At 72.4% G+C, this 230686-nt stretch carries 200 protein-coding genes and 4 tRNA genes (1 of these 204 cut by a window edge); 139 read left to right on the forward strand and 65 right to left on the reverse strand.

Features of this window, described 5'->3' with window-relative positions; genetic code table 11:
* Positions 1-325: 325 nt before the first annotated feature.
* Positions 326-1252, reverse strand: a complete 927-nt coding sequence (locus ABD998_RS13270; RefSeq protein WP_345439941.1) for an aldo/keto reductase — start codon at positions 1250-1252, stop codon at positions 326-328.
* Positions 1253-1354: 102 nt separating this feature from the next.
* Here ABD998_RS13270 and ABD998_RS13275 point away from each other — a divergent pair, with 102 nt between their 5' ends.
* Together ABD998_RS13275 and ABD998_RS13280 are read left to right on the forward strand one after the other, a co-directional pair.
* A complete protein-coding gene (locus ABD998_RS13275; protein WP_345439943.1) occupies positions 1355-1534 on the forward strand; it encodes a hypothetical protein in 180 nt (59 codons plus the stop codon).
* Between the two features lie 43 nt (positions 1535-1577).
* Positions 1578-2183 (forward strand): nucleoside deaminase, encoded by a 606-nt coding sequence (locus ABD998_RS13280; protein WP_345439945.1) that lies wholly within the window; start codon positions 1578-1580, stop codon positions 2181-2183.
* Here the strand turns inward: ABD998_RS13280 and ABD998_RS13285 are convergent.
* Positions 2165-3385 (reverse strand): MFS transporter, encoded by a 1221-nt coding sequence (locus tag ABD998_RS13285; RefSeq protein ID WP_345439947.1) that lies wholly within the window; start codon positions 3383-3385, stop codon positions 2165-2167. The genes ABD998_RS13280 and ABD998_RS13285 overlap by 19 nt on opposite strands.
* A gap of 69 nt (positions 3386-3454) precedes the next feature.
* Between ABD998_RS13285 and ABD998_RS13290 the strand changes: the two genes are divergently transcribed.
* Complete coding sequence (locus ABD998_RS13290) at positions 3455-4354, forward strand: LysR family transcriptional regulator (RefSeq protein ID WP_345439949.1); 900 nt, start codon at positions 3455-3457, stop codon at positions 4352-4354.
* Positions 4355-4402: 48 nt separating this feature from the next.
* The gene (locus ABD998_RS13295; protein WP_345439951.1) at positions 4403-4951 is read left to right on the forward strand and encodes a hypothetical protein; all 549 of its coding nucleotides are present in this window, start codon (positions 4403-4405) and stop codon (positions 4949-4951) included.
* Positions 4952-4963: 12 nt separating this feature from the next.
* On the opposite strand, the gene ABD998_RS13300 is transcribed toward ABD998_RS13295, so the two are convergent.
* From ABD998_RS13300 to ABD998_RS13310, 3 genes are all read right to left on the reverse strand, one after another.
* On the reverse strand, positions 4964-7021 hold the full coding sequence (locus tag ABD998_RS13300; protein ID WP_345439953.1) for an NAD(+) synthase: 2058 nt from the start codon (positions 7019-7021) through the stop codon (positions 4964-4966).
* A gap of 301 nt (positions 7022-7322) precedes the next feature.
* Positions 7323-7988, reverse strand: a complete 666-nt coding sequence (locus tag ABD998_RS13305; protein WP_345439955.1) for a response regulator transcription factor — start codon at positions 7986-7988, stop codon at positions 7323-7325.
* Complete coding sequence (locus ABD998_RS13310) at positions 7975-9156, reverse strand: ATP-binding protein (protein WP_345439957.1); 1182 nt, start codon at positions 9154-9156, stop codon at positions 7975-7977. Before ABD998_RS13310 ends, ABD998_RS13305 begins: the two co-directional genes overlap by 14 nt.
* Positions 9157-9260: 104 nt before the next feature.
* Here ABD998_RS13310 and ABD998_RS13315 point away from each other — a divergent pair, with 104 nt between their 5' ends.
* The 3 genes from ABD998_RS13315 to ABD998_RS13325 are packed head-to-tail and all read left to right on the forward strand — an operon-like array spanning position 9261 to position 14925.
* Positions 9261-10994 (forward strand): PspC domain-containing protein, encoded by a 1734-nt coding sequence (locus tag ABD998_RS13315; protein WP_345439959.1) that lies wholly within the window; start codon positions 9261-9263, stop codon positions 10992-10994.
* Positions 10991-11329 (forward strand): hypothetical protein, encoded by a 339-nt coding sequence (locus tag ABD998_RS13320; protein ID WP_345439961.1) that lies wholly within the window; start codon positions 10991-10993, stop codon positions 11327-11329. Before ABD998_RS13315 ends, ABD998_RS13320 begins: the two co-directional genes overlap by 4 nt.
* 44 nt (positions 11330-11373) lie before the next feature.
* The gene (locus ABD998_RS13325; RefSeq protein WP_345439963.1) at positions 11374-14925 is read left to right on the forward strand and encodes a TM0106 family RecB-like putative nuclease; all 3552 of its coding nucleotides are present in this window, start codon (positions 11374-11376) and stop codon (positions 14923-14925) included.
* Positions 14926-14943: 18 nt separating this feature from the next.
* On the opposite strand, the gene upp is transcribed toward ABD998_RS13325, so the two are convergent.
* A complete protein-coding gene (gene upp / locus ABD998_RS13330) occupies positions 14944-15576 on the reverse strand; it encodes a uracil phosphoribosyltransferase (protein WP_345439965.1) in 633 nt (210 codons plus the stop codon).
* Positions 15577-15650: 74 nt separating this feature from the next.
* On the opposite strand from upp, the gene ABD998_RS13335 reads away from it, so the two are divergent.
* On the forward strand, positions 15651-16112 hold the full coding sequence (locus ABD998_RS13335; RefSeq protein WP_425562986.1) for a nucleoside deaminase: 462 nt from the start codon (positions 15651-15653) through the stop codon (positions 16110-16112).
* A gap of 18 nt (positions 16113-16130) precedes the next feature.
* Here ABD998_RS13335 and ABD998_RS13340 read toward each other — a convergent pair whose 3' ends face one another.
* Positions 16131-17054, reverse strand: coding sequence for an LLM class F420-dependent oxidoreductase (locus ABD998_RS13340; protein WP_345439967.1), 924 nt, complete (start codon positions 17052-17054; stop codon positions 16131-16133).
* Positions 17055-17082: 28 nt separating this feature from the next.
* Entirely contained in the window at positions 17083-18048 is a 966-nt protein-coding gene (locus ABD998_RS13345; protein WP_345439969.1) for a cation diffusion facilitator family transporter, read from the reverse strand.
* Positions 18049-18136: 88 nt separating this feature from the next.
* On the opposite strand from ABD998_RS13345, the gene proC reads away from it, so the two are divergent.
* The gene (proC, locus tag ABD998_RS13350; protein WP_345439971.1) at positions 18137-18976 is read left to right on the forward strand and encodes a pyrroline-5-carboxylate reductase; all 840 of its coding nucleotides are present in this window, start codon (positions 18137-18139) and stop codon (positions 18974-18976) included.
* Positions 18977-18979: 3 nt separating this feature from the next.
* On the opposite strand, the gene ABD998_RS13355 is transcribed toward proC, so the two are convergent.
* Positions 18980-19651 carry a potassium channel family protein gene (locus tag ABD998_RS13355; RefSeq protein ID WP_345439973.1) on the reverse strand — a complete coding sequence of 224 codons (672 nt, stop codon included), beginning with the start codon at positions 19649-19651 and terminating at the stop codon, positions 18980-18982.
* Positions 19644-21083 carry a TrkH family potassium uptake protein gene (locus tag ABD998_RS13360; RefSeq protein ID WP_345439975.1) on the reverse strand — a complete coding sequence of 480 codons (1440 nt, stop codon included), beginning with the start codon at positions 21081-21083 and terminating at the stop codon, positions 19644-19646. The genes ABD998_RS13355 and ABD998_RS13360 overlap by 8 nt, the downstream gene beginning before the upstream one ends.
* A 67-nt stretch (positions 21084-21150) precedes the next feature.
* Between ABD998_RS13360 and ABD998_RS13365 the strand changes: the two genes are divergently transcribed.
* From ABD998_RS13365 to ABD998_RS13375, 3 genes are all read left to right on the forward strand, one after another.
* Positions 21151-21561, forward strand: coding sequence for an ArsR/SmtB family transcription factor (locus ABD998_RS13365; protein WP_345439977.1), 411 nt, complete (start codon positions 21151-21153; stop codon positions 21559-21561).
* A 488-nt stretch (positions 21562-22049) separates the two neighbouring features.
* The gene (locus ABD998_RS13370) at positions 22050-27809 is read left to right on the forward strand and encodes a hypothetical protein (RefSeq protein WP_345439979.1); all 5760 of its coding nucleotides are present in this window, start codon (positions 22050-22052) and stop codon (positions 27807-27809) included.
* Positions 27810-27896: 87 nt separating this feature from the next.
* Positions 27897-29243 (forward strand): copper amine oxidase, encoded by a 1347-nt coding sequence (locus ABD998_RS13375; protein ID WP_345439981.1) that lies wholly within the window; start codon positions 27897-27899, stop codon positions 29241-29243.
* 22 nt (positions 29244-29265) lie between these two features.
* Here ABD998_RS13375 and ABD998_RS13380 read toward each other — a convergent pair whose 3' ends face one another.
* Complete coding sequence (locus tag ABD998_RS13380) at positions 29266-29862, reverse strand: hypothetical protein (protein WP_345439983.1); 597 nt, start codon at positions 29860-29862, stop codon at positions 29266-29268.
* Positions 29863-30028: 166 nt separating this feature from the next.
* Here ABD998_RS13380 and ABD998_RS13385 point away from each other — a divergent pair, with 166 nt between their 5' ends.
* The 5 genes from ABD998_RS13385 (at position 30029) to ABD998_RS13405 (ending at position 31395) form a co-directional block, all read left to right on the forward strand.
* Positions 30029-30232 carry a helix-turn-helix domain-containing protein gene (locus tag ABD998_RS13385; RefSeq protein WP_345439985.1) on the forward strand — a complete coding sequence of 68 codons (204 nt, stop codon included), beginning with the start codon at positions 30029-30031 and terminating at the stop codon, positions 30230-30232.
* A gap of 121 nt (positions 30233-30353) precedes the next feature.
* A complete protein-coding gene (locus ABD998_RS13390) occupies positions 30354-30452 on the forward strand; it encodes a 30S ribosomal protein bS22 (protein ID WP_003792170.1) in 99 nt (32 codons plus the stop codon).
* 70 nt (positions 30453-30522) lie between these two features.
* A complete protein-coding gene (locus ABD998_RS13395; RefSeq protein WP_345439987.1) occupies positions 30523-30816 on the forward strand; it encodes a rhodanese-like domain-containing protein in 294 nt (97 codons plus the stop codon).
* A gap of 5 nt (positions 30817-30821) precedes the next feature.
* Positions 30822-31076 (forward strand): glutaredoxin family protein, encoded by a 255-nt coding sequence (locus ABD998_RS13400; RefSeq protein WP_345439989.1) that lies wholly within the window; start codon positions 30822-30824, stop codon positions 31074-31076.
* 16 nt (positions 31077-31092) lie between these two features.
* Positions 31093-31395 carry a Dabb family protein gene (locus tag ABD998_RS13405; RefSeq protein ID WP_345439991.1) on the forward strand — a complete coding sequence of 101 codons (303 nt, stop codon included), beginning with the start codon at positions 31093-31095 and terminating at the stop codon, positions 31393-31395.
* A 57-nt stretch (positions 31396-31452) separates the two neighbouring features.
* On the opposite strand, the gene aspS is transcribed toward ABD998_RS13405, so the two are convergent.
* Positions 31453-33225 (reverse strand): aspartate--tRNA ligase, encoded by a 1773-nt coding sequence (gene aspS, locus ABD998_RS13410; protein WP_345439993.1) that lies wholly within the window; start codon positions 33223-33225, stop codon positions 31453-31455.
* A 164-nt stretch (positions 33226-33389) separates the two neighbouring features.
* Here aspS and ABD998_RS13415 point away from each other — a divergent pair, with 164 nt between their 5' ends.
* The 9 genes from ABD998_RS13415 (at position 33390) to ABD998_RS13455 (ending at position 41715) form a co-directional block, all read left to right on the forward strand.
* The gene (locus tag ABD998_RS13415) at positions 33390-34088 is read left to right on the forward strand and encodes a DedA family protein (RefSeq protein WP_345439995.1); all 699 of its coding nucleotides are present in this window, start codon (positions 33390-33392) and stop codon (positions 34086-34088) included.
* 18 nt (positions 34089-34106) lie between these two features.
* On the forward strand, positions 34107-34736 hold the full coding sequence (locus tag ABD998_RS13420; RefSeq protein ID WP_345439997.1) for a histidine phosphatase family protein: 630 nt from the start codon (positions 34107-34109) through the stop codon (positions 34734-34736).
* 128 nt (positions 34737-34864) lie between these two features.
* The gene (locus ABD998_RS13425) at positions 34865-35416 is read left to right on the forward strand and encodes a KdsC family phosphatase (RefSeq protein ID WP_425562987.1); all 552 of its coding nucleotides are present in this window, start codon (positions 34865-34867) and stop codon (positions 35414-35416) included.
* Positions 35413-36291: an N-acetylneuraminate synthase family protein gene (locus ABD998_RS13430; RefSeq protein WP_345439998.1), complete on the forward strand. Its 879-nt coding sequence runs from the start codon at positions 35413-35415 to the stop codon at positions 36289-36291. Before ABD998_RS13425 ends, ABD998_RS13430 begins: the two co-directional genes overlap by 4 nt.
* A 53-nt stretch (positions 36292-36344) precedes the next feature.
* Positions 36345-36986 (forward strand): TlpA family protein disulfide reductase, encoded by a 642-nt coding sequence (locus ABD998_RS13435; protein ID WP_425562988.1) that lies wholly within the window; start codon positions 36345-36347, stop codon positions 36984-36986.
* A 19-nt stretch (positions 36987-37005) separates the two neighbouring features.
* Positions 37006-37776: a cytochrome c biogenesis CcdA family protein gene (locus ABD998_RS13440; RefSeq protein ID WP_345439999.1), complete on the forward strand. Its 771-nt coding sequence runs from the start codon at positions 37006-37008 to the stop codon at positions 37774-37776.
* A complete protein-coding gene (gene resB, locus ABD998_RS13445; RefSeq protein WP_345440001.1) occupies positions 37773-39461 on the forward strand; it encodes a cytochrome c biogenesis protein ResB in 1689 nt (562 codons plus the stop codon). The genes ABD998_RS13440 and resB overlap by 4 nt, the downstream gene beginning before the upstream one ends.
* A gap of 37 nt (positions 39462-39498) precedes the next feature.
* Positions 39499-40488: a c-type cytochrome biogenesis protein CcsB gene (gene ccsB, locus ABD998_RS13450; protein ID WP_345440003.1), complete on the forward strand. Its 990-nt coding sequence runs from the start codon at positions 39499-39501 to the stop codon at positions 40486-40488.
* 54 nt (positions 40489-40542) lie between these two features.
* A complete protein-coding gene (locus ABD998_RS13455; RefSeq protein ID WP_345440005.1) occupies positions 40543-41715 on the forward strand; it encodes an acyltransferase family protein in 1173 nt (390 codons plus the stop codon).
* On the opposite strand, the gene ABD998_RS13460 is transcribed toward ABD998_RS13455, so the two are convergent.
* On the reverse strand, positions 41660-43090 hold the full coding sequence (locus ABD998_RS13460; protein ID WP_345440007.1) for a glycosyltransferase: 1431 nt from the start codon (positions 43088-43090) through the stop codon (positions 41660-41662). The two genes, ABD998_RS13455 and ABD998_RS13460, sit on opposite strands and share 56 nt — an antisense overlap.
* Before the next feature lie 102 nt (positions 43091-43192).
* Here ABD998_RS13460 and ABD998_RS13465 point away from each other — a divergent pair, with 102 nt between their 5' ends.
* The 3 genes from ABD998_RS13465 to ABD998_RS13475 are packed head-to-tail and all read left to right on the forward strand — an operon-like array spanning position 43193 to position 47018.
* Entirely contained in the window at positions 43193-43969 is a 777-nt protein-coding gene (locus ABD998_RS13465) for a DeoR/GlpR family DNA-binding transcription regulator (RefSeq protein ID WP_345440009.1), read from the forward strand.
* Positions 43966-44952, forward strand: a complete 987-nt coding sequence (locus ABD998_RS13470; protein WP_345440011.1) for a 1-phosphofructokinase family hexose kinase — start codon at positions 43966-43968, stop codon at positions 44950-44952. Before ABD998_RS13465 ends, ABD998_RS13470 begins: the two co-directional genes overlap by 4 nt.
* Before the next feature lie 41 nt (positions 44953-44993).
* Positions 44994-47018 (forward strand): PTS fructose transporter subunit IIABC, encoded by a 2025-nt coding sequence (locus tag ABD998_RS13475; protein WP_345440013.1) that lies wholly within the window; start codon positions 44994-44996, stop codon positions 47016-47018.
* Between the two features lie 135 nt (positions 47019-47153).
* On the opposite strand, the gene ABD998_RS13480 is transcribed toward ABD998_RS13475, so the two are convergent.
* Genes ABD998_RS13480 through ABD998_RS13490 form a run of 3 tightly spaced genes read right to left on the reverse strand, consistent with a single transcriptional unit; the run spans position 47154 to position 52880 of the window.
* A complete protein-coding gene (locus tag ABD998_RS13480) occupies positions 47154-47597 on the reverse strand; it encodes a YdeI/OmpD-associated family protein (protein WP_345440015.1) in 444 nt (147 codons plus the stop codon).
* Between the two features lie 58 nt (positions 47598-47655).
* On the reverse strand, positions 47656-50112 hold the full coding sequence (locus ABD998_RS13485; protein WP_345440017.1) for a YhgE/Pip domain-containing protein: 2457 nt from the start codon (positions 50110-50112) through the stop codon (positions 47656-47658).
* Positions 50109-52880: an MMPL family transporter gene (locus ABD998_RS13490; RefSeq protein WP_345440019.1), complete on the reverse strand. Its 2772-nt coding sequence runs from the start codon at positions 52878-52880 to the stop codon at positions 50109-50111. Before ABD998_RS13490 ends, ABD998_RS13485 begins: the two co-directional genes overlap by 4 nt.
* 137 nt (positions 52881-53017) lie before the next feature.
* Between ABD998_RS13490 and ABD998_RS13495 the strand changes: the two genes are divergently transcribed.
* Genes ABD998_RS13495 through ABD998_RS13510 form a run of 4 tightly spaced genes read left to right on the forward strand, consistent with a single transcriptional unit; the run spans position 53018 to position 58180 of the window.
* The gene (locus tag ABD998_RS13495; RefSeq protein WP_345440021.1) at positions 53018-53644 is read left to right on the forward strand and encodes a TetR/AcrR family transcriptional regulator; all 627 of its coding nucleotides are present in this window, start codon (positions 53018-53020) and stop codon (positions 53642-53644) included.
* A 54-nt stretch (positions 53645-53698) separates the two neighbouring features.
* On the forward strand, positions 53699-55282 hold the full coding sequence (locus tag ABD998_RS13500; RefSeq protein WP_345440023.1) for a phenylacetate--CoA ligase family protein: 1584 nt from the start codon (positions 53699-53701) through the stop codon (positions 55280-55282).
* A gap of 1 nt (position 55283) precedes the next feature.
* A complete protein-coding gene (locus ABD998_RS13505; RefSeq protein WP_345440025.1) occupies positions 55284-57128 on the forward strand; it encodes a GNAT family N-acetyltransferase in 1845 nt (614 codons plus the stop codon).
* The gene (locus ABD998_RS13510) at positions 57125-58180 is read left to right on the forward strand and encodes a hypothetical protein (protein ID WP_345440027.1); all 1056 of its coding nucleotides are present in this window, start codon (positions 57125-57127) and stop codon (positions 58178-58180) included. Before ABD998_RS13505 ends, ABD998_RS13510 begins: the two co-directional genes overlap by 4 nt.
* Positions 58181-58195: 15 nt before the next feature.
* Here the strand turns inward: ABD998_RS13510 and ABD998_RS13515 are convergent, their stop codons facing one another.
* Complete coding sequence (locus tag ABD998_RS13515; protein ID WP_345440029.1) at positions 58196-59182, reverse strand: o-succinylbenzoate synthase; 987 nt, start codon at positions 59180-59182, stop codon at positions 58196-58198.
* Positions 59183-59242: 60 nt separating this feature from the next.
* Here ABD998_RS13515 and ABD998_RS13520 point away from each other — a divergent pair, with 60 nt between their 5' ends.
* The 4 genes from ABD998_RS13520 to ABD998_RS13535 all read left to right on the forward strand — a co-directional run bounded on the left by ABD998_RS13520 (position 59243) and on the right by ABD998_RS13535 (position 63409).
* The gene (locus ABD998_RS13520) at positions 59243-60040 is read left to right on the forward strand and encodes an LLM class F420-dependent oxidoreductase (protein WP_345440031.1); all 798 of its coding nucleotides are present in this window, start codon (positions 59243-59245) and stop codon (positions 60038-60040) included.
* A gap of 343 nt (positions 60041-60383) precedes the next feature.
* Positions 60384-61295 carry a 1,4-dihydroxy-2-naphthoyl-CoA synthase gene (locus ABD998_RS13525; protein WP_345440033.1) on the forward strand — a complete coding sequence of 304 codons (912 nt, stop codon included), beginning with the start codon at positions 60384-60386 and terminating at the stop codon, positions 61293-61295.
* 4 nt (positions 61296-61299) lie between these two features.
* A complete protein-coding gene (locus tag ABD998_RS13530; RefSeq protein WP_345440035.1) occupies positions 61300-62418 on the forward strand; it encodes an AMP-binding protein in 1119 nt (372 codons plus the stop codon).
* Positions 62419-62455: 37 nt separating this feature from the next.
* Complete coding sequence (locus ABD998_RS13535; protein WP_345440036.1) at positions 62456-63409, forward strand: 1,4-dihydroxy-2-naphthoate polyprenyltransferase; 954 nt, start codon at positions 62456-62458, stop codon at positions 63407-63409.
* Between the two features lie 18 nt (positions 63410-63427).
* On the opposite strand, the gene ABD998_RS13540 is transcribed toward ABD998_RS13535, so the two are convergent.
* Positions 63428-63703: a DUF4229 domain-containing protein gene (locus ABD998_RS13540; RefSeq protein WP_345440038.1), complete on the reverse strand. Its 276-nt coding sequence runs from the start codon at positions 63701-63703 to the stop codon at positions 63428-63430.
* A 78-nt stretch (positions 63704-63781) separates the two neighbouring features.
* Here ABD998_RS13540 and ABD998_RS13545 point away from each other — a divergent pair, with 78 nt between their 5' ends.
* The 11 genes from ABD998_RS13545 (at position 63782) to ABD998_RS13595 (ending at position 76006) form a co-directional block, all read left to right on the forward strand.
* A complete protein-coding gene (locus ABD998_RS13545; RefSeq protein WP_345440040.1) occupies positions 63782-64168 on the forward strand; it encodes a PLD nuclease N-terminal domain-containing protein in 387 nt (128 codons plus the stop codon).
* 1 nt (position 64169) lies between these two features.
* The gene (menD, locus tag ABD998_RS13550) at positions 64170-65858 is read left to right on the forward strand and encodes a 2-succinyl-5-enolpyruvyl-6-hydroxy-3-cyclohexene-1-carboxylic-acid synthase (protein WP_345440042.1); all 1689 of its coding nucleotides are present in this window, start codon (positions 64170-64172) and stop codon (positions 65856-65858) included.
* A gap of 39 nt (positions 65859-65897) precedes the next feature.
* Complete coding sequence (locus ABD998_RS13555; RefSeq protein WP_345440044.1) at positions 65898-66767, forward strand: polyphosphate kinase 2 family protein; 870 nt, start codon at positions 65898-65900, stop codon at positions 66765-66767.
* A 28-nt stretch (positions 66768-66795) separates the two neighbouring features.
* A complete protein-coding gene (locus tag ABD998_RS13560; RefSeq protein ID WP_345440046.1) occupies positions 66796-67956 on the forward strand; it encodes a glycerate kinase in 1161 nt (386 codons plus the stop codon).
* A 20-nt stretch (positions 67957-67976) separates the two neighbouring features.
* Positions 67977-69005: a LacI family DNA-binding transcriptional regulator gene (locus ABD998_RS13565; protein WP_425562989.1), complete on the forward strand. Its 1029-nt coding sequence runs from the start codon at positions 67977-67979 to the stop codon at positions 69003-69005.
* Between the two features lie 185 nt (positions 69006-69190).
* Positions 69191-70549 carry an ABC transporter substrate-binding protein gene (locus ABD998_RS13570; protein ID WP_345440050.1) on the forward strand — a complete coding sequence of 453 codons (1359 nt, stop codon included), beginning with the start codon at positions 69191-69193 and terminating at the stop codon, positions 70547-70549.
* A gap of 50 nt (positions 70550-70599) precedes the next feature.
* Positions 70600-71508 (forward strand): carbohydrate ABC transporter permease, encoded by a 909-nt coding sequence (locus ABD998_RS13575; RefSeq protein WP_345440052.1) that lies wholly within the window; start codon positions 70600-70602, stop codon positions 71506-71508.
* A gap of 8 nt (positions 71509-71516) precedes the next feature.
* Positions 71517-72440, forward strand: coding sequence for a carbohydrate ABC transporter permease (locus ABD998_RS13580; RefSeq protein ID WP_345440054.1), 924 nt, complete (start codon positions 71517-71519; stop codon positions 72438-72440).
* A 2-nt stretch (positions 72441-72442) separates the two neighbouring features.
* Complete coding sequence (locus ABD998_RS13585; RefSeq protein WP_345440056.1) at positions 72443-73045, forward strand: DUF624 domain-containing protein; 603 nt, start codon at positions 72443-72445, stop codon at positions 73043-73045.
* Positions 73046-73115: 70 nt separating this feature from the next.
* The gene (gene arfA, locus ABD998_RS13590) at positions 73116-74609 is read left to right on the forward strand and encodes an arabinosylfuranosidase ArfA (RefSeq protein WP_345440058.1); all 1494 of its coding nucleotides are present in this window, start codon (positions 73116-73118) and stop codon (positions 74607-74609) included.
* A gap of 152 nt (positions 74610-74761) precedes the next feature.
* Complete coding sequence (locus ABD998_RS13595) at positions 74762-76006, forward strand: FAD-binding protein (protein ID WP_345440060.1); 1245 nt, start codon at positions 74762-74764, stop codon at positions 76004-76006.
* Positions 76007-76129: 123 nt separating this feature from the next.
* On the opposite strand, the gene ABD998_RS13600 is transcribed toward ABD998_RS13595, so the two are convergent.
* On the reverse strand, positions 76130-77386 hold the full coding sequence (locus ABD998_RS13600; protein WP_345440062.1) for an isochorismate synthase: 1257 nt from the start codon (positions 77384-77386) through the stop codon (positions 76130-76132).
* A 164-nt stretch (positions 77387-77550) separates the two neighbouring features.
* On the opposite strand from ABD998_RS13600, the gene ABD998_RS13605 reads away from it, so the two are divergent.
* Positions 77551-78093: a DUF402 domain-containing protein gene (locus ABD998_RS13605; protein WP_345440064.1), complete on the forward strand. Its 543-nt coding sequence runs from the start codon at positions 77551-77553 to the stop codon at positions 78091-78093.
* 21 nt (positions 78094-78114) lie between these two features.
* Here ABD998_RS13605 and ABD998_RS13610 read toward each other — a convergent pair whose 3' ends face one another.
* Positions 78115-78546 carry a DUF1761 domain-containing protein gene (locus tag ABD998_RS13610; RefSeq protein WP_345440846.1) on the reverse strand — a complete coding sequence of 144 codons (432 nt, stop codon included), beginning with the start codon at positions 78544-78546 and terminating at the stop codon, positions 78115-78117.
* A gap of 111 nt (positions 78547-78657) precedes the next feature.
* Between ABD998_RS13610 and ABD998_RS13615 the strand changes: the two genes are divergently transcribed.
* From ABD998_RS13615 to ABD998_RS13625, 3 genes are all read left to right on the forward strand, one after another.
* On the forward strand, positions 78658-79386 hold the full coding sequence (locus ABD998_RS13615; protein ID WP_345440066.1) for a demethylmenaquinone methyltransferase: 729 nt from the start codon (positions 78658-78660) through the stop codon (positions 79384-79386).
* A 67-nt stretch (positions 79387-79453) separates the two neighbouring features.
* Positions 79454-80515 carry a polyprenyl synthetase family protein gene (locus ABD998_RS13620; protein WP_345440068.1) on the forward strand — a complete coding sequence of 354 codons (1062 nt, stop codon included), beginning with the start codon at positions 79454-79456 and terminating at the stop codon, positions 80513-80515.
* A gap of 85 nt (positions 80516-80600) precedes the next feature.
* Complete coding sequence (locus ABD998_RS13625) at positions 80601-81971, forward strand: FAD-dependent oxidoreductase (protein ID WP_345440070.1); 1371 nt, start codon at positions 80601-80603, stop codon at positions 81969-81971.
* A gap of 30 nt (positions 81972-82001) precedes the next feature.
* Here ABD998_RS13625 and ABD998_RS13630 read toward each other — a convergent pair whose 3' ends face one another.
* Both ABD998_RS13630 and ABD998_RS13635 read right to left on the reverse strand, forming a co-directional pair.
* Positions 82002-83027: a LacI family DNA-binding transcriptional regulator gene (locus ABD998_RS13630; protein WP_345440072.1), complete on the reverse strand. Its 1026-nt coding sequence runs from the start codon at positions 83025-83027 to the stop codon at positions 82002-82004.
* A 21-nt stretch (positions 83028-83048) separates the two neighbouring features.
* Entirely contained in the window at positions 83049-84686 is a 1638-nt protein-coding gene (locus ABD998_RS13635; RefSeq protein ID WP_345440074.1) for a glycoside hydrolase family 13 protein, read from the reverse strand.
* A gap of 177 nt (positions 84687-84863) precedes the next feature.
* On the opposite strand from ABD998_RS13635, the gene ABD998_RS13640 reads away from it, so the two are divergent.
* From ABD998_RS13640 to ABD998_RS13650, 3 genes are all read left to right on the forward strand, one after another.
* On the forward strand, positions 84864-86108 hold the full coding sequence (locus ABD998_RS13640) for a sugar ABC transporter substrate-binding protein (RefSeq protein WP_345440076.1): 1245 nt from the start codon (positions 84864-84866) through the stop codon (positions 86106-86108).
* Between the two features lie 103 nt (positions 86109-86211).
* Positions 86212-87804, forward strand: a complete 1593-nt coding sequence (locus tag ABD998_RS13645) for an ABC transporter permease subunit (protein WP_345440078.1) — start codon at positions 86212-86214, stop codon at positions 87802-87804.
* Complete coding sequence (locus ABD998_RS13650) at positions 87801-88718, forward strand: sugar ABC transporter permease (protein ID WP_345440080.1); 918 nt, start codon at positions 87801-87803, stop codon at positions 88716-88718. The genes ABD998_RS13645 and ABD998_RS13650 overlap by 4 nt, the downstream gene beginning before the upstream one ends.
* Positions 88719-89107: 389 nt before the next feature.
* On the opposite strand, the gene ABD998_RS13655 is transcribed toward ABD998_RS13650, so the two are convergent.
* Both ABD998_RS13655 and ABD998_RS13660 read right to left on the reverse strand, forming a co-directional pair.
* A complete protein-coding gene (locus tag ABD998_RS13655; protein WP_345440082.1) occupies positions 89108-90727 on the reverse strand; it encodes a DEAD/DEAH box helicase in 1620 nt (539 codons plus the stop codon).
* A 208-nt stretch (positions 90728-90935) separates the two neighbouring features.
* Entirely contained in the window at positions 90936-91424 is a 489-nt protein-coding gene (locus ABD998_RS13660) for a YajQ family cyclic di-GMP-binding protein (protein ID WP_345440084.1), read from the reverse strand.
* An 81-nt stretch (positions 91425-91505) separates the two neighbouring features.
* On the opposite strand from ABD998_RS13660, the gene ABD998_RS13665 reads away from it, so the two are divergent.
* Positions 91506-91997, forward strand: a complete 492-nt coding sequence (locus ABD998_RS13665) for an FBP domain-containing protein (protein ID WP_345440086.1) — start codon at positions 91506-91508, stop codon at positions 91995-91997.
* A gap of 19 nt (positions 91998-92016) precedes the next feature.
* Here the strand turns inward: ABD998_RS13665 and ABD998_RS13670 are convergent, their stop codons facing one another.
* On the reverse strand, positions 92017-92583 hold the full coding sequence (locus ABD998_RS13670; RefSeq protein ID WP_345440088.1) for a TetR/AcrR family transcriptional regulator: 567 nt from the start codon (positions 92581-92583) through the stop codon (positions 92017-92019).
* Positions 92584-92677: 94 nt separating this feature from the next.
* Here ABD998_RS13670 and ABD998_RS13675 point away from each other — a divergent pair, with 94 nt between their 5' ends.
* Positions 92678-93520: an alpha/beta fold hydrolase gene (locus ABD998_RS13675; RefSeq protein WP_345440090.1), complete on the forward strand. Its 843-nt coding sequence runs from the start codon at positions 92678-92680 to the stop codon at positions 93518-93520.
* 213 nt (positions 93521-93733) lie between these two features.
* Here the strand turns inward: ABD998_RS13675 and ABD998_RS13680 are convergent, their stop codons facing one another.
* Complete coding sequence (locus tag ABD998_RS13680; RefSeq protein WP_345440092.1) at positions 93734-94762, reverse strand: LacI family DNA-binding transcriptional regulator; 1029 nt, start codon at positions 94760-94762, stop codon at positions 93734-93736.
* 198 nt (positions 94763-94960) lie between these two features.
* Here ABD998_RS13680 and ABD998_RS13685 point away from each other — a divergent pair, with 198 nt between their 5' ends.
* The 3 genes from ABD998_RS13685 to ABD998_RS13695 all read left to right on the forward strand — a co-directional run bounded on the left by ABD998_RS13685 (position 94961) and on the right by ABD998_RS13695 (position 98296).
* On the forward strand, positions 94961-95896 hold the full coding sequence (locus tag ABD998_RS13685; RefSeq protein WP_345440094.1) for a dihydrodipicolinate synthase family protein: 936 nt from the start codon (positions 94961-94963) through the stop codon (positions 95894-95896).
* 140 nt (positions 95897-96036) lie between these two features.
* Positions 96037-97359, forward strand: coding sequence for an Nramp family divalent metal transporter (locus ABD998_RS13690; RefSeq protein WP_345440096.1), 1323 nt, complete (start codon positions 96037-96039; stop codon positions 97357-97359).
* Between the two features lie 91 nt (positions 97360-97450).
* Positions 97451-98296 carry a fumarylacetoacetate hydrolase family protein gene (locus ABD998_RS13695; RefSeq protein ID WP_345440098.1) on the forward strand — a complete coding sequence of 282 codons (846 nt, stop codon included), beginning with the start codon at positions 97451-97453 and terminating at the stop codon, positions 98294-98296.
* 219 nt (positions 98297-98515) lie between these two features.
* Here ABD998_RS13695 and ABD998_RS13700 read toward each other — a convergent pair.
* Positions 98516-98597: transfer RNA gene (locus ABD998_RS13700), tRNA-Tyr, on the reverse strand.
* A gap of 183 nt (positions 98598-98780) precedes the next feature.
* On the opposite strand from ABD998_RS13700, the gene ABD998_RS13705 reads away from it, so the two are divergent.
* The 6 genes from ABD998_RS13705 to ABD998_RS13730 all read left to right on the forward strand — a co-directional run bounded on the left by ABD998_RS13705 (position 98781) and on the right by ABD998_RS13730 (position 104642).
* On the forward strand, positions 98781-99668 hold the full coding sequence (locus ABD998_RS13705) for a hypothetical protein (RefSeq protein ID WP_345440100.1): 888 nt from the start codon (positions 98781-98783) through the stop codon (positions 99666-99668).
* Between the two features lie 42 nt (positions 99669-99710).
* Entirely contained in the window at positions 99711-100526 is an 816-nt protein-coding gene (locus tag ABD998_RS13710) for an inositol monophosphatase family protein (protein WP_345440102.1), read from the forward strand.
* Between the two features lie 174 nt (positions 100527-100700).
* On the forward strand, positions 100701-101912 hold the full coding sequence (locus ABD998_RS13715) for a M23 family metallopeptidase (protein WP_345440105.1): 1212 nt from the start codon (positions 100701-100703) through the stop codon (positions 101910-101912).
* Positions 101913-101991: 79 nt separating this feature from the next.
* Positions 101992-102063: transfer RNA gene (locus ABD998_RS13720), tRNA-Thr, on the forward strand.
* 23 nt (positions 102064-102086) lie between these two features.
* Positions 102087-102160, forward strand: a tRNA-Met gene (locus ABD998_RS13725).
* Positions 102161-102281: 121 nt separating this feature from the next.
* On the forward strand, positions 102282-104642 hold the full coding sequence (locus tag ABD998_RS13730; RefSeq protein WP_345440108.1) for a beta-galactosidase: 2361 nt from the start codon (positions 102282-102284) through the stop codon (positions 104640-104642).
* 56 nt (positions 104643-104698) lie between these two features.
* Here ABD998_RS13730 and ABD998_RS13735 read toward each other — a convergent pair whose 3' ends face one another.
* A complete protein-coding gene (locus ABD998_RS13735) occupies positions 104699-105589 on the reverse strand; it encodes an AraC family transcriptional regulator (protein WP_345440111.1) in 891 nt (296 codons plus the stop codon).
* A 123-nt stretch (positions 105590-105712) separates the two neighbouring features.
* Here ABD998_RS13735 and ABD998_RS13740 point away from each other — a divergent pair, with 123 nt between their 5' ends.
* Positions 105713-108676, forward strand: coding sequence for a DUF5107 domain-containing protein (locus tag ABD998_RS13740; protein ID WP_345440114.1), 2964 nt, complete (start codon positions 105713-105715; stop codon positions 108674-108676).
* A gap of 21 nt (positions 108677-108697) precedes the next feature.
* Here ABD998_RS13740 and ABD998_RS13745 read toward each other — a convergent pair whose 3' ends face one another.
* The gene (locus ABD998_RS13745; RefSeq protein WP_345440116.1) at positions 108698-109183 is read right to left on the reverse strand and encodes a MarR family winged helix-turn-helix transcriptional regulator; all 486 of its coding nucleotides are present in this window, start codon (positions 109181-109183) and stop codon (positions 108698-108700) included.
* A 39-nt stretch (positions 109184-109222) separates the two neighbouring features.
* Here ABD998_RS13745 and ABD998_RS13750 point away from each other — a divergent pair, with 39 nt between their 5' ends.
* Positions 109223-110224, forward strand: coding sequence for a DMT family transporter (locus ABD998_RS13750; protein WP_345440119.1), 1002 nt, complete (start codon positions 109223-109225; stop codon positions 110222-110224).
* Here ABD998_RS13750 and ABD998_RS13755 read toward each other — a convergent pair.
* Positions 110112-110792, reverse strand: coding sequence for a response regulator (locus ABD998_RS13755; RefSeq protein WP_345440121.1), 681 nt, complete (start codon positions 110790-110792; stop codon positions 110112-110114). The two genes, ABD998_RS13750 and ABD998_RS13755, sit on opposite strands and share 113 nt — an antisense overlap.
* Complete coding sequence (locus ABD998_RS13760; RefSeq protein WP_345440124.1) at positions 110789-112351, reverse strand: sensor histidine kinase; 1563 nt, start codon at positions 112349-112351, stop codon at positions 110789-110791. Before ABD998_RS13760 ends, ABD998_RS13755 begins: the two co-directional genes overlap by 4 nt.
* Before the next feature lie 170 nt (positions 112352-112521).
* On the opposite strand from ABD998_RS13760, the gene ABD998_RS13765 reads away from it, so the two are divergent.
* The 3 genes from ABD998_RS13765 to ABD998_RS13775 are packed head-to-tail and all read left to right on the forward strand — an operon-like array spanning position 112522 to position 115761.
* Positions 112522-113553, forward strand: a complete 1032-nt coding sequence (locus ABD998_RS13765; protein WP_345440127.1) for a Bug family tripartite tricarboxylate transporter substrate binding protein — start codon at positions 112522-112524, stop codon at positions 113551-113553.
* Positions 113550-114074, forward strand: a complete 525-nt coding sequence (locus tag ABD998_RS13770) for a tripartite tricarboxylate transporter TctB family protein (RefSeq protein ID WP_345440130.1) — start codon at positions 113550-113552, stop codon at positions 114072-114074. The genes ABD998_RS13765 and ABD998_RS13770 overlap by 4 nt, the downstream gene beginning before the upstream one ends.
* Complete coding sequence (locus tag ABD998_RS13775) at positions 114067-115761, forward strand: tripartite tricarboxylate transporter permease (RefSeq protein ID WP_345440133.1); 1695 nt, start codon at positions 114067-114069, stop codon at positions 115759-115761. The genes ABD998_RS13770 and ABD998_RS13775 overlap by 8 nt, the downstream gene beginning before the upstream one ends.
* Before the next feature lie 141 nt (positions 115762-115902).
* Here ABD998_RS13775 and ABD998_RS13780 read toward each other — a convergent pair whose 3' ends face one another.
* The 12 genes from ABD998_RS13780 to ABD998_RS13835 all read right to left on the reverse strand — a co-directional run bounded on the left by ABD998_RS13780 (position 115903) and on the right by ABD998_RS13835 (position 127555).
* A complete protein-coding gene (locus ABD998_RS13780; protein ID WP_345440136.1) occupies positions 115903-116064 on the reverse strand; it encodes a hypothetical protein in 162 nt (53 codons plus the stop codon).
* On the reverse strand, positions 116061-117485 hold the full coding sequence (locus ABD998_RS13785) for an AMP-binding protein (RefSeq protein WP_345440139.1): 1425 nt from the start codon (positions 117483-117485) through the stop codon (positions 116061-116063). Before ABD998_RS13785 ends, ABD998_RS13780 begins: the two co-directional genes overlap by 4 nt.
* Before the next feature lie 38 nt (positions 117486-117523).
* Positions 117524-118636 carry an MSMEG_0565 family glycosyltransferase gene (locus ABD998_RS13790; protein WP_345440142.1) on the reverse strand — a complete coding sequence of 371 codons (1113 nt, stop codon included), beginning with the start codon at positions 118634-118636 and terminating at the stop codon, positions 117524-117526.
* Positions 118637-118669: 33 nt separating this feature from the next.
* On the reverse strand, positions 118670-119527 hold the full coding sequence (locus ABD998_RS13795; protein ID WP_345440145.1) for a carbon-nitrogen hydrolase family protein: 858 nt from the start codon (positions 119525-119527) through the stop codon (positions 118670-118672).
* Between the two features lie 20 nt (positions 119528-119547).
* Positions 119548-120801, reverse strand: a complete 1254-nt coding sequence (locus tag ABD998_RS13800) for an MSMEG_0569 family flavin-dependent oxidoreductase (protein ID WP_345440148.1) — start codon at positions 120799-120801, stop codon at positions 119548-119550.
* Positions 120798-121112: an MSMEG_0570 family nitrogen starvation response protein gene (locus tag ABD998_RS13805; RefSeq protein WP_345440151.1), complete on the reverse strand. Its 315-nt coding sequence runs from the start codon at positions 121110-121112 to the stop codon at positions 120798-120800. The genes ABD998_RS13800 and ABD998_RS13805 overlap by 4 nt, the downstream gene beginning before the upstream one ends.
* Complete coding sequence (locus ABD998_RS13810) at positions 121105-122007, reverse strand: carbon-nitrogen hydrolase family protein (protein ID WP_345440154.1); 903 nt, start codon at positions 122005-122007, stop codon at positions 121105-121107. Before ABD998_RS13810 ends, ABD998_RS13805 begins: the two co-directional genes overlap by 8 nt.
* A gap of 9 nt (positions 122008-122016) precedes the next feature.
* On the reverse strand, positions 122017-122544 hold the full coding sequence (locus ABD998_RS13815) for an MSMEG_0572/Sll0783 family nitrogen starvation response protein (protein WP_345440157.1): 528 nt from the start codon (positions 122542-122544) through the stop codon (positions 122017-122019).
* A gap of 29 nt (positions 122545-122573) precedes the next feature.
* Positions 122574-123977, reverse strand: a complete 1404-nt coding sequence (locus ABD998_RS13820; RefSeq protein WP_345440160.1) for an MSMEG_0567/sll0787 family protein — start codon at positions 123975-123977, stop codon at positions 122574-122576.
* 1 nt (position 123978) lies between these two features.
* The gene (locus ABD998_RS13825; RefSeq protein WP_345440163.1) at positions 123979-125064 is read right to left on the reverse strand and encodes an MSMEG_0568 family radical SAM protein; all 1086 of its coding nucleotides are present in this window, start codon (positions 125062-125064) and stop codon (positions 123979-123981) included.
* Between the two features lie 206 nt (positions 125065-125270).
* Positions 125271-126521 (reverse strand): glycosyltransferase, encoded by a 1251-nt coding sequence (locus tag ABD998_RS13830; RefSeq protein WP_345440166.1) that lies wholly within the window; start codon positions 126519-126521, stop codon positions 125271-125273.
* Positions 126518-127555, reverse strand: coding sequence for a glycosyltransferase family protein (locus ABD998_RS13835; RefSeq protein ID WP_345440169.1), 1038 nt, complete (start codon positions 127553-127555; stop codon positions 126518-126520). The genes ABD998_RS13830 and ABD998_RS13835 overlap by 4 nt, the downstream gene beginning before the upstream one ends.
* Before the next feature lie 1215 nt (positions 127556-128770).
* Here ABD998_RS13835 and ABD998_RS13840 point away from each other — a divergent pair.
* The 3 genes from ABD998_RS13840 to ABD998_RS13850 are packed head-to-tail and all read left to right on the forward strand — an operon-like array spanning position 128771 to position 131687.
* A complete protein-coding gene (locus tag ABD998_RS13840) occupies positions 128771-129895 on the forward strand; it encodes a glycosyltransferase (RefSeq protein WP_345440172.1) in 1125 nt (374 codons plus the stop codon).
* Positions 129892-130884 (forward strand): glycosyltransferase, encoded by a 993-nt coding sequence (locus ABD998_RS13845; RefSeq protein ID WP_345440175.1) that lies wholly within the window; start codon positions 129892-129894, stop codon positions 130882-130884. The genes ABD998_RS13840 and ABD998_RS13845 overlap by 4 nt, the downstream gene beginning before the upstream one ends.
* Positions 130881-131687 (forward strand): glycosyltransferase family 2 protein, encoded by an 807-nt coding sequence (locus ABD998_RS13850; protein WP_345440178.1) that lies wholly within the window; start codon positions 130881-130883, stop codon positions 131685-131687. Before ABD998_RS13845 ends, ABD998_RS13850 begins: the two co-directional genes overlap by 4 nt.
* Here ABD998_RS13850 and ABD998_RS13855 read toward each other — a convergent pair.
* Together ABD998_RS13855 and ABD998_RS13860 are read right to left on the reverse strand one after the other, a co-directional pair.
* Entirely contained in the window at positions 131653-132909 is a 1257-nt protein-coding gene (locus ABD998_RS13855) for a glycosyltransferase family 4 protein (protein ID WP_345440181.1), read from the reverse strand. The genes ABD998_RS13850 and ABD998_RS13855 overlap by 35 nt on opposite strands.
* A gap of 72 nt (positions 132910-132981) precedes the next feature.
* Positions 132982-133917, reverse strand: a complete 936-nt coding sequence (locus tag ABD998_RS13860; protein WP_345440184.1) for a LysR family transcriptional regulator — start codon at positions 133915-133917, stop codon at positions 132982-132984.
* A 114-nt stretch (positions 133918-134031) separates the two neighbouring features.
* Between ABD998_RS13860 and ABD998_RS13865 the strand changes: the two genes are divergently transcribed.
* The 7 genes from ABD998_RS13865 to ABD998_RS13895 are packed head-to-tail and all read left to right on the forward strand — an operon-like array spanning position 134032 to position 139828.
* Positions 134032-134736: an SDR family NAD(P)-dependent oxidoreductase gene (locus ABD998_RS13865; protein ID WP_345440186.1), complete on the forward strand. Its 705-nt coding sequence runs from the start codon at positions 134032-134034 to the stop codon at positions 134734-134736.
* Complete coding sequence (locus tag ABD998_RS13870; protein ID WP_345440188.1) at positions 134733-135464, forward strand: SDR family NAD(P)-dependent oxidoreductase; 732 nt, start codon at positions 134733-134735, stop codon at positions 135462-135464. Before ABD998_RS13865 ends, ABD998_RS13870 begins: the two co-directional genes overlap by 4 nt.
* 44 nt (positions 135465-135508) lie before the next feature.
* A complete protein-coding gene (locus ABD998_RS13875; RefSeq protein ID WP_345440191.1) occupies positions 135509-136384 on the forward strand; it encodes a substrate-binding periplasmic protein in 876 nt (291 codons plus the stop codon).
* A gap of 46 nt (positions 136385-136430) precedes the next feature.
* Complete coding sequence (locus ABD998_RS13880; protein ID WP_345440194.1) at positions 136431-137216, forward strand: amino acid ABC transporter ATP-binding protein; 786 nt, start codon at positions 136431-136433, stop codon at positions 137214-137216.
* Between the two features lies 1 nt (position 137217).
* On the forward strand, positions 137218-137862 hold the full coding sequence (locus ABD998_RS13885; RefSeq protein WP_345440197.1) for an amino acid ABC transporter permease: 645 nt from the start codon (positions 137218-137220) through the stop codon (positions 137860-137862).
* Entirely contained in the window at positions 137859-138503 is a 645-nt protein-coding gene (locus ABD998_RS13890; RefSeq protein WP_345440200.1) for an amino acid ABC transporter permease, read from the forward strand. The genes ABD998_RS13885 and ABD998_RS13890 overlap by 4 nt, the downstream gene beginning before the upstream one ends.
* A 23-nt stretch (positions 138504-138526) precedes the next feature.
* On the forward strand, positions 138527-139828 hold the full coding sequence (locus ABD998_RS13895; protein ID WP_345440203.1) for a flavin-containing monooxygenase: 1302 nt from the start codon (positions 138527-138529) through the stop codon (positions 139826-139828).
* Between the two features lie 19 nt (positions 139829-139847).
* Here the strand turns inward: ABD998_RS13895 and ABD998_RS13900 are convergent, their stop codons facing one another.
* The gene (locus ABD998_RS13900) at positions 139848-141104 is read right to left on the reverse strand and encodes a helix-turn-helix transcriptional regulator (RefSeq protein WP_345440206.1); all 1257 of its coding nucleotides are present in this window, start codon (positions 141102-141104) and stop codon (positions 139848-139850) included.
* Positions 141105-141197: 93 nt separating this feature from the next.
* On the opposite strand from ABD998_RS13900, the gene hxlB reads away from it, so the two are divergent.
* The 4 genes from hxlB (at position 141198) to ABD998_RS13920 (ending at position 145677) form a co-directional block, all read left to right on the forward strand.
* Complete coding sequence (gene hxlB, locus ABD998_RS13905) at positions 141198-141776, forward strand: 6-phospho-3-hexuloisomerase (protein WP_345440209.1); 579 nt, start codon at positions 141198-141200, stop codon at positions 141774-141776.
* A gap of 21 nt (positions 141777-141797) precedes the next feature.
* Entirely contained in the window at positions 141798-142424 is a 627-nt protein-coding gene (gene hxlA / locus ABD998_RS13910; protein ID WP_345440212.1) for a 3-hexulose-6-phosphate synthase, read from the forward strand.
* A 110-nt stretch (positions 142425-142534) separates the two neighbouring features.
* Positions 142535-144889 (forward strand): glycoside hydrolase family 65 protein, encoded by a 2355-nt coding sequence (locus ABD998_RS13915; RefSeq protein ID WP_345440215.1) that lies wholly within the window; start codon positions 142535-142537, stop codon positions 144887-144889.
* A gap of 32 nt (positions 144890-144921) precedes the next feature.
* The gene (locus ABD998_RS13920) at positions 144922-145677 is read left to right on the forward strand and encodes an AAA family ATPase (protein ID WP_345440218.1); all 756 of its coding nucleotides are present in this window, start codon (positions 144922-144924) and stop codon (positions 145675-145677) included.
* Between the two features lie 14 nt (positions 145678-145691).
* Here ABD998_RS13920 and ABD998_RS13925 read toward each other — a convergent pair whose 3' ends face one another.
* Positions 145692-146060 carry a glyoxalase superfamily protein gene (locus ABD998_RS13925; protein ID WP_345440221.1) on the reverse strand — a complete coding sequence of 123 codons (369 nt, stop codon included), beginning with the start codon at positions 146058-146060 and terminating at the stop codon, positions 145692-145694.
* A gap of 258 nt (positions 146061-146318) precedes the next feature.
* Between ABD998_RS13925 and ABD998_RS13930 the strand changes: the two genes are divergently transcribed.
* Both ABD998_RS13930 and ABD998_RS13935 read left to right on the forward strand, forming a co-directional pair.
* Positions 146319-146915 (forward strand): GntR family transcriptional regulator, encoded by a 597-nt coding sequence (locus tag ABD998_RS13930; RefSeq protein ID WP_345440224.1) that lies wholly within the window; start codon positions 146319-146321, stop codon positions 146913-146915.
* Positions 146916-146976: 61 nt separating this feature from the next.
* Positions 146977-148161 carry an MFS transporter gene (locus ABD998_RS13935; protein WP_345440227.1) on the forward strand — a complete coding sequence of 395 codons (1185 nt, stop codon included), beginning with the start codon at positions 146977-146979 and terminating at the stop codon, positions 148159-148161.
* Between the two features lie 5 nt (positions 148162-148166).
* On the opposite strand, the gene ABD998_RS13940 is transcribed toward ABD998_RS13935, so the two are convergent.
* Complete coding sequence (locus tag ABD998_RS13940) at positions 148167-148802, reverse strand: TetR/AcrR family transcriptional regulator (RefSeq protein WP_345440230.1); 636 nt, start codon at positions 148800-148802, stop codon at positions 148167-148169.
* Between the two features lie 110 nt (positions 148803-148912).
* On the opposite strand from ABD998_RS13940, the gene ABD998_RS13945 reads away from it, so the two are divergent.
* The 11 genes from ABD998_RS13945 to ABD998_RS13995 all read left to right on the forward strand — a co-directional run bounded on the left by ABD998_RS13945 (position 148913) and on the right by ABD998_RS13995 (position 164914).
* Positions 148913-151627: a family 78 glycoside hydrolase catalytic domain gene (locus tag ABD998_RS13945; RefSeq protein ID WP_345440233.1), complete on the forward strand. Its 2715-nt coding sequence runs from the start codon at positions 148913-148915 to the stop codon at positions 151625-151627.
* 43 nt (positions 151628-151670) lie between these two features.
* Entirely contained in the window at positions 151671-152948 is a 1278-nt protein-coding gene (locus ABD998_RS13950) for an MFS transporter (RefSeq protein WP_345440235.1), read from the forward strand.
* Positions 152949-153093: 145 nt separating this feature from the next.
* Complete coding sequence (locus ABD998_RS13955; protein WP_345440238.1) at positions 153094-153792, forward strand: TetR/AcrR family transcriptional regulator; 699 nt, start codon at positions 153094-153096, stop codon at positions 153790-153792.
* Positions 153782-155086, forward strand: coding sequence for an MFS transporter (locus ABD998_RS13960; RefSeq protein ID WP_345440241.1), 1305 nt, complete (start codon positions 153782-153784; stop codon positions 155084-155086). Before ABD998_RS13955 ends, ABD998_RS13960 begins: the two co-directional genes overlap by 11 nt.
* 12 nt (positions 155087-155098) lie before the next feature.
* Complete coding sequence (locus ABD998_RS13965) at positions 155099-157501, forward strand: glycoside hydrolase family 2 TIM barrel-domain containing protein (protein WP_345440244.1); 2403 nt, start codon at positions 155099-155101, stop codon at positions 157499-157501.
* 64 nt (positions 157502-157565) lie between these two features.
* On the forward strand, positions 157566-158255 hold the full coding sequence (locus tag ABD998_RS13970; protein WP_345440247.1) for a hypothetical protein: 690 nt from the start codon (positions 157566-157568) through the stop codon (positions 158253-158255).
* A gap of 119 nt (positions 158256-158374) precedes the next feature.
* Positions 158375-158448, forward strand: a tRNA-Met gene (locus ABD998_RS13975).
* A 60-nt stretch (positions 158449-158508) separates the two neighbouring features.
* Positions 158509-159174: a TetR/AcrR family transcriptional regulator gene (locus ABD998_RS13980; RefSeq protein ID WP_345440250.1), complete on the forward strand. Its 666-nt coding sequence runs from the start codon at positions 158509-158511 to the stop codon at positions 159172-159174.
* Between the two features lie 84 nt (positions 159175-159258).
* Positions 159259-162078 (forward strand): alpha-L-rhamnosidase, encoded by a 2820-nt coding sequence (locus tag ABD998_RS13985; protein ID WP_345440253.1) that lies wholly within the window; start codon positions 159259-159261, stop codon positions 162076-162078.
* 88 nt (positions 162079-162166) lie between these two features.
* Positions 162167-163885, forward strand: coding sequence for an HNH endonuclease signature motif containing protein (locus tag ABD998_RS13990; protein WP_345440256.1), 1719 nt, complete (start codon positions 162167-162169; stop codon positions 163883-163885).
* A 153-nt stretch (positions 163886-164038) separates the two neighbouring features.
* Positions 164039-164914, forward strand: coding sequence for an LLM class flavin-dependent oxidoreductase (locus tag ABD998_RS13995; RefSeq protein ID WP_345440259.1), 876 nt, complete (start codon positions 164039-164041; stop codon positions 164912-164914).
* 10 nt (positions 164915-164924) lie between these two features.
* Here the strand turns inward: ABD998_RS13995 and ABD998_RS14000 are convergent, their stop codons facing one another.
* Genes ABD998_RS14000 through ABD998_RS14010 form a run of 3 tightly spaced genes read right to left on the reverse strand, consistent with a single transcriptional unit; the run spans position 164925 to position 168629 of the window.
* The gene (locus tag ABD998_RS14000; RefSeq protein WP_345440262.1) at positions 164925-166805 is read right to left on the reverse strand and encodes a heavy metal translocating P-type ATPase; all 1881 of its coding nucleotides are present in this window, start codon (positions 166803-166805) and stop codon (positions 164925-164927) included.
* On the reverse strand, positions 166802-167164 hold the full coding sequence (locus ABD998_RS14005) for an ArsR/SmtB family transcription factor (RefSeq protein WP_345440265.1): 363 nt from the start codon (positions 167162-167164) through the stop codon (positions 166802-166804). Before ABD998_RS14005 ends, ABD998_RS14000 begins: the two co-directional genes overlap by 4 nt.
* Positions 167165-167222: 58 nt before the next feature.
* Complete coding sequence (locus ABD998_RS14010) at positions 167223-168629, reverse strand: ricin-type beta-trefoil lectin domain protein (RefSeq protein WP_345440268.1); 1407 nt, start codon at positions 168627-168629, stop codon at positions 167223-167225.
* Between the two features lie 213 nt (positions 168630-168842).
* Here ABD998_RS14010 and ABD998_RS14015 point away from each other — a divergent pair, with 213 nt between their 5' ends.
* From ABD998_RS14015 to ABD998_RS14030, 4 genes are read left to right on the forward strand one after another with little or no spacing between them, the layout of a single operon-like run.
* Positions 168843-169172 (forward strand): PadR family transcriptional regulator, encoded by a 330-nt coding sequence (locus tag ABD998_RS14015; protein ID WP_345440271.1) that lies wholly within the window; start codon positions 168843-168845, stop codon positions 169170-169172.
* A 2-nt stretch (positions 169173-169174) separates the two neighbouring features.
* Entirely contained in the window at positions 169175-169543 is a 369-nt protein-coding gene (locus ABD998_RS14020) for a DUF1048 domain-containing protein (protein WP_345440274.1), read from the forward strand.
* Positions 169540-170304, forward strand: a complete 765-nt coding sequence (locus ABD998_RS14025; RefSeq protein ID WP_345440277.1) for an ABC transporter ATP-binding protein — start codon at positions 169540-169542, stop codon at positions 170302-170304. The genes ABD998_RS14020 and ABD998_RS14025 overlap by 4 nt, the downstream gene beginning before the upstream one ends.
* Entirely contained in the window at positions 170301-171062 is a 762-nt protein-coding gene (locus tag ABD998_RS14030) for an ABC transporter permease (RefSeq protein WP_345440280.1), read from the forward strand. The genes ABD998_RS14025 and ABD998_RS14030 overlap by 4 nt, the downstream gene beginning before the upstream one ends.
* A 4-nt stretch (positions 171063-171066) precedes the next feature.
* Here ABD998_RS14030 and ABD998_RS14035 read toward each other — a convergent pair whose 3' ends face one another.
* From ABD998_RS14035 to ABD998_RS14050, 4 genes are all read right to left on the reverse strand, one after another.
* Positions 171067-172239, reverse strand: a complete 1173-nt coding sequence (locus ABD998_RS14035; protein WP_345440283.1) for a low temperature requirement protein A — start codon at positions 172237-172239, stop codon at positions 171067-171069.
* 1 nt (position 172240) lies between these two features.
* Complete coding sequence (locus tag ABD998_RS14040) at positions 172241-172543, reverse strand: hypothetical protein (RefSeq protein WP_345440286.1); 303 nt, start codon at positions 172541-172543, stop codon at positions 172241-172243.
* 20 nt (positions 172544-172563) lie between these two features.
* Entirely contained in the window at positions 172564-173118 is a 555-nt protein-coding gene (locus tag ABD998_RS14045; RefSeq protein ID WP_345440289.1) for a Dps family protein, read from the reverse strand.
* Positions 173119-173506: 388 nt separating this feature from the next.
* On the reverse strand, positions 173507-174193 hold the full coding sequence (locus tag ABD998_RS14050) for a fasciclin domain-containing protein (protein WP_345440291.1): 687 nt from the start codon (positions 174191-174193) through the stop codon (positions 173507-173509).
* A gap of 177 nt (positions 174194-174370) precedes the next feature.
* Between ABD998_RS14050 and sigK the strand changes: the two genes are divergently transcribed.
* From sigK to ABD998_RS14125, 15 genes are all read left to right on the forward strand, one after another.
* The gene (gene sigK, locus ABD998_RS14055) at positions 174371-174973 is read left to right on the forward strand and encodes an ECF RNA polymerase sigma factor SigK (protein ID WP_345440294.1); all 603 of its coding nucleotides are present in this window, start codon (positions 174371-174373) and stop codon (positions 174971-174973) included.
* Entirely contained in the window at positions 174970-175707 is a 738-nt protein-coding gene (locus ABD998_RS14060) for an anti-sigma factor (RefSeq protein ID WP_345440297.1), read from the forward strand. Before sigK ends, ABD998_RS14060 begins: the two co-directional genes overlap by 4 nt.
* Before the next feature lie 127 nt (positions 175708-175834).
* Positions 175835-177391 carry an RICIN domain-containing protein gene (locus ABD998_RS14065; protein WP_345440300.1) on the forward strand — a complete coding sequence of 519 codons (1557 nt, stop codon included), beginning with the start codon at positions 175835-175837 and terminating at the stop codon, positions 177389-177391.
* On the forward strand, positions 177391-180270 hold the full coding sequence (locus tag ABD998_RS14070; RefSeq protein ID WP_345440302.1) for a LamG-like jellyroll fold domain-containing protein: 2880 nt from the start codon (positions 177391-177393) through the stop codon (positions 180268-180270). Before ABD998_RS14065 ends, ABD998_RS14070 begins: the two co-directional genes overlap by 1 nt.
* A 215-nt stretch (positions 180271-180485) precedes the next feature.
* Positions 180486-181400 carry an SIS domain-containing protein gene (locus tag ABD998_RS14075; RefSeq protein WP_345440305.1) on the forward strand — a complete coding sequence of 305 codons (915 nt, stop codon included), beginning with the start codon at positions 180486-180488 and terminating at the stop codon, positions 181398-181400.
* 3 nt (positions 181401-181403) lie between these two features.
* Positions 181404-182369: an ROK family protein gene (locus ABD998_RS14080; RefSeq protein ID WP_345440308.1), complete on the forward strand. Its 966-nt coding sequence runs from the start codon at positions 181404-181406 to the stop codon at positions 182367-182369.
* The gene (locus tag ABD998_RS14085; RefSeq protein WP_345440311.1) at positions 182366-183325 is read left to right on the forward strand and encodes a 1-phosphofructokinase family hexose kinase; all 960 of its coding nucleotides are present in this window, start codon (positions 182366-182368) and stop codon (positions 183323-183325) included. Before ABD998_RS14080 ends, ABD998_RS14085 begins: the two co-directional genes overlap by 4 nt.
* Entirely contained in the window at positions 183322-184164 is an 843-nt protein-coding gene (locus ABD998_RS14090; RefSeq protein WP_345440313.1) for a class II fructose-bisphosphate aldolase, read from the forward strand. Before ABD998_RS14085 ends, ABD998_RS14090 begins: the two co-directional genes overlap by 4 nt.
* Positions 184161-185393, forward strand: a complete 1233-nt coding sequence (locus ABD998_RS14095; protein WP_345440315.1) for an N-acetylglucosamine-6-phosphate deacetylase — start codon at positions 184161-184163, stop codon at positions 185391-185393. Before ABD998_RS14090 ends, ABD998_RS14095 begins: the two co-directional genes overlap by 4 nt.
* A 30-nt stretch (positions 185394-185423) precedes the next feature.
* A complete protein-coding gene (locus ABD998_RS14100) occupies positions 185424-188318 on the forward strand; it encodes a fibronectin type III domain-containing protein (protein ID WP_345440318.1) in 2895 nt (964 codons plus the stop codon).
* Between the two features lie 63 nt (positions 188319-188381).
* Entirely contained in the window at positions 188382-189452 is a 1071-nt protein-coding gene (locus tag ABD998_RS14105; protein WP_345440321.1) for a substrate-binding domain-containing protein, read from the forward strand.
* Positions 189453-189575: 123 nt separating this feature from the next.
* Positions 189576-190886 carry an ABC transporter substrate-binding protein gene (locus ABD998_RS14110; RefSeq protein ID WP_345440324.1) on the forward strand — a complete coding sequence of 437 codons (1311 nt, stop codon included), beginning with the start codon at positions 189576-189578 and terminating at the stop codon, positions 190884-190886.
* Positions 190887-190896: 10 nt separating this feature from the next.
* The gene (locus tag ABD998_RS14115) at positions 190897-191838 is read left to right on the forward strand and encodes a carbohydrate ABC transporter permease (protein WP_345440327.1); all 942 of its coding nucleotides are present in this window, start codon (positions 190897-190899) and stop codon (positions 191836-191838) included.
* Positions 191835-192761, forward strand: a complete 927-nt coding sequence (locus ABD998_RS14120; protein WP_345440330.1) for a carbohydrate ABC transporter permease — start codon at positions 191835-191837, stop codon at positions 192759-192761. The genes ABD998_RS14115 and ABD998_RS14120 overlap by 4 nt, the downstream gene beginning before the upstream one ends.
* A complete protein-coding gene (locus ABD998_RS14125) occupies positions 192758-193774 on the forward strand; it encodes a hydroxyacid dehydrogenase (RefSeq protein WP_345440333.1) in 1017 nt (338 codons plus the stop codon). The genes ABD998_RS14120 and ABD998_RS14125 overlap by 4 nt, the downstream gene beginning before the upstream one ends.
* A 22-nt stretch (positions 193775-193796) precedes the next feature.
* Here ABD998_RS14125 and ABD998_RS14130 read toward each other — a convergent pair whose 3' ends face one another.
* Complete coding sequence (locus tag ABD998_RS14130; RefSeq protein WP_345440336.1) at positions 193797-193985, reverse strand: hypothetical protein; 189 nt, start codon at positions 193983-193985, stop codon at positions 193797-193799.
* Positions 193986-194032: 47 nt separating this feature from the next.
* The gene (locus ABD998_RS14135; RefSeq protein WP_345440339.1) at positions 194033-195535 is read right to left on the reverse strand and encodes a PucR family transcriptional regulator; all 1503 of its coding nucleotides are present in this window, start codon (positions 195533-195535) and stop codon (positions 194033-194035) included.
* Between the two features lie 84 nt (positions 195536-195619).
* On the opposite strand from ABD998_RS14135, the gene gabT reads away from it, so the two are divergent.
* The 6 genes from gabT to ABD998_RS14165 are packed head-to-tail and all read left to right on the forward strand — an operon-like array spanning position 195620 to position 203626.
* Complete coding sequence (gabT, locus tag ABD998_RS14140) at positions 195620-196972, forward strand: 4-aminobutyrate--2-oxoglutarate transaminase (RefSeq protein ID WP_345440342.1); 1353 nt, start codon at positions 195620-195622, stop codon at positions 196970-196972.
* 31 nt (positions 196973-197003) lie between these two features.
* Positions 197004-198362: a flavin monoamine oxidase family protein gene (locus tag ABD998_RS14145; protein ID WP_345440345.1), complete on the forward strand. Its 1359-nt coding sequence runs from the start codon at positions 197004-197006 to the stop codon at positions 198360-198362.
* On the forward strand, positions 198359-199219 hold the full coding sequence (locus ABD998_RS14150) for a universal stress protein (RefSeq protein ID WP_345440347.1): 861 nt from the start codon (positions 198359-198361) through the stop codon (positions 199217-199219). The genes ABD998_RS14145 and ABD998_RS14150 overlap by 4 nt, the downstream gene beginning before the upstream one ends.
* A gap of 1 nt (position 199220) precedes the next feature.
* A complete protein-coding gene (locus ABD998_RS14155) occupies positions 199221-200756 on the forward strand; it encodes an APC family permease (RefSeq protein ID WP_345440349.1) in 1536 nt (511 codons plus the stop codon).
* A 30-nt stretch (positions 200757-200786) separates the two neighbouring features.
* Positions 200787-202253 carry an NAD-dependent succinate-semialdehyde dehydrogenase gene (locus ABD998_RS14160; RefSeq protein ID WP_345440352.1) on the forward strand — a complete coding sequence of 489 codons (1467 nt, stop codon included), beginning with the start codon at positions 200787-200789 and terminating at the stop codon, positions 202251-202253.
* An 11-nt stretch (positions 202254-202264) separates the two neighbouring features.
* On the forward strand, positions 202265-203626 hold the full coding sequence (locus ABD998_RS14165) for an NAD-dependent succinate-semialdehyde dehydrogenase (protein WP_345440355.1): 1362 nt from the start codon (positions 202265-202267) through the stop codon (positions 203624-203626).
* A 177-nt stretch (positions 203627-203803) separates the two neighbouring features.
* Here the strand turns inward: ABD998_RS14165 and ABD998_RS14170 are convergent, their stop codons facing one another.
* The gene (locus tag ABD998_RS14170; protein WP_345440358.1) at positions 203804-204112 is read right to left on the reverse strand and encodes a helix-turn-helix domain-containing protein; all 309 of its coding nucleotides are present in this window, start codon (positions 204110-204112) and stop codon (positions 203804-203806) included.
* Positions 204113-204294: 182 nt separating this feature from the next.
* On the opposite strand from ABD998_RS14170, the gene ABD998_RS14175 reads away from it, so the two are divergent.
* The 6 genes from ABD998_RS14175 to ABD998_RS14200 all read left to right on the forward strand — a co-directional run bounded on the left by ABD998_RS14175 (position 204295) and on the right by ABD998_RS14200 (position 211755).
* Entirely contained in the window at positions 204295-206169 is a 1875-nt protein-coding gene (locus ABD998_RS14175) for an alpha-amylase family glycosyl hydrolase (protein ID WP_345440361.1), read from the forward strand.
* Between the two features lie 172 nt (positions 206170-206341).
* Positions 206342-207607, forward strand: a complete 1266-nt coding sequence (locus tag ABD998_RS14180) for an ABC transporter substrate-binding protein (RefSeq protein ID WP_345440364.1) — start codon at positions 206342-206344, stop codon at positions 207605-207607.
* A gap of 1 nt (position 207608) precedes the next feature.
* Entirely contained in the window at positions 207609-208526 is a 918-nt protein-coding gene (locus ABD998_RS14185; protein WP_345440367.1) for a carbohydrate ABC transporter permease, read from the forward strand.
* Positions 208523-209344, forward strand: coding sequence for a carbohydrate ABC transporter permease (locus ABD998_RS14190; protein WP_345440370.1), 822 nt, complete (start codon positions 208523-208525; stop codon positions 209342-209344). Before ABD998_RS14185 ends, ABD998_RS14190 begins: the two co-directional genes overlap by 4 nt.
* 3 nt (positions 209345-209347) lie before the next feature.
* The gene (locus ABD998_RS14195) at positions 209348-210706 is read left to right on the forward strand and encodes a glycoside hydrolase family 13 protein (protein WP_345440373.1); all 1359 of its coding nucleotides are present in this window, start codon (positions 209348-209350) and stop codon (positions 210704-210706) included.
* Complete coding sequence (locus ABD998_RS14200; protein ID WP_345440376.1) at positions 210703-211755, forward strand: LacI family DNA-binding transcriptional regulator; 1053 nt, start codon at positions 210703-210705, stop codon at positions 211753-211755. The genes ABD998_RS14195 and ABD998_RS14200 overlap by 4 nt, the downstream gene beginning before the upstream one ends.
* A gap of 11 nt (positions 211756-211766) precedes the next feature.
* On the opposite strand, the gene ABD998_RS14205 is transcribed toward ABD998_RS14200, so the two are convergent.
* Entirely contained in the window at positions 211767-213455 is a 1689-nt protein-coding gene (locus ABD998_RS14205; RefSeq protein ID WP_345440379.1) for an amidase, read from the reverse strand.
* Entirely contained in the window at positions 213452-214498 is a 1047-nt protein-coding gene (locus ABD998_RS14210) for an agmatine deiminase family protein (protein ID WP_345440382.1), read from the reverse strand. Before ABD998_RS14210 ends, ABD998_RS14205 begins: the two co-directional genes overlap by 4 nt.
* Before the next feature lie 64 nt (positions 214499-214562).
* Between ABD998_RS14210 and ABD998_RS14215 the strand changes: the two genes are divergently transcribed.
* Positions 214563-215177 carry a TetR/AcrR family transcriptional regulator gene (locus ABD998_RS14215; RefSeq protein WP_345440385.1) on the forward strand — a complete coding sequence of 205 codons (615 nt, stop codon included), beginning with the start codon at positions 214563-214565 and terminating at the stop codon, positions 215175-215177.
* Positions 215178-215222: 45 nt separating this feature from the next.
* On the opposite strand, the gene ABD998_RS14220 is transcribed toward ABD998_RS14215, so the two are convergent.
* Together ABD998_RS14220 and ABD998_RS14225 are read right to left on the reverse strand one after the other, a co-directional pair.
* Positions 215223-216812: an amidohydrolase gene (locus tag ABD998_RS14220; protein ID WP_345440388.1), complete on the reverse strand. Its 1590-nt coding sequence runs from the start codon at positions 216810-216812 to the stop codon at positions 215223-215225.
* Positions 216809-218077, reverse strand: a complete 1269-nt coding sequence (locus ABD998_RS14225) for an MFS transporter (protein ID WP_345440390.1) — start codon at positions 218075-218077, stop codon at positions 216809-216811. Before ABD998_RS14225 ends, ABD998_RS14220 begins: the two co-directional genes overlap by 4 nt.
* Before the next feature lie 196 nt (positions 218078-218273).
* Here ABD998_RS14225 and ABD998_RS14230 point away from each other — a divergent pair, with 196 nt between their 5' ends.
* The 3 genes from ABD998_RS14230 to ABD998_RS14240 all read left to right on the forward strand — a co-directional run bounded on the left by ABD998_RS14230 (position 218274) and on the right by ABD998_RS14240 (position 224150).
* Positions 218274-218876 carry a TetR/AcrR family transcriptional regulator C-terminal domain-containing protein gene (locus ABD998_RS14230; RefSeq protein ID WP_345440393.1) on the forward strand — a complete coding sequence of 201 codons (603 nt, stop codon included), beginning with the start codon at positions 218274-218276 and terminating at the stop codon, positions 218874-218876.
* Between the two features lie 82 nt (positions 218877-218958).
* On the forward strand, positions 218959-222843 hold the full coding sequence (locus ABD998_RS14235; RefSeq protein ID WP_345440396.1) for a Pls/PosA family non-ribosomal peptide synthetase: 3885 nt from the start codon (positions 218959-218961) through the stop codon (positions 222841-222843).
* Entirely contained in the window at positions 222840-224150 is a 1311-nt protein-coding gene (locus ABD998_RS14240) for a M1 family metallopeptidase (RefSeq protein WP_345440399.1), read from the forward strand. Before ABD998_RS14235 ends, ABD998_RS14240 begins: the two co-directional genes overlap by 4 nt.
* A 19-nt stretch (positions 224151-224169) precedes the next feature.
* Here ABD998_RS14240 and ABD998_RS14245 read toward each other — a convergent pair whose 3' ends face one another.
* A complete protein-coding gene (locus ABD998_RS14245) occupies positions 224170-224676 on the reverse strand; it encodes a 4'-phosphopantetheinyl transferase family protein (RefSeq protein ID WP_345440402.1) in 507 nt (168 codons plus the stop codon).
* A gap of 35 nt (positions 224677-224711) precedes the next feature.
* Between ABD998_RS14245 and ABD998_RS14250 the strand changes: the two genes are divergently transcribed.
* The 3 genes from ABD998_RS14250 to ABD998_RS14260 all read left to right on the forward strand — a co-directional run bounded on the left by ABD998_RS14250 (position 224712) and on the right by ABD998_RS14260 (position 227620).
* On the forward strand, positions 224712-226049 hold the full coding sequence (locus ABD998_RS14250; protein ID WP_345440405.1) for a M20/M25/M40 family metallo-hydrolase: 1338 nt from the start codon (positions 224712-224714) through the stop codon (positions 226047-226049).
* Between the two features lie 49 nt (positions 226050-226098).
* Entirely contained in the window at positions 226099-226698 is a 600-nt protein-coding gene (locus tag ABD998_RS14255) for a GNAT family N-acetyltransferase (protein WP_345440408.1), read from the forward strand.
* Between the two features lie 127 nt (positions 226699-226825).
* Entirely contained in the window at positions 226826-227620 is a 795-nt protein-coding gene (locus ABD998_RS14260) for a sulfite exporter TauE/SafE family protein (RefSeq protein WP_345440411.1), read from the forward strand.
* Between the two features lie 3 nt (positions 227621-227623).
* Here ABD998_RS14260 and ABD998_RS14265 read toward each other — a convergent pair whose 3' ends face one another.
* Positions 227624-228115 carry an FBP domain-containing protein gene (locus ABD998_RS14265; RefSeq protein WP_345440414.1) on the reverse strand — a complete coding sequence of 164 codons (492 nt, stop codon included), beginning with the start codon at positions 228113-228115 and terminating at the stop codon, positions 227624-227626.
* A 290-nt stretch (positions 228116-228405) separates the two neighbouring features.
* On the opposite strand from ABD998_RS14265, the gene ABD998_RS14270 reads away from it, so the two are divergent.
* From ABD998_RS14270 to ABD998_RS14280, 3 genes are read left to right on the forward strand one after another with little or no spacing between them, the layout of a single operon-like run.
* On the forward strand, positions 228406-228861 hold the full coding sequence (locus ABD998_RS14270; RefSeq protein ID WP_345440417.1) for an FAS1-like dehydratase domain-containing protein: 456 nt from the start codon (positions 228406-228408) through the stop codon (positions 228859-228861).
* Entirely contained in the window at positions 228858-229262 is a 405-nt protein-coding gene (locus ABD998_RS14275; protein WP_345440420.1) for a MaoC/PaaZ C-terminal domain-containing protein, read from the forward strand. The genes ABD998_RS14270 and ABD998_RS14275 overlap by 4 nt, the downstream gene beginning before the upstream one ends.
* Positions 229259-230395: a UDP-N-acetylmuramate dehydrogenase gene (locus tag ABD998_RS14280; RefSeq protein WP_345440423.1), complete on the forward strand. Its 1137-nt coding sequence runs from the start codon at positions 229259-229261 to the stop codon at positions 230393-230395. Before ABD998_RS14275 ends, ABD998_RS14280 begins: the two co-directional genes overlap by 4 nt.
* 21 nt (positions 230396-230416) lie before the next feature.
* Here ABD998_RS14280 and ABD998_RS14285 read toward each other — a convergent pair whose 3' ends face one another.
* Positions 230417-230686, reverse strand: partial view of a pyridoxal phosphate-dependent aminotransferase gene (locus ABD998_RS14285; protein ID WP_345440426.1) — the 3' end only. The gene runs 948 nt beyond the window's last position; the window shows 270 of its 1218 coding nt (coding positions 949-1218); the start codon falls outside the window, past its right edge — the gene reads right to left on this strand; its stop codon occupies positions 230417-230419.

The raw sequence follows: 230686 nt of genomic DNA on the forward strand, positions 1-230686 counted from the left end.
GTGTCTGGTTCGGGTGGCGGTTCGCGGCCGTCTGGGGCGTCGAGGGGGCGGGAGGTGCGGCCTGGGCGGGGTGGTGTCTGGTTCGGGTGGCGGTTCGCGGCCGTCTGGGGCGTCGAGGGGGCGGGAGTTGCGACCTGGGCGGGGTGGTGTCTGGTCTGGGTGGCAGTTGGCGGCCGTCTGGGGCGTCTAGGGGGGCGGGAACTGCGACCTGGGCGAGGCAACCCGCAGCCCCCGGGGCCCGCCGCAGGCCCGGAGCCCGCCGCAGGCCCGGAGCCCGCCGCGGCCCCGGAGCCCGCGGGAGCCCGGGGCCGCAGCCCGTGTCGGGTCAGGCGGAGAGCGCGTCGAGCTCGGCGATCTCCTCCGGCGCCAGCTCGAGGCGGCCGGCCGCGAGCAGGTCGGCGACCTGGTCGACCCGCGAGGCCGACGCGATGGGGGCGACCACGGCCGGGCGCGAGCGCAGCCAGGCGAGGGACGTCGTCGCGATCGACGCGCCGTGCGCGCGCCCGATCCGCTCGAGGGCGTCGATGACGGCGAGGTTCTTGTCGTTCACGTACTCCGTCGCGGCGCCGGCGCGCGGCGAGCCTCCGTCATCCGCCGACCGGTACTTCCCCGCGAGGAAGCCCTTGGCGAGCGAGAAGTACGGGAAGACGCCGAGGCCGAACTCCTCGGCGACCGGGATGATCGTCTGCTCGATGCCGCGCTCGACGAGGTTGTAGTGCGGCTGGACGGCCACCGGCTCCGGCACGCCGAGCTCCCGTGCGATGCGGATCCACTCGCGGATGCGCTCGGCGCTGTAGTTCGACACCGCCGTGTAGCGCACGAGACCGTCGGAGACGAGGGCGCCGAAGGCCTCGACCGTCTCCTCGAGCGGGGTCGCCTCGTCGTCGAAGTGCGCGTAGTAGAGGTCGATCGACTCCACGCCGAGTCGCTCCAGCGACGCCTCCGCCGCCGCGCGGACGTTCGACGCCGACAGACCGCGGAAGTCGGGGTGCTGGCTCACCTTCGTCGCGACGGTGATGCCCGACGGCTTGCGGTCGGCGAGCCAGGCGCCGATGAGGCGCTCGCTGTCGCCGCCCGTGTTCCCCGGCACCCATGCACTGTACGAGTCGGCCGTGTCGATGAAGTCGCCGCCGCCCTCGACGAACGCGTCGAGGATGCGGAACGACTCGTCGCGGTCTGCGGTCCATCCGAAGACGTTGCCGCCGAGGTTGAGGGGGAAGACGTCGAGGTCGCTGGAGCCGATGCGTGCCATGCGGATGTCCTTTCGCAGATGAACCGTCCTCCCAGGCTAGGAGTCCCGGGATGGCCGGGGCCCGTCCCGAGGAAACACATCGAAACCGCCTACGCTGGGGCCATGACGAAGAACAGCGTGTGGACCATCATCGGAGTGATCGCCGCCGCCGTCATCGCCTGGTGGATCGTGAACGTCATCTTCTCGGTGCTGTGGTTCATCGTGAAGCTCGGCGTCGTCGCCGTCGTGGCGGTCATCGTGTTCTTCGTGCTGCGATCGCTGTTCCGCGGCGACCGCGGCTGAGACGCGACACATTCCCGACACATCCATGGCGCAAGCTGGCTCCATGGAATTCCCGCCCCTCGCCACGTCCTACACGATCGCGCTCCCCGAGTGGGTCGCCGACGAGCTCGCCGACGTGCCAGACGTCCTCCCGACCCTCGACGAGCGGATGGCCCTCGTCAACCGGCTCGCGGACCGCAACTGGCGAGAGGGGAACGGAGGACCGTTCGCCGCTCTCGTCGCGGAGGCCGACACGGGGCGGATCGTGTCGGTCGGCGTCAACGTCGTGCTGTCGACGGGGATCACCTCCGGCCACGCCGAGGTCACTGCGCTCGGCCTGGCGCAGGCCCGCGTGGGCGCGTGGGATCTCGGCGGCGAGGGCCAGCCGCGCCATGAGCTCGTCGTCAACTGGCGCCCCTGCGTGCAGTGCTACGGCGCCGCGATGTGGTCGGGCATCACCACGCTCGCCATCGCGGGCTCGGGCCCCGAGGTCGAGGAGATCACGACGTTCGACGAGGGGCCGATGATCGACGACTGGGCGGCGGCCTTCGAGGCGCGCGGCATCACCGTGATCGACCCCGTCGCGAAGGACGAGGCGATCGCCGTGTTCCGCGCCTACCGCACGGCCGTCGACGACGGCTCGATCACGGTCTACAACGCGCGCGGCTGACGCGGGGGAGCGGGCGCCCGCGTCGCGACGAGCGCGCAGACGGCCGCGGCGAGCGACAGCGCGCACAGCACGCCTGCGACGGCGAGCCATCCCGCCCCGGTCCAGGCGAGCGTGCACAGCCATCCGAACAGGCTCGACCCGCCGTAGTAGAACACGTTGTACATCGAGCCGGCGCTCGCGCGGTCGGCGCCGGCGAACCCCGCGACGGCGGAGCTCGCGACGGAGTGGGCGAGGAACATCCCCGTCGTGAGCAGCACGACGCCGGCGATCACGGCCGGCAGCGGCGGTGCCGCCGTGAGCGCCGCTCCGGCGAGCATGAGGAGGCAGCCGGCGAGCAGGGGCGTGCGCAGGCCGAAGCGCTGCGACAGGCGCCCCGAGACCTGCGCCGCCGCCGTCCCGCCGAGGTACGCGAGGAAGACGAGCGACACCACGGCGGCGGGCAGCGCGTACGGCGGTGCCTCGAGCCGGAACGCGATCGCGTTGTACATGCCGATCATGGCGCCCAGCAGCATCCCGCCCATGGCGAACAGGGCGAGCAGCCGCCGGTCGCGGAGCTGCCGGACGAACACGCGCAGCGTTCGCCCCGCCGGGGCGCGGGATGGCGCGGTGCGCGGCAGCAGGAGCGCCATGGTGACCGTCACGAGGGCTCCCAGCACGTCGAGCAGCAGCAGCCCCGCGCGCCATCCCGCGACCTCCGCGAGCACGGGTGCCACCACGCGCCCCGAGAGGCCGCCGACAGAGGCGGCGGCGATGTAGCCGCCGGCGACCACGGCGGCCGTGCGCCCCGCGACCGCCTCGTGCACGAGCGCGACGGCGAGGGCGGGGATGCCGCCGATCGCCGCGCCCTGCAGGAAGCGCCCCGCGACGAGCACCTCGAGCGTGGGGGAGAGCGGCAGCAGGAGGGCGATGAGCGCCGAGGTCGTCGCCGAGACGCGCATCGCCCGTGCGACCCCGAGGCGCGCGGCGAGCACGGCCCACAGCGGCAACGACAGGGCGAGGCCGAGCGTCGCGCCCGAGATGACCCACGCGACGTCGGATGCGCCCCGGCCGGTATCGGCGGCGATGAAGGTGAGCAGCCCCTGCGGCGCGTGCAGGAGGGCGAACGAGGCGATCCCTGCGCACCACATCGCGAGGGAGAGTCGGCCCGTCGCCCGTGTCGCGGCCGCCGCCTCGACGAGAGGGAGGGGGGCCGTCTGGGTCACGTCTCGACGCTAGCTCCGAGAAGGCATGCATCTCCAATACCGGATTGCCACAACGCATACAATCCTGATATGGATCTCCGCGCCATCCTGCCCCTCGTCCCCGTGCTCGTGGCGCTCGGCGAGACCGAGCACGTCACGGCCGCCGCGGAGATGCTGGGAATGCCGCAGCCGAACGCGAGCCGTGCCATCCGCACGCTCGAGCGGCGTCTCGGGGTCGCGCTCGTGGTGCGGGAGGGCCGCGGCGTACGGCTCACGGACGAGGCGAGGGCGCTGCTCCCCGCCTTCCGCCGCGCGCTGCAGACGGTAGAGGAGGGCATCGACGCGGTCGTCGGCGCATCGGCCTCGACCGTCTCGCTCGCCTTCCAGACGTCGCTGGGCGAGCGGTTCATCCCCGAGGTCATCAGCGCCGTGCGCCGCGAGCGCCCCGACATCCGCTTCGAGCTGCACCAGGGTGCGCGGTCGGTGCTCATCGACCAGCTGCGCGCGGGGCGCGTGGCGATGGCGCTCGTCGTCGACATGCCGGCGATCGGGGGAGACGTCGACGTCGTGCCGCTCTTCGAGCAGCCCCTCGTCGCGCTCGTACCGGACGGCCATCCGCTCGCGAGCCGCGCATCGGTCTCGGTGCCCGACATCGCGGACTGGCCCGTCGTGACGCTCGCCCCGGGGTTCGGGTTGCGCGACTCGCTCGACGCCCTCTTCGCGCGCAGCGAGCGGACGCCGCGCATCGCGTTCGAGGGGGAGGATCTCATCACGGTGCGCGGCCTCGTCACGGCCGGGCTCGGCCTCGCCGTCATGCCCGAGCAGCCCGTCGTGCCGGCGGACTGCGTGCAGGTGCCCATCCGCAGCCGGCTCGCGTCGCGACGGATGTGCGCCGTCACCGCCGGAGGAGAGGCGCGCGCGGCCGTGCTGCTCGTCCGCGACACCGTCGTCCGAGTCGCGCGCGAGCGGCGGATCTGGGCGGAGGGGTAGGCGGCGCGCGATCCTCCACGACGGGTGGCGCCTGTGCCATCCTGAGGCATGGACGCACCCACCGGAACCATCGTCGCCGTCGTCGGCCCCGGTGCCGACGACGTGCTCGCCTCCGTCGACGCGCTCGGCGGCGTCTCGGCGCTCGCGCTGCGCGGGTCGGAGCCCGCCATCGCCTCCCATCGGATCGCGGCGGCCGGCACGCCCTGGGTCGTGCACGACGCCGACCCGCTCGAGCACGTCGCCGCGGCGTGGATCGAGCTGTTCGAGGAGCGTTCGACGCTCGGCGCGCTCGAGGCCGAGATCGGAGACGCCCTCGCGCGGTTCGCGCGCGGCGACGCGCTCATGCCCGACTACTACCTCGTGCTGGAGCCCGACGACGCCCCGGAGATATGGCGCCACTGGTGGTGCGGTGCGCTCGGGCACCGCGCCCCGCGACGGGTCGTGCCGGTGAAGGGCGAGGGGACGGCCGGGCGCATGCTGCGCGCGCTGCCGTCGTCGCGCCCGTGGCCGGATCCGGCCAGCTGGCTGCCGGGGCTGTCCATGCAGATCCCGGACCGGGTGGGGCTGCGCGACCGGGAGTTCGACCGCCGGGAGTAGCCCGGTTCGGCGTCAGTCCAGGTACTGGGGCAGGGCGGCCTCCAGCTCGGCGATCCAGGCGCGGGCGTTGCCGTCGGAGGGCGCGCGCCAGTCGCCGCGCGGCGAGAGCGATCCTGCGGGCGACACCTTCGGTCCGTTCGGGATGGCCGACCGCTTGAACTGCGCGAAGCCGAAGAATCGCGCGAGGAACACCCGCTCCCACTTCGCGATCGTCGCGAGGTCGTAGGCGTACCGGTCCTCGGCGGGGAACCCCGGGGGCCAGGCGCCGGCATCGGCGTCGGCCCACGCCCTCTCCGCGAGGAAGGCGATCTTCGACGGCCGCATGCCGTAGCGCAGCACGTGGAAGAGCGTGAAGTCGTGCAGGGCGTAGGGGCCGATCGTGCTCTCGGTCGACTGCACCTTGCCGTCCTGCCCGGCCGGCACGAGCTCGGGGCTGATCTCGGTGTCGAGCACCGACTGCAGCACGCGGGCCTCCTCGGCGGAGACGCCCTCGCCCTCCGCGATCACCCACCGGATGAGGTGCTGGATGAGCGTCTTCGGCACGCCCGTGTTCACCGAATAGTGGCTCATGTGGTCGCCGACGCCGTAGGTCGCCCATCCGAGGGCGATCTCCGAGAGGTCGCCCGTGCCGACGACGATGCCGCCGTGGTGGTTGGCGAGCCGGAAGAGGTAGTCGGTGCGCAGGCCCGCCTGCACGTTCTCGAACGTCACATCGTAGACCGGCGCGCCGCTGCCCGCCGGGTGGCCCATCTTCTGCAGCAGCTCGGTCGCGGCCGGGCGGATGTCGATGGTCTCGATCGTCGCGCCGATCGACTCGGCGAGCGCGATGGCGTTGGACTTCGTGTGGTCGCTCGTCGCGAATCCCGGCATCGTGTAGGCGAGGATGTCGCTGCGCGGCCGCCCCATCCGGTCCATCGCACGCGCGATGACGAGGAGGGCGTGCGTCGAGTCGAGCCCGCCGCTCACGCCGATGACCGGCTTCGGGCCGCCGATCGCCGAGAGCCGCTGCACGAGACCCGAGACCTGGATGTGGAAGGCCTCGTAGCAGTCCTGCGCGAGGCGCGCGGGGTCATCCGGAACGAAGGGGAACCGGTCGAGCGCCCGCCGCAGACCCACGTCGCCACGGGGAGGGTCGAGCTCGAAGGCGACGGTGCGGAACTCCGTGCGGTCGGCGAGAGTGCGCCGGTTGTCGTCGAACGTGCCCTGGCGCAGTCGGTCCTGGCGCAGCCGGTCGAGGTCGACGTCGGCGACCGAGACTCGCGGGCCGTCGGGGAACCGCTCCGTCTCGGCGAGGAGCGCACCCGACTCGTAGACCATGGTCTGGCCATCCCAGGAGACGTCGTTCGTCGACTCGCCGAGCCCCGCGGCGGCGTACGCGTAGACGGCCGAGCAGCGCGCAGAGGCCGACTTGCACAGCAGGTGCCGGTCGTCCGCCCTGGCGATCGTGATCGGGCTCCCCGACAGGTTGAGGAGCACGGTCGCGCCGGCGAGCGCGGCGAGCGACGAGGGCGGGACGGGCACCCACATGTCCTCGCAGACCTCGACGTGCACGACGAGGCCGGCGACGTCCTGCGCCTCGAAGAGCAGGTCGGGGCCGAACGGCGCGAGGTGCGCGCCGATGCGGATGTCGCCGCGCTGGTCGTCGCCGGGCGCGTACCAGCGGCGCTCGTAGAACTCGCGGTACGTCGGCAGGTACGACTTGGGCGCGACTCCGAGGATGCGCCCCCTGTGGATGACGACGGCCGCGTTGTAGACGCGGCTGCGGTGCGCGAGCGGCGCGCCGACGACGAGCACGGGCAGCAGGTCGGCCGAGGCCGCGACGATGGTCTCGATCGCCTCGACGACCGCGTCGAGGAGCGGATCCTGCAGCACGAGGTCGTCGATCGCGTACCCCGACAGGCACAGCTCGGGAAAGACGGCGACCGCGACGGCGTCGTCGTGCAGGCCGCGCGCCGTCTCGAGGACGGTCTCGGCGTTGGCCGCCGGGTCGGCGATGGCGAGGGGGATGGTCGCTGCCGCCACGCGCGCGAACCCGTGGCCGTACGCGCTGCCGAAGTCGAAGTCGCTCACGCGTCCAGTCTGGCATCCGCGCGGGCGGTGGGGTCGTCGGTCCCCGCGGGCGGTGGGGCCGTCGGTCCCGCGGGAGGTGGGGTCGTCGGTCCCGGTCGCCGCGTTTCGGGGCGAAGCCCGCTTCAGTCGCCGCGAATCGGGGCAAACCTCGAGGCGGACCCCGCTGCAGTCGCCGCGTTTCGGGGCGAAACCCGCTTCAGTCGCCGCGAATCGGGGCGACCCTCGAGGCGGACCCCGCTTCAGTCGCCGCGAATCGCGGCGAAACCAGCTTCGGTCGCCGCGAATCGCGGCGAAACCCCGGCTACAGCAGCCGGCGCGCCGACGCCCACGCCGTCAGCTCGTGCCGCGACGACAGCTGGAGCTTGCGGAGCACGGCGGACACGTGCGTCTCCACGGTCTTCACCGAGATGAAGAGCTCCGTCGCGACCTCCTTGTACGCGTAGCCGCGCGCGATGAGGCGCATGACCTCCTGCTCCCGCGCCGAGAGCCGGTCGAGCTCGTCGTCGGCCACGGCCGTCTCCCCCGACGCCGCGCCGAACGCGTCGATGACGAAGCCGGCCAGCCGCGGTGAGAACACGGCGTCTCCCGACGCGACGACCCGCACGGCACGCGACACCTCGGCGCCGGACGCGCCCTTCGTGATGTAGCCGCGGGCGCCGGCGCGGATGACCCGCACGACGTCCTCCGCGGCATCCGAGACGCTGAGCGCGAGGAAGCGCGTGCCGGGGGAGAGGGGTGCCGCGCGGCGCAGCACGTCCTCGCCGCCGGCGCTCCCCGCCTCGCCGCCCGGCAGATGCACGTCGAGCAGCACGACGTCGGGCCGCGTCTCGGCGATGACAGCGACGGCGCCCGGCACGTCGGCGGCCTCGCCCACGACGCGCAGCGCGCCGTCGAGGTCGGCGCGGAGCCCCGACCGGAAGATGGAGTGGTCGTCCACGATCACGACGGCGAGCTCAGGCACGGGCACCCGCCGAAGGGTACCGGATGTGCACCTGGGTGCCGAGTCCGCCCGCGCCGCGCGACACCGCGGCCATCCCGCCGACGCGCCGCATGCGGCCGATGATCGACTCGCGCACGCCGAAGCGGTCGTCCGGCACGTCGGCGGGGTCGAATCCCGCCCCGCGGTCGCGCACGAAGACGTCGACGGCACCGGGCGCGCCCTCGATGTACACCGAGACCTCGCCGCCCGCATGGCGCGCCGCGTTGAGCATCGCCTCCCGCGCGGCCGCCGCGACCTCGCCGCTCGCGCGCTCGGCCGACGACCCGGCCGACACCACGGTCACGGCGACCTCGTAGTCGAGCTCGAGGGCCGTGGCGTAGTCGCGCAGATCGGTGGCGAGGTCGCTGTCGGCCGGCTCGTCGTCGTCGTAGAGCCACGCGCGCAGCTCGCGCTCCTGCGCGCGGGCGATGCGGCCGACCTCGCTGGAGGCGCCGGCCCGGTTCTGGATGAGCGCGAGCGTCTGCAGCACCGAGTCGTGCAGGTGGGCGGCCATCTCCGCGCGCTGCTCGTCGCGGATGCCCTGGATGCGCGCCGACTGCAGCTCCCGGAACCGCGCGATCCACGTCGACGACCACACGACGGCGATCCCGAGCGCGGCAGCGAGCGCGATGAGGAGCATGACGGGCGCCAGCTGCCATCCGACGGCGGGGGAGCGCACGAAGATGAGGATGGCCACGGCCGCGAGGAGCGCGGAGGCGCACGCCCGCACGAGGACGTCCTGGCGGGGACCGCGCGCGGGATCGGGGCGGTCGAGGAGCGCGGACCACACGCCGCCGCCGACGGCGAGCGCGATCGCGAGCACGGCGGGCAGCAGGCTCGCGGGCGGCAGCACCCCCTGCGAGAGCGACCAGTAGTTCATCTGCAGGGCTACGAGGAGGAAGACGCTCGACCCGGCGAGCACGGCCCATGCGACGGGAGCTCGCCGCGTCACCCGCTGCGCTCCGTCGCGCAGCGGGGTGAACGCCCACAGCCAGAGGTAGAGCAGCAGGCCGACGCCCCAGATCGCGCTCGTCGCGACGAACAGCAGGCGCGTGACGGGCGCCCGCCATCCGAGGTGCTCCGCGACGCCCGCGGCGACGCCCGCGATGACGGCGCTGCGAGGGCGCGTCAGCGGGGGAGGGGCGGGAAGGGCCATGAGGCCATGCAACCACGCGGAGGGCGCAGGCGCGGGGGAACTCAGGGTCGGATCGGGGGCATCCCTCATGGCGGGCGGCATCGGCGGCGGGCGAGGATCAGGACATGACCGAGAGAGAACCGACGACCGCCCCGCCGCCCGCGGCCCCTGGGGGCGGCTTCGCGCCGAGGGGCGACGCGCCGCGCGTCGGACGCGGCTTCTTCGACTGGGTCCGATCGCTCGGACTCGTCCGGGCCGACGGCTGGATCGGCGGCGTGTGCGCGGCGATCGCGCGGCGCACGGGAGCGGACCCCGTCATCGTGCGGGGGATCTTCGTCGTCGCCGCGGTGCTCGGGTTCCCCGCCCTGTGGCTGTACGCCCTGGGATGGGCGCTCCTCCCCGACGAACGGGGCGAGATCGCCATCCGCCTGCGCACGGGGTCGGGGCCCGCGCTCGTGGGCGTCGCGATCATGGTCGCCTTCGGCGCCGTCGCGAGCTGGGCGAGCGCGACCCTGATGGAGGACCTGCTCCAGCTCGCCTACCCCGGACGCATCGTGTGGACGGCGATCGAGGCATCGCTGTGGATCGCCGTGCTCGGCGCCGTCGTCGCCTTCGCGCTGTGGCTCGTCCGCCGCGAACCCGCCGCAGGGGCGCGGCCGCCGGCGCCGGGTCGCGTGGTGCTCGTCGTCGTCCTCTGCGTCGCCGTGGCGGTCCCCGTGCTGGCGCTCGGGTTCGGGGTCGTCGCGCCCTTCGTCTTCGGGTACGGCTCGCCGGTCGGCGCGCTCGCCGCCGCGGCGTTCTGCGTCGCCGCCGTGGGATTCGCCGTGTGGGCGGGGCGTCGCATCCTCGGCGGCGCGGCGCTCGTACCGCCCGCCGCACCGTCCGCGTCGGTGCCCCCTTCGCCGCCCCCCGCGGCTCCTCCCGTGCAGCCGCCGCTCGACGGCGACTTCGACGGATGGCGCCGTCAGCACGACGAGTGGCGGGCGCAGCACGACGCGTGGCGCGCGCAGCAGGCCGACGCGGAGCGCGCGGCCCGCGACGCCGACCGCGCGCAGCGCCAGGCGGCCGCCCACGCTTTCGCCCAGGACGCGGCCCGCATCCGCGCGGCGCGTCGGGCCGCGCGCCCCCGCATCCCGCTCGCATACGGTGCGTCGGTCGTGGGCCTCGCACTCGTCGTCGGCGCGGCCACGGCGCTCGTCGTCATGAAGAACGAGGCATGGCCGGGCGACGAGGCGCGCATCCTCGGAGCGGTCTCCGGGGCGCTCTTCGCCGGCGCCCTCGTCGCCGCGCTGGGGATGGTCGTGGCCGGCATCCTGCGGCGGCGCAGCGGGGTGCTCGCGTTCGCCGCGGTCGTGGCGTTGGTGGCGGGGGCGTCCACCGCCCTCGGCGCGAACAGCGTGTTCGGCATGAACAGCTGGCAGAGCGTGGCGATCGGCGACGGCGACCACGAGATCGCCCAGGCGTTCGGCACCGTCGACCTCGGGCTGACCTCCGAGGGGGACGGCGCGGGCACCGCCGTCGTCGAGCGGCGGGGTGGCTTCACCCAGGTGACGGTCCCTTCCGACGTCGATGCGGACATCCGGATCGACGCAGATCCGTCGACGTACATCAGCGTGCTGCGTCAGGACGAGGCCACGGGGCAGATCGTGGACGAGGAGGTGCTGTCGGCCGACGACGGCGTCTACGCCTGGCACCATGACGGCGTCGACGGCACGACGGCACGGCGCACGGTCGACATCACGCAGACCGAGGGCGGCCAGATCACGATCTGGGTGATCGCACCCGTCGAGCAGGAGAGCGAGCCGACGCCGACCGCGACGCCGGAGCCGACGGAGACGACAGAGGAGACGCAACGATGAGCAGCACGCCGCACCCGGCAGCGGGTGACGAGACCGCGGTCGCCGCCGCGCCAGAGCCCGGCGCGGCGCCGACCGTCGCCGAGCAGCCGCGCACGCGGTGGGCGGCGATCGTGTGGGGCGTCGCACTTGCGATCGCCGCCGCGCTGGGCCTGGGGCAGACGGTCGATCCGTCGCGCTTCACGACCCTGCAGGACGGGGTCGTCGAGTGGACGCTCGCCGCGGATCCGCTGTCGGTATCGCTCGCGGTGGTGCTCGCGCTGGGTGCCGCCGTCCTCGTCGCCGGGCTCGCCGGCATCGCCCGCGGCGTGCAGAGGAGGGTCGCGGCCCGGCGGTGACGGGGCCGGCCCGCGATGTCCGCCGTCCGGGATAGCGTCGGAGGGTGAGATACATCCCGGCCGAGCAGCGGCTCGTGTGGAGCGCGAGCGACCTCAAGGCGGCCGCCGAGTGCGAGTTCGCGTGGCTGCGCGCCATCGACGCGAAGGCCGGCCGCACGGCCGCCGTCGACGAGCCGGAGGACGCCATGCTGGAGCGCGCCGCCCGCCTCGGCGACCGGCACGAGGAGCGCGTCCTGCAGCGGTACCGGCGCGAGCACCGAGACCGCGTCGTCGAGATCGAGCGCGCCTCATCCGCCGATGCCGAGGCGCTCGCCGCAGCGGTCGCGCGCACCGGCGCCGCGCTCGCCGACCCCCGGGTCGACGTGCTCTTCCAGGCCGCGTTCGCGACCGACGAGTTCGTCGGGTTCGCCGATTTCCTCGTGCGCGAGCCGGATGGCCGCTGGCGCGTGCAGGACAGCAAGCTCGCCCGCACGGCGCGTGTCACCGCGCTCATGCAGCTCGCGGCCTACGTCGATCAGCTGCAGCGGCTCGGCGTGCCCGTCTCCGACGAGGTCGACCTCCTGCTCGGCGACGGCACCACCTCCACGCACGCCGTCTCCGACGTCCTCCCCCTCTTCCACGTCCGACGGGCCCGCCTGCGCGCTCTCATCGCCGATCGGGCGCTCGAGCTCGGCGCCGCGGCCGAGGCGATCGCCTGGGGGGACGAACGGGGCGAGCTGCAGGTCGTCGCGTGCGGCCGCTGCGCCACGTGCGACCTCGAGGTCGTCGCGCATCGCGACCTCCTCCTCGTCGCCGGCATGCGGCCGTCGCAGCGCTCGCGGCTGCGCGATGCGGGCATCCGCACGATCGACGAGCTCGCGGACGCCACGACCGGCCCGGCTCGGATGGCCGCGGAGGTCTTCGACTCCCTCCGCACGCAGGCCCGCCTGCAGCTCGCGAGCCCCGCCGGCGTGCCGGGCGATGCACAGGAGGACGCGCACCCCGTCCCCGCCTACGAGGTCGTGCAGCCCCACGCCCTCGGCGCCATGCCGCGGCCGAGCCGGGGCGACGTGTTCTTCGACTTCGAGGGCGACCCGCTCCACGCCGAGCAGACCGCGACGGCGACGTCATGGGGCATCGACTACCTGTTCGGCTGGGTCGACCAGCAGGAGCAGTACTCCGCGCTGTGGGCGCATACGCTCGCGCAGGAGAAGGCCGCCCTCGAGCGCTTCTGCGATTTCGTCGCGGCACGGCGCGAGGCGCACCCCGACATGCACATCTACCACTACGCGCCCTACGAGCCGACCCACCTGTCGGCCATGGCGGCGCGGCATGGCGTGCGCGAGGCCGACGTCGACCGCATGCTGCGCGACGAGCTCTTCGTCGACCTCTATCCCATCGTGCGCCGGGCGCTGCGCGTGGGGTCGCGGTCCTACTCGATCAAGAAGCTCGAGCCCCTCTACATGGGCGACGAGGTGCGCACGCAGGACGTGCAGAAGGGCGACGACTCGATCGTCCGGTACGTCGAGGCGCGAGCGCTCGAGGACGCGGGGGACGAGTCTGCCGCGCAGGCGATCCTCGACGACCTCGCGGACTACAACCGGTACGACTGCGTGTCGACGCGGCGGCTGCGCAACTGGCTCGTCGAGAGGGCGCGGGAGACCGGCGCCCTGCCCGCCCCTCCCGAGGTGCCGGACGAGCTCTCCTACGCGCCGTCGCCCCTCGCCCTCGCGCTCGACCATCGCGCCGCGGCCCTGCGCGACGCGCGTGTCGCGGCGGATCCGGTGTCGACGCCGTCGGCCGACGAGGACGCCGTGCGCCTCGCCGCCGCCGCGATCGACTACTACCCGCGCGAGGCGAAGAGCTTCTGGCACGGCCACTTCCAGCGGCTGCGCGAGCCCCTCGGGCTGTGGCTCGACACCCGCGACGTGCTCGCAGTCGACGCCTCGCGGTGCGAGATCGTGGAGGACTGGGCCAGGCCGGAGGGAGCGCGCTCGGTGCGCCGGATCGTGACGCTCCGCGGCGATCTCGCCCCCGGCTCCCGTGTCGGAGAAGGCGCGGAGCCCTACCTGCTCTACCCGCGCCCCGCTCCGTTCCCGAACCAGGCGTCCCCTCGCTGGGTGCACGTCCCGCGCCAGGCGCGCGTCGTCGAGGTCCTGGGCGACGGCGTCGTCGTGGAGGAGCGCGCCGCCGACGGCGAGACCTGGCAGGAGCTGCCCGTCGCGCTCGCCCCTGCGCCCCCTCCCCGCGCCGGCAACCAGCAGACCGCCATCGACGCCTGGGCGGAGGCCCTGGTGCGCGCGGGCGACGGGTTCCCCGACGACGCGGCCACCGACATCCTGCGGCGCCGCCCGCCGCGCGGCGCCGGGATCGCCGCGTCGGAGGGCGACGACGTCGACGCGATCGTGCGGACCGTGCTCGGTCTCGACCGCTCGTTCCTCGCCGTGCAGGGACCTCCCGGCACGGGCAAGACGTACGTCGGATCGCACGTCATCGCGCGGCTCGTCGCCGAGCACGGATACCGCGTCGGCGTCGTCGCGCAGTCGCACGCCGTCGTCGAGCACATGCTCGACCGCGTCGTCGCGGCGGGTGTCCCGGGGGCGCTCGTCGCGAAGGCGCCGAAGACGGGCGCCGAGCCGGTCGACCCCGCCTTCACGCTGATCCCCAAGAACGGCGTCGCACGGTTCGCGTCCGAGCGTGCGGCCGGCTACGTCGTCGGCGGCACCGCGTGGGACTTCACCCACACCGGGCGCATCCCGCGCGGCTCGCTCGATCTCCTCGTCGTCGACGAGGCCGGCCAGTTCTCCCTCGCGTCGACGATCGCCGTGTCGACGGCGGCGCGCAACCTCCTGCTCCTCGGGGATCCGCAGCAGCTCCCGCAGGTGAGCCAGGGCGTGCACCCTGCGCCCGTCGACACGTCGGCGCTCGGATGGGTCATGGACGGGGCGCAGGTCATCCCCGCGTCGCACGGGTTCTTCCTCGGGCGCACGTGGCGGATGCACCCCGCTGTCGCCGGCGCCGTCTCGCAGCTGTCGTACGCCGGCCGGCTCGCGTCGCGCCAGGGGGCCGAGCTGCGCACGGTCGAGGGGGTCGAGCCTGGGCTCCATCCGGTGCCCGTCCGTCATCGCGGTGACGCGACGGAGTCGCAGGACGAGGCGGACGCGGTCCTCCGCATCGTCCAGGACGTCCTCGGGCGCTCGTTCACCGACATCCGGATCGACGACGCGCAGACCGCGCACCCGTGCCCGTCGCGCCCGCTCGGCGAGGACGACGTCATCGTCGTCGCCCCCTACAACGCGCAGCAGCGGCTCGTCGAGCACACCCTGAGGGCGGCGGGCCTCGCGCGGGTGCGCGTCGGCACGGTCGACCGGTTCCAGGGCCAGGAGGCCGCCGTGTCGATCACGACCCTCGCGGCGTCCTCCGGGAAGGACGCCCCGCGCGGCACCGAGTTCCTGCTCCTGCAGAACCGCCTCAACGTCGCGATCTCGCGCGCCATGGTGGCGGCGTACCTCGTCCACTCGCCCGCGCTGCTCGACGACCTGCCCTACACGGCGGAGGGCGTCGCGCGCCTGAGCGCGTTCATCCGCCTGGTCGGGACGGGCGGTGAGGTCGGGTGAGAAGCACCCGGCACCTCGTCAGACGGTGCCGTAGAGGCGATCGCCCGCGTCGCCGAGACCGGGCACGATGTAGCCGTGCTCGTTGAGGCCCTGGTCGAGCGCTCCGAGCACGAGCGTCACGTCGCGGTCGCCCACGAGCGACTCGATCGCGTGCAGGCCCTCCGGTGTGCCGAGCAGGCAGACCGCGGTGACCTCGGTCGCACCGCGGTCGAAGAGGTACTTGATGGCGGCCGCGAGCGACCCGCCCGTCGCGAGCATGGGGTCGAGCACGAAGCACTGCCGCCCGCTGAGATCGTCGGGCAGGCGCTCGGCGTACGTCGAGGGCTGCAGCGTCTGCTCGTTGCGGACGATGCCGAGGAAGCCGACCTCCGCGGTCGGGATGAGCTTCGTCATCCCCTCGAGCATGCCGAGGCCGGCGCGCAGGATCGGCACGACGAGCGGCCGCGGCTCGGCGATCTTGACGCCCGTCGTCTCGACGACGGGCGTGCGGATGGTCACGGGCTCGACGCGCACGTTGCGCGTGGCCTCGTAGGCGAGGAGCGTCATGAGCTCCTCCGTCAGCTGGCGGAAGACCGGCGAGGACGTCGCCTCGTCGCGCAGCACCGTGAGCTTGTGCGTGATGAGCGGATGGTCGGCGACGTGCAGGCGCATGCCACCAGGCTACCGGGGCGCACCTGCATGGACACCCGCCGCTGCGCGAGAGCGCGCGTCGTAGGCTCGGAGGCGTGAACGCGTCCTCCGCCGACCGCGCCGCGATGGGGCGCGCGCTCGCGCTCGCCGACCTCGCCGCGGCAGACGGCGACATTCCCGTCGGCGCCGTCGTGCTCGGCCCCGACGGCGCGGTGCTCGGCGAGGGCCGCAACCTGCGCGAGCACATGCACGATCCCTCCGCTCACGCCGAGGTCGTCGCGCTCCGCGAGGCGGGAGCGGCGACGGGTTCGTGGAACCTCGAGGGCTGCACACTCGTGGTGACGCTCGAGCCGTGCCTCATGTGCGCCGGGGCCCTGCTCCAGGCCCGCATCGGGCGCCTCGTCTTCGGCGCATGGGACGACAAGGCGGGGGCGGCCGGTTCGCTCTACGACGTCGTGCGCGACCGGCGCCTCCCGTACCGCGCGGAGGTCGTCGCCGGCGTCCGCGAGGTCGAGTCGGCCGCGCGGCTGCGGCGCTTCTTCGACGCGCGCCGCTGAGGGGGCGCGCCGCCTGTCTCAGCGGACGAGCGGCAGGACCTCCTCTCCGAGGTACGCGATGTGGTCGAGGTCCGAGAGATCGAGCAGCTGGAAGTAGATGCGCGTCGCCCCGAGCGCCTTCAGCCGCTCGACCTTCTCGGCGATCCCGGGCGCGTCGCCGAAGAAGCCCGTGCCGGCCGCGAACGTCTCCGCGTCGGTGCCGATCGCCTCCGCGCGGCGTGCGAGATCGGCTTCCGTCGCCCCCGCGACCGTCGTGAGGCCGGCGCTCAGCTTGAGCGTCGCGGGGTCGCGACCGTCCCGCTCGCACGCCTCGCGGACGCGGGCGAACCGCGCGCCGATCTCCTCCTCCGACGCGAAGACGGCGTTGAACTCGGTCGCGAAGCGCGCCGCGAGCTCGGGCGTGCGCTTCGTCCCGCCCCCTCCGACGATGACGGGCACGCGATCCTGCACGGGCTTGGGCAGCGCCGGCGCGTCGACGAGGCGGTAGTGCTCTCCCTCGAACGAGTAGCGCTCGCCCACGGGCGTCGCCCACAGCCCCTGCACGATCTCCAGCTGCTCCTCGAGGAGACCGAACCGCTTCGCGGGGAACGGGATGGCGTACGCCTCGTGCTCGGCCTGGAACCACCCCGTGCCGAGCCCCAGCTCGACGCGCCCGCCCGACATGGCATCGACCTGGGCCACCTGGATCGCGAGGATGCCCGGCCAGCGGTACGTCACCGACGACACGAGCGTGCCGAGGCGGATGGTCGACGTCTCACGGGCGAGACCGGCGAGCGTCGTCCACGCGTCGGTCGGGCCGGGAAGGCCGTCGCCGTCGAGGGTGAGGTAGTGGTCCGAGCGGAAGTACCCGTCGAAGCCGCTCCTCTCCGCCTTCCTGGCGAACGCGAGCTGGGTGTCGTAGCTGGCCCCCATCTGGGGCTCGGTGAAGACGCAGAACTCCATGCCGCCAGTCTGTCAGCGGCAGCGCCGGTCAGTCCGACGACTTCAGGATGAACGTCTCGGTCGGGGGCGCCTGCTCGGTGGGCGAGCGGTACACGTCCGGCTCGAGGAAGATGATGCGCGCCGCCGGGACGGCCTCGCGGATGCGCGCCTCGACCGCGTCGATGTCACGCGCCGCGTCGGCGACCGAGATGTCCTCGGGCAGGCCGATCTTCCCGGCGACGAGCAGCTCCTCCGGACCCACGTACAGCGTCTTCACGTGGATGAGCTTCTCGACCTCCGGCCCGCCCTCGATCGCGGCGACGATGCGGTCGAAGTCGGCCTCCGTGGCGCCCTCGCCGACGAGGAGGCTCTTCGTCTCGATGCCGAGCACGATCGCGACGAGGATGAGGAGCGCGCCGATGCAGAGCGTGCCGATCGCGTCGAACACGGCGTCGCCCGTGATCGCCGTGAGACCGACGCCGAGGAGCGCCAGCACGAGACCGGTGAGCGCGGCGACGTCCTCGAGCAGGACGACGGGGAGCTCCGGCGCCTTCGCACGCCGGACGAAGGAGGCCCACGACTGCCCGCGTTCCCGGATCTGGTTGCTCTCGGCCATCGCCGTCCGCAGCGAGAAGCTCTCGAGGCCGATCGCGATGAGGAGGATCACGACGGGGAGCCAGACGTTCTCGAGCTCGTGCGGATGGGTCAGCTTGTCGATGCCCTCGTAGACGGAGAAGACGCCGCCGACGGAGAAGAGGATGATCGCGACGACGAACGCGTACACGTAGCGCTCGCGCCCGTATCCGAACGGGTGCTCCCGGTCGGCGGAGCGGCGCGCCTTGCGGCCCCCGAGCATGAGGAGGAGCTGGTTGCCGGAGTCCGCGACGGAATGGATCGCCTCGGCGAGCATCGACGCGGAGCCCGAGAGGGCCCATCCGATGAACTTCGCGATCGCGATCCCCATGTTCGCGGCGAAGGCCGCGAGGATGGCCTTGCCGCCGCCGTGTGCGCTCATGCTCGAAGTCTAGGCGGCGCGCCGGCCGTCGTCAGGGGGACCGGCCGGCGCGCAGCGGCGCCTCAGCGCGGGTCCATAGGATCGTCGTATGCCTGAGACCCTCCCCTCCGTCGCGTTCCTCGGTGCCGGCTCGATGGGCGGCGCGATCCTGCGCGGTCTCGTCGCGAGCGGACTGGCCGGCGATGCCGCCCTGTTCGCGACCAACCGCTCCGCGGCGAAGGCCGCCGAGCTCTCCGGCCTCGACGGCGTCACGAGCATCGCGCTCGAGGAGGAGCCGGGCGGCAACACGCGCGCAGCCTCGGGAGCCCGCGTGGTCTTCATCGGCGTGAAGCCCGCCATGGTCCCCGACCTGCTGCGAGAGATCGCCCCCGCGCTGCGGGACGACGCGATCGTCGTGAGCCTCGCGGCCGGTGTGACGCTCGAGACCTTCCGGACCATCCTCGGAGACGACGTGTCGGTGCTCCGCTCGATGCCCAACACCCCGGCGCTCGTCGGCAAGGGCGTGACGGGGCTCGTGCGCGGGGCCGCGACCTCCGACGACGATGTCGCGCTCGTGCGGCGACTCTTCGAGACGGTCGGCATCGTCATCGAGGTGCCGGAGGACCGGATCGACGCGCTCTCGGCGATCTCCGGCTCCGGACCCGCGTACGTCTATCTGCTCGTCGAGCTGTTCACGCGCGTCGCCGTGGAGCACGGCTTCTCCGAGGCGGATGCGCGCGCCATGACGGAGGGCACGTTCATCGGCGCGTCCGCGCTCCTCGACGCGACGGGCGAGGACCCCGCCGAGCTGCGCCGACGCGTCACGAGCCCCAAGGGGACGACGGAGCGGGCCATCGCCGTGCTGCAGGGGGCCGCTCTCGACGGCGTCTTCCGCGAGGCGGCAGACGCCGCGATCGCCCGGGCGAAGGAGCTCGCCCAGGGCGCATGAGCGTCAGCGGTCGAGCGACGCGAAGCGCTCGATGTCCTCGTTCGTGCCCGACACGATGATGAGGTCGTGGTTCGTGACCACGGTGTTCGCCTCGGCGTAGCGGAACGGCTTCCCGGGGCTCTTCACGCCCACGACGGTGACGCTGTACTTCGTGCGCACGCCCGACTCGTTGAGCCCGATGCCGCGGATGAACTTCGGCGGGTACATCTTCGCGAGCACGAAGTCGTCGTCGAAGCGGATGAAGTCGAGCATCCGGCCGCTGACGAGGTGCGCGACGCGCTCGCCGGCCTCGCGCTCGGGGTAGATGACGTGGTTCGCGCCTACGCGGGCGAGGATCTTGCCGTGCGACTGCGAGACCGCCTTCGCCCAGATCTGCGGCACCTTGAGGTCGACGAGGTTGGCCGTGATGAGAACGGAGGCCTCGATCGACGACCCCACGGCGACAACGGCGACCTGGAAGTCGGCTGCGCCGATCTGCTGCAGCGCCTCGAGGCTGCGGGCGTCGGCCTGCACGGCGTGGGTGACGCGCTCCGACCACTTCTGCACGAGCTCGAGGTTGTCGTCGATGGCGAGCACGTCGCGATCGAGGCGGTCGAGCTCTCCCGCGCATGCGGCGCCGAAGCGGCCCAGCCCGATGACGAGGACGGGGGCGTCGCTGCGGATCTGCTCAACCAACGATCGGCCTTTCGACGGGCAGCGCGTACTGCTGCGATTTCGAGGTCGCGGCCACGGCCGCGGCGAGGGTCACTGTACCAACGCGCCCCATGAAGATCGTCACGGCGAGAACGTACACCGCGGCGTCGGGGAGCTCCGCCGTGAGCCCCGTCGAGAGGCCCACCGTCGCGAACGCCGAGATGACGTCGAACAGCACCTCGGCGAGCGGCGCCTTCGTGATCTGCGCGATGATGATCGTCGACAGCGCGACGATCGTCGCGCCCCACGCGAGCACCGCGACGGCGACGCGCTGGACGTCGCTCGGGATGCGGCGGCCGAAGACCTCGACGCTGCGGCGGCCGCGCGCCTCCGACCACACCGAGAGGGCGAGCACGGCGAGCGTCGTGACCTTGATGCCGCCCGCCGTCGACGCGGAGCCGCCGCCGACGAACATGAGCATCGACGCCGCCAGCATCGACGAATCGTAGAGCTCGCCGGGATCGATGACCGAGAAGCCGCCCGAACGGGTCATGGCGGAGAGGAAGAACGCCTGGAAGACCGTGTCCCATGCGTCGCTCTCGCCCCACGTGCCGGGATTGCCGTACTCCAGGACGAGGAAGACCAGGCCGCCCGCGACGAAGAGGATGACGGTCGTGATGAGCGTGAGCTTGGTGTGCAGCGGCCACTTCTTCGGCTTCGAGAGCTGCTTCGACAGGGCGTAGATGACGGGGAAGCCGATGCTGCCGAGGAAGACCGAGACCATCAGCACGGCGAGGAAGAAGTAGTCGGTGTGGAACGACTCCAGCCCGCCCACGGTCGGGGTGAAGCCGGTGTTGGTGAACGACATGGCCGCGTAGTACGGCGCGATCCACAGCGCATCGAGCCAGCTGTACCCGGCCCACAGGATGGGCACGTAGAGGAGGATCGACACGACCCCCTCGATGACGAGCGTCGAGAGCGCCACGACGCGCAGGAGCTGGCCGATCTCGCCCAGGCGGACGGCCTGGCCCTCGTTGACGACGCCGCCGTGCGAGCGGAGGGGGTTCGTGTCGCCCGCCGCGATGAGCTTCGCGCGCAGGCCGAGCCGTTTCGAGATGACGAGGCCCAGCACGCTCGCGAGCGTGAGCGCGCCGAGGGCGCCGATGTTGACGCCGACGAAGATGACGACGTGTCCGAACGCCGACCAGTGCGTGGCCATGTCGACCGTCGCGAGGCCCGTCACGCAGATCGTGGAGACGGCCGTGAAGAGCGCATCCGCGAGCGGGGTGTGGGTGCGGCTCTCGCTCGCGATGGGCAGCGAGAGCAGGGCCGTGAAGAGGAGGATGAGCGACAGGAAGACGAGGACCGCGAACCGGGCGGGCGAGGACGTCGTGAAGTCGCGGAAGAGCTGGCCGGAGCGCCGCGGGAGCCGGCGCAGCGCATCGGCGAACGCCGCAGACGCGCTCGTCGCCATGCCGTCCCCTCTCGCGCCCAGGTCGCCCATCATGGTACTCGGCGGCGCGCGCGGCTAACCTATCGGCATGGCGGACATCTTCGACGTGATCGCGGACGGCACGAGGCGCGACATCCTTCGGCTTCTGCTCCGTCGATCGTCGGAGGGACACGACGGGACGAGCGTCTCCGAGATCGTCGCCGAGCTCGGCGTCAGCCAGCCGACCGTGTCCAAGCACCTCAAGGTGCTGCGGGAGGCGGGCCTCGTCTCTGTGCGCGAAGAGGGCCAGCACCGCTACTACAGCCTTTCCCCCGAGCCGCTCGAGGCGGTCGACGACTGGCTCGTGCCGTTCTTCGTTGACGAGGCCGAGCTCGCCGAGGAGGCGGCGGCGTACGTCGCGCTGCCCGAGCCCGCCGCGCGCGTCGCCGAGTCGGTGGGCCGTGCCGCTGCCTCCGCGAAGAACGTCGTCCAGTCGGCTCTGCGGCGGCTGGGGGCCTGACAGCCCGACGGTTTGACGCGCGTATGCCGGCATCGGCACGCGTTACGCTCCCTCCGGTATGCCTTCTGCGGCATGTCCGGTGCGCGCGTGCATCCCGCCGTCGGCGCGCGAGGACGACGGTCCCGCGCGCGCATGCATACCAGCCGTCCTCGGGGGCCGAAAGACCGTCAGACGCGTGCGCTCCGCGTCGTCCCCATCGCTCCCCGGATAGTCGGATCCCGCGCGTGAGCGGGGATTCCCTCCCCGACGGGAACCTGGGAGATATATCGGAAGTTCCTGTGGACAGCTGCGTCGAGATCCCGTAATACTGGCGGCGGTGCTCGTCGGCGAATGCCGGCATCTGGGGGAGCCACGTTCTGAGAAGGGCGAGGTAGATGCGACAGCAACCATCCGTTCCGCGACCACGCGGCGGCGCACGAACGAGGAGGATCGGGCGTCTGCCCGTTCTCCTCACGGGAACAGCGGCGGCGGTCGCCGCGGCCATGATCGTGTCGACGACGAATCCGGCTCTGGCCGCCGGTCTCGACACCTACCCCGATGAGCCGACGGAGGCCGAGGCGAGCGTGCTCGACTCGACGATCGGCGGCACCGACATCCTGGGCGGCGCGCACTCGCACGCCGGCTCGGTGTCGGACCCGGGACCGAACCAGGAGACGCTCCAGGTGGAGCTCTTCGGGAGCCAGCTCATCGACTTCGGCGGCATCTCGCTGCCGATCGACCAGTTCCTCGACTTTGGCCAGGCGGGCGTGCTCCTCAGCGAGTCGACCGCGACAGACGGGCAGAACGGCGAGGCCATCTCGGGCATCGCGGGCGGCGACGGCGGGGTCACCCTCGACGGCGACGACGCGAACTTCGGCATGGCCAGCATCAACCTCCTCGCGATCCTGCAGGAGGCCGGCGTCTCGGGGATCACCGACACCCTCATCGACCAGGCCGACCTCAACGTCGGCCTCGGAGGCGCGTGGGTGGAGGCCGTCGCGGGCGAGTTCCTCGACCCCGACGGCGTGGGCGGCCTCGGCCAGTACCGTCTCGCTGGCGCCGATCTCACCCTCCACTCGCCGGTCATCGACCAGGCGGCCGACGGCCTCAGCGACGCGACAGCGAACGTCGAGCAGACGCTCGTCGACACGATCAACGGAGCCCTCGACCTCACGAGCCTCATCGCGCTCGTCCCCGGTGCGAGCCTCGACGTCGATATCGCGACGACACTGCAGCAGGACGTGCTCGACGCGCTCCTGCTCGCGCCGATCACGACCGACGACGGCCTCGTCTCGCTCAACCTCGGCGACGGCACCATCACGATCGACCTCGGGCGCTTCGGCGGCAATGACGACGGCGTGATCCCCGACCGCCCCGTCGGCCTGAACAACCAGGACCCCAACACGGAGCTCATCGACTCGACGACGTACCCGTTCATCGCGAGCAGCGTGCACGACGTCATCGAGAAGGTGCTCGAGGTGACGCTCGAGACCGTCGCGACCTCGCTCGAGTCGGTGCAGCTGAACTTCAGCGGCGCAGTGCCGCTCGTCGGGGACGCGGCGTTCGCGATCAACCTCGCCGGAGAGATCGTGCAGCCGTGCACGGGCAGCGCATGCCTCGTCTTCGCGCCGATCGTCTCCGCCGCGCAGATCGCGTCCGCGGCGCTGAGCCCGATCCTCACCGACCCGGACGGCGTGCTCTACTCGCTGTTCACGACCATCAAGACCGATCTCATCACCGTGCCCGTGCGGGCGGCGGTCGACCCGTTCCTCGACATCCTCGCGCAGTTCCTCTCCCTCCAGATCAACCATCAGGAGACGACGACCTGCACGTCGGCCGCGGGCGACCTCACGACAGGTCTCGAGGTCTCGGCCCTGAGCCTGGGGCTCGTGGGCGGCGATCTCGCACGTCTCAGCATCGGCAACGCCGGCGTCCGCATCGACGCCTGTGCGGCGGCGGTCGCTCCGACGCTCGAGGTGGCCTCGCCGGCCCCCGCCGGCTCGTGCGCCGCGATCACGTCCGACGGATGGGCGCCGAACAGCGAGGTCACGTTCGAGCTGCGCGACGCCGACGGCAACCCGCTCGGCACGCCCGTGACGGTCGCGGCCGACGCGAACGGCGTCATCCCGGCCGACACGTGCCTCACGATCCCCGCGGACACGCCGCCGGGCGACTACACGGTCAACGGCTCCGACCCCGACGGCAACGCGATCGACGCGCCCGTGACGGTCTACGCGCCGACGCTCGAGGTCACGTCGCCCGCGGCGCCGGGCGTGTGCACGCCCGTGACGTCGGGCGGCTGGGTCCCCGGCAGCACGGTCACGATCCAGCTCACCGACGCAGACGGCAACCCTGTCGGCGATGCGGTGACGGCGGTCGCGGACGGCGACGGCAACCTGCCCGTCGACACCTGCGTTCTCGTGCCCGAGGGCACGCCCGACGGCGACTACCCCGTGGTGGCGACCGACGAGAACGGCGCAGAGATCACCGACACGCTGACCGTCGAGGCCGACGCTCCGCTGACCCCGACGCTCGGCGTCGAGTCGCCCGTGCCCGCGGGCACGGACGCCGACGTCACGTCGGGCGGCTGGGTTCCGGCCTCCGAGGTGACGCTGCAGCTCGAGGACGCCGACGGCACCCCCGTGGGCGAGCCCGTGACGGTCACGACGGACGACCTGGGAGCCGTCCCGGACGGCACCGTCATCCCGATCCCGGCCGGCACGCCCGCAGGCACGCTGACACTCGTCGCGAGCGACCCCGACGGCAACACCGCCGAGGCGTCCGTCGAGGTGTACGCGCCGACGCTCGAGGCGACGAGCCCCGTCGCGCCGGGAGACGCCACGCAGATCACGTCCCCCGGCTGGCAGCCCGCCAGCGAGGTGACGCTGCAGCTCGAGGACGCCGACGGCACGCCCGTGGGCGAGCCGGTGGTCGTCACGACGGACGGCGACGGCAACGTCCCCGCCGGAACGACGGTCCCGATCCCGGCTGATGCTCCCGAGGGCGACTACACGGTCGTCGGCACCGACGCGGACGGCGCGGTGGCCGAGGCCCCCGTCGTCGTCGAGATCGGCGCGGTCAGCCCGACGCTCACGGCGTCGTCGCCGGTTCCGGCCGGAGGAGGCACCGAGGTCGAGTCGACGCAGTGGAACCCCGCGAGCGAGGTCACGCTGCAGCTCGAGGACGCCGACGGCACGCCCGTGGGCGAGCCGGTGGTCGTCACGACGGACGGCGACGGCAACGTCCCCGCCGGAACGACGGTCCCCGTCCCCGCCGAGACCCCGGCCGGCACGCTGACGCTCGTGGCGAGCGACCCCGATGGCAACGCCGTCGAGGCGCCCGTCGAGGTCTACGCGCCGGTCATCGAGGCCACGTCGCCCGAGATCGCGGGCGGCGAGACCGAGGTCACGTCGAGCGGCTGGGTGCCGCTCTCGGATGTCACGCTGCAGCTGACGGACGTCGACGGCAACGCCGTCGGCGACCCTGTCACGGTCGCGGCCGACGACGCGGGCGCGGTTCCGGCCGGCACCGTCGTCGCCATCCCGGCCGACGCGCCGGCGGGCGACTACACGGTCGTCGGCACCGACGCGAATGGCGCAGAGGTCTCGGCTCCCGTCGAGGTCATCGCTCCCACCATCGAGGCGACCTCGCCGGTTCCGGCCGGCGGCGAGACCACGGTGACGTCGGGCGGCTGGGCGCCCGTCGCACCGCTCTCGCTGCAGCTGACCGACGCCGACGGCAACCCCGAGGGCGAGCCGGTCGAGGTCACGACGGATGACACGGGTGCGGTTCCGGCCGGCACCACGGTCCCCGTTCCGGCGGACGCCGCAGCGGGCGAGCACACGGTGGTCGCGACGGACGGCGACGGCAACGCCGTCTCCGCGCCGGTCGAGGTCTACGCACCCGTCATCGACGTCACGTCGCCGGTCGAGGCCGGCGAGGCGACCGAGGTGACGTCGGGTGGCTGGCTGCCCGAGTCGGAGGTCACCCTGCAGCTCGAGGACGCCGACGGCGCCCCCGTGGGGGATCCGGTGGTCGTCACGACGGATGGAGACGGCAGCGTCCCCGCCGGCACGACGGTCCCCACGCCCGCGGACGCGGTCGAGGGCGATGTGTTCGCCGTCGTCGCGACCGACGCCAACGGCGCCCAGGTCTCCGACACCGTCGAGATCGTGGCGGCCGTGGACCCGACGCTCGAGGCGACATCGCCGGCTCCCGCCGGCGGTGAGACCGAGGTCACGTCGGGTGGCTGGCTGCCCGAGTCGGAGGTCACCCTGCAGCTCGAGGACGCCGACGGCGCCCCCGTGGGCGAGCCGGTGGTCGTCACGACCGACGCGGACGGAAACGTCCCCGCCGGCACGACGGTGGCCATCCCCGCCGACCTCCCCGCAGGCGACTACGCGGTCGTCGCGACGGACGGCGACGGCAACACCGTCGACGCTCCCGTCTCGGTCTACGCTCCGGCCATCGAGGCCGCGTCGCCGGTGATCGTCGGCGGAGCGACCGAGGTCACATCGGGCGGATGGCTGCCCGACTCGGCAGTGACCCTGCAGCTCGCGGACGGCGACGGCGACCCCGTCGGCGACGCGGTCGAGGTCACCGCCGACGCGGACGGCGCGGTGCCGACGGGGACGACGCTCCCGGTGCCGGCGGACGCGACCCCCGGTGCGCACACGGTGATCGCCACGGACGACAACGGAGCGGAGGTCTCGGCCGAGGTCGAGGTCATCGCGCCGGCGCTCGAGGCGGAGTCGCCCGTTCCCGCGGGCGGAGAGTCGGAGATCACGTCGGGCGGCTGGGCGCCGGGTGCGATCCTGACGCTCCAGCTGACGGACGGCGACGGCACGCCCGTGGGCGACCCGGTCGCGGTCACGGCCGACGATGCGGGCGCCGTGCCCGCCGGCACCGTGGTCCCCGTGCCGGCCGATGCCGGGGCAGGCGACTACGAGGTGAGCGCGACGGATGACACGGGCAACACGCTCACGGCTCCGCTCGCGGTCTACGCGCCGGCCATCGAGGCCACGTCGCCGGTTCCGGCCGGCGGCGCGACCACGGTGACGTCGAGCGGGTGGCAGGGCGCCGACGAGGTGACCCTCCAGCTCGAGGACGCCGACGGCGTCGCGGCGGGCGATCCCGTGACGGTGACGACCGACGCCGACGGCGCCGTCCCCGCCGGCACGACGGTGGCCATCCCGGCCGAAGCCGTCGAGGGCGACGTGCTCGCCGTCGTCGCGACGGACGCGCACGGTGCGGAGGTCTCGGCTCCCGTCGAGGTCATCGCGGCCATCGATCCCACCCTCGAGGCCACGTCGCCGGTCCCGGCCGGCGGTCAGACCGTGGTCACCTCGGGCGGCTGGGTGCCGGAGAGCGATGTCACCCTGCAGCTGACCGACCCTGAGGGTGTGGACGCGGGCGAGCCCGTCGTCGTCACGGCCGACGGCGAGGGCAACCTGCCGGAGGGCACCGCGGTCGCGGTCGCGACCGAGAGCGAGGCGGGCGACTTCACGCTCGCCGCGGTCGACGAGTTCGGGAACGACGAGGCCGCCACGGTGGCCGTGTACGCCCCGACCCTCGAGGTCGAGACGCCCGTCGAGCCCGGTGCGTGCGCCGCGGTCACGTCGGGCGGCTGGCAGCCGGGCAGCGAGGTCACGCTGCAGCTGACGGATGCCGACGGCACCCCGGTGGGCGACCCCGTGGTCGTCACGGCCGACGCCGACGGCAACCTGCCCGCCGGCACGTGCATCCCGATCCCGGAGGACGCCGAGCCCGGCGACTACGAGGTCGTCGGGACGGACGAGGACGGCGCCGAGATCACGACCCCGGTCGCGATCTCGGACGACGCCGACGCCACGGCGGACGCGGACGCTTCGGCGGACGCCGACGCGACGGCCGACTCGACCGCCGATGCCACGGCTGACTCGAGCGCTTCGGCTGACTCGAGCGCCACGGCCGACAGCACGGCTGACGCCACGGCTGACTCGAGCGCTTCGGCTGACTCGAGCGCTTCGGCTGACTCGAGCAGCTCGGCCGACGCCGGCGCCTCGAGCGACAGCGATTCGGACGCCTCGAGCGATGACGGCGCGAACGCGTCGAGCAGCTCGAACGCGAACGGCTCCAGCAGCGCGAACGGCAGCGGTTCGAGCAACGGCGGCCTGTCTCCGACGGGCGGCGAGTTCGACGCCGTTCCGCTGGCACTGCTGGTGATCCTGGCCGGCGCGGGCATCCTGCTCGGCGCCACCCGCGGAAAGTGGAAGGTCCGCAAGGACTGATGCCCTGACGCACACGGCGGCGGCCCCGGAGACGGGGCCGCCGCTGGCGTGCGGGGACGGAGGAAGGCGTCTGTGAGAATCGAGGGCATGATGCGGGGCCGGATCGCAGCGGGGATGGTCGTGCTCGTCGCCGGAGGCGCGCTCGCCGCATGCACGGCGGCGCCGACCGGCCAGGAAGGACCTGCTCAGGCGACGACCTACGACTGCGAGAGCGGCGCCCCGATCGCGCAGGCCTTCGACAACGGGTCGGAATGGGCCATGTGCTGGGGCGTCGACCCCGACCGGGGGCTCGTGCTGTCGGACATCCGCTTCACCCCCGCGGGCGACGAGCCGGTGCTCGTCGCCGAGGAGATCGCGATCGCCCAGCTCGAGGTGCCCTACGACTCGGGAGAGAACACGACCTACGACATCACGTCGGCGGGCTTCGGCGGCACGAAGATGCAGACGCTCACCGAGACCGAGTGCACGGGGGAGCGGGTGGCCGCCGACATCCCCGACATCGGCGACGGCACATACGGCGAGATCAAGAACCGCGAGGTGCTGTGCGCGGAGGTCGTCGACGGCGGTCTCGGCTACCGTTCGGGCGACTTCGGCGAGGTCGTCGCCGAGCGCCGCGAGGACTGGCAGCTCTCCACCATCTCGAAGGTGGGATGGTACGAATACGTCACGCAGTACGTGTTCGGGTCAGACGGGATCATCCGATCGGATCTCGGTGCGACGGGAGATATCTCGCCCATCGACTTCAGCGACCACGAGCACGGATCCGCCGTGGGGGAGGGCGACTCGGCGTACGCGACGAGCCACTCCCACAACGCGGTCTGGCGCATCCACTGGGCGCTCGACGCCCCCGGCGCCCTCGCCGTCGAGCAGTACGACGCCGAGGACACGGGGGAGATGGGCGCGCAGTCGCCCATCGTCGAGGGCACGCTCGAGCGGATCGACCACCCCGCCACGGCGGTGTGGGAGGACAGGCGCTGGTGGCGCGTGCTCGCACCCGACGTGCTCAACGACGACGGCCATCCGATCTCGTACGAGATCGAGCTCGGCCGGAGCGACACCTTCTCCTTCACGAGCGATCGGCTCGAGCACGGCGACGCCGCCGCGTACGACGTGGCGTTCACGAACGACGATCCGTGCCAGCTGCTCGCGTCGCGCAACAGCCTCACCTCCGACTGCGGGCGCAGCGTGCACGAGTACATCGAGGACTCCGCCGACGACCAGCTGGCCGACGTCGTGTCATGGGTCGCGGTCGGCTTCCACCATGTGGTGCGCGACGAGGACCAGTCGCCCATGGACATGCACTGGCAGGGCTTCGCCCTGCGTCCGCGCGACCTCACGGCACAGCGCGTCGCCGTGCCGGAGGAGCGCGAGGACCTCAACGGCGAGCTCGAGGGCGATCGCGCGGACTGGTACCAGCTCGACGACGCCGGCTGAGCCGCCGGTTGGGGCCCGGATCTCAGCTGTCGGTGCCGTCGGTCGTGGTTCCGTCGGTCGTGCTGTCGTCGGGGACGGTCCCGTCGGGCATCTCGGGCGGCGTGCCGCCCTGGAACCCCTGGCCGCCCTGCCCGCCCGGGAACGCGCCGTCGCCCGGGAACCCGCTCTGGCTCGCGGTTCCCGCCATGCCGACGCCGACCGCGACGCCGCCGCCGAAGGCGAGCCCCAACGCGATGAGGGCGCCCGCGACGATGCCGACGATCCTCAGGATGCGGCGCCTCCTGCGCGGCTGCTCGGGCGCCGGTTCGGCCGCCTCGGCGCCGTGCGGCTGCCCCGGTGCGGGCGTGGCGTACGCGGGCTGGGCGTAGGCGGGCTGGGCGTACGCGGGCTGGGCGTACGCGGGCTGCGCGGAGGCGGGCGTGGCGTAGGCGGGCGTGGCGTACGCGGGCTGCGCGTAGGCGGGCTGCGCATGCCCCGGCGCGGAGGACGCCGCGGGCGGGGCCGCGTCCGCGGGCGTCGAGGCGTCGGCGGGACGCTCGTAGGGCAGTGTGGCGGCGGTGTCGGAGGCGGAAGGGAAGGTGCCGCCCCGGGAGGAGGAATCGGAGGTCGGAGTCGTCATGCGCCCACTCTCGTGCGCGTCGTGAGGCGAAGGGCATGGAACGGCCATGAGGCCGCTATGAGCGCGCACGACCGGACTCCCCATGCGCCACATGGGTCCCTCAGGTTTACACCGATCACCGCCAGCCCCTAGAGTTGGGGGGATCACAGGGAAGGGTCGTGGGGGAATGGCAGAACTGCCCGACGTGCGGTTTCTCACGGTCGCCGAGGTCGCCGACATCATGCGCGTCTCGAAGATGACCGTCTACCGGCTCGTCCACTCCGGCGAGCTCCCCGCCGTGCGCTTCGGACGCAGCTACCGGGTACCGGAGTCCGCCGTGACGGCCATGCTCGAGGTGCCCGCCGATCGCCCCGTCGCCGACGCGGGCTGACGGGCTGGACCCATCCGGCGATGGGCTAGAATGCTCTGAGGCACTTTTCGTGGTGCCCGTTCCCGGACGGCAGCGACTCGCGTCGCCGGGCCGTCCAACCCCTGACATTAGTGAGGTTCCCGTGGGTTCTGTCATCAAGAAGCGCCGCAAGCGCATGGCGAAGAAGAAGCACCGCAAGCTGCTTCGCAAGACGCGCCACCAGCGCCGCAACAAGAAGTAAGCGGCTTCCCTCTCACGCCGACCCGTTGCCAACGGGTCGGCGTTTGCGGTTTCACGGGATACTTGAGGACATGAACGACATCTCGGTCCAGGAGCTCCGCGCGCGCGACGGCGTGCCCCTCATCGACGTGCGCGAGGCGCACGAGTTCGCGGCCGGCCGCGTTCCGGGCGCCGTGAACATCCCGATGTCGGAGCTCGGCGCGCGTCTGGACGAGCTCCCCGCCGAGGCGTTCGACGTCATCTGCGAGGTCGGCGGACGCTCGGCCCGCGTCGTCGAGGCGCTCTCGGCGCGCGGCTACGAGGCGACCAACGTCGCCGGCGGCACGAGCGCATGGCGCGAGGCCGGCTTCGACGTCGAGGCCTGACGGGGATGACCCGGCTCACCCTCATCGGAAAGCCCGACTGCCACCTGTGCGACGTCGCGCGCGAGGTCGTCGACCAGGTGGTCGCCGAGCTCCCCGACGAGACGGCGGACGGCGTGGAGGTGGTCGAGCTGTCGATCGCGGACGACCCCGCCCTCCACGCCGAGTGGTGGGAGAAGATCCCCGTCGTCCTCATCGACGGCCGGCTCCACGGCCACTGGCGCGTCTCACCCGACCGGCTCCGCGCCGCCCTGCTCTCCTGACCCGAAAGGCACCCTCATGGCCATCCGCCACATCGTCCTGTTCCAGCTCGCCGCAGCCGACGACTCCGTGCGCGCGGCGCACGCCGCGGAGGCGAAGCGCCGCCTCGAGGGCCTCGTCGGCGTCGTGCCGGGGCTCGAGTCGCTGACCGTGTCGTCGAACGCCGCGTTCCACGGCACGAACTACGACATCGTGCTCGACTCCGTCTTCCCCGATGTCGCGGCGCTGGAGGCCTACCAGGTGCATCCCGCGCACGTCGAGGTCGCCGACTACATCGGCACCATCCGCAGCGCCCGCGCCGGGATCGACATCGAGATCTGAGTCACCCCGCAGATACGAGAACGCCCCCGCCTCGGCGGGGGCGTTCTCGTATCGGGCTCAGGCCTCGTCGTCCTCCGGCACGAAGTCGACGCCGGCCTCGGCGCGCTGCTCCGGCGTGATCGGGGCGGGCGCGGCCGTGAGCGGGTCGTAGCCGCTGCCGACCTTGGGGAACGCGATGACCTCGCGGATCGAGGCCGCACCGGCGAGCAGGGAGACCACGCGGTCCCAGCCGAACGCGATGCCGCCGTGCGGCGGTGCGCCGAACTGGAAGGCGTCGAGCAGGAAGCCGAACTTCTCCTGCGCCTCGTCCGGGCCGATGCCCATGACCTCGAAGACCCGCTCCTGCACGGCGCGCTGGTGGATTCGGATCGAGCCGCCGCCGATCTCGTTGCCGTTGCAGACGATGTCGTAGGCGTAGGCGAGAGCGTCGCCCGGAGCCTCCTCGAAGCGGTCGATCCACTCGGGCTTGGGCGACGTGAAGGCGTGGTGCACGGCCGTCCAGGCGGAGTGGCCGAGGTCGACGTCGTCGTCCTCGCCCGTCGGCTTGAACAGCGGCGCGTCGACGACCCACACGAACGACCAGGCGTTCTCGTCGATCTGGCCCGTGCGCTTGGCGATCTCGACACGCGCGGCGCCGAGCAGCGCGCGCGCCTCGCCCGTGCGGCCGGCGGCGAAGAACACCGCGTCGCCGGGCTGCGCGCCCGTCGCGGCCGCCAGGGCCGCGCGCTCGGCGTCGGAGAGGTTCTTCGCGACGGGGCCGCCGAGCTCGCCGTCCTCGCCGAACGTGACGTAGGCGAGGCCCTTCGCGCCGCGCGACTTCGCCCAGTCCTGCCACGCGTCGAACTGACGGCGGGGGAGCGAGGCGCCGCCCGGGTGCACGACCGAGCCGACGTACTCCTGCTGGAACACGCGGAACGTCGTGTCGGCGAAGAACTCCGCGAGCTCGACGATGGCGTTGCCGAACCGCAGGTCGGGCTTGTCGGAGCCGTAGAGGCGCATGGCGTCGGCGAACGTGATCCGCTCGATGGGCCGCGGGATCTCGACGTCGATGAGCTGCCACAGCGCCGCGACGATCTCCTCGCCGAGCGCGATGACGTCCTCCTGGTCGACGAAGCTCGCCTCGATGTCGAGCTGCGTGAACTCGGGCTGGCGGTCGGCGCGGAAGTCCTCGTCGCGGTAGCAGCGGGCGATCTGGTAGTACCGCTCGATGCCGCCCACCTGCAGCAGCTGCTTGAACAGCTGCGGCGACTGCGGAAGGGCGTACCAGCTGCCGGGGCTGAGGCGGGCCGGCACGAGGAAGTCGCGCGCGCCCTCCGGGGTCGAGCGGGTGAGCGTCGGCGTCTCGACCTCGACGAAGTCGTGGCCCTCGAGCACGCGGCGAGCCGCGGCGGAGGCCTTCGAGCGCAGGCGCATCGCGGCGGCGGGTGCCGGACGGCGCAGGTCGAGGTAGCGGTGCTTGAAGCGCGCGTCCTCGCCGACGGTCTCCGTGCCGTCGAGCGCCGTGGACACCTGGAAGGGCAACGGCGCCGACTCGTTGAGCACCTCGACCTCGGAGGCGATGACCTCGATGTCGCCCGTCGCGAGGTTCGCGTTGGCGTTGCCGTCCGGACGCTGCGACACCTCGCCCGTGACCTTCAGGACGAACTCGCTGCGCAGCGGGTGCGCCGTCTCCTCGTCGCGGATGACCACCTGGGCGATGCCGGACGCATCGCGCAGATCGATGAAGGCGACGCCTCCGTGATCGCGACGGCGGTCGACCCAGCCCGTGAGGGTGACGGTCTGACCGATGTGCTCGGCTCGCAGGGAGCCGGCCGTATGAGTGCGGAGCACGGGGGATCCTCCTGAAGGGGAAAGGGAACCGCACCATTCTACGGGCGCGCCGTGCGGCACCCGCCCAGGGCCATCCGATCGACCGCGCACAGGAATCCCCGATCCTCGACCGATATCTTCGAGACCACGAGCACCCCCGCCGCATACGACGGAAAGGCACCTCCATGACGACGACCGAGATCGCGGCCGCCGCCGATCAGGGCTCCTGGCTCTCCACCCTCGTGGACGCCGTGGTGGGGCTCATGGACGTGATCGGGCCCTACGGCGCCGGCGTCGCCATCGCCGCGGAGAACCTCTTCCCGCCGCTGCCGAGCGAGGCCATCCTCCCCATGGCGGGCCTCGCCGCGAGCCGCGGGTCGTTCGCGCTGTGGGAGGCCGTCCTCTGGACGACCGTCGGCTCGCTCCTCGGAGCCCTGCTGCTCTACGGCATCGGGGCGTGGTTCGGCGTCGATCGCCTCCGCCGCATCGCCGCGAGGCTGCCGCTCGTCGACGCGAAGGACGTCGACCGCACGGTCGCCTGGTTCGAGAAGCACGGCGGCAAGGCCGTGTTCTTCGGGCGCTTCGTCCCCATCTTCCGCAGCCTCATCTCGATCCCGGCCGGCGTGGTGCGGATGCCGCTGTGGCGGTTCGCGCTCCTCACGACGCTTGGGAGCCTCATCTGGAACACGGCGTTCATCCTCGTCGGGTGGTACCTCGGCGAGGCCTGGCACATCGTCGAGCAGTACATGGACGTCGTGCAGAACGTCGTCATCGTGGGCGTCGTGGCCGCCGTGGTGTGGTTCGTCGTCGTGCGCGTGCGGGCGCAGCGCGCTGATCGCCGCGCCGAGCAGGCAGACGGCGCGGAGGTCCCCGCCGCCGACTGACGCGGGTAGCGTGGGGGCGTGCCAGCCGAACGACTCCACCTCGTCCGCCACGGCGAGGTCTTCAATCCGCTGCGTGTGCTCTACGAGCGCATCCCCGGTTTCCGGCTGAGCGACGACGGCAGGCGGATGGCCCGTGCGGCCGCCGAGCACGTCAGGGGCCTCGACCGCCCCGTGTCGTCGCTCGTGTGCTCGCCCCTCGAGCGCACACGCGAGTCGGCCGAGCCGTTCGCCGAGCTCTTCGACCTCGAACCCGTGCCCGACGAGCGCGTGATCGAGCCGTGGAACTCCTTCGCCGGCAAGCGGATGAGCCGGGCCGTGCTCGTTCCCGGCAACTGGTGGCTGCTGCGCAACCCCTCCCGGCCGAGCTGGGGCGAGCCGTACCGGCAGGTCGCCGACCGCGTCGGCGCCGCGATGGACGACGCCTGGGATGCGGCGGACGGGGGCGACGTCGTCGTCGTCACGCATCAGGCGCCGATCTGGATCACGCACCTGTCCGTCGCCGGCCTGCCGCTGCGGCACGATCCGCGCACGCGCCGCTGCGCGCTCTCGAGCGTGACGTCGTTCGAGCGGAAGGGCGATGTGTGGCGCGAGGTCGACTACGCGGAGCCCGCGCCCACGACGGGCGCCGTCGACGTCGGCGCCGTCTGACGCCGTTCACCCGGCGGCCCCCTGCGGGACCGCCGACCTTCACCGCCGGGCCCTCGCGCGTACCCCCGCCGTTCACATGAGCCGCCGACCGTAGAAGGCCAGCGGGAGGCGCCCGCGGCGGAGGTCATGTGAGCGGTTCGGACGGACGGGCGATCCACGCCCGCGCGGTGGTCACCGACTTCGACGGCGTCCACACCGACGACACCGCCCTCGTCGACGCCGACGGCCGCGAGCTCGTGCGGGTCAGCCGCTCCGACGGCATGGGCGTCGCGCTGCTGCGTCGCGCGGGCATCCCGTTCCTCATCCTCTCCACGGAGACCGACGGCGTCGTGTCGGCCCGCGCGAGGAAGCTCCGCGTCGACGTGCGCCAGGGGCTCGAAGACAAGGCCGCGGCGCTGCGCGACTGGGCGGACGGGCAGGGCGTCCCGCTCGCCGACGTCGCGTACCTCGGCAACGACGTCAACGACCTCGCCTGCCTCGCGATCGTGGGATGGCCCGTGGCCGTGCCGGGGTCTCATCCCGATGTGCTCGGCGCCGCGCGCATCGTCCTCGACCGGGCGGGCGGCGACGGGGCCGTCCGCGAACTGGCGGAGCGCGTCCTGCGTTCGCGCGCCGGCGGCGCCCTCGCGGGAGCCGGCGCATCCACCCCGTCCTCATCATCCTCGGAGGAGAACCCATGACGGTCACGATCGGCACGCGCACGCTCGGCGCGGAGCACCCCACCTACGTCATCGCGGAGATCGGCCTCAACCACAACGGCTCGGTCGACATCGCGAAGGAACTCGTCGACGTCGCCGCGGCGGCGGGCGCAGACGCCGTCAAGTTCCAGAAGCGCACGCCCGAGATCTCGACCCCCGCGCACATGCGCGACGTCCCGCGCGAGACGCCGTGGGGCACGATGACCTACCTCGAGTACCGGTACCGCGTGGAGTTCGGCCGCGACGAGTACCGGGAGATCGGCGCGCACGCGGACGCGCTCGGCCTCGACTGGTTCGCCTCGCCGTGGGACGAGCCGTCGGTCGCCTTCCTCGAGGACCTCGACGTCGTCGCGCACAAGGTCGCGTCGGCGAGCCTCACCGACGACGGCCTGCTGACCGCCCTGCGCGACACGGGCAAGCCCGTCATCCTCTCCACGGGCATGTCGACGATGGAGCAGATCGACCGCGCCGTCGACCTCCTCGGCACCGAGCGGCTCGTGCTGCTGCACGCGACCTCGACCTACCCGCTGCCGCTCGACGAGGCGAACCTGCGCATGATCCCGACGCTGCAGCAGCGCTTCGCCGGCGTGCCGGTGGGGTACTCGGGGCACGAGACCGGGCTCGCCCTCTCGCTCGCGGCGGTCGCGCTCGGCGCCGTCGCGGTCGAACGCCACATCACGCTCGATCGCGGCATGTGGGGGTCGGACCACGCCGCGTCGATCGAGCCGCAGGAGCTCGCCGCCCTGGTGGCGGGCATCCGCGAGATCGAGCCAGCGCTCGGCGACGGCGTGAAGCGCGTCTTCCCGGGCGAGCTCGCCCCCATGGCGAAGCTGCGTCGCGTGGGCGCCGCGGTCTGACGCTCCCGCGCCGTACAGCATCGACCCAGGTGACGCAAAGGCGCGAACGTAGGATGGGGGCTGTGCGAAAGCCCACCGCAGCCCCCGTCTCCCGCGCCCCTCGGATGCGCCGTGCGCTCGCGGCGGCAGCGGTCGTCGCAGTGGGCGCCGGCCTCGCCGCGTGCGCCGCGGATCCCGTCGCCGAGGCCTACCAGAACGGCACGAACCAGGGCTACATCCCGAGCGACTTCCGCGTGAAGGAGATCCCCGAGGGCGAGCGCGGCGAGCCCGTCGAGTGGGCGGGCGTCACGGAGGACGGCGACGAGCTCACGAGCGACGACGTCGCGGGCGACGTCACGGTCGTGAACTTCTGGTACGCCGCGTGCGGCCCGTGCCGCGTCGAGGCGGCCGACCTCGAAGCGGTCTGGCAGGAGTACGAGGGCGATGGCGTGTCGTTCGTGGGCGTCAACACCTACGACCAGGCCGACACCGCGAAGGCGTTCGCCGAGCAGTGGGGCGTGACCTACCCCAGCCTCATCGACATCGACGACGGGCGCGCCAAGCTCGCCTTCGCGGGGGCCACATCGATCGCGGCGACGCCGACGACCCTCGTACTCGACACGGAGGGGCGCATCGCCGCCGTGCTCATCGGCCAGCTCGAGGGAGCGTCGATCCTCTCCACGCTCGTGGCCGACACGCTCGCGGAGTCGGCGTGACGCCCGCGGGCGCGGCGTCGTGAGCCTCGACGCCGTCGTCTTCGGCGGGGCGCTGTGGCTCGCGATCCCCATCGCGATGCTCGCGGGGCTCGTCTCGTTCGTCTCGCCGTGCGTGCTGCCGCTCATCCCGGGCTACCTCGGCTTCATCGGCGGCGCCGTCGCGCCACGCGGAGGGGCGGATGGCGCGGTGCCGGGGGGCTCTCGCGGCCGGCTCGTGGGCGGCACGCTCCTCTTCATCGCCGGGTTCACGCTCGTCTTCGTCTCGATCATCGTGCTCGGCGGCCTCGCGGGAGGCGCCATGGCGCGCTTCAGCGTGCTCTACGGCGACCTCGTCACGCGCATCCTCGGCGTCGTCGTCGTCGTGATGGGCGTGGTGTTCCTCGGGTTCCTCGGCTTCGCGCAGCGGATCGCGCGCCCCCAGGTCAAGAGCGGCCTCGGCCTCGTCGGCGCGCCGCTGCTCGGCATCGCGCTGGGCCTCGGCTGGGCGCCGTGCATCGGCCCCACGCTCACCGCCATCATGTCGATCGCGTTCCTGCAGGGCGACGGATGGCGCGCCGGCGTGCTGGGGCTCGCCTACTCCCTCGGGCTCGGCATCCCGTTCCTCCTCGTGGCGCTCGGCTTCGGCTGGGCCACGCGCTCCACGGCGTTCCTGCGCCGGCACATCCGCGCCGTCAACATCGTCGGCGGCGCGCTCCTCATCGTCCTCGGCCTCCTCATGGTCACGGGCGTGTGGACCGACATCATGTCGCGCCTCGGTGCGCTCTTCGGCACGATCGAGGCGCCGCTGTGACCGCCGACCGGAAGGGCACCGTGACCGACACGCGCGACGGCAGCGAGCCGCTGCGGCCATCCGACCACGTCGACGGCGACGAGCAGATCACGCAGCCGACGCTGGGCTTCACCGGGTGGCTGCGATGGGGATGGCGTCAGCTGACGAGCATGCGCACGGCGCTCGTGCTCCTGCTCCTCCTCGCGATCGCCGCCGTGCCAGGATCGATCTTCCCGCAGCGGATGGCGAACCCCAACGGCGTCACGCAATGGGAGAGCGAGAACCCCGACCTCTTCCCCGTGCTCGATGCGCTGCAGCTGTTCGACGTGTACCAGTCGGCATGGTTCTCGGCCGTCTACATCCTGCTGTTCGTCTCGCTCATCGGGTGCATCCTGCCGCGCACGAAGCACCACTGGAAGGCGCTCCGCACGCGACCGCCGCGGACGCCCGCCCGGCTGAAGCGCCTCGACGACTTCCGCGAAGAGCGCGTCGACGCGGAGGACACCGACGCCGAGGCCGCGCACGCGATCGATCTCGCCGCAGCGCAGCTGAGATCCCAGGGGTACCGCATCGAGCGCTACGACGGCCGGGGGTCGTACTCCGTCTCCGCCGAGCGCGGCTACCTCCGCGAGACCGGCAACCTCGTCTTCCACGCCGCGCTCGTCGGCGTTCTGCTCACGGTCGGCATCGGCGGCGGCTTCGCGTACACGGGCCAGCGCGTCGTCGTGGAGGGCACGACCTTCGTCAACACCCTCCTCGACTACTCCTCCATGAACAGGGGCCGCTTCGTCTCCGAGACGGCGCTGTCGCCCTACGCCATGAAGCTCGACTCGTTCGACGTCAGCTACGTCGAGTACGGCGCGGCGGGCTCCGGCCAGGCGGGCGACTTCTCGGCCAATGTCACGGTGACGCACACCGACGGCTCCCAGAGCGAGGAGGCCGTGGTCGTCAACCATCCGCTCCAGCTCGACGGCGACGCCATCTACCTCCTCGGAAACGGCTACGCGCCCACCATCACGGTGCGCGACGCCAACGGCGACATCGTCTTCCGCGACTCGGTGCCGTTCCTGCCGCAGGACGCCGCCATGACGTCGACGGGCGTCGTGAAGGTGACCGACGGCCTTCCGGAGCAGCTCGGGATGGTCGGATTCTTCTATCCCACGCAGGTCGCGCTCGACACGGGGGCGTTCGCCTCCGCCTACGGCGACCTGCTGAACCCCGCCCTCACGCTCAACATCTACGCGGGCGACCTCGGCATCGACGACGGCACGCCCCGATCGGTCTACGCGCTCGACGTCACGGGGCTCGAGCAGCTCACGGGCGGCGACACCGGCGTCGACTCGATCGAGCTCGCCCCCGGCGAGACAGCGGATCTGCCCGACGGCATGGGAACCATCACGTTCGAGGACGAGACACCGGAGGACGCCCCGTCCGACGTCGGCTACACCGAGTCGGTCAAGCGGTTCGCGTCGCTCCAGATCCATCACGACGCCTCGGCCGTCGGCGTGCTGGTCTTCGCCGTGCTCGCGACGCTCGGCCTCCTCGTCGCGCTGTTCGTGCCGCGCCGCCGCATGTGGGTGAAGGCGACGCCGGACGGCGACGGCGTGCGCCTCGAGTACGCCGCGCTCGCCCGCGGCGAGGATCCCGCCCTCGCCGCCGCCGTCGACCAGCTGCGCGATCGGCACCGCGCGGCGATGGACTCCTGACGGCCTCCCGACCGAACCCGAAACCTAGGATGGACCCATGCAGCTCGATGCCGTGACGCTGGACACCTTCTCCGTCGTCCTCGTGTGGACGGCGGTCTCCCTCTACGTGATCGCGTTCATCGCGTACGCCGTCGACCTCGCGAACCGCTCGCAGTCGTCGCTCGTCGCGAAGGACGCGGCGCAGGCGAGGCAGCTCGCGGGCGTCGGCGCGCGCGCCGCGACGGCCACGGGGCCCGAGGCGCCCGCCCAGACGACGCCCCCGCGCTACGTGTGGGGTCGGATCGGCACGTCGATGGCGTGGCTCGGGTTCGTCTTCCACCTCGGGGCGACGGTGCTGCGCGGCGTCGCTTCGGGGCGCGTGCCGTGGTCGAACATGTACGAGTTCGCCATGACGGGGACGCTCCTCATCACGGCCGTCTACCTCGGCGTGCTGTTCTGGAAGGACCTGCGCTTCCTCGGCGCCTTCATGACGGGTCTCGTCACCGTGCTGCTCGGCGCGTCGTCGATGTTCTACGTCGAGATCGTGCCGCTCATGGACCCGCTCAAGTCGATCTGGCTCGTCATCCACGTGTTCGTCGCCTCGCTCGCGACGGCGTTCCTCGCGCTCGCCTTCGGCCTCTCCGTGCTGCAGCTGCTGCAGGCGCGGCGAGAGCGCCTGGCCGTGGCGGCGGAGGGAGCGGCTCCGCGGCGCAGCATGCTCCGGACCATCCCGAGCGCCGAGGCGCTCGAGGGCCTCGCGTACCGGTTCGCCATCATCGGCTTCATCTTCTGGACCTTCACGCTCATCGCTGGCGCCGTGTGGGCCAACGACGCGTGGGGACGCTACTGGGGCTTCGACACCAAGGAGGTCTGGACGTTCATCATCTGGGTCCTCTACGCGGGATACATCCACGCGCGCGCGACGCGCGGCTGGCGCGGCACGCGATCGGCGTGGCTGTCGATCGTCGGCTTCGTGGCGGTCATCTTCAACTTCACGATCGTCAACATGTTCTTCGAGGGGCTGCACGCGTACAGCGGCCTGAGCTGACGCACGTGTGAAGCCCCTGGACGCCGCCCGACCCGGTCTGCATAGGCTGGTCGGATGGCCGGGACGGGGAGACTGCACGCGCTCGACGGCGTGCGGGGAGCGGCGGCGCTCGTCGTCGTGCTCTACCACGCGAGCCTCATCGCGCAGCCCTTCGCCGACGACGGCACGGCCCGGCTGATCTGGGAGACCGCGACGGAGACGCCCCTCAAGCTCGGATTCGCGGGCACCGAGGCTGTGCAGGTGTTCTTCGTCCTGTCGGGTCTCGTCATCACGCTTCCCGCCCTCCGCGACGGGTTCTCCTGGCCGGGCTACGCGGTCTCGCGCCTCGTCCGCCTCTACCTGCCGGTGTGGGCGGCCATCCTCCTCGCCGTCCTGCTCGTCGTCGTGCTCCCTCGCGACGAGGCCGCCGTGACGGCCGACGCGTGGATCGTCAACGCGAACATCGTCTTCCCCGACTGGCAGCTCGCCCTGCGCGAGGCGACGCTGACACCCGCGTCGTACGACACCGTCAACACGCTGTGGTCGCTGCGGTGGGAGCTGCTCTTCAGCGTCCTCCTGCCCGCTTACGTGGCGATCGCCCTGCTCGTGCGGCGGTGGGCCCGGAGCGCCGCGGCTCTGTGCGTGCTCGCGATGGTCGTCGGCCGCGTCTTCGACGAGGCGCCCTTCGATCTCGACGCCCTCGTCTACCTGCCGACGTTCTTCCTCGGCTGCCTGATCGCCGTGCGCCTCGATGACATCCGGGAATGGGCGGGGGCGCGGCGACGCCCGGTGTTCTGGGCGGCGGCCACGGCCGCATCGGCGCTCGTCCTCATCGCGGCGTGGTGGACGCGGCCCTTCGTCCCGCGCTCCACGCCGCTCGGCGACGCGCTGTGGGGGCTCGCGGGCGCAGGGGCGGCGGGCCTCATCCTCGTCGCGATCGGCTCTCCTCTCGCCTCGCGCGCGCTGTCCTCGCCGCCGCTGCGGTGGCTCGGCGAGATCTCCTTCAGCCTCTACCTCGTGCACGCGCCGCTCCTCGCGACCCTCGCGTTCGCATGGGGCGACGCGCACTGGATGGCCGTCGCCGCCGTCGGCGTTCCCGCGAGCCTCGCGCTCGCATGGGCGTTCTTCCGGGTCGTCGAACGGCCGGCGCACCGGGCGGCGCGCGCGGCGGGATCGCGCGCGGCCGCCGTGTTCAGCCGGTCTTCCGGCGACGGGCGCGACGCATCGCCCGCGCCCACGCGCGCGTGACGGCCTCGTCCGAGTAGGCCCGCGCTGTGCGCACGGCCGCTCGCCGCATCCGCGCGCGCTCGCGCTCGGGCAGGTCGCGCAGGCGCACGATGGCGCTCGCGAGGGCTTCCTCGTCGCCCGCAGGCACGAGGAAGCCGTTCTCGCCGTCGCGGATGATGTCGGCCGGCCCGTACGGCACGTCGTAGGCGATCGGCAGGCATCCCGCCGCCATGGCCTCGACGAGGACGAGCGGGAAGCCCTCCGACGTCGACGTCGAGAGGAGGAACGAGGCGCGCGTGAGCTCGGCGGAGGCATCGGGGGAGTAGCCGCGCAGCCGGACGCGCTCGTCGGCGGATGCCGAGAGCGCGCCGTGCTCCTCGCCCTCGCCCCAGACATCGAGCGAGACGTCGGCGCCCGCATCGGCGGCGGCCCGCACGGCGCGCATCGCATGGCCGACGCGCTTGCGCTGCGTCAGGCTCGCGAGCATGACGCCTCGACCAGGCTCCCTCCCCGCGGTCACCGGGGCAGACGGCAGGTCGCGGCCGTTCGGCACCACCTCGAGCCCCGCATGCGGACCGAGCAGCGCGACGACGTCGTCGCGCTGGCGCGGGGTGAGGAGCACGACGGCGTCGAAGCCGTCGAGGTCCTCGAACACGCGGCGCCGCGACTCGCGCAGGCGGCCGTGCGGTCGGCGGGTGCCGACGAGGTGGGAGGCATGCACGACGTGCATCGTCACGACGTGGGGGCGGCGATACGCGATCGCCCACTGCGCGACGGTCTTGCTGTCGACGACGACGAACGAGGGCTCGCCGCTCGTCACGGCGTCGAGCCACGCGCGGTACAGATGCGCGATGCGCCCCCACGAGCGCACGGGGGTGCCGTCGACACCGCACAGGACGACCGACTTGCCGCCCGGCGTGCCCCGTACGCCCACGTCGCGGCGCTCGGACAGCAGGAGCGATCCGTCGAGCCGGAAGTGATCGGTCTGCAGGATGGCGCCGTCCGGCGCACGGCGCACGCGGCTCAGGACCCGGCCATCCCGCGTCCGCTCGTCGATGCGCTCACCGGGTGCGGGCGGCAGCGCGGAGATCGGCGTGAACGGGTGGCGGTCGAGCGCCAGCGAGCCGCCGGGCAGGGGATGGCCGCGCAGCCAGTCCCACAGGTTGACGAGCTCGACGCCCTCGGCGAGGCGCCCCGCTGCTCGGAGCCGCTCGGCGCGCGCCGGGTAGTCGGGGTCGGGGTCGAGCGTGAGGACCGAGACCGGCTCGCCGCCGAGGCGCGAGAAGGCCGCGCTCCGATGCAGCAGCGCCGACGTCATCCCTCCCGCCTCGTCGGCCACCGCCCAGGTGAGCGCGTACTGCGCGCCGGGCGGGAGTCGGACACCGCGCGAGAGCATGCGGACGAGGGTAGCTGCGGCATCTGAGGGATGCACGAGCTTGACAACCTGTTGCTTTGTGTTGTTTTGAGTTGTACTCTGTGGGAATCCGAAGGAGGACGCATGTACGCGACGGAGCGCAGGGAGCTCATCGAGCAGGCACTCGCCGACGACGCGCGAGTCGCCGTCGCCGAACTGGCCGAGCGGCTGGCCGTCACGACCGAGACCGTCCGGCGCGACCTCGCCGTCCTCGAGCGGGCGGGCGTCCTGCGCCGCGTGTACGGCGGCGCCGTGCCCGCGGGCCGCGGCAGCCTCGCCGAGGCGGACCTGCGCGAGCGGGCAGGGCGCAGCGGAGCCGCCAAGCGCGCCATCGCGGAGCGCGCGGCTGCCGAGATCGGGGACGGCTTCGCCGGCTCGCTCCTGCTCGACGCCGGGACGACCACGGGTGCGCTCGCCGACCTGCTCCCCGCCCGGCTGGCGGGAGCGAGGGCGGAGGTCGTGACGCACGCGATCGCGCTCGCCGCAGGCCTCAGCACCGCCGATGTCGCGCTCTCGGTCATCGGCGGGCGCGTCCGCGGCATCACGGGTGCGGCGGTCGGCGCGCGCACGGTCGACGCCATCGAGGCGCTCCGACCCGAGATCGCGTTCATCGGGACCAACGGCCTCTCCGCCGAGTTCGGCCTCAGCACGCCCGACCCCGACGAGGCAGACGTGAAGGGGGCGATCGTGCGCTCCGCACGTCGCGTCGTCCTGCTCGCCGACGCGACGAAGTTCGGCGAGGAGTCGCTGCAGCGCTTCGCGCGCCTCGACGAGATCGACGTGCTCGTGACCGACGCCGCGCCGGAGGGGGACCTGGCCGCCGCCCTCCGCGACGCCGGTGTGGAGGTGCGGGTCGCATGATCGTCACGCTCACGGCCAACCCGGCCCTCGACAGGACCATCGCGCTGGACGCGCCCCTCGCACCCGGCGAGGTGCAGTCGGCGTCCTCCGTGCAGGAGGACGCGGCGGGCAAGGGCGTCAACGTGGCACGCGTGCTCGGCGCCTTCGGCGCCGAGGCGCTCGCCGTGCTGCCGGTCGCCGACGACGACCCGTACCGGCGTCTCCTGCCGCCCGAGCTCCCCGTGCGCACGATCGCCGCTCCCGCGGCTGCGCGCGTCAACCTCGCGCTCACCGACGCCGCCGGCGAGACGACGAAGATCAACCTCGCGGGCGCGCCGCTCGGAGCCGCCGTCGTCGACGCGCTCGTCGACGCGGTCGTGCACGCCGCGGACGGCGCCGACTGGCTCGCCCTCTGCGGATCGCTCCCCGCCGACGCCCCCGACGACCTGTACGCGCGCATCATCGCCGAGGTGCGCCGCCGTGCGGCGGCTCCGCCGCGCATCGCCGTGGACGCGACAGGCGCGGCGCTCGCCGCTGTGGTCTCCGCCGCCGACGAGATCGGACCCGTCGACCTCGTGAAGCCCAACGAGCACGAGCTCGCGCAGCTCGTGGCCGACATCGTCCCCGGCTCCGATCGCGGCGCGCTGCTCGCCGAGGTGCGCGGCGACGCCGTGGGCGCATCCGCACGGCTGGCGCGCCGAATCGTGCCGATCGCGGCGCGCACCGCCCTCGTCACGCTCGGCGGCGACGGTGCCCTGCTGGTCGACGCCGACGGCATATGGCACGCCGGCATCCCCGCCGGCGTCGAGGTGCGCAGCACCGTGGGGGCGGGCGACAGCTCGCTCGCCGGCTATCTGCTCGCCGAGCTGCGCGGCGCCGACGCAGCGGAGCGGCTGCGCTCCGCCGTGCGCTGCGGCTCCGCGACCGCGTCGCTCCCCGGCACGCGGCTCGCGACCCCCGCCGACCTCCCGTCCGGCGACATCCCCGTCCGCCCGCTCGTCTGAGCCGGCGGCCATCCCCCACCCGACACCCCCAGGAGGGCCCCGTGTCCACCACACCGTCCACCATCACCCCGCGGCTCGTCAGCCTCGATGCGCCGCTCGGAGACGACAAGGAAGCCGTGCTCCGCGCCCTCTCGGCGCGCTTCGTCGCAGAGGGCAGGGCCGTCGACGCCGACGCGCTCTTCGCCGCCGCGTGGGCACGCGAGGAGACCGACGCGACGGGCCTGCCGGGCGGCATCGCCATCCCGCACGCGAAGAGCGCGACGGTGACGGCCGCGTCGCTCGCGTTCGCCCGGCTGCGCCCCGGCGTCGACTTCGGCGCCGACGACGGCCCCGCCGACATCGTCTTCATGATCGCCGCGCCCGACACGGCGGCGGAGGAGCACCTCGCCGTGCTGTCGTCGCTCGCGCGGCACCTCATGGACGAGGACTTCCTCTCCGCCCTGCGCGCCGCGTCGACGGCCGAGGAGGCCGTGGGCATCGTGCGCCGCGCCATCGGAGAGGAAGAGGCCGCGCCCGCTCCCGTCGCGACGCCCGCTCCCGCTCCCGTCGCCGCCGACGGCCTGCGGATCGACGGACGCCCCGCGCGCATCGTCGCCGTCACGGCCTGCGCGACGGGTATCGCGCACACCTACATGGCGGCCGATGCGCTCACAGCGGCCGCGACGAAGGCCGGCGTCGAGTTCGCCGTCGAGCCGCAGGGCTCGAGCGGGTTCGACCCGTTCGCGTCGCAGACCATCCGCGACGCCGACGCGGTCATCTTCGCGGTCGACGTCGACGTGCGCGAGCCGCAGCGCTTCGCCGGCAAACCCGTCGTGCGCCGCTCGGTGAAGGCCGGCATCGAGCACGCGGGCGAGCTCATCGAGGCGGCCGTCTCCGCTGCGCAGGATCCGGCGGCCGAGCGCGTGAGCGGATCGGCCGATGCCGCATCGGGGCCCGAGCAGCGCGAGTCGATCGGGGCGCGCGTGAAGCGCGTGCTCCTCACGGGCGTGTCGTACATGATCCCGTTCGTCGCGGGCGGCGGTCTCCTCATCGCGCTCGGCTTCCTCTTCGGAGGGTTCGACATCACCGACAACGCGGGCGAGATCGTCGTGGGCAACGCCCTGTGGAATCTGCCGGCGGGAGGGCTCCTCGAGTACCTCGGCGCCGTGTTCTTCCAGATCGGCAGCATCTCGATGGGCTTCCTCATCGCGGCGCTCGCGGGGTACATCGCCTTCGCGATCGCCGACCGGCCCGGCATCGCGCCGGGATTCGTCGCGGGGTCCGTGGCCGTGCTCATGAGCGCCGGCTTCATCGGCGGCATCGTGGGCGGCGTGCTCGCGGGACTCGCGGCGTGGTGGCTCGGATCGCTGAGCGTCCCGCGGTGGCTGCGCGGGCTCATGCCCGTCGTGATCATCCCGCTGCTCGGGTCGATCTTCGCGTCCGGTCTGCTCATCCTGTTCCTCGGATGGCCCATCGCGGCCCTCATGTCGGCCATGACGGACGGCCTCAACGGCCTCGCCGCCTCCGGCCTCATCGTCGTCGTGGGCCTCGTGCTCGGGCTCATGATGTGCTTCGACCTCGGCGGACCCGTCAACAAGGTCGCGTACGCGTTCGCCGTCGCGAGCCTCGGTGCCGCGTCCGAGACGAACACCGTGCCGTATCTCATCATGGCCGCCGTCATGTCGGCGGGCATGGTGCCGCCGCTCGGCATGGCGCTCGCCTCGACCATCCTCGCGCCGAAGGCGTTCACCGCCCCCGAGCGCGAGAACGGCAAGGCGGCATGGCTTCTCGGAGCGTCGTTCATCTCGGAGGGCGCGATCCCGTTCGCCGCAGCTGACCCGCTGCGCGTCATCCCCGCCTCGATGCTCGGCGGCGCCGTCACGGGTGCGCTGTCGATGGTGTTCGGCGTCGGCTCGCGCGCCCCGCACGGCGGCGTCTTCGTCGCGTTCGCGATCGACCCCATCTGGGGCTTCGCGCTCTCGGTCGTCGCGGGCACGATCGTCACGGCGCTCGCGGTCGTCGTCCTGAAGACCTTCGCCCGTCGTCGCGTCGACGCCGTCGCGGAGCCCGTGCTCGCCGCCGCCTGATCCGCCGCCGCGAACTGCGACCTGGGCGAGGTGATGTCTCGCCCGGGTTGCAGTTCGCGGCCGTCTGGGGCGGTTTCGGGACCGGATCTGCGACCTCGGCGAGGGGGAGAGGGCGCCGGAACCGGGGCGAGGGCGTCAGGTCCTCAGGTCGGCGAGGGCCTTCTCGAGGCGGCGGGTGCGCGTCGCCTCCTGCTTCGCCTCGGCGATCGAGCGGGCGATCTCCTTGCGGCGTGTGAACGACAGCGCCTCGAACGCCGTGCGCGCGACCCCGTCGGCCGCGAGCGCCGCGACGAGCTCGGGCGGCACCTCCACGGTCCGCTCTGCGTCATCGAGCGCGATCTCGACCTCGACCTCGTCGCCGATCTCGACGCCGAGCTGCGCGCGGGCCGCCTTGCTGAGCCCGAGCATGTTCTCGCCGCCCATCCGCGCGATGCGCAGCCGTGCCGTGGCACCGCCGATCGTGACGACGACGGGCGGGTTCTTCGCGGATCCGAGTGCCGCGACCTGCGCGTCGTCCAGCAGGATGGCCGCGGCGGGCCCGCGGGCGTGGATCGTCGTGTGCAGCGTCAGCGCGGTCATGCGCTCAGGGTAGCGCTGCGGCGGAGGCCCGGGAGGGCCTCCGCCGCAGCGCGGGCGGTCAGCCCGCGAGCACGGCCTTCGCCGACACCGTCCGCCGTGCCGTCACGGCGAGGATCGTCGCGACGAACGCCAGCACGGCCCACACCACGAGCCCCGTGATCGCGGTGCCCGCGCCGCCCGCATCGGCGATGACGGCGAGCAGCGCATCGTACGCGGGAGCCGTCGGGAGCGCGGAGGCGAGATCCCCCAGCAGCCCGGGCGTCGTCGAGACGATGCCCGTGGCGACCGCGAGGGTTCCGGCGATCGCCGAGACCCAGCGACCCGCGCCGCCGAGCACGGCGACGAGCGCCTGGTTGATCGCCGCGAACGCGACGCCGGCGAGCGCGCTGACGCCGAGCAGCGCCCAGAACTCGGCCGCCTCGTAGCCGGCGGCGATCTGAACGACGCCCGCAACGAGGGCGCCCTGCGCGAGGCCGATGAGCGCGCCCGGCAGCAGCGCGCGCCCCGCGAGCGCCCCCGACGAGCGCCGCGACGTCAGCGCGCTCGCGGTGACGGGGCGCAGCGCGATGAACGTCGCGAGGCTGCCGAACCACAGCACGACGGCGACGAGCAGGGGGATGGCCGATGCGCCGAAGAGCTCCAGGTCGCCCGCGCTCGAGGTGACGGGGGAGGAGACGGCGCTCGCGAGCGAGGCGGCCTCGTCGTCGGTGTACGACGGCAGCGCGTCGACGGCCTGGCCGAGCCCGTCGCCGAGCTCCGTGGCGCCGTCGCCGAGCTGTCCGATGCCGGTGCCCAGGTCGGCTGCGCCCGTGGCGAGCTGTCCGATGCCGTCGCCGAGCTCGGTCGCGCCGTCGCCGAGCTGTCCGATGCCGGTGCCGAGCTCCGTTGCGCCCGTGGCGAGCTGTCCGATGCCGTCGCCGAGCTCGGTCGCGCCGTCGCCGAGCTGTCCGATGCCGGTGCCGAGCTCCGTCGCGCCTGTGGCGAGCTCGGTCGCGCCGGCGGCGAGCGGCGTCGTGCCGCCCTGCAGCTCGCGCGCGCCGTCGCCGAGCTGCGTCGCGCCCCCGGCCAGCTGCCCGATGCCTGTGCCCAGGTCGGATGCCCCCGTCTGCAGCCCGGTCGCGCCGGTCGCGATCTCGTCGGCTCCCGTCGCGAGCGCGCCGAGTCCCTCGTCTCCGGCGAGGGAGCCGGCGCCCGCCGCCGCCTGCTGGAGCTGGCCAGCGAGCGTCGCGGTCGCCTCGGCATCGAAGGTCGACAGACCCGTCGCGGTGCCGCCCGCCGCCTGCTCCGCCTGGTCGGCGGCACCGGCCAGGGCGGAGAGCTGCGCGCAGTACTCGGCCGCGGCCCCTGAGGCGGCGCAGCCCGCGACGAGCCCGTCGAGCCCGTCGGACACGCCCGTCGTCGCCTGCGCTGCGCCGTCGGCCGCCGTGAAGAGCTCGTTGGGCACGAGCCCGCTCGCCGTGAGCGCCGCGGCGCCTCCATCGAGCTCGGTCTGCATCTCGGCCGCTCCCGAGGCCGCCTGCCGGATGCCGTCGGCGAGCTGCGCGGCGCCCGTCGCGAGCTCACCCGCGCCGTCCGAGAGCTGGGTCGCACCGGTCGCGGCCTCCGTCGCGCCCGTCGCGAGCTCGTCGGCGCCCGTCGCGAGCGCGCCCGCCCCGGTTCCGAGCTGTCCGATGCCGTCGGCGACCTGACCGGCGCCGTCCGACAGCTGCGTGGCGCCGTCCTGCGCGGAGCCCGCGCCGTCGGCGAGCTGGAGCGCGCCGTCCTGCGCCTGCGCCGCGCCCTCGGCGAGCTGGAGCGCCCCGTCCTGCGCCTCGCCCGCGCCGTCGGCGAGCTGCACGGCGCCCTCCTGCGCCGATCCCGCGCCGTCGGCGAGCTGGAGCGCGCCATCCTGCGCCTCGCCGGCTCCGTCGGCGAGCTGGCTCGCGCCGTCGGCGGCGTCGCCCAGCTGGTCGCCGAGCGTCGTGTAGCCGATGAAGACGTTCTCGAGCGTCGACTCCGACAGGGTCGAGCTGAGGGTCGAGGCCGCGACGGCCGCGATCTGGTTCGCGATGGCGCCGTCGACGATGCGCGCGTCGGGCGCCGTCTCGACCTCGATCGTCGCCTGCGCGGGCTCGGCATCCTCGCCGGAGAGCGACTGCGCCGACGACATCGCCGCCGCCGAGAAGTCCTCCGGGATGGTGATGACCGCCTGGTAGGTGCCGTCGGCGATGCCGTCGGCGGCGTCCTCCTCGTTCGACAGCACCCAGTCGAGGTTGCTGTCGAGGTCGTCGGAGCCCTCGACGAGGCCGGCCGCGAGCTGGCGCCCGAGCGGCACCGTCTGGCCGTCGATCTCGGTGCCGTCGTCGACGTTCACGATGGCGGCCGTCATGTTGTCGAGCTGCGCGACGGGGTCGTTGAGCGAGCCGACGAGCACGCCCCCGAGGAGCGCGGGCAGGGCGAGCACGCCGAGCACCGTGAGCCAGGTGACGGGCTTTCGGGCGTTCGCGCGCTCGATGGGGAGCCGGGAGCGGGTCATGCGGTCACCTTCTCGGGAAGCGTGTCGATGTCGGAGACGGCGGGGGCGTCGAAGCCCGCCGAGCGCAGCAGGACGGTCGCGGCGGCGACCTCCCGCGCGGAGGCGACGACCGTGAGGGGCGTCGTCGGGTCCTGGGCATGAGCGGCGTCGCGGAGCGCGGCGGCGACCTGGTCGGCCTGGGCGGCCGTGAGCGTGTCGACGCCGTCGACGACGACGAGCTGCGTGCCGCCGGCGAGCGCGGAGCGCACGACGGCCAGCGGGTCGTCCGCGCCGTCGAGCAGGGCGACGCCGACGTGCCGGCGCACCCAGGCCGCGCGACCGGGGAGCAGATGCCCTGCCACGCGCAGGCGGCCGTCGGCAGGGGTCAGCCGCCCGCCGACGGCGAGCAGGAGGGCTCGGGAGGCCCGCGGGTCGCGGTGCGCGACGACGAGCGCCCCGCCGGGGGCGACGCGCAGCGAGACGTCCTCGACGACCCGGCGGTCGCCATCCGCGATGACGAGGCCGTCGGCCGCGACGACGGCCGTCGACCCGGGCTCCGGCCAGTCGGCGAGCGAGCGCTCGCGCTCGACCGCCTCCCCCTCGATGTCGAAGTGCGGCAGGATCCGCTCGAGCCATGCGGGCATCCACCAGGCGTGGCGCCCCAGCAGCGTCATGACGGCCGGCACGAGCGTCATCCGGATGAGGAAGGCGTCGACAGCGATGCCGACGGCGAGCGCGAGCGCGATGGGCTTGATGCTGCTGTCGCCCTCTGGCACGAAGGCCGCGAACACGGCGAACATGATGACGGCGGCCGCCGTGACGACGCGGGCGGAGGCCGCGAAGCCGCTGTGCACGGCGTCGACCGCGACCTGGTTCGTCCGTCCGAGCCGGCGGGCGGCGTGCACGAAGTCCTCGCGCATGCGCGAGACGAGGAAGACCTCGTAGTCCATCGCGAGCCCGAACAGCACGCCCATGACGATGATGGGCATGAACGCGATGACGGGCCCCGTGCGCGAGACGTGCAGCAGGTCGGCACCCCATCCCCATTCGAAGACGGCGGCGACGACGCCGAACGCGGCGACGATCGAGAGCAGGTAGCCGAGCGCCGCCTTGAGCGGAACCCAGATCGACCGGAACACGATCATCAGCAGGATGAACGACAGGCCGACGACGAAGACGCCGAAGGGAAGCAGCGCCTCGCCGAGCCGGTCGGAGATGTCGATCGACACGGCCGTGAAGCCCGTCACGCTGAGGTCGATGCCGAACTCGTCGAGCCACTCGTCGTGGTGCGCGCGCAGCTCGCGGACGAGCTCGCTCGTCGCGGGGTCGGACGGCCCCGTCTCCGGGATGATCTGCACGATGCCGGTGTCGGCGGTCTCGTTGGGCGTCGCGAGGGCGACCTCGGCGACGCCGTCGATCCCGGCGACGGCGTCGCCCAGGTCCTCCATGAGCCCGAGCGGGTCGTCCGAGGTGACGATCGTCCCCGTGAGGATGAGCGGGCCGTTGAAGCCCTCGCCGAAGTGCTCGCCGACGAGGTCGTAGGTCTGCCGTGCCTCGTTGTCCTCCGGCAGCACGCCGGCGTTCGGCAGGGCGAGACCCAGCTGCGCCGACGGGATGGCCACGATGCCGAGCCCGACGGCGACGGCGATCGTCGTGACGAGCGGATGGCGCGTCACGCCCCTGACCCACCGGGTCGCGAACCCGGGGCGGGCGTCGCCGGTCGCCGTCTCCTCGTCGGCCGGAGCCTGCCGACGAGCGCGCCGCGGCCGGCCGAGCGCCCGCGCGCCGACGAACCCGAGGAAGGCGGGCGTGAGGGTGACGGCGATGAGCACGGCGATCGCGACGGCGACGGCCGCGGCGATGCCCATCGTCGTGAGGAACGGGATGTTCGCGAACCCGAGGCCGATGAGGGCGATGAGCACCGTGACGCCCGCGAACACGACGGCGGAGCCCGCCGTCCCGGTCGCGCGGGCGGCCGACTCCTCCGGGTCGACGCCCTCGCGCACCTGGTCCTGATGCCGCGCTGCGATGAAGAGCGCGTAGTCGATCCCCACCGCGAGGCCCAGCATGAGCGCGAGCATGGGCGTCGTCGACGAGACCGTGGCGAACTGGGTCGCCGCGAGGATGCCGAGCATCGAGACGCCCACGCCGAGGAGCGCGACGCCGAGCGGCAGGCCCGCCAGCACGAACGAGCGGAACGTCACGATGAGCACGAGCAGCGCGATGACGACGCCGACGGCCTCGACGATGGAGAGCGCGGGGAGCTCGGTCGCGTAGAGGTCGCCGCCGAGCTCGAGCGTCGCACCGTCGGGGAGGGCGCCGGCGAGCTCGTGCACGGCGTCGGCGAAGTCGTCCTTCGTCTCGTCCGCGATCGACGTGCTCTGCCCGGAGAACTGCACCTGCACGATGGCGGCCGTGCCGTCGGCGGAGACGAGGCCGTCGACGAGCTCGCTGTAGGGCGACGTCGTCCCCTCGATGCCGGGGAAGTCGGCGAGCTCGTCGACCTTCTCCTCGATGGGCTCGCGGTACGCGGCGTCCTCGATGTCGTCGCCGTCGGCCGCGACGACGATGAACTGCGCCGCCGTGCCCGACACCTGCGGGAACGTGCGGCTGAGCTGCTCGAGCCCTTCCTGCGCCTCCGTGCCGGGGATGGAGAAGCTGTTCTCGAAGCCCTTGTTGAGGCCGAGCGCGCCGCCGCCCACGACGAGGAGGATGAGGAGCCACGAGCCGAGCACGCGCCAGGGGTGCCGGAACGACCATCGGCCGAGCGATGACAGCAGGGTGGACACGGATGCGCCTCCGGGAGTGAGGGGGGTTTCGATACAGCGCTGTATCCGATACAAGTGTGTATCGTAATCGAGTTCGCGCGCCGCGTGGCTGAGTCCGCGGTGTGAGACGGTGGGATGTCGATGACGGGAGGACCGGGATGGCGGAGGGTGCGACCCGCAGCAGGGAGAACACGCGAGCGCGGCTGCTCGACGCCGCCGCCGAGGTGTTCGCGGAGGTGGGGCTCGGAGAGGCCTCCGTCGAGCGCATCTGCGAGCGGGCGGGGTTCACCCGCGGCGCCTTCTACTCGAACTTCGCGTCCAAGGACGAGATGTTCCTCGAGCTCGCGAAGGCCGTCGCGCGCGACCGCGTCGCGGCCGTCCGCGTCCGCGTCGCCGAGATCGACGTGGCGGAGGAGCTCGGCGTGGAGGCCGACGATGCGGCGTCGATCATCCGCGTGCTCGACGTCATCGGCGACGACCGCGTGAGCACGCTCCTCATGCACGAGATCAACATCCACGCCATGCGCGACGCCGAGTTCGCCGCCGCCTATCGCGCGCAGGACGCCGACATGCTCGACGAGGTCGTGCAGCTCATCCAGGAGATCGTCGACGACGGGGGGCTCGTGCTCCGGCTGCCCGCCCACGAGGCCGCGCGCATCATCCTCGCGGTCTGGGGCGACGTCTCCGGGCGCGCGGCCATCGCCGGGCTCGACGCCGCCGCGACGAGCGAGCTGCGCAGCATCGAGGTCGGCCGCGTCGTGCACCTCATCATCGAGAAGTGCTGACGCGCTAGGTTTCTCCCAGGGGTCCGCGCCGGCGCGGACGGGAGGGGGACGCCGATGGCGCGCAGGCACACGGGGCCAGGGCCCGCGGGGCTCGACGGACCGGGATCGGCCCTGCGACAGGGGCTGCTGCGCCTCGGCGCTAAGGCGATCACGAACGCCTACGAGCTGTACCGCGTCCATCCCGTCGTCTGGCGATGGACGGCACGGCACTACCGGCCAGGCATGGAGAGGTTCGCGCGCGCGACGGCGTGGATGATCTGCCAGCTCGCGAACCTCGACGTGCCCGCGTACCAGCGGCATCTGCGGGCGCACGGGTTCCGGTTCCGGTGGTTCCGCCTCGACGCCTTCCCCGAGACCGACAAGCACGGCTACGTGGCGGCCCACCCCGAGGACGAGAGATGCTGGCGCGGCGAGATCGTGACGGTCGGCACCGTCGTCGACGAATCGTCCGGCTCGTCGGGCGCGCCGTTCAACTGGATGCGCGGGCGCGACGAGCTGAAGACCATCCACAGCAACGTCGCGGGCTACGTCACCCTCCTGTTCGGCTCGAAGCGCCTGTTCTGCATCAACGCGTTCTCGATGGGCGCGTGGGCGACGGGCACGAACACGGGGCACGCCATGTCGAAGATCGCGATGGTGAAGAACACCGGGCCCGACCTCGACAAGATCGTCGACACCATCCGCCACTTCGGGCCCCGCTTCGTGTACCTCGTGAGCGCGTACCCGCCGTTCCTCAAGCACCTGCGCGACCGCCTCGACCGCGAGGAGTGGTTCTCATGGCGCGACTACCGGCTGAACGGCTTCGTCGGCGGCGAGGCGATGACCGAGGGGCTGCGCGACTACCTCGAGGTGCGGTTCGGCCGCGTGTACTCGGGGTACGGCGCGAGCGACCTCACGATCGGCATGGGGGGCGAGTCGGACGCCGCGGTGTGGCTGCGGCGCTCGATGTACGCCGACGAGCGCGTGCGGCGGGCGCTGCTCGGGCCCGACGAGACCCGGATCCCCATGGTGTTCCAGTACAACCCGCTCGAGACGTACCTCGAGGTCAACCCGCGCGGCGAGCTCGTCGCGACGCTCACCTCGACCTCGATCATGAGCCCCAAGCTGCGGTACAACATCGGCGACGAGGCGCGCATCGTCCCGCTCCCCGAGGTGGTCGAGAAGCTCTCGTTCGACCCCCAGCTGCAGCGGGCCTTCCATCGCGCCTTCGCCGTGCAGCGCATGCGCCTGCCCTTCCTGCTCCTGTTCGGCCGGAAGGACTCGACCATCTCGTACATGGGCGCGAACCTCTATCCCGTCGACATCGAGAACGGCCTCTACCGCGACAACCCGTTCGCGGCGGACATCGCCTCCTTCAAGCTCGCGCTCCTCGAGCTCGACGGCCACGAGCAGCGCCCGCTCGTCCACGTCGAGCTGCGCGAGGACGCCGCGCTGTCGTCAGCCGACCGCGACGCGCTCGCCGCGGCGGCGCGGGCGGGCATCGTCGCGCACCTCGCGGCCGTCTCGCGCGACTTCGAGCAGTCGCTCGAGGAGGACCCCACGACGGGCGACCTCCGGGTGGAGGTGCACCTCCACGGCGACGGCCCGTTCGCCGGCGGGAGCGCGCGCATCAAGAACGTCTACCTCGTGGAGGACTGACGTGTTCACGACCGACTTCACCCGTGCACCCGTGCAGGGCCGCGCCGCGGCGCTCCTCCTCGTCGAGGGGCGCTCGGCGGCCCGCGAGGGCGTGGTGTGGCGCCGTCGCGTGCGCGACGGCTCGATCCGGGCCGAGCTCGTCCTGTTCGGCACGGTGGAGGCCGCCCGGACGGCGGCGGCCGCCCATCCCGCCCGCTCGCGCCTGCTCGTCGCGGAGGAGCGGGGCTACACGAACGGCGTCTGGCGCGCGGAGGACCGCTCCATGGCGCACAACGAGCGGTTCCACCCCACCTCCACGGAGGAACGTGCGCATCGCGAGCCGCCGCCCGTGGGCGGTCCCGTGAAGCGCCCGCGCCGCGACAGGGCTCCCCTGCCGCCCCGGCGGTGGACGCTGTTCGACAGCGAGTCGATGTTCCTCGGCGCGACGCGGTACCGCCATCCGATCGCGTGGATCGCGACGAACCGGCACTGGTGGCAGATGGTCCGCAAGATGCGCCGCATGCCCGGCAGCGTGTGGCACGGGGTCTACGCGCAGTGGCCGTTCACGCTCGGCACGCTCGCCACCTACCGCACCCGCGACGACATGATGCGCTTCGCGCGGATGCCCGAGCACCGCCACCTCATGCAGTGGATCGTGCGCGACACCGTCAACGCGACGGGCGGCTTCATCCGGATCTTCTCCTCACCCGAGGAGATCGCGCGCCGGGACGGCCATGCGCTCGCGACCGCGCGGCTCCGCCTCGAGCGCGTGGAGACCGAGGCGCAGCTGCAGGAGTTCCTCGCCGTCTCGCGCCGCGACGACCCCGCGCACCTCGCCGTTCCGCTCCTCGACGCCGACGTGCGCGCCTGGTCCGACGGCTCGGCCGCGGCGGACGGTCCCGTCGAGCTGCACCTCGCGCGGCGCGGCGACGAGACCGTGGGGCGCACGACCATCCACCGCGACGGCGCCCTCGACGCGAAGCTCGGCACGCGCGCGACGCTCTTCGGCGCGACGTGGGCGCGGACCCGCGACGACCTCCGGGAGCTGCTGGAGCTCGTCGTCGAGCGCGGACGCCGGGATGGCAGCGCCGAGGTGCTCGGACCCGTCTCGCTCCTGCCGAACCAGACGGGCGGGGTGATCACGAGCGGCTTCGCCGAGCCGGGGTTCTTCGACGGCGCGTGGAACCCGGCGTGGGTGCCGGAGGCCTATGCCGACGCCGGGTTCGGCACCTGGAACGAATCGGACACGTGGATCGCGCAGCTGCCGGATGCCCCGGAGCCCGCCGCGCCGACGGCCGACGAGCTCGCCGCGGCAGGAGTCCGGCTGCGCCGGGCGTCGCGGCTGCGCTTCCCTCGGGAGGTCGCCCGGCTGCGGACGCTCGTGAACGCCGCCTTCGCGCAGCTGCCCTACTACACGGAGATCTCGCCCGCGCAGATGCGCGATGCGACGAGCGGCCTCGTCGGCCTCATGGACCCCGGGCTGTGGCTCGTCGCGGAGGACGCGCGCTCGGGCGAGCCGGTCGGGTTCGCGCTCGTCGTGCCCGATCCCGTCGACGTGCTGCGGGCATCCGGCGGCCGCGTCGGCCTGCGCGAGATCGCCCGGCTCCTGCGGGGAGGCCGCGGACGCGACGCCGTGCTCGTCATCCACGGCGTCGTCCCCGCGCGGCAGGGGAGGGGCGTCGCCGGCCTGCTCTGGCGGGCGCTCGCCGTGCGCCTGCGCGACGGCGGGTACCGCACGCTGCGGACGACGTACATCGGCCGCGGCAACCGGGCCTCCGCACGCCCGATCGAGCGCCTCGGCGGACGCCCGCTGCACGCGACCGTCTTCTACCGCCGGACGACCGATGCACCCCGGGAGGACGCATGACCGATCTGCAGGCCCTCGTCGCAGCGGCGGCGCTCGCGCCCTCGGCGCACAACACCCAGCCCTGGGACGCCCGCGTCGTGGGCGACGTCGTCGAGCTCGGCGTCGCGGCGGGGCGCACGCTGCCGGCCGGCGACGCCACGGGCCGCGACACGCTCCTCGCGCTCGGCGCCTGGACCGAGACGGCGGCCGCCGCTGCCCGGGCGGATGGCCGTGCGATCGAGGTCGAGACGCTGCCGGACCTGTCGGCCCCCGACGTCGTCGTGCGCGCCGTGCGACGAGGACCCGTCGCGCGCATCCGGCTGGGCGGGGAGATCGACCCGAAGGGGTCGGCGCTCGGGCGGCGTCTGACGTACCGGGGCGACCTGCGCGGCGTGCCGGGTTTCGCGGAGGCGGCCGCCGCCGTCCTCCCGAGCTGGATGCGCCTCGTGCCGCTGCCCGCGAAGGACCTGCGCCGGCTGTCCGCGCTCGGCACGGCCGACACGCTCACGCGGCCGGGCGTCGCCGAAGAGCTGGCGGCCTGGCTGCGGCTGTCGTCGCACCATCCGCGATACGACGTCGACGGCCTGAGCGACCGCGTGCTGCTGCTGCCGCGCCCGCTCGCCGCGATCGCCGCGCCGTTCACCCGGCGTCGGCGGCTGCGGGACACCGCGGCGCGCCTCGCGCGCATCGGCGGCGACATCGCGCGCCGCGCGCTGCTCGAGCTGCCCGTCGAGCGTGCGGGCGACGCCGCGGACGCCGACCACTTCGTGCTCGCCGTGGAGTCGGACGAGCTCGACCTCGGCGCGGGGGCCGCGCTCACCCGCGTGCTGAACGGGCCGCTGGGGCTGCCCGCGGAGACGGTGTTCGAGGCCGGCAGGGCGCTGCAGCGGGTCTGGCTGGAGGCGGCGGCGCGCGGGGTCGCGTTCGCGCCGCATTCAGAGGTGCTCGACTCCGCACTCGCCCAGGGGGAGCTGCAGTACCGTCTCGGTCTCGCGCGGCGCACCGTGCCGGTGTTCGTCGCCTCGGCGGGGCGGCCGGCGGACCCGCACCCTGCGCGCTCGCCCCGCCGCTAGGGGCTCGCCGCGCCGCTAGGAGAGCAGCGCGTGGCACCGCGCCACGCGCTCGCGCCACCACGCGACACGGTCGGAGCACGCCGTGTGGGCGTCGAGGAGCTCGGCCTCCGGCTCCACACGCGACGCGAGGATGACGCCGCCCGCCGCGGCGAGGCGGGGCTCTGCCACGTCGACGGCGAGGAGCGCCGCCGTCCCGAGCCCGCAGTCGAACTCGAGGGAGGGCAGCGCCGCCGCCAGCGCCGCGCCCTGCGCGAGGCCGACCGAGGTGTCGAGGGCGCTCGACACCACCGCCGGCAGCCCCGCGGCCTGCACGATGTCGAGCGCGCGTCGCACGCCGCCGAGGGGCTGCGCCTTGACGACGAGGATGTCGGCAGCGCCGGCGCGCGCGACCCTGAGCGGATCGGCGGCCTTCCGGACGCTCTCGTCCGCTGCGATCGGGATGTCCCAGTCCCGCAGCCGGCGGCGGATCTCGGCGAGCTCGTCGACAGACGCGCACGGCTGCTCGACGTACTCCAGGTCGAACTCGGCCAAGGCGTGCGCGGCGCGCTCCGCCTCGTCGACGTTCCAGCCGCCGTTCGCGTCGATGCGGATGCGCGCCTCAGCGCCCATCTCGGCGCGGACGGCCGCGACGCGGGCGATGTCGTCGTCGAGCGACTGGCCGCGCTCGGCGACCTTGACCTTCGCCGTGCGGCAGCCGTCGAACCGCGCGAGCACGCCGGGCACGTCCGCCGCGGCGACGGCCGGAACGGTGGCGTTGACGGGGATGGCCGCACGGCGGCCCGCGGGCTGCGGGTTCCACGCGAAGTCGAGCGCGGCGGCGAGCCAGGTGGCGGACTCGGCGTCGTCGTACTCGAGGAACGGCGAGAACTCCGCCCATCCCTCCGGACCCTCGACGAGCACGGCCTCGCGATGGTCGACGCCGCGGAAGCGCGTCGCGAGCGGGAGCGAGACGACGCGCATCTGCGCGACGACCTCGGCGAGGGCGGGAACGGGAGCGGACATGCGACCATCCTGCCCCTCCCGGCCGGCGCCGGCCATCCGCGCCGCCCTTAGGCTGGCGCCATGCCTCTTCTCGACACCGCCGTCCGGCTGGGCGTGCAGATCGCGCCGCAGCACTCCTCCTACGCGACCATCCGCGATGCCGTCACGCGGCTCGAGGACATGGGCGTCGACATCCTCTTCAACTGGGACCACTTCTACCCGCTGTCGGGCGACCCTGAGGGCACGCACTTCGAGGCGTGGACGATGCTCGCTGCGTGGGCCGAGCAGACCGAGCGCGTCGAGTTCGGCTGCCTCGTCAACTGCAACTCGTACCGCAACGCCGATCTGCAGGCCGACATGGCCCGCACGGTCGACCACATCTCCGCGAAGGGCGGCGACGCGGGCCGCTTCATCTTCGGAACGGGCGCCGGATGGTTCGAGCGCGACTACGACGAGTACGGCTACGAGTTCGGCACGCCCGGCTCGCGCCTGAACGACCTCGCGGCCGGGCTCGAGCGCATCGAGCGGCGCTGGGAGAACCTGAACCCCGCGCCGACGCGCGACATCCCGGTCATGATCGGCGGCAAGGGCGAGCAGAAGACGCTGCGCCTCGTCGCGCGCCACGCCGACATCTGGCACAGCTTCACGGAGGGCGAGGAGCTCGCCCGCAAGCTCGACGTCCTCGCGCAGTGGGGCGAGAAGGAGGGACGCGACCTGTCGCAGCTCGTCGTGTCGAACGAGCTGAAGGGCCGCGACGAGCAGAAGGCCGACGAGCTCCACGCGGCCGGCGTGCGCCTCTTCACCCTCGGCATCACGGGCCCCGAGCTCGACTTCGCCGAGGTGCAGCGCTGGCTCGACTGGCGCGACGCGCAGAACTGAGCGGGGCCGTTCGCCGCGCGGCGTTCGCCGGTGGCGGTTCGCCGGGTTCCTTCGCCGCGAATCGCGGCGAAGGACGACCCGTTCGCCGCGAAACGGGGCGAACGTGGGCCGCCGTCGGCCCGCTTCCGGGTTCCTTCGCCGCGAATCGCGGCGAAACCCGACACGGTCGCCGCGAATCGGGGCGACCGTGGGCCGCCGTCGGTCCGCTTCCGGGTTCTTTCGCCGCGAATCGCGGCGAAACCCGACACGGTCGCCGCGAAACGCGGCGACCGTGGGCCGCCGCGCCCCGCCCCGAGCCCTCGCCGCGAACCGTCTGCGCGAGCGCGGGAATAGGCTGGAGCATGTGAGCGACGCCTTCGTATCCGACCTGTTCGATCCCTCCGAGTGGCGGGCGGCTCCCGGGTCGGATGGCTACCGCGACATCACGGCGCACGTCTCGACGGACGGCCGCATCGCCCGTATCGCGTTCGACCGGCCGGAGGTGCGCAACGCCTTCCGCCCCGGGACGGTCGACGAGCTGTACCGGGCGCTCGACATCGCCCGCACCGACCCGCGCATCGGCGTCGTGCTGCTCACCGGCAACGGCCCGAGCCCGAAGGACGGCGGATGGGCCTTCTGCTCGGGCGGCGACCAGCGCATCCGCGGACGCGACGGCTACAAGTACTCCGACGACGAGACGTCGGTGACCGACTCCGCACGCGCCGGACGTCTGCACATCCTCGAGGTGCAGCGGCTCATCCGCTTCATGCCGAAGGTCGTCATCGCGGTCGTGCCGGGATGGGCGGCCGGCGGCGGGCACTCGCTCAACGTCGTGTGCGACCTGTCGATCGCGTCGGAGGAGCACGCGCTCTTCAAGCAGACCGACGCCGACGTGGGGTCGTTCGACGCGGGGTACGGGTCGGCGTACTTCGCGCGCCAGATCGGCCAGAAGTTCGCGCGGGAGGTCTTCTTCCTCGCCGAGACGTACACGGCGCGGCGGGCGTACGAGATGGGCGCCGTGAACCGCGTCGTGCCGCATGCCGAGCTCGAGAGCGAGGCGATCGCGATGGCCCGCACGATCCTCGGGAAGTCGCCCACGGCCATCCGCATGCTGAAGTACGCGTTCAACGCCGTCGACGACGGGATGGTCGGACAGCAGGTGTTCGCGGGCGAGGCGACGCGCCTCGCCTACGGGACGGATGAGGCCGTCGAGGGGCGCGACTCGTTCCTCGAGAAGCGCGATCCCGACTGGTCGTCGTTCCCCTGGCACTTCTGAGCGCATGAGGCTCGAGCGGCTCGACGCGGACGACCCCCGCGACCTCCTGCGGGCGCTGCGGGCGGCGCTCGGCGCGGGCCCCGCTGTGGCGCTCGGCGGGGCGGAGGTGCCGGACGAGGTGCCCGCCGGAACCGCCGTCGTGCTCACCACCTCGGGATCCACGGGCGTCCCGAAGAGCGTCGTGCTGTCGCGGCACGCCCTCACGTCGAGCGCCCTCGCGACAACCGCCCGGATCGGCGCCGGCCGCTGGCTGCTGCCGCTCTCCGGCTCGTACATCGCGGGCGTCCAGGTGCTCGTGCGCGGGCTCGTGCAGGGCGAGGAGCCCGCCGTCCTCTCCGGCCGCTTCTCCGCCGCCGCCTTCGCGCATGCCGCGAACGGAATGCACTCGACGCGCGGCGGCATCGCCGTGCCGCGGTTCACGTCGCTCGTCCCGGCCCAGCTGCAGACGCTCCTCGACGCGGCTGAGCACGACCGTGCCGTGCACCGCGCCCTCGCCGGGTTCGAGGCGATCCTCGTCGGCGGGCAGGCCCTCCCCGCCGCGATGAGCGAGCGCGCCGCCGCCCGGGGAGCGCGCATCGTGCGCACCTACGGCTCCACCGAGACGAGCGGGGGATGCGTCTACGACGGGGTGCCGCTCGACGGCGTGCGCGTCGAGGCCGTCGACGGCGAGCTGCGCATCGCGGGTCCGACGCTCGCGGACGGGTACCTGGACGAGGACCTCACGGCGCGCGTGTTCCCGACGGATGGCGACGGCGTGCGCTGGTACCGAACGGGCGACGCCGGCGGGGTCGAGGACGGTTCGGTCTCCGTCACGGGGCGCATCGACAACGTCCTCGTCTCGGGTGGCGTCAACGTCTCGCTCGACCGGGTGGAGCGGGTCGTCCGGGAGCTGCCCGGCCTCGAGGGGGCCGTCGTGGTCGCCGCTCCGCACGAGCGCTGGGGTGAGACCCCCGTCGTCGTCTGCGAGAACGGAGACGAGCGGTCGCTGGCGGCCGTGCGGGCGGCCGTCGAGGCCGCCCTCGGCAAGCCGGCGCGGCCGTCCCGCGTCGTCGTCGTGGGCACGCTGCCGCGCCTCGCATCGGGCAAGCCCGACCGCCGGGCCATCCGCGCGCTCGTCCGCTGAGCCGATCCATAGCCGCCCGGCTCTAGGATCGAGAGCCGTGGCACAGGCGAAGAAGCGCACGGCGAGAACCAGCGGCAACCCGGCGAGGCGCGGCACGACCGTCGCCCCGCCGCCGAAGCCCGTCACCCTCGGGGACTGGATCGGCGCGGCGCGGCTGCGCACCCTGCCGCTCGCGATCACGCCCGTGCTCATCGGCACGGGTGCGGCCGTGCTCGTCGGCGACCTCTTCCACTGGGTCATCGCGCTCGCCTGCCTCGTCGTCGCCGTCGCGCTGCAGATCGGCGTGAACTTCGCCAACGACTACTCCGACGGCGTGCGCGGCACCGACGACCACCGCGTCGGCCCCGCCCGACTGACCGCCTCGCGGCGGGTGCAGCCGCGAGCCGTGCTCGTCGTCGCCCTCGCCTTCTTCGGCGTCGCGGCCATCGCGGGCCTCGCCATCGTCATCCGCACGCAGCAGTGGTGGATGATCGCCGTCGGCGCCGTGTGCATCGTCGCGGCGTGGTTCTACACCGGGGGCAGGCGGCCTTACGGGTACAACGCGCTCGGGGAGGTCTTCGTCTTCGTCTTCTTCGGGCTCGTGGCGACCCTCGGCACGACGTGGGTGCAGGCGACCGTGCTCCCGCAGGAGGCGTGGTTCGGCGCGGTGGGGGCGGGGCTCCTCGCGTGCGCCGTGCTGCTCGCGAACAACCTCCGCGACATCGACCAGGACCGCGTCTCGGGCAAGCGCACGCTCACGGTGCTCATCGGCCGACGCGGGACGCAGATCCTCTACACGGCGTTCGTCGTGCTCGCCGTGGCCATCGCGGTGTACCTCGCGTTCTTCTACCCGATCGCGTGGCTCACGCTGCTCGTGCTGCTCGCCGCGGGCCCCGCGATCGTCATCGTGTGGACGTACCAGACGGCCCGCGAGCTCATCCTCGTGCTGCAGCTGACCTCGCTCACGTCTGTCGCCTACGGCGCCTTCCTCGCCTGGGCGTTCGTCGGCTGATCGAGAGCAGCCGGAGGGTCAGCGGCCCTCGGCCTCGGCGTCCTCGGCGTCGGCGTCGAGCTCGCGCGGGGACTTCGCCTGCTTCTGCCGGCCGCGCTCGTACAGCCCGGTCGAGACGTCCTCGAGCGGACGTCGCAGCAGCAGGATCGACAGGCTCAGGCCGATGAGGGCCGCGAACACCGCCGCGAGCCACCACAGGTCCTGGAACACCGGGAAGATCATCATGATGCCGAAGGGCACGAGGAACGCCAGCAGGCGCAGCACGGAGTAGACGACGACCGACCGGATCTTCACGGGGCCATCCTACGAACCGCCCCTGTGCGTCCCCGCCACGCGCAGACTCCCCGCAGGCGCGTTGCCTAGACTGGGGCGATGGCCCGCCTGCTCATCGTCCTCGCGGTCGCCGCCGTCGTCTTCTGGGTCTTCAGCATCGTCGACTGCGCCGTCCAGCCCGCCGCCCGCCACCGCGGCGTGGCGAAGAGCACGTGGATCCTCATCGTCGTCCTCATCCCCGTGCTCGGCGGCGTCCTGTGGTTCATCGTCGGCCGCAGCCGGCCGGGCGGCGCGTCGGCCGGCCCCGTCGCGCCAGACGACGACCCGACGTTCCTCGGCAGCATCGGGCGCATCTCCGACCAGGACGAGCGCATCCGCCAGCTCGAGGAGGAGCTCGCGAAGCTCGACGCCGAGGAGCCCTCCGACACGACAGGCGACGACGAGAAGAAGGACGACGGCGACGCGCGCGACTCCCGGCGCGGCTGACATGGGCATCGACTCGCCGGCGTCGCGTTCCGCGTGGGCGCTGCTGTCGGAGCTCGTCGGCCTGGGCGTGCGCCACCTCGTCGTGAGCCCGGGGTCGCGCTCGCAGGCCCTCGCGCTCGCGGCCGCTCGGCTCGAACGCCAGGGGCGCATCCGCCTGCACGTGCGCATCGACGAGCGGGTCGCCGGATTCACGGCGCTCGGGATCGGGCGGGAGACCGGCACCCCCGCCGCCGTCGTCTGCACGTCGGGGACGGCGGTCGCGAACCTGCTGCCCGCTGTGCTCGAGGCCCACCACTCCGGTGTGCCCCTCCTCCTCCTGACGGCCGACCGCCCGCCCGAGCTGCGCGGCATCGGCGCCAACCAGACCACGACGCAGCCCGGCATTTTCGGCGATGCCGTGCGGCTGTCCGTCGACGCCGAGACGCCGACGGGGGCGGATGGCGAGGACGGGTCCGCGCGCGATCTCGCCACGCGTGCGTTCGATGCGGCGGTCGGCGCGGGCCAGGGCGCCCCCGGCCCCGTCCACCTCAACCTCCCGTATCGCGAGCCGCTCGCGGGCGACCTGCCCGGTGCGGCCCGCGGCGACGTCGATCCGCACATCGACGACGGCCGCTATCGCCCGGTCGTCGAGCGCGCCGTCACGACGCTCGCCCGCGGACCGCGCACGCTCGTGCTCGCGGGGGCGGGCGCCGGGCCCTCCGCCGAGCAGATCGCCCACGACGGCGGATGGCCCCTCGTCGCGGAGATCGTGAGCGGTGCCCGCTTCGGGCGCCACGTCGTCCACGGCTACCGCGCGGCGCTCGCCGACCCCGACCTCGGAGGGCGCGTGGAGCGCGTCGTCGCGGTCGGCCATCCGACGCTCAGCCGTGAGGCGACGCGCCTGCTGTCGCGCGCCGATGTCGAGGTGATCGCCGTGCGCGGCCGCGGCGAGGAGCTCGACCTCAATGGCCGCACCCGCGCCGTCGACGCCGTGGCGGTCGACGAGGGAGACGCCGACCGCGCGTGGCTCGGCGCCTGGATGCGGTTCTCGCGCGCGCATGCGCCCGATCTCGACGGACCAGCGCCCGACCTCGACGGCCTCTCGTCGACCGATCCGCACGCGCGCGCTGACGCCGTGCGCACAGAGCTGGACGCCGTGCGGCGGCCCCTCGACCGCGCCCAGCTCGTGGCCGCGGTGTGGGCGGCGACGTGGCCGCACGACCGGCTCGTGTTCGGCTCGTCGCGCCTCGTGCGGGTCGCGGACGAGCTCCTCCCGGGCAAGAAGGTGCGCGTGCACGCCAACCGCGGCCTCGCGGGCATCGACGGCACGGTCGCCACGGCGACGGGCGTCGCGCTCGCGAGCCAGCTGCCGGGGATGGCCGGTGTCACGCGCGTGCTGCTGGGCGACCTCGCCCTCCTGCACGACGCGGGGGCCCTGCTGCTGCCCGACGGCGAGGACGAGCCGCGCATGCAGATCGTCGTCGGCAACGACCGCGGCGGCACGATCTTCGACGGGCTCGAGGTCGCCGCGACGGCGTCGGAGGAGGACATGACGCGCGTGCAGTACACGCCGCACGCCGTGCGCCTGGAGCAGCTCGCCACCGCCTACGGGTGGGAGCACCGCAGGGTGACCACGCGCGGGGCCCTCGACCAGGCGCTCACCTCGACAGCAGGACGCCGCATCCTCATCGAGGTGCCGCTCGCCCGCTGATCTGGACCGCGGCGTCCGCCGGAGGGCAGGATGGACGGCATGACCGCGAAGAGCCAGGTGAAGTGGACCGACGACGCGCGCACGGCGCTCCGCGCGGGGGAGGGCTTCCGGCTCGCCGATCTCGACCCGGAGTCGACGCCCGGCTACGCGGGCGACAAGAAGGACGGCGCCGTCGATCTCGCGGCGGGGCTCGCCCAGCTCGCCGACCTCCAGGAGCGGCTGTTCGCCGCGAGCCACGCCGGTCCGGGGCGCGACGCCGTCCTCCTCGTGCTGCAGGCGATGGACTCCGCGGGCAAGGGCGGCATCGTGCGCCACGTCGTCGGCGGCGTGGACCCGCAGGGCGTCGAGCTCGCCGCGTTCAAGGCGCCGACCGAGGAGGAGCGCGCGCACGACTTCCTCTGGCGCATCGAGCAGCGCGTCCCCCGCCCCGGGTACATCGGGGTCTTCGACCGCTCGCACTACGAGGACGTGCTCATCGGCCGCGTGCGCGAGCTCGCCCCGCCGGAGGAGATCGAACGGCGCTACAGCGCCATCGTCGACTTCGAGCGGAGGCTCGTCGAGGGCGGCACGCGCATCGTCAAGGTGATGCTGCACATCTCGTACGACGAGCAGGGCGGGCGCCTCATGGAGCGACTCGACCGCGCGGACAAGCACTGGAAGTACAACCCCGGCGACGTCGACGAGCGCGCGCTCTGGCCCGCCTACCAGGAGGCGTACCAGACAGTCATCGAGCGCACGTCGACCGATGTCGCGCCGTGGCACGTCGTGCCGGCGAACCGCAAGTGGTACGCGCGCCTCGCGGTGCAGGCGCTCCTGCTCGAGACGCTCGAGGACATCGACCCGCGATGGCCGGCCGCCGACTTCGACGTCGAGGCCGAGAAGGCCCGGCTGCGGGCGACGATCCGCTGAGGCCTCCCGGATGCGCGAGGATGGGGGCATGGCTCGCATCGTCATCGCACCGGACAGCTTCAAGGGCACGATCGCGGCGGCCGATGTCGCCGCCGCGCTCGCGGAGGGATGGTCGTCGGCGCGGCCCGACGACGAGATCATGCTGCGGCCCATGGCAGACGGCGGCGAGGGCACGCTGGAGGCGTTCGCCGGCGCCTTCCCCGACGCCGTGCGCGTGCCCGTGCGCGTCACGGGGCCGACGGGCTTCGCGGTCGACGCCGCCTGGTTGCGGCTGCCGCCGACGGACGAGGCGCCGGGAGGCGTCGGCGTCGTCGAACTCGCGTCCACGTCCGGCATCGAGCTCCTCGGCGACGCCCGCCGGCCCTGGGAGGCGTCCACGATCGGCTTCGGCCAGGCGATCGCGGCCGCGCTCGCGGCAGGCGTCTCCCAGCTCGTCCTCGGCATCGGGTCGAGTGCGTCGACGGATGGCGGAACGGGCCTCCTGACGGCGCTCGGCGCCCGCTTCGTCGACGCCTTCGAGACCTCGATCGCACCGGGAGCGTCGGGCCTCGACGACGTCGCACGCGTCGACCTCTCGGCTCTGAAGGCATTGCCCGTGAACGGCGTCCAGGTGCTGTGCGACGTGACCAACCCGCTCCTCGGCGGGAGCGGGGCCGCGGCCGTCTTCGGCCCCCAGAAGGGTCTCGACCCCGACGGTGTGGCGCGCGCCGACGCGGGTCTCGCTCGGCTCGTGGGGGTGCTGAAGGGGCTCGAGGGCGACAGCCTCCCCGTCGAGATGGCGCGGATGGCCGACCCGGAGTCGCCGGGTGCCGGAGCGGCCGGCGGTGCCGGCTACGGCCTGCTCGCGTGGGGAGCGGAGATCGTGCCCGGTGCCGTGCGCGTGGCAGACCTCACGGGGCTCCAGGAAGCGATCGCGGGCGCTGACGTCGTCATCACGGGCGAGGGGTCGTACGACGGGCAGTCGGCGGCGGGCAAGGCCCCCGCCCACGTGGCGCAGCTCGCGGATGCCGCCGGCGCGCGCGTCGCGGTCGTCGCGGGCCGCATCGCGGCCGACACGTCGGATCTCGCGCACGCGGTCTCGCTCACGGAGCTCGCCGGCTCGTCGCAGGCGGCGATCGCCGAGCCCGCCGTGCACCTGCGCGCTGCGGGCGCCGCGCTCGCGGGCGTGCTCCTCCCCGAGGCGCGCTGAGCTCCGCCGCGACGAGGAGGATGCCCGTGGCCGCCACCCTGCGCGACGTCGCCGAGCTCGCCGGCGTCTCGATCAAGACCGTGTCGAACGTCGTGCGCGGGTACCAGCATGTGCGCGAGTCGACGCGGGCGACCGTGCTGGCCGCGATCGCCGAGACCGGATACCAGCCGAACCTGTCGGCTCGCAGCCTGCGGATCGGCCGCAGCGGGGTCATCGGGCTGGCGCTTCCCGAGCTTGCGCTGCCGTACTTCGCCGAGCTCGCGGGCGCCGTCATCGACGAGGCGAAGGCGGCCGGCGTCACGGTGCTCGTGGAGCAGACGGGGGCCGAGCTCGACGCGGAGCACGGCGTGCTGCGCAGCCCGACCCGCCAGCTCACCGACGGGCTCGTCTTCAGCCCGCTCGCGATGGGGCAGGACGACGTCGACCGGCTCGACGTCGACTACCCGCTCGTCATCCTCGGCGAGCGCATCTTCGACCCCGCCTGCGACCACGTCGTCATGGACAACGTGGAGGGCGCGCGGGCGGCCGTGGCCCACCTCGTCGCGGCCGGCTGCCGTCGGATCGCCGCCGTGGGCGCGCACCTCGGCGAGGAGCAGGGGTCGGCGGCGCTGCGACTGCGCGGCTACCGCGAGGCGCTCGAGGAGGCCGGCCTGCCGTACGACGAGGACCTCGTCGGCTATGTCGGCATGTGGCATCGCGTCGACGGCGCGGAGGCCATGCGGGCGCTGCTCGCGCGCGGCATCGAGATCGACGGCGTGTTCGGCATGAACGACACGCTCGCGTTCGGCGCGCTGCGCGCCCTGCAGGACGCCGGACGCCGCGTGCCGGACGACGTCCGCGTGATCGGCTTCGACGACCTCGACGAGACCCGCTACACGGCCCCGTCGCTGTCGACCGTCGATCCCGGGCGCCTCGAGATCGCGCGCACGGCCGTCCGCGTCCTCCTCGAGCGGATCGCGGAGCGTGCGGCAGGCGGGGAGCCCTCGCCGCCGCAGCGGTACACGACGGGCTTCCGCATCGTCGAGCGGGAGTCCACCCGCGCGCGCTGATCCCGCTGCCGTCCCGTCGCTGGGCGGTATCCGCCGTTCTCGCCGTGGGGAAGCGGCGGATTCCGCCCACCCGCGCCCCGTCGCCCTTGACGGATGACGAGTCCGCCTCTAGATTTACAACGTTGGAAATGCTCGCAGTCGAGCACGGAGCGGCGAGGCAGCCGCCAGAGACGAAGGAGGTCGCGATGTCGACGACGTCGATCGCGATCAGGAGGAGGGCGCCGCGGGCGCTCGCCGTGATCGCCGCGCTCGCGGCGGCAGCGCCCGCCCTGGGCGCATGCGCCGCGACGAAGGATCCGGACGCGCTGACGTTCATGTTCCGCGGCGGCCCCGCGGAGGAAGCCGCCTACACGGCCGCCATCGAGCAGTTCGAGGCCGACACGGGCGTCGACGTCGAGATCATCATGACGACGGCCGACGAGTACGCCACGAAGCTGCGCGCCGCGATCGTCGGCGGCCAGGTGCCCGACGTGTTCTACGTCGACCCCGGCAGCGTCGAGGCCTACGTCAACGCGGGCGTCATCCAGGACATCACCGACGAGGTCGAGGCGTCCGACGTCGTCGACCTCGACAACATGTGGGCGTACGGCATCGACTCCTATCGATACGACGGCGACTCGCTCGGGCAGGGGCCGCTCTACGCCCTGCCGAAGGACGTCGGCCCGTTCTCGTTCGGCTACAACGCCACCATGCTCGACGAGGCGGGCATCGAGCGGCCGGACCCCGACGATCCGTACACCTGGGACGAGTGGATCGAGGTCATGCAGGCCGTCACGAAGGATGTCGACGGCGACGGCGAGCTCGACCAGTGGGGCACGGGGCTCAACGTCGTGTGGAACCTGCAGTCGTTCGCCTGGTCGAACGGCGCCGACTGGATCGACGCGGATGCCGAGACCGTCACGGTCGACACCCCCGAGTTCGCCGAGGCGCTGCAGTTCTTCGCCGACATCCAGAACGTCTACCAGGTGACGCCGTCGGTCGCCGAGGCGCAGACGCTCGACACCTACCAGCGCTGGATGCAGGGTCAGATCGGGTTCTTCCCCGTCGGGCCGTGGGACGTGCCCACCTACAGCCAGCTCGACTTCGAGTGGGACCTCATCCCGTGGCCCGTGGGCGCCACGGGCGAGAGCGCATCGTGGATCGGCACGCTCGGCATCGCCGTGTCGGCCTCGACCGCGGACACCTCCGCCGCCGTCGACCTCGCCGCATACCTCTCCGCCGACCGCGACACGCAGCAGGCGCTCGTCGATGCGGGCGTGCAGATCCCCAATCTCATCGACATGGCGGAGGAGTACGCCGCCGACGACTCCACGATGCCCGCCAACAAGCACGAGTTCCTCGACGTCCTGCAGGAGGACGGCCGCGCGCTCCCGGCGACCTACACCTACAACGGGCAGTGGTACGACGAGCTGTTCACGAACATCCAGCCCGTGCTCGACGGCGCCGTCTCGGCCGAGGAGTACCTCGCACAGGCGCAGCCGCGCATGCAGGACTTCCTCGACATGGCCAACGACCAGTCCGAGATGTCGAGGACGGGCGGATGACCGCGACGACCGTCCCGCCCCGTCCCCGCGTCGAACGAAGGAGATCGACCATGACCACGGCCGCACCCCTCCGCAGGAAGAGCCGGCTGCATCGCGGCGAGCACCGACAGGCCGCGCTGTTCGTCGCGCTGCCCGTGATCGGCTTCCTCGCCTTCGTCGCCTATCCGCTCGTGTTCGCGCTCGTCACCTCGTTCACGAACTGGAACGGCATCACCGCGCCGCGCGCGAACGGCGTCGCGAACTACGCGCGCATGCTCGGCGACGAGTACTTCTGGAAGTCGCTCGGCAACACCGTCTTCCTCATGATCGGCATCCCGATCGGCCTCGTGCTCGCCCTGCTCCTGGCGCTCGCCATGAACCGCCGGATGCGCGGGACGACGTTCTTCCGCACGATCTACTACATCCCGGTGATCTCGTCGATCGCGGCCATCGCCATCCTGTGGCAGTGGGCCTACAACGGCGACTTCGGGCTCGTCAACCAGGCGCTCGCATACGTCGGCATCGACGGCCCGAACTGGCTGCAGAACGCCGCCACGGCGAAGCCCGCGATCATCATCATGGCCGTGTGGAAGGGACTCGGGTACTCGATGCTGCTCTACCTCGCCGCCCTGCAGTCGGTGCCCCGGCAGCTGTACGAGGCGGCCAGCCTCGACGGCGCGTCGGCCCTCCAGCAGTTCCGCTCCGTGACGGTGCCGATGCTGCGGCCCGTGACGTTCTTCCTCGTCGTGACGAACATCATCGGCGGTGCCCAGATCTTCGTCGAGATCAACATCATGACGCCGACGGGCGGCCCGGAGTTCTCCACCGCGACGATCGTCTGGTACATCTGGCGCCAGGCGTTCGAGTACCTCAACATGGGCTACGCGACGGCGATGTCGATCGTCCTGGGCCTGCTCGTGTTCGCCGTCACGGCCATCCAGTTCGCGCTCAACCGGCGCAACCAGTTCTCGATCGAGTGAGGCCGACGATGACCGCTCTCCAGAACCCGCCCACCACGTCACCGCTCTCGTCGGCCGCGCTCGTGCAGCCTTCGCGCACGGGGCGGCGACCGCGCCTGTCGCGCCGCTACCGGCTCGGCAACGTGCTCGTGACGATCGTGCTGTCGCTCGGCGGCGTGACGATGGTCGCCCCGCTGCTGTGGATGCTCGCCACCTCCCTCAAGACGCGCGAGGCGGTGTTCTCCCTCCCGCCGCAGTGGATCCCCGATCCGGTGCAGTGGGACACGTACGTGCGCGTATGGACGTCGGGACCGCTCCTCACGGGCATCCTCAACAGCGCGATCGTCGCCGTGAGCGTCACGCTCGTCGGCGGAGCGGCGTCGGCGCTCGCCGCCTACGCCTTCGCGAAGATGCGGCTGCCCGGCAAGGGCGCGCTCTTCCTCTCGCTGCTCGCGGCGATCATGATCCCGTTCCCCACGCTCATGATCCCGCAGTTCCAGATGTTCGCCCGCGCGGGCCTCGTCGACACCCTGTGGCCGCTCATCCTGCCGGGCGTCTTCGGGAACATCGTCATGGTGTTCTTCCTGCGCCAGTACCTCGACACCGTGCCCGACTCGATCATCGAGGCCGCCACGATCGACGGCGCTGGTCACTTCGCGATCTTCTGGCGGCTCATCTTCCCGATCATCCGCCCTGCGATCGCGGCCCAGTTCATCCTGTGGTTCATGGGGGTGTGGAACGACTACCTCGCGCCCATCATCTACCTGAACTCGCCCGAGGTGCAGACGCTGCAGCTGGTCATCGCGCGCTTCAACGCGACCTATGCGAGCCAGACCGACTACCCGCTCATCATGGCGGCGTCGTGCATCGCGCTCGTCCCCGTGCTCGCGGTCTTCGTGATCTTCCAGAAGCAGATCATCGAGTCCATCGCCCTCACGGGCTCGAAGGGCTGACCATGGCGACGGCGGATGGCGCGGGCGAGGCGCTCGGATGGACCGGGCGCGTCATGCAGGTGCTCGCGCACGTGTCGAGGCTGCTCGCGGTGCAGGGGCTGTGGGCGCTCGGGGTGCTCGCGGGGTGCGTCGTGCTGGGCGTGCATCCCGCCTCCGTCGCCGCCGTCCGCGCCCTCGAGGCGCCGTCGGGGCTGACCCGCGCGTTCTGGGCGGCGTACCGCGGCGCCCTCGTCCGCGCGAACCTCGTCGGCGCGGGGTTCACCCTCGCGACGGCGCTCGTCGTGCTGGAGGTGCTCCTCGTGCCGATGCCCGCCGTCGTGCTCGCGGCCGTGACGGTCGCGGGCGCCGGCGCCCTGGTGGCCGCCGGCTACGCCGTCGTCGCCCAGGCGCGCGTGCCCGCGGCGACGGCCCGTGCCGTCCTGCGCTTCGCGCTCCTCGCGCCGTGGGCGTCTCCGTGGCGCGCGGTCGGCGTGCTCTGCGTGCTCGCCGCGCTCGCGCTCGCGATCGCGACGGCACCCGCCGTCGCCCTGCTGTTCGGCGCCTCGGCGCCGCTCCTCGTCGCATCGGCGCTCATCGGCCCCGTCGTCGCGCGCGCCGCCGGCTGAGCCGTCCGGCTTGACGCGGCGGCTGCGTCCTGCCACTCTTTACATCGTTGAAATGACCCGAAGGGACACCATGACCTCCGCACGCATCCGCATCGACCCCGACGCCGTGGTCGCGCCCATCGACCGCAGGATCTTCGGCTCCTTCGTCGAGCATCTGGGCCGCTGCGTGTACGACGGCATCTACGAGCCCGGCCATCCGAAGGCCGACGCGAACGGCTTCCGCACCGACGTGACGGCGCTCGTCAAGGAGCTCGGATCCACGACCATCCGCTATCCCGGCGGCAACTTCGTCTCGGGGTACCGCTGGGAGGACGGGGTCGGTCCTCGCGACGAGCGACCGGTGCGCCGCGACCTCGCGTGGCACGCGCTCGAGACGAACCAGATCGGCCTCAACGAGTTCGCGGGCTGGCTGAAGGAGACGGGCAGCGAGCTCATGCTCGCCGTCAACCTCGGCACGCGCGGCATCCTCGAGGCGCTCGATCTGCTCGAGTACGCCAACCATCCCTCCGGCACGGCGCTGAGCGACCTCCGCGCCGAGCACGGCTACCCCGAGCCGTGGGACATCCGGATGTGGTGCCTCGGGAACGAGATGGACGGGCCCTGGCAGACGGGCTACATGACGGCCGACGACTACGGAAAGCTCGCCGCCCGCACGGCTCAGGCGATGAAGGCGGCGCAGAAGGACCTCGAGCTCGTCGTATGCGGCTCGTCCAGCTCGTCGATGCCCACGTTCGGCGACTGGGAGCGGACGGTGCTCGAGCACGCGTACGACCACGTCGACTACGTCTCGTGCCACGCGTACTACCAGGAGCACGACGGCGACCTCGACTCCTTCCTCGCGTCGTCGCTCGACATGACCTACTTCATCGAGACCGTCGTGACGACCGCCGACGCCGTGGGCCACCGCCGCAAGACCGACAAGAAGATCATGCTGTCGTTCGACGAGTGGAACATCTGGTACCTCAAGGAGCACCAGGAGTCCGACGAGGTGAACGAGACGTGGCCGATCGCGCCGCGCCAGCTCGAGGACGTGTACTCCGTGGCCGACGCCGTCGTCTTCGGCAGCCTCCTCATGACGCTGCTCGCGCACCACGACCGGGTCCGCTCGGCATCGCTTGCGCAGCTCGTCAACGTCATCGCGCCGATCATGACCGAGCCCGGCGGCGACGCGTGGCGCCAGACGACGTTCTTCCCGTTCTCGGTGACGTCGCGGCTCGCCCAGGGCGCCGTGCTGCGGCCGCGTGTCGAGACGCACACCGTGTCGTCGCGGAAGTTCGGCGAGGCGCCCGCCGTCGAGGCCGTCGCGACCCACGGCGATGAGGGCTCCGCGGTGTTCCTCGTGAACCGCTCGCGCGAGGCGGTCGACGTGACGATCGACGTGTCGGGCCTCGGCCGCGGCGGGGTGACCGAAGCCGTCACGCTGTGGGACGACGACGTGTACGCGAAGAACACGATCGACGACCAGGAGCGTGTCGGGCTGAAGCCGCTCGCGGCGTCGCTCGCCGACGGCGTGCTGACGGTGCGCCTCGAGCCCGTGTCGTGGTCGGCGGTCGCGCTGGGCTGAGCTGAGCTGAGCTGGGCTCTGGCTGGGGCGCCCGGCTGGGCGCACCCGGCTGGGGTGCCAGCCGAGCCGGGATCGAGGGGCCGGGGCTCGAGGGGCGCCATCGCACCCATAACGCTATACTCACAACAAATACGGCGACGAAGGAGACGCGGATGACGCTGACGAACTGGGCGGGCAATGTGCGCTTCGGCGCGGAGCGCGTCGAGGCCCCTGCGACCGTCGACGAGGTGCGCGCCGTGCTCGCCGCGTCGCGGCGGGTCCGCGCGCTCGGGTCGGGCCACTCCTTCAACCTCATCGCCGACACCGACGGCACGCTCCTCTCCACGGCGCGGCTCGCCGCACCGCCGCGCATCGACGCCGACGCCCGCACGGTCTCGGTCGGCGCGGGCACGCGCTACGGCGATCTCGCGCCGCTGCTCGAGGCCGAGGGGTGGGCGCTCGCCAACCTCGCGTCGCTCCCGCACATCTCGATCGCGGGGGCGGTTGCGACGGGCACGCACGGCTCGGGGGATGGCGTGGGCACGCTCTCGTCGGCGGTCGCCGCACTCGAGATCGTCACGCCGGCGGGCGACGTCGCGCGGCTCTCGCGCGGCGACGCCGACTTCGACGGCGCCGTCGTCTCGCTCGGAGCGCTCGGCATCGTGACCGAGGTCGTCCTCGACATCGAGCCGACCTTCGCCGTCAGCCAGCGCGTGTACGAGCGGCTGCCGCTCGACGTGGCGCTCGCCGAGTTCGACGCCGTCATGGGCGCGGCCTACAGCGTGAGCATGTTCTTGCGCTGGACCGAGCCCGACGTCGTCGACCAGGTGTGGACGAAGGCGCGCGGTGACGCCTCGCCCCGGCTGCCCGGCGGCGTCGCCGAGGCGGCCGAGCAGGTGCACATGCTCGCGGGCGTCTCGCCGGCGGCGACGACGGCGCAGCGCGGCGAGCCGGGCCCGTGGCTCGACCGTCTCGCCCACTTCCGGCTCAGCCACACGCCCTCGAACGGCGCCGAGCTGCAGTCGGAGTTGCTGGTGCCGCGCGCGCACGCCGTCGAGGCGCTGCGCATCCTGCGCGGATACGCCGATGTGATCGCCCCGCTCATCCAGGTCACCGAGGTGCGCTCGATGAAGGCCGACGATCTCTGGCTGAGCCCCGCGTACGGGACGGACGCGGTGGGCATCCACTTCACGTGGCAGCAGCGCCAGCCCGAGGTCGAGGCCGTCGTCGCGACGCTCGAGGAGGCGCTCGCGCCCCTCGGCGCCCGCCCGCACTGGGGCAAGCTCACGCGGCTCGACCGCGAAGCGATCGCCGCCGCGTGGCCGCGCTTCGACGACTTCGTCGCCCTCGCGGAGCGATACGACCCCGAGGGGAAGCTGCGCAACCCCTTCCTCGACCGCGTGCTCGGAACGGCCTGACCCCTACTCCTCTTCCCCTTCTCTCGTCCAACGGATATCCGCTTGCCGTAAGCACACCGGATTCCGCGGTATCGCGTGGGCTCTCGTCAAAGGGATATCCGTTGGGCGAGGGGGCTGTGGGGGCTACGCGAGGGCGTCGATGATGGGGCGGAACTTCACGCGCGTCTCGAGGAGCTCCGCCTCCGGGCGGCTCCCCGCGACGATGCCGCCCCCGGCATGCGCCGTGACGGGGCGCACGTCGCCGTCGGCCGCACCGATCTGCGCGCAGCGCAGAGCGATCGCCCACTCGCCGTCGCCAGCGCCGTCCACCCACCCGACCGGGCCCGCGTAGCGGCCCCGGTCGAAGGGCTCGAGGCGGCGGATGGCCTCGACGGCCGGCACCGTCGGGGTTCCGGCCACTGCCGCCGTGGGGTGGAGAGCGCGCACCATGTCGAGTGCCGAGCCGCCGTTCTCGAGCGTGCCCTCCACATCCGTCGCGAGGTGCCAGACGTTCGGCAGCTTGAGCGTGAACGGCTGCTCGGCCGCCACGAGCTCAGAGGTGTGGGGGCGCAGGGCGGCGAGAACGCTCTCGACGGCGTAGCGGTGCTCGTCGAGGTCCTTCGCGGTCGTCGCGAGCTCGGCCGTGAGCGCCGTGTCCTCGTCGGCGGTGGCGCCGCGCGGTCGGGTTCCGGCGAGAACGCGCGCCGTCACGGTCCCGCCCGACACCGTCACGAGTGTCTCGGGGCTCGCGCCGATGATGCCGTCGACGGAATAGGTCCACGTGTCTGGGTAGCCCTCCGCGAGGGCGCGCACGAGGCGGCGCAGGTCGGCCTGGGCGGGCAGCGTCCCCACGACGTCGCGCGCGACGACGACCTTCTCGAGCTCGCCGTCGGCGATGAGCGCGAGCGCGGCCGTCACGGCATCGGTGTGCGCCGCGGGGTCGAGGAGCCCGGGGCCGAGCGTCGCGGACCAGTGCGGTCCGTACGGGATGGCCGTCGGCTCGGCCGGATCGGGGGCGTCGACGGGGCCGATGACGGTGATCCATCCGCGCCCTCCGCGGCGTCCAACGACGACGCTCGGCACGACGAGCGTGCTGGGCGCGTCGGAGGCGTCGTCGAAGGCGAAGGCGCCGAAGCCGATGAGCCCCGTACCCGGCAGCCGCACGCCGTCGAGCACGTCTGTGGCCGCCGAGATCCCGCGCCAGACATCCGCGATCGCCTCGAGCCGGTCGTGCTCGCCCACGTCGATGCGCAGCACCTCCGGCCCGATGCCGACGAACCCGTCGCCGCGGCGCAGCCAGACGAGCGGGTCGTCGGGTGCGGCGAGGAGGAGGAGGTCCTCCACGGCGTCGATGGGGCGCGTGACCGCGCGCAGGCGGGGCAGGGAGAGCGGGTCGGACACGGCTTTCAGCCTAGGCCGCGACGCTGGGCGCCCGCCGAGCGCGCCGCGTCCGCTGCGCCCGCCCGCGGCTGCGCCCGCCCGCGGCTGCGCCCGCCCGCGGCTGCGCCCGCCCGCCCCGAGCCGCCCCGCCCCGCCTCGCCTCGCCTCGCGCCTAGACTCGGCGGGTGACCGTCGAACGACCCGCCGTGGGGACCCGCCTGCTGTTCCGCTGGAGCAAATGGGACGGCTCGCCGCACTGGGTGCACGAGTGCGTGTACCTCGGAGCGGACGAGTGGGGAGACTGGTTCGGGCAGCTCCCGGGATGGCGCAGCTCGCGCCCCGGGCGCGACATGGTGCTCCGCGCGGCCTGCGTCGAGTTGCTCCCCGCCGGATCGGGGGAGTGGGTGCTCACGCGCAACGCCCCGCCGTCGACCACGCGCGTCTACATCGACCTCGCCTGGGACGCGCGGTGGGAGGGCGGGGAGCCCTCCGCGATCGACATGGACCTCGACGTCGTGCACGCGCTCGACGAGCGGGGCGTCTACGTCGACGACCGCGATGAATGGGACGCGCACCGCGTGCGCTTCGGCTACCCCGCGGCCGTGCAGGAGGCGCTCGAGGCGCGCACCGACGCGCTGGAGCGCGCCGTCCGCGCCGACGCCGCCCCTTTCGACGACGTCACAGCCGACCGCTGGTTCGCGGTGCTGCGCGCGCTCGACCTGGACTGAGCCGGCACGACCTGGACTGAGTCAGACGGTGCCCGTCGGCGGCCAGACGCCGATGATGAGCGACATGACGACGACCGTGACGAGCTCGTGCGCGATGTTCATCGTGGTGAGCGCCGAGGGGCGGCCCTCGAACGCGTCGTGCGTGATGAACCGGGCCGCCGTGAGCCCGGCCCACAGCACGACCGCCGTGCCGACGGCGGAGACGAGGTACGAACCGGCGTAGAAGTGCCAGGCGATCGACGCCGCGCCCGCGAGCACCCATGCCGTCACGAAGCTCACGACGAGCGTGACCACGATGGGGACGATCGCGGTCGCGCCTGGGCGGTCCATGTCGACCTTCGCGAGCTGCGCCCATCGCGTTCCGAAGACCTTCGGCGTGTACCAGACCGAGCCGACGACCATGCTCGACAGCGTCGCCAGCACGACCGCCCAGTAGTTGATCTCGGGGACCATCTGCGCCTCCTCGGCGAAGGGGCGGCCGTCGCGCGGGTCGCCGTGTGCCGTGAGCATATCGCCGACCGCCCCCTGTGCGGGCGCGGATCCGGGCGATCTACACTCGACGTGATGAGCGCCGAGAACAACGAGCCGAACCGCGCCGACCTGGGGAAGGACCCTGCCAGGGTCTCGGGGATGTTCGACCAGGTCGCCGCCCGCTACGACCTCACGAACGTCGCCATGACGGTCGGCAACGACGCCCTGTGGCGCGCCGCGACCACGCGCGCCGTGGCGCCCCGCCCGGGTGAGCGCATCCTCGATCTCGCCGCGGGCACGGCGGCTTCGTCGGCCTCGCTCGCGCGCAGCGGGGCGGAGGTCGTCGCCGCCGACTTCTCGCCGGGCATGCTCGCGGAGGGCCGCCGTCGCCATGGAGCCCTCCGCAACCTCCGCTTCGTGGAGGCGGATGCCACCGACCTGCCGTTCGAGGACGACTCCTTCGACGCCGTGACGATGTCGTACGGGCTGCGCAACGTCAACGACCCGAAGAAGGCGCTGCGGGAGCTCCTCCGTGTGACGAAGCCCGGAGGGCGTCTCGTCGTGAACGAGTTCTCGACGCCGCCGAGCCCCCTCTTCCGCGGCTTCTACCGCTTCTACAACGGCACGGTGCTGCCGCGGGTCGCCCGCGTGTTCGGCTCGAACGGCGAGGCCTACGACTATCTCAACGAGTCGATCCGCGACTGGCCCGACCAGGCCACGCTCGCGGGATGGATCCGCGAGGCCGGATGGCAGGACGTCGCGTGGCGCAACCTCAGCTTCGGCATCGTCGCGCTCCATCGCGCGGTGAAGCCCGGGCTCTGAGACGGCTGTTGTCTCGGGCTGAAGACACCGCGGACGGCGCTCCCGCGGCGGACGGTAGGCTGGGGGCGTGACTCCGAGCCCCTCCGCGCCGGGTTCGCAGCTGGCGAGCCGATTCGGTCTGAGCGACCGCGTGTTCGTCGGACCCGTCGCGCGGCGCCTCGCGGCGAAGATCGAGGAGGGCCTCGAGCGCGTCGAGAGCGAGCTCGCCGAGGAGCTGAAGGCCGCAGACCCGCTCGTGGACGCGACGAGCCGCTACCTCTACGAGGCCGGCGGCAAGCGCGTGCGCCCCATGCTCGTGCTTCTCACGGCCCAGCTCGGCGCCGGTGCGACGCAGGCGGTCGTCGACGCGGCCAAGGCGCTCGAGCTCATGCACCTCGGCTCGCTGTACCACGACGACGTCATGGACGGCGCCGACCGCCGCCGCGGCGTCGAGGCGGCCCACCAGGTGTGGGGCAACAGCATCGCGATCCTCACGGGGGATCTGCTCCTGTCGCGCGCGAGCGTCATCATGTCGCGCAACGGCGAGGAGGCCATGCGCCTGCAGTCCGAGACGTTCGAGCGCCTCGTGCTCGGTCAGATGCACGAGACCGTGGGCGCGCAGCCGGGCGACGACCCCATCGACTTCTACATCCAGGTGCTCGCCGACAAGACGGGATCGCTCATCGCCGCCGCGGCGCGCGCGGGAGCGTTCTTCTCGGGCGCCGACGAGCGCTTCGGCGAGCCGCTGCGCGTGTACGGCGAGAAGGTCGGCGTCGCCTTCCAGCTGGCCGACGACGTCATCGACCTGTCCGCGAGCCCCGAGGACACCGGCAAGGTGCCCGGCACCGACCTGCGCGCGGGCGTCCCGACCATGCCGTACCTCCTGCTGGCACGGCGCGACGACGACGCCTCCCGCGACCTGCTCGCCCGCATCGAAGACGGCGTCGCGCGGATCGCTGACGGCGCCGACCCGGCCATCCTCGACGGGCCGCTCGCCGAGCTGCGCGACCACGACGTCACGGAGGCGACGCGGCAGCTGTCGCTGGACTGGACGCGCGACGCCATCGCGGCCCTCGATGCGCTTCCGCGCGGCACCGTGCGCGAGGCGTTGACGAGGTTCGCCGAGAGCCTCGCCATCCGCTCGAGCTGACGCGCGGCGGCGAACCGCGACGAACCGCGACGGGCACACCGCGGCGGCGCACCGCCGACCGGCCGCCGCCGGTAGGGTTGCCGGCATGACGAAGCTGCGTCTCGCCATCGTCGGCGCCGGCCCCGCCGGCATCTACGCCGCCGACATCCTCCTCAAGGTCGAGCGCTCGTTCGAGGTGTCGATCGACCTCTTCGAGCACCTGCCGGCGCCCTACGGGCTCGTGCGCTACGGGGTCGCCCCCGACCACCCGCGCATCAAGGGCGTCATCGGGGCCCTGCGCGAGGTGCTCGACCGCGGCGACATCCGGCTGTTCGGGAACGTGCGCTTCGGCGAGCACATCACGCTCGACGACCTCAAGCGCCACTACAACGCCGTGATCTTCGCGACGGGCGCGGTGCGCGACGCCGAGCTCGCCATCCCGGGCATCGACGCGGCGGGGTCGTTCGGCGCCGCCGACTTCGTGAGCTGGTTCGACGGGCACCCCGATGTGCCCCGCTCGTGGACGCTCGACAGCGCATCGGTCGGCGTGGTCGGCAACGGCAACGTCGCGCTCGACATCGCGCGCATCCTCGCCAAGCACGCCGTCGACCTGCTCCCCACCGAGGTGCCCGACAACGTCTACGACGTGCTCGCGTCGTCGCCCGTGACGGACGTGCACGTCTTCGGCCGTCGCGGCCCCGCGCAGGTGAAGTTCACGCCGCTCGAGCTGCGTGAGCTCGGCGAGCTGCGCGACGTCGACATGGTCGTGTACGACGAGGACTTCGACTACGACGAGGCGTCGAAGGCCGCCGTCGCATCGAACAAGCAGGTGAAGGTCATCGACCGCGTGCTGCAGGAGTGGCGCACGCGCCCCGGCGCGAACGGGTCGGCGGGATCGGCGTCGCGTCGACTGCACCTGCACTTCTGGGCGCGCCCCGTCGAGGTGCGCACCGACGCGCACGGCCGCGTCGCGGCGCTCGTGTACGAGCGCACACGACCCGACGGCTCGGGCAGCGTCGTGGGCACGGGCGAGCTGCGCGAGGTGCCGATGGGGCAGCTGTACCGTGCCGTGGGCTACTTCGGATCGCCGCTTCCCGGCGTTCCTTTCGACGACCGGCACGGGGTCATCCCGAACCACGAGGGGCAGGTGCTGCGCGCCGACTCGAACGAGCGGATGCCCGGCGTCTACGCGACGGGATGGATCAAGCGCGGGCCCGTGGGCCTCATCGGCCACACGAAGTCGGACGCCATGGAGACCATCCAGCACCTCGTCAACGACCAGGGGTCGTGGTGGCAGCCGGAGGACCCGTCGGAGGACGCCATCCCCGCCCTCCTCGCCGCACGCGGCGTCGCGTGGACCGACCTCGAGGGCTGGCATCGGCTCGACGCGCACGAGATCGAGCTCGGCGCGCCGCAGGGCCGCGCCCGCGTCAAGGTCGTGCCGCGCGACGAGATGGTGCGCATCTCACGCGACTGAGCGGATGGCCCGGGCGGGCCATCCGCTCAGTCAGTCGCGCGGGCGCGCCGTCGACGACCGCACGACGAGCGCGAACGGCAGCGGGATGTCGGCGGCGACGGCGTGGTCGTGCTGCGGCTCCAGCTGCTCGAGCAGAATGTCGACGGCGCGCGCGCCCTGCTCGCGGGGGAACTGCGCGACCGTCGTGAGGCCGAAGAAGTCGGCCTGGTCGTGGTCGTCGATGCCCGCGACGGAGACGTCGTGCGGCACCGACAGACCCAGGTCGCGGGCGGCGAGGATGGCGCCCATCCCCATCTCGTCGGACGCCGCGAAGATCGCCGTCGGGCGGGACCGAGGGTGGGCGCCGAGCAGCTGCTTCGCGGCGTGGTAGCCGCCCTGCACAGTGAAGTCGGCGTTCGCGACGAGGTCGGGATCGAGGGGGATGCCGGCCTCGGCGAGCGCCGCCTCGTACCCCTGCCGGCGCTGGACGGGGAGGTGGAAGTCGGAGTCGAACTCGGGGCGGCCGCCGAGATGCCCGATGCGCGTGTGCCCGAGGCCGATGAGGTGCTCCGTGGCGAGATGGGCGACGGCGACATCGTCGATCGCGAGCGTGCGCACGTCGGGAATGGGCCCGCCCACCCCGACGAGGGGCTTCCCGAGGGCGAGCAGGCGCGACACCTCGTGCGGCGTCAGCTCGAGCGAGACGGCGATCACGGCGTCGACGCGCTGACGGAGGAGGAACTCCTCGAACACGCGGTCGCGCAGCTCGGGGCCGCCCGAGACGTTGTAGAGCGTGACGTCGTAGCCCGCGCGCATGAGCGCCTGCTGCGCGCCCTCGAGCACCGACGTGAAGTACCAGCGGTCGAGGAACGGCAGGACGACGCCCACGTTGCGGGTGCGGCCGCTGGCGAGGCTCGACGCGTTCGACGAGACGACGTATCCGAGATCGTGGGCCGCGCGGAGCACGGCGTCCTTCGCCGCGGCCGACACGTGCCCGCGACCCGAGAGGGCCCGTGAGACCGTGGCCGTCGAGACGCCCGCACGCTGGGCGACCTCGGCGATGCTCACGGTCTGCACGGGTTCATCGTAGGGCGGCCGTCAGGCGGCGACGAACCAGGCGGCGGTGTCAACGGGCAGCACGCCGTCGCCGAGCGGGCCGCTCGCGAGCAGTACGCGCAGCCCGTCGGGCACGGGCACGTCGTCGGCGCCCGTGTTCGCCACGACCGTGACGGGTCCGTTGCGGAACGCGAGCGCCGCCTCCGGCCATCCTTCGAGCCATGCCAGGTCGCCGGACGGCAGCGCGAGCTCGCGGCGGCGGCGCAGGAGCTCCTTGTACAGCTCGAGCGTGGAGCCGGCGACGCCGTCCTGCCGGTCGCGCGCGAGCACGTCCCACTCCGCCGGCTGCGGCAGCCACGACGCGCCCGTCGCGCTGAAGCCGAACGCGGGGGCGTCGGCCTCCCACGGGATGGGCACGCGGCAGCCGTCGCGCCCATAGCGCTCGCCGTTCGTGCGGAACCACGTCGGATCCTGACGGGCCTCGTCGGGGAGCTCGATCGCCTCCGGGAGGCCGAGCTCCTCGCCCTGGTAGAGGTAGGCGCTGCCCGGCAGCGCGAGCATGACCGTCGTCGCGGCGCGTGCGCGGCGCAGGCCCACGACGGGGTCGGGCTTTCCGGGGGAGAGGGGGCCGATGCCGTGGCCCTGCGGGCTGTCGTCGCCGAGGGCGAGGCGCGAGGCGTGGCGGATGACGTCGTGGTTCGACAGCACCCACGTCGCGGGTGCGCCGACGGCGGGGAAGACCTCGAGCGACTCGGCGATGACCTCGCGCAGCGGCGCGGCCGCCCAGTCGGTCATCATGTACGGGAAGTTGAAGGCCTGGTGCATCTCGTCGGGGCGCACCCAGAGTGCGGTCTCCTGCGCCGTCGGACGCCATGCCTCGGCGCAGAGCGCCCGGTCGCCGTCGTAGCCGGCGAGGAGGTCGTGCCACTCGCGGTAGATCTCGTGCACGCCGGGGCGCCCCCAGTAGGGGACGTCCTCGGAGTCGCCGCCCATCGAGTCGGCGTCGGCCGGGGGCACGAAGTCGGGGAGGCCCTCCTGCTTCACGAGCCCGTGGGCGACGTCGACGCGGAAGCCGTCGACGCCGCGGTCGAGCCAGAACCGCAGGATGTCGAGGAACTCGTCGCGCACCTCGCGCTGCGACCAGTCGAAGTCGGGCTGGCTCGAGTCGAAGAGGTGCAGGTACCACTGCCCGGGGGTGCCGTCGGCCTCGACGACGCGCGTCCACGCCGGCCCGCCGAACACCGACTGCCAGTTGTTGGGCGGCTCGGAGCCGTCCGGCCCCTTCCCATCGCGGAAGAGGTAGCGGGCGCGCTCCGAGCTTCCGGGAGCCGACGCGAGAGCCGCCTGGAACCACACGTGCTGGTCGGAGGAGTGGTTCGGCACGAGGTCGACGATGACGCGGATGCCGCGGTCGTGGGCCGCCGCGAGCATGTCATCGAAGTCGGCGAGCGAGCCGAAGAGCGGATCGACGTCGCGGTAGTCGGCGACGTCGTATCCGGCGTCCTTCTGCGGCGACGTCATGAACGGCGACAGCCAGATGGCGTCGACGCCCAGATCCGACAGGGCGTCGATGCGAGCGGTCACGCCGCGGAGGTCGCCGACCCCGTCGCCCGACGCGTCCGCGAACGAGCGCGGGTAGATCTGGTAGATCGCGGCGGTGCGCCACCATTCAGCTGTCATGGATCAGAACTCTAGAGGATTTCGACGGCACCTGTAAGCGCTTGCACTTTACCGAGCGTTCACGATGGTCTCAATTCCGTCACGGCGGCGCTGATGCGGTTTCCATTCTTAACGCGGAGCGTGTATACCTGTAAGCGCTTGCACAGCGGCGAGCACGACAACCAGGAGGACACACCAATGAAGGTGAACAGCAGGGGACGTCTCGCGGCGCTCGTCGCGGTGTCGGCCGCGACCGCCATCGGCCTCGCCGGATGCGCCGGCGGCACGGCGTCCGAAGACGACACGGCCGACGCCGGCGACACCGCGGCCTCGACCCTCACGGTGTGGGTCGACGCCGAGCGCGTGGACGCGCTGCAGGCCGTCGCCGACGCCTACACGGAGAAGACGGGCGTCGAGATCGATCTCGTCGGCAAGAGCGTCGACGACATCAAGGACGACTTCATCCAGCAGGTGCCGACGGGCGAGGGCCCCGACATCACGATGGGCGCGCACGACTGGCTCGGCGAGCTCGCCACCAACGGCGTCGTCGCCCCGCTCGAGCTCGGCGACTCCGCGGAGGGCTACCTCGACGTCGCCGTCGAGGCGTCGACCTACGAGGGCACCGTGTACATGCTCCCCTACGCGGTGGAGAACATCGCGGTGCTCCGCAACGCCGCGCTCGTGCCGGAGGCCGCGACGAGCTTCGACGACATGATCGCGAAGGGGCAGGCCGCCGGCCTCGACCAGCCGTTCGTCGTCGAGCAGGGCGCGGAGGGCAACCCGTACCACCTCTATCCGTTCCAGACCGCTTTCGGCGCCCCCGTCTTCGGCACGAACGACGCCGGCTACGACCCGACCGACCTGCAGCTCGGCAACGCGGGCGGCGAGGAGTTCGCCGCGTGGCTCTCGGCGCAGGGCAAGAACGGCACGGGCGTGTTCAACACCGACATCGACGGCGAGATCGCCAAGCAGGCGTTCCTCGACGGCACGGCGGCGTTCTGGCTCACGGGTCCGTGGAACGTCGGCACGGCGGTCGATGCCGGCATCGACGTCGCGATCGACCCCGTGCCGAGCCCGACCGACCAGGAGGCTGCGCCGTTCGCCGGTGTGAAGGGCTTCTTCGTCTCGTCGGAGTCGGCCAACCAGGTCGCCGCGAACGACTTCCTCGTGAACTACCTCGGCAGCGAGGAGGCGCAGCTCGCGCTCTTCGAGGCGGGCAACATCCTGCCGGCCCTCTCCGCTGCCGCGGAGACGGCCTCGAGCGACCCCATCATCGCGGGCTTCGCCGCCGTCGGCGAGCAGGCCGTGCCGATGCCGGCCATCCCCGCGATGGGCGCCGTGTGGCAGTACTGGGGCATCGCCGAGGCCGAGATCGTGAACGGCGCCGACCCCGTCGCGACGTGGCAGAAGCTCGCGTCCGACGTGCAGGCCGCGATCGGCTGACGACCCGCTCCGCCAGTGCGGATGTCCGCCTCCCGCGTGCGGGAGCGTGACATCCGCACTGGCGAACGCCCTGCACCGAGCCCCGACACAGCGACAGGAAGCCATGACCGACACCACCACGCCCACGGCGCGTCAGCGCCGCGCGCGATCGATCGCCGACCAGGCGGGAGGCGGGCTGCGCTCCGTCGTCATCAAGATCGCGGCCCTCGCCATCGTCGACGCCATCGCGGTCTACGCCGTGCTCGTGCTGCTCGGGTACGGGCAGTGGCTCGTCATCGGCGCCGTCGTCGTCGTGACGGCGATCGTCAACTGGGTGTACTTCTCCCGGCGCGCTCTCGCGTCGAAGTACCTCACGCCCGGCGTCATCTTCCTGTGCCTGTTCCAGGTGTTCGTGCTCGTCTACACGGGCTACGTCGCCTTCACGAACTACGGGACAGGACACAACGGCACCAAGGAGCAGGCCGTGTCGGCGCTCATGGCGTCGGCGCTCGAGCGCGTGCCCGATTCGCCGAGCTACCCCGTGACCGTCGTCGAGCAGGGCGGGGCGATCGGCCTGCTCGTGACGACGCCGGACGGAGAGGCGCTCATCGGCACGGCCGACGAACCGCTCGCCCCCGCCGCCGCGTCGTTCGACGGCGGCAAGGCGGTCGAGGTCGACGGATGGACGACCCTCCAGTTCGCCGACGTGCTCGCCCGCACCGACCAGATCACCGAGCTGTCGGTGGCGTTCTCCGACGACCCCAACGACGGGGCCATCCGCACGCCCGACGGCTCGAGCGGCTACCTGTACACGTCGTCGCTCGAGTACGACGAGGCCGCCGGCACGCTCACCGACCTCGAGACGGACACGGTGTACTCCGACCTCGGAACCGGGGCGTTCACGGCGCCCGACGGGACGGAGATCCTGCCGGGATGGCAGGTCACGGTCGGGTTCGACAACTTCGTGCGCGCCGTCACGGACGCGCGGCTCGCCGGCCCGCTGCTGTATGTCACGCTGTGGACCTTCGCCTTCGCCCTGATCTCGGTGGCGTCGACGTTCTTCCTCGGCCTGTTCCTCGCGATCGCGTTCAACCACGCCCGCATGCGCTTCCGGCGGACCTACCGTGTGCTCATGATCCTCCCGTACGCCGTGCCGTCGTTCCTGTCGGCGCTCGTGTGGGCGGGCATGATGAACCAGAGCTTCGGATTCCTGAACCAGGTGATCTTCGGCGGCGCCGACATCCCGTGGCTCACCGACCCCGTTCTCGCGAAGGTGTCCGTGCTCATCGTGAACCTGTGGCTCGGGTTCCCGTACATGTTCCTCGTCTGCACGGGCGCGCTCCAGGCCATCCCCGACGAGCTGCAGGAGGCGGCGACGGTCGACGGCGCGAGGCCGTGGGCGATCTTCCGCCTCATCAAGCTGCCGCTGCTGCTCGTGAGCGTCGCGCCGCTGCTCATCGCGTCGTTCGCGTTCAACTTCAACAACTTCAACATCGTCTACATGCTCACGAACGGCGGACCGCGCGACGGGGATGCGCCCATCCCCGTGGGCCATACCGATCTGCTCATCTCGCTCGTCTACAAGGTCGCGTTCACGGGGCAGACCCGCGACTACGGCCTCGCGAGCGCGTACTCGATCATCATCTTCATCGTCGTGGCGGTCATCTCGATCATCGCGTTCCGCCGCACCAAGTCCCTCGAGGAGCTGAACGGATGACCGCCTCGCTCGACACCGTCGCCATCACGGGCGGGCGCCGCGGCCCCGCCCCGCGCCGCCGTTCCGCCGGCCGCTGGTTCGCGGACACCGGATGGCGCCACCTCGTGGGCGTCGTCATGGTCGCGTTCTCGCTGCTGCCGATCGTGTTCGTCATCTCGAGCTCGCTCAACCCGAACGGCACGCTGACAGGATCGAACGCGCTGTTCTCGCAGATCGGCTTCGACAGCTACGCGCGCATCCTGAACGACCCGAAGACGCCGTTCCTCGCGTGGTTCGCGAACACGCTCATCATCGCCGGCATCACGGCGATCGCGACGGTGTTCCTCGGCGGGCTGGCGGCCTACGCGTTCTCGCGCATGCGGTTCGCCGGGCGGCGGTTCGGCCTCATCGGAATCGTCGTCGTGCAGATGTTCCCGCAGCTGCTCGCCGTCGTGGCGATCTTCCTGCTCATGAGCGCGATCGGGGAGTGGTTCCCCGCGCTGGGGCTCAACACCCGCATCGGCCTCATCCTCGTGTACCTCGGCGGCGCGCTGGGCGTGAACACGTACCTCATGTACGGGTTCTTCAACACGATCCCGCAGTCGATCGATGAGGCGGCGAAGATCGACGGCGCGGGTCACGCCCGCGTGTTCTTCACGATCGTGCTGCCGCTCGTCGCGCCCATCCTCGCGGTCGTCGCGCTGCTGTCGTTCATCTCATCGGTGAACGAGTACGTCGTGGCGTCGGTGCTGCTCATCGACACCGACGTGCAGACGCTCGCGGTGGGCCTGACGAAGCTCGTGTCGAACCCCCGCTACGCCGACTGGAGCGCGTTCTCGGCCGGCGCCGTCATCGCGGCGCTGCCCGTCGTCGCGCTCTTCCTCTTCCTGCAGAAGTACATTGTCGGCGGACTCACCGCCGGCGCCGTGAAGTAGGTCGGTCGTCGCGGTCGCCGATCACTCGCCGGGGTTGCGGTTTCCGTCCTTCCGGGGCCGGTTGAGGCCGGGAACTGCGACCTGGGTGAGAGGGTCGACCGCTGGGTGGCCGGTGGGCGGTTGCCGATCACTCGCCGGGGTTGCGGTTTCCGTCCTTCCGGGGCCGGTTGAGGCCGGGAACTGCGACCTGAGCAGTCGATCGCTGGCGCAGCCGGACACAACGCAGGAGATCTGCGCCGCGAGGGGTGCCCGCGCCGCATGAAGCCGCGCTGAGCCGCGGACGGGAGCAGCTGATCTCCTGCGTTGTGTCCGCACTGACCACCGACCCCGCCCGCACACAGCGAAGCGCCCCGGCCATCACTCGGATGGCCGGGGCGCTTCGTCGCGGATCAGCGCTGGGTGGTCTGGCCGGGAGCCGAGACGCGGCGCGGCTCGCGGCGGCGGGGAGCCGCCGCGTCCGTGCGGGGAGCCGGGTCGCCCGTCGACGTCGAGTACACGCGCGGAGCAGACTGAGCGCGACCGCCGTTGCCGCCGCGACCGCCCTGCCCGCCGCGACCGCCGCCGTTGCCGCCGCGCGAACGCCGCGAACCCTGGCCGTCGCGATTCTGGCCGTCTCGGGCGCCGTCGCGCACCTGGCCATCGCGGGACGCCCCGGAGGCCTGCCCTCCGCGGCCGCCGCGACCGCCACGGCTCGACCCTGCAGCCGACCCTGCGGTCGCCGTCGCGGCGCCCTCGCGTGCCGCGCGCTTGCGGCGCGCGTTGGCGCCCTGCGACGTGCCCGCAGCGGCGGGGGCGGGGGCGTTGCCCGAGCCGGGCCCGCCGGGAACGGGGGCGACGCGCTCGGCGACCTCGCCGACGAGGGCCGTGACAGCGGCGCTCGTCGGGGTGACGCGCTGCGGCTGCGCCGCGATGCCGGCCTTGCGGAGCAGCAGCTTCGTGTCCTGACGCTGCGAGGCGAGCATGACGGTCACGACGTCTCCGGCCGAGCCCGCACGGGCAGTGCGGCCGGAGCGGTGCACGTACGCCTTGTGCTCGGCGGGCGGGTCGACGTGGACGACGAGGTCGACGCCGTCGACGTGCACGCCGCGGGCGGCGACATCCGTCGCGACGAGCACGCGCACGCGGCCCGACGAGAAGTCGGCGAGGCTGCGGTCGCGCGCGTTCTGCGACAGGTTGCCGTGCAGGTCGACGGCGGGGATGCCGCGCGCCGTCAGCTGCTTGGCGAGCTTCTTCGCCTGGTGCTTCGTGCGGGTGAAGAGGATGCGGCGCGCGACGCCGGAGGCGAGCGTGCGCACGAGGTCGTTCTTCTCCTCGTCGTCGACCTCGAACACGTGGTGCGTCATAGCCGGGACGGGCGACTCCGCCGGGTCGATGGAGTGGCGCACCGGGTCCTTGAGGAACCGCGACACGAGCTTGTCCACGCCGTTGTCGAGCGTCGCGGAGAAGAACATCCGCTGGCCGTTCGCCGGGGTCTTCGCGAGGATGCGCGTCACGCCGGGGAGGAAGCCGAGGTCGGCCATGTGGTCGGCCTCGTCGAGCACCGTCACGGCGATGCGGTCGAGGTTCACGACGCCCTGGCTCATGAGGTCCTCGAGGCGGCCGGGGCAGGCCACGACGATGTCGACGCCGGTGCGGAACGCGGTCTCCTGGGGCTTCTGCGAGACGCCGCCGAAGACGGTCGTCACCTTGAGGCCGGAGGCCTCGGCGAGGGGGGTCACGACGCGCGCGATCTGCGTCGCGAGCTCGCGCGTGGGGGCGAGCACGAGGGCGGATGGCCGGCCCGCCGTGCGCGTCGGCTTCGTCTGCGCGAGGCGCGCGACGAGCGGGATGGAGAAGGCCAGCGTCTTGCCCGAGCCGGTCTTGCCGCGACCGAGCACGTCGCGCCCGGCGAGGGTCGACGGCAGCGTCTCGCGCTGGATGGGGAACGGGGTGGGGCGCTCCTCGGCGACGAGGACGTCGACGAGGTGGGCGGGGACGCCGAGATCGGCGAACGTGGGAGCAGAGGTCACGGAGACTTCTTTCGAGGGGTCCGCCGTGCAGGATGGCGCGGGTCGCGCGACGCGGCGGAGGATGGCGAACTCGGCGGGTGCCGGATCCGTTCGCCGCGGCAGGATGTTCGCGATCGGGATGGGAGTCCGCGCGATCAGGACACGACGACGCGCGACACAGGTCGCGCAGACCCCGACCCTAGCACCCGGGCCTGTGAGGGACCCCGCCTCAGCGGTAGTTGATGAACTGCAGGTCGATGTCGAGGTCGGCGGCCTTGAGCAGGCGGATGACCTCCTGCAGGTCGTCGCGGCTCTTCGACGAGACGCGCAGCTCGTCGCCCTGGATCTGCGACTTCACGCCCTTGGGGGCCTCGTCGCGGATGATCTTGCCGATCTTCTTCGCGTTCTCCTGCGTGATCCCCTCCTTGAGCGTGGAGGTGATGCGGTACTCCTTGCCGGAGGCGACGGGCTCGCCCGACTCCAGGCTCTTGAGCGAGATGCCGCGCTTGATGAGCTTGGACTGGAAGACGTCGAGCACCGCGTTGGCACGGTCCTCGCTGCTGGCCTTGATGACCACGGCCTCACCGCTCCACTCGATGGAGGCGCCGGTGCCCTTGAAGTCGTAGCGCTGCTCGACCTCCTTGCGCGCCTGGTTGAGCGCGTTGTCCGCCTCCTGGCGGTCGATCTTGGAGACGATGTCGAAGCTGGAGTCTGCCATGGGAGAAGCCTACCGAGCGGCCCCTGAGGGCGCCGTCGGTTCGTAGAATGTCCCGCGAGCCGGCTCACGGAGGAGGACCGCATGCGCCCGCTGACCGAACAGGATGTCCTCGGATCGTTCGTGAACGCGGACGACCGCGAGCTCGAGCTCGTCGAGCTCCCGCACGACTTCCCCCTCACGGAGTGGGACCACCTCGACTTCCTCGCCTGGCGCGACCCGCACACGCGCAGCCGCGGCTACATCGTCGCCGAGATCGCGGGCGAGCCCACCGGCATCGTGCTGCGCGCGGCATCGGGATCGTCGAGCGCGCGCCAGAGCATCTGCAACATCTGCCGTACGATGCAGCCCGGCAATCAGGTGACGATGTTCACGGCGCGCAAGGCGGGCCCGGCGGGGGAGAAGGGGGACAGCATCGGCACGTACATCTGCGCCGACCTGTCGTGCCACGAGAACGTGCGCCTCGCCCTTCCGCTCGCTCCGAGCGAGTACCGCGCGAGCGTCGACATGAAGATCGACGGAACCGCGCGGCGATCGCGCGCGTTCGTCGAGCGCGTCATCGAAGACGCCGCCTGACAGCTACGCCGCCTGACCGCTACGCCGCCCGGCTCACGGCCGCGTCGATGAGCACCTCGGCGGCGCCGCGCGCCTGGATGGCCGCCTCCGGGTCGGCCGAGATGGCAGCGGTGCTCTGCGCGCCCTCCGCGAGGATGGCGAGCTGCGCGCCGAGCGACGCGGGCGCGCCGATGCCGGTGACGAGCTCGGCCATGTACGCCTGGAACGAGGCCTTGTGGGCCCGCACGATGCGCGCGACCTCGGGGTTCGTGCCGCCGAGCTCGCCGAAGGCGTTGATGAAGGCGCAGCCGCGGAAGCCGTCCGTGCAGAACCAGTCCTCGAGGTAGCCGTAGACGGCGAGGAGCCGCTCGCGCGGCGACCCCGCGACGGCGACCGCACCGCTCAGCGCGCGCTCCCACTCGTCGTGCTTGCGGGCCAGCACGGCCGCGACGATGTCGCTCTTCGCGGGGAACAGCGCATAGAGCCGTCGCAGCGACACGCCGGCCGCCGTCCGCAGCTCGTCCATCCCGACGGCCGCGTACCCCTTCTCGTAGTAGAGGCCCTCCGCCGCGCGGAGGATGCGCTCCCTGGCCTCGTCCTCGCTCATGCGACCATCCTACTTGACATGAGAACGAGCGTTCTCTATCGTGGTGTCCATCGGTGAGAACGACCGTTCTCACCTCATCGGAAGGGAAGAGATCATGGGCTTCATCACCGTCGGCCAGGAGAACAGCACCGACACCGAGCTGTACTACGAAGACCAGGGTGCGGGCCAGCCGGTCGTGCTCATCCACGGCTATCCGCTCGACGGCCACAGCTGGGAGCGCCAGACGCGTGAGCTGCTCGCGCAGGGCTACCGCGTGATCACCTACGACCGCCGCGGATTCGGGCAGTCGTCGAAGGTCGGCTCCGGCTACGACTACGACACCTTCGCCGCCGATCTGAACACCGTGCTCGAGACCCTCGACCTGCGTGACGTCGTTCTCGTCGGCTTCTCGATGGGCACGGGCGAGCTCGCGCGCTACGTCTCGCGCTACGGCCACGAGCGAGTCGCGAAGCTCGCCTTCCTCGCCTCCCTCGAGCCCTTCCTCGTGCAGCGCGACGACAACCCCGAGGGTGTTCCGCAGAGCGTCTTCGACGGCATCGCCGCCGCAGCCAAGGGCGACCGCTTCGCGTGGTTCACGCAGTTCTACAACGACTTCTACAACCTCGACGAGAACCTGGGCTCTCGCATCAGCCAGGAGGCCGTCACGGGCAGCTGGAACGTCGCCGTCGGGAGCGCGCCCGTCGCCGCCTACGCGGTCGTGCCCGCCTGGATCGAGGACTTCCGCGCCGATGTCGAGGCCGTGCGAGAGGCCGGCAAGCCCACGCTCATCCTGCACGGCACGAAGGACAACATCCTCCCGATCGATGCGACCGCGCGACGCTTCCACGAGGCGGTGCCCGCCGCGGAGTACGTCGAGGTCGAAGGCGCCCCGCACGGCCTGCTGTGGACGCACGCCGACGAGGTGAACGCCGCGCTGAAGGGCTTCCTCGCGCGCTGAGCGCCCGGCGGGGGCGGGGTCCGGATCTCGGCGTCGGCGGGCGCGCTGTCCGCATCCGGCCCGCCGCCGCCAGGCTCCATCAGCGGATGGGGTTCGGAGCGACCATCGTCGGGCGAGCGCGGCGCTCCTCGGCCAGGAGTGTTCGGCTGCCTCGGCGGGGAAAGCGGACGATCAGGATGGCGGTGGGCGGGCTTCCCGACGGCGAAACCTGCATCACCTCTCCTGCTCGTGGAACCTCGCCGTCGAAGCCCGGGGGATGAGCGTGGGCAGGCTTCGGCGGATCGGATCTCCAGACTCGCCGGTCGGCAGCAGCAGATCGAGTGCGGCATCCGCGATCTGATCGAAGGGCGTGCGGACGCTGGTCAGGGGAACGGGGAGCCTGGAGATCAGCGGGATGTCGTTGTAGCCGACGATGGAGACATCGCGGGCAGGTTCGATACCGAGCGATCGAGCTGCGCTGAGCACGCCGATGGCGAGGTTGTCGTTGGCCGCGAATACCGCGGTGGGTCGTGAGCCGGCAGCGTCGAAGAGCTCGTGTCCGATGGCGATGCCATCGTCCAGCCCGTACCCGACCGAGTGCACGAGCTGACTGGCGAGCTCGCGTCCCGCCTCGCTGAAGGCACGCCGTGCACCGGCGAGGCGGTCGCGAGCGCTGGAAGTGAACCAAGGTCCGGTGACGACGGCGATGTCGCGGTGACCGAGGTCGAGCAGATGGCGGATGGCGAGATAGCCTCCCGCTTCGTCGTCTCCGAGCGCGGAAGGGCTGACTCTGTCCGTCCTCAGCGCGAGGACGTGAGGGATGCCCCGGTCGCGAAGAGACGCGGGCAGGTCATCGTCAAGGCGTGCGGTCGCGAGGATCAGTCCATCGACGTTGCGGTCCAAGAGCGTCTCGGTAGCGCGACGTTCGTCCTTCGGGTCATCTCCGCTGGTCGCGACGACGGCGAAGTATCCGCGTGAGCGCGCTTCCTTCTCGATCGCCTGGAACATGAGGGCCATGACCGCGTCGGTCAGCCGAGGGACGAGGACGCCGATCGTGGTGGTCGCTCCCCGCCTGAGGCTCGCAGCGGAGGTGTTGCGGCGGTAGCCGAGGTCGTCCGCGGCCTTGCGGACACGCTCGGCGGTGGCTGTTCTGGATGTCGGGGTGCGGTTGTCGAGCATGCGGCTGGCGGTGGAGACGCTCACTCCGGCCGCCTCCGCGACATCGCGGAGCGTGACTGGACGCTGCTCTGCGTTGATCGTCATGGATGCCCCCTCATCCGCGAGTCTAATTCGAACCCGCCCGCACCCTTCGGGTGCGAAGGGCTTGCGAGTCGCGGCGGGGACTTCAGCTCAGATCCTTGACAAGGAAGGGGGCTGACGCGCAGACTTGCAATCGTTCCCGCAAACGTTCCCATCCGGTCAAGATGTGATGGGTCTCAAGGAAGAGAAGAAGGAGACGTCATGGTCCTCGACCTCCGCGGCCTGAACCCCGCACCCGTTACCCCGTTCACCGAGGATGGCGCCGTCGACTACGCGGCCATCCAGCGCCTGGGTTCGTGGCTCGGCTCCATCGACGGAGTGAAGAGCCTCGTCGTGCTCGGGCACGCCGGTGAGGGGACGTTCCTCACCGAGCCGGAGCAGCTCGACGTCATCCGCGCGTTCCGTGACTCCGTGAACGATGAGATCCCGATCATCGCGGGCATCACGAAGGAGGGAAACCTCACGGCGGCCCTCGAAGCGAAGGCGGCGGCGGATGCCGGCGCCAAGGGCGCTCTTGTGTACCCGTCGCACGGGTGGCTGCGCTTCGGATTCCAGCCCGGTGCGCCGCAGACCCGCTACCGGGCGATCTGGGAGGAGTCGGGCCTCGAGGAGATCCTGTTCCAGTACCCCGACAACACCAAGGCCTCGTACGACCTCGACACGCAGCTCGAGATCGCCGGCCAGGAGGGGGTGAACCACACCAAGAACGGTGTGCGCAACATGCGTCGCTGGTACACGGAGATCCCCGCTCTGCGTGCCGCCTACCCCGAGCTCCAGATCCTCAGCTGCCACGACGAGTACCTCCTGCCGACGATGTTCGACGTCGACGGACTGCTGGTCGGCTACGGCAACATCGCTCCCGAGCTGCTGCTTGAGCTGATCGCGGCGGGCAAGGCGAAGGACTACGCGGCGGCGCACGCCATCCACGAGCGGCTGCTGCCGGTCACGAAGGCCGTCTACCACCGCGGCTCGCACATGGAGGGAACCGTCGCGCTGAAGTGGGGCCTGGTCAACCGCGGCATCCTCGACCACGCCACCGTGCGCACCCCGCTCCTCCCGCTGCCCGCCGGTGCGGACGCGGAGATCGCGGCGGCGTTCGCGTCGGCTGATCTCGGCAAGGTCACCGTCCCCGCCTGACCCATTCCCTCTCCTGGCCGGCACGCCACTGTGCGTGCCGGTCAGGAGACCATACCCTTGCCGCGACTTCTCCGCAGAGCGGCAGCACAGTCAATGACGACTTACCGGCCCGCAGTCTGGCCTCCAACGAAGGAGACACCATGAGCACTGACCACCCGCCGAAGACCCGCCCACCGGCCACCCCCGGCACTGGTCACGGACGCATCTCCACCGAGACCGTGCGCACCATCGTCGAGGCCCGCCACACCCGGCGCACGTTCTGGAAACAGCTCGCGCTCATCGGTCCCGCGTTCGTCGCGGGCGCCTGGCAGTTCGGCCCGGGCAACCTCACCACCGCGATGAATGCGGGTGCCCTGTACGGGTACGCCCTCATCTGGGTGATCATCATCTCCACGATCCTGATGATCTTCCTCACCGACATGAGCGTGCGCCTCGGAATCCGCACACCCGTCTCGCTCATCTCCTCCATCAAAGAGCGCCTTGGCGGCTGGGTCGGCGTCGTCGCAGGGGTCGGCGTCTTCCTGATCACACTGTGCTTCTCCGTCGGCAATGCGGTCGGCTCCGGCGTCGGCCTGTCCATGCTCATCCCGGGTACGAGCCCAGTGATGTGGACGGTGATCTGCACCGTCGCGGTCGGGGCGATCCTGCTGCTCAAGGGCATCTACGGTGTCGTGGAGAAGATCCTCATCGTCATCGTCGCGCTGATGGCATTCTGCTTCATCGCCTCTGCGTTCGCCGCGAATCCCGACTGGGCTGCGGCCGGAGCGGGCCTCATCCCCGTCGTCCCGGAAGGCGCCTGGCTGCTGATCATCGGTCTTGTGGGGACGAACTTCTCCATCAACGCCGCCTTCTACACGTCCTACGGCACCAAAGCCCGCAAGCGTACCGAGGCCGACTACCGCGACATCACCATGGTCGACACGGTTCCTGGCATCGTCGCTCCCGGCATCATGACCGCCCTGGTCATCATCGTCGCGGCGGCAGTCCTCAACGCGACCGGCACCGACGCTCCCGGAGCCTTCGGCGGCCTGACGAAGATCTTCGAACCGATCGCCGGCCCCGTCGGCGCCTGGATATTCGCGCTCGGCTTCTTCGGCGCCGCTTTCAGCTCGATGATCCCGAACTGCGTCGCTGGAGGAACCATGCTCTCCGATGCCCTTGGGCGCGGGCCCTCCGCCGACACAGCGACCGCACGCCTCGGAAGCGCGTTCATCCTCGCCTTCGGCATCACGATAACGATCGTCTTCTCCGGCTCCTCACCGGTGCAGCTGATCATCATCGCCCAGGCCCTCACCGTGCTGTTCGCTCCGGTCCTCGCTGCGCTGATCGTCATCATGGCGAACGACAAGAAGCTCATGGGGCCGCTGCGCAACAGGTGGTGGCAGAACCTCCTCGGCGTCGTCGGCCTCCTCTCCGTCCTGCTCCTGTCCGGACGGCTTGTCGTCAGCCTCATCAGCGGATAGCGGTCTCTGCATCGGGCGTATCCTCACCGGCGCATGCATGCGGGAGCGTCGGTGAGGATACGCACTCATCACCTGTCAGGAGGGTCCGAAGATGCGGTATGTCAGCTTCCATCACGACGGACGCGATGGCGTCGCCGAAGCTCGCGGCAGCGATCTCCATCCACTCGTCGGCATCCGCAACATCGATGCCGCCACCGATCGCGACGCCCTCGCGAATGCAGCGCGGCAACGTCCGCTGCCGCGAACCGCTGTCACTCTTCGTCCAGTCAGCGTCCCCGCGAAAGTCATCGGCGTCGGTCGCAACTATCCGACCCCCGGCCAGCAGACCCCCGCGCGTGGGTACCCGATCCTGTTCACGAAGTTCGCCCAATCTCTTCTCGCCGCAGACGAAGACCTGTGCTTGCCGATCGCCGTCCACGGCGACTACGAAGGAGAGATCGCGGTCATCATCGGCAAGCCCGGACGAAACATCCCCCGAACGCGCGCGTTCGAGCACGTCCTCGGGTACGCCCTCGCCAACGACGTCTCCATCCGCGACTACCAGCACCGCAGCAGCCAATGGCTGCAAGGCAAAGCCTGGGACAGGTCCTGCCCCGTCGGACCCGCGATCGTCACCCCCGACGAGTTCGACGCGAGCGCCGCACGACTACGGACATGGATCAACGGCCGGCTCGTGCAAGACGGGTGCTTCCGAGACCTGATCTACCCCGTCGACGAGCTGATCTCGCTCATCTCCGAGTTCACAGAGCTCCTTCCTGGCGACATCATCCTCACGGGAAGCCCGCATGGCAACGGACAGTCCTTCACTCCGCCTCGCCGGCTCGAGGACGGCGACCACATCTGCGTGCGCGCCGACGGTCTCGGCGCCCTCACCACGGCCGTCTCGCTCATCGCTTCCGCATCGACGACCGCACCTGCGACCGCCAAGATCTGCTGACATCTCGATCACCCGATCCGAGCGCTGCCTCCTGACGCTCGGATCCGGCGAACGGGCCCGTCTGCAGGGGTACGAGACGGCATCGGCCGAGCGAATCCGGCCCTCCAGATCCCGATGCGACGCTGCGGCGTCAAGCTCGTCATGGTCGGCCAGAAGAGCGCGCTCGGAGTGAAGGAGGACGAGAAGACCCCCCGCTCTCGCGGGGGGCCTTCTCGTGGGTGGCAAGTGAGGGATTCGAACCCCCGAAGCATGACGCGGCTGATTTACAGTCAGCTCCCTTTGGCCGCTCGGGCAACTTGCCAGGGCGCGCCCGCCCGACTTGCACAGACGACCGGAGGCGCGGAGACCCATGTTACCCCGCCATGGCGGCGAGATGAAATCCTCGGATGCCCGGGCGCGTTGCGCGAGGCCGCCCCTGCGGGCGTGGCAGCGGATGGCAGGATGGCACCATCCGGGGTGCCGGCCCCGTCGAGAGGGGGCACCCATGTCCGCACCGCAGGCGCCGTACGCGCAGCCGCCGCAGGACAAGCCGATGTCGAAGCTCATCACGGGCGCCATCTGGATCGCGATCGGCTCGCTCATCGCCGCGGCGATCGTGTGCGTGGTCTGGGTGCTCGTCGGCGATCAGAACGGCCTCGTCGGCAAGGCGTTCACGACCGTGCTCCTGCTCGCCGCCTTCGCCGGCGTCGTGCTGCTCGACGCGAACCTCGCGCCCCGGCGCCCCGACTGGTTCGCCCTCGCGAGCATGGTGTCGTGGGTGATCGCGCTGCTCGTCGGGGCGGTGAAGATCTGGCTCGACGTCACCCCCTCGTGGGCCGGCGACGACTACCGGTACCTCGAGTACGGTGCGAGCGGCGTGGAGCGGTTCTTCCAGCTCCTCTTCGTCATCGTCGTCCTGCAGCTCGCGCTCCTCCACCTGCGTCTGTTCTGGCGCGCGGCGGAGCGCCACGTCACGGCTTTCACGCGCGGTGTGGCGATCGCGACGACGGCGTTCGTCGTCGCGCTCGCGCTGCTCCTCGTGTTCTTCCTCACCTTCCCCGATTCGTTCGACTACGCAGATCTGTACTGGCGCATCGTCGTGGCCCTGGCGATCCTCGCGGCGGTCGGGACGACCCTGCTCCCGCTCCTGAATGCCCTGTTCGCTCCCAAGAAGCCGCGCGAGCGTCCCATCACGGCGGCACCGCAGGTGCATGCCGGCGGCTACGCGGCACCGGCGCCGCAGGGATGGCCGACGTACTACGACGGCGTCACGCCCCTCCCCGTGCTTCCTGACGGCAGCCCGGACTGGAACGCGTACTACACGGGCTACCCGACTGCGCAGCCGCCGCTGCCGCCGCGTCCTCCGCTGCCGCCCGTGCCTCCCGTCGTCTGACCGGTTCACGCCCCGTTCGCCCGGCGCCGATAGCGTGGAGGGGTGACCCTCGAACTCGATCTCCGCGACCTCGCCATCGACATCGCCCGCGAAGCCGGCGCCCTCGCGCATCGGCGCCGCGAGGAGGGCGTCGCGATCGCGGCGAGCAAGTCGACGCTCGCCGACATCGTCACGGAGGCCGACCGCGAGGTCGAGGCGCTCATCCGTGCGCGGCTCGCCGCCGAGCGGCCGGGCGACGGGTTCCTCGGCGAGGAGTCGGGCGGCGGCGCGGGGGAGTCGGGCGTCACGTGGGTCGTCGACCCTATCGACGGCACCGTCAACTACGCGTTCGGCCAGCCGTCGTACGGCGTGAGCATCGCGGCCGTCACGGGGCCGGCCGACCCGGGCGGATGGCGCCTGGAAGCGGGCGCGGTCGTCGCGCCCGCTCTCGGCGAGGTCTACTCCGCTGCGCGCGGCCACGGTGCGTTCCTGGGCGAGCGGCGTCTCGCCGTCACGGAGGAGGCGCCCGCCGGGGCGCTCGTCGCGACGGGATTCGGGTACGACCCCGCGACGCACGCCGCCACGCTCGACGAGATCCGGGGCGTCATGCCGCTCGCGCGCGACCTGCGCCGCGCGGGCGCTGCCTCGCTCGACCTCGCCTTCGTCGCGGCCGGCCGTCTCGACGCGTACTTCGAGCGCGGGCTCAAGCCGTGGGACCTCGCGGCGGGCGCGCTGCTCGTCGCCGAGGCCGGCGGCCGGGTGGGATGGCTCGATGCCGACGCGTGGGGCAGGACGATGATGATCGCGGCGGCGGAGCACGCCTACGACGCCCTCGCCGCGGCGCTCCGACCGGGGGCGACATCGCGTGCACAGGTGTGATCTCGCGTGACTTCTTCCACCTTTTCGTGATCCCGGATGGCGCTCCCAGGGAACATCGGGTACCGTGGGGTTACCCGATCGTTACTTTTGTGACCCTGACTTGCAAGGTGCGCGATCACACCCCCTGATGACGTTCCTCGCTGTTCCCCCGCAGCGACCGACGGAAAGTACGCCTTGCCGCTCGACTCCCCCCTGGCCGAAGCCGCGCCCGCACGCGGCACGCGTCGCGCCCGCCGTGCGACGCCGGCACCGGAGCCGCTGAGCGAGCAGACGCGTGCTGACGATGTCGAGGCGGCTCTGCCTGAGCCGCCGCTGACGCGTCGCCGGCTCCGCGAGCTCGCCTCGGCCACCCCGGCCCCCGAGATCATCCACGACGGCGACGCCGACTTCGGCGAGGCGCTCAAGGTCGCCGAGCAGGTGGCGACCACCGCGCCCGAGACGGGTGTCATCCCGCTGCCGGAGGAAGACGAGTTCCTCGCCGCCGCACGCGCCCTGAGGTTCACGGCCGAGACCGCCGTCATCCCTCCCGCTCCGACGGCGATGCCCGAGGCCGTGCCCGAGGCCGTGCACATCGCGCCCCGCAAGGGCCGTGCGTTCCGTCGCGTCGCCACGACGGCCGCGTCGCTGGGTGCGATGGGCGTCATCGGCCTCCTCGCCGTCGGCATGACGACGCCGCTCGGGGCCGTCGCGCAGGGCGACACCGCCGCCGCGACCGTGTCGATCGCGGCTTCGGCGGGCGACGACCAGGACCTCGCCGACGAGGAGATCCAGGCGTACGTCGCCTCGTCCGACGTCCAGAACGCCGACGTGTCGCGCTCGCAGGCGTACACGGCGGAGACCTTCGCCTCGCTCGCCTCGGCCGACGGCATCTCGACGAGCGGCGCGTTCTTCGTGAACGACCCGACCGCCGACATCCAGTGGCCGTTCGCCGTGGGCACGAGCATGAGCTCGGGCTACGGCATGCGCTGGGGTCGCCTCCACGAGGGCATCGACTTCACGCCCGGCGACGGGGCACCCGTGCAGGCGATCGCCGACGGCGTCGTGCGCATCGCGACCGAGTCGGGCGGCGCCTACGGCGTGACCGTCTACATCGACCACGTGATCGACGGCCAGGTCGTCACGAGCCACTACGCGCACATGCAGTACGGTTCGCTGCAGGTCGTTCAGGGGCAGCGCGTCGAGGTCGGCGACGTCGTCGGCCTGACGGGCAACACGGGCCGATCGTACGGCGCCCACATGCACTTCGAGGTCATCATCAACGGGTCGACCACCGATCCGCTGCCGTGGCTCCAGGAGCACGCGAACACGCGCTACAGCGACGACGAGGAGGCGGAGGCGACAGCCGCCATCGACGAGCTCCTCGGCTCGGAGATCACCTCCGACTGACCGACGCGCGCGGCCTTCGCCGGTTCGCGAGCGCAGACGCGAGATGGTATTCTCGTCTGGTTGCCTTCCGAGGTGACACGCCCCGATAGCTCAGTGGCAGAGCACTTCCATGGTAAGGAAGGGGTCGTCAGTTCAATCCTGACTCGGGGCTCGCAGCATCATCCGATGCCGTGCGGCAGGGTAGCTCAGTTGGTGAGAGCGCACGACTCATAATCGTGAGGTCGCGGGTTCAAGCCCCGCTCCTGCTACAAGATGAAACCCCGGCTCCACCCGGGGTTTTGTCGTAGCCGCACCATGATCGGCGGATCATCCAGGTGCGACGTGGGATCGTCATGGATCGGCAGGCGGCCCGCCGACTAGGTTCGTCGGGTGACCGCCTCGCCAGAAGAACAGCCCGCCGTGCCCTTCCGCATCCGCGTCTCCTCCCCGACGCCGGTCACCGGCACGCCCCTCGAGATGGGAGACGCCGACGGCATCGGGCGGCGCGTGCAGCTGACGAGCCGATACCTCACGCGCGACGGCGCCCCGTGGATCCCCGTCATGGGCGAGTACCACTTCAGCCGCGACCTCCCCGAGAACTGGGAGGTGGAGTTGCGGAAGATGAAGTCCGGGGGCATCTCCGTCGTGGCCGCGTACATGATCTGGATCCTCCATGAGGAGACCCGGGGCGAGATGCGCTGGGACGGGCCGCGCGACATCCGTCGCTTCATCCAGCTCGCGCAGGACGTCGGCCTCGAGGTCATGCTGCGGATCGGGCCGTGGGCGCACGGCGAAGCCCGCAACGGCGGCTTCCCCGACTGGCTCCAGGCGCTGCCGATCCGGCACCGGTCGAACGACCCGGCCTACCTCGATCTGACGCGCCGATGGTACGCCGGCATCGAAGAGCAGGTGCGCGGGCTCTTCCACACGGCGGAGAACCCGTCCGGGCCGATCATCGGCATCCAGGTCGACAACGAGCTGTACGACGACGGTCCCCATCTCGCCGCCCTCCGCGACATCGCGGAGGAGGTCGGCATGTCGGCGAGCCTGTGGACGGCGACCGGCTGGGGCGGCGCAGAGCTGCCCCACGGCCGCGTGCTGCCGGTCTACGCCGGCTACAGCGACGGATTCTGGGAGGAGTCGGACACGGGGTGGCCGGCGTTCGGCGTCATGCACTTCACCTACAGCACGGTCCGCGACGACCTCACCGTGGGCGCCGATCTGCGTGAGGCGCCTGCCGTCGTGCACGGCGGCGCCGCTCTCGGGGCGGATGACCCCTGGCCGTTCGCGACCTGCGAGCTGGGTGGCGGGATGGCCATCGCCTACCACCGGAGGCCGCTGGTCGATCCCGACGACGTCACCGCGCTCGCGCTCACCAAGATGGGCAGCGGCTCCGCCTGGCAGGGGTACTACATGTACCACGGCGGACTCCACCCGATCGGTGCCCGCTCGACCACGCAGGAGGCGCAGGCGACGGGGTACCCGAACGACATGCCGTCGCGCGACTACGACTTCTCCGCACCGCTGGGGGCCGCCGGTACCGAGCGCCCGCACTTCCACGCGCTGCGCCGGCAGCATCTGATGCTCGACGCCTTCGCAGCCCAGATCGCTCCCGCGGCGGCGACGATCCCCGAGCCGGTCGACGGGGCGCCGCGCTGGGCTGTGCGCTCGACCGGCACCTCGGGCTTCCTGTTCGCGAACAACCACCAGCCGGCGATCGCCGCGCTCGAGGCGATCGACGGGATCCGGTTCGGGGTGCAGTTCGACGACCGCGAGCTCACCGTGCCGACGCGTCCGGTGCGCATCGCGTCGGGTGCCCACTTCGTCTGGCCGCTGCGTCAGCGGTACGGCGCCATCCCCGCGCTCACGGTCACCGCGCAGCCGATCACGCAGCGGACGACCGAGGAAGGCACGGTGGTGATCTTCGCGGCCGTCGACGGCATCGAGGTCGAGCTGCAGCTGGAAGGCGTCCGGGCGTCGGACGTGTCGGGCGCCGAGGTCGACATCGACGACGGCGTCGTCATCGCGAGGCCCCACGCCGCACCGGGGCTCGCCTGCGAGGTGCACGTGGGAGACACGACGCTCGTGTTCCTCGACGCCGCGCAGGGCGACGCCGTGTGGCGGGGCGACATCGGCGGTCGCGACTCGGTGGTCATCTGGCAGGGGTCGGGATGGTTCGACACGACCTTCCGCGCCGTCGTCGACGACCGCTCGCGCGAGATCGCCGTGTTCCCTCCGCTGGAGGAGGCTGCGCCGGCCGAGCTCCCGCGCGAGGGGACGGTCTTCACCCGCTACGAGGTGCCCGCGGCGAGCGCTTCCCGGGAACTGGATGCGGCCGACTTCCCGTGCGCGCCCGTGGCCCCGGTGCGGAGGGGCGGATCATCGAACCGGCTGTCCGCACCCCGCGACGCCGACTTCGCCGACGCGGCCGTCGTGGAGCTCGCCGTGCACCCCGACCCGCACGAAGGGGAGCGCTCGATCCTCGAGCTCGACTGGACGGGCGACGTCATCCGGGTGCTGCTCGGAGATCGGCTGATCGCCGACCAGTTCTGGTACGGGCGGGCGCTCGAGATCGACCTCACGCCGTATGCCGCGGAGCTCGAGACGACCCCGCTGACGCTCCAGGCGTTCGCGTGGTCGCCGGTGTCGCCGGTGTATGTCGATCCGCGCGTGCGCCCCGACGTGCGGGAGCCGGAGCTCGCCATCCACTCGGCGCGGGTGCGGTCGCTGCGCACGGTGGCCCTTGCGTGATCGTGGCCGTTGCATGATCGGCACCCGCTCCTGAGCGCCGCGGGGTGCGGCGCCGGTCATCCCTTGTGCGTCGCGCGGTACTGCGTGGGGTTCATCCCGTGCACCCGCCGGAAGTGGCGTGAGAAGTACAGCGGGTCGGCGTAGCCGACGGCCGCCGCGATCTCGCTCACGCTCGACGACGTCGTGTCGAGCAGGCTGCGGGCGCGCGTCATCTTGAGCGACGTGTGGAAGGCGCCGGGCCCGCCGCCCGTCGCGCGCCGGAAGAGCGCGCTGAGATGCGAGGGCGACAGCCCCACCATCGCCGCGAGCTCGGCGACCGGGATGTTGCTGTCGACCCTGGCTTCGAGGAAGCGCATCGCCCGCTCGAGCGGCGAACCGTCGGCGGGGAGGATGCTGTCGGCGACGATGCGCGTGAGGAGCCGCCACGCGACGCCCGCAGCGGCGACCAGCTGCACGGGGGAGAGGCGCCGCTCGAGCAGTCCGACCAGCTCGTCGAAGAGCGCGGCCACGCCCTCGATCGACCGCAGCCGCGTGAGCGGGCGAGGGATGCCCAGGAGCGGCCCGGTCAGCTCCGCGACATCCGTGCCGCGGACGTGCATCCACCAGATCGTCCATGGGTCGTCTCTCGTTGCCACGTACTCGTGCGGCTGACGCGCGGGGATCACGATGCAGGCGCCCGGCGTGAGCGGATGGGCGGCGTCGCCCAGGAGCACCGTGCCGGAGCCGGCGACGCAGAGCATGACGATGGTCTCTGCTGCGCCTCGCTGGCGCACACGGCGATGGCCCGCGGCCGCGGGGAAGTAGCCGGCGTCCGTGACCAGCAGCCGCCGTGTGCCCGGCTGGGCGAGCGCCGTCTCGACCTGCGGTCGCGGGACCACGCAGAGGCGCTGGTTGCGGAAGCCCTCCGTGCGGCTTGTGGCCTCCTCGCCTGTCGCTGTTTCGTCCATGGATCTCCTCGGTCTCACCATACCCGGCAGGTTCTCCGATCCGTACCGTCGAGAGGGATGTGCAGCCCCGCTGCCGATGCACCGTCCGGCCGTCCGGCCGCGAACTCCCCGAGGAGGTCAGCGATGTCCGCTGAACGAAGCGACGTCGACGCCGCCCCCGACGCCGGGCTGCTGATCCTGCCCGACGCCCCCGCCGACGAGGCCGCCGCCCTCGCGCGCGGCGAGGCGGTCGCCTGGCGGGAGCCGCTGACGATCCGCACGTACGAGGCGGGGGAGCCGAGCGCCTACCCCATGTACCTCGACCGCCGCGTGTACCAGGGGTCGAGCGGCACGGTCTATCCGCTGCCCTTCACGGAGAGCGTCGCCGATGAGCCGACGATGCGCGACTGGGACGCCGTCCATCTCGAGAACGAGTTCGTGCGCCTCGTCGTCCTCCCCGAGCTGGGCGGCCGCATCCACGTCGGCTACGACAAGACCACCGGGCACGACTTCTTCTACCGCAACAACGTCATCAAGCCCGCCCTCGTGGGGCTCGCCGGGCCCTGGATCTCGGGCGGCGTGGAGTTCAACTGGCCGCAGCATCACCGCCCGGCGACCTTCCTCCCCGTCGACACGACGATCGAGCGCGACCCGGACGGCACCGTGACGGTCTGGTGCCACGATCACGAGCCCTTCGCCCGCATGTCGGCGCAGCACGGCGTCCGGCTGCGGCCGGGGAGCTCCGTCGTCGAGCTGGCCGTGCGCCTGCACAACCGCACGGATGAGCGGCAGACCTTCCTGTGGTGGGCGAACGTCGCGGCGCGCGTGCACGACGACTACCAGTCGTTCTTCCCCGAGGACGTGCGCTACGTCGCCGACCATGCGCGGCGTGCGCTCACGGCGTTCCCCGAGGCCGACCGGCCCTACTACGGCGTCGACTACCCGGCGCTCGCCGCGGAGCGGCCCGGCGCCGACCGCATCGACTGGTACCGCAACATCCCCGTGCCCACGTCGTACATGATCGTCGACTCCGAGCAGGACTTCTTCGGCGGCTACGACCATGCGGCGGGAGCCGGCTTCGTGCACTGGGCCGAGCGGCGGGTGTCACCCGGCAAGAAGCAGTGGACCTGGGGGAATGCGCCCTTCGGGCACGCGTGGGACGCCCAGCTCACCGACGGCGACGGACCGTACGTCGAGCTCATGGCCGGCGTCTACACCGACAACCAGCCCGACTTCTCGTGGATCCTGCCCGGCGAGACGAAGGTCTTCACCCAGTACTGGTACCCGATCCCCGCTATCGGGCCCGTGCATCAGGCGACGCCCGACGCCGCCGTGCACGTCGAGCGCGGCGCCCGGCTGGCGGCCGCATTCGCGACCACGCGCCGGCAGATGCGCGCGGTCGCCCGCGTGCGCGTCGGCGACCGCGTCGTCGCAGAGCACACGGTCGATGTCGCCCCCGGCGCTCCCGTGCGCATCGACGCCGACCTCGGCGGCGATCACGGCCACGACGTCGCCGTGGAGCTGCTCTCGCACGCCGGCCGTGTCCTCGTCCGGTGGACGCCGACCGTCGTCGACGATGCGGAGCCGTGGGTCGCCGAGGAGCCGCCGCTGCCCGAGCAGATCGAGTCGGTCGAGGAGCTCTACCTCACGGGCCTGCACCTCAGCCAGTACCGTCATCCGACGCGCAGCCCGACGGCGTACTGGACCGCTGCGCTCGAGCGCGACGCGGGCGACGTACGGACGAACCTCGCGCTCGCCGACCGCGACTACCGGTCGGGCCGCTACGGGCGCGCCCTCGAGCGGGTCGAACGCGCCCTCGCCCGGCTGACGCGCCGCAACGCGAATCCGGTCGACGCCGAGGCGTTCCACCTGAAGGGGCTCATCCTGCGCCGCCTCGGGCGCACGGTCGACGCCGAGCAGGCGTTCGGCAAAGCGGGGTGGGATGGCACCTGGGCGGCGGCCGCGGGGTTCGCGCTCGCGCAGTCGCTCGCGGGGCGCGGTCGCGATCGCGCTGCGCTGCGCGTGCTCGACTCCCTCGACGGCGTCGTCGGGCACGACACACGGCGCATCGCGCTGCGCACGGTCATCCTGCGGCGGCAGGGCGCGCACGCGCAGGCCGATGAGCTGCTGCGTGCCGCGCTCGACGTCGACCCGCTCGACGCGGTGCTGCGCGTGCTCGCCGGGCGGCCGATCGCCCACGATGCCGGTCTGCGGATCGACGTCGCGCTCGACCTGCGCCGCGCGGGCGCGGTCGACGAGGCGCTCGCCGAGCTCGCCGAGGCGGCCGCGTCGCCGGTGCATGCGGGGGGCAACCACCTCCCGATCGCGCTCTACCTGGCCGCGGCCATCCTCGACGAGGTCGGGAGGGCCGCCGAAGCCGCCGAAGCGCGGGCACGGGCGCAGGCTGCCGACGCGACGCGCGCGTTCCCGTCGGGACTCGACGCGCTCGACGCGCTGGAGGCCGCTCTGCACGCCGAGCCCGACGACGCGCGCGCCCACGCGCTCATCGGCATGCTGCTGTACGCGCACGGGCGCCGCCGGCGTGCGGCCGCGCACTGGGACCGTGCGGCGGAGCTCGGCCTCGTCGACGCCGTGCTGCTGCGCAATGCGGCCCTCGCCGCCACCAATGTCGCGCACGATGACGCAAGGGCGTGGTCGCTCTATGCGCGCGCCGTCTCGGCTGCCCCGGCGGATGCGCGGGTCCGCTATGAGCAGGACCAGCTGGCCGCGCGCCTCGGGCACGGCTCCGCCGAGCGGCTCGCCCGCCTGCGCCCCGTCGAAGCCCTCGTCCTCACCCGCGACGACTTCACGATCGAGTACATCGGGCTGCTCGTCGCGGAGGGCGACGCGGAGTCGGCCTTCCGCATCCTCGTCAGCCGCGCCTTCCATCCGTGGGAGGGTGGCGAGGGCCGGGTCATCGCCGCCTGGGACGCGACGCTGGCGGCGCTCGGAATGCCGCCGGCCGATCCGCCGGCGTCGCTGGGGGAAGCGCGCTCCGACTACGTCGCGCCCGCGGCGCGACGTGAGGACGGCGTCACCGACTACTTCGCGACGAGTCTTCCCGAGCTGCTGCTCTTCGCCCGCGAGACCGACGAGCCGGAGGAGTGACCGCGGGCCGCCGCGCCCGCGTCAGCCGCGGATCAGCTTGCGGAGCAGCCCCTCGAGCTGCGCGCGTTCGCCGTCGTCGAGCGGAGAGAGCAGCTCGCTCTCCAGGCGCAGGTGCGCGGGGTAGGCCTCGTCGATGAGCGCGCGCCCCTCGGGCGTGAGCTCCACGATGCGCCCGCGGGCATCGTCGGTCCGCTGATGCCTCGTGACGAGCCCGGCCGCTTCGAGCCGGTCGACGCGTTTCGACGTCGCGCCCGCGGTCACCACGGTGTGCTCGGCGATGTCACCCTGCGTGAGCGCGAACGGCACGCCCACTCGGCGAAGGGCGCACAGGACGTCGAACTCGCCCTCTCCCAGGCCGAATCGCCGGTAGTTGTCGATCAGCTCCCGCGTGAAGTCGTCAGAGATCCTGCGCATCCTGCCGATCACCGCCATGGGGCTCGGGTCGAGGTCGGGGCGTTCGCGACGCCACTGCTCGACGAAGACCCCGACGCGATCGATTCCGCTCATGCCGCCATCCTAGTTTCCATGGAACGTATACTCGTTTCCATGGAAACGGAATTGCGGCGGAGACGTCCGCGGAACGCGGCCCGGTGGCCGATCGTCGCCGCGATCGGCCCGATCGCGTTCGGGTCGACGTACTTCGTGACGCACGAGTACCTTCCCGGCGACTCCCCGCTGTGGGGCTCGGCGATACGGGCGCTGCCGGCGGGCATCGTCCTCCTGGTCGTCTCGCGGCGTCTGCCGACGGGCGCGTGGTGGTGGCGTTCGGCGGTGCTCGGCACCCTGAACATGGGGATGTTCTTCTGTCTCGTCTACGTGGCCGCCCAGCTGCTGCCGTCCAGCGTGGCCGCCTCGCTGACATCGGCGAGCCCTATCGTGATCGCCGTCGCGGCCTGGGCCCTCATCCGCGAGCGCCCCGCGCCGCGGGTCGTCGTCGGCGCGCTGGTCGGCGGTGCCGGCGTGCTCCTCGTCGTGGGGACGGCGAGCGGCGCCCTGGACGGCTGGGGCATCGCGGCGTCGGTCGCGTCGATGGTGCTGTCGTCGATCGGCGCGATCCTGACGAAGCGATGGCAGGACGACACCCCCGTGCTCGCGGTCACGACGTGGCAGCTCGTCGTGGGCGGCCTCGAGCTCCTCGCGGCCGCCGTCCTCGTCGAGGGTGCGGCGCCGGCGGTCGCACCCGTCGAGGCGCTCGCCTTCGCCTACGTGAGCCTGATCGCCACCGCCCTCGGCTTCGTCTGCTGGTTCGCCGGCTTCCGCCACCTTCCCGCAGGGGTCGTGGGCGTCATCGGCCTGCTGAACCCCGTCACGGGCGTCGCGCTCGGCGTGCTCGCGGGCGGCGAGATCCTCGCCCCGCTGCAGCTCGTGGGCATCCTCCTCGTGCTCGCGAGCATGGCCATCGTCACCTCACGTCGCCGTCCGCAGGCGCCCGCGGTCACCTCCCGGTCGCGAGGTACCGGTGCTCGGGGCGGCCGGTCGCGCCGTACCGCGGGACGACGGTCGCCTCGCCGAGCTCGACGAGGCGCTCGAGGTAGCGACGGGCGCTGACGCGCGACATCCCGAGCCGCTCCGCGATGCCCGTCGCCGACGCGTCGTGCGGTTCTGCCCGCAGCGCGCCGAGCACAGCCTGCAGCGTGCGCTCGTTGACGCCCTTGCGCACGAACCGCGGACCGTGCGCCGAGCCGAGCACGGCGTCGATGCGCTCCTGGTCGAGCGTCGACCGCGCGAGGTCGGCGTCCTGCGCGACGACGGTGCGCACGTCGTCGAGCCGCTGGTGCAGCGCGTCCATCGCGAACGGCTTCACGAGGTAGTGCCGCACGCCCTGCACACGCGCGAGCCGCACGGTCTCGAGGTCGCGCGCCGCCGTGACGGCGATCACCTCGACACGGCTGCCGCGCGCGCGGGCGCGCCGCAGCACCGTGAGCCCCGACATGTCGGGGAGGTGCACGTCGAGCAGCACGACGTCGGGGTCGAGCGTCTCGATGCTCTCGAGCGCGGCCTCGCCCGTCGCGCACACGGCGACGACCTGGAAGTGCGGATGGCGCTCCACGAAACCGCGTGTGACGACCGCGACGGCGGGCTCGTCCTCCACGATGAGCACGCGCAGCCGCGTCATCGCCGACCCGCTCCGACCCTCTCCGGGACGACGACCGCGACGCGCGCGCCCCCGAGAGCCGAGTCGCCCACCTCGATCGTGCCCCCGAGCCGGCGCACCACGCGCTGCACGAGCGTGAGACCGTAGCCGCGCCCGCCCGCGCTGCTCTTCGAGGTGTGCCCGAGGTCGAAGATGCTCGACCGTTCCTCCACCGCGATCCCCGGCCCGTCGTCCGACACCTCGATCGAGCCGCCGCCGCCCGACCCCCGCAGGCGCACCTCGACCGCTCCGTGCGGGGCGCTCGCCTCGATCGCGTTGTCGACGAGGTTGCCCGTGATCGTCACGAGGTCGGCGCCGTCGACTGCGAACGCCTCGACGAGCCCCGACGCGTCGACCGTCAGCGAGACGCCGAGCTCGCGCGCCCTCGCCTTCTTCGCGAGGAGGAGCGCCGCCAGCTCGAGATCGTGGATGCCCGCGATGGAGGCGTCGGAGATGGCCCCGCCGTCGCCCGCGCTGCGCACGAGCCGGAGCGCTGCGGCGCCCTCGCCGAGCTCGAGCAGCCCGCCGATCGTATGGAGGGTGTTCGCGAACTCGTGCCGCTGCGCGCGCAGCCCCTCGGCGATGCTCTGCGCGCCGGCCAGCTCGCGCAGCGCCGCGTCGGTCTCGGTGCGGTCCATGAGGATGACGACGGCTCCGACCGCCTTGCCGTGGACGAGCACGGCATCGGCGTGCGCGACGAGCACGCGCTCGCCCGCGAGCACGAGCGCCTGCGACTGCGACGACACCGCCTCGTCGAGGTCGAGCTCCAGCACCTCGGCGAACGGCTGGCCCACGGCCGCCGCGCCGCCCAGCAGGCGTGCGGCCGCGTCGTTGCAGAGCACGACGTCGCCCGCCTCGTCGACGACGAGGATGCCCTCGCGGATGCCGTGCAGCGTCGCATCCCGGGTCTCCAGCATCGCCTTGATCTCGTCGGGCTCGAGGCCGTACGTGCGCCGTCGCACGATGCTCGCGAGCGCGAACGACAGGGCGAGCCCCACGATCGCGGCCCCCGTCAGCCATCCGACGAGCATGCCGAGAGAGCCGAGCAGGTCGGCGCGCAGATCCGACTCCAGCATCCCCACCGACGCCTGCCCGACGACGTCCCCGTCCACTCCGAAGACCGGGACCTTGACGCGCCACGACTCCCCGAGCGTCCCGGTCTGCGTCCCGACGAACACCTCGCCGGATGTCGCGGCGGTCGGCTCCGTCGACGCCCGCTCGCCGATGCGATCGGGATCGGGGTGCGAGAAGCGGATGCCCTCGACATCCGTCACGACGACGTACGTCACGTCGGCCGAGGTGCGGATGAGCTCGGCGATCGGCTGGATGACGGCCGACGGATCGGGGTCGTCGAACGCCTCGACGACCGTCGGCAGCTGCGCGACCGACTGCGCGACGCCGATCATCCGATCGAGGTACTGGTCGCGGATCTGACGCTCCTGGACGAGCACCGCCGCGACGCCGGCGCTGAGGATGACGACGAGCATGACGGCGCCCTGCAGCAGGACGAGCTGGCTCCGCAGCGGCATTGCCCGGATCATGAAGCCGATCGTATGGCACCGCCCGTCGGGGCGGAGGCGCCCGCCGCGGACCGAAATGAACAGAACGCGACGTTAGTCGCGCAACCCGCGCGGCCACCGCCGTCCGCCCTACCGTCCTCTTCAGATCGCGACCGGCAGGGAGCCGGCGCTCAAAGACGAGGAGCGATCCCATGCGCATCACCGCACACCCCCGCGCCCGCTGGACAGCCGCCATCGGAACCGCCGCGCTCGCGGCCGCCGCTCTCGCAGGCTGCAGCGCCGACGGCGGCGCCGAGCCCGCGACGGGCGACGGCGGGGCCGCCGCGCTCACGGCCGTCGACGTCATCGCGCCCGCCGACCCGGGGGGCGGATGGGACCAGACGGCCCGCGCGCTGAGCGCCGCCCTCACGGACGAGGGGCTCGTCGACTCGGCCCCCGTCACGAACATCGGCGGCGCGGGCGGGACGGTCGGCCTCGCGAGCCTCGCGACCGAGACCGACGCCGCGACCCTCATGGTGACGGGCTCCGTCATGGTCGGCGCCGTCGAGACGAACGCGTCGGAGAACCGCATCGAGGACATGACGCCCATCGCGCGCCTCACGGAGGAGCCGCTCGTCATCGTCGTGCCCGACGCGAGCGAGTTCGAGTCGATCGACGATCTCGTCGACGCGATCGTCGATCGAGGGCCCGAAATCACCGTCACGGGCGGCAGCGCGGGCGGCATCGACAACATCCTCGCCGGCCAGCTGCTCGTGGCCGCCGGGGTCGACGCGGCCGACGTGCCGTCGACCCTGAACTACATCCCGAACTCCGGCGGCGGCGAGGCGCTCACGATGCTCCTGGGCGGCACGGCGCAGGTCGGCATCTCGGGCGTCGGCGAGTTCGCCGAGTCGGTGGAGTCGGGGGACCTCAGGGCGCTCGGCGTCTCCTCCGCCGAGCCGGCGCTCGCCCTGCCCGACGCCCCGACCCTGCAGGACGAGGGCATCGACATCGACCTCACCAACTGGCGCGGCCTGCTCGCCCCCGGCGGCATCTCGGCCGAGGAAGAGCAGCAGCTCGTCGACCTCGTGACGCAACTCGCCGAGAGCCCGGCATGGGCGGAGGCCGTCGAGGCGAACGGATGGACCGATGCGTTCCAGGCGGGAGAGGAGTTCCAGGCCTTCCTCGACGTCGACATCGCGCAGACCCAGGAGACCCTGCGCACCATCGGCCTCACATCATGACCGCGTCGTCCGCCGCCGCTCCCTCGCGCGGCCAGCGCATCGAGGCGATGATCGTCGCGGTCGTCATCATCGCGATCGCGATCGGAGCGCTCGTCCTCGCCTCGACCATCCGCGAGACCGGCAGCGCGCTCACGCTGAGCCCGCGCGTCGTGCCCTATGTCGTGGGCGGCCTGCTGCTCGTCTCGGGCGTCGCCGTGCTCGTCGGCCAGCTGCGAGGCCGGTACGGCCACCCCGAGGAGGGGGAGGACGTCGACCTCGCGGGCGGCACGTCGTGGGTCACGACGGTCGTCATCGCGGCGGCGTTCGTCTCGCTCGTCGTGACGATCCCGTGGCTCGGATGGCCGCTCGGCGTCACCCTCACGTTCGCCGCCTCGGCCATCGCCCTCGGCGCCCGCCGGTGGTGGGCGGCCGTGCTCGTCGGGTTCGGGCTGGGAGTCGTCAGCCAGCTCGTCTTCGGCACCCTCCTCGGCCTCTCGCTGCCCGCCACGGGCGCCCTCACCTCCTGGATCCCCGTTGGATAGCATCGGCCTCCTCCTCGAGGGCTTCGCCACCGCCGCCCAGCCCGTCTACCTGCTGTACGCGCTGCTGGGCGTCTTCGTCGGCACGGCCGTCGGCGTCCTGCCCGGCATCGGGCCCGCCATGACCGTGGCGCTCCTCCTGCCGATCACCTACTCGCTCGAGCCCACGGCCGCGCTCATCGTGTTCGCCGGCATCTACTACGGCGGGATGTACGGCGGATCGACGACGTCCATCCTGCTGAACACGCCCGGCGAGTCGGCGTCGATCGTGACGGCGCTGGAAGGCAACAAGATGGCGCGCGCGGGCCGCGGGGCGGCCGCGCTCGCGACGGCCGCGATCGGCTCGTTCATCGCGGGCTCGATCGCGACGGCCCTGCTCACCCTCGTCGCGCCGACGCTCGCGCGCTGGGCGGTGGCCCTCGGCCCCGCCGACTACTTCGCGCTCATGGTCGTCGCGTTCCTCACCGTCGGGGCGCTCGTCGGATCGAGCCTGTGGCGGGGCCTCGTGTCGCTCGCCCTCGGACTCCTCATCGGCCTCGTCGGCGTCGACACCATCACGGGGCAGGCGCGGTTCACGCTGGGCGTGCCCCAGCTCATCGACGGCATCGACGTCGTGCTCGTCGCGGTCGGCCTCTTCGCGCTCGGCGAGGCGCTCTACGTCGGCTCGAGACTGCGCGGCGGGCAGATCCCGCTCATCCCCATCACGCGCGGATGGCGCACGTGGATGCGCCGCTCGGACTGGCGGCGCTCGTGGAAGCCGTGGCTGCGCGGGACGGCGATCGGGTTCCCGATCGGAACCATTCCCGCCGGCGGGGCGGATGTCGCGACGTTCCTCTCGTACGCCGCCGAGCGCGGTCTCGCGAAGGGGCCCTATAAGAAGCAGTTCGGCAAGGGAGCCATCGAGGGTGTCGCCGGCCCCGAGTCGGCGAACAACGCCGCAGCGGCCGGGGTGCTCGTCCCGCTGCTGACGCTCGGCATCCCGACGACGGCGACGGCCGCCATCATCATCTCGGCGTTCCAGACGTACGGCATCCAGCCGGGGCCGCGGCTCTTCGAGTCGCAGTCGGCGCTCGTGTGGGCGCTCATCGCGAGCCTCTACATCGGCAACGTCATGCTGCTCGTGCTGAACCTGCCGCTCGTGGGGCTCTGGGTGAAGCTGCTGCAGATCCCGCGGCCGTACCTCTACGCCGGCATCCTCGTGTTCGCGGGGCTCGGCGCGTACGCGGCGAACTTCACGACGTTCGACATCGGCGTGCTGCTCGTACTCGGCCTGCTCGGCTTCTTCATGCGCCGACAGGGCTTCCCCGTGTCGCCGCTCGTCGTCGGCGCCATCCTCGGCCCCATGGCGGAGGAGCGGCTGCGGCAGGCGATGCAGCTCGGGACGGGGGACCCCGCCTACCTCGTGCACTCGCCGTTCGCGATCGCCGCCTACGTCGCGGTCGTCGTGCTCATCGCCGTCGCCCTGTGGCTGCGGCGCCGGCAGGCGCGCTTCGAAGCCGCGCTCCCCGACGGCGACGAGCCGACGGAGTCGACCACGGCCATCCAGACGCTCGACGAGGAGATCGAGCTGCAGGAGCCGACTCCCCAGCTCGACCGCGGGCGCCTGGCGACGGCCGCCTACCCGACCGTGTCGCGCCGGGCGGCCAAGCGGGCTCGCCGCCGCGGGGGAGATCCCGAGGACGGCGGCTGAGACGCAGCGGTTCGCCGCGGCGCGACGCGGCGGCGGGGAGGGGAGCCCCGCCGCCGCGATCCGGATCAGGACGGTTCGAGAGTGTCGCAGAAGTCGATGGCGAAGGGCTTGCTGACGATGAAGAGGAACGTCACGGCCTCGTCAGATGACCTTCTGCACCGACATGCCGGTGTCGAGGTCGTCGATCAGCGGGAGGGCATCGAGTTCGACTCCGAGCTCGGGGATCGGCAGCTTTGTCCACGCCTGCGGGCGCTGGTCGGCGACCTGGATGTCCACGACCGGGGTGGTGTTCATGGTGTTCATGGTGTTCTCCTGTTCTCGGTGAGCGGGTGGTGCTGGTCGGTGCGCTCGAGCATGGATGATCGGCGGATCTTGCCGGCCTCGTTCCGCAGGGGACCGTCGACGACGTGGATGGTCGACGGTGCGCCGGCTCGCAGGCGCAGTGCGGCGTAGGCGCGGAGTGCGTCTGCGGTGGTGTGCGACGCCGACAGCACGACGGCGGCGTGCACAGCCTGCCCCAGGTCGTCGTCGGGGACACCGAAGGCGACGGCCTCGAGCACGTCGGGGTGGGACTCGAGAACCGCCTCGACGGCGGCCGGAGCGATCTTCTCCCCGCCGCGGTTGATGAGGTCGTCGGCGCGGTCGTGCACGTAGAGGTAGCCGTCCGAGTCGAGACGCCCGACATCCGCGAGGGTGTCCCACCCCTCCTCGTCGCGGCGGGAGACCGCGCCGAGGTAGGAGTACGCCGGTGCCTCCCCGCGGCGCATCCAGATGGCGCCCGTGCGCCCTGGCGGGAGCTCCCTGCCTTGCTCGTCGAGGATGCGGATGACGGTGCCGCTGATGGCTCGGCCGACGCTGCCTGGGCGTTCGAGCCATTCGACGCCGTTGATGTGCGTGAGGCCGTTCGACTCGCTCCCCGCGTAGACCTCGTCGACGCGGGATGGGCCGAGCCAGTCGAGGAAGGACGCCTTCAGCTCGACGGGGCACGGCGCCCCCATATGCAGGACCCGCTGCAGGCTCGCGAGTCGCGACGGCGCTCGCTCCGCCTCGGAGAGCCGCAGGAGCCGAGACATCATGGTCGGGACCAGGAGTCCCCATGTGGCGCGGTGCTGCTCGACGAGCTCCACCCATCGGCGGGCGTCGAAGCGGCGCATGATGATGAGCTCGTGGCCGGTCAGCAGACCTCGGAAGGCGTAGGTGAAGACCGCGGAGTGCCACATCGGCCCCGCGATGATCTGCGTCGCGCGCAGCGGCAGGAACGGTGCGACGGGCATGTCGGGGTCGAGGAGGGCCGGAGCGGACGCACGCACGATCTTCGGCCGACCCGTCGATCCGGATGTCGCCACCGCCTTCCAGCAGGACGATGCGAGGTCGGGCAGCTGACGTGCGTCGGGAGAGACCCTCGCGCGGGGAAGCCACGCGATGCCGGGTGTCTCCGGCTTCCGCCCGATCATCGCGGCGAACCCGCCGAGCTGCTCGATCGCGGAGCGGTCGGCAGGGGGGAGCCGCGGGTCGATCGGCTGCGGAGTGGCACCCGCGCGCCAGATCCCCGCGCAGGCGATGACGAAGTCGATCCCGTTGCACAGCGTGACCGCCACGCTGTCGTCGGGTCGCACTCCGTGCCGGATGAGCGCGTGGGCGAGGCTCGTGGCGGCCAGATCCAGCTCGCGCGCGGTGAGCACGTCGTCGGAGTCGGTTGCGATCACCCGGCGAGGCTCGGCCATCGCCCCTTCCCGGATGATCCTCGAGAACGTGAGGCGGCTCACGGCCGGCGCCCGTTCTCGCCGAGGAACGCACGGTAGAAGCGCTCGTGCAGCCGTGCGGCAGACTCCCACGAGTACGACCGCGCGAGCGCGAGGCCCGTGTCGGCGCGGGACCCGTCCTCCGTGACAGCCGCGCCGATCTCCGCGGCGATCCGCGTCGGGACCGATGCGTACCGCACCGTCGTTCCGAACACCTCGCGGATGACCGGGAGGTCACGGGCGACCACCGGCGTGCCGGCAGCCAGCGCCTCCATCGCGGCGAGGCCGAACCCCTCCTTCATCGAGACGAAGGCGAGGACGCGGGCGGCGGCGACCAGAGCGGGCAGGCTATCGTCGTCGATGGTGCCGAGGATGACGGGGTCGACGCCGAGGGCGTGTGCGCGCGCATCGAAGCGCGCCCGGTAGTCGCGGTAGTCGAACAGGGTCTCGCCGCCGCCGAAGACCAGTCGGAGGCCGGGATGCGCTTCGCGTGCGGTCGCGTACGCCTCGAGCAGATCCAGAGACCCTTTCCGGGGTTCGATGCCGCCGAGCGCGAGCATGTAGTCGCCGAGCCGGTCATGCCACGCTGCGCGGGCGGCGGCGCCGTCCGGCCCCGCCGCCCGCGCGAACCGTTCGGCGTCGACGCCGTTGGGGATGACCGTCGGCCGATACCCGTACAAGCTCTCCACCTCATCTGCCACGGCGCGCGAGACGCAGATGCGGGATGCCGGCTCGTGCACGGCACGTTCGTGGCACGCGACGAGACGCGGGGTCGTGAAGGCGTCGAGGTGGTGGATGGTGCGGATCGGAGCCCGTCCTGCGTCGAGGACGGCGTTGGCCGAGATGCAGTCCTGGGCATGCGCGATGTCGGCGGAGGAGTCGAAGGCTGCTGCCATGGTGCGGATGGACCGCTCGATCCGGTCGCCGACCGATTCGTCGTCACGCGGCACGAACGGCACGACCCTCAGCGTCACGCGGGGGTCGACCTCGCGGAAGAACGCCCGGTCGCCGCCGCGGCCGAGGGTCCACACCTCCACGTCGTGACCGCGGCGGGCGAGCGCCTCCGACAGCGCGAGCGTGTGCACCACGCCGCCGCGCGGCTTGGTCGAGTAGGTGAGCTGGGCGATGCGCATGGGACTCCGTGAGGTGCGCCCGCCGCGGGCGGATCAGGCGCGGGTCGTGAGACGGTAGGCGTGCTCGGCACGCTGGTGGATGTGGTCGAGCGAGCGGCGGGCGCGCGCGACGGCAGCGTGCACGTCGGCTTCGGCGATCGCGAGCCCGCCCTTCGCCCAGGTCTTGGCGACGATCTCGCCGGCAGGATCCACGACCTTCGCCTGGCCGAGGAAGCGCAGCCCGCCGAGTACTCCGGTCTGGTTCGACGACACGAGGTACACCTGGTTCTCGGCTGCCCTGGCGCAGTCGTACAGGTCGAACAGGTGCGCCTGCCGGTCGTTGCGCATGCGATCCGACCGGTCGGTGACGCTCGCGGGCCAGGCGCTGAGGCAGGCGATCACCTCGGCTCCGTCCAGTGCGAGCGTGCGCGCGGCCTCCGGGAAGGTCTTGTCGAAGTCGATGAGCATCCCCATCCGGCCGACGGGGGTGTCGAACGCCTCGAACGTCTCGCCCGCGCGGTAGGCCTCGGACTCGCCCAGGGGGAGATGCACCTTGCGATGGACTCCGAGCACGCCGTCGCCGTCGACGCACACGGCCGTGTTGAACCGCACCGTCTCGCCGGCGATGTGGCTCCGCTCGGACAGGCCGACGCAGACCGTCATGTCGCCCGCGAGCGCGATGACCGCCGCGATCTCCGGCCCGTCGAGGGCGACGGCCGGCGGCAGGTCGGACTCCTCGCCTCCTGGGTGCCGCAGATCGCCGAGGTAGCCGCCGATCGTGGCATCCGGGAGGACGAGGAGGTCGACCCCGCGTTCGCGCGCCTGCGCGAAGATCCCCGGCAGCTTGGCGAGCGTCCGCTCGACATCGCGTCCGAAGTGCGCCGCGACCGCCGCCATCGTCACCGTGCTCATCCGTCCAGGGTAGGACCCCGTCAGGCGACGCCCGCGGTGGCGCGGTCCGCGACGAGACCTGCGACGTGCTCGGCGTCGCGGGCGATCGCATGGAACCGCCCCGATCCCCACGTGTGCAGCCAGGGGAGCCCGAGGAAGTGGAACCCGGGGACGGCTGTCGCCCCGCGATCGTGCTGCGGGTGGCCCTCATGGTCGAGCACGTCGAGATCGCCCAGCCATCCCCAGTCTGCACGGAAGCCGACCGCCCACACGATGCTGCCGATCTCGCCGAGATCGACTGCGCTGCCACCCGGGGACGGGACCCAGACCGGCTCGCGCCGGGACTCGGGCGGGGCCGCGATCCCCTCCCGCTCGATGTAGCGGTCGATGTCGTCCTTGATCGACTCCGCGACGGAGTCGGCGTGGTCGAGGTTCGCCGTGAGGGTGTCGTCGAACCGCACGGCGCCGCCCACGACCTCGAGCGCGCGTCCGTGCAGGATCATCCCGCGCAGGGCGAACTCCCGCAGATCGATGTCGCGACCGCCGTCGCGGCCCGTCACGTAGTGGTTCGTCGACTCGCGCTTGGCGAGACCGTGCGCGGCGACCGGGACGTCGTACAGGCCCATCTCCGCCAGCCAGGTCATGCAGTCCTTGCCGCGATAGAACCGGGCGACACGGGGAGCACGGCCGACCGCGAGGTGGACGTCGCGTCCTTCGATGAGGAGGTCCTCGGCGATCTGGGTGCCCGACTGCCCGGTGCCGACGACGAGCACGGGCCCGGTGGGCAGCTGTTCGGCGTTGCGGTACTCGTGCGAGTGGATCTGCGCGACCGATGCCGGAACGTCGGCGGCCCAGGCGGGGACGACGGGGTCGTGGTAGCCGCCGGTCGCCGACGTGACCGTGTCGGCCGTGAGCACGCCTGCCGTCGTCGCCACCGTGAAGCCCCCCTCGGGGCGCGGGGTCACCCGGAGGACCTCAACGCCCTCGGCGACGGGTGCGTCGAAGGTCTCCGCGTAGCCGCGGACCCAGGCGTGCACCTCGTCGCGCGTCATGAAGCCGTCAGGATCGGGGCCCTCGTAGGGGTAGCCCGGGAGACGGCAGTGCCAGTTCGGGGTGACGAGGGTGAACGCGTCCCAGCGGCCGTCGCGCCACTCGTGGGCGACCTCTCCACGCTCGATCACGACGTGGTCGATGCCGCGCTCGACGAGATGACGGCTGAGCGCCAGTCCGGCCTGGCCGCCGCCGACGACGACGGCCTCGACGTGCTCGCCGTCGACGATCTTCCGGGGGATCATGCATCGCTCCTCTCGAGCGGAGGTTCCATGGCGAGGATCTCGACCTCGCCCGCAGGGAAGGCATCAGCCGGGTAGCGCGCCGCGGCGGCGGCGATCTTCTCCTCGGAGTGCATGGCCGATGTGCACGCGAACCCATAGCGGGCACGCACGCGCTCGCTGGCGGCGTCGAGCGCCTCCTTCGTGCGGGCGACGAACTCCTGCAGCGGGTAGCGCAGGCCCGTGACGAGATAGTCGTGCATGACGAGGCTGGGGGAGTAGTGCGCGCTCTCCGCCCCGTCGGGCCAGCGCACGGTGAATGTCATCTCAGGCATGCGCGAGCTCCCGCCATCCGTCGACGTGCGGCGCCGAGACCTCGGCGACCGGACCGTACACGTCGGGTCGACGGTCGCGCAGGTGGAACATGCCTGCGCGCATCGTGCGGAATGTCTCGTCGACGTCGATCTCCGCGATGGCGAGTCCCGCGCCGAGCAGCGTCGTAGCGAGGATGTTCCCTCCCGGGTCGACGACCTTCGCGTTGCCGACGTAACGCAGCGAGCCGAACGTGCCGGACTGGTTCGACGCCATCCAGAACACCTGGTTGTCGAGGGCGCGGGCGATATCGAACTGGTTGAAGCGGTAGGTCCAGCGGTCGTCCTGGAGGTTCTCGGCCGTCGCCGTGCGCGCAGCCGGCCATGCCGACATGCTCACGACGATCTCCGCGCCGTCGAGAGCGAGCATGCGCGCGGCCTCCGGGAACGCCTTGTCGTAGCAGATCTGCATGCCGACGCGGCCGACGGGGGTGTCGAACGCCCGGTAGTCGTCGCCCGCCGAGTAGGACATGTTCTCGCCCAGCGGCTGATGCACCTTGCGGTAAGACCCGTAGATCGTGGTGCCGTCGAGGCACACGGCGGCGTTGTAGCGTGTCTCACCGTCCTCGGCCAGCTCGCAGAAGCCGATCGTCACGACGATGTCGCCGGCGAGCTCCTGCACACGGCGGATCTCGGGCCCGTCGATCCGGATGGCGGGCGGCAGGGAGCGTCGCGTGTTCTGTACCGTGTCGCCGTGGTTGCCGAGCGACGAGAGATAGCCGCCGATCGCCGCCTCGGGGAAGGCGACGAAGGACACGCCGGCGGCGCGGGCATCGTCGAGGAGCTGCGCGATGAGCGCGTAGTTCTGCTCCAGATCGCGCGTGAAGTTCGCGGAGACGGACGCGACTTTGATGGTCATCTGCGGGCCTCAGAGGTTGTAGGTCGAGTTGATGATGGCGCCCTTTCGGGCGTAGTAGATGAGCGCATCCTGCACGTCGAGCGGGTGCGCGGGGATGACGCCCTCGATGAGGTCCTCCTCGCGGATGCCGTGGAGGGCGAGACCGAAGCGGCAGCAGTAGACGGTGCCGCCCTCCTTGATGAACGTCTCGAGGGAGGCGTTCATGTTCAGCTCGCCGGGGAAGCCCGAGTCGCCGGTCGTGGGGAAGCCCCGGTTCGCCGTCGCGGCGAGGGTGCCGGGGCCGTACAGGTAGATCGCGGACTCGAAGCCCTTCCGCAGCGCGCGCGTCGCCTGGAGGATGGCGACGAAGCTCACCGACGACTCGTGCGGGATGCCGTGGATGAGGGTGAAGTAGGTCTCGCCGTCCTCTGCCTGGAAGTCGGGGAAGATCTTCGTCGACCCGTACAGGTTGCTGCCCTGGGGAAGCGAGGGATGCGGTACCTCGCCGAGCGACGTGGCGATGTTCTCGGCGATCTGGGCGTCGATGTCGGTGGTCATGGCATGGCCTTTCGTGGGGGTGGGGTGGATCAATCCGGGAGGAGCCCGGTGGCTGTGGGTCCGACGGCATCGGTCTCGATGCCGTCGGGCCAGAGGAGTCGCACGCCGCGTGCGGCGGTCGCGGTGCCGATGCGCGCGGTCTGCGCGATCGGCGAGGACATCCGGCTGCGACCTGGCCGGTCTGCCGTGACCATCCCGAATCCGGGGAAGCACGTCAGCCAGTCGCCGAACGACACGGCGTCGGGAGCAGGGATGGCCGCGGGCTCGAGCACGGCGCCGACGGACGACGCCTCGGCGAGCATGGCCGTCGTCCCGACGATGCCCGCCATGCTCACATCCTTCGCAGCGGCGGGTCGCGCGTCTCGCACGAGCGCGCCGAGCGCCCGGAGGTCGTCGCCTGTCCGCGCGGATGTGCTGTCCCACTGGCGGCCTTCGAATCCGCGGCGCCAGCGACCGTGCAGATCGATGGTGAGCGAGAGGTCGTCGCCGCGGCGAGCCCCGCCTCCGGGTACGGGACGGGCCGTCCGGCCGAGCGCCGTGACCGCGAGCGCTGCCGGCACCCCCAGCTGCGTGTGGCCGCCGAGGAGGGGCACGCTCCACGCGTGGGCGGCGCTGCGCAGTCCGCCGACGACGCGTCGGGCGACCTCGGCGGATGGCGCGCCGATGGCGTCGAGCATGCCGACGGGAGTCGCCCCCATCGCCGCGAGGTCGTTGAGGTTGACGAGCACGGCGCACCACCCGGCCCATTCGGGATCGTGTTCGATGAGCGCGGGCAGGATGGCGTCGCAGGCGGCCACGACATCCGTGCCGGGCACGGGGGCGCCGTCGTCGCCGACGAAGCCCGCGCCGCCGAGCGAGAACGGCGCATCATGGCGCAGGTCTCCGAGGAGCGGCCCGAGACCGGTCTTCGTCGATTCCACGAGGTCGCGGATGCGGGTGATGGGCCACCGCATGCGCGCGTGGCGCATCCCCCCGATCTCGACGGCACCCCATGTCGTCCAGCCGAGTCGGCGGAACAGGACCTCGTTGCGGTGCTGGACGGTCGCCTCGAAGCGGAGCACACCGTGCCGCAGGGCGGTCGCGCATGCCTCCCGCACGAGGGCGGGCCCGATTCCGCCGGCGTGACGAGCATCGGCGCGCACGACGAGACGGCTGCCGGTCCACCATCCGATGTCGCGCCCGGCCGTGGCGGGCGCGAGGCGCACTCCGCCGAGCACGTCGCCTTCGGCGTCTTTCGCGACGAGGACGATCGTGCGCGGATCGTCGTCGACGTCGTCGCGGTCGTGCTCTCCGAACACACCCTGCTCGGCGACGAAGACGTCGCGGCGGAGGACGCAGTAGGCGTCGATCTCGCGCCCGTCGGCGCGGCGGATCACCCATGCAGGCGTTGTCCGCTCGCGCACCGGACCCATGATCGCGGGGATCTCCAGCATCTCAGGCGCCTGCCGTCTGCAGGGCGCTGCACGCTCCGCACGCCGCGCATCCGGCACGCTGGTCCTCACCGCGCATCCCCGCCGCCTGCAGCAGCGCGGCCACCCGGGCTGTGACACTGTTGAGGACTCGCCGGTCCGGGGCGGGGACACGGTCGATGTCCGTCGCGAGGGTGCCCTTCAGAGGACGGAAAGGGACGACGAACGGGTAGACACCCATCCCGATGAGCTCCGCGGCGCCCGCGACGAGCTCGTCGGGGTCCTCGCCGAGTCCGACGAGAAGGTAGGTCGAGACCTGGTTCCACCCGAACACACGGACGGCCTCGCGCCACGACGCACGGTACTCGTCCATGCTCACCCGTGACTTGCCCGGCATCCACCGGGCGCGGACGGCATCATCCATCGACTCGACATGGATGCCGATCGATCGGGCACCTGCCTCGTACAGGTCGGTGATCGCGCGGAGGTCGGCGGGCGGCTCGCACTGCACCTGGATCTCGAGCGACGGGACGACCTCTTTCACCGCGCGCACACACCGAGCGAGGTGCTTCGCGCCGCGGTCCCATCCGTTCGACGTGCCGGTCGTCATGACCATGTTCGTGACCCCGTCGAGGCGGACGGCGGCTTCGGCAACCTCGGCCAGCATCGCGGGAGTCTTCACGGCGATCGTCGTCCCGGCGTCGAGGGAGGCCTCGATCGCGCAGAACCTGCACCGTTCGCTCTCCTCATAGCGGACGCACGTCTGGACGACGGTGGTGGCGAGCACGTTCTTGCCGTGCAGCTTCGCGATCTTGTCGTACGCCACGCCCTCCGACGTCCGCAGGTCGTAGAAGCGCGGTCGGGTCACGGGCGAGACGTCGAATCCGAGGTCGGCGCCGTCGAGGGTGAGGCGTCCTCGGGCGTTCACCACGTAGGGACTCGCGGGATTGAGAGGGATGGCGGCTCCGGCGCCGTCGATGACGAAATGTCCGTCGTCGCTCGGACCGGCGCCGCCGGTGCGGCGGACGGGAGCGTCGCTGCGCACACCGAGGAGCGCGATGCTGACGCGAGTGGAGACGCGGTCGGTGGTGCTCGTCGGCGTGAGGGTCATGCATCCAGTAGACGCACGATCTGTTTCGGAGTGGTTTCGTCCGGAATGCGAAGCGGTTTCCGCGTGGAACGATCTCATTTCGGGGTGCGGCACGGCCGGGGAGGGGGAGGAGGCGGGGAAGTCGACCATGGCGCAAACGTAAAGGGCACGAATGCTTCGTGGGCTAACTGCGTGTGACGATTGTGTTTCTGCGATCCGCCGCCGGATCAGGCGCCGGGCGTCTCCCACCCGCCGAGGTACGCCTCGACGTCGACGGTCTCCGGCACGTCCTCGAGTTCCGCGGCGTGCGCTGTCTCGTGCGGGAACAGATCGTCGCGGCCCCAGCGCCGGGCGCGCGCCTCCGCGCGGCAGGACACCACGCGGAGCGGGGGGACGCCGTCGTCGTCCACGAGCGTGAGGGAGCCGAGCCCCGATCGGACGACCTGCTGCACCGCGTCGGCGACGACGGAGCCTCTCGACCGCACGGGCCGGAGGAGGTCGATCCGGATGCGCACCCGGTCGAACCGCACGTCCGCTCCGTCGCCCGCGGGCTCGGCGCCCGGCACCGCCGCGAGGACGCTGTCGCGGCTCACGAACGCCTGCCCCGGCGTCGCCGCCCCCGGCCCGGTGACGACGATGTCGGCGCGCGACGGCCGGTGGCCGAGCGGGCGCGATCCCGGCACGGGCACGAGATCGGCGAGCCGCAGGGTCTCCTCCTGACGCTCCGCCGCCGGCCTGCTGCGCGCACCCGCATCGGGTCCGTCGTGCCACGCGACCGCCGTCGGCACGTGCGCGAGCACCGCGCCGCGGATCCACGCGCGGTACGCCCACTCCCAGTCCTCCCCGCCGTACCGGGTGAACGACTCGTCGAATCCGCCCGTCTCGGCGAACATCTCCCGCGCGCACGCGACGACCGCCCCGATGGCGAACCGGTAGCTGCGGTCGTCCGCATCGCGCAGGTCGCGCGAACGGCGGTACCCCTCCGCGAGCCACGCGGGCTCCGGAAGCTCGCGGCCGGCTGCGGCCCGGGCGAGATCGGCGCCGGGCGGCGCATCCGAGAGCGCGGCGTGCCGCCTGCGTCCGATCGCGACGCAGTCGGGCGCGAGCGCGGGCAGGCGCGCGAGCTCGCGGACGAACGACGGCTCGGGCGCGGTGTCGGCGTCGAGGAACACGAGGACGTCGCCGCTCGCGTGCGCCGCCCCGAGGTTCCGCACGGCCGCGAGACGGAACCCGCGATCCTCCTGGCGCACGAGGACCACCCCCTCCGGCACCGTCGGGGCCGCAGACGACCCGTCGTCGGCGACGACGATCTCGAGCCGATCGGGCGGATGGTCCTGGGCGCCCAGTGCCGCGAGCGTACGCGCGAGCTGGGCGGGCTGCTCGTAGTGCGACACGACGACGCTCACGGAGGGCGGGTCGGCGACGACGCCGTCGAGGAGATCCCAGCGGTTGCCCGGCAGGGCCCGACCGTGCATCATGCGCGGGCCCGCCACCAGGTGAGGTGCGCCCCGGCGACGTCGTCCAACGACGGGACCAGCGACGTCGCCGACGGCAGCCACGTCGACTCGGGCCGCTCCCACGCGTCCGCGAGCGCATCGTCGAGCGCCTCGGCACGGTAGCGCGTCATCGTGCCGGGACGAAGCTGCGCCATCTCCCTCGCATAGCGCGAGTCGACGACGAGCGGCCGCCGCCCCGCCTCGACCCAGTCGAGCATCGAACGCGACGCCGAGACGTGCTCGTGCGCGGCGAGCGGAATCCCCTGACCCGTCATGGCGGAGGCGAAGTCGCGGTCGTGGAGGAACCCCGTCACCTCCCATCCGACGTCGAGGCGCGCGGCCTCGGCGGCGAGGGCGTCGAGGTCGCGCTCATGACCCGCGGAAGGGGCGCCGATCGCCCGCACGACGGCGCGTCGAGGCCCCGCCGACCGCTCCCGCAGACGGCGCCGGGCGCGATCGGCGGCGCGGATGGCGGAGAGATGGCCCTTCCCGGGATAGACGTATCCCGCCAGCAGGACGGTGAGCGCCTCATCGCGGACCGGCGGCGCGGCGACTCGGGGCGAGCGCGCGCGGGTCGCCCCGAGGGGGATGACGCCGGGTCGCACGGCCGTGTGGAGGAACTCCGCCACCAGGGCGAGCTCGTGACGGCTGTTGACGATCGCGCCCGCCGCCGCGTCGAGCATGCGGGAGTAGGCGTCGACGCGTCTGCGCATCATGGCGCCGTCCGAGCGCTGCGGCACGTCGTGCACCGTCAGCGTCAGCCGGGTCCGCCGGGCCATCTCCTCGATCACGCCGGCCGCGTCCTCCGGCACGCGGCCCAGGAGCCGATCCGTCACGTGCAGGTGGACGCGTTCGAGCTCGGATGCGGCCTGCAGCGCCTCGATCGCGTCCGCCGCGTGGCGGACGCGCACCTCGGGGGCACGAGCGCGCACGGCGCGGGCGACGTCGTCGGCATACGCGGCGACGCCATGACCCGCGGGGCCGACGACGAGGAGGGTGGGGAGTCCGGTGCGCATCCACCCCATCGATACAGACGCGCGATGTCGGCGTCAACCCTCGTGAGAAGCGGCGCGAGGTGTGCGTACGGTGACCTCCGAGAGGGAGGTGGAGAGTGCACGAGCAGGGGTATGGCACGGCGCAGGCGCCGGGGGACGACTCGCCGATCACCGTCGTGTCGGTGCCCGCGGGGCATCCCTATGTCGCGCGGGCGACGGCGGCGCCGGGAATCGAGGTCCGGCCAGATCCGCCGGTGCCGGGGGCCGCCGCCGACGTGTGGTGGCCTCCCGTCGCGCTCGATCCGACCTGGATCAGGGCGCACCGTCACGACGCGTCCGTCCTCCACATCCACTTCGGCACGGAGTCGTTCCCGCCCGGCCACCTCACCGCGTGCATCGATGCGGCCCGCGACGTCGGGTGGGCGGTCGTGTTCACGGCGCACGACCTCGCGCATCCGCAGCTGCTCGGGCAGGATCGCTACCGCGCGCAGCTCGACGAGCTCGTCTCCGGAGCCGATGCGGTCGTCACGCTCACGGCGGGCGCCGCGCGCGAGATCCGCGACCGCTGGGAGCGCGACGCGCTCGTGATCCCGCATCCGTCGATCTCCCGGCACGACGACGGGGGCCCCCGCGTCCTCGCGCGCCGCCGGCCCACGATCGGGGTGCACCTCAAGGATCTGCGCCCCAACGTCGACGGCCCGTCGACCGTGCGCCTGCTCGGCGGCGCAGCCGATCGCCTGCGTCGCGACGGCCGCCGTGTGGGCGTCGAGGTGCGCCTGCACCACCGCGTGCGCGACGAACGGGCCCGCGACGAGATCCGCCGGCTCTGCGACGACATCGACGGCGTCGTCCTCATCGAGCACGAGCGGCTCTCCGATGCCGAGCTCGCGGTCGCGCTCAGCACCCTCGACGTGTGCGTGCTGCCGTATCGGCACGGCACGCACTCGGGCTGGCTCGAGCTGTGCTGGGACCTCGGGGTGCCGGTCGCGGCCCCTGCGGTGGGGCACTACGGCGATCAGCACGACGACGGCACGGTCGCGGTGTTCGCACCGGACGACCCCGGCTCGCTCGCGACGGCTCTTGCCGGGCTGCTCGACGCCCCGGGGCCACACGCCCTGGCTCACCTTCGCGCGGCGCGCTCGTCGGCGCTCGGCGGCTCGTGCGGGAGGAGAGCGACGCGGCGGTCGCCGCCGCGCACGCATCGCTCTACCGCGACCTGGTCGAAGGCGTGCCGAGGTGAGGGGTGGCGGGCGTCTGCGGGTGCTCGTGATCGCGCCGCTGCGCTTCCCCATCCGCAGACCCCACGCCGGCGGGCTCGAGTCGGCGGTCTGGTCCGAGGTGACGGCGATGCGGGCCCGTGGCCACGAGGTCGCCGTCATCGCCGCGGCCGGCTCCGACTTCGTCGAGGCGGGCGGCCCCTTCGAGATCCCGGCGATGCGGTGGGCGCCGACGGAGCGGCCCAGCGACTCCACGTACCCGTCCTCGTACGAGGCCGTCTCGGTGTCGGCCCTCGACCGCGCCCTCGACCATGCCGCCCGAGCACGGTTCGACGTCGTGTCGAACCACTGCCTCCACGCGCTCCCCCTGCTGCGGGCTCCCGAGCTCGACGCGCCCATGGTGACGACGCTCCACACGCCCGTCGACGCCGCGTTCGTCGAGGCGCACCGGCGCGCCAGGGGGTCGGGCAGCGTCTTCCTGTCGGTGAGCGCGTACACGCGAGCGCAGTGGCAGCGAGCCGGCGTGCCGTCCGACGTGCTCGCGAACGGCACCGATCCGGAGACCTGGGCCTTCGGGCCCGGGGGCGACGGGCTCGTCTGGTTCGGCCGCATCGTGCCGGAGAAGGGGCCCCACCTCGCGGTGCGCGTGGCACGCGCCCTGGGGCTCCCGCTCACGATCGCGGGACGCATCGGCGACGCCGACTACGCGCGGCACGCCATCCTGCCCGAGCTCTCGGCCGATGTGCGCTACGTCGGAGAGCTGGCACCCCTCGACCTCGCCGATCTCGTCGGCCGCAGCGCCGCCGCCGTTCTCACGCCGGCATGGCCCGAGCCCTTCGGGCTCGTCGCCCCCGAGGCGCTCATGTGCGGCACCCCGGTGGTGAGCTTCGCCGTCGGAGGAGTTCCGGAGATCGCCTCGGGAAGCCCCGGGATGGCACCGGTGCCGGCCGGCGATGTCGACGCGATGGCACGAGCCGCGTCCGCCCTCATCGAGCGCTCCCGCGCGGAGCCCGATCTGCGCGCGCGCATCCGTGCGAGCGCGGTGCGGCGCTTCTCCCTCGATGCGCGGATGGATCGCCTCGAAGCGCGCCTGCGACTTCTGGCCTCCGCTCGCGCGTCGACCCGAGCGGCGCTCAGCGCATGAGCGGCGGCATCGGCTGGTACGTGCACCACCACGGCCTCGGCCACGCCACGCGACTGCGCGCCGTCGCGGCGCACCTGCCGGGCGCGATCACGTGCTTCAGCTCGCTCGCGCGGCCTGACGACCTGCCCGCGAACTGCTCCTGGGTGCGCATCCCCCTCGACGATGCGTCGGCGGCGCCGGTGATCGAGCCGGAGGCGGGCGGCCTGCTGCACTGGGCGCCGATCGGCCATCCCGGTCATGCCGGCCGGCTGGCGGCTATCGCCGCGTGGATCGGCGCCCATCGGCCGAGCGCGTTCGTCGTCGACGTCTCCGCCGAGGTCGCGCTCCTCACCCGTCTGCTCGGCGTGCGCACCGTGCTCATGGCGCAGCCCGGCATCCGCGACGACCGCCCGCATCGTCTCGCCTTCGACGCCGCGTCGCGCATCGTGGCGCCGTGGCCGCGCGACCTGCTGCGCCCCGCCCATCTCGACCGGCACCTCGCGAAGGTCGTCTTCACGGGCGGGATCACCCGCTTCGCCGGGCGCCGTCGCGCGGCGCCGGGCGACGACGTCGTCGTGCTCGGCGGCCTGGGAGGATCGGCGATCACGACCCAGGACATCGCCGCGGCGCAGGACGTCACGGGGCGGACATGGCGAGCCGTCGGCGCGGGGCCGGGAGCGCCCTGGGTCGCCGATCCGTGGCAGGACATCTCGGAGGCGGGCGTCGTCGTCTCGTGGGCGGGACAGAACGCGATCGCCGACCTCGCGGCGGCGGGTGCGCGTGCGGTCGTCATCCCCCAGGAACGGCCGTTCGACGAGCAGCGGGAGACGGCCCGCGCGCTCGCGCGCGCCGGACTGGCGCTGGTCCTCGACGACTGGCCGATGGCCGACGAATGGCCGGCCGTGCTCGATGGTGCGGCGGCCGTGCGGCCGGAGTGGGAGCGGTGGGAGATCGACGACGCGGCGGCCCGTGCGGCCCACGCCATCCTGGAGACGGCGGGCGGCCGATGAGCGCGACCCCGCGCACGGCGGTCGTGACGCTGTGCTCGACGCCGCGGGTCGGCCATCTCCGTCGCCAGCTGGCCGCGCTCGCGCACGACTGCGACGCAGATCGCATCGTCGTCTGGATCGGAGAGGATGACCCGCCGGGGCTCGACGCCGATGCGCTCCTGCACGTACCGCCGGGTCGCGAGGGCCTCCGTCTCGCGGCGGCGCGCAATGCGGGCGGGGATGCGGCGGTGCGGCGCGGGGCCGAGGTCGTCGTGTTCCTCGACGCCGACTGCGTGCCCGGCCCCGCGCTGCTCCCGCGCTACCGCGAGGCGGCGTCGCGCCATCCCGAGGCCGTCCTGTGCGGCCCCGTGACCTACCTGCCGCCGGGAGCGGATGTCGTCGATCCTCTCGCGCTCGCCGCGGCCACGGCTCCGCACCCGGCCCGCCCCGCTCCGCCGGACGGGGTGCTCGTGCGGGCCAGCGACGAGGAGTACCCGCTCTTCTGGTCGCTGTCGTTCGCGGTGTCGGCGGCGGCGCAGCCGCCCCGCTTCGACGAGGCATTCGAGGGATACGGCGGCGAGGACACCGACTACGCCTTCCGCCTCCGCAAGACGGGCGTGCCCCTCATCTGGGTCGGCGGCGCCCACGCCTACCACCAGCACCATGCGACGTCGTCGCCACCCTGGCAGCACCTCGACGACATCCTGCGCAACGGGGCGCTCTTCGCGCAGCGCTGGGGCGAGTGGCCCATGCGCGGGTGGCTCGAGGCCTTCGCCGAGGCGGGTGCCGTCAGGCGCGAGGGGACGGGCTGGGTGCGCGCCTGAGGGAGCGCGCCGACGGGAGCAGCTCGTCTGCGGCAGCGATGAGATCGCGGGCGACCGGACGGGGCGCGAAGCGCCCGGCGCCGGCCCGGCCGGCCGCAGCGAGCCGCGCGGCGGTCGCCGGATCGTCGAGGAGCCGCTCGACGGCGTGCGCGAGCGCGGCGGGTGCGCCGGGCGGGACGAGCAGGCTGTCGACCCCGTCGGAGCAGAAGTCGTCGAAGCCGCTCCCGGACGTCGCGACGACCGCCTTTCCGATCGCCTTCGCCTCGAGGGCCACGTTGCCGAAACCCTCCCAGAGGGACGGGCACAGGACCGCATCGGAGGCGCGGATCGCGGCGTACAGCTCATCGCCGGGGACGTGCCCCAGCCAGTGGACGAGATCGCGCGCCGACGGCGGCAGCATGTCGAGCAGATCGGCTCTGCGCGGTTCGAAGCGCGCGTCGCCCCCGGCGCCTGCGAGCACGAGACGGGCGCGGGGGAACCGACCGTGGACGCGCGCGAACGCGGCGAATGCGTCGACGACGCCCTTGCGTCGCTCCGAGCGGCCGAGGAAGAGGAGGATCGGATCGCACCCTCCCGGCCATCCGCCGGGCAGGGGCGACCGCTCCGCCGCACGGTGCACGCCCGCCACGTCGATGCAGTTGCGCACGACGACGGAGGGGGCGTCGGCGCGGTACGCGCGGCGGGTCCACGCCAGCATGGCGTGCGAGATCGCCACGAGCCCGGCGGAGCGGGTGATCTGCCGCCGTTCCGCGGCCATCTGAGCGGCGACGGGGAGGCGGCTGGCTGCGGGCAGATCGCGCAGCCGGAGGCCCGAGACCTCGTTGGCGAGCCGCATCCCCGTCGCGAGGTTGGTGAGAAGAGGAGCGGAGCGGGGGAGCAGGCTCCCCAGGGCGCTCCACTCCGGCAGGAAGACCCTGTCGTACCGCCCCGCCGCGTGGATCCGTCGCAGCTCCCGCGCACGGCGGTGGAGCAGGGCGGTCCGGTCGACGCCATCCGTCCTGCGGTAGGCGACGAGGCGCACACCGCGCAGGTCGGCGCGGGCGGGCGGCCCGTCGGCGAAGACCGCGAGGTCCACGTCGGCGCCCAGATCGACGAGCGCAGGGGCGAGCGCCGCATAGTGCCGGCCGATGCCGCCCGTGTAGGGCGTCAGCCCGGCGTACTCGGTCGTCGCGATCAGCCACCGTCGACGGACCGGCCGGCGGGCGTCTTCGGGACTCGACATGGCGGCATGCTAGGGCGCCCACGGCCGTGGGCGCCCGTGCTTGACACGCGCCGACCCTGCGGGCAGGCGGCCTCAGTCCCGCTCCGCGAAGGGAGAGTCGTCCGCGATGCGCTGGAGGACACGGTGGGCGAGCCGCATGAACTGCGCGGTGGCGGGCGAGATCGCCGCGTTCCGGCGGGTGATGAACGCGTAGTGCTCGATGATCGGGGGATCGAGGGGCGCCCAGGTGAGGCCCCGTGCCGCCATGAGCGGACGACCCACGTGGTAGGACACGAGGGAGTCGCCGATGCCCTGCGCGGCGAGCTCGAGGGCGTGCGTCTGGAACTCGACCTCGACGATCGGGTGGATCGCGATGCCGTCGCGCTGGGCGCGGGTGAGGAGGGAGACGCGCAGCGGATCATCCTGTGACCAGCGTGCCTCCGAGAGGATGAGCGGGCGTTCCGCGAGCGTCGCGATGTCGACCGGCTTGACGGTGTGCGACGGGTCGCGCGAGACGTACACCGCCTGGTCGCTGAAGACCGACGGCGTGAGGGTGAGCTCCCGGTCGTCGACCGGCAGCTGCACGAGACCCGCTTCGAGCCGTCCGTCGCGCACCGCGTCGGCGACCTCCGAGGAGTTCAGGCCCACCACCTGGATGCGCACGCGCGGGTGCCGCGCATGGAAGTCGCGGATGAGGTCGGTGAGGAGGTAGAGGTGCGCGCTGTTGAAGGTGCCGAACGACACCGTCCCCTCCTCGATCGAGCGGATGCGGCGGCTCCAGTCGGTGAACTCGCGCAGGTCGGCGAGCGTCTTCTCGGCGAGGGGGATCAGCTGCTTGCCGGCGTCGGTGAGGAGGAGCCCGCGTGAGGTCCTCGTGAACAGGGTCACCTCGAGGGTGCGTTCGAGGACAGCGATCTGCTCCGACAGGCTCGGCTGGGCGATGTGGTTCTCGACGGCGGCCGCCGCGAACGTCCCGTTGCGAGCGGCGGAGAGGAAGTACTCCAGCTGGCGGATGGTGGGCTGGGCCATCCCGTCATCCTTGCTCAAGGTTTCACCTATGTCCAACCCCGGATAACAAGCGTTGCCCTGTCCTGGCGGCATGAGTTCACTTGACGTTCAACACCACTCACCCGGAGGACACACATGAATCAGCCCCCGCGCACGGCCGTCGTCACCGGCGCGTCGTCCGGCATGGGCCTCGCCACCGCGACGGCATTCCGCACCGAGGGATGGCGCGTCGTCGGCATCGACGTCGCAGCTCCCGCGGTCGACGACGGGGTGCTCTCCGTCGTGGCCGACGTCCGCTCGCGCGACGACGTGGCCCGCGCACTCGACGAGGTGCTCGCTCCGGGCGACCGCATCGACGCCGTCGCGAACATCGCCGGCGTCTATCCGCCGACGACGCTCGAGAGCTACGACGAGGCCACCTACCGCCGCATCTTCGACATCAACGTCCTCGGCGTCGTCAACGTCGTGGCCGCGGCGCGCCCGCGCATGGGCGAAGGCGCGACCGTCGTGAACTTCGCCTCCGTCGACGCGTTCACCGTGTCGCCCGGCCAGCTCCTGTACGGCGCGTCCAAAGCGGCGGTCGTCATGCTCACGAAGTCGCTCGCGCTCGAGCTCGCTCCCGCGGGAATCCGCGTGAACGGCATCGCCCCCGGCTGGGTCGCGACACCGGGGAACGCCGCCACGGGGCGCATGGAAGCCGCGGCCTCGGGCATCCCCCTCGGGCGCGTGGCCCAGCCCGGGGAGATCGCACGATGGACGGTGCTGCTGTCCTCTCCCGACACCACGGCGTTCATGACGGGCGAGACCGTCGTGCTCTCCGGCGGGGATGTCATCCGATGACGCACGCCGGCGATGCCGTCATCATCACGGGGGCCGCCCGCGGCCAGGGCGCCGCGCACGCCGCCCTGCTCGGGCGCCCCGGCACACGCGTCATCCTCACGGACGTCCTCGACGACGAGGGCGAGCGCACCGCGGCCGTCCTCCGCGCCAGCGGCGCACGGGCCGAGTACCACCACCTCGACGTGGCCGACGAGGAGTCGTGGGTCGCGCTCGCCGCCGCCCTCGCCGAGGCGCGGGTCCGTGTCCGCGGCCTCGTGAACAACGCGGGCGTCCTGCGGTACGCCCCGATCGCCGACACGACGATGGACATGTGGCGGCTCCACGACCGCATCAACGTGCACGGCGCGTTCCTCGGGATCCGCACCTTCGCTCCCGTCATGACGGCGAGCGGCGGCGGATCCATCGTGAACATCTCCTCCACCGCCGCGCTCGTCGGTACAGCGGGCTACGCCGCCTACTCGGCATCGAAGGCCGCCCTCATCGGGCTCACCCGCGCCGCGGCCGCGGAGCTCGCGCCGGCGGTGCGCGTCAACGCCATCTGCCCCGGCGGCGTCTCGACCGCCATGAACGACGACGAGCCCGCGGGCGGCTCGAGCGCATCGGCGCCGCTCGGGCGACGTGCGCGACCCGAAGAGGTCTCGCCGCTCGTCGACTACCTCCTGTCGCCCGCATCGTCGTTCGCCACCGGCGCCGTGTTCCCGCTCGACGGCGGCCTCACCGCCGTCTGACCTCCACCCGAGAGCATCACCCTCATCCCCCGATTGGATCGACCATGTCCCTCCCCACCTTCCTCCGCCGTTCTCTCGTCGTCACGGCGGCCGTCTCCGCCGTCGCGCTCCTCGCATCGTGCAGCTCCGCCGGCGGACCCGCCGCGACCGCCGTCGCCGACGGGTGCGAGCCCGTCCACGAGGGGCTCGACACGTACACCGACGGCACGCTCACGGTCGGCGTCCCCGAGAACCTCCCCTACACGCAGACGTCGGGGTCGGATGCGTCGGGCCTCGAGATCGACCTCGTGAAGCGGATGGCCGATGCCGAGTGCTTCGCCGTCTCCTTCGTGCCGATCACCTACGCCAACGGCGTCCCCATGATCAGCGAGCAGAAGCGCGCCGACATCATCACGGGAGGCTGGTACGTGACGGAGGCGCGTGCGGAGCAGGTCGGATTCACCTCGCCGACCTTCTACGACTCGATGGGCATCGTCTCCGCCGACGGCGCCACCACCGTCGACGAGCTCGAGGAGATCGGCGCCGTCGGGAGCGGGGCGGGCTTCTCGTGGGAGGCGGACATGAGCGCCGTGCTCGGATCGGACCTGAAGGTCTACCCCGGCACGATCGAGATGAAGCAGGATCTCGCGAGCGGCCGCATCCAGGCGGCCCTCGACGGGTACGCCGTCGCCGTCGCCGCCTACGCAGACACCGACCTCGTCGTGGAGCAGGCTGCGGAGGACGACAGGATCGCGATCACGACCGAGAAGCCGACCATCGCCTTCCCCGTCGCGAAGGAGAACACCGCGCTGTCCGACGCCCTGAGCGAGCTCATCGACGGCTACCGCGAGGACGGCACTCTCGCCGAGCTGCTGGCCGACTACGACCTCCCCGCCGACCTCCTCATCCCGGCCGACGTCGCGGCCGGCTCCATCCGCTGACCGACCGGAGCGCACCGCCCGCGGCGCGCTCCGGACAGGAGACATCATGAACGCGAGTCCTTTCACCCAGGTCAACGAGACCGCCACGGCCGGCGTCGAGATCGCCGGCCTCTCCAAGAGCTTCGGCAGCAACCTCGTGCTGGACGACATCTCGGTGTCGGTGCGTCCGGGCAGCGTCACGGCGCTGATCGGGCCGTCCGGCTCGGGCAAGAGCACGCTGCTGCGCTGTGTGAACATGCTCGAGACCCCCGACCGCGGCACCATCACCGTCGGCTCGCAGACCATCGAGGCCGGTCGTCGCGTGCGCGAGAGCGAGCTGCTCGCGCTCCGGCGGCAGGTCGGGATGGTCTTCCAGTCGTTCAACCTGTTCCCCCACTTCACGGTTCTGCGGAACGTCGCCTTCCCCCAGGAGAAGGTCCTCGGACGAAGCAGGGAGGAGGCCGAGGCGCGCGCGCTCACCCTGCTCGAGCGCGTGGGGCTGAAGGAGAAGGCGCACCAGCACCCCGGGCGGTGCTCGGGCGGGCAGCAGCAGCGCATCGCCATCGCCAGGGCGCTCGCCCTGGGCCCCCGCGCCATGCTCTTCGACGAGCCGACGAGCGCTCTCGATCCGGAGGTCGGCGTGGAGGTGCTCGCCGTCATGCGCGAGCTCGCCGACGCCGGCATGACGATGATCGTCGTGACGCACGAGATGCAGTTCGCGCGCGACGTCGGCGACCACCTGGTCGTCATGGCGGACGGGCACATCATCGAGGAGGGCGATCCCCGCGCCATCATGGCCGACCCGCAGCAGGAGCGCACGCGGCGGTTCCTGAGCGCCGTCCTGGAGCGCTGACGTGGCCGACGCGCTCGCCGCCGTCCTGCTCGGCCTCCCTCTCACGCTCCTCGTCACCGCCGCCGCGTTCTCGATCGGCCTCGTCGTCGGCATCCCCGTCCTGCTCGCGCTCCGATCGAGGTTCCGCCCGCTCGCTCTCGTCATGCGGTTCGCGGTCGACCTCGTCCGCGGGATCCCGCCCATCGTGTGGCTCTTCCTCCTCTACTTCGGCGTCTCGATCGGCACGATCCGCCTGGATGCCCTCACCGCGGCCATCCTCGGGCTCGGGATCATCTCGAGCGCCTACATCGCGGAGATGTACCGCGGCGGCTTCGCCATGGTGCCGCGCGGGCAGAGCGAGGCGGCCGCCGCCCTCGGGCTCACGCGGCGGACGTCGTTCGCGATGGTGCTCGCACCGCAGGCCGTGCGCACCGCGCTGCCCTCGCTCACGACCTACCTCCTGTCGCTCCTCAAGGACTCGTCGATCGCCTCGACGATCGGCGTGGCCGACATGGTGTTCGCCGCGACGATGTTCGCGCGCCAGAACCCGACGACGGCCGGCATCGTCCCGTTCTTCCTCGCGGCCGGCGTGTACCTCGTGGTGAGCGTTCCCGTCGCGATCGCCGCTCGCCGGCTCGACGCCCGCTTCCGGAAGGACGTGCGATGACCCTCGTCGACTACCTGCCCCGTCTGGGGGAAGGGCTGCTCGTCAGTCTCCAGCTCACCGTGCTGTCGGTCGCGCTGGGCTTCGCGCTCGGCCTGCTGCTCTCGCTCGGCACGACGTCGCGGCGCGGATGGCTGCGATGGCCCGCGCTGATCGTGGTCGAGATCGGGCGCGGCATCCCCGCGCTCGTGGTCCTCTACATCGTCTACTTCGGGCTGCCGGCCATCGGCGTGCTCTTCGAGAACTTCGCCGCAGCCGTCGTCGGCCTCACCTTCACGGCGGCGGCGTACTCGTCGGAGATCTTCCGAGGCGGCATCCAGTCCGTGGCCCGGGGCCAGAGCGAGGCGGCCTCGGCGCTCGGGCTGACCGTGACGACGTCCTTCCTCCGCATCGTGCTGCCGCAGGGACTCCGGTCCGCCATCCCGCCGCTCATGGGCCTCGCGATCATGTCCTTCCAGGCGACATCGCTGGCCTACTCGATCTCGGTGAACGAGCTCATGAGCCAGGCATACCAGGTGAGCACGATCACGTTCGAGTACCTCGCCGTGTACGCCGTCACCGGCCTCGTGTTCGCCGCGATCGCCGTACCCGCCACCTGGCTCTCCGTCGCGGTCGAGCGCAGGCTCGCGCGTGGCTCCCACTGAAACACCGTCAGAAGGAACATCACATGACCCGCTATTGCGTCATCGGGGCCGGCGCCGCCGGCATCTCCGCCCTCGCGGCTCTGCGCGCCGCCGGCCACGACGTCGACTGCTACGAGAAGACCGATCGGGTCGGGGGCCACTGGCACACCGACTACGACGCGCTGCACCTCATCACCTCGCGCGACATGACGCAGTTCGAGGGGTTCCCGATGCCCGAGCACTATCCGCACTTCCCGCGGCGCGACCAGGTGCGCGAGTACCTCGAGTCGTACGCACGGCACCACGGCCTGTACGACGTCATCCGGTTCGGCGTCGAGGTCCGCTCGGTCGTCCCCGTGGCCGCCGACGGCCCGGTCGGGTCCGACGGCTGGACCGTGACACTCGACACGGGGGAGTCCCTCCGATACGACGGCGTGCTCGTGGCGAACGGGCACCTGTGGGACCAGCGGATTCCCGATATCGCGTCGTCCTTCACCGGCCGGCAGGTGCACTCCGGCTCCTACCGGAGCACGTCCGACATCGAGGGCGACCGCGTTCTCGTCGTCGGCGCGGGCAACTCGGGGTGCGACCTCGCGGTCGACGCCGCACAGCACCGGCTCGATGTCGACATCGTCATCCGCAGAGGCACCTACTTCCAGCCGAAGTCGTACTTCGGCGTCCCCCGTCAGGAGGTGCCGTGGATGGCGCAGTTCGCCCCGGATGAGCAGGATCTCATCGCGAGACTCCTCGCACGCGTGTCGATCGGGGAGTGGGACGCCTACCCCGGGATGCCGCGCCCGGAGCACAGGACTCTCGCCGACGGTGCGACCGTGGTCAACAGCCTGCTCCTGTACTGGGTCCAGCACGGGCGCGTCGCGATCCGGCCGGGCATCGATGCCATCGACGGCCGTCTCGTGCGATTCGAGGACGGCACGGAGAAGGAGTACGACACGATCCTGTGGGCGACCGGCTTCCACTCCAGCTTCCCGTTCCTCGACGACGCCCTCGTGCAGCGCCGACGGGGCGCACCGCTGCGCTACGGCGCTGGCGTCGTCCCGCAGGGGCTGGAGAAGCTCTACTACATCGGGATGGCCGCGCCACGCGGCCCGCAGATCCCGGTCTACGGCGTGCAGACGAAGCTCGCCCTGCGCATGATGGAACTGCACGAGCGGTCGGGCGGATTCGCCCCGGTCGCCGGCTATCTCGCCGGGCTGCAGGAGGCGGAGGATCGCATCGACATCGTGCGCGCGGTGTGGAACGAGCAGCTCGACGACACCCACCGGCTCCTCGACGCATTCGCGGCCGCGCGCACGGGCGAGCCGGTGGGGGCGGTGACGGCGGGCTGACCGAGAGGCGGCGCGGGGCTCAGGCGAGCCCTGCGCCGACCGCGAGGGCGACCGCCTCGGCGCGCGTGCCCACCCCGAGCTTGCGGTAGACCCGCGCGAGATGGAACTTCACGGTGTTCTCGCTGAGCGAGAGCGCCTCGGCGATCTGGCGGTTGCGCCGCCCCTGCGCGAGCAGGCGCAGCACCTCGTCCTCCCGCGGGGCCAGCCCCCACTCGGCGACGTCGACGGGCGATGGCGGGTCGAGCGGCAGCCGCACGTCGAGCTCGGACCCCCATCCGGGCACGCGGGTGAGCTCGGCGCCGCCTCCCAGCGATGCGGCCTTCGCCTGCGCCATGTGCAGCGCCGGCGCGTCGGCGTCGACCCCGCCGCGTCCGTCATCTCGCACGTTGACGAGCAGATTGCGGCCGTCGCAGTCCCACTGCACCCGCACGCGCGTGATGTCGTCCTGATCATTCATGGCGAGCACGGCGCTGCGGACGATCGCGCGCGCAGCGTGCGCGACCTCGCCAGGGAGGGCGCGCCCGTCGGCGGGCGGCTCGACGAACTCGATGTCGAGCCGCCCGTACTGCGTGAGCGGGCGCAGGTCCGCACGCAGCCGCCGGAAGGCTCCCGCGACCTGCTCCTCCGACACGGTGAGGAGCACATCGCTCGCCGTCTTCGTGCGCACGAGGGCGTCGGCGACGAGGTCGGCGACGGCGGTGCGCGCCCGGCGGTCGTCTATGGCGCGGCCGCGCAGCACCGCGAGGAACGACTCGAGGTCGGTGGCGTGGCGCTCGGTGAGCTCGGTCGTCACGCGCACGCGCTCCGCCGACACCGCGCGCGATTCGATGGGCTGCGACGGGTCGGCATGGCCGACGAGCTGCCGGATGTGCAGGGCCGTCGTCTCCCAGACGGTCTCCACGAGCTCGTCGACGGCCGCGTCCGCCGGGGAATCGGCGTCGCAGAGGACGAGGACCGCGCCGGTCGACGCCTCCCACGCGCGCACGTCGCGTTCGGCGCCGGCGATCACGGCGGTGCGCACGGGGTCTCCCGCTCGCAGGCGCCGGCGCACGTCGGCCATCTCGTGGATGGTCACGGCTTCCGTGATCCCCGCGTCGCCGGCCTTCTTCTGCGGACGCCCCGTGCAGTCCTCCGTGAAGATCACGAGCGCCCGGTGGGGGAGCATGGCGCGCAGGCCGTCGCTGAGCTTCTCGGCGACGCCGAGGAGCGGTGCGGTGGCGACGTCTCCGAACGCGCGGAGGAGTTCGACGGCGACGCGCGGGATGGTGGTCTCCATCGCGCCAGCGTACGTTCCGCCCACCCGTTCGGGTAGTGGATCGACCGTGTCGGGTGGTGCCGCGCCATCCGTCGGTCCCGCAGGATCGTCCTCATGGATGCCGTCGAGATCGCCGAACCGGACGTGCGGGCGGGGCTTCTGCTCGCCCGGCAGGAGCTGGCTGCGGCGCTCGCCGCAGTGGAGCCCTCGGCGGTCGCATCGGCGGCGAGGGCAGTCGCCGGGGCAGATCGCGTGTTCGTCTTCGGGCTGGGTCGCTCGGGCATCGCGCTCCGTGCGCTCGCGATGCGGCTCATGCACCTCGGGATCGAGACGCACGTCGTCGGCGAGACGACCGCGCCCGCGGTGCGGCCGGGCGACGTGCTCGTCGTGGCCTCCGGCTCGGGCACGACCGCCTCGGTCGTGCGGTCGACCGAGAAGGCCGCCTCCCTCGGCGTGCGCATCGTGGCGCTCACGGCCGCTCCGGGGTCGCCGCTCGCGTCCGCCTCCGACGTCGTAGTCGCCGTGCCGGCCGCGGTGAAGACAGATCATGGCGGCAGCGCGTCGCGCCAGTACGCCGGCAGCCTCTTCGAGCAGGCCGTGCTCGTCGTGGGCGACGCGCTCTTCCATGCGCTCTGGATGGCGTCGGGCACCTCTGCCGAGGAGCTGTGGACCCGTCACGCGAACCTCGAATGACCCCCGTTGAAAGGAACCCCCATGACCAAGCTGCAGGTCGCGATCGACCTCCTCACCACCGACGCCGCGCTCGACCTCGCGGGCCGCGTGGCGCCTCACGTCGACATCATCGAACTCGGGACGCCCCTCATCAAGCACGAGGGCCTCTCGGTCATCCGCGCCGTGAAGGACGCGCACCCCGACAAGACCGTGTTCGCCGACCTCAAGACGGCCGACGCGGGTGCGCTCGAGGCGCAGATCGCGTTCGACGCGGGTGCCGACCTCATCACGGTGCTCGGGACGGCCGACGACTCCACGATCGCCGGTGCCGTCGCCGTGGCGAAGGAGAAGGGCAAGGGCGTCGTCGTCGACCTCATCGGCGTCGCCGACAAAGCGGCTCGCGCCCGCGAGGTGCACGCCCTCGGCGCCGAGTTCGTGGAGTTCCACGCGGGCCTCGACGAGCAGGCGCAGCCCGGATTCAGCCTCGACACCCTCCTCGCGGCCGGCACGGCGTCGGATGTGCCGTTCTCAGTGGCGGGCGGCGTCGGCCCCGCCACGATCGACGCGGTCCGCTCCGCCGGTGCCCGCGTCGCGGTCGCGGGCGGGGCGATCTACGGGGCGGCAGACCCCGGCGCGGCGGCGGAGCAGCTGAAGGCCGCCCTCGTCTGAGCATCGGCGACGGATGGCTCTGCCGGGCGCGACCGGGGGCGCATAACCGCGCCCCCGGTCCGCTGTCAACGGCGTGCGGCCATCCGCCGCCGGCCGTAGCGTCGGATGGCATGACGCGGCCGCTGCCCTTCGACATCGCCCCCTGGAGCGTCGGCCTCTCCGGCGTCGACGCCGAGCGGATGGGGCACCGCGAGTCGGTGTTTGCCCTGTCGAACGGGCACATCGGATGGCGCGGCTCCCTCGACGAGGGCGAGCCCCTGGGCACGACCGGGGCCTTCCTCAACGGCGTGCACGAGGCCCATCCCATGCCGTATGCGGAGGACGGCTACGGGTATCCCGAGGAAGGGCAGAGCGTCGTCAACGTGGCCGACGGCCGCATCATCCGGCTGCTCGTCGACGACGAGCCGTTCGACGTCGGCAGCGGCGAGCTCGCCGTGCACGAGCAGCGGCTCGATCTGCGGGGCGGGGTCCTGCACCGCGACGTCACGTGGACGTCGCCGGCAGGCCGCACCGTGCGCATCGCGTCGACGCGTCTCGTCTCCTACGCCCATCGGGCCGTCGCCGCGGTGCGCTACACCGTGACAGCAGTCGACGGCGCCGCATCGGTCACGCTGCTGTCGGAGCTGGCCGCGAACGAGCCGATCCCGGGGCTCCACCCCGACGACCGGGTGCAGGCGGCCCTCGATCGGCCGTTCGTGAGCGTCGACCACCATGCGATCGGAACGACCGCGACACTCGTGCACCGCACGCGGCGCAGCGGGATCGCGGTCGCCGTCGCGATGGACCACGTCGTCTCGCCCGCTGTCGATCAGCGCGTCGAGACGTCGCCCGACCTCGCCCGCACCACCATCGCCATCCGCCTGGGTGCGGGCGAGCATCTCGAGGTCGTGAAGCTCGTCGGGCACGCCTGGTCGGCCGACGCCGCGCCGGACGCGCTGCGCGATCGGGCGGAGGGCGCCGTCGCCGACGCGGCGCGAGCCGGATGGGGAGACCTCGTCGCCGGGCAGCGCGCGGCGCTCGACGACTACTGGCAGTGCGCCGACGTCGTCGTCGACGGGCAGCCCCGTCTTCAGCAGGCCGTGCGGTTCGCGCTGTTCCATGTCTTCCAGGCGTCCGCGCGGATCGAGAGCCGATCGGTCCCCGGCAAGGGACTCACGGGGGCGGGCTACCAGGGGCACACGTTCTGGGACTTCGAGGCGTTCGTGCTCCCCGTGCTGACGGCGACCGCGCCAGACGCCGCCGCGCAGGCGCTCCGATGGCGCCACGCGGGGCTCGACGCCGCGCGGGCGCGGGCGCGGCAGCTGCGTCTGGCGGGGGCCGCCTTCCCCTGGCGGACGATCGACGGGACGGAGTCGTCCGGCTACTGGCCGGCGAGCACCGCGGCATTCCACGTCGGCGCCGACATCGCGGCCGCCGCGATGCACCACGTGCAGGCGACGGGCGACGCCGCGTTCGAACGCGACATCGCCCTGGAGCTGCTCGTCGAGACGGCACGGCTGTGGATGTCGCTCGGGCACCGCGGTGCCGACGGGCGATTCCACATCGACGGCGTCACGGGGCCGGATGAGTACTCCGCGCTCGTCGACGACAACGTCTACACGAACCTGCTCGCCGCGCGGAACCTCGCCGGCGCAGCCGACGCGGCGGAGCGTCATCCCGCCGCCGCGGGCGCGCTCGGGGTGGGCGAGGACGAGTCGAGCAGGTGGCGCTCCGCGGCCGGCGACATGGCGGTCCCGTTCGACGAGAGCCGCGGCGTGCACGCGCAGTCGGCGGGTTTCACCGATCGGAAGCGGTGGGACTTCGCCGCGCGCGATCCGTACCCGTTGCAGGACAACCACCCCTATGTCGAGCTGTACCGCACGCAGGTCGTCAAGCAGGCGGATCTCGTGCTGGCGCTCGTGTTCGCGCACGACGCCTTCACGCCGGAGGAGAAGGCGGCTGCGTTCGCCTACTACGAGCCGCTCACGGTGCGCGATTCATCGCTGTCGGCCGCTGCGCAGTCCGTGATCGCGGCGGAGCTCGGGTACCTGGAGCGGGCAGCGGACTACCTCGCCGAGACGGCGCTCATCGACCTCGACGACCTGCAGGGCGATACCGCGCTCGGCGTCCACCTCGCCGCCCTCGCCGGCGTGTGGATGGCCGTGGTCGCGGGGTTCGGCGGGTTCCGCGACGGGGCCGACGGGATCGCCTTCGCCCCGCGGCTGCCGCCCGACGTCGACCTGCTCGCCTTCGGCATCCGCGTGCAGGGACGCACCCTGCGGCTCGAGGTCGAGGCCGACCGCACCGTCTACCGGCTGACGGGCGGCGGCGTCCCTCTCACGGTGCGCCACTTCGGCGAGCCGATCGTCGTCGAACCCGAGCGGCCGATCGAGGCGGCGACACCGCCGCTGCGGGAGACGGGGCCGGCGCCGTCTCCGCCGCCCGGTCGCGAGCCGCGCGGGTTCCGCGACGCGCTCGCGGGGTGACGGCACGTTAGCCTGCTGGGCGAGGAGGCCCGATGGAGTCGATCTGGACGCCGGGAAGCCGCCGACGGCGGGAGCAGCCGATCGTGTCGGTGCGGGCGGCCGACGACGCACCGGTGCCCGGACGGCGGTGGCCGGCGAGTATCCCGGCCGTGCGACAGCTGCTGCGCGACGGCCTCGAGCTCGACCCCGGCGTGACGTTCCTCGTCGGCGAGAACGGCAGCGGGAAGTCGACGATCGTGGAGGGGATCGCGATCGCCTACGGCCTCTCGCCCGAGGGCGGATCGCGCCAGGCGATGCACAGCACGCGCCCGACGGAGTCGCCGCTGTCGGATTGGATCCACGTGCGCCGCGGCATCGGCGCGAGCAGATGGGGCTTCTTCCTCCGCGCCGAGACGATGCACTCGTTCTACACGTACCTCGAGGAGAACCCCTCGACGGGGGTGCCCGATACGCCGTTCCATGAGATGAGCCACGGGGAGTCGTTCCTCGCGCTGCTCGACAGCCGTTTCGACGAGCCGGGCTTCTACTGCCTCGACGAGCCAGAGGCCGCCCTGTCGTTCTCCTCCACGCTGACCCTCATCGCCGTGCTCCAGCGCATCGCGCAGGAGGGAGGCCAGGTGCTGTGCGCGACCCACTCTCCCGTGCTCGCCGCGTTGCCGGGTGCCCGCATCCTCGAGGTCGGGGAGTGGGGCGTCCGGCCGGCGGAGTGGGAGGACCTCGAGCTCGTGCACCACTGGCGCTCGTTCCTCGACAGCCCGCCGCGATACCTCCGGCACCTGCTCGGCTGAGCAGGCGCCGGCCGTCAGCCGCGGACGAGCTGCTGCAGCACCCAGGCGTTGCCGTCGGGGTCTGCGAAGCGCACGAAGCGGCCCCAGGGCTGCTCGTCGACGCCGTCGGCCTCGATGCCGCGCTCGGTCAGGTAGGCGAGCGCGGCATCCGCGTCGTCGACGACGAGCTGCACGTTGCGCAGCGTGCCGGGTTCGTCGCCCGAGATGCCGTCGCCGAACGCGATCGAGCACGCCGACCCAGGCGGCGTGACCTGCACGAACCGCAGCGCGTCGTGCACGCGCTGATCGTGGTCGATGTTCCAGCCGAGGGTGTCGCCGTAGAACGCGACGGCGCGGTCGGTGTCGGAGACGGGGACGAAGACGAGCTCGATGCGGAAATCCATGAGGGCCTCTTCTCTCTCGCCCCGAACCTACGGCGGATCGGCCTTCCGCGGAACGGGCTTCTGCGCCCGCCCTCGTCGGGCGGCCGCGAATCACATCCGGTATTCCCCCGTCAAGGGCCGTTCCTGAGAGCGGCGAAGTGCTTTCGCGCGCATATACTTCCCGGGCGGGCGGACCCGACGCCCGTGTGATCAGCGTCGCCGGGGTGCTCTGCACGGGGGCTGGAGGCGCGATCGCAGCCACCTGCCCGGAAGATCCGCATGCCCCTCACTGCCGTCGCTCAGCGCCCCACGACGACCCTCGCCGATGCCGCCCACGAGAGGCTCGCGGAGGAGATCCTGTCCGGCCGATTCGCCGAGGGGGAGACGCTCGACCTCGCCGGCCTGGCCGACCAGCTCGGGATTTCGCGGATGCCCGTGCGCGAGGCGTGCGTGAGGCTCGCGGCCGACGGTCTCGTCGAGATCGAGCCGAGCCGCTGGACGCGGGTCGCGCACGTCACGGCGAAGACACGGGAGGACGCGCGTCAGCTGCTCGCCAACCTCCTCGGCATGATGCTCTGGATGGCGCTGCCCGTGGTCGAGGGTGCCGACCGGCTCGCGGCGCACTCCTCCGATCTCCGCGAGGCCGAGGCGGGGGACGAGCTCCTCGAGACGCTGCGCGCGCTTGCGGCCGACCTGGTGGAGCTCGCGGGGAACGACCCTCTCGCGCGCATCTGGCGCGACACCGAGCGGACCATCCGGTACCACCTGCGCGACGGGGTCGTGCCCGTTCGCCGCCGGCAGTCGGCGCTCGCCGACGCCCTCGACGCGAAGGACCCCGAGCGCGCCGCACGCGCCGTGCGCGGGATCTGCGGCTGACGCCCGGGTCGAGCGGATCTGTACGCTTGTACGCATCCCTTCGATCCGAGAGCGCACTTCCGTGACCCGCAGCATCCTCCGGCGCCGCAACGCGCTCTTCGTCCTGTTCTTCCTGCCCGGAATCGGCATCGCCTCGTGGGTCACCCGCACGCCCGAGGTGCGCGAGCTGGTCGGGGCGCGCACCGACCAGATGGGCTACATCCTCTTCGGGTTGTCGATCGGGTCGATGATCGGCATCCTCAGCTCCGCCGTGCTCGTCGCGCGCCTCGGCACGCGCATCGTCATCGCCGCGGGCACGGCGAGCGCAGCGCTCGGCGTCGCGACGGTGGGCGCGGGAGCGTTCCTCGGGGACGGCGTCGTCGTCGCCATCGGCCTCGGTCTCTTCGGGCTCGGGATGGGCGGGGGAGAGGTCGCGCTCAATGTCGAGGGCGCCGAGGTCGAGCGCGCCATCGGCCGCTCGGTGATGCCGCTCATGCACGGCTTCTTCAGCCTCGGGACGGTCGTCGGCGCCGTCGTCGGGATGCTCCTCACCGCTGTCGCCTTCCCCGTCTGGATCCACCTCGTCGTCGTGGGCGCCCTCATCGCCGTCGTGCTCGTCGCCGCCGTCCGGGCCATCCCCGGCGGAAACGGGCGGAGCGTCGGGACGGCGGAGCGGGCACCGCGGCCGGCCGTGTGGAAGGACCCCGGACTGCTGCTCGTCGGCGGGGTCATCCTCGCTCTCGCGATGGCCGAGGGGAGCGCCAACGACTGGCTGCCGATCCTCATGGTCGACGGCCACGGCTTCGACGAGGCGCTCGCCGCCGCCGTCTACGCGGTGTTCGCGGCGGCGATGACGCTCGGCCGCTTCGTCGGCGGGTGGTTCGTCGACCGCTTTGGCCGTGCCGCCGTGCTCGGCGGCAGCGCGCTCCTCGGGGCGATCGGGCTCGCCGTCGTGATCTTCGTCGACAGCCAGGTCGGGGCCGCCGCCGCCGTCATCCTGTGGGGGATCGGCGCCTCGCTCGGCTTCCCCGTCGCGCTCTCGGCGGCGGGCGACTCGGGTGACCCGTCCGAGACCGCGGCGCGTGTGTCGTTCGCGGCGACGATCGGCTACATCGCGTTCCTCGTGGGCCCGCCCGTCCTGGGAGTGCTCGGCGAGCACTACGGGCTGCGCGCGGCCATGATCGTCGTCCTCGCTCTGGTCGCCGTCGCGATCTTCCTCGCTCCCGCCGCCCGCACCCCGGCCGAGCGGATGTCCGCGCGCCGCTGAGCCGGTCAGCCGGAGGGGCGCGCCCGTCGGGCCGCGATGGCAGGGGCGATCCGGTCGAGGTGGTTCCGGATGAGGGCGGAGAAGTCGATCCTCCCACCGGTCACCACCCACTGGAGCTGGAGGCCGTCGCTGACCGCGATGCACTCGCGGGCGAGGGCGCGGTAGTCGATGTCGCGCCGCAGCGCGCCCGCCTCGGCTTCCGCGTCGAACAGTCCGGCGATGTCCTCGACCACCCGCTCGTAGCGCCGGGCGAAGAGCTCGTGGGCGGGGCTGGAGGGGTCCGCGGTCTCCGCGGAGACGAGCACGAAGAGGTCGATCAGCCCGGGGTCGGCGGCGAACGTGTCGGCGATGGACTGCAGCAGTCGCAGCGTGCGCGTGCCATCCGGCTCTCCCTCGGCGGCTTCCGCGATCTGCTGGGCGACGTCGAACCGGTGTTCGACGATCGCGAGGAGGAGATGCTGCTTGGTCGGGAAGTGGTGGGTGAGGCCCGGCGTGGTCACCCCGACCTCGCGAGCGATCTCCGCGAGGGACGTCTGGGAGTAGCCGGCGTCCGAGAAGCGCCGGGCGGCGACGGCGAGGATCCGCTGACGTCGTTCGACCCCCACCGCATAGGGGCCCCGCTTGGATCCGCCTTCTCCCACCCGACCAGGGTAGAGCGATGGTCGCCACCCGAAAAACTTGCACCTAAGGTTTTCGCCGTCTAGGCTCCAGGTGCGCCACGTCCCGACCGGCGCCTGCGAAGGAGCACGTCATGGCCGAGCACCGCTGCCGTCAACTGCGCGTGGAGCACGCGATCCGACCGAGAGCGGTCGACGCCGATGCGCCGCGGTTCTCGTGGATCGCCGACCACGGGCAGACCGCCTACCGCATCGAGGTCTCCGACAGCGCGGGCGAGACGGTGTGGGACTCGGGTCGTGTGCAGAGCGCCGAGACGTCGCTCATCGCGTACGCGGGAACGCCGCTCACCGCCCTCGAGGACTACCGGTGGCAGGTGACGAGCTGGTCGGGGGAGCGGGACGCCCTGGTCGGCCGGTCGGAATTCGGCACAGCCCCCGATCTGACACGGTGGGGCGCCTCGTGGATCCAGCCCGTGCAGGAGCATGCGCTGGTGGAGCGGTGGACGCTGCAGGACTGGATCCGCGGCGCGGGGCCGGACTCCGATCCGGAGGACCGCCTTCGCCCTGTCCAGCTGATCCGGCAGGCGTTCACACTCGCAGAGACGCCCGTCAGGGCGCGTCTCCTCATGACGGCGGAGGGCGTGTACTCCGCCTGGCTGGGCGGTGCCGCTGTCGGTGACGAGGTGCTCGCCCCGGGCTACGACAGCTACGGACGCCGCATCAGCGTGCAGACCTACGACGTCGGGGCGGACCTCGTGCCGGGCGAGAACGTCCTCGCGGTCGCCCTGGCCGATGGATGGTGGGCAGGGCGCATCGGCCTCACGGGATCCAGCGCGCAGTTCGGCGACCGCACGGCGCTCACCTGGGAGCTCCATCTCGCGTTCGAGGACGGCCGCCGCGACGTCATCCGCTCGAGCGCCCGGAGCCGGAGCGCGCCCGGGCCCTGGAGCTATGCGGATCTGTTCGTGGGCGAGAAGTACGACGCACGTCGCGCGCTCGACTGGACGTCGAGCTCGTTCGACGACAGCGGATGGGCGCCCGTCGTCGACCGCGGCGCGGACGTCGCGCGACTCGTCCCGTTCCGAGGCGAGCCGATCCGACGGGTCGCCGAGCTGCCGGCCGTGTCGACGACCCCGACGCCGGAGGGATGGATCGTCGACTTCGGGCAGGTGATCGCCGGACGCGTGCGCCTGAGCATCCCGGTCGTCGATGCGGGTTCCGAGGTCCGCATCGAGCACACCGAGACGCTCGACGCGGACGAGAACTGGTTCGCGAACATCGTGGGCATCAACAAGGAGCAGACCGACGTCTACGTCTCCGACGGCGCCGCGGCGGTGTGGGAGCCGGAGTTCACGTTCCATGGCTTCCGGTACGCACGCATCCGCGGGCTCGACCGCGTGCAGACGGACGACGCCGTAGCGGTCGTGATCGCCAGCGATCTCGAGTACACGGGCAGGTTCACGACGTCGGACGCCCGCCTGAACCGCCTCCACGAGAACGTCGTCTGGAGTCAGCGGGGGAACTTCCTCTCGGTGCCGACCGACTGCCCTCAGCGCGAACGGGCCGGATGGACGGGAGAGATGCAGGTCTTCGCCCCCGCCGCGACGAACAACGCGAGAGTGCTCCCCTTCATCTCCCGATGGCTCGACAACCTCCGGGCGGACCAGCTCCCCGACGGGCGCGTGCCGATCTTCTCCCCGCGCTCGCCCTTCGACGAGGAAGCAGCCGAGACGGGGCAGGGCTTCGGATCCATCGTCGCCGCGGCGGGGTGGAGCGACGCGATCGTCGCCGTGCCGTGGACGCTGTACGAACGCACGGGAGACGTCCGGATCCTCGAGGAGAACCTCCCCGCGATGCTCGCGTGGATCGACTATCAGACTCGCACCGCCGCGGAAGAGCTGCCTCCGTCGCTGCAGGCAGTCGAGCTCGCCTCCGAGCGCCGTCGGCGACAGGCGCTGCTCTACAACACGGGCGAGCACTTCGGCGACTGGCTGACTCCCTCGACGATGGCGGGCAGGCCGACCCACGAAGCGATCGGCATCGCCCCGGCGCTCACCTCGGAGCTGGTCGCGCCGATGTTCCAGGCGCACAGCCTCACGCTCGCCGCACGCATCGCCGGCGTCCTGCGCGAACCGGTGATGCAGGCGGAGCTCGGCGACCGCGCCGCGCGGGTGCGTGCCGCGTTCGTCGCCGAGTACGTCGGCGACGACGGCTCGCTGCCTGTCGAGCTGCAGGGGATGTACGCGCTCGCGCTCGGTCTCGACATGCTCCCTCCGGGACGACGGCGGGCCGCCGGCGACCGGCTCGCGCACCTCGTGCGCGCGAACGGCGGCCGGCTCGACACGGGATTCCTGTCGATGCCCTACCTGCTCGACGCGCTGTGGGACAGCGGTCATCGCGACCTCGCCCGTGTCGTGCTCTGGCAGGCCGAGGCCCCCTCGTGGCTCTACGAGGTCGACAACGGGGCGACCACGATCTGGGAGACCTGGGATGGCGTCGCCCCGGATGGCACGATCCGCGAGATGTCTTTCAACCACTACGCGTTCGGCTGCGTCGACGACTGGCTGTTCCGCAGGCTGGCCGGCATCGCACCGACGTCCCCGGGCTGGCGGACGGCCCGCATCGAACCGGATCTCGCCTGCGGGCTCGACGTCGTCGATGCCGCGGTCGACACCCCCTACGGGCCGATCGCGGTCCGCTGGGAGCGTCGCGCGGAGCCGGCGAGCATCCATGTCGACATCCCCTTCGGAGTCGACGCGCAGCTCGTCCTCGCCGACCGCTCCGTCCCGCTCGCGCCGGGGCGCAACGCCATCCCCGTCGTCGACCTCGCACCGGCGATCGCCCTCTGACCCGCCCCTCCCTTCTCACCCGTTCGTTCAAAGGAGAACACCCGTGTCCCGCATCGTCACATCCGTCCATCGGACATCCGTCGGAGCGCAGGGGAAGCCGAAGCTCGGCTTCCTCCTCCTGCTCGCCGCCGCCGTCGCATCCGCCAACGGCGCGCTGCTCGCGATGGCCATCCTCACACTGTCCCTGAAGGCCTCGGAGATCGACGCCGAGGGCGCGACGACGGTGCTGTCGATCGTCGTCGGCATCGGCAGCCTGTTCTCGCTCGTCGGCTATCCCGTGATCGGGCGGCTGAGCGACCGCACGCTCGCCCGCATCGGGCGCCGCCGCCCGTACCTGTTCACGGGTGCGGCGCTCTTCGCCGCAGGCGCCGCCGTCACGGTCGTCGCATCGACGGTGCCGGTGCTCACGGCGGGGTACGTCATCACGACCCTCGGGTTCGTGAGCGCGCTCGTCGGCGCGACGGCGCTCGTCCCCGATCAGGTCGCTGCGGAGCATCGCGGCCCGGCGTCGGCCATGCTCGGGCTCGGCGCGCCGATCGGCGCTCTGCTCGGGATCCTCCTCGCCACCCTCATGCAGCCGAACCTCGTCGCCATGATCCTGCTGCCGTCGGGCGTCGCCGTCGCGGCCGTGCTCGCCCTCGCCCTCGCCGTGTCGGACGAGGCGATCACACGCGATCAGCGGCCGTCGTTCTCGGCGCGCGAGTTCCTCGGCACGTTCTGGGTGAACCCGTTCCGCCACGCGGCGTACGGCTGGGCGTGGTGGAGCCGCCTCATGATCTTCTTCGGCGTCGCCGCGGTCAACGCCTATCAGGCGTTCTACCTGATCATGGTGCACCACATCGATCCGCTGACGGTCGGCACGTCCATCCTCATCGGCGGCGTCATCTCGACCGGGCTGTCGATGGTGTTCGCGCCGCTGCTCGCCAAGCTCTCCGACCGCGTCGGGCGCCGCAAGCCGTTCGTCATCGCCTCGGCGATCGTCTTCGCCGTCGGCCTGGGCGTGGTCGCGACCGCGACGACGTACGCGATGTTCCTCGTCGCCCTCGCCATCATCGGCATCGGGCAGGGCGTCTACTTCGCCGTCGACTACGCGCTGATCATGGAGGTGCTGCCCGACCCGCAGAACCCCGCCAAGGACCTCGGCATCATGAACCTCGCGAGCTCGCTGCCGTCGTCGATCGTCCCCGCCGTCGCGCCCGCCCTGCTCGCGATCGGCGCGAGCGCGGCGAACCCGCAGAACTTCACGAGCCTGTTCCTCGCGGGCACCGCGGCCGCGGTCCTCGGAGCGCTCCTCATCCTGCCCATCAAGGGAGTCCGGTGAGCTGACGCGCCCTCGCCACCGGACGCGCGACGCCTGCACGGCGTCGCGCGTCCGGCGGCGGACAAATCCCATGGGCGTTTGGATTTTCGCCCGTCGTCTCGTACGCTCTGAAAAACCAACGGTGTTGTGAATTTCGGAGGCGATGATGCTGGTACCCGCATTCCCCTCGGTCTCGGTGCTGGCGAGCGAGGAGCCGACGACGCCCGGTCGACGAGGGCCGTACCGGAAGACGGTGCTGACGCGCGAGGCCATCCTGAGCGCGGCCATGGACGTCTTCGCCACCCGCGGCTACCGCGCCGGCTCGATGCGCGAGATCGCCGAGCGCGTGGGGATGGATCAGACGAGCATCCTCCATCACTACCCCACCAAGGCCGCGCTCCTGCTCGCGGTCATGGAGGAGCGCGACCGCCGCGCGGACGAGCTCATCGAAGCCGAGCATCCCCAGTCCCTCCGCGACGTGCCGGAGGCGTTCCTCGCCCTGGCGCGCAGCAATGTCGCCACCCCCGGCGTGATCCAGCTCTACAGCGTGCTCGCCGCCGAGTCGGTGACGCCCGACCATCCTCTCGGCGACTACTTCCGCGACCGCATCGCGCGGGTGCGCACGGGCTTCGCCGCGTGGTTCGCCGAGCTCGACGCGGAGGGGCTTCTCCGCGACGGCGTCGATCCCGCGTTCGCGGCGTCGTCGTTCCTCGCCCTCTGGGAGGGCGCGCAGCTCCACGGCCTCATCGACGGCTCCGGCGGCGACGTCACGGAGACCCTCTCCCGCTACCTGCGTCTCGTCGTGCGCGACGAGGCGTTCCCCGCCATCCCCGCGACGAAGAAGAAGGACGACGTTGTCGAATAAGCAGACCCCCGGGCTGACGAACGCCCCCGCCCTCCAGGACCGCCTCACGGAGGGCAACGTCACGCTCGCAGGCACCTCGCTGTCGCGCTTCAACTGGCGCCTCGCGGTGGCGCTGCTGCTGGGCGGGATCCTGTGGATCGCTCCGTACGTCGGAAGCATCGGCGTGCTCATGCCCGCCCTCGTCGCGCAGATCGCCCCCGACGACAAGGTCGCGCTCGTGAGCGTGATGGGCATCGCGGGTGCGCTCCTCTCGCTCGTGTCGAACGTCGTCTTCGGCGCGCTCTCCGACGCGACCCGCACGCGGTTCGGCGCCCGCGCCCCGTGGATCGTCGGCGGCGCCCTCGCGTCGGCCGCATCGCTGTACGCCTTCAGCACCGCCGACTCCGTGCCGACGCTCATCCTCTGGTGGTGCGTCTACATGACGGTGCTCAACGCGATCATCGCGCCCATGGTCGCCGAGATCGCCGACCGCGTGCCCGAGAAGTACCGCGGCACCGTCTCGTCGATCTACGGGGTGGGGATGCTCGTCGGCGCCACCGGCGCGTCGATCGTGGCCGCCGGCTTCGTCGGCGACCCGGGCGCCGGCATCGTCCTGTTCACGATCGCCACCGTGCTGTCGGCCGTCGTCTTCGTCGCGATCGCGCCGCGCACGTCGAACCTCGATGCAGCGCGCACCCGGGTCACCGCGGGTGCCCTCGTCCGCAGCTTCCGACCGCCGACGAAGGGCGCGCGCGACTTCTACCTCGCACTGTTCGGCAAGTTCTTCCTCGTGGCCGGCACCTTCGCGGTGTCGAACTACCAGCTCTACATCCTCACGGACTACATCCGCCTCGATGAGGCCGGCACCGCGGAGGTCATCGCCGTCAACGGCACGATCTCGCTCGTCACGGGTCTCGTCTTCGGCTTCGCCTCCGGACCGATCTCCGATCGTCTCGGCCGCCGGAAGCCCTTCGTCGTGACGGCCGCCCTCATCGTCGCGGTGGGCATGCTGTTCCCGTTCCTCGTGCCGGCGGCGTGGGCCATGATCGCCTACGCCGTGTTCGCGGGCGTCGGCGGCGGCGTGTTCAACTCGGTGGATCAGGCGCTCAACGTCGACGTCCTGCCCGACAAGGAGTCGGCCGCGAAGGACCTCGGCATCCTCAACATCGCGAACTCCGGCGGGCAGATCCTCGGCCCCGTCGTGATGTCGGTGATCGTCACCGCGACGGGCGGATACCAGGCGGGGTTCATCGCGGGCATGATCATGCTCGTGCTCGCCGGAGCGCTCATCATCCCCATCCGCAGCGTGCGCTGAGAGGCGACCCCCATGACCGTCATCCCCTTCACCTCCGACTGGCAGGTGCGCGAGCCCGTCGGGCCCTTCACGGGCGTCTTCGGTGAGACCGGGACCCGCGCCGTGCGACTGCCCCACGACGCGCTGCGGGACGAGGCGCGCACGCCCGACGCGCCCGGCCGAGGCGCGGGCGCCTACTTCCCGCGCGGGGCCTACACCTACCTCAAGACGTTCGAGGTGCCGGAGGAGTGGCGCGGCAGGACGGTCGCCCTCGAGGTGCAGGGCGCGTTCCGCCGTGCGCAGGTCTTCGTCGACGACGAGCTGGCGGGCAACAGGGCGGACGGCTATGCCCGCTTCCTCGTCGATCTCACCCCGTATCTGCGGTTCGGAGGCACCTCGACGCTGCGCATCGAGGTGCGCGCGGGGGAGGACTCGCGCTGGTACTCCGGCGCGGGCCTCCACCGCCCCGTCCAGCTGCACGTGGACGAGCCGGTGCACATCGTGCCGGACGGCGTCCGCATCGGCACCGTGCGCATCGAGGACGACCAGGCGGTCGTCGAGTACGCGACGAGCGTGCGCAGCACGGAGCGCACGACGCGCACCGTGCGCATCCGCTCGGAGGTGGTCGCGCCCGACGGGGCGGTCGTCGAGCGCGACGAGACGCCGATCACCCTCGCACCCGGCGAGACGGGCGTCGTCCGGCAGCGCTTCTTCATCGCCGATCCGCTGCTGTGGGGGCCGGAGAACCCCGCGCTGTACCGCTCGTCGGTGCGCATCGTCGACGGGGGCGACGCCGTCGAGCAGCGTTTCGGCATCCGCACGATCACGGTTGACCCGCGCAAGGGCCTGCGCATCAACGGCGAGCCCGTCCTGCTGCGCGGCGCGTGCGTGCACCACGACAACGGCCCGCTCGGCGCCGCCGCGATCGGCCGCGCCGAGGAGCGCCGCATCGAGCTGCTGCGCGACGCGGGATTCAACGCCATCCGCGCGTCGCACAACCCGGTGTCCGTCGCGATGCTCGACGCCTGCGACCGGCTCGGCATGCTCGTCGTCGACGAGGCGTTCGACATGTGGACGCGGTTCAAGACCCCCTACGACTACGCGGCGGAGTTCCCGCAGTGGTGGGCGGCCGATCTCGAGGCGATGGTCGCGAAGGACCGCAACCATCCCAGCGTCATCCTGTACTCCCTCGGCAACGAGATCGCCGAGGTCGGCACGCCGCACGGGGCCCGCTGGGCGCGGCGGATGGCCGAGCACGTCCGGGCGCTCGATCCCTCGCGGCCGATCACGAACGGCGTGAACGCCCTGCTCGCCGCCATCGACGAGGTGCCGCAGGTCGTCGAGGAGCTGGGCGGGCTCAACGCGGCCGCGACGGGAGGCGACGACCTCTTCAACGCCGTGGGGGCGAGCGATGCCGCGAGCGCCCGCATCGAGGAGTCGAGCGCGGTGCTCGACGTGCTCGGGCTGAACTACGCCGATGCGCGATACGCCGCCGACGCGGTTGCCCACCCCCACCGGGTCATCGTCGGATCGGAGACGTTCGCCGCGCAGATCGGCAGGCTGTGGCCGCTCGTCGTCGCGAACGACAACGTCATCGGCGACTTCACGTGGACCGGCTGGGACTACCTCGGCGAGGTCGGGATCGGCTCCGTGCAGTACGCCGACGACCCAGGCGCCTCCGGGCAGCTCGAGCGCGAGTTCCCGTGGCTCACGGCGTGGTCGGGCGACCTCGACATCACCGGATGGCGCCGGCCGGTGTCGTACTACCGCGAGATCGTCTACGGTCTGCGGTCGGAGCCCTACATCGCCGTTCGGCGGCCGTCGCGTCACGGGGTCGAGGTCGTGAGCCCGTCGCCGTGGGCGTGGAGCGACTCCGTGTCGTCGTGGACGTGGACCGGCTTCGAGGGCGCGCCCGTCGAGGTCGAGGTCTACGCCGCGGGCGATCGGGTCGTGCTGCTGCTCGACGGCGCCGAGGTCGGTCGCGCCGAGGTCGGCGCCGAGCGGCCCCGCCTCGCCGTCGTCTCCACGACCTACCGACCGGGTGAGCTCACGGCGGTCGCCTACGACGGCGACGTCGAGGTCGGGCGCACGGCCATCCGCTCGGCGGGCACGCCGCGTCTCACGGCGACGGCCGACCGCGTGCACCTGGCGGCCGGCGACGCCGACCTCGCGTTCGTCGCGATCGAGTTGCGCGACGCCGACGGCGCGCTCGCGGCCGACGCGGAGGCGGACGTCGAGGTGACCGTCGAAGGGTCAGGCGTGCTCGCGGGGATGTGCAGCGCGAGACCCGCGACGACGGAGCGGTTCGACGCGTCGACCTGGCGCACGTTCGACGGGCGCGCGCTCGCCGTCGTCCGACCGGACGGCGAGGGCGACATCACGGTGCGCGTGCGTGCAGCAGACGAGGAGGTCGTGCTCGCGCTGCGAGCGGGCTGACGGCGCGCCGACCGCCGCTGTCAAGGGACCCGACAGGAGCGACGGCGCGGGCGACGATCGGTTCATGCTCCGGTTCCTCGGTCGTTCGCTCGCCGTCGGCTTCCGCGCGCTGCAGCGTGTCCGGGGGGACAGGCCCATCCACACCCGCGGTCTCGCGCTCGCCGGCACGATGCGGGTCGTCGACCCGGCTGCCTGCGGATGGCCCGCGTCCGCGGCCGGGGCGGTGCTGCCCGTCGCGGCGCGCCTGTCGCGGTCGATCGGCGTCCCGGCGCCGCTGCCGGACGTCGTGGGTCTGGCCATCCGGATCGGCGACGGCGAGCGCGACGTCGACCTCGCGTTCGCATCCACGGGTCGCGGGTCCCTGGGGCGCTTCGTGCTCAGGCTGAGGTCGTCGCCCGCCGCGGGATGGCTGACGACCCTCTTCCCCTACCTCGCCGACGACGGGTCGCGCGTTGTGCTCGGTGTCCGTCCCCTCGCGCCCCGGGCGCTGCCGGCGTCGTTCCCCGGCACGGCGCGCGCGTTGCGCGGGGAGCCGTGGCGGCTCGGACTGTGCGCGGCGACGCCAGGGGGCGCGTGGCAGCCGATCGCGCTCCTCGAGCTGCGTCCGTTCGCGGGGCCCGGCGACATGGACCTGCGCATCGACGTCGGCCGGAACCGTCCCGCGGGTCTCCGGGTGCCGCGGTGGGCGCGCGATCTCCGCGAGCCGGCCTATCGGGCGGTGCAGGCGCGTTCCGCGGGGTCGGCGCGCGCGTGATTGTGCCACTCGATGTGGCGTTCCGATACCCCCACCGCGAGTGACGCACGGCGTCACGGTTCTCAACGGGCCGTCACAGCGGATGGCGGTGGCGGCCCGGTCGCGTAACCTCGCTGCATCGCGACGTGCCCGAGAGGTCGAAGGGAACGGGTTCATACCCCGGTGCTCGCAGGTTCGAATCCTGCCGTCGCGTCGAACGATCCCGCCTGAGGGGAGGCGGGGCGCTCTCCCCGTCCCGCGTAAGGTGTCGTGTGTGGGCGGCGGCGAGATCACGGGCGCGGAGGCGCAGCTCGACGGCGTGACGGCGCCGAAGCAGAAACGCAGCGCCCTCGCGTTCTCCCGCGTGAAGCAGGCCGCGCTCGACCTCATGTGCGACCCCGATACGGTCGACTTCCGTCTCGCCGACGTCAGCCGGGCCGCCGGGGTCTCCATCGGGTCGATCTACGCGCGCGTGCAGGGCAAGGCCGAGCTCGTGCGCCTCGTGCAGCGCGAGGAGCTCGAGCGCCTCAATGCGGAGCTCGACGCCATCGGGGCGGAGGCCGAAGGGCATCCGTCTCTCGAGGCGGCCGCGGATGCGATGGTGCGCGGCTACGTGCGCGCGCTCGCCGAGCGCGCCGACCTCCTCCGCTACCTCGCATGGGTGTCGACCGGCGACGCCGAGATCCGCCGGCAGGGGAGGGCATCGGAGCAGGCTGCGCGCGGGGTCTTCGTGCGCGTGCTCCGCGAGGCGTGCGACCGTGCGGGGATCGCCGTCGCGGACGACGACCTCGCGTGGTGCTTCCAGCTCGTCAACGGCGTGCTCGCCCACAGTCTCAGCCTCAACACGCTCAGGGCCGACCAGCCGGTCGAGCTCGAGAACCGAGACGGCATCGCGGGGCGACTCTCCGTCACGATCATCGCGTTCCTGCGCCGCGACTGACCGGCTTGCGAGTGCTCCTCTCCCCTTCTATCCTCTATATGTGAACTAGAACGCTAGTTCTATTTCACCGTTCGAGGGAGAGAAATGACCACCGGCCCCACGACCGCCGTCGAGATCACCAAGGTCGAGTACCGCGGAGACTCCCGGTACTCGCCGACCCCGACTCCTCGGCTCACCTGGACGACGCGGTCGTCGGCGGGCGGATGGCTGCAGGCCTGGGCCGAGCTCGAATGCGCGGGCGAGGTCGTGCGCGTCGACGGGCGCGACTCCGTGCACGTCGACTGGCCGTTCGCCCCGCTCGCGCCGCGCGAGACGCGGCGCGTGCGCGTGCGGGTCGCCGGCGAGGACGGCGGCGTCTCCGACTGGAGCGATGCGCGCGCGATCGAAGCCGGGTTCCTCGGCGACGGGGAGTGGACCGCGCGGATGATCGGCCTGCGGGCGCCGGAGCGCGTCGCCCACCCCGGGCTCTTCCGCACGACCTTCGCCGTGCGCGAAGGGCTCGCCAGGGCGACGCTCTACTCGACGGCGCAGGGCGTGTACGAGGTCAGCCTCAACGGCTCCGACGTCGACGACGAGACCCTCAAGCCCGGCTGGACGGCCTACCAGTGGCGCCTCATCCACGAGTCCCTCGACGTCACAGCGCTCCTCGCGCCGGGGCCGAACGCGATCGGCATCCGGCTGTCGGGCGGATGGTTCTGCGAGCGCTACGGATTCGGCGAGGCGGCCGTGCCGTTCTACGGCGCGCAGCCGTCCGCCGCCCTCATGCTCGTGCTCGACTACGCCGACGGCACGACGCAGACCGTCTCGACCGACGGCACCTGGCGAGCGCAGCCGCACGGCCCGACGATCGACGCGGGCATCTACGCCGGCCAGCACGACGACCTGCGCCTCGCCGAGCCGGGATGGGACACGGCCTCGTTCGACGACGCCGGCTGGGAGCCGGCGGCCGTCGTCGACGGCGCCGTCACGCCGATCCCGCGGTCGGCGCCGCCCGTGCGGCGTGTCGACGCGCTGCCGGTCCTCGCCCGGACGACGGCGCCGTCGGGGGAGACCGTCCTCGACTTCGGGCAGAATATCTCGGGGCGTCTGCGCATCAGCGCCGACCTGCCGGCCGGCACGAAGGTCGTCATCCGGCACGCGGAGGTGCTCGCCCCCGACGGAGAGCTCGAGCGCGCGTCGATGGGGCACGCCGACACGACCGACTCGTTCATCGCGCCCGGCGGGTCCTTCACATGGGAGCCCTCGCACACCTTCCGCGGGTTCCGGTACGCCGGCATCAGCGGCTGGGCGGGATCGCCCGACGACGCCGCCTTCACGGCCGTCGCCGTCTCGAGCGACCTCGAGCGCACGGGCTGGTTCGACTCGTCGCACGAGCTCGTGAACAGGTTCCATGAGAGCGTCGTCTGGGGGATGCGCGACAACTTCGTCTCGCTCCCCACCGACTGCCCGCAGCGCGACGAGCGCCTCGGATGGACGGGCGACATCATGTGGTTCTCGCCGACGGCCGCGACGCTGTTCGACGTCGACGGCTTCCTCGCGAACTGGCTCGGCGATCTCGCGGCGGAGCAGACCGACGACGGCGTGGTCATCCCGTTCGTCGTGCCGAGTCCGCTGCCGGCCGTGGCGACCGCGTTCACGAGCCCCGCGGCCGCGTGGGGCGATGCGGCCACGGTCGTGCCGGCGGTGCTCCACGAGCGCTACGGCGACCGCGGCATCCTGGAGCGGCAGTACGCGAGCATGACGGCATGGGTCGACCGCATCGCGTCGATCGCCGGCCCGTCGCGGCTGTGGAAGGGCGGGTTCCAGTTCGGCGACTGGCTCGACCCGTTCTCGCCGCCCGAGTTCCCCACCGAGGCCAAGGCCGACGCCGAGCTCGTCGCCACGGCGTACTTCTTCCAGTCGGCCCGTCTGCTCGCCGAGATGGCGGCGGCGATCGGCCGGCGAGCCGATGCCGACCGCTACACGGCGCTCGCCGCCGAGATCAAGGCGGCGTTCGGCGCCGAGTACGTCACGCGGGGCGGGCGCGTCGCCTCGGAGGCGCAGACCGCGTACGCGCTCGCGATCGTCTTCGGCCTCGCGGAGGACGAGGAGACGCGGCAGCGGATGGGCGATCACCTCGCCGCGCTCGTGCGCGAGTCGGGGTTCCACATCGGAACGGGGTTCGCCGGCACGCCGTTCCTCACCGAGGCGCTCACCGCGACGGGCCACCTGCTCGCCGCCGACCGGATGATCACGCAGACCGAGTGCCCCTCGTGGCTGTATCCCCTCACGATGGGGGCGACGACGGTCTGGGAGGCGTGGGACGCGCTGCGCCCCGACGGCTCGATCAACCCGCGTGCCGTCTCGTTCAACCACTACGCGTTCGGGTCGGTGGTGGACTGGCTCTACCGCGTCGTCGCTGGCATCGGCCCCGCCGAGCCGGGCTATCGCACGATCGAGATCGCGCCCGTGCCGCTGCCGTCGTTCGACCACGTGTCGGCGACCCATCGCACACCGTACGGCGACGCGTCGGTGCGCTGGCGTCGGGAGGGAGACTCCGTCCGGATCTCGGCGGACGTCCCGGCGAACACGACGGCCGTCGTCCGGCTGCCCGACGGGACGGCCCCCTTCACGATCGGCTCCGGCGCGCACGAGTGGACCGTCGACCTCGTGGTCGGCCATCCGCGCGTGGAGCGTCTCAGCCTCAAGACGGGCCTCGCCGACATCATGGAGGACCCGGGAGCGTACGCGGCCGTGCTCGGCGCGCTCGACGCCCACGTTCCGCGGGTCGGCCAGGCGCTGCGCACGCACCACACGCGCTGGCGGCGCGGTGAGCCCCTCGAGGTGAGCATCTTCGTCATGCCGCCGCGCGTGCGCGCCGCGATCGACGCCGAGCTGGCGGAGTACCGTCCGAGCGCCGGGTGAGGCGTCGGCCGGGTCATCGAGCGAGCGCCAGCGAGTCGACGCTCGTCGACTTGTTCGAATGTCGGTGGCCACGGGGATGATGGTCTGTATGTCATCAACGAAGCCGCGGTTCTCGGATTCATCGTCGTGGGAGGCGACGGATGAGGAAGCGCGTACGCTCCGGATCGTGCGGGAGACGGTGCTGGATGCGCGTGCCGCGCACGCGCGGATCGATGCGATCGAGGCGGGCGCGTTCGCGGCGGCGGCGCGTGTCGCCGAAGCGCAGACGGGGCGGTGCGCGGATGGGTCGGAGTACGCGTTCCCGTGGCGGTCCGCCGCTCTCGAACTCGCCGCCGCCCTCCATCTCGCCCCCGGTGAGGTGGAGGCGCGTCTCCGGCATGATCATGTCCTGCAGTCGCGGTTTCCGATCGTCGCGGCCGCGCTCGCCGACCAGGTCGTCACGCGCCGCCAGGTCGACATCATCCGGGAGCACGGCGAGAACCTCCGCGAAGTCGTGCTGGAGGAGTACCAGCACCGGGCGTTGACACATGCGGAGGAGGCGACGCCGGCGCAGCTGCGGGTGTTCGTGAAGTGGCTCGCCGGAGAGCTCGACCCCGAACCTCTTCCCGAGCGGCACGTTCGCGCGACGTCGCGGCGGGGCACGCGGGTGCGTCCGCTCGATGACGGGTTGGCGGAGTTCGTGCTGGTGGACGAGGCGGCGAAGATCACCGCGATCCAGGACCGGCTGACCACGACCGCGAAGACGATCGCGGCGGAAGAGAAGCGGATGGCCGCGGAGGAGAGGAGGCGCCGCGCCGCTGCCGGGCCGGGCACTGTGCCCGCGGCGCGTCCCGGTGTGTTCGCCAGGAACGCGTTCGGGATGAGGGTCGCCGCCGACGGCGTCGCCGTCGACACGCGCGACCGCACCCACACTGGTCCGGTGAACGGCGACCGTCGTACCGTGCGGCTCACGCTGCCGGGTTGCTCGATGGTGCGGGAGCACGTCGAGGTGTTCCACGACGGCACCTGGTACCCCCACGACGATCCCGCCCTGCCTCTTCGCCCGACAGCGGAGCAGCTGGACGCCGCGACCGGGCGCGTCCACGACGCCCGCACGAGGGATCAGATCCGCGCGGACCTCGCCACCGACCTCCTCCTCACAGGGGCGCCCACGACCCACACGATCGACGGGTCGGCGGAGAAGGTCGCCGCGATCCGCGGCACGGTGGCGGTCACGATCGCCGCGACCACCCTCGCCGGCCTCGACGACGGGCCCGCGATGCTCGCCGGGTACGGACCCATCCCCGCCGACATCGCCCGCCGGTTCGCGGCGGACGCCCCCGGATGGGAGCGGATCTTCCAGAACCCCGACACCGGTGCCCTCCACACCGTCGACCACTACACGCCCACCGCCGCCATCCGACGCCTCGTCGAACTCCGTGACGGGACCTGCCGGGCCCCCGGATGCATGCAGCCCGCGCACCGGTGCGAGAAAGACCACACGGTCGAGTGGGAGCGCGGCGGACCCACCTGCGCGGGGAACCTCTCCGCGCTGTGCAAACCCCACCATCTCCTCCGGCACCACACCCCCTGGAAGATCCACCAGCCGGAACCGGGGAAAGTCGTGTGGACGAGCCCCCTCGGGTTCGAGTACGCCACGGATCCGCCGCCGCAGACCATCCACACCGGACGGCATTCACCCGTCGGCGCCCTCCATCCACCTGGGAGAAGCATGCCCGGCCGGGCACGCACGCCCGTCGACCCGGACATCGCCGACGACCTCGACTGGACCGACGACAGCCACGACGACGACCCGCCACCCTGGTGACCGTCGGTGAGCGCTGCCGAGCGATCGCTGCTTCGAACGGCTGCCGGTATCCGTCACGTCCGCCTCGCAGGTCGACTCGCGACGTCTCGACGCGTTCGTGCCTCGCTTCCTCCACGACCAGGAGAAGGGGAGCATCGCACCTAAGCTCGTCCCGTGAGACACGGCATCGTCATCCTCCCGCAGCGCGACTGGCCGGCGGCCGGCGAGCTGTGGCGCCGAGCCGAGGCCTACGGCTTCGACCACGCCTGGACGTACGACCACCTGTCGTGGCGCAGCCTCGCGGGGGAGCGGTGGCACGCCACGGTGCCGACGCTCACAGCGGCCGCCATGGTCACATCGCGCATCGAGCTCGGGTTCTTCGTCGCGAGCCCGAACTTCCGCCATCCGGTGCCGTTCGCGAAGGAGCTCGCGACGCTCGACGACATCGCCGGAGGGCGCGTCCTGCTCGGCGTCGGGTCGGGCGGCACGGGCTTCGACGCGTTCGTGCTCGGGCAGAGCGAGCTCACCCCGCGCGAGCGGCACGAGCGCTTCGTCGCGTTCGCCGACGCGCTCGACGTGCTGCTGCGCCACGAGGGCGACGCGGCCGAGGGCATCTCGTTCGACGAGGGCTGGTTCACGGCGCGAGACGCGCGGATGGTCGGCTCGCCCGCGCGTGCGCCGCGCATGCCGCTCCTGCTCGCCGGCAACGGACCGCGCGCCATCCGCTACGCCGCGTCGCGCGGCGACGGATGGGTCACCACGGGCGGCCCCGAGGAGGACCCGGCGGAATGGTGGCGCGGGGTCGCCGCGCTCGCGCGCCGGTTCGACGAGGCCTCCGAGGCGCGCCCCGGCCTCGCGCGCATCCTGTCGCTCGACAGCGGCGGGCGGTACTCGCTTGCGAGCGTCGCCGGGTACGAGGAAGCCGTCGGGCGCGCCCGCGAGCTCGGCTTCACCGACGTCGTCGCCCACTGGCCGCGCGCGAACGGGATCTACGCCGGCGACGAGTCGGTGCTCGATGCGATCGCCGAGCGGCTTCCGGCGTTGCGCTGAACGCGACCCGCTACCGCTCCCAGGCCCGCCGGGACAGCAGCCGGAGGCCGTTGAGCGCGACGACGACGGTCGATCCCTCGTGGCCGGCGACGGCGAGGGCGAGGGGCAGAGTGCCGACGAGGTCCCAGACGACCAGCACCGCGATGAAGGCGGCCGCGATCGCGAGGTTCGCCACGACGTAGCGGTGGGCCCGCCGAGACAGGCGCAGAAGCTGCGGGATGGTGTCGAGCTCGTCGCGCACGATGACGACGTCGGCGCTCTCGATGGCGAGGTCCGATCCGCGCCGCCCCATGGCGACGCCGGTGGAGGCGGCAGCGAGAGCGGGGGCGTCGTTGACGCCGTCGCCGACGAGCATGACCCGCTCGCCGCGCGCGGCGAGGTCCTGCACGATGCGCGCCTTGTCGTCGGGCAGCAGCGCCGAGCGCACGTCGACGACGCCCGTGGCCGCAGCGACGTTCATCGCGGCCGCGGTGCCGTCGCCCGTCAGCAGCATCGGCGGTCTCGCGGTCGCGTCGCGGACGGCGGCGACCGCCGCCGCGGCGGCGGGGCGGACGGCGTCGGCCAGCGTGATCACGCCGGCGACGGCACCCGACACGCGCACCTCCACGAGCGTGCCGGCGGCGTCGGCGTCATCGGCGCGCACGACCTCGATCTCGCGGCCCTCCACCACGCCCACGACGCCGCGCCCCGGGAGCGCGCGGAACCCCGCGACGGCGGGCACCGGCATCCCGCGCGTCTCGGCGGCGCGCACGATCGCCCGCCCGAGCGGGTGCTCGCTCATCCGCTCGACCGCGGCGGCGAGGCGCAGCAGTCCGTCGGCATCGCCATCCGCTGCCTCGATCGAGACGACATCGGGCGCGCCCTCCGTGAGGGTGCCGGTCTTGTCGAAGGCGACGAGCGTCGTGCGGCCGAGGCCCTCCATCGCCGTGGCGGTCTTCACGAGCACACCGCGCCGCCCCGCGTTCGCCATGGACGCGAGGAGCGGCGGCATGGTCGACAGCACGACCGCGCACGGGGACGCGACGATCATGAAGGTGATCGCACGCAGCAGGGCGGCATCGAACGCCTCCCCGAAGGCGAGCATCGGAACGGCGAAGACGAGCAGGGTCGCGATGACGACACCCATCGAGTAGCGCTGCTCGACGGTCTCGACGAAGAGCTGGGTACGGGCCTTCGTCTCCGAGGCCTCGGCGACCATGCGCGCGATGCGCGCGACGACCGAGTCGGATGCGGGGCGCGTGATCTCGACGGTCAGCGCTCCCGTGCCGTTGACCGTGCCGGACAGCACGTCGTCGCCGACACCGCGCACGACGGGCACCGACTCGCCTGTGACCGCCTGCTGGTCGACCTCGCTGGCACCGGTCACGACGACGCCGTCGCCCGCGATCCGCTCTCCGGGGCGGATGAGGATTGTCTGCCCCGGGACGAGCGATGCGGACTCGACCTCGCGGATGCCGCCGCCCTCGTCGATGAGCGCGGCGCGCTCGGGGGCGAGGTCGAGGAGCGACGAGACGGCGTCGGCGGTGCGCTGCGTGACGACGGCCTCGAGCGCGCCCGACGTCGCGAAGATGACGATGAGCAGAGCGCCGTCGAAGACCTGGCCGATCGACGCGGCAGCGATCGCGGCGACGATCATGAGGATGTCGACGTCGAGCGTCCTCTCGCGCAGCGCCCGGAGGCCCGCGAGCGCCGGCTCCCATCCGCCCGCGGCGTAGCAGGCGAGATAGAGTCCCCACGAGACCGCCGTCGGGGCGCCGAGGGCCTGCGCGGTCCATCCCGAGAGGAAGAGGAGGAGCGCGAGCGCCGCCCACCGCACTTCGGGGAGCCGGGCCCCGGTCGCGAGGAGCGGGCGGCGGGGGCGTGCGACCTCCCGTTCGAGCGCGAGCGTCATGACTGCGCCGTCCGCGGATGGGTCCCGTGCTGCGGGTCGTCGACCGTGTGCTGCGCCTGGAAGACGCCCTCCGTCACGAGCCGCCTGGCGTGCTCGTCGACGAGGCGGTAGTACATGGTGGTGCCGTCGCGGCGCGCGCGGACGAGCCGCCCCATCCGCAGCTTCGCGAGGTGCTGAGAGACGACGGTCGGCGTCTTGCCGACGACCTCGGCGATGCGCGACACGGAGAGCTCGCCTTCGCGCAGCGCGAGGATGATGCGGATGCGCGTCGGGTCGGAGAGCAGGCGGAAGATCTCGGCGGCGATGTCGACGTACTCGCTCTGCACGTCGAACGTGCATCCCTTCGTATCTTCATGCATGTGAAGATTATCGCACGGGAAAGGGCCCGGGCGCGCTGCGCCCGGGCCCCAGGGCGGGTCAGCCCACCGTCCAGCGCTGCGTCGCGCTCGCGGCGTCGCACACGGCCAGCGCGACCCCCCACTCCGTCTCCGGAGTCGCGAGGCACAGCGACGGATCCGCGATGCTCGCGATCGCGCCGTCGGCGCGCAGCTCCCAGCCCTGCGTCGCGGCGCCGCTGCAGTCCTCGATGGCGAGGGCTGATCCGGCGGCGAGGGTGCCCGCGACGTCGACGCACATGTCGCCGTACATCGACAGCGCGCCGTCGTCCTCCGGATGGAAGGACTGGTTGGCGCCGCCGTTGCAGTTCCACAGCCCGAGCGTCGTGCCGGGTGTCGTCGACGCCCCGGGGATGTCGATGCACACGCCGTGCTGCTCGCTCCGGATCGGTTCTCCGGGAGGCGCGGGCGGCAGGTCGTTCAGCTGCTCCGTGCGGAGCAGGCCCCAGCCCCACTGGATCTGGGCGAGCCCCGAGGCGTTCGTCACCTCGAGGTCGCCGTCGGCGGCGATCTCCGTGAGCGTGTACGAGTCGCCCGAGCGCAGGCCCGGCCAGTAGACGACGCCCATGCCCTGCTCGCGCGCGACCTCGGTGAGAGCACCGAGGTACGACGTCGAGACGTCGCCCGAATGGTTGCCGTAGTTGAGGCCCGTCGTCATGGGCGAGCCGGCCTCGCTCACGAGCGTGCGCCATCCGTACCCGCCGATGCGCGGCAGGAGGTTCGCCTTCCACTCGTCCTCTGTCGTGTGATTGGCCCAGAAGCCGTAGAAGTGCAGCGACAGCAGGGTGCCGTCGAGCTCTTCGGCGGCGCCAACTCCCGTGACGTCGTCGTTGTAGCCCGTGCCCGAGACGATGACGCGGGAGCGGGGCACGTCGGCGTGGCGGTCGAGCCAGCCCGCCGAGAGGTCCACCCACTCGTCGAGCGCGTAGCCGAACGGCTCGTTCATGATCTCGAAGGACACGTGCGGGTTGCGGCCGTACGCGTCGACGACCTCGTCCCACATGGCGTCGAAGGCTGCCGGGTCGTCGACGCGCCCGTCCTTCGCGTCGTCGGCCTCCCAGTAGCTGAGGATGACGTCGAACCCGCGGCGGGTCGCGGCGTCGATCGCGCCGCGGTACGACTCCCACCAGTCGGTGCCGACGCTCCAGGGGTTGATCGGCAGGCGCACGGTGTTCGCGCGCAGCTCCGAGCGGAACTCCGCGACGATGTCGGACGCCTTGTCGTAGGTCGTGCGGTAGTCGTCGTCGACGCTCAGGCCGGATGGCACGACGGCGTCGTCGGCATAGTTGTCGCGCGGATCGGCCCAGTTCACCCCGCGGAACTCGGAGGTGCCTGCCGGCCCCCGTGACGGTGCGGCGCCGGCGGAGGCGGCGAGGCCGCCCGACAGCAGGATGCCGATCGCCACGGCGATCCCGAATGCCCTCTTCATCGGATGGATGCTCCCTTCCGGCGCGTCGTCGCGCCGTCTCGCCGGATGCCGCGCCTCGTCATCGATGGTTGCGCAAACATCCCGGTATCCCCGACCGTAGCGGACAGCATCCGTTATGTCGCGGACGAAGCGGCTACTCAGTCTTGCCAAGTACCGCTACTCAGTGTTACCGTCTAGTGGTAGTCAGCAACACAGAGTAGAGAGAGGCGGCTCATGGGGAATCAGATGACCGAGATGCTCAAGGGCACTCTCGAGGGCATCGTGCTCGCGATCCTCGCCGTGCGCCCCGCGTACGGGTACGAGATCACGGCGCAGCTGCGCGATCAGGGGTTCACCGACATCGTCGAGGGCACGGTCTACGCGCTGCTCGTCCGCATCGAGCAGAAGGGCCTCGTCGACGTCGAGCGGGTGCCCTCGGAGAAGGGCCCTCCGCGCAAGGTCTACACGCTGAACCCGCAGGGGCGGGAGCAGCTCGCAGAGTTCTGGAGGACGTGGAGCTTCCTCGCAGAGCGCATCGGACAGCTCCACGAAGGAGAGAAGTGATCATGGCGGCGAAGTGGATCGAGGCCCTCACGGGCTCGCTCGAGCAGAAGAAGCAGTACCGGCAGTACCGGGCGCGCGTCGAGGCGCTCCCCGAGCCCTACGCGGCGGTCGCGAAGGCCGTCGACCGGTACCTCATGTACCAGGGCGGCGTGACCGACGGCGAGACGATGGTGAGGATGCTCGACGACCTCGCCGATCTCTTCGACGGGGCGGCGGCCGACGGCCTGGCGATCCGCGACATCGTCGGGGAGGACCCCGTCGAGTTCGCGGAGGCGTTCGTCCGCGCCTACACGACGCGCGAGTGGATCGACAAGGAGCGGGCCCGCCTGCGCAGGACGGTCGACGAGGCGACAGGAGACGGACGCCCATGACCGCGGTCATCGAGGTGCGCGGCGTCGCGAAGGCCTATGGAGACCTGGCCGTGCTCCGCGGCGTCGACTTCGAGGTCGAGCGGGGCACCGTCTTCGCCCTCCTCGGTTCCAACGGCGCGGGCAAGACGACGCTCGTGCGGATTCTCTCGACCCTGCTGTCCGCCGACGCCGGTTCGGCGTCGGTGGGCGGCGCGGACGTCGCGAGCCAGGCGGCGCGGGTGCGCGAGACGATCAGTCTCACGGGTCAGTTCGCCGCCGTCGACGAGGTCCTCACGGGGCGCGAGAACCTCGTACTCGTGGCGCGGCTGCGGCATCTGCCGGATCCCGCGGCGGCGGCCGACGACCTGCTCGCGCGGTTCTCGCTCGTCGAGGCGGGTGGCCGCAGGGCGGGCACCTACTCGGGTGGCATGCGGCGCCGCCTCGACATCGCGATGAGCCTCATCGGCGACCCCGCCGTCATCTTCCTCGACGAGCCGACGACGGGCCTCGACCCCGAGGCGCGCATCGAGGTGTGGCAGACGATCGAGGAGCTCGTCGGACGCGGCACGACCGTGCTGCTCACGACGCAGTATCTCGAGGAGGCCGAGCGCCTCGCCGACCGCATCGCCATCCTGCATCGCGGTCGCATCCTCGTGGACGGCACGCTCGCCGAGCTGAAGCGGCTGCTGCCGAGCGCGAAGGTCGAGTACATCGAGAAGCAGCCGAGCCTCGAGGACGTGTTCCTCGCCCTGGTCGGCGAGAAGGAGGAGGAAGGATCATGAGCGTCCACGTCATCGGCGACACCGCCGTCCTTACCGGGCGTTCGCTGCGCCACATCACGCGCAGCGTCGACACGATCATCACGACCGCGGTCACTCCGATCGCGCTCATGCTGCTGTTCGTCTTCGTGCTCGGCGGCGCGATCGACACCGGCGGCGGGTCGTACATCGACTACCTGCTGCCGGGCATCCTGCTCATCACGGTCGCGTCTGGCATCGCCTACACGGCGTACCGGCTCTTCCTCGATCTGCAGGGCGGCATCCTCGAGCGGTTCCGCTCCATGCCGATCGCGCGGTCGGCCATCCTGTGGGCGCACGTGCTCACATCGGTCGTCGCCAACCTCGTGTCGGTGGCGGTGGTCGTCGCGGTGGCGCTCGTGCTGGGGTTCCGATCCAGTGCGGGCGTGGGCGGATGGCTCGCCGTCACGGGCATCCTCGCCGTGTTCACCCTCGCGCTCACGTGGGTCGCGATCATCGCCGGGCTCACCGCCAAGACCGTGGACGGCGCGAGCGCGTTCTCGTACCCGCTCATCTTCCTGCCGTTCATCAGCTCGGCATTCGTGCCGACCGCGTCGATGCCGGGGCCCGTGCGGTGGTTCGCCGAGAACCAGCCCGTGACGTCGATCGTGAACTCGATCAGGGCGCTGCTGACCCGGCAGCCGGTCGGCGCCGACCTGTGGGTCGCGCTCGCATGGTGCGTCGGCATCCTCGTCGTCGCGTACGCCGTGTCGCTCGCGGTCTACCGGCGCCGCTTCGCGTGAGGCGTCATCCGCCAGCTCGTCGGCCGAGGCGGATGCGCCAGGCCGTCTCGCCCGCCGCGACGAGCACGAGGACGGCCGTCACGGCGATCGCCGTCGCGAGCGCGCCGGCGAAGACGCCGGCGAGCGCCACCACGGGGACGGCGATCACGCCCGCGAGCTGCGCGCGAGGCACGCTGCGCTCGAGCATGCGGCGGAACAGCACGGAGCCGAGCAGGAAGAGGAAGGGGCCCGTCGTAAGGGCGAGCGCGCTCGCGACACCCGTCTCGTCGGGATGCGAGAGCGCCTGCTTGTCGCCGACCGAGAGCATGACGACCCCGCCGACGATGAGCAGGTGCACCCAGGTGTAGGCGGTGCGCGTGAGCCGGCCAGGGGCATCCGACCGCTCGATCGCCTCCGCGCCGACGCGCTCGCCGTGGTCGAAGTAGATCCACCACGCGGCCGCCGCCGACACGAAGGCGCACGCCATCGCGACGATGCCTTCCGGCGACGATTCCTCGTCGACGAACGAGAAGCCCGAGACGAGGAGGCCCTCGCCCAGCGCGATGAGCACGAAGAGCGATGTGCGCTCGGCGATGTGCGCGCCGGACAGATCCCAGCGTTCGAGCGTGACGCGCCCCCGCCGCGGCATCGGATATCCCGTCAGGGTGCCGACGAACTCCACGCAGAGGGCGGCGATCCACAGGGGCAGCTGGGCGGGGAGGGGGAGCAGCGCGCCGGCGATCCAGAGCGCCGACCCTCCCGCCGTCCAGGCGAGGATGCGCCGGAAGTCGTCGGAGATCCCCGTGTCGTGCCGCGCCGTCGCCCAGACCATGAACGCCGAGCGCCCCACCTGGAGCGCGACGTAGGCGAGCGCGAACGTCCACGCGCGGTCGCCGAACGACTCCTTCACGGCGACCGCCATGAGGAGCGCGAGGAAGGCGAGTGCCACGACGGCGCCGCGCACGGGCAGCCTCGCCGGGTCGAGGGTGTTCGTCACCCAGGTCGTCGAGACCCACGTCCACCACACGGCGCACAGCAGGATGGCGCCCTCGAGCGCGCCGAGCGGCGTGCGATGCGCGAAGAGGTAGCTGGAGAGCTGGGTCAGCGCGAAGACGAAGACGAGATCGAAGAACAGCTCGACGAACGCCACCCGGTCGGCGCCGCTCGCACGCAGCACGTCGCGGCGCAGACCGGGCACGTCAGTCCCCGTCGCGCGGCGCCGACCACGCCGCGAGGAACGCGTCCTCGTCGAGCATGGCGAGGTCGCGCTCGACCTCCTCGAGGAGGAACCCCGCGGCGTGGGCCTCGGTCGGCGTGCGGAGCACCTCCTCGCCCGTCTCGCGCCGCCGCACGACGAGGTCGATGTCGGCGACGGCGGAGGTGTCGTTCGCGAAGTAGCCGGACGCGAGGTTCACGATGAACCGGCCCGCCTTCTCGAGCGCGGTGCCGCTGCGCGGCTCCAGCGAGGCGGCGAAGACCTCCTCCGCGGTCACATCGTCCATGCCACCAGGATGGACCATCCTCAGCGGCCGCGCGGCACGCGGTTCTCGGCGCTCACCATCCACGAGAGCTGCTCGAGGCGCTCGAGCACGGCATGGAGGATGTCGGCCGTCGTCGGGTCCTCCTCGTCGACGTCGTCGTGCACCTCGCGGCACGTCGACGCGACGACGTCGAGGCGCTCGGTGATGAGGTCGATGACCTCCGACGTCGCGATCTCGCCCTGCGGGAACTCGGGCAGGGTGGTCGTCGCGGCCACGATGTCGCTGCGCCCGTCGGGAAGCGCGTGCAGCGAGCGCATGCGCTCGGCGACCGTGTCGGAGAACTCGCGCGCGGCGTCGATGATCTCGTCGAGCTGAAGGTGCGTGTCGCGGAAGTTCGTGCCGACGACGTTCCAGTGCGCCTGCTTGCCCTGCAACGAGAGCTCGATGAGATCGACGAGCACGCGCTGCATGTTCTCGGCGAGGGACTTCGACGCGATGAAGCCGTGCTCCGCGTTCTGGTCGGACGTCACCTTCGCTCCGCTCCCGCCACGGGCGGCACGACGGCGGTTCTTCTGAGGGGTGTCGTTCGCAGTCATGGCTCGACGCTAGGCCGCGGCGCCGTCGGCTGTCATCGGCTTGACGCGGGCGGTCGGGGATGGCAGGAGCGGCAGCCGCAGGATGGCGACGGTGCCGGATCCCTCCACGGATCGCAGCACGACATCGCCGCCGTGACGCGACGCGACCGTCGAGACGAGCGTGAGCCCGAGGCGGCGTCCGCCACGAGCGCCTCGAGGTCGATTTCCTCGCGCTCCAGCGGCCGCGTCTCGAGGTCGGCAAGCTTGCGCAGGTCGCGCACGAGCACGCTCAGCCGCCGGGCCGCCGAGCACGGCCGCCGGCAGCACGATCGAGATCCGCGACATCGCCGACCGCGCGCAGAAGGCGGCCGGGCTCTCGCCCGACCGCCTCGCCCCTCCCCGCCGCGGCTTACTCGGCCGGGGGCATGAGCACCGTGTCGACGAGGTACACCGTCGCGTTGGCGGTCTGCACGCCGCCGCAGATGACGGTCGCGTCGTTCACCATGATGTCGTCGCCGGATCCCGTGACCTCGACGTCGGCGCCGTTGACGGTCGTGTGCGTGCCGTCGATGTCCTCGGGAGCGATCTGGCCGGGGACGACGTGGTACGTGAGGATCGACGTCAGCAGGTCGGCGTCGGTGCTGAGGGTGTCGATCGTCGCCTGGTCGATCTTCGCGAACGCGTCGTCGACCGGGGCGAACACCGTGAACTCGTCGCCGTTGAGCGTGTCGACGAGGTCGACGTCGGGGTTCAGCTGCCCGGAGACCGCCGCGACGAGCGTCGTGAGCAGCGGGTTGTTGGAGGCGGCGACGGCGACGGGGTCGAGGGCCATGCCGTCGATCGAGCCCGCGCCATCCGGCACGGCCTCGGCGTAGTCGGCGCAGCCGGCGCCGACGAGGTTCGCGGCGGGGTCCATGGCGTCGTCCGACTCCATGGTCTCCTCGGGGGCCGTGCTGGGCTCGGCCGACTCGCTCGCCGTGGTGCCGGCGTCGGTGTCCTCGGTCGTGGTCGACCCGCCGCTGCAGGCGGTGAGGCCGAAGACGGCGACGAGCGACAGCACTGCGGCGCCGGTGAGCGTGGACTTCTTCGTGAACATTGCCTTCTCCTCTTGTGAACGGACGATCGCCCGGCTGAGCGATGCCTTCGCCTCTCGGCTTTCACAAGGGCATTCGGGGTCCTCCGCCGATCGGATGGGGACGGATCCGAGAAAACTTTCCGGCCATCCGATCCGCGCCGCGCCCCGAAGAAGGAACGCGCGAGGGAGGAGTACGGCATGCTGGACCCTATGGTCATCGACGGCTTCGACGTGGACGAGACCGTCGACGACCCCCGTGACCACGTCGCCGACCTCCTCGTCCGCGTCGCCGCGGGTGATCAGGCCGCGTTCGCCGAGCTCTACGACATGCTGTCCGGCCGCGTCTTCGGCCTCGTGCTGCGCGTGCTCGTCGATCGCGCGCAGAGCGAGGAGGTGCTCCAGGAGATCTTCCTCGAGATCTGGCAATCCGCTTCCCGCTTCTCTCCGAACAAGGGGCAAGGGAGGGCGTGGATCCTCACGATCGCGCACCGCAGGGCGGTGGATCGCGTGCGCTCGGCGCAGGCGAGCACCGACCGCGATGTCCGTGTCGGGTTCCGCGATCTCGGCGTGCCGTTCGACGGCGTCGCCGAGGACGTGGAGCTCCGCATGGAGGGGCGGCGCGTGATCGCGGCGCTCCGGCTGCTCCCCGACGCCCAGCGTGAAGCCCTGACGCTGGCGTACTACGGCGGCTACTCGCAGAGCGAGATCGCCGCCCTCACCGGGTCGCCCCTCGGCACGGTGAAGACGAGGATGCGCGACGGCCTGTCGCGCCTGAGGACGGAGATGGGGGTGCTGGCATGAGCGAGAAGGATCTGGACGAGCTGCTCGCCGGTCATGCGCTCCATGCGCTGAGCCCGGATGACCAGACGAGGCTCGACGAGGCGCTCGCGGGCGATCCCGCCCTCGCAGACCGCGCCCGTCGCGATGAGGAGACCGCGGTGTTCCTCGCCGATGCGGTGCCCGAGGTCGCGCCTCCCGCGCGCATCAGGGACGAGCTGCTCGCGCGCATCGCCGCCGAGCCTGCTCCCGCGCTCTCGGACGAGGACGCCGCGCCGGAGCCGGAGGCCGCCGCGCCCGCGCGCCCGATGCGCCGCGTGTGGTTCACTCTCGCCGCCTCGATCGCGCTCGTCCTGGCGGTCGGGATCGGCGTCGCGTCGATCGCGCAGATGCTCGACCGGCCCGAGGCCGTCGTCGCGCTCGAGCGCATCGAGTCCGCCGACGACGCGCAGAGCGCGTCGGCGGAGGTGGCGGGCGGCGGCACGCTCGAGCTGCACTGGTCTCCGTCGACGGGTGAGGCGGTCGTCGTCGCCGACGGCGTGCCGGTGCTCGACGAGGGCAGCCAGTACGAGCTCTGGTACGTGCGCGGGGAGACGCCGATCCCGGCCGGCGTGTTCGACGGCGGATCCGACGCGCCCACGTTGCTCGAGGGGGAGATGGCGCCCGGCGACGTGGTGGCCGTCACCGTCGAGCAGGAGGGCGGCTCGCCCACGGGAACCCCCACCACGACGCCCATCGTGGCGGTGCCGAGCGACTGACGCCGCGCGTTGAGTGACACTCAATCGTTTGACCCTCGTTCATGAAAACGTTTCAGGGGTTCATCGTCGATCGATAGCTTTCCCCCGCCGTAGCGCAGACCCGAGTGCGCCGGCGGAAGGAACCCCGATGAGAACCCGCACGCGGCGCGCCCTCCACGCCGCTCTCGCCGCGACCGTCGTCGCCCTGGCCACGCTGGCGGCGACCGCTCCCTCGACCGCCGAGGCGACAGCACCGCCCGACCCGCAGACCGACCTGCTCGGCGCAGGGCAGGCCATCCTGATCGAGAGCGTCCACGCTGTCGGGAAGGTCGTGGAACTCGGCGCGGCCGACGCCCAGCCGACGACACCCGACGACGCCCCCGCCGCCGCAGCCGTGTTCACGCGCGCGACGACGCCGGAGGCGCTCCGTGAGCAGGCGATCGCGGCGTATCCCGTCGCCGGCGCGGACGAGACGTTCGTGCTCGCCGCCGCCGACGGACGGGTGCTCGTACGCCGAGACAACGCCGATCCGTCGTGGCGGTACCTCGAGCTCATCGACGTGCCCCTCGCGGACGCCGCGGTCGACAGCTCCGCGCAGTGGCGGTTCGTCGACGCCGGCGACGGCACGACGGCCATCCAGAACGTCCGGCTCGACGCCTCGGGAGGCACCGCGGCGCTCGACATGTACAACTGGAGCACGGCCGACGGCTCCGAGGTGCAGACCTACACCGCGAGCGGCGCCGCCGTGCAGAGATGGCGCGTGCAGACGCTCGTGCCGGTCGTCGCGGAGACGACCGGCACGGTCGCGATCGGCACTCCGCCTGCGCTCCCCGCGAAGCTCACGGCCGTCTACGACTGGGGCCTGCGGCATGCGCTCACCGGCATCGCGTGGACCCAGCCGGAACCGGACGTCTGGCATGCCGAAGGCACCGTGGTCGTCGAGGGCACGGCGACCGGGTGGTTCGGCGAGACGGTTCCGCTCACGGCGCGCTACGTCGTCGGCGCCCTCGCCGATGGCATCGAGGTGCCCCTCGCCGGCTACGCGGGGATGACCGTGCAGGAGCTGCGGATGTCGGCGCCGCGCACCGTCGACCGCGCGGTGTCGGGCTCGGACGCGGTCGTCACGGCCGACGTCGCGTGGGACTGGTCCGCCGTCGACGACGCCGCGCTCGCCGCGGCCGGAACCGTCCGGATCCCCGCGGCGGACGCCACCGGCTTCTCGGCGACCCTCGTCGTGACGCTCACGGAGCCCGCGCAGGAGAACATCCTGCGCGGGGAGGGAGTGCACCACGTCGAGACGTACAACAGCGGCACGTTCGCGCTCACCGACGGCGATCGCGACCGCACCGGCTTCTCGGACTGGCGCAGCGGCGGCGCGGGCAACCGCGTGAACCCGAACTCGGTGTCGTTCTACCTCGATGCGCCCCGGCGCGTGACGGGCGCAGCCGTCTACGACATCGGCGGCACGAAGAACATCGGCCAGGTGACTGTCCAGTACCGCGACCTCATCGGCGGGTGGATCGACCTCCCCGTCGAAGGCGACTGGCCCTCGACCGCCACGGGAGGCGACCTCGCGCTTGAGGTGACGAGCGCGCCCGTGACCGCCACCGCCATCCGCGTCGTGTTCTCGAACGCGTCGACGGCGTCGTGGATGACCCTGTCCGAGATCGAGGTCTACGGGCCGACCGTGGAAGGCGCCCTGTGATGCGCATCAAGACCATCGCGGCCGCATCGGCCGCCCTCGTGGGAGCCTCCCTGCTCGGCGGGTTCACCGCCGCGGCCGATGCGGCGGTCGAGGAGGCGCCCGAGGCGACGCAGTCGAGCTTCCTCCTGCCGATCATCCCCGACACGCAGTTCTACTCGCGGTACAGCGCCGAGCAGTTCTACCCCCAGTACGGCACGAACCCGTTCGAGGTGCAGACGCAGTGGATCGTCGACCACCAGGACGAGCTCGACATCCCCTTCGCCGTGCACGTCGGCGACGTCGTCGACCAGCAGGGCGTGACGGGCCAGTGGGACGCCGCAGAGAGGGCCATGGGCATCCTCGAGGACGGCGGGGTGCCGTACTCGGTGCTGCCGGGCAACCACGACGTCGCCGACATGAACGCGCGGTCGTCGGTCGGCAACTCGGCGAACTACCTCGCGAGCTTCGGGCAGACGCAGCTCGCCGCGCAGGGCGGGAGCGCGCTCATCGGCACGTTCGAGGACGGCCTCTCGAGCGCGTACCTCTTCGAGGCCGAGGGGCATCAGTGGATGTCGCTCGCGATCGCGTGGAACGCGTCGGATGCGACGTTCGACTGGGCGCAGGGCATCCTCGACGCCCACCCCGGCGTTCCCGTCGTGCTCTCCTCGCACGCCATCATCAACATCGCCGAGGACCAGCTCTCCCCGGCATCGTGGTGGTGGGGCGACCTGCTGTGGGACGAGCTCATCACGAAGAACGACCAGATCGTCGTGACCGTGAACGGCCACTTCCACGGCGCCACGATGCGCACGCAGCAGAACGATTTCGGCCACGACGTCTACCAGGTGCTCACCGACTACCAGATGGCGGCGGACGGTGGCAACGGCTACATGACCCTGTTCGAGTTCGACCTCACGAACGACCGCATCGACGTCGAGTCGGTGTCGCCGTGGGTGACGCAGAAGCACGAGGACTCGCTCACGTCGTCGGACACCCCCGTGCTCGACGGCACCTGGCAGTCGTACAGCGTGCCGTTGGACTTCTCCGAGCGCTTCGGATGGGACGAGCCGACCGAGGCGACGGGCCCCGATCTGTCGGAGCTCGCGAAGCAGATCGTCTCGGAGGGCTGGGACGGCGACGCGGCGGGCGGCGCGCTCGAGAAGGCGGGAGCCGCCGACGACTACATCGCCGTCGACGGCACGGTCGCGCACTGGCGCTTCGGCGAGGTCGCGGCGGGCGTCGTCGACGAGACCTCGGTCATCCCCGACGTCGTGGGCGACAGCCCCATGTACCGCAGCGCACCGGACGCGACCGATGCGACGGACGAGCTCGAGGACGTGCAGGTCACCCACGAGAACACGGCGTACTACTCGTCCGATGCGGGTGCCGTGTGTTTCGCGCCCGTGTACCGCAACGACCAGGGGCCCGACCGGCTCGCCTACCTGTCGACGGAGTACGGCGCTCCCGCGACGTTCGCCGACCTCGACGAGGCGGGCGGGTACACCATCGAGACGTTCCTGCAGCTCGACGCCGACTGGACCGAGACGGCGAACCGCTGGAGCGCAGCCCTGACGCGGGGCGGCACGCGCGAGTGGGTGGGGATCGACGACTCGTCGGACCCCGGTGCCGGCGTCTCGTGGCTCGGGATCTCGAGCCTGCGCGAGTACCAGTTCTCCGCCGCCGACACGGCGACGGCCGACTCGTACACCCTGTGGTCGGGGGAGATCATGCCGGCCGCGTGGCACCACGTCGCCGTCGTGAGCGACCCCGACGCGGGAACCGTCATCATGTACGTCGACGGCGTACCGGTGCTGCGCAACGCGTCGGGCGCGGGCGGGATGGTCGCGGCCGACTACATGCCGTGGATCATCGGCACGTCGACGTGGAACACCGAGGCCGACCACGGATGGCACGGGTGCGTGGGCGAGACGCGCATCGTCGACCACGCGCTCGACGAGAGCGAGTTCCTCTACAACCGCATCGACATCGACGGAGACGGTGCGAACTTCTCGGTCGTCGACGCGCCGCAGGGCGAGCTCGCCTCCGGCACGTCGGTCGGGGCGCTGTCGGGGACCGGCTACCCAGGTGCGCAGGTGCGCATCGCGACAGCCGACCCCTCCGCACGCGCCGCAGGCGATCTCGGCAGCACCGAGGTCGGTGCGGACGGCCGATGGCGCATCGTGCTCGCCGAGCCGCTCGCGGGGGCCGGCGTGTTCGACCTCGCGCTGACGCAGTCGATCGGAACACGCGACGGCTCCCCGTACGCGCTGTCGTTCTCGATCGCGGAGGACGTCGGGACGGGGGCGGACACCGCGGCGGATGGCCCGGGCGCGGATGGCGCGGCTGCGGATGGCGCGGCTGCGGATGGCGCGGCTGCGGATGGCGCAGGTTCGGATGGCGCAGGTTCGGATGGCGCAGGTTCGGACGGCGCAGGTTCGGACGGCGCAACGTCTGCCGGTGCGGATGATGCTGCGGGCGCGGGCAGTGCCGGTGCGGATGATGCGGCTGAGGGTTCGGGCGGCGCGGGCTCTGATGCTGCGGGCGCGGACAGTGCCGGTTCGGATGGCGCGGCTGAGGGCGCGGACGGTGCCGGTTCGGATGGCGCGGCTGAGGGCGCGGACGGTGCCGGTTCGGATGGCGCAGTCTCCGACACCGCGGCGGATGGCACGGGTTCCGACACCGCGGCTGATGGTGCGGATGCCGCGGGCGCGGAGGACCCGAGCTCGGAAGGCGCCCCATCGCCGGGCGGCGCCGATGCAGCGGAGGATCCCGAGGCGCTCCCCTCCGGTCTCGCGCCGACCGGTTCCGGCGCGGTGGCGGCGACGACGGCCGCCGCGCTCGCACTCGCCGGGATGCTGACGGGCGCCTTCATCCTGCTGCGGAGGCGTCGCCGGGCCTGACCTCCGGCGTTCCGGAGCGAAGCGCGAAGGGGGAGGGATGCACTCGACGGCATCCCTCCCCCTTCATGTTCACGGCTGCGGTCGGGCTCGGGAGACACCAGAGCGGGTCCGACGAGCTGCGCTTCCATGTGCGAGTGTGTGCGGAGCGTCGAGATCGCACATCGCTCGTCCGCATCATCGAGTCGTCACCCCACGACTCGAAAGGCGGCAGGCGCATGGCCGAGACCGGCACGCAGACCATCTCCCCGGCGGGAGCGCACATGGAGGCCGAGCTCGTCTCGCAGCCCGACTGCTGGGAGCGGGCCGCCGAGGTCGCCCGCGACACCGCCGTGCTGCCGGCAGCGGGCCTCCGAGTCGCCGCGATCGGGTGCGGCACCTCCTGGTTCATGGCGCAGAGCTATGCGGCCCTCCGCGAGGCCGCGGGGCAGGGGCCGACCGACGCGTTCGCGGCATCGGAGGCCCCTGTCGCCGCCCGCGACTACGACGCCGTCGTCCTCATCACCCGCTCCGGCACGACGACAGAGGTGCTCGAGCTGGCCGCCGAGCTGCGCGGCCGCGTGCACACGGTCGGCATCGTCGGCGACACGGCGTCGCCCTTCCCCGACGCCGTCGACGCCCTCGTCGCGCTGCCGTTCGCCGACGAGACCTCGGTCGTGCAGACCCGCTTCGCCACGTCAGCGCTGAGCGCGCTGCGGGCCTCCCTCGGCCACGACGTCGCGGCGTCGGCCGCAGACGCCCGTCAGGCGATCTCCGCTGGGCTGCCCTCCGCGCTCGTCGACGCCGACCAGATCACGCTGCTCGGCCGAGGGTGGACCGTCGGCCTCGCCCACGAGGCCGCGCTCAAGATGCGCGAGGCTGCGCAGTCGTGGACAGAGTCGTACCCCGCCATGGAGTACCGGCATGGGCCCATCAGCATCGCGGCTCCCGGCCGCGTGGTGTGGGCCTTCGGCGCGGCACCCGATGGTCTCGCCGCCGATGTCGCGGCCACGGGAGCCCGCTTCGAGGCGTCAGGCGCCGACCCGCTCGCCGAGCTCGTGCGCGCCCAGCGCGTCGCCCTCGCACGGGCCCGTGCCCGAGGTCTCGACCCCGACCGTCCGCGCAACCTCACGCGCTCCGTCATCCTCGGCTGACCCGTGTCGGCCGTCCCCTCGCCCCTCCGCCTGCCGGAGGTCCCCGCCGCCGTGCTCGGGATCGACGTCGGAGGCACCGACATCAAGTCGGCGGTCGTCGCCGCGTCGGGCTCCGTCGGAGCAGTCGAGCGCCGTCCGACGCCGCGCGGGGCCGCCGCGCTCCTCGACGAGATCGATCTCATCGCGACCGCGCACGCGGGGCGCTTCGATGCCGTCGGCCTCGTCGTGCCGGGGGTGGTCGACGGCGATGTGGCGGTGTTCTCCGAGAACCTCGGATGGAGCGACCTGCCGCTCGGGCGCCTCGTGCGCGAACGGCTGGCTGTGCCCGTCTCGTTCGGGCAGGATGTGCGCGCCGCCGCCGTCGCCGAGCTGCTCCTCGGCGGCGGTGCGCCGTATCGCGACCCCGTCGTCGTCGTCATCGGCACGGGGCTCTCGGCTGTCATCGTGCGCGACGGCGTCGTCGTGGCGGGGTCGCCGCTCGTCGGCGAGATCGGCCACGCGCCCGTCGCGGGCGACGGGGCGGACGAGCCGTGCGCGTGCGGCCTCGTGGGATGCCTGGAGGCTGTCGCCTCGGCCGCGTCGATCGCGCGCCGCTACCGCCGTCTGTCGGGCCGTCCGGTCGCGGGCGCGCGCGAGGTGCTCGACGCCGCCACGCGGGGCGACGAGGTCGCCGTCGGCGTGTGGAACGCAGCCGTCGCCGCGCTCGCCTTCGGCCTCTCGCACGTGGTGGCGGCGCTCGCACCCGACGCCGTGCTCATCGCGGGCGGCCTGTCGCACGCGGGCGCCGCCCTCGTCGATCCGCTGCGCGAGCATCTCGCCGCGCGCCTGAGCTTCCATCGGATGCCCGTCGTCGAGGCCGCGCGCCTGGGCGGCGAGGCGGGTGTGCTGGGCGCCGCGCTGGCCGCCCGGGGGATGGCCGCCCGCGCCCGGATGTCCGCCGCCCCGACCCGGATGGCGGTGGCGCGGTGATCGTCGTCGTCACGCCCAACCCGGCGCTCGACCTGACCTGGTCCCTGCCCGCACTCGAACGCGGCGAGAGCCACCGCGTCGGGGCGGGGCATTCCCGCGCAGGCGGCAAGGGCGTCAACGTCGCCCGCGTGCTGCACGCGCTCGGTCGTCCCGTCATCGCCGTCGCCCCGTGCCCCGTATCGGGCGACGGCGCCGTCTTCGCCGACGACCTGCGTGCCGCGGGCATCCCCGCCGACCTCGTCCCGAGGGCGGGATCGCTGCGCCGCAGCGTCGCGATCGTGGAGGACGGGACCGGCACGGCGACGCTCCTCAACGAGCGGGGGAGCGCGCTGAGCCGAGCCGAGCTCGCCGCGCTCGTGCGGGCGGCCACCGCCCGACTCTCCGACGCGCGTGTGCTCGTCGTGTCGGGGAGCCTGCCGCCCGGGACCCCGGACGGCGTCGTCGGCGGCCTCGTCCGCGAGGCCCGTCGACGGGGCATCGCCGTGATCGCCGACGTCGCGGGCCCCGCCCTGCGCGAGGCGGCGCGCGCGGGCGCCGACCTCGTCAAGCCCAACGCGGTCGAGCTCGTCGAGGCGACGGGCGCCGCCGACCCGGCCGAGGGCATCCGCCGGCTGCTCGCCGACGGCGCCCGGATGGTCGCGGCCTCGTTCGGCGCCGACGGACTGTGCATCGCGCGCGGCGGGGGCGCGGAACCCGAGGCGGTGAGGGCACGCATGCCGCGTCCCCTGCTCGGCAATGCGACGGGCGCGGGCGACGCGGCCGTCGCCTCGCTCGCGCGCGACCTCGCCGACGGCGTCGGCGATCTCGCGATCCTCGCCCGCCGGGCGGCCGGCCTCTCCGCCGCGGCCGTGCTCGCCCCCTACGCCGGCGAGGTCTCTCCCACCCACCCGGCGCTCGTCTCCGAGGCGATCGTCGCCCCGGGCATCCCGCGTCTCCGCGAAAGGACCCCCGTATGACCCTCGTGCCGACCCGCGCCATCCTCGACCGCACGACCCGCGGCCGCGCCGCCTTCAACGTCGTGCACCTCGAGACCGCCGAGGCGCTCGCGGGCGCCGCCGACGACACCGGACTGCCGCTCATCCTGCAGATCTCGGAGAACTGTGTCGCGTATCACGGCGCCCTCGCGCCCGTCGCGGCCGCGGTGTCGGCGATCGCGCAGGCCGCGTCCGCCCCCATCGCCGTGCACCTCGACCACGCCGTGTCGGAGGAGCTCGCCCTCGAGGCGATCGACCTCGGCTTCGGGTCGGTCATGTTCGACGGGGCGACCCTGCCGTTCGCCGAGAACGTCGCCGCGACGCGCCGGGTCGTGCGGGCCGCGCATGCGGCGGGCGTGCTCGTCGAAGCGGAGCTGGGCGAGATCGGCGGAAAGGACGGCGCGCATGCGCCCGGCGTGCGCACCGACCCCGCGGAGGCGGCGCAGTTCGCCGCCGAGACGGGCGTCGACGCGCTCGCCGTCGCGGTCGGGTCGTCGCACGCCATGACGGACCGCACGGCGGTGCTCGACCTCGACCTCATCGCGCGCCTGCACGACGCGGTCGACGTGCCGCTCGTGCTGCACGGGTCGAGCGGCGTCGCCGACGAGAACCTGCGCGCCGCGGTCGCCGCCGGCATCGCGAAGGTCAACATCGCCACGCAGCTCACGAAGCAGTACACGGAGGCCGTGCGCCGCGCGCTCGCCGACCGTCCGGCTCTCGTCGACTCGCGCTCCTACACGCGCGCGGGCCGCGACGCCGTGCGGGCGGAGGCGGCGCGCCTGCTCGCGCTGCTCGACGCGGTGCCCGTCGCGTCGTCGTGACGGCCGCGCGCCGCACGATCGTGCACTCCGCGCGCATCGTCTCCGACGGGACGGAGGACGACGGCGCGTGGGTCGCGCTCGACGCCATGGCCGACGGGGCGCGGGTCGTCGTCGCCAGAGGGCACGGCGGCGGATGGCGCTCCCACCTCCGCGGCGACGCGCACGTCGTCGACGCCGACGGCCGCGCGGCGGTGCCGGGATTCGTCGACCTGCACTGCCACGGCGGCGGGGGAGCGAGCGCCGAGGACGCCGCACGCGACCCCCGCGCCCTCCCGCGCATCCTCGCCGTGCATCGCCGTCACGGCACGACGCGCACGATGCTGTCGCTCGTGTCGGCGGGCGTCGACGCGCTCGCCGCGCGCATCGCGGCCCTCGCGCCGCTCGTCGCCGCCGACCCGCTGCTCCTCGGCGTGCATCTCGAGGGGCCGTTCCTGGCGGGGTCGCACCGCGGGGCGCATCGCGCCGACGCCCTCCGCCCTCCGACACCCGACGCTGTCGCCCTGCTGCGCGACGCGGGTCCCGTCGCCATGATCACACTCGCGCCGGAGCTGCCCGGCTCCTCGGCAGCGATCGATGCGCTCGTCGGCGCCGGCGTGGTCGTCGCGATCGGCCACACCGCCGCCGACCACGGGGCGACGCGAGACGCCATCGCCCGCGGCGCCCGCGTCCTGACGCACGCCTTCAACGGCATGCGGGGCATCCACCACCGTGCGCCGGGGCCCGTCGTCGCGGCGATAGAGGACCAGCGCGCCGTGCTCGAGCTCATCGTCGACGGCGTCCATGTGCATCCGTCGATCGTCGCGGGAGCGGTGCGCGCCGCGCGGGGGCGCGTCGCCTTCGTGAGCGATGCCATGGCAGCCGCCGGCGCCGCAGACGGCGTCTACCGGCTCGGAGACCTCGACGTGACGGTGCGCGACGGCGTCGCGACGCACGGCGAGGACGGCGCGCTGGCCGGCTCGACGCTGACGCTCGACCGCGCCCTCGCGAACGCCGTCGCGGCGGGTGTGCCGCTCGTCGACGCCGTCGACGCCCTCACCGCGACGCCCGCCCGCGTGCTCGGCCTGCAAGGGCGCATCGGCAGCCTCGCCCCGGGCGCCGCGGCCGACCTCGTCCTGCTCGGGGCGGGCGGCGCACCCGACGCCGTCTGGGCCGACGGCGCGCTCGTGCACGCAGGGCCCGCGCTGTGCGATCGTGAGCGATCCCGCACGACCGGCGCCGCGCGGTCCTAGCGTCGTCGCAACCCGTCCGAGGAGGAACCCATGCGCCCTGCCCGCCGCGCCCTGCGCGCGCTCGCCGTCCTGGCCGCCGTCGCGGCCATCCTGACCTTCGCCGCACCCGCCCCTGCGCTCGCCGCCGCACCCGCCGTCGTGAACGGCGACTTCGGCGACGCGGACGGCGACGGCGCCCCGGACGGCTGGTCGCGCTGGAACCCCGCGGGGACGGCCGCCGTCTCCGTCGCCGCCGACGGGCCCGACGGCCGCACCGCGGCGACGATCGCCTCGACATCGGGGGCGACCGCCCGCCTCGCATTGACGCAGCGCGTCGCGGTCGATGCCGCCGCCGCGCGGCGCATCGTCGTCCGAGCGCTCGTGCGCGGCACGGGTCTCGACGCCGGCTACAGCATGATCCGCGTGCAGGTCCGCGACGCGGCGGGCGCCGTGATCGTGCCCGTCGCGTCGGGTCCGTATCTGCGGGGCACGTTCGACTGGCGGATCGTCGAGACGGCCGTCACCCTTCCCGACGCCGCCGCGAGCATCTCGGTCGAGCCGATGCTCGACCGCACGGCGGGGTCGCTCTCGGTCACGGGCGTCGAGATCGTCGAGGACGTCGCATCGGGGTCGCTCGCCGCCGTCGTCGGCGACCGCGGCGACGTCGAGCTGACGTGGTCCTTCCCCGACGTCGACGCCGCCGAGTACCGCGTGCGGCGGGGCACGACGGGCTCGCCGGCGTGGCTGCGCACGACGACGGCGCCCACCGTGGCCGACGAGACCGCCGAGCCCGGCGCGACCTACACCTACGTGGTCGACGCGGTCGACGACGAGGGCGTCGTCCTGGCCTCGACGCCGGCCGCGACGGCGACCGTGCCGGCGGCGGTCGCCGACCTCGTCGAGAGCCCGACGGTCGTCGCGCGCTCGACGGGCGACGGCACGGCGCGCGCGAGCTGGGCCGTGCCGTCCGCCACGGGGTCGCTCGCGCTGCGCGTCGACGGCGCGACGACGTCGCTCGCTGGCGCCACGGGATCGGTCGAGCTGGCGGCCTCGGCGGGAGACGCCGTCGAGCTCATCGCCGACGGCGTGGTCGTCGCCGACGCGCTCGTCGGCGGCGCCGTCCATCCGCGGGCCCTGCTGGGAGCCGACGACATCGCCCGCGTGCAGTCGTCGCTCGACGCGGGCGAGCCCACCGTCGTCGGCGCGTGGACTGCGCTCGTCAACCGGCTCGCCGACCCCGCGACGGCGGGGTACTCCGCCAATGGCAGCGCGGGGCTCTACGAGGCGCGCGACGCCGCCTTCGCGTACGCGGTCACGAGCGACGCCGCCTACGCGCAGCAGGCGTACGACGGACTCGTCGACGGCGAGGCGTTCATCATCGCCCGCGACACGAACATGGGCCTCGAGCTCGGCCGCGCCGCGCTGCTGCTCGCCCCCGCATACGACTGGGCGTCGCCCGGGTGGACCGACGCGCAGCGCGCCCATGCGCAGGCCATGATGCTGCGCGTCTCCGAGCTGCTGTCGACCTACCATCACGACAACCTCGACACGGCGGGCGACAAGGCGAGCAACTGGGTCGGCGTCACGCGGTCGACCGAGCTCGCGATGCTCCTCGTGCTCGCGGGCGACCAGACCGCGGCCTCCGACGACGCGCTCGACCGGCGCATCCTGTTCCTCGCCGACCAGGTCGCCCAGCACCTCGAAGACGGCTACACCGGCACCGGCTGGATGCAGGAGGGCTGGGACTACCTGCACTACACGGAGCTCTACCTCTTCCCCTCGATCTACACGGCGCAGTCCGTCGGGCTCACGGCTCTCGACGCGGCGTTCGCGGACATCGACTTCACGGGGCTCGCGCTCCATGTCGTCTCGTCGCGGGCCGCCGGCGACGTCGCGCAGTTCGGCGTGAGCGGCCCGAACGGGCAGGTCGACGGCGCTCTGCCGCTGCTCTTCCCGCTCGCCTCCGACGCCTCGGAGCTCGGCCAGCTCGTCGAGATCCACGACGCCGTGCACGGCACGGCGTCGGCGGCCCAGCGCTTCGACGGCGTGCACAGCATCTGGACGGCGCTGTTCGCCCCCACCGCCGGCGAGCGTTCGGCGGCCCTCGCCGCGTCGGCTGCCGCGGTGGATCTGCCGGCGCTCCTCGACCCCGAGTCGGGTTTCGCCGCGTTCCGCGACGACGTGGCCGACGCCGACGACGCCATCGTCGCGACGTCGAACCGCAACAGCCAGCACAAGGGATGGGCCGCGGCCGAGACCTTCTCGCTGTCGTGGATCTCCGACGACACGACCTGGGCGATGCAGGGCGGCAAGGCATACGCCGATCCATCGGCGTGGAGCAAGCCGCTCGTCGACGGCCAGCTCGAGCCCTACGAGAACCAGTACCGCACGGTCGACGGCCAGGGCGCCACGCTCGACTCCCGCGCCTTCGCGGGGCAGGGCGGCGGCTACCTCGAGCTGGATGGCGCGGCCAACTTCGGCGTCGACGTCGCGCACCGGTCCGAGGTCGTCGATCTCGAGCCGCGCGGGCCGTCGACCGCGATCGTCGCCATCGCCGACGACTTCTCCGACGACACCTCCCACACGTGGTCGTGGCAGCTGCGCCCCGAGAGCGGCGTCGTGATCGCCCTCGACGAGGACGCGGCAGAGGCCGAGCCGCTGTTCACCTTCACCTCGGCCGACGCCGCGGGAGAGCCCGTCGTGCTGTCGGGGTTCGTGCTCGACCGCGAGGGGCTCGACGCCGAGGTCGACGGCGGGGTGCTGCGCCTCTCGCGCACGGGGCCGGCGGCGTCGTTCCGCATCGTGCTCGCCACCGCCGGCGAGGCGCTGTCCGCGAGCATCGTGGGCGAGGGGATCGCGATCGGGGGAGCCTACGTCCCCGTCGACGATCTCGGCTCGGTGGCAGGGTCGGGGCTTCCGACGCCGAGCGCGGCGCACGGGAGATGACAGGCCGATGTGCGATCGTGTGCGAACTCGTGCGCCGGATGGGCGAGCCGCGATGATGAGCGTGTGCTGCCCTCCGAACGACACCAGGCCATCCTCCGCGAGATCGAGCTGCGCGGAGGCCTGACGGTCGCCGACTTCGCCGCCCGGTTCCGGGTGTCGGCCATGACGATCCGACGCGATCTCCTCGAGCTCGAGACGGAGGGCGTCCTCGAACGGGTGCACGGCGGCGCGGTGCGCCGCCGTGCACCGCGCGACAAGGGCCTCATCGCGACGATCGGGTTCATCGTCCCCTCGGCGCGGTACTACTTCCCCGGCGTCATCGCGGGCGCCAAGCACGCGGCTGCCGATCTGGGCGCGCGTCTCGTGCTCGGCATCTCGGACTACTCGGGCGACGCCGAGCGCCACCAGATCCGCCGCCTCCTCGAGAGGGGCGTCGACGGGCTCGTCGTGACGCCGTCCGAGCCGTACCGGCAGGACCCCGCGACCTACCGGCTGCTCGCCGACGCAGAGCCGCCGACGATCGTCATGGAGCGCTCCCTCGTCGATGCGCCGTCCGACATCCTCCTGGGCGCCGTGCGCACCGATCACGCGCACGGCGCCAAGGTCGCGCTGCGGCACCTCGTCGACGCGGGCCGGACGCGCATCGCCCTGGGCGTGCGGCGAGGGCCGACCGCCGAGCCGCTGCGCGACGGCTACCGGCGTGCCCTCGGCGACCTGCTGCCGGGCGCCGAGCCGATCGAGCTGGAGATCGCCCGCGTGGAGCGGCCCGTCGCCGAGCAGCGGGCGTCGCTCGCGGCCGTCGTGGACGCGTGCGCCGCTCAGCGCGTCGACGGCCTCATCGTGCTGCCGGACGAGGCGGCGATCGGCCTCGTCGACCTCGCCGTCGACCGCGGCATCGACGTGCCGCGCGATCTCGCCGTCGTCGCCTACGACGACGAGGTCGCGTCGCTCGCGGAGGTGCCGATCACGGCTGTCGCGCCGCCGAAGGCCGACGTCGGGGCCATGGCGGTGCGCGCCTGCTTCGAGCGGATCACGCGGGGGGAGCGCGTGCTCGGAGGGCCGGCTCACGCGCGCATCGACCTGCTGCCGACCCTCACGGTGCGCGGCTCGTCATCGACGGAAACATCGCTCTGACACGATTCCGCACAGTCGGATGTGCGGGTGTGTGCGATCGCGTGCGCGTGATCGAGCGGGTCCCGAGGATGAGTGCACTGCTCCACCCGACAAGCACCACCGCTTCGATCCGCAAGGAGTCCCATGCACCGCATCATCCGCACGACGGGGGCCGCCGTCCTGGCCGCCGCCCTGCTCGTCCCCCTCGCGTCCTGCGCGGGTCAGGCCGCCCCCGCGTCGACGCCGACCGAGAGCGCGCTTCCCGAGGGCGAGATCACGTTCTGGTCGGCCCTCGCCGGCATGGACCTCGTCGCCGAGGCCTTCAACGAGAGCCAGGACCGCATCCACGTCACCTTCGAGAGCGTCCCGAACGGCGCCAACGGCGGCTATGCCAAGCTCGCCGCCGCGATCTCGGCTGGCGAGGCCCCCGACGTCGCGACGATCGAGTACTACGCCCTGCCGCAGTTCGCGAGCTCGGGGAGCCTGCAGAGCCTGACGGGCGTCTACTCCGACGACGTCCTGAGCTCGTTCTCCGATGTCAGCCGCTCGCTCACGACGCTCGGCGGCGAGGTGTGGGCGCTGCCGTACGACGCGCCGCCGTCGATCGTCTGGTACCGGCAGGACCTGCTGGAGGCCGCGGGCGTCGCCGTGCCCACGACGTGGGAGGAGTTCGCCGATGCCGCCCGCGCCGTCCACGAGACGACGGGCGGCTACCTCGCATCGTTCAACGCGAACGAGCCGAGCTGGTACGCCGCGCTCGCCTGGCAGAACGGTGCGCAGTGGTTCGACACCGACGGCGACAGCTGGGTCGTCGACATCGACGACGCCGCGACGACCGATGTCGCGGAGTACTGGCAGGGGCTCATCGACGAGGGCGCCGTGAAGGCCGTCGCGTCGTACTCGGACGAGTGGACGAACGACATCGCCTCCGGCACCGCCGCAGGCATCGTCGGCGCCAGCTGGAGCGCGACCGGGATCATCACGCGCGCCGCCGGGCAGGAGGGGGAGTGGATCGCGGCCGGGCTACCCGTGTGGGAGGGCGCGGAGGCCGTCACGCCCATCTACGGCGGCTCGACGTTCGCCGTGCCGGAGACGAGCGGGAACGCCGCGGCCGCCGCCGAGTTCATCGAGTTCCTCACGACCGATCCCGCCGCGATCGAGGCGCGGGGCGACACCGGATCCGCGTACCTCGCGAACAGCGACCTGACCGCCGTGTCGCAGGCCGCGTTCGACGCCTCGTTCTTCGCGAACGACATCTGGGAGGTGTTCGACGAGGCCGCGTCGCACGACTCCGGAGACTGGCAGTGGGGGCCGAACTTCGACCTCACGGCGACCGCCATGAAAGAGACGATGGGCGCCACGGCGCCGGGCGGCGACCTCGCGGCGGCGTTCACGTCGATCCAGGAGACCACGGCGGACGGGCTCGCGGACCTCGGCCTCTCGGTCGCTCCCTGAGGCGGCGGCGATGACCACCGCATCCCTCCGCGGCGCGGCGCCTCGTGCGCCGCGCCGCGGGCGCCGCGCGACGAGCGACCGCGGAGCGGCCGCTCTCTTCCTTGGGCCGTTCTTCGCCCTGTTCGCCCTGTGCATGCTCGCTCCCGTCGTGTACGCGCTCGTGCTGAGCGTGTTCGCCGAGAAGCGTTCGGGGCTCGGATTCGGCGGCGACGCGCAGACGCTGTTCGTCGGGCTCGAGAACTATGTCGCCGTGCTCAGCTCGTCGTCGTTCCTCGACGGCTTCTGGCGTCTCGCCCTCTACGTCGTGCTGTACATTCCGACCATGCTGGGGCTCGCCCTCGTGCTGGCGCTCCTGCTCGACTCCGCCTATGCACGACTCGCCCGCGTGTTCCAGGTGCTGCTGTTCCTGCCGCACGTCGTGCCCGGAGTCATCGCCGCGCTGCTGTGGACATACCTGTACACCCCGGGAGTGAGCCCCCTCCTCGGCCTCCTGGGAGGCGCCGGGCTGGAGGTCGACCTGTTCGGCACGGCCCTCGTCGTGCCTGCCGTCGTGAACATCGCGGTGTGGCAGTGGACCGGCTACAACGTCATCATCGTCTTCACGGCGCTGCAGGCCGTGCCGCGCGATGTCGTCGAGGCGGCCAGCCTCGACGGCGCGGGCGGCGTGCGCATCGCGCTGGGGATCAAGCTGCCGCTCGTGGCGGGGTCGGTGGGCGTCATCGGGCTCTTCACGGCGATCGGCGCGCTGCAGCTGTTCACGGAGCCGTCGATCCTCGCGAAGGCGACGACGACGATCACTCCGAGCTGGGTGCCGAACATGTGGGCGTACGACGCCGCGTTCAACCGCCTCGACCAGCATCAGGCGGCGGCCGCGTCGCTCGTCATCGCGCTCATCGCGGGAGTCGTGTCGTTCGCCATCACCCGCTTCACCTCGAAGGGAACTCGCCCATGACCGTCCTCGCGACCCGTCCGGGCGGCGCGCAGACGGCGCCCCCCGCTCCCCGGCCCGCCGATGACGGGGCACCGCGGCGCAGGCCCCGCCCCCGCATCGCCGGCGTCGCCGTGACGAACGGCGTGCTCGTGCTGGGCGCCGTCTACACCGTCTTCCCTGTGCTGTGGCTCGTGTTCGCGTCGCTCAAGGACGCGGGCGGGCTCTACTCGACGTCGGTGTTCGACCTCGACCGGTGGCTCATCGGCGAGAACGTCTCCGCCCTGCTCGCGGAAGGCGACGGCCTCTTCGCACGCTGGATGGGCAACAGCCTGCTGTACTCGCTCGCGGGGGCCGTCGTGGGCGGCATCGTGTCGACGGCGGCCGGCTACGCGTTCGACAAGCTGCGCTTCCGCGGCAAGGAGGGGCTGTTCGGCTTCGTGCTCGTCGGCGTGCTCGTCCCGAACACGGCGACCGTGCTGCCGCTCTACATGCTCTTCTCGCAGCTGGGGATGGTGAACACGGTCTGGGCGATCATCCTGCCGTCGCTCTGCAACCCGTTCAACGTCTATCTCGCCCGCGCGTTCAGCCGCGCCTACGTGCCGGACGAGACGCTCGAGGCGGCGCGCATGGACGGCGCGGGTGCGGTGCGCACCTTCTTCTCCGTGGCGCTCCCCATGCTCGCTCCCGGATTCGTGACGATCGCCCTCTTCCAGTTCTTCGCGGTCTGGAGCAACTACATGCTGCCGCTCGTCATGCTGAGCGATCCGACGCTCTACCCCGTCTCGCTCGGGATCTCCCACTGGCAGGGGCTGACGGCGGTCGACCCGCGCTACGCACCGCTCGTCATCACCGGATCGCTGCTGTCGCTCGTTCCGCTCGTCGTCGCGTTCGTCTCGCTGCAGCGCTACTGGAGGGCCGGCATGACCGAGGGGAGCGTCAAGTGACCGGCCCGCTCAACGTCGCGCTCGCGATGGGCGCCGACGTCGCCGAGAAGGTGTTCCCGTCCGACCGGCTGGCGCGCATCGCGGAGGCGTCGGAGCTGCGGCTGCTGTCTCCGACCCCGCTGGGCACGTTCGAGGGCGCGTACGCCGACGCCGTGCTGAGCGAGGTGGACGTGCTCATCACCGGGTGGGGGAGCCCTCTGATCGACGCGGGTGTGCTCGACCGCGCGCCGCGACTGCGCCTCATCGCGCACGCGGGCGGCAGCGTCAAGGGCCACGTGGGCATCGCCGCCTGGGAGCGGGGCGTCGCGGTGTGCTCCGCGAACGACGCCAATGCGCGCCCCGTGGCCGAGTTCGCCGTGGCGATGATCCTGCTCGCGGGCAAGCAGGCGTTCCCGCTCGCGCGGATCGCGGCGCGCTCGGCTGACCACGTCGTCTCCGACGACCTGTATCCCGACATGGGCAACCACGGCAAGCGGGTCGGGATCGTTGGCGCGTCGCGGATCGGTCGGCGGACGATGGCGCTGCTGCGTCCCTACGATCTCGACCTGGTCGTGTACGACCCCTTCCTGTCGGATGCCGATGCCGCGACGCTCGGCGCGACCGCGGTGGACCTCGACGAGCTGCTGCGCACGAGCGACGTCGTCTCGCTGCACGCGCCGGCCCTGCCGGAGACGCGCCATCTGCTCGACCGCGCCGGCATCGCCCTCCTGCAGAACGGCGCCGTCGTCGTCAACACGGCGCGTGGCGCGCTCGTCGACCACGATGCGCTCACGGAGCGCGTCGTGCGCGGCGAGATCACGGCCATCCTCGACGTCACGGAGCCCGACGAGCTCGCGCTGGACCATCCGCTGCGCACGGCCGACCACGCGTTCCTCACGCCGCATATCGCAGGGTCGATGGGGCGGGAGCTGGCGCGGCTGGCCGACAGCGCGATCGACGACGCACGGCGGATGGCGCGCGGCGAGCCGCTCGCGTCGCCGGTGCGCCTGGAGGAGCTCGCGACGCAGGCGTGAGGGGGGCAGGGCGGCGGCGGCCTCAGCGCCCGCCGCCGCCCTTCTCGAGCAGCCGCAGGACGAGCGTGATGAGGCCGGCGAGGCCGACGAACACGAGGGCGAGGCCCAGCAGGCGCGGCGGCCCGCCCGACGCGATCGTCAGGGCGATGCCGATGGCGAGCAGCGCGATCGAGAGGATCGCGAGGCGCGGGGTCGGCATCCGCTTCAGCATCAGGCCACGCTATCGCGCCAGGGCCCGGCCCATGCGCGGCGATCCCCCTACCGGACGGCGAGCAGCGCGACCCAGATCTCGGCGCGCGCGGCGAACGAGCCGAGATCGCGGTCGAGCAGGCGCTCGGCGAGCCGCACGCGCGTGCGGACCGTGTGCCGGTGCACGCCCAGGGCCTGCGCCGCGTCGTCGAAGCGCGCATCGTGCAGCAGCCAGGCGCGCAGCGTCTCCACGAGCGACGTCCCGTGCGCCTCGTCATGGCGCGTGAGCGGCGCGAGCACCGTCCGCGCCACGGCTGCAGCGTCGGAGGAGAGCGCGTTCAGCACCCCGGCGGCCGCCACGGCGCCGAACCGAGAGACGCCGTCGCCGCGATCGCGGGCGATGCGCGCCTCCTCGAGCGCCGTGGGGAACGCCGCGAGCGGGCCGGGCTCGGAGACGCCCACCCGCAGGCCGAAGCGCGCGGGCAGCTCGTCGAAGGTCGTCCCCGATGCCGCCGACACCACCATGGCCGTCCCTCCCTCCGGGTCGCGCCCGTAGAAGAAGCTGCCGTGCTCGCGACCTGCGCGAAGCTCGAGGAACGCCCCCAGGGCGTCCGGCGACGCATCCGTGACAGCGACCATCACGGGCTCGCGGGGGAACCCTCCCCACGCGGCGTCGGCGATCCCTCCTGCGAGCGCGGCATCGCCCGTGAGGAGCGCCCGCACGACCCCCGCGCGCAGGGTGCCGCGCGCTGCCGCGAGCGCCTCGTTCTGCTCGAGCGCGAAGCCCGTCATCGCGACGACCGTCGTGACGACGCCGCGCGCCTCCTCGTCGAGGGCATCGGCGGCGACGGCGAGCACGCCGCGCAGGCTCCCGCCCGGTCCGAGCGTCTGCAGGACGACGGTCGTGCCGTCCGCGTGCACGACGCCCGCCGCGCTCGCCCCGCGGGCGAGCAGCGTCTCGGCCTCGCGACGCACGACCTGCGCGACGGGACCGGCGAGATCTCCGGATGCCCGGACAGGCGCCCCTGCGGAGTCGTACAGTCCCGTCCACGCCCCCAGCTGGCGCGAGAGCTCGGACACGGCCGCGCCGAGCCCGTCGCGGCGCAGCGCCGCGAGCGACACGGCGCGCTGGGCCGAGAGCGCCCATGTCCGCCGCGCGTACGCCTCGGCCGCGATCGCCTCCGCGACCGCGCGCGCGACGGCGATGAACGGCGTGCGGTAGGGCACCTCGAACAGCGGGACGCCGTGCGCAGCGCAGGCGGCGGCGAGGGGGTCGGGAATGCCGTCGCGCACCACCTCGGTGCCGAAGCCGAGAGCGACGACGCCGCGCACCGCCAGCCGTCGCACGTACGCGTCGTACTGCGCGTCGTCGTCTCCGGAGAACTGCGTGCCGGTCGTGAGCAGCACCATCTCCTCGGCGAGGAACGGCGTCGGATCGGCGAGGTCGGAGCTGTGCACCCATCGGATGGGCTGGGTCAGGTCGCGCGCGCCATCGGAGGACAGACGCAGGGCGAGATCTCCGCGGGAGAGCAGCGCGCGGAGCGTGGGAGCGGGAGGCGTCGTCGGCGACATCGTGTACAGAGAGTACAGGCGAATGCGCCAATCTGTACATCGCGGCGAATGCGCCGGTCGAGGGCGCGGTTCTACGCTCGCCGCATGAGCACCACGACCCCCGACATCGCCGTGGGCGGACCCGCCCTGCCGCAGGAGCGCCGCCTCGTCACCTCGATCCCCGGCCCGCGCTCGCAGGAGCTGCTGTCGCGCAAGGCGGAGGCGGTCGCCGCGGGCGTCGGCCACACGGCCCCCATCTCCGCAGTCGCGGCGGGCGGGGGAGTCGTCGTGGACGCCGACGGCAACTCGCTCATCGACCTCGGGTCGGGCATCGCGGTCACGACGGTGGGCAACGCCCACCCCAAGGTGGTCGAAGCCGTGCAGGCCCAGGTCGCCGCGTTCACCCACACGTGCTTCATGGTGTCGCCGTACGAGTCGTACGTCGCCGTCGCCGAGGCCCTCAACAGGCTCACCCCCGGCGACCACGCGAAGAAGTCGGCCCTGTTCAACTCGGGAGCCGAGGCCGTCGAGAACGCCGTGAAGATCGCGCGCAAGCACACCGGACGCCAGGCCGTCGTCGCGTTCGACCACGGCTACCACGGCCGCACCAACCTCACCATGGCGCTCACGGCGAAGTCGATGCCCTACAAGAGCGGCTTCGGACCGTTCGCGCCCGAGGTGTACCGTGCCCCCCTGTCGTACCCCTACCGCGACGGCCTCGCGGGAGCCGAGGCCGCGCAGCGCGCCATCTCGCAGATCGAGAAGCAGATCGGCGCCGACAACCTCGCCGCCGTCGTCATCGAGCCCATCCAGGGCGAGGGCGGATTCATCGTGCCCGCCGACGGCTTCCTCCCGGCCCTCGTCGACTGGTGCCGTGCGAACGGCGTCGTGTTCATCGCCGACGAGGTGCAGACGGGCTTCGGCCGCACCGGCGCGATGTTCGCGAGCGAGCACTTCGGCATCGTCCCCGACCTCATCACGACCGCAAAGGGCATCGCGGCTGGTCTCCCGCTCGCGGCCGTCACGGGGCGCGCCGAGATCATGGACGCGTCGCACGCGGGCGGCCTCGGCGGCACCTACGGCGGCAACCCGATCGCGTGCGCGGCGGCACTGGCCGCCATCGAGGCGTTCGAGAACGACGGACTCGTCGAGCGCGCCCGCGAGATCGGCGCGCTCCTCACTGAGCGCTTCACGGCGCTGCAGTCCGCCGACGCCCGGATCGGCGACGTCCGCGGGCTCGGCGCCATGATCGCCGTCGAGTTCGTCGACCCCGCGACGGGCGCCCCCGACGCCGCCCTCACGGGCGCCGTCGCGAAGGCCGCCATCGCTCAGGGCGTCATCGTCCTCACGTGCGGCACCTACGGCAACGTCATCCGCTTCCTGCCGCCCCTCGCGATCGACGACGCGCTCCTCTCCGAGGGCATCGACGTCGTCGCCGACGCGCTCGCCGCGGCCTGATATCCACCCGAGAAGTCCGAGGAGGACCGACATGACCGAGATCACGCGGGACGTCGTCATCGTGGGCGCCGGCGCGGCCGGCACCACGGCGGCGAACGAGCTGAAGAAGGCTGGCCTGTCGGTCGCCGTGCTGGAGGCGCGCGACCGCGTCGGCGGGCGGCTCTGGACCGACGTCGTCGAGGGCGCCACGCTCGAGATCGGCGGGCAGTGGGTGTCGCCCGACCAGGACGCCCTGAAGGAGACGATCGCCGAGCTCGGCCTCGAGACCTACAGCCGCTACCGCGAGGGCGAGAGCGTCTACATCGGGCCGGACGGCGAGCTCACCCGCTTCACGGGCGAGATCTTCCCCGTCGCGCCCGAGACCGAGCAGGTCATGGTCGCGCTCATCGAGAAGCTCGACGCCCTCACGGCCGAGATCGATCCGGCTGCGCCGTGGACCCATCCGCGCGCGACAGAGCTCGACACGATCTCGTTCGAGGAGTGGCTCGCGCGCGAGACCGACGACCAGGAGGCGCGCGACAACATCGCCCTCTTCATCGCGGGCGCCATGCTCACGAAGCCCGCCCATGCGTTCTCTGCTCTGCAGGCGCTGCAGATGGCGTCGAGCGCCGGCAGCTTCTCGAACCTCGTCGACGCCGACTTCATCCTCGACAAGCGCGTCGTGGGCGGTCTCCAGCAGGTCCCTCAGCTGCTCGCCGAACGGCTCGGCGCGGACGTGCACCTCGACGCCCCCGTGCGCACGCTGCGCTGGGGCGCCGACGGCGTCATCGCGGAGGCCGACGGCGTCACGGTGCGCGCCAAGTACGCGATCCTCGCGCTCGCGCCGGTCCTCTACGACCGCATCTCGTTCGTCCCGCCGCTGCCGCGCCGTCAGCACCAGATGCACCAGCACCTCTCGATGGGCTTCGTCATCAAGGTGCACGCCGTGTACGACCGTCCGTTCTGGCGCGAGCAGGGGCTGTCGGCGACGGCGTTCAGCCCGTACGAGCTCGTCCACGAGGCCTACGACAACACGAACCACGCCGATGAGCGCGGCACGCTCGTGGGCTTCGTCTCCGACCTCCACGCCGACGGCGTGTTCGAGCTGACGGCCGAGGAGCGCAGGGAGCGCATCCTCGAGTCGCTCTCGCACTACTACGGCCCCGCGGCGAAGGATCCCGTCGTCTACTACGAGAGCGACTGGGGCACGGAGGAGTGGACGCGCGGCGCCTACGCCGCGAGCTTCGACCTCGGCGGCCTGCACCGCTACGGCAAGGACCAGTCGGCGCCCGTCGGTCCGATCCACTTCGCCTGCAGCGACCTCGCGGGGCTCGGCTTCCAGCATGTCGACGGGGCCATCCGGATGGGCCGACTGGCCGCCGCCGACATCGTCGAGCGGTCGAGGTCGTGACCGCCCCGTTCGTCGTCGGCTACACGGCGACAGCGGCCGGCGCCGACGCGGTCGCGCTCGCGGCGCGGCTCGCCCGCGCGACGGGCGCCGACCTCGACCTCGTCATGGTGCTGCCCGACGGCAGCGCGCTGCCCGACGCCTCGTACGAGGAGCACGTGCGCGCCCAGGCGCGCGACTGGCTGCGCGAGGCGGCGGCGGCCATCCCCGCCGACGTGCGCCACAGCGGGCACGTGCGCGTCGCTGAGTCGTTCGCGGAGGGCCTCGTCGGGGCCGCGCGCGAGTTCGGCGCCTCGCACATCGTCGTGGGCGCGGCCAACGGAGGGCTCCGCGGCCGGCACCGGCTCGGCTCCGTCGCGAGCGAGCTGCTGCACTCGTCGGATGTGCCGGTCGTGCTCGCGCCCGCCGGCTCGGCCGAGAGCACGGAGCCGCTGTCGCGCGTGACCGCGGCCGTCGGAACGCGCCCGGGTGCGGATGCGCTCGTCGACGAGGCCGTCGCGCTCGCCGCGACGGCCGGCGTCCCGCTGCGGCTCGTCTCGCTCGTCACGGTCGACCTGCCCGCGGGGCTGGACACCTCGGCCATCCGCGTCGTCGGATCGTCGCACGCCGACGACGTGCTCGGTGCGGCGCGGGCGGAGCTGCCCACGGGCATCCCCTCCGACGTCGTCGTCGCGGAGGGCGACAGCATCGAGGACGCCGTCGCGCACCTCGACTGGCTGCCCGGCGAGGTCGTGCTCGTCGGCTCGAGCCGCCTCGCGCGCCCCCGATTCCTGTTCCTGGGCTCGACCGCGGCGAAGATGCTGCACGAGCTGCCCGTCCCCATGATCGTCGTGCCCCGCACGCGCCGGGAAGAAGACTGACATGCCCGAACGCAACGCCGTGTCCGACCCCGTCACGACGGGGATCTCCGCCAAGGGCCTCAGCGCCGGAACGCTCGGCCTCATCGGGGCCGTCGTCCTCGGCATCTCCACCGTCGCCCCCGCGTACACGTTCACCGCCGCGGTGGGACCCACGGCGTCGGAGGTGGGGACGCAGGTGCCCGCCATCATCCTCGTGGGCTTCATCCCGATGCTGCTCGTCGCGTTCGGCTACCGCGAGCTCAACCGCGTCATGCCCGACTCCGGCACGTCGTTCACGTGGGCGACGCGCGCGTTCGGGCCGTGGATCGGATGGATGTGCGGCTGGGGGCTCGTCGCGGCGACCATCCTCGTGCTGTCGAACCTCGCGGGCATCGCGGTCGACTTCCTCTTCCTCCTCATCAGCCAGATCACGGGCGACGCGTCGATCGCCGATCTCACGCTCAATCCGTTCATCAACGTCGGCGTGTGCCTGCTGTTCGTGCTCGCGGCGACGTGGGTGTCGTACCGCGACCTGCAGACCTCGCAGCGCCTGCAGTATGTGCTCGTCGGCTTCCAGGTCGTCGTGCTCGTCGTGTTCGCGGTCACGGCGATCACGCGCGCCACCTCGGGCGACGCGTTCGACCCGACGCCCTTCGACCTCGGATGGTTCAACCCCTTCGCCGTGCCGTCGTTCAGCGCCGCGGTCGCCGGCCTGTCGCTGTCGATCTTCATCTTCTGGGGCTGGGACCTCGTGCTCACGATGAACGAGGAGACGAAGAACCCCGAGAAGACGCCCGGACGGGCCGCGACCGTCGTCGTGCTCGTCATCGTCTTCCTCTACCTGCTGCTCGCCGTCGCGATGATCATGTTCGCGGGCGTCGGCGACGGGGAGCTCGGCCTCGGCAACGCCGACATCCAGGGGAACGTCTTCTTCGCGCTGTCGAACCCGATCATGGGCTCGCTCGGGTTCCTCGTCTCGCTCGCCGTGCTCACGAGCTCGGCGTCGTCGCTGCAGGCCACGTTCGCCTCGCCGACGCGCACGATGCTCGCGATGGGCCACTACGGCGCGCTCCCGAAGAAGTTCGCCGCCGTGCACCCCCGCTTCTTCAGCCCCGGCTACGCCACGATCGTCGCGGCGATCGTGACGGGCGCCTTCTACGCCGTCATGCGGTTCCTCAGCGAGAACACCCTCTGGGACACCATCCTCGCGCTCGGCATGCTCATCTGCTTCTACTACGGCCTGACCGCCTTCGCGTGCGTCTGGTACTTCCGCAGGCAGTGGTTCGACTCCGTGCGCAACGTGTTCTTCATGCTGCTGTTCCCCCTCGTGGGCGGCGTCATCCTCGCCATCCTCTTCGTCGTGACGCTCGTCGACACGATGGACCCCGCCTACGGCAGCGGATCGGAGATCGGGGGAGTGGGCCTCGTGTTCGTCCTCGGGATCGCCGTCATCGCCGTGGGCATCGTGCTCATGGTCGTGCAGGCCGTGCGCCACCCGGCGTTCTTCAAGGGCGCCGTGCTCACCATGGACGCGCCGCCCAGCCTGCGGCGCCGCTGACCGGATCGACCCAGAGAGTAAGGAGCCGACATGGCGAACGAGCACGAGAGCGCGCTGCTGGCGCGCGTGGAGACCCGTCTGTTCATCGGCGGGCAGTGGGTGGATGCGCCAGAGGGGAAGACCTTCGACGTCCACGACCCCTCGACGAACGAGGTCATCGCCCGCGTGGCGGACGCGACGGCCGACGACGGCACGCGTGCGCTCGACGCGGCGGTCGCGGCGCAGGACGCGTGGGCGGCGACCGCCCCGCGGGTTCGCAGCGACATCCTGCGCCGAGCGTGGGAGCTCGTCCAGGAGCGCAAGGAGGACATCGCCCTCCTCATGACGCTCGAGATGGGCAAGCCCCTCGCGGAGGCGCGCGGCGAGGTCGCCTACGGCGGCGAGTTCCTGCGGTGGTTCAGCGAGGAGGCCGTGCGCATCACGGGCCGCTACGGCCTGAACCCCGAGGGCACGGGGCGGATGGTCGTGTCGCAGCGGCCCGTCGGCCCCTCCTTCTTCATCACGCCGTGGAACTTCCCGTTCGCGATGGCGACGCGCAAGATCGCGCCCGCCCTCGCAGCCGGGTGCACGGTCGTCATCAAGCCGCCGCAGCTGACGCCGCTCACGACGCTGTTCTTCACGCAGCTGCTCGTCGACGCCGGCGTGCCCGACGGCGTCGTGAACGTCGTCACGTCCGCCTCGTCGCGGCGCGTGTCGGCGCCCATCATCGCCGACCCGCGGCTGCGGAAGCTGTCGTTCACGGGATCGACCGAGGTCGGCCGCCAGCTCATCGCGCAGGCGGCGGAAGGCGTGCTGCGCGTGTCGATGGAGCTCGGCGGCAATGCGCCGTTCGTCGTGTTCGAGGACGCCGATCTCGACAAGGCCGTGGAGGGCGCGCTGGCGGCGAAGTTCCGCAACATCGGCCAGGCGTGCACGGCGGCGAACCGCTTCATCGTGCACTCCTCTGTCGCCGACGAGTTCGCGAAGCGCATCGCCGCGCGCGTCGACGCCATGACGATCGGCCGCGGCACGGAGGAGGGCGTGGCGATCGGCCCGCTCATCGACGCCGACGCCGTCGCGAAGGCCGACGAGCTCGTCGTCGACGCCACCGAGCGCGGGGCCACCCTGCTCACGGGCGGCGAGAAGCTCGACGGGCCCGGCACGTTCTACGCGCCCACCGTGCTCACGGGCGTCACCGCCGGCAGCGCCATCCTGCGCGAGGAGATCTTCGGCCCCGTGCTCGCGATCGCGACGTTCGAGGACGAGGACGAGGCCGTGCGCCTCGCGAACGACACCGAGTACGGCCTGGTGTCGTACGTGTACACGCAGGACCTCGCGCGCGGTCACCGCATGATCGACCGGCTCGAGACCGGCATGATGGGCCTCAACGCCGGGGTCGTGTCGAACGCGGCGGCCCCGTTCGGCGGCGTCAAGCAGTCCGGCGTCGGCCGCGAGGGCGGGCTCGAGGGCATCCACGAGTACCTCTCCACCAAGTACACGCTCATCCCGAACGACTGACCGGAGGCACCATGAGCGACTACGCCGTCGTCGACCCCGCAACGGGCGAGACCGTCGCCGAGTACGACACCTTCACCGACGCGCAGATCGAGGAGGCGGTGACGCGCGCCGCCACGGGGTTCGCGTCATGGTCGGCGCTCCCCGTCGACGAGCGGGCCGCGGCCATCCGCCGTGTCGCAGAGCTGCACCGCGAGCGCCGCGACGCGCTCGCGGCGACGATCGTGCGCGAGATGGGCAAGCCCCTCGAGGCGGCCCTCGGCGAGGTCGACTTCTCGGCCGACATCATCGAGTACTACGCCGACAACGCCGCCGCCATCACGGCCGATCAGCCGCTCGACATCCTCGGGGAGGGGACCGCGGTCATCCGCCGGTCGCCTCTCGGGGTGCTGTTCGGCATCATGCCGTGGAACTTCCCCACCTACCAGGTGGCGCGGTTCGCGGCGCCGAACCTCGTCATCGGCAACACCATCATCCTCAAGCACGCTCCGCAGTGCCCCGAGTCGGCTGCCGCCCTGGAGGAGATCTTCCGCGACGCGGGGCTGCCGGACGGCGCGTACGTCAACGTGTACGCGACGAACGAGCAGGCAGCGGCGATCATCGCGGACCGGCGCGTCCAGGGCGTCTCGGTGACGGGCTCCGAGCGCGCCGGATCGGCCGTCGCGGCGCTCGCCGGGCAGCACCTCAAGAAGGTGGCGCTCGAACTCGGCGGGTCCGACCCGTTCATCGTGCTCTCGGCCGACGACCTCGACGCGGTCGTGCAGGCCGCCGTGGACGCGCGGCTCGACAACAACGGCCAGGCGTGCAACGGCGCCAAGCGGTTCATCGTCGTCGACGGCCTGTACGACGACTTCCTCGCGAAGTTCGCGAGCGCGATGCAGGCGGCGAAGGTCGGCCATCCGCTCGAGGAGGAAACCGTGCTCGGACCGCTGTCGTCGCTCGCCGCGGCGGAGCGCCTGCAGCAGCAGATCGACACCGCGGTCGCGCAGGGCGCGACGCTCGTCACGGGCGGGCGGCGCGACGGGGCGTACTTCCCCGGAACCGTGCTCGCCGACGTCACGCCCGAGATGGACGTCTACCGCGAGGAGCTCTTCGGCCCTGCCGGCGTCGTCTACCGCGTCGCCGATGAGGACGAGGCCGTCCGTCTCGCGAACGACACCCCGTTCGGCCTCGGCTCGTACGTGTTCACGACCGACGCCGAGCAGGCGCAGCGCGTCGCCGACCGCATCGAGGCCGGCATGGTCTACGTCAACCTCGTGCTCGCCGACAGCCCGGAGCTGCCCTTCGGCGGCGTGAAGCGCAGCGGCACCTCGCGCGAGCTCGGGCTCCTCGCGGCGGACGAGTTCGTGAACAAGAAGCTCATCCGGGTGGCATAGGCGACGCGCCGTTCGTCGCGTTTCGGGGCGAACGGCGCGCCGGTCGCCGCGTTTCGGGGCGAACCGGTGAGTCGGTTGCCGCGTTTCGGAGCGAACCGGTGAATCGGTCGCCGCGTTTCGGAGCGAACGTCGCTTCGATTGCCGCGTTTCGGGGCGGATGGCGGCTGCAGAGGCCGTTCAGGCCCTGTCGCGCGGCCGTCGGCGGTACCGTTCTCGATCCGAGTGGCGGTATGGGCGATGCCGCTCGGGGAGATCGGCCGCGCGGATGCCGGTCACGAGCTCCTCGACATCGACCTCGAGCGCCTCCGCCAGCTGCAGCAGCGTGAAGAGCGTGGGGTTGCCCGTCCCCTTCTCGATGCGCTGGAGGTGCGACAGATCCAGATCGGCGCACTCCGCGAGGGCGCTCGCCGACAGCGACGCCCTCGTCCGGATCCCGACGATCCGGTCGCCGAGGATGCGCGATGCGTGAGCAGGAACGTCATCCACGTGGCCCAGCCTCCTCGCTCCGCCGCGCGCAGTCCAGCTCGAGAGGACGGCGGAGAGAGCCCGCTTGCTTCTGAGCCACGGCTTCGACGCCGTTGCGGCCTCGTTCTCATGCGGTGTTGTATCGAGACACTGAACGGTGCACTCCTGCGGCCGGTGCGCCATGAGAAGGAAGAGTCACGATCGTGGAACTCATCACCTCAATGTGCCGCGAACGCGCACGGCGCCTCGTACGATCCGTGCTCGCGGGATCGCTCGCAGCCGGGCTGGTCGCCGGGGCGCTTCTCGCGACCCCCGCGCCGGCGGCGACGGCCGCGGTCTCGCCCGGACCCCTGGAAGAGGGCGACGTCATCTACCAGGTGCTCGTCGACCGGTTCCATGACGGCGACCCGACCAACAACGACTCCGGGCACGGAGAGTACGATCCGTCGGACCTCGGCTTCTACCATGGCGGCGACTGGGCGGGGCTCACCGAGAAGCTCGGCTACATCGCCGATCTCGGCGTCACGGCGATCTGGCTCTCGCCGGTCTCCGCGCAGGAGCCGGTGTCTCGCGACGGCAACGAGGGCAGCTATCACGGCTACTTCACGCACGACTTCGCGACGCCCAACGAGCACTTCGGCGACACGGTCGAGCTGCAGGAGCTCATCGACACGGCTCACGACCTCGGGCTCAAGATGATCCTCGACGTCGTCCCCAACCACACGGCCGACTACCTCGCCGGCACGTCGACGACGTACGTGCCGTCGACGTACGCTCCGGCGGCCCCGCTGAACGACCCGTCGCTCTACCACCATGCCGGCGACTGCCTCTTCGACGGATCCGAATCGCAGACGCAGATCGAGAACTGCGACCTCGGCGGCCTCGACGATCTCGACCAGTCCGACCCTGCGGTGTCGGCCCACCTCATCGACACCTACCGCGACTGGGTGGACCTCGGCTTCGACGGCATCCGTGTGGACGCCGCGCGGTCGGTCCCCAAGGACTGGCTGGCCGACTTCGAGGCGGCGATGGGCGTGCCGACATTCGGCGAGGTCTTCGTCGGCGATGTCGACTACGTGTCCGAGTACCAGGACTACCAGTGGGGCGTGCTCGACTTCCCGTACTTCTTCGACGTCCGCGACGCCTTCGCCGCCGACGTCGACATGAACACGCTGGGCGATCTCTTCGACCAGGACGTGAAGTACGCGAACCCGAATCGGCTGGAGACGTTCCTCGACAACCACGACCGTGCGAGGTTCCTGACATGGGCGGACGACAACTACCAGCGTCTGCGCTCCGCCCTGAGCTTCCTGCTCACGAGCCGGGGCATCCCAGTGATCTACTACGGCACCGAGCAGGCGGATGACGGGAACGGCAACGCGGGCGAGGTGCCGATCGCGAACAAGGACAACCGCAAGGACATGGAGTCCTTCGATCAGACGGGCTCGGTCTACACGCTTATCCAGAGGCTGACGTCGCTCAAGGCCGCCTACGAGCCGCTGCGGACGGGTGTGCAGCGCGAGATGTGGTCCGACACGTCCTTCTACGGCTTCTCCCGACGGGTCGACGCCTCGGGCGAGGAGACGATCACCCTCTCGACGAACGCATGGGACGCGCAGACGCGGACCATCCCGCTGCGTGCCGAGAGCACGATCCCCGTCGGCGCGGTGCTCACCAACCTCCTCGACACGACAGAGACCACGACGGTGGTCGCGGGCGGCGTGACCGGCAAGCAGATCGTCGTCACGCTCGACGAGCACGAGACCGCGGTGTTCGCGCCGGGTGCACCGGTGTCGACGTACGAGCCCGCCGAGCGCACCACGACGACGATCCGCGTGCACTACGACGCCGGTGTCGGGAACTCGATCGCGATCCGCGGAGACGAGTATCCACTGTCCTGGACGGCGGGCCGCGGCGCGCGAAACATCTCGAGCGGCGTCTGGGAGTGGGAGATGGAGCGCGTCCCCGAGGGCGAGCTGTTCGAGTTCAAGGTCCTCCTGAACGACGCGACGTGGTCGACCGGTGCGAACTTCACCGGCACGGGCGGGGAGGTGATCGACGTCTATCCGACCTTCTGACGTCCACGGCTCCGCCGGGGTCGCACACCACTCCCGGTGCCGGCGGACGCGAGCGCCCGGCTGCGGCCGGGCGCTCGTGCACGCGGAACCTGCTCTTGAACTACCGCATATAAGCCTGTAGTTTATCGGTTCAGTAGACGGTAAAACCGCCGTCGAGATCCGAGAGGCGAAGATGCTCCGCTCACGTTCCGCCGGCGCCGCTGCCGGCATCCTCCTTCTGATCCCCCTTGCCGCATGCTCGCCGGCAGACCCCGCAGCCGACGGCGCCGTCCCGGTCAGCGTCTGGCACTACTGGGATGGCGCGAACGCCGACGCCTTCGACGCCCTCGTCGACGAGTACAACGCCTCGCAGGACGACGTGGTCGTCTCGACGTCGAGCGTTCCCAATGCCGACTTCCTGACGAAGGTGCGTGCGGCCGCGACCTCGCGCACTCTCCCCGACATCGCGATCGGCGACCTGGTCTGGGTTCCGCAGATTGCGGAGATGGGAAGTCTCGCCGACCTCTCCAGCGCTCTGCCTGATGACCGCCTCGACGATCTGCTCCCCGCCTTGACCGACTTCGGCACGATCGGCGGCGAGCTCCTGTCGGTGCCCGTGAGCGCCAACAATCTCGCCTACATGTACAACCGCACGGTCTTCGAGCAGGCGGGGCTCGACCCGGACGATCCGCCGCAGACGTGGGACGAGCTGCTCGACGTCGGCGAGACCATCCTCGAGCGGACGGGACTGCCGGGGTACGACCTCTTCACGGAGGCGGGGGAGAGCGGCGAAGGCCTCACCTGGAACTTCCAGGTCTCGCTCTGGCAGGCCGGCGGCGAGTTCCTGACGGAAGACGGCAGCGCCGCGGCCTTCCACACCGCGGAGGGCGCAGAAGCCCTCCAGTTCTGGGTCGACCTGATCGAGTCGGGGGTGAGCCCCTACGCACGGTGGGGCGAGTTCGAGAAGGGGCAGGGCGGGTCAGCACAGGAGGGGTCGTGGATGGTCGGCATCTGGGCAGCCGACCCGCCGTTCGACTTCGCCACGGCTCCCCTCCCGATTCCCGCCGACGGCGTCGCGGCGACGAACCTCGGCGGCGAGCAGGCGATGGTCTTCGCGCAGGACGACGCGCGCACCCAGGCATCGGCCGACTTCCTCGCCTGGTTCCTCGAACCGGATCAGGTGATGTCCTGGAACCAGGCCACGGGGATGCTGCCGGTGACGCAGTCCGTCGCGCAGAGCGCCGAGTACCTCGCGTGGGTGGACGAGAACCAGCCGCTGCTGCGGCCGTTCATCGAGCAGATGCCCGATGCCCGGACGCGACCCCACATCGCCTCGTATCCCGCGGTCTCGCTCGCCTTCGCACAGGAGATCGAACGCGCGCTCGCGGGCGAGGTCGACGTCGAGACGGCGCTCGCGTCCGCCGAGGCCGCCGTCAACGACGTCCTCGCCGAGGACTGACGTGTACGTCGCGTCGCGGCGCGCCCCCGCGCGCCGCCGTCGACGGTACGCCGCCGACGAGCTGCGCGCCGCAGCGCTGTTCCTCAGCCCTGCCCTGGTCGTGCTGGCGGTGTTCGTCCTGTATCCCATCGCGGACGCGGCACGCATCAGTCTGACGGACTGGGACGGCTTCTCGCCGGAGTCGACGTTCATCGGGCTCGGCAACTACGCGCGCCTTGCGGGAGACGAGGAGTTCTGGAATTCGCTCGGCGTGACGGTCGTGTACGGCTCCGGCGTCACGCTGCTGAGTATCGCGAGCGGGCTCGCCGTGGCCCTGCTCCTCGACGCGCCGTTCCGAGGCAGGGGTTTCTATCGCGGGATCTACTTCCTCCCGACGGTGACGTCGTCCGTCGCGGCTGCCGTGGTGTGGCGGTACATGCTCGACCCCGCCGGATTCGTCAACGGCGTGCTCGCCCACCTGGGTCTCGAAGGACGGGACTGGCTGCAGGAGCGCTGGTCGGCGCTCGCGGCGCTCATCCTCCTGACCGTCTGGAAGAACGTCGGACTCAACGCGATCCTCTATCTGACCGCCCTCCAGACGCTCCCGGCGAGCGTGTACGAGGCGGCGCAGCTCGACGGAGCATCGGCGTGGCAGCGCTTCCGACGCATCACCTTCCCGCTGCTCGCCCCGATGACGTTCTTCGTCGTGATCCAGGCGCTCATCACGTGCTTCCAGGCCTTCGACCTCGTCTACGTCCTGACGGGCGGCGGGCCGCGGGGAGGCACCGAGGTGCTCGGCATGTTCATGTACCGCGAGGCCTTCCGGCTGGGCGACTTCGGCTACGGCGCGGCGATTGCGTTCGTCACCCTCGCGCTCGTGCTCGGCGTCTCTCTCGTGCAGGCCAGGGTCTCCGGGGCCCTGCGAACGGGGGAGTCATGAGCGGGCGCGTCGGGACGCTCGTCGCGCGTCACGCCGCCCTCCTCGCCGGGGCCGTCGTCGTCGTCGCGCCGTTCCTCTGGATGTTCACGACCTCGCTTCAGACCCGCGCCGAGACGTACACGGCGTCATCGCTGCTGCCGACGTCATGGCACTGGGAGAACTACCTCGTCGCCTGGAACGCGGCGCCGTTCGCCCGCTACTACCTCAACACGATTCTCATGGCGGCGGGGATCGTGATGGGCCACCTCGTCCTCGATGCGCTCGCCGCCTATGCGTTCGCGCGATTCCGGTTCCCGTTCCGACGGACGCTCTTCACGATCCTCCTGGCCGCGCTGCTGGTCCCGACGTTCGTGACCGTCATCCCGGCGTACACGATCGTCGCGCAGCTCGGCTGGATCGACACCTTCGCCGCGCTCGTCGTCCCCCGGCTCGCCGACGTCTTCGGGATCGTCCTCCTCCGCCAGTACTTCGCCTCGCTCCCGATCGAGATCGAGGAGGCGGCGCGGATCGACGGGTGCAGCAGAGCGGGCACCTTCGTGCGGATCGTCGTGCCGCTGGCACGGCCCGCGTTCGCGACGCTCGCGATCTTCAGCTTCCTGTTCGCCTGGAACGACTTCCTCTGGCCGCTGCTCGTGACGAACTCCGACGATGCGCGCACGATCCAGATCGGCCTGGCGGCGTTCCAAGGGCGCTACGCGACGTCGTGGAACCACCTCATGGCCGGAACCCTCACGGCGACGCTGCCGAGCGTCGTCGTCTTCATGATCTTCCAACGAGCGCTCGTGCGCGGCTTCGCCGCCAGCGGGCTGAAAGAGTGACACATGACCGAGCTGCACACGCCGGACTGGCTCGCCGACGCGATCTTCTATCAGATCTTCCCCGACCGGTTCGCGAACGGCGACCCCGGGCTCGATCCGGAGGGGGTCGTCGCGTGGGACGCGGCGCCGACGCCCGACAACTTCTTCGGCGGCGATCTCGCCGGCATCGTCTCCCGGCTCGACCACCTCGTCGAGCTGGGCGTCACCGCGCTGTACCTCACGCCCGTCTTCGAGGCGCGCACCAATCACCGCTACGACGCCGTGGACTACTTCCGGATCGACCACCGCCTCGGCACCCTCGACGACTTCCGGCGGTTCCTGTCCGCCGCGCACGATCGCGGCATCCGCGTCGTCCTGGACGGCGTCTTCAACCATGCCGGGGTCGGGCACGCCGCCTTCCGCGACATCGTCGAGCGGGAGGAGGAGTCCCGGTGGGTCAACTGGTTCTCGGTCGAGGGCTTCCCCGTCGTCTCCCACCCCGTCCCGAACTACCGCACGTGCTCCGGCTGCTGGTACCTGCCGAAGTGGAACGTGCACAATCCGGAGGTGCGGGCGCACCACCTCGCCGTCGCCCGTCACTGGATCGCGGAGGGCATCGACGGATGGAGGCTCGACGTGCCGTACTTCGTCCAGCGCGGCTTCTGGCGGCAGTTCCGGGAGGTCGTGAAGGGTGAGAGCGACGACCTGTACATCGTCGCCGAGGAGTGGCGCGATCCGGACGAGTGGCTGCGCGGCGACATGGCCGACGGGACGATGAACTACACGCTGCGGGATCTCATCCTGGGCTTCACCGCCGATGGGAGCATCGACGCGTACGCCTTCGCTGCGGGCGTCGAGGCACTGCATGCCCGCATCCCCGAGCCGGCGCGCCCCGCGATGCTCAACCTGCTCGGCAGCCACGACACCGAGCGCGTCCTGACGCGGCACGGAGACGACGTGCCGGCACTCCTGTGCGCCTACGCCCTGCTGTTCGCCGCGCAGGGGGCACCCATGATCTACTACGGCGACGAGGTCGGCCTCCGCGGAGCGAACGATCCGGGCTGCCGCGGAGGCATGGTCTGGGACACGGCCCGCTGGGAGCCCGCCATCCACGAGGCGGTCGTCCGCTGGACGTCGCTCCGCCGCCGGCTCGAATCGCTCCGCCGGGGAGCGCAGCGCGTCGTGGCCCTCGCCCCCGATGTCGTCGCCGTCACGCGGGCGCACGCCGACGAGGTGACTGTCGTGGTGGTGAACCGCGGCACCGCCGCCTTCGCGATGACACGCGACGAAGCCGAGCGGCACGGTCTGCGATTCGTCGGCGAGGACGGCCTCCGGGTACCCGGGCGGGGTAGCGTCGTCTCCGTGGACGGAGTGATCGAATGAAGACGGGACGCGTGACGATGCGCGATGTCGCCGCGCGCGCGAACGTCTCCAAGACGGCCGTATCGCTCGCCTTCAACGACTCGTCGCGCCTCTCCGAGTCGACGCTCCAGCACATCCTCGCGACCGCCAGCGAGATGGGCTATGCGCAGGACCCGGCGGCTCGGATGCTGCGGACCCGCCGCACGAACAGCCTGGGGCTGCTCCTTCCGCAGCAGCTCGACCGAGTGCTCGAGAACCCGTACTACTCGCAGTTCCTGCAGGGCGTCGGGCAGACCTGCAATCAGGAGGGATACACGCTCCTCCTGGCGCCGCCCCTGCGGGGATCCATGCTCAAGAGCATCCCCTACGCCGCGGTCGACGGCTTCATCGTCAGCGGACTCGAGTACGACAGGGGAGAGGTCAGTGCGCTCCGCCAGCGCGGCATCCCGTTCGTCCTCGTCGACAGCGAGGAGCACGAGGGAGTCGCCTCGGTCGAGATCGACGACGCGGCGGGGATGGAGACGCTCGTGCGCCACCTCCTCGATCTCGGTCATCGCCAGATCGGCATCGCGGCGCTCGAGACGGGTGACGAAGGCCCCTGGGAGTCCTGGCGCGGGCCGGTGCTCCGGCGGATGCAGGGAGCCGTCGCGGCCCTGCGTGCGGGGGGAATCGACGTGGACGCGCCCGGGATCCATGTCGTCCAGGTGGCCTGCACCCGCGAAGGCGGCAAGAGCGCATTCGACGAGCTCTGGTCGGCGCCGGAGCGCCCGACGGCCATCGTCGCGTTCAGCGACGTCATCGCGCTCGGCGTCCTCGACGCGGCGAAGCAGGCCGGAGTGGCGGTGCCGGCCGACCTGTCTGTGACGGGGTTCGACGACCTCACCGAGGCGCAGTGGTCGCAGCCCTCGCTCACGACCGTGCGGCAGCCGATCGCGAGCAAGGGGAGGCTGGCGGCGGAGTTCCTCGTGGAGGCGATCGCCGCCGACGAGGGCGCGGTGACGCGGCGTCAGCACAGGCTGCACACGACGCTGCTCGTCCGCGAGTCGGCCGCGGCGCCGCGGCCGGCCTGACCGGCGCCGCCCTACAGCGCCGGCGTCCGGGGCGGAGGCGTGCGCCGCGCCCCCGTCGCCTCGAACGCGCGGGCGAGGCCGAGGAGCAGGGTGTCGTCGTAGGCGCGACCGGCGAACGTGAGGCCGACGGGCATCCCGGTGTCGGCCATCGTCCCCATGGGCACCGTCACGGTCGGGACGCCGAGATGGCGGATGGCGAGGTTGCCGTTCGCGACCCAGACCCCGTTGCGCCACCCGAGGTCGGCGGATGCGGGGTCCACGTCCATGTCGGCGGGTGCGACATCGGCCATCGCGGGGAAGACGACGGCGTCGAGGGCGAGGTCGTCCATCCACGCCTCCAGGTCGATGCGGCGCGTCTCCTCGAGCCCGCGGACGCCGTCCGCGAGCGAGGGGATGTCGGTGAACGCCGCCACGGGGTGCTCCCGCACGTGCGCGGGGTAGGCTGCGATGTCGTCGTCGAACCCCGTGTACCGGTCGGGGAGCGCCCCGTCGGGATGCGGGAAGATGCGCGCCCCGTCGACGCCGTCGAGCGAGGGGATGGCCGGGTCGCCGTTGGCGCGCAGGAAGTCGTCCCACGCCCAGGCCGAGAGATCGACGATCTCGCGTCGCAGGTACTCGGGCGAGACGAGCCCGCGCGTCGCGATCGTCGGCGCGCCAGGGCGGTCGCCCTCGTAGTTGGTCACGAGCGGGAAGTCGACCTCGACGACCGTCGCGCCCGCGGCCTCGAGGTCGGCGCGGGCCGCCTGCCAGAGGGCGATGACCGAGGCGCGTGTCTCGATACGCGTGCCGGTCGGCCCGCCGATCCCGACTCCGGCCGGCACGTCGGGCTCGCCGCCCACGTACATGCGCGGGATGCCCAGGGTGCGGCCGGCGAGGTCTCCCTCGATCGCGAGGTACGAGGGGGGACGGACGGCCGATGCCGCGGGGATCCCGACCCATGGCTGGGCGCGCCAGAAGTCGCCGCGCACGTCCGGATCGTCGGCGACGACGACGTCGAGCACCGCGAGGAGGTCGGCGACCGTGCGGGTGTGCGGCACGACGACGTCCATGGTCGGGACCAGCGGCCAGTTGCCGCGCACCGAGATGACGCCGCGCGACGGCGTGTACGCGACGAGCGCGTTGCACGACGCGGGGGCGCGGCCGCTCGACCAGGTCTCCTCGCCGAGCCCGAAGGCGGCGAAGCTCGCGGCCGTCGCCGTGCCCGAGCCGTTGGACGACCCCGAGCCGAAGGCGCTCGTGAGGTATGCCGCGTTGTAGGGGCTCTCCGCCCGGCCGTAGAGGCCGCGCTGCATGCCGCCGTTCGCCATCGGCGGCATGTTCGTGAGGCCGAGGCAGATGGCGCCGCCGTCGCGGAGGCGCTCGATCGTGAAGGCGTCGCGCTGTGCGGCGAGGTCGCCGAAGGCGGGGCTGCCGGCGGCCGCGGTGAGACCCCGTACGAGGTAGCTGTCCTTCGCCGTGTACGGGATGCCGTCGAGCGGCCCGCGCGTCTCGCCCGCGGCCCGCCGTGCGTCGGATGCCCGGGCCTCGGCGAGCGCCTCGGGATTGCGCACGACGACCGCGTTCAGAGCGGTCTGCGTCCCCGGCGCGTCGAAGGCGTCGATGCGCGCGAGGTACGCCTCGACGAGCTCGACGGCCGTGGCGCGGCCGTCGGCGAGGGCGGTCTGCAGGTCGGCGATCGACGCCTCGTGCACGGAGATCACGGTGCCACCGCCGGCTGCTGCTGCGTGATGCAGTGGATGCCGCCGCCGCGTGCGAAGATCTCGCGCGCGTCGACCGTGACGACCCGGCGGCCAGGGTACACGCGCTCGAGCACCTCGCGGGCTCGGCCATCCGCCTCCGGCTCGCCGAAGCCGCACGCGACGACGCCGTCGTTGACGACGAGGTGGTTGACGTAGCTCCAGTCGACGAAGCCGCCGTCGTCGCCCGAGCCGTCGCGCAGCGTCGCGGGCGCCGGCAGGTCGACGATCTCGAAGGAACGGCCCGCGGCATCCGTCTGGGTCTCGAGGTGCGCGCGCAGTGCGCGCGTGACGGCGTTGTCGGGATGGGCGGGGTCGCGCTGGTCGTGCAGCAGCAGCACGCCGGGCGAGGGGAGCGCCGCGACGATGTCGACGTGGCCGTTCGTGCCGAACTCGTCGTAGTCGCGCGTGAGGCCGCGGGGCAGCCAGACGACCTTCTCGGCGCCGAGGGTGCGCGCGAACTCGGCCTCGACGCGGGCGCGGTCGGCGTAGGGGTTCCGGCGCGGGTCGAGCTGCACGGTCTCGGTCGCGAGCACGGTGCCCTCGCCGTCGACTTGGATGCCGCCGCCCTCGTTGACGAGCACGGAGCTGACGAGCTCAGCGCCCGCGGCGGCGCCGACGAGGCGGCCGTGCTCGGCCGAGAGCCGCCACTGCGCCCACGCGGGGGCGCCCCATCCGTTGAAGATCCAGTCGACGGCGCCCAGCACGCCGGGTCGCTCGTCGTCGACGACGAAGGTGGGGCCGGAGTCGCGCATCCAGAACTCGTCGACAGGGGCCTCGAGGATGTCGATGTGCGCACCGAGCATGCGGCGCGCACGGGCGGCCTCGCCCGGATCGACGACCATCGTGACGGGCTCGAACTCTGCCACGGCGTGGGCGACGGCCGTCCACGCGGCGTAGCCCGCCTCACGCTCGGACGCTTCGTCTCCGAGCGTGATCCCCTCACGGGGGAAGGCCATCCAGGTGCGCTCGTGTCGAGCCGTCTCCGCAGGCATCCGCCAGGTCATCGTCGCTCCTCCGCTCTTATTGATCAGGCGATCAATAAGTCGATTGTGACGTTAGGGTGGGGCCATGTCAAGAGATCGGCCGCGCACGAGGGCGCCTCGGCGGTCGCCCGACGAGCGCCGCGCGCAGATCGCCGACGTCGCGCGCGCGATCGCCGTCGCCGACGGGCTCTCGGCCGTCACCCTGCGTGCCGTCGCGAAGCGCGCAGGGGTGGCGCCCGCGCTCGTCGCGCACTACGAGCCGGCCATGGATGTGCTCGTCGCGCGCGTGTTCGCGGGCATCGTGGCGGACGAGCTCGAGGAGGTCGCCGGCCTCGCCGCGGGCCTCGCTCCCCGCGCCGCGCTCGAGGCGATCATCGCGACCCTGCTCGGCGGAGCGCGGGCCGACGTCACGGCGGTGTGGGTCGAGGCGTGGGCGCTCGGCCGCCGCAGCGAGGCGCTCGCCGCGGAGGTGCGCGCCCAGATGGACGCCTGGGCCGCCCTCCTGCGCGGCGTCATCGAGGCGGGCGTCGCGACGGGCGACTTCTCCGTCGACGACGCGGGCGCCGCCGCCTGGCAGCTGCTCGGCATGATCGACGGCCTGGGCGCCCAGGCACTCGTGCGCTGGGGCGGCGCGGGCGAGCGCTCCGAGCTGCTGCTCCGCGCCGCCGAGGGGATGCTCGGGGTGCGGCGCGGGGGATAGGTCCTGATGGCGACGACTCGCGGCAACAGCAGGAGGACTGCCCCGTCACCCCTCGTACACGGTCCGCCCCCCGATGACCGTCCGCACGACGCGTGCGCGGAGAAGCGCGTCAGGTCCCTCGGCGAACGGGTCGACGTCGAGCACGGCGAAGTCGGCGGCGTGGCCCGCGGCGATCCGCCCTCGCCACGCGCCGTCGCCCGTCGACGCCGCGGCGTCGCGCGTCGCGTGCGCGATCGCGCGCTCGAGGGGCAGGGCGAGGTGCGGATGGACGGCCGCGCTCGCCGGGTCGAGGGCCGATGCCCGCGTGGCGGCGACGTACATGTTCGCGAGCGCCTCGTGGGGTGCCGTGGGGGCATCCGTCGAGAACGCGAGCAGGGCGCCGGCATCCTCGAACTCGGGCCACGCGAACGCCCGGTCGACGCGCTCGTCGCCCAGCTGCGCCGCCCAGTTCGCGAAGATCGCGGGGTCGGCGTGCACGGGCTGCATCGACGCCGTGACCCCGAGCCGCGCCATCCGCTCGGCCGTGCCGGGAGCCGCGTACTCGAGGTGCTCGATGCGGTGGCGCCGCGGCCGGTCGCCGTTCACGGCGGCGGCGTGCTCGATCGCGTCGAGCGCGAGGGTGCTCGCGGCGTCGCCGATGGCGTGCAGGGCGATCTGCAGGCCCGCGGCGTCGGCCGCCGCGACGACGGGCAGCAGGTGCTCGGCCGGCCAGATCGGCGCGGCGTTCGCGCCGTCGGCGTACGGATGGCACATGGCCGCCGTGCACGCGTCGATCGTGCCGTCGAGCACGAGCTTGATGCCGACGACGCGCACGCCGGCGTGCTCGACCCGGGCGAGCTCGACGGCGTGGGCGACCTGCGCGAGGTTCCCGGCGTCGTCGCCCGTGTTCGCCACGAACCAGTGCGCCGCGATGCGCAACGGCTGCGCGCCGCGCGCCGACGCCCGTCCGAGCGCGGAGAGGCCGTGCTCGTCGAACGCCATGTCGACGGCTCCGACGACTCCCGAGGCGAGGTACGCCGCGACGACGCGGTCCACGGCGGCGTCGCGCTGGGCATCCGTCGTCGTGGCGTCGCGGTGCGCCCATGCGTACTGCACGGCCGCCGTCTCGTAGAGCATGCCCGTCGCCTCGCCGTCGGCGTCGCGCTCGATGCGGCCGCCGATGGGGTCGGGCGTGTCGCGCGTGATGCCGAGCTCGGCCAGGGCCGCCGTGTTCACCCAGCACGAGTGGTAGTCGTTCGCGTCGAGGTAGACGGGGATGTCGGCGACGGCGGCGTCGATCATGGCCGCCGTGGGCGCGCCCCCCGGGATGCTGTCGAACAGCCAGCCCCGGCCGCGCAGCACGCCGTCGGCCGCCGGGCGTGCGGCGCGCAACCGCGCCTGGATCTCGTCGAGCGAGCGCGCGTCCGTGAGCCCCACCTGGCCGAGCGCGTCGCCCATCATGAGCAGATGCGTGTGCGCGTCGGTGAAGCCGGGGAGCACGACGCGGCCCGCGAGGTCGACCGTCTCGTCGGCGGGCGGTGCATCGGCTGCCGAGCCCACGTACGCGAAGCGCGCGTCCTCGACCACGACGGCCTCGGCCCATCCGGGCTCGTCGGCCGTGAGGACGCGGGCGTTGCGGTACAGGACGCGGGTCATGCGGACTCCTTCTCGGGGGTGGCGTGCCCAGGGGCGACGGCGGACGACGTCGTGCGGGCGGAGCGCTCGAGGCGCGTGGAGAGGCGGGCGATGGCAGCGGCGGGGACGGCGAGCACGAAGCTCGCGACGCCGAGCGCCACGGCGAAGCCCTGGTAGCCGAGGGCGCCGACGAGAGCGGCGCCGATGACGGGTGTCAGGGCGGAGCCGACGAGGTAGACGGCGAGGAGCGGGCCCGACCAGCGGCCGTCCGCGTCGAGCGCGGCCGACGTCGACACGAAGTACATGAAGGCGATCGCGTACACGGTGTTCCAGGCGACGAACACGACGATGAAGGCGGTCGGGTCGGTCGTGAACCCCTCTGCGATCTTGAGCGCTCCGCCCGCGGCGAGCAGGATCGCGAGGGGCGCGGCGCGGCCGAGCCGGTCCCCGACGACCATGAGCAGGAGCGACCCGACGAGCCCGCCCGCGGTCGCGCCGCTCAGCGCGAGTCCGAGGCCCTCAGGCGAGAGGGAGGCCTGGTCGGCGCCCATGACGCCCGCCATGGCCCACAGGGAATCCTCGCTCGCCGCCCACAGTGCGAAGACGGCGAGCAGGCCGAAGCCCGCGAGCGTCACGCCGCGCGAGCGCGCGGGAGACGTGCGCAGTGCGCCGGTCGGCGGCACCTCGATGGGCATCGCCTCCGCGACGGCGGCGGCCGCCTGCGGCGCCACGACGGGTGCGGCGGGCAGCCAGGCGGAGATGAGGAGGCCGATCACGCTGAAGAGAGCGAGCGCGCCGAACACGTCGACGGGAGCGAGCCCCACGAGCGGGATGACCGCGAGCACGATCGTGATGACGCCGCGGTTCGCGAGCCCGTTGAACCCCGCGACGCGGTCGGGGTTGCGGAACGCCGCCAGCGCCGCGCCCGAGGCGGCGACCGCGCCGCCGGCGCCGACGCCTCCGACGAGGAGTCCCGGGAGGATGAGCGCGGGGACGAGGGCGGCGACCCCGAAGCCGGCCGCGCCGACCGCGAGGCCGAGGCGCGCGACGGCCCGCCTGCGCACGCCGGCGCACAGCGGTGCGATCGCGAGCCCCGTGACGGCGGTGAGGAGGAGGGCGGCCGTGACGAGCCAGCTCGCGGCGAGCACGTCGATCCCGAGGCCCGTCTGCGCGGCGGTGATCATGTACGGCGACAGGTTGACGCCGAGGTAGCCGGCGATGCCGATGGCGAAGGTGGCGGAGGCGGTGGGGAGGCGGAGGGGGACGCGGGTTCCGAGATCGGTCATGGAGGACTCCGGGAGGGCGGGGCACGACGGTGTGCGCGGACGGCGGGGTGGAGCTCGGGCGCCGGGGTGAGGCGCGGCGATCGAAAACGAACGGTATTCGTAAACGAACGGTGATCGTTATTATGCACAGGGGAGGGGTCGCGCGGAAGACCCCCCTGTTTCCGGGATGTTTCCGCCGTCAGATGAGCGAGGTCGCATGGCACGTCCGTCCCACCCGCTGCTGTCGCCCGAGATCATCGGCGACGCGGGCCTCGCGCTGTCGGCGGCCGGCGAGCCGTTCGGCGTCAACGCCATCGCCCGCCGCCTGGGGGTCCGCCCCTCGTCGCTCTACAACCACGTGGACGGCATGGACGGCATCCTCGAGCTCATGCGCGGACGGCTCGTCGAGGCCTACAGCGTCGCGCCGGACGGGAAGGCATGGGACGTCTTCGTGCGCGAGCTGCTGCGCACGCAGCGGCGCATGTACGCGGACCACCCCCAGCTCGTCCCCCTGCTCGTCGGGAAGACGATCACGAGCCCCGCCGTCATCGCGTCGTACGACGATCTCGCCACCGTGCTCGTCGACGGCGGCTTCGCCGACGACGAGGTGCTCTCGCTCATCGCCGTCATCGACGCCTTCGCGATCGGCTTCGGTCTCGACCTCGCGTCGCCGGACGACGTCTGGCAGCCCGACGGCGAGACGCGCACCCTCGGCCGGCTCCTCGACGGCGCGGAACGCGGCCGTGCGCGGTCGGACCGGATGTTCGAGCTCGGCGCCGACCTCCTCCTCGCGTCCCTGCGCGCACGCCTCGCGCGCTGACGCGCCCGGGAAGGGCGTTCACCCCTCGGTAACCTGGCCCCGAGACGATGGCATCGCTCGTGACGACGCCACACCCGGAGGCATGTTGACCGACATCGCGGCGGCGCAGAGCGCCGTGCTCGACCGCGGGGAGGCCGCGGCGCCCGAGCGCACCCTCATCGACATCCTGCACGCGACGGCGGCGGCCCATCCCGACGCCTCGGCGATCGAGGATGCGGACGGAGCCCTCAGCTACCGGGAGCTCGTCGACGCCGTCGCGCGCACGGCGGAGCGCCTCCATGCGGCGGGCGTGCGGCGCGGCGACCGCGTGGGCGTGCGGATGGCCTCGGGCACGGCAGAGCTCTACATCTCCATCCTCGGCGTGCTCGCGGCGGGCGCCGCGTACGTGCCCGTCGATGCCGACGACCCGCAGGAGCGCGCCGACCTCGTCTTCGGCGAGGCGCACGTGCGCGGCGTGCTCACGGGCGACGGCCGATTCGAGCAGGGCGAGCCGACCCGCGGAGCCGACGAGCTGCCGCCGACGACCGACGACGACGCGTGGATCATCTTCACCTCCGGCTCGACGGGAACGCCCAAGGGCGTCGCCGTGACGCACCGCTCGGCGGCGGCGTTCGTCGACGCCGAGGCGCGACTGTTCCTCCAGGACGAGCCGCTCGGGCCCGGCGACCGCGTGCTCGCCGGCCTCTCCGTCGCGTTCGATGCGTCATGCGAGGAGATGTGGCTCGCGTGGCGTCATGGCGCCTGCCTCGTGCCGGCGCCGCGATCGCTCGTCCGATCGGGCTCCGACCTCGGGCCGTGGCTCCTCGGCCACGGCATCACGGCCGTCTCGACCGTGCCGACCCTCGCGTCGCTGTGGCCCTCCGACACGATCGAGAACGTGCGCCTGCTCATCTTCGGCGGCGAGGCCTGCCCGCCCGAGCTCGTCGCCCGGCTCGCCGGCGAGGGCCGCGAGCTCTGGAACACCTACGGCCCGACCGAGGCGACCGTCGTCGCGTGTGCGGCGCTCATGAGCGAGGGCGAGCCCGTGCGCATCGGCCTGCCCCTCGAGGGATGGCGCCTCGCCGTCGTCGACGCGGACGGCCATCCGGTCGCGGCCGGCGAGCCGGGCGAGCTCATCATCGGCGGCGTCGGGCTCGCGCGCTACCTCGACCCCGAGAAGGACGCCGAGAAGTACGCCCCCATGCCGACCCTCGGATGGGATCGGGCCTACCGCTCGGGCGACATGGTGCGCTTCGAGCCGGAGGGCCTGCTGTTCCAGGGCCGCGTCGACGACCAGGTGAAGGTCGGCGGGCGCCGCATCGAGCTGGGCGAGGTGGAGGCGGCGCTGCACGACCTTCCCGGCGTGACGGCGGCCGCCGTCGCCGTGCGCAAGACGGCGGCGGGGGTGGCCATCCTCGTCGGGTACCTCGAGGCGTCCGCCGACTTCGACCGGTCCGAGGCGCGCACGCTCCTCGCCGACCGCCTCCCCGCGCCGCTCATCCCGACGCTCGCCGTCATCGACGAGCTGCCCATCCGCACATCGGGCAAGGTCGACAAGAACGCCCTCCCGTGGCCGCTCGCCGACGCGGGGGAGACCGCGGAGGGCCTCGACGCCGACGTCGCCTGGCTCGCCGCGCACTGGCAGGCGGTCCTCGGCATCCCGGTGACCGACGAGGACGCCGACTTCTTCGACCTGGGCGGTGGTTCGCTCGCCGCCGCGCAGCTCGTCACGCTGATCCGCGAGACGGCGCCGGAGTTCACGGTCGCCGACGTATACGGCCATCCGCGCCTCGCGGCGATGGCCGAGGCGGCGCTCGACACGGTCGACCCCGACGCGGCATCGGGGTACAGCACCCCCGCGCCCACGCCGCGCGCGACGCAGTGGGCGCAGACGCTGGTCGGCGTCCCGCTGTTCATCCTCACGGGAGCGCGCTGGCTCGTGTACGCGCTCACGGCGTCGACGCTGCTCTCGCTCGTGCCGGGGTTCGAGGCGCTGCCCGTCATCGACTGGTGGTGGACGCTCGCGGGGCTCGTCCTGCTCGCCACGCCGTTCGGCCGGATGGCCCTGGGCGCGCTGTTCGCGCGGGCGCTCCTCGCCGGCGTCAGGCCGGGCGACTACCGTCGCGGCGGCGCCGTGCACCTGCGGCTCTGGCTCGCGGAGAAGGTCACCGACCAGATCGACCCCGTCGGGCTCGCCGGCGCCCCGTGGGTGACGTACTACGCCCGCGCCCTCGGCGCGAAGATCGGCCGCGACGTCGACCTGCACACGATGCCGCCCGTCACGGGCATGCTCGAGGTCGGCTCGGGGGCCGCGATCGAGCCCGAGGTCGACCTGTCGGGCTACTGGATCGACGGCGAGACGGTGCGCATCGGCGGCATCCGCATCGGCGCCGGCGCGACGATCGGCGCGCGCTCGACGCTCGCCCCCGGCACGAAGGTCGGGCAGGGAGCGGAGGTGGGGCCGGGCTCGGCCGTCTTCGGCCGTGTGCGGGCGGGGCAGCACTGGGCGGGGTCGCCCGCCGTGCGCTCGGGCGCCGCCACGAGGGGATGGCCCGACGCGCGTCCGCCGGCACGGCGCCGCCACCTCGCGCTCTACGCCGCGTCGTCGCTGGGGCTCGCGCTGCTGCCCGTGGTCTCGTTCGCCGTGGGGGGCCTCGTGCTCGCCGCGGGGATGCGCGGCGCCGCGACGCTCGCCGACGCCGCGCTCGCCGCCTTCGCCCTCCTCGTGCCCGCTGTGCTCGCGACGGGGCTCTTCTTCGCGGGTGCGGTCGTCGTGCTCGTGCGGCTGCTGTCGATCGGCCTGCGCCAGGGCACGTACCCCGTCCGCAGCCGGACGGCATGGCAGGCGTGGACGATCGAGCGCCTGCTCGACTCGGCCCGCACCATCCTCTTCCCGATCTACTCGAGCCTCTTCACGCCCGTGTGGCTGCGGCTGCTCGGCGCGAAGGTGGGGCGCAACGTCGAGGCGTCGACGGTGCTCCTCCTCCCGTCGATGACGACGATCGACGACGGCGCGTTCCTCGCGGACGACACCATGGTGGCGTCCTACGAGCTGCGGGGCGGATGGCTGCGCATCGCGCCGGCGCGGATCGGCAAGCGCGCTTTCCTCGGCAACTCGGGGATGGCCGCCGCGGGCCACCGCGTGCCGAAGGACGGGCTCGTCGCGGTGCTGTCGGTCGCACCCGTCAAGGCCAAGGCGGGGTCGAGCTGGCTCGGGTCGCCGCCCGTGCGCCTGCGGCGCATCGTGGCCGACGTCGACGAGTCGCGCACGTTCCGGCCCCCCACCCGCCTGCGCGTCGCGCGGACGCTGTGGGAGCTCTGCCGGTTCGTCCCCGTCGTCGCGACGTGCGCGCTCGGGCTCGGCGTGCTGTTCGCGTTCCTCGCCCTCGTCTCGTGGATCGGCGTCCTCGCGACGCTCCTCGTCTCGGGAGCCGTCATGCTCCTCGCGGGCGCGGTCGCCGCGCTCGTCTCCACCGCCGCGAAGTGGGCCATCGTCGGACCCATCCGCGCGGGGGAGCAGCCGCTGTGGTCGAGCTTCGTGTGGCGCACGGAGGTGTCCGACACGTTCGTCGAGATGCTCGCGGCGCCGTGGTTCGCCGGCCCCGCGTCGGGGACGCCGGCGCTCGCCCTGTGGCTGCGCACCCTGGGAGCCCGCATCGGGCGCGGAGTGTGGTGCGAGAGCTACTGGCTGCCCGAGCCCGATCTCGTCGATCTGGGAGACGGATCGACCGTGAACCGGGGGTGCGTCGTGCAGACGCACCTGTTCCATGATCGGATCATGAGCATGGACACCGTCACCCTCGAAGCCGGCGCCACCCTCGGCCCCCACAGCGTGATCCTCCCTGCCGCGTCGATCGGAGCGCACGCGACCGTCGGACCCGCGTCGCTCGTCATGCGCGGCGAGGCCGTGCCCGTGGGCAGCCGGTGGAGCGGCAACCCGATCGGCCCGTGGCGGGCCGTCAAGGTGCGGTCGTACCAGGCGTCGTGACGTCGGAACGCATGAACCAGGCGCAGGGAGCCGACGACTACACGCCGCAGGCGGGCGATGTGCGCTACCGCGTGCGTCGCTACGACCTGGAGCTCGACTACCGCATCGCGACGAACCGGCTCGCGGGCACGGCGCAGATCGAGCTCGAGACGCTCGTCGCGACGGACGCCGTCGAGTTCGACCTGGTGGGCCTGCGCGTGGCGTCGGTGCGCGTGCGCGGCCGTCGCGGCGCGCGGCACCGGCACACTGACCGGCGTGTGCGGGTGGCGCTCGGCGAGGTCGTGCCGGCCGGCACGACCCTGCAGATCCGCATCGACTACGCCGGTGCGCCCAAGCCGCGGCGTTCGCGCTGGGGGCTCATCGGCTGGGAGGAGCTCGCCGACGGCGTCATCGTCGCGGGACAGCCCACGGGAGCCCCCACCTGGTTCCCGTGCAACGACCGGGTCGACGACAAGGCCCGCTACCGCATCGCGCTCGCATGCGACGAGAACTACCGCGTCGAGGCGACGGGCCGCCGCGTGCGCGCGACGACCCGCTCGGGGCGCACGACGCACGTCTTCGAGGAGGACGTGCCGACCTCGACCTATCTCGTGACGGCGCAGATCGGCCGGTACGCGTCGCGCGCGATCGGCGAGACGGCCGCCGGCGTGCCGGTGACCGTCGCCCATCCGCCCGAGCTGCGCGCGCGCGTCGACGCCGACACCGCGGTCGTGCCGCGCATCCTCGACACGTTCGAGCGCGCGTTCGGGCCGTACCCGATGTCGACGTGCCGGCTCGTCGTGACGGCCGATGAACTCGAGATCCCGCTCGAGGCGCAGGGGATGGCCGTCTTCGGCGCCAACCACATGGACGGCCGCGGCGGCTCGGAGCGCCTCGTCGCGCACGAGCTCGCGCACCAGTGGTTCGGCAACAGCGTGGGGGTCGAGCGGTGGCGCGACATCTGGCTCAACGAGGGCTTCGCCTGCTACGCGGAGTGGATCTGGTCGGAGGAGCGGGGCGGGCCCTCCGCCGAGGCCATGGCGCGTTCGCATCACGCGCGCCTGCGCTTCCTCCGGAAGGACCTCGTCCTCGCCGACCCTGGCCCCGACGACATGTTCGACGACCGCGTCTACAAGCGGGGCGCGCTCGCGCTGCACGCCCTGCGCACGACGATCGGCGACGACGACTTCTTCGGGCTGCTGCGCGAGTGGAGCGGCGCGCATCGCCATGGCACCGCGACGACCGCTGACTTCGAGGCCGTCGCAGGGGAGTCGCTGCGCCCCTGGCTGCACGAGACCGCGCTGCCGCCCCTGCCCACCCGTCGCTGACCGCTGTCGCGGTACGGACTCAGTTCGCCGCCACGGCGACGGCCGCGGCGTGCGGGCCGTCGAGCGCGAGGTCGTGCACGACGTAGGCACGCCCGTCGAGGGTGGCGCGCCATCCGCCCTCGCCGCGCGCGAAGACCACGGCATCGGGGTCGACGCGCAGCCCGCGGCCGTCGGCCTTCAGCACGGCCTCGACGCGCGTCCAGTGCTGCAGCGGGTCCTCGCCGGGCGGGACGGCCACGGCCGGCGAGAGCCGCAGCGGCCGGTCCTCGACATCGACGCCCACAGCGCGGTCTGCCACGGCGGCGAGGGAGCCGCCCGAGGCGTGCGAGACGCTGGCGAAGCGCCCGTCCGCCAGCAGCGGCGCGCCGTGGCGGCGCCCGCAGTCGGGGCAGACGGCCGCCGTGACGGTGACGTCGCCGACGAGCGCGCGCAGCGCCTCACGCCCGCGCGCGAAACGGTCAGCGCGCGATCGCTCCCACCACACGGCCGCGTGGAAAGCGGCGCAGGGGGCGGCGAGGATCGGCACGCCGTCACGCTACCGTGCCCGCTAGCGTGGGCGTCATGACCGATGCCACGACGCGACCGGGAGTCGCCGGACGACTGTCGCGCATGATCCGGATCGAGACCGTGTCGGCCGCGTGGGCCGAGCGCGGCCACGGCGCGTTCCACGCCTTCCGGGCGCTGCTCGACGAGCTCTATCCGCGCATCGCGGAGAACCTCGAGGCCGAGCAGGTCGGCGAGCTCGGGCTGCTCTACCGCTGGCGCGGCACGGGCTCCCGCGACCCCATCGTGCTCATGGCGCACCTCGATGTCGTCCCGGCGGACGAAGGACACGGGTGGTCGCACCCTCCCTTCGAGGGACGGATCGCGGACGGCATCGTGCACGGGCGCGGAGCGCTCGACGACAAGGGGCCCCTCATCGTCATCCTCGAGGCCGTCGAGAACCTCCTCGCGGCGGGGTTCGCACCCTCGCGCGACGTCTACCTCTCCTTCGGCGGCGACGAGGAGACCGACGGCACGGCCGCGCAGGCGATCGTCGCGGTCCTGGGGGAACGAGGCGTCCGCCCCGCGTTCGCGATCGACGAGGGCGGCGCGGTCGTCGATCGCCCGCTGCCGTTCCTCGCGGGTGAGGCCGCCATGGTGGGGCTCGGCGAGAAGGGCATCATGATGGCGCGTCTGCAGACGACGTCGCCGGGAGGGCACGCCTCGGCGCCGCCCCGCACGACCGCGACGACGCGGATGGCGCGCGCCCTCTCGCGGCTGGAGCCGAACCCGTTCCCCGCTCGCCTGCCCGCCTCCATCCGGGACATGCTCGCGGCCTTCGTCCCGCGGGCGACCGGCCCGTCGCGGCTGCTGCTGCGGGTTCTGACCGGTGCGCCCTGGCTCACGGCGCGCGTGTTCGCGCGTCTCGGCGGGGAGCCGGCCGCCCTCGTGCACACCACGGTCGCCGCGACCGTCCTGGAGGGCGGGACGGCCATGAACGTGCTCGCCCCGCGCGTCGAGGCGACCCTCAACCTGCGCATCGCTCCGGGGGAGACGGTCGCGACGACGACCGCGCGCCTGCGCCGTGCCATCCGCGACCCCGAGGTCGGGATCGAGGTGCTGTCGGGCTCCGACCCGTCGCCGGAGTCGTCGGTCGACGGCGAGGGCTTCCGCGCGATCGAGCGGGCGGTGGGCGTCGCGTATCCGGGCGCCGTGACGGCGCCGTACCTCATGATGCAGGCGACCGACTCGCGGTTCCTGCACCGGCACGTCGCCGACGTCTACCGCTTCGCACCGCTGCGGATGTCGGCGGCGCAGCGCGCGAGCATCCACGGTCTCGACGAGCACGTCTCGGTCGAGAGCCTGGAACGGGGCGAGGTCTTCTACCGCGCGCTCCTGGAGGACGTCGCGGGGTGAGTCGCGGCCCTCGCGCCGCGACCGCGCGCGGGCGTATCGTTGCAGGATCGTGCCCGAGATCATCCGCCCCTACCGTCCCGACGACCGTGAGGACCTCGGCGACGTGTGCGTGCGGACGGCGGCGGCGGGCGCCGACGCGACCGGGATGCTCACCGACGACGCCCTGTGGCCGGCGCTCTTCCTGTACCCGTACGTCGACCGCCATCCCGATCTCGCCTTCACTGTCGAGCGAGACGGCCGGCCGGCCGGCTACATCGTGTGCGCTCCCGACACGGCCGAGTTCGAGACGTGGTTCCGAGACGAGTGGTGGCCAGCCCACACCGAGCGCTGGCCGCACGCGGGCGACGCGTTCGGTCGCGAGGCCGACCTCGTCCGCTACGCGTACGGCCGCGGCCCCGCCGCGACCGCGTACGCGGCGCGCCATCCCGCCCACCTCCACATCGACCTCCTGCCCGAGGTGCAGGGGCGCGGATGGGGCAGGCGCCTCGTCGACGCCCTCGTCGCCGAGCTGCGCACGCGCGGCGTCCCCGGCGTCCACCTCGCCGCCGACCCCGCGAACACGGGCGCCGTCGCGTTCTACGAGCGGCTCGGGTTCGACCGCGTCGCGGAGGAGACGGCGTCCGCCGTGTTCGTCCGCGCCATCGCCTGAGCGCCTCGCGCCGCCCCTGCGGGAGCGGTGCGTCGTCTGCCGGAAACACGGTCGGGATAGTGTGAAGCGGTAGGTGCACGACGAGCAGGAGGCGGCTGATGACGGAACTCGCGATGGGCGCGGACGCGTGACGGACGAACGGCGACGCGGGGGGAAGGCGATCGCCTCGTTCCTCGTCATCGGCGCGTTCGCCGGCTTCCTGTCCGGCCTCTTCGGCGTCGGCGGCGGCACCGTGATCGTGCCGCTCCTCGTCCTCCTCGTCGGCTTCACGCAGCGCTTCGGCACGGGCACCTCGTCCGCCGCGATCATCCCCACGGCCGTCGTCGGCGTGATCTCCTACGCGATCAACGGCGACGTCGACTGGATCGCCGCGCTCCTCATCGCGGCGGGCGCCGTCGTCGGCGCGCAGATCGGCGTCCGGCTGCTCCACGTGCTCTCGGAGCCGGTGCTCCGCTGGATCTTCGTCGGCTTCCTCGCGGTTGTCGTCGTGAGCCTGTTCCTCATCGTCCCCTCGCGCGACGCGACGGTCGAGATCGACGTGCTCATGGGGGCCCTGCTCGTCGTCCTCGGGCTCGTCACGGGCGTCATGTCGGGCCTCATCGGCGTCGGCGGCGGCATCGTCGTGGTCCCCGTGCTCATGCTGCTGTTCGGGATGAGCGACCTCGTCGCCAAGGGCACGTCGCTGCTCATGATGATCCCGACGTCGCTGTCCGGCACGATCGCGAACTTCCGGAAGCAGAACGTCGACTTCGTGGCCGCCGGGTGCGTGGGCGGCGCCGCCTGCGTGACGGCGCCGCTCGGCACGTGGGTCGCGAACCTCGTCGACCCGCAGGTCGGCAACATCCTGTTCGCCGTGTTCCTCGTCGTCATCGCGGCCCAGATGGCGCAGAAGGCGATCAAGGCCGGACGCAAGACCGCCTGACGGTCACACGTCGACGCCGAGCTCGCCGACGAAGGCGCGTACGTGCGCGCGCAGCCGCTCGATGCGCGCCTCGCGTGCGGCCTCGCGGTCGTAGCCCTCGTAGGCGAGCGGCGGGAGCTTCCGCACGTTCTGCGAGCACGCGAAGTCGGCGCACACGAGCGTGCCGATGACGTCGCCCTTGCGGCCAGCGGCCCCGGCCTTGCGCGCCGCGAAGAACTGGACGTCGTGCGCGAGCGTGATGTCGTCGCACCACGCGCACTGGCTGCGCGCCGAGAGCCGCTGGTCGGCCTGACGCAGCAGCACGCCGACGGGCCGGCCGTCGAGGTCGGCGACGACGTAGGCCCGCTTCGGGAGCCGGGGATCGGCCCATCCGAGGAAGTCGCGGCGGGAGAAGTCGATCTCGGCGAAGCCGGCGGGCAGCGCGAGGTCGGAGGCCTCCTTGCGGGAGGCGTTGGCGAACGAGGCGCGGATGTCGCGCTCGGTGAACGGGGTCATGACGGTGTCCTTGGGTGACGGGCGCCGGCGGTCGCGAGACGACGCGGCGCGGCGATGATGGCGCCGGATCCGGCGCAGGAGAGGCGGCGCCGGGACGGCGCACGGTGGCACGGAGGGCGCGCCGTCGCCCCGTCGGGGCGGGCGCGCTCGCTCAGGCTCTGTCGCCGGCGCAGACCGCGCCGACGACCCCCTCACGCCCGCTGCACGGGCTCATCGCGGAAGACACGCCCGGCAGTCTACGCCCGTCGCGCGGTCGGACGGCCGTCAGGGGCGATCGTTAGGATGGCCGGGTGCCTGTGAACCCCGAACTGGTCGGACGCGAGTTCCCGCCGACCCCCTCGTACCTCGTGGGGCGGGAGAAGGTGCGCGAGTTCGCGCGCGCCGTCTTCGCCGACGCCCCGCAGCACACCGACCCCGAGGCGGCGCGCGCGCTGGGCTATGCCGACGTCGTCGCCCCGCCGACGTTCGCGATGGTCGTCCAGGACCACACGCTGCAGCAGCTGCTCGCCGAGCCCGACAGCGGTATCGCGCTGGAGCGGACGATCCACGCGGAGCAGCGGTTCCGCTACTCGCGTCCGATCGTCGCGGGAGACGAGCTGACGGCGCGGCTCACGGTCACGGGCGTCCGCACGGTGGGATCCAACGCCATGATCACGAGCGACGCCGAGATCGTCGATGCCGGCGGCGCGCACGTCGTGACCGCGACGAGCGTGCTGCTCGTCGGCGGAGAGGAGAGCGCGGCATGACCGGGATCGCCGTCGGAGACGTCGTCGCCGAGCGCACCGTCCACCTCACGCGCGAGTCGCTCGTGCGGTACGCGGGGGCATCCGGGGACTTCAACCCGATCCACTACCGCGACGACGTCGCGCAGTCGGTGGGCCTCCCGGGCGTCCTCGCGCACGGCATGCTGACGATGGGCCTGTCGGTCGGCACGATCGCCGAGTGGCTCGGCGACACCGGACGCATCCTCGAGTACGGCGTGCGCTTCACGCGCCCCGTCGTGGTCGACCCCGAGTCGGGCGCCGACGTGTCGGTCGTCGCGAAGGTCGGCCAGCTCGACGACGAGACGGCCCGCATCGACCTCACCGTGACGTCGGCCGACACGACCGTGCTCGGCAAGGCGCAGGTGCGCGTCCGGCGCGCATGACCGAGGTCGCGCCCATCCCGTTCTCGCAGCTCACGACGCTGCGCGTCGGCGCCGCACCCGAGCGGATGGTCGACGCGCGCACGCCCGACCAGCTCGTCGACGCGCTGCGCGAGGTCTGGGCGGACGACGAGGAGTGGATGGTCCTCGGCGGCGGGTCGAACCTGCTCGTCGGCGACGAGCCGTTCCCCGGCACGGTCGTCCGCATCCTCACGAGCGGGTTCCAGGTCGTCGGCGGCGCGCCCGCCGGACGTGTGCGGCTGCGCGTGGAGGCGGGTCAGAACTGGGACGAGCTCGTCGCCTGGACGGTCGCGCACGGGCTCGCGGGCATCGAGGCGATGTCGGGGATCCCCGGCACGGCGGGTGCCGCGCCCATCCAGAACGTCGGGGCGTACGGCCAGGAGATCGTGCAGACGCTCGTCGAGGTCGACCTCATCGACCGGCACACGGGAGAGGTGTCGACCGTGCCGGCCTCCGGCCTCGGCCTCGGGCCCCGCACGTCGGTTCTGAAGCGGCACGGCGGCGGAGCACCCGAGCGCGACGCCGTCATCCTGTCGCTCACGCTCGAGCTCGCGCACGTCGGAACGGACGACCGCCCGCTGCGCGATGCGCGGCTGCGCGCCGCGCTCGGCGTGCGGGAGGATCGACCGGTGTCGCTGCCGTGGATCCGCGAGCACGTCCTCGCGATCCGCAGGTCGAAGGGCATGGTCCTCGACGCCCCGGACGCCGACACCCACAGCGCGGGATCGTTCTTCCAGAACCCGATCCTGCCGGAGGCGGTGGCGCAGGGGCTCCCCGACGACTGCCCGCGCTGGCCCGTCGAGCCCGACCTCGACCCGGTCGTCGTCATCCCGCTCGACGAGTACACGGGCGCGCTGCCGACCGCGCCGCCCGCGCGATCCGACGTGAAGGTGCCCGCCGCATGGCTCATCGAGCACGCCGGCATCGAGAAGGGCTTCCGCCTGCCGCGCTCGCGGGCGGGCGTGTCGACCAAGCACGCGCTCGCCCTGACCAACCGCGGCGGCGCGACGGGCGGCGAGGTCGCCGAGCTCGCACGCTTCATCCGCAGCCGCGTGGCCGCCGAGTTCGGCATCGTCCTCCAGCCCGAGCCGGTGACGGTCGGCGTCGAGCTCTAGCCGTCCGGGAGACCCGACGCGTCAGCCGAACAGGCGCTGGAGGCGCTGGATGCCCTCGACGAGCTGGTCGTCGCCGAGCGCGTACGACAGACGCAGGTAGCCGCTCGGGCCGAAGGCCTCTCCCGGGACGACGGCGACCTCGGCCTCGTCGAGGATGAGGTCGGCGAGCTCGAGCGAGGTCTCGATGCGGCGGCCCCTCCACTCGCGGCCGAGCAGGCCGCGCACGTCGGGGTACGCGTAGAACGCACCGAGCGGGTTCGGCACCTCGACGCCGTCGATCTTCGACAGCTC

The organism is Microbacterium gilvum (genome assembly GCF_039543865.1).
GTDB classification, from domain to species: domain Bacteria; phylum Actinomycetota; class Actinomycetes; order Actinomycetales; family Microbacteriaceae; genus Microbacterium; species Microbacterium gilvum.

What these genes read in the sequence shown, in the direction of transcription:
- ABD998_RS13270 (WP_345439941.1), bottom strand. Translation starts at nt 1,252, where the DNA reads ATGGCACGCATCGGCTCCAGCGACCTCGACGTCTTCCCCCTCAACCTC.
- ABD998_RS13275 (WP_345439943.1), top strand. Translation starts at nt 1,355, where the DNA reads ATGACGAAGAACAGCGTGTGGACCATCATCGGAGTGATCGCCGCCGCC.
- ABD998_RS13280 (WP_345439945.1), top strand. Translation starts at nt 1,578, where the DNA reads ATGGAATTCCCGCCCCTCGCCACGTCCTACACGATCGCGCTCCCCGAG.
- ABD998_RS13290 (WP_345439949.1), top strand. Translation starts at nt 3,455, where the DNA reads ATGGATCTCCGCGCCATCCTGCCCCTCGTCCCCGTGCTCGTGGCGCTC.
- ABD998_RS13295 (WP_345439951.1), top strand. Translation starts at nt 4,403, where the DNA reads ATGGACGCACCCACCGGAACCATCGTCGCCGTCGTCGGCCCCGGTGCC.
- ABD998_RS13310 (WP_345439957.1), bottom strand. Translation starts at nt 9,156, where the DNA reads ATGGCCCTTCCCGCCCCTCCCCCGCTGACGCGCCCTCGCAGCGCCGTC.
- ABD998_RS13315 (WP_345439959.1), top strand. Translation starts at nt 9,261, where the DNA reads ATGACCGAGAGAGAACCGACGACCGCCCCGCCGCCCGCGGCCCCTGGG.
- ABD998_RS13320 (WP_345439961.1), top strand. Translation starts at nt 10,991, where the DNA reads ATGAGCAGCACGCCGCACCCGGCAGCGGGTGACGAGACCGCGGTCGCC.
- upp (WP_345439965.1), bottom strand. Translation starts at nt 15,576, where the DNA reads ATGCGCCTGCACGTCGCCGACCATCCGCTCATCACGCACAAGCTCACG.
- ABD998_RS13340 (WP_345439967.1), bottom strand. Translation starts at nt 17,054, where the DNA reads ATGGAGTTCTGCGTCTTCACCGAGCCCCAGATGGGGGCCAGCTACGAC.
- ABD998_RS13345 (WP_345439969.1), bottom strand. Translation starts at nt 18,048, where the DNA reads ATGAGCGCACACGGCGGCGGCAAGGCCATCCTCGCGGCCTTCGCCGCG.
- proC (WP_345439971.1), top strand. Translation starts at nt 18,137, where the DNA reads ATGCCTGAGACCCTCCCCTCCGTCGCGTTCCTCGGTGCCGGCTCGATG.
- ABD998_RS13360 (WP_345439975.1), bottom strand. Translation starts at nt 21,083, where the DNA reads ATGGCGACGAGCGCGTCTGCGGCGTTCGCCGATGCGCTGCGCCGGCTC.
- ABD998_RS13365 (WP_345439977.1), top strand. Translation starts at nt 21,151, where the DNA reads ATGGCGGACATCTTCGACGTGATCGCGGACGGCACGAGGCGCGACATC.
- ABD998_RS13375 (WP_345439981.1), top strand. Translation starts at nt 27,897, where the DNA reads ATGATGCGGGGCCGGATCGCAGCGGGGATGGTCGTGCTCGTCGCCGGA.
- ABD998_RS13380 (WP_345439983.1), bottom strand. Translation starts at nt 29,862, where the DNA reads ATGACGACTCCGACCTCCGATTCCTCCTCCCGGGGCGGCACCTTCCCT.
- ABD998_RS13385 (WP_345439985.1), top strand. Translation starts at nt 30,029, where the DNA reads ATGGCAGAACTGCCCGACGTGCGGTTTCTCACGGTCGCCGAGGTCGCC.
- ABD998_RS13395 (WP_345439987.1), top strand. Translation starts at nt 30,523, where the DNA reads ATGAACGACATCTCGGTCCAGGAGCTCCGCGCGCGCGACGGCGTGCCC.
- ABD998_RS13400 (WP_345439989.1), top strand. Translation starts at nt 30,822, where the DNA reads ATGACCCGGCTCACCCTCATCGGAAAGCCCGACTGCCACCTGTGCGAC.
- ABD998_RS13405 (WP_345439991.1), top strand. Translation starts at nt 31,093, where the DNA reads ATGGCCATCCGCCACATCGTCCTGTTCCAGCTCGCCGCAGCCGACGAC.
- ABD998_RS13415 (WP_345439995.1), top strand. Translation starts at nt 33,390, where the DNA reads ATGACGACGACCGAGATCGCGGCCGCCGCCGATCAGGGCTCCTGGCTC.
- ABD998_RS13430 (WP_345439998.1), top strand. Translation starts at nt 35,413, where the DNA reads ATGACGGTCACGATCGGCACGCGCACGCTCGGCGCGGAGCACCCCACC.
- ABD998_RS13435 (WP_425562988.1), top strand. Translation starts at nt 36,345, where the DNA reads ATGGGGGCTGTGCGAAAGCCCACCGCAGCCCCCGTCTCCCGCGCCCCT.
- ccsB (WP_345440003.1), top strand. Translation starts at nt 39,499, where the DNA reads ATGCAGCTCGATGCCGTGACGCTGGACACCTTCTCCGTCGTCCTCGTG.
- ABD998_RS13455 (WP_345440005.1), top strand. Translation starts at nt 40,543, where the DNA reads ATGGCCGGGACGGGGAGACTGCACGCGCTCGACGGCGTGCGGGGAGCG.
- ABD998_RS13460 (WP_345440007.1), bottom strand. Translation starts at nt 43,090, where the DNA reads ATGCTCTCGCGCGGTGTCCGACTCCCGCCCGGCGCGCAGTACGCGCTC.
- ABD998_RS13465 (WP_345440009.1), top strand. Translation starts at nt 43,193, where the DNA reads ATGTACGCGACGGAGCGCAGGGAGCTCATCGAGCAGGCACTCGCCGAC.
- ABD998_RS13470 (WP_345440011.1), top strand. Translation starts at nt 43,966, where the DNA reads ATGATCGTCACGCTCACGGCCAACCCGGCCCTCGACAGGACCATCGCG.
- ABD998_RS13480 (WP_345440015.1), bottom strand. Translation starts at nt 47,597, where the DNA reads ATGACCGCGCTGACGCTGCACACGACGATCCACGCCCGCGGGCCCGCC.
- ABD998_RS13485 (WP_345440017.1), bottom strand. Translation starts at nt 50,112, where the DNA reads ATGACCCGCTCCCGGCTCCCCATCGAGCGCGCGAACGCCCGAAAGCCC.
- ABD998_RS13495 (WP_345440021.1), top strand. Translation starts at nt 53,018, where the DNA reads ATGGCGGAGGGTGCGACCCGCAGCAGGGAGAACACGCGAGCGCGGCTG.
- ABD998_RS13500 (WP_345440023.1), top strand. Translation starts at nt 53,699, where the DNA reads ATGGCGCGCAGGCACACGGGGCCAGGGCCCGCGGGGCTCGACGGACCG.
- ABD998_RS13510 (WP_345440027.1), top strand. Translation starts at nt 57,125, where the DNA reads ATGACCGATCTGCAGGCCCTCGTCGCAGCGGCGGCGCTCGCGCCCTCG.
- ABD998_RS13515 (WP_345440029.1), bottom strand. Translation starts at nt 59,182, where the DNA reads ATGTCCGCTCCCGTTCCCGCCCTCGCCGAGGTCGTCGCGCAGATGCGC.
- ABD998_RS13520 (WP_345440031.1), top strand. Translation starts at nt 59,243, where the DNA reads ATGCCTCTTCTCGACACCGCCGTCCGGCTGGGCGTGCAGATCGCGCCG.
- ABD998_RS13530 (WP_345440035.1), top strand. Translation starts at nt 61,300, where the DNA reads ATGAGGCTCGAGCGGCTCGACGCGGACGACCCCCGCGACCTCCTGCGG.
- ABD998_RS13545 (WP_345440040.1), top strand. Translation starts at nt 63,782, where the DNA reads ATGGCCCGCCTGCTCATCGTCCTCGCGGTCGCCGCCGTCGTCTTCTGG.
- menD (WP_345440042.1), top strand. Translation starts at nt 64,170, where the DNA reads ATGGGCATCGACTCGCCGGCGTCGCGTTCCGCGTGGGCGCTGCTGTCG.
- ABD998_RS13555 (WP_345440044.1), top strand. Translation starts at nt 65,898, where the DNA reads ATGACCGCGAAGAGCCAGGTGAAGTGGACCGACGACGCGCGCACGGCG.
- ABD998_RS13560 (WP_345440046.1), top strand. Translation starts at nt 66,796, where the DNA reads ATGGCTCGCATCGTCATCGCACCGGACAGCTTCAAGGGCACGATCGCG.
- ABD998_RS13565 (WP_425562989.1), top strand. Translation starts at nt 67,977, where the DNA reads ATGCCCGTGGCCGCCACCCTGCGCGACGTCGCCGAGCTCGCCGGCGTC.
- ABD998_RS13570 (WP_345440050.1), top strand. Translation starts at nt 69,191, where the DNA reads ATGTCGACGACGTCGATCGCGATCAGGAGGAGGGCGCCGCGGGCGCTC.
- ABD998_RS13575 (WP_345440052.1), top strand. Translation starts at nt 70,600, where the DNA reads ATGACCACGGCCGCACCCCTCCGCAGGAAGAGCCGGCTGCATCGCGGC.
- ABD998_RS13580 (WP_345440054.1), top strand. Translation starts at nt 71,517, where the DNA reads ATGACCGCTCTCCAGAACCCGCCCACCACGTCACCGCTCTCGTCGGCC.
- ABD998_RS13585 (WP_345440056.1), top strand. Translation starts at nt 72,443, where the DNA reads ATGGCGACGGCGGATGGCGCGGGCGAGGCGCTCGGATGGACCGGGCGC.
- arfA (WP_345440058.1), top strand. Translation starts at nt 73,116, where the DNA reads ATGACCTCCGCACGCATCCGCATCGACCCCGACGCCGTGGTCGCGCCC.
- ABD998_RS13595 (WP_345440060.1), top strand. Translation starts at nt 74,762, where the DNA reads ATGACGCTGACGAACTGGGCGGGCAATGTGCGCTTCGGCGCGGAGCGC.
- ABD998_RS13610 (WP_345440846.1), bottom strand. Translation starts at nt 78,546, where the DNA reads ATGGTCCCCGAGATCAACTACTGGGCGGTCGTGCTGGCGACGCTGTCG.
- ABD998_RS13615 (WP_345440066.1), top strand. Translation starts at nt 78,658, where the DNA reads ATGAGCGCCGAGAACAACGAGCCGAACCGCGCCGACCTGGGGAAGGAC.
- ABD998_RS13625 (WP_345440070.1), top strand. Translation starts at nt 80,601, where the DNA reads ATGACGAAGCTGCGTCTCGCCATCGTCGGCGCCGGCCCCGCCGGCATC.
- ABD998_RS13635 (WP_345440074.1), bottom strand. Translation starts at nt 84,686, where the DNA reads ATGACAGCTGAATGGTGGCGCACCGCCGCGATCTACCAGATCTACCCG.
- ABD998_RS13640 (WP_345440076.1), top strand. Translation starts at nt 84,864, where the DNA reads ATGAAGGTGAACAGCAGGGGACGTCTCGCGGCGCTCGTCGCGGTGTCG.
- ABD998_RS13645 (WP_345440078.1), top strand. Translation starts at nt 86,212, where the DNA reads ATGACCGACACCACCACGCCCACGGCGCGTCAGCGCCGCGCGCGATCG.
- ABD998_RS13650 (WP_345440080.1), top strand. Translation starts at nt 87,801, where the DNA reads ATGACCGCCTCGCTCGACACCGTCGCCATCACGGGCGGGCGCCGCGGC.
- ABD998_RS13660 (WP_345440084.1), bottom strand. Translation starts at nt 91,424, where the DNA reads ATGGCAGACTCCAGCTTCGACATCGTCTCCAAGATCGACCGCCAGGAG.
- ABD998_RS13665 (WP_345440086.1), top strand. Translation starts at nt 91,506, where the DNA reads ATGCGCCCGCTGACCGAACAGGATGTCCTCGGATCGTTCGTGAACGCG.
- ABD998_RS13670 (WP_345440088.1), bottom strand. Translation starts at nt 92,583, where the DNA reads ATGAGCGAGGACGAGGCCAGGGAGCGCATCCTCCGCGCGGCGGAGGGC.
- ABD998_RS13675 (WP_345440090.1), top strand. Translation starts at nt 92,678, where the DNA reads ATGGGCTTCATCACCGTCGGCCAGGAGAACAGCACCGACACCGAGCTG.
- ABD998_RS13680 (WP_345440092.1), bottom strand. Translation starts at nt 94,762, where the DNA reads ATGACGATCAACGCAGAGCAGCGTCCAGTCACGCTCCGCGATGTCGCG.
- ABD998_RS13685 (WP_345440094.1), top strand. Translation starts at nt 94,961, where the DNA reads ATGGTCCTCGACCTCCGCGGCCTGAACCCCGCACCCGTTACCCCGTTC.
- ABD998_RS13690 (WP_345440096.1), top strand. Translation starts at nt 96,037, where the DNA reads ATGAGCACTGACCACCCGCCGAAGACCCGCCCACCGGCCACCCCCGGC.
- ABD998_RS13695 (WP_345440098.1), top strand. Translation starts at nt 97,451, where the DNA reads ATGCGGTATGTCAGCTTCCATCACGACGGACGCGATGGCGTCGCCGAA.
- ABD998_RS13705 (WP_345440100.1), top strand. Translation starts at nt 98,781, where the DNA reads ATGTCCGCACCGCAGGCGCCGTACGCGCAGCCGCCGCAGGACAAGCCG.
- ABD998_RS13735 (WP_345440111.1), bottom strand. Translation starts at nt 105,589, where the DNA reads ATGGACGAAACAGCGACAGGCGAGGAGGCCACAAGCCGCACGGAGGGC.
- ABD998_RS13740 (WP_345440114.1), top strand. Translation starts at nt 105,713, where the DNA reads ATGTCCGCTGAACGAAGCGACGTCGACGCCGCCCCCGACGCCGGGCTG.
- ABD998_RS13745 (WP_345440116.1), bottom strand. Translation starts at nt 109,183, where the DNA reads ATGAGCGGAATCGATCGCGTCGGGGTCTTCGTCGAGCAGTGGCGTCGC.
- ABD998_RS13750 (WP_345440119.1), top strand. Translation starts at nt 109,223, where the DNA reads ATGGAAACGGAATTGCGGCGGAGACGTCCGCGGAACGCGGCCCGGTGG.
- ABD998_RS13755 (WP_345440121.1), bottom strand. Translation starts at nt 110,792, where the DNA reads ATGACGCGGCTGCGCGTGCTCATCGTGGAGGACGAGCCCGCCGTCGCG.
- ABD998_RS13760 (WP_345440124.1), bottom strand. Translation starts at nt 112,351, where the DNA reads ATGATCCGGGCAATGCCGCTGCGGAGCCAGCTCGTCCTGCTGCAGGGC.
- ABD998_RS13765 (WP_345440127.1), top strand. Translation starts at nt 112,522, where the DNA reads ATGCGCATCACCGCACACCCCCGCGCCCGCTGGACAGCCGCCATCGGA.
- ABD998_RS13770 (WP_345440130.1), top strand. Translation starts at nt 113,550, where the DNA reads ATGACCGCGTCGTCCGCCGCCGCTCCCTCGCGCGGCCAGCGCATCGAG.
- ABD998_RS13780 (WP_345440136.1), bottom strand. Translation starts at nt 116,064, where the DNA reads ATGAACACCATGAACACCACCCCGGTCGTGGACATCCAGGTCGCCGAC.
- ABD998_RS13785 (WP_345440139.1), bottom strand. Translation starts at nt 117,485, where the DNA reads ATGGCCGAGCCTCGCCGGGTGATCGCAACCGACTCCGACGACGTGCTC.
- ABD998_RS13790 (WP_345440142.1), bottom strand. Translation starts at nt 118,636, where the DNA reads ATGCGCATCGCCCAGCTCACCTACTCGACCAAGCCGCGCGGCGGCGTG.
- ABD998_RS13795 (WP_345440145.1), bottom strand. Translation starts at nt 119,527, where the DNA reads ATGAGCACGGTGACGATGGCGGCGGTCGCGGCGCACTTCGGACGCGAT.
- ABD998_RS13800 (WP_345440148.1), bottom strand. Translation starts at nt 120,801, where the DNA reads ATGATCCCCCGGAAGATCGTCGACGGCGAGCACGTCGAGGCCGTCGTC.
- ABD998_RS13805 (WP_345440151.1), bottom strand. Translation starts at nt 121,112, where the DNA reads ATGCCTGAGATGACATTCACCGTGCGCTGGCCCGACGGGGCGGAGAGC.
- ABD998_RS13810 (WP_345440154.1), bottom strand. Translation starts at nt 122,007, where the DNA reads ATGACCATCAAAGTCGCGTCCGTCTCCGCGAACTTCACGCGCGATCTG.
- ABD998_RS13815 (WP_345440157.1), bottom strand. Translation starts at nt 122,544, where the DNA reads ATGACCACCGACATCGACGCCCAGATCGCCGAGAACATCGCCACGTCG.
- ABD998_RS13820 (WP_345440160.1), bottom strand. Translation starts at nt 123,977, where the DNA reads ATGCTGGAGATCCCCGCGATCATGGGTCCGGTGCGCGAGCGGACAACG.
- ABD998_RS13825 (WP_345440163.1), bottom strand. Translation starts at nt 125,064, where the DNA reads ATGACCCTCACGCCGACGAGCACCACCGACCGCGTCTCCACTCGCGTC.
- ABD998_RS13830 (WP_345440166.1), bottom strand. Translation starts at nt 126,521, where the DNA reads ATGATGCACGGTCGGGCCCTGCCGGGCAACCGCTGGGATCTCCTCGAC.
- ABD998_RS13835 (WP_345440169.1), bottom strand. Translation starts at nt 127,555, where the DNA reads ATGCGCACCGGACTCCCCACCCTCCTCGTCGTCGGCCCCGCGGGTCAT.
- ABD998_RS13845 (WP_345440175.1), top strand. Translation starts at nt 129,892, where the DNA reads ATGAGCGGCGGCATCGGCTGGTACGTGCACCACCACGGCCTCGGCCAC.
- ABD998_RS13850 (WP_345440178.1), top strand. Translation starts at nt 130,881, where the DNA reads ATGAGCGCGACCCCGCGCACGGCGGTCGTGACGCTGTGCTCGACGCCG.
- ABD998_RS13855 (WP_345440181.1), bottom strand. Translation starts at nt 132,909, where the DNA reads ATGTCGAGTCCCGAAGACGCCCGCCGGCCGGTCCGTCGACGGTGGCTG.
- ABD998_RS13860 (WP_345440184.1), bottom strand. Translation starts at nt 133,917, where the DNA reads ATGGCCCAGCCCACCATCCGCCAGCTGGAGTACTTCCTCTCCGCCGCT.
- ABD998_RS13865 (WP_345440186.1), top strand. Translation starts at nt 134,032, where the DNA reads ATGAATCAGCCCCCGCGCACGGCCGTCGTCACCGGCGCGTCGTCCGGC.
- ABD998_RS13870 (WP_345440188.1), top strand. Translation starts at nt 134,733, where the DNA reads ATGACGCACGCCGGCGATGCCGTCATCATCACGGGGGCCGCCCGCGGC.
- ABD998_RS13875 (WP_345440191.1), top strand. Translation starts at nt 135,509, where the DNA reads ATGTCCCTCCCCACCTTCCTCCGCCGTTCTCTCGTCGTCACGGCGGCC.
- ABD998_RS13880 (WP_345440194.1), top strand. Translation starts at nt 136,431, where the DNA reads ATGAACGCGAGTCCTTTCACCCAGGTCAACGAGACCGCCACGGCCGGC.
- ABD998_RS13890 (WP_345440200.1), top strand. Translation starts at nt 137,859, where the DNA reads ATGACCCTCGTCGACTACCTGCCCCGTCTGGGGGAAGGGCTGCTCGTC.
- ABD998_RS13895 (WP_345440203.1), top strand. Translation starts at nt 138,527, where the DNA reads ATGACCCGCTATTGCGTCATCGGGGCCGGCGCCGCCGGCATCTCCGCC.
- ABD998_RS13900 (WP_345440206.1), bottom strand. Translation starts at nt 141,104, where the DNA reads ATGGAGACCACCATCCCGCGCGTCGCCGTCGAACTCCTCCGCGCGTTC.
- hxlB (WP_345440209.1), top strand. Translation starts at nt 141,198, where the DNA reads ATGGATGCCGTCGAGATCGCCGAACCGGACGTGCGGGCGGGGCTTCTG.
- hxlA (WP_345440212.1), top strand. Translation starts at nt 141,798, where the DNA reads ATGACCAAGCTGCAGGTCGCGATCGACCTCCTCACCACCGACGCCGCG.
- ABD998_RS13915 (WP_345440215.1), top strand. Translation starts at nt 142,535, where the DNA reads ATGACGCGGCCGCTGCCCTTCGACATCGCCCCCTGGAGCGTCGGCCTC.
- ABD998_RS13920 (WP_345440218.1), top strand. Translation starts at nt 144,922, where the DNA reads ATGGAGTCGATCTGGACGCCGGGAAGCCGCCGACGGCGGGAGCAGCCG.
- ABD998_RS13925 (WP_345440221.1), bottom strand. Translation starts at nt 146,060, where the DNA reads ATGGATTTCCGCATCGAGCTCGTCTTCGTCCCCGTCTCCGACACCGAC.
- ABD998_RS13930 (WP_345440224.1), top strand. Translation starts at nt 146,319, where the DNA reads ATGCCCCTCACTGCCGTCGCTCAGCGCCCCACGACGACCCTCGCCGAT.
- ABD998_RS13945 (WP_345440233.1), top strand. Translation starts at nt 148,913, where the DNA reads ATGGCCGAGCACCGCTGCCGTCAACTGCGCGTGGAGCACGCGATCCGA.
- ABD998_RS13955 (WP_345440238.1), top strand. Translation starts at nt 153,094, where the DNA reads ATGCTGGTACCCGCATTCCCCTCGGTCTCGGTGCTGGCGAGCGAGGAG.
- ABD998_RS13965 (WP_345440244.1), top strand. Translation starts at nt 155,099, where the DNA reads ATGACCGTCATCCCCTTCACCTCCGACTGGCAGGTGCGCGAGCCCGTC.
- ABD998_RS13970 (WP_345440247.1), top strand. Translation starts at nt 157,566, where the DNA reads ATGCTCCGGTTCCTCGGTCGTTCGCTCGCCGTCGGCTTCCGCGCGCTG.
- ABD998_RS13985 (WP_345440253.1), top strand. Translation starts at nt 159,259, where the DNA reads ATGACCACCGGCCCCACGACCGCCGTCGAGATCACCAAGGTCGAGTAC.
- ABD998_RS13990 (WP_345440256.1), top strand. Translation starts at nt 162,167, where the DNA reads ATGTCATCAACGAAGCCGCGGTTCTCGGATTCATCGTCGTGGGAGGCG.
- ABD998_RS14000 (WP_345440262.1), bottom strand. Translation starts at nt 166,805, where the DNA reads ATGACGCTCGCGCTCGAACGGGAGGTCGCACGCCCCCGCCGCCCGCTC.
- ABD998_RS14005 (WP_345440265.1), bottom strand. Translation starts at nt 167,164, where the DNA reads ATGCATGAAGATACGAAGGGATGCACGTTCGACGTGCAGAGCGAGTAC.
- ABD998_RS14010 (WP_345440268.1), bottom strand. Translation starts at nt 168,629, where the DNA reads ATGAAGAGGGCATTCGGGATCGCCGTGGCGATCGGCATCCTGCTGTCG.
- ABD998_RS14015 (WP_345440271.1), top strand. Translation starts at nt 168,843, where the DNA reads ATGGGGAATCAGATGACCGAGATGCTCAAGGGCACTCTCGAGGGCATC.
- ABD998_RS14020 (WP_345440274.1), top strand. Translation starts at nt 169,175, where the DNA reads ATGGCGGCGAAGTGGATCGAGGCCCTCACGGGCTCGCTCGAGCAGAAG.
- ABD998_RS14025 (WP_345440277.1), top strand. Translation starts at nt 169,540, where the DNA reads ATGACCGCGGTCATCGAGGTGCGCGGCGTCGCGAAGGCCTATGGAGAC.
- ABD998_RS14030 (WP_345440280.1), top strand. Translation starts at nt 170,301, where the DNA reads ATGAGCGTCCACGTCATCGGCGACACCGCCGTCCTTACCGGGCGTTCG.
- ABD998_RS14040 (WP_345440286.1), bottom strand. Translation starts at nt 172,543, where the DNA reads ATGGACGATGTGACCGCGGAGGAGGTCTTCGCCGCCTCGCTGGAGCCG.
- ABD998_RS14045 (WP_345440289.1), bottom strand. Translation starts at nt 173,118, where the DNA reads ATGACTGCGAACGACACCCCTCAGAAGAACCGCCGTCGTGCCGCCCGT.
- ABD998_RS14050 (WP_345440291.1), bottom strand. Translation starts at nt 174,193, where the DNA reads ATGTTCACGAAGAAGTCCACGCTCACCGGCGCCGCAGTGCTGTCGCTC.
- sigK (WP_345440294.1), top strand. Translation starts at nt 174,371, where the DNA reads ATGCTGGACCCTATGGTCATCGACGGCTTCGACGTGGACGAGACCGTC.
- ABD998_RS14060 (WP_345440297.1), top strand. Translation starts at nt 174,970, where the DNA reads ATGAGCGAGAAGGATCTGGACGAGCTGCTCGCCGGTCATGCGCTCCAT.
- ABD998_RS14065 (WP_345440300.1), top strand. Translation starts at nt 175,835, where the DNA reads ATGAGAACCCGCACGCGGCGCGCCCTCCACGCCGCTCTCGCCGCGACC.
- ABD998_RS14070 (WP_345440302.1), top strand. Translation starts at nt 177,391, where the DNA reads ATGCGCATCAAGACCATCGCGGCCGCATCGGCCGCCCTCGTGGGAGCC.
- ABD998_RS14075 (WP_345440305.1), top strand. Translation starts at nt 180,486, where the DNA reads ATGGCCGAGACCGGCACGCAGACCATCTCCCCGGCGGGAGCGCACATG.
- ABD998_RS14090 (WP_345440313.1), top strand. Translation starts at nt 183,322, where the DNA reads ATGACCCTCGTGCCGACCCGCGCCATCCTCGACCGCACGACCCGCGGC.
- ABD998_RS14100 (WP_345440318.1), top strand. Translation starts at nt 185,424, where the DNA reads ATGCGCCCTGCCCGCCGCGCCCTGCGCGCGCTCGCCGTCCTGGCCGCC.
- ABD998_RS14110 (WP_345440324.1), top strand. Translation starts at nt 189,576, where the DNA reads ATGCACCGCATCATCCGCACGACGGGGGCCGCCGTCCTGGCCGCCGCC.
- ABD998_RS14115 (WP_345440327.1), top strand. Translation starts at nt 190,897, where the DNA reads ATGACCACCGCATCCCTCCGCGGCGCGGCGCCTCGTGCGCCGCGCCGC.
- ABD998_RS14120 (WP_345440330.1), top strand. Translation starts at nt 191,835, where the DNA reads ATGACCGTCCTCGCGACCCGTCCGGGCGGCGCGCAGACGGCGCCCCCC.
- ABD998_RS14130 (WP_345440336.1), bottom strand. Translation starts at nt 193,985, where the DNA reads ATGCTGAAGCGGATGCCGACCCCGCGCCTCGCGATCCTCTCGATCGCG.
- ABD998_RS14135 (WP_345440339.1), bottom strand. Translation starts at nt 195,535, where the DNA reads ATGTCGCCGACGACGCCTCCCGCTCCCACGCTCCGCGCGCTGCTCTCC.
- gabT (WP_345440342.1), top strand. Translation starts at nt 195,620, where the DNA reads ATGAGCACCACGACCCCCGACATCGCCGTGGGCGGACCCGCCCTGCCG.
- ABD998_RS14145 (WP_345440345.1), top strand. Translation starts at nt 197,004, where the DNA reads ATGACCGAGATCACGCGGGACGTCGTCATCGTGGGCGCCGGCGCGGCC.
- ABD998_RS14155 (WP_345440349.1), top strand. Translation starts at nt 199,221, where the DNA reads ATGCCCGAACGCAACGCCGTGTCCGACCCCGTCACGACGGGGATCTCC.
- ABD998_RS14160 (WP_345440352.1), top strand. Translation starts at nt 200,787, where the DNA reads ATGGCGAACGAGCACGAGAGCGCGCTGCTGGCGCGCGTGGAGACCCGT.
- ABD998_RS14165 (WP_345440355.1), top strand. Translation starts at nt 202,265, where the DNA reads ATGAGCGACTACGCCGTCGTCGACCCCGCAACGGGCGAGACCGTCGCC.
- ABD998_RS14180 (WP_345440364.1), top strand. Translation starts at nt 206,342, where the DNA reads ATGCTCCGCTCACGTTCCGCCGGCGCCGCTGCCGGCATCCTCCTTCTG.
- ABD998_RS14190 (WP_345440370.1), top strand. Translation starts at nt 208,523, where the DNA reads ATGAGCGGGCGCGTCGGGACGCTCGTCGCGCGTCACGCCGCCCTCCTC.
- ABD998_RS14195 (WP_345440373.1), top strand. Translation starts at nt 209,348, where the DNA reads ATGACCGAGCTGCACACGCCGGACTGGCTCGCCGACGCGATCTTCTAT.
- ABD998_RS14200 (WP_345440376.1), top strand. Translation starts at nt 210,703, where the DNA reads ATGAAGACGGGACGCGTGACGATGCGCGATGTCGCCGCGCGCGCGAAC.
- ABD998_RS14210 (WP_345440382.1), bottom strand. Translation starts at nt 214,498, where the DNA reads ATGACCTGGCGGATGCCTGCGGAGACGGCTCGACACGAGCGCACCTGG.
- ABD998_RS14215 (WP_345440385.1), top strand. Translation starts at nt 214,563, where the DNA reads ATGTCAAGAGATCGGCCGCGCACGAGGGCGCCTCGGCGGTCGCCCGAC.
- ABD998_RS14220 (WP_345440388.1), bottom strand. Translation starts at nt 216,812, where the DNA reads ATGACCCGCGTCCTGTACCGCAACGCCCGCGTCCTCACGGCCGACGAG.
- ABD998_RS14225 (WP_345440390.1), bottom strand. Translation starts at nt 218,077, where the DNA reads ATGACCGATCTCGGAACCCGCGTCCCCCTCCGCCTCCCCACCGCCTCC.
- ABD998_RS14230 (WP_345440393.1), top strand. Translation starts at nt 218,274, where the DNA reads ATGGCACGTCCGTCCCACCCGCTGCTGTCGCCCGAGATCATCGGCGAC.
- ABD998_RS14235 (WP_345440396.1), top strand. Translation starts at nt 218,959, where the DNA reads ATGTTGACCGACATCGCGGCGGCGCAGAGCGCCGTGCTCGACCGCGGG.
- ABD998_RS14250 (WP_345440405.1), top strand. Translation starts at nt 224,712, where the DNA reads ATGACCGATGCCACGACGCGACCGGGAGTCGCCGGACGACTGTCGCGC.
- ABD998_RS14265 (WP_345440414.1), bottom strand. Translation starts at nt 228,115, where the DNA reads ATGACCCCGTTCACCGAGCGCGACATCCGCGCCTCGTTCGCCAACGCC.
- ABD998_RS14275 (WP_345440420.1), top strand. Translation starts at nt 228,858, where the DNA reads ATGACCGGGATCGCCGTCGGAGACGTCGTCGCCGAGCGCACCGTCCAC.
- ABD998_RS14280 (WP_345440423.1), top strand. Translation starts at nt 229,259, where the DNA reads ATGACCGAGGTCGCGCCCATCCCGTTCTCGCAGCTCACGACGCTGCGC.